We start from the raw sequence: 227125 nt of genomic DNA, 5'->3' as shown, positions 1-227125 counted from the left end.
TCATGGACATCCGGATGCCGGGCATGGACGGCATCGAAGCCACCCGCCGCATCGTCGCCGACGGCGGCCCCTCCCGCGTCCTGGTCCTGACCACCTTCGACCTCGACGACTATGCCTACGGCGCTCTGCGCGCCGGTGCCAGCGGTTTCCTCCTCAAAGACGCCCAACCCGACGAACTCCTCAACGGCATCCGTGCCGTCGCCGCCGGAGACGCCGTCACCGCCCCCGCCCTCACCCGCCGCCTCATCGCCACCCACACCCTGCAACCCGCGAACGCCACTCCCACCGACCCCCGCTACGGCGACCTCACCACCCGGGAACGCGAAGTCCTCCACGCCATCGCCGACGGCCTCAACAACACCGAGATCTCCCAACGACTCGTCCTCGCCGAATCCACCGTCAAGACCCACGTCGGCAACGTCCTCGCCAAGATCGGGGCCCGCGACCGGGTCCAGGCCGTCATCTACGCCTACGACATCGGTTTGGTCCGGCCCGCCGGAGGCACCTGACGCAACAGAGCGCACGCGCTTCCGAACGGGACGTCCCGGGCTCGATGTGCCGTAGCCGCCGCTCCACAACGCCGATCGCCTGCCACCCCTTCCACAGCTCAGCGGTGATCTTGCGCGCCGGCTAGCGGCAGCGGTGCGCGTGCCGGGCCGTCCTCCCGCTGTGGCACCGGGTGATCAGTTTCAGTCCGGTTGGAGAGAGCGTGCGCCTCAGTGGAGAGAGCGTGCGCCTCGTTGGAGAGCGTGCGCCTCGGTCGGTGCCGACTACTGCAATTGCATGAGTTCCGACTGGGTGCATGGATGCGGATGCAGTAGTCGAGTGACTGTAGCTGCACGATTACATTGCTGGTCAGGGCGGGGATCGTGGAGTCTTCCGATGATGTGAAAGGAGACGCCAGTGGCAAGGATGTTGGCCCGGCTCGGCCGGTTCGCGTTCATGCGCCGCGGTCCTGTGGTCCTGGTCTGGCTGATGGTTCTGGCCGGGACGATCTTCGCCGGGCTGACGGCGGCTTCGGTGCCCGATGACGACTTCAAGGTGCCAGGCGTCGAGTCACAGCGGGCTTTCGACCTGCTGCAGGAGCGGTTCCCCGGGATGGCGGCCGATGCCGGGGGCGCGACGATGGTGTTCGTGGCCCCCCAAGGCCAGAAGGTGACCGCGGGACCGTACAAGACGGCCATCGAATCGGCGGTCAAGAAGCTTTCCGGTGGTGGGCAGGTCGCGGGCGTGGACAACCCGTTCACCTCCGACGCGGTCAGCCGCGACGGATCGGCGGCGTACGCGAATGTGAACTACAAGGTGCCGGCCAGCGGCGTCACGGCCGGCAGCCGCGCGGAGATCGCCGCTGCGTCCGATACCGCCAGGAAAGCCGGGCTGACGGTCGAGGCCGGCGGGTCAGCGATGGAGGCCGGTGGAGGCGGGGGCACCGCAGAGCTCATAGCGATCGGGTTGGCCGCGGTGATCCTGCTCATCACCTTCGGTTCGCTGGTCGCGGCGGGGCTGCCGCTGGTGACCGCGCTGCTGGGCGTCTCGGTGAGCATGTTGGGGATCCTTGCGGTCAGCGCCACGTTCGGCCTGTCGGCGACCACCGGCGCCATGGCGTTGATGCTGGGGCTCGCGGTGGGGATCGACTACGCCCTGTTCGTGGTCTCGCGGTACCGCGAGGAACGGACCCGCGGCCTGAGCGCCGTCGAAGCGGTCTCCCTGGCGATGGGCACGGCAGGTTCCGCGGTGGCCTTCGCGGGCTTGACCGTGGTGATCGCGCTCGCCGGCCTGGCGGTGGTCGGCATCCCGATGCTGACCAAGATGGGGCTGGCGGCCGTCGCGGCGGTGGTGGTGGCCGTGCTGGTCACCCTCACCCTCGTCCCGGCGGTCCTCGGGTTCATGCCCGACAAGGTGCTACCCCGCTCAGCCCGCCGCAAAGCCGGGAAGAGGACCGCAGAGGCCGCCGCGGAAAAGGCTCCGGGTCGCGGTGGGACACGCTGGGCACGGTTGGTGCTCCGCAACCCGGTCGCGGTCCTGCTTCTGGGTGTGATCTCACTCGGCGTGCTTGCTCTTCCCGCCCTCACTGCATCCGCGCTCGGCCTGACCACCGCGATGCTCGCCCTAGAGGCCGCCCTGCAGGCCGACCGTTCGAGCCTGCTCCACGCCCCTGTCCTGGACGCCGCCGACACCGAGATCGTCAAGGCACTGACCGTCTTCCCTCACACGGCACTGCGCGCGGTCGCCGTGGCCGGACTGCTTGTGGCCGCAGGATCGCTGGCAGCCTCCCGCATCGGCAATCTCCGCGACCGCAAAGACGGCGACGAACGCCCCAGGCCCGCAGCGCAGCACAGCGAGGCCCGCCCACGCTGATCATCTGTAGCACGTCGCAGGCAGGCGCAGGCGTCAATGAAGAGGGTCGTTCCACGGGCCGTCGCCTCCGATGGGAGAGTTCGGCGGCCTCATCACGCCGCCGGACGCTCACTCGGTGACGGCCGGGTGGAGCTCCTCGGGCTCCCACTCCTCGTCGTCGTCCCAGGTCTCGACCTCCCGGCGGTCGCCGACATCCAGGTGGACGCCGGAGGCGGTGAGCCTGGCGTGAAGCCGCCCGGTCATCTCCTCCGACATGTAGTGGTGGTGCAGGTCGAGCCGGCCCAGGCCGTGGAAGACGGGGCTGTCCAGGATCATCTGCGCGCCCTTGTCGGTCAGGGTGCCCAGCGACAGGTCGAGGGAGGCCAGCCCGGCGGTGACGGGGGCGCCGGACAGCGCGGCGATCAGAGCGTCGGTGTCCTGCTCGTTGCGCAGACCGAGGTGGCTCAGCGCGGGGAACGCGCCCGCCAGCAGTGGCGCCAGGTCCTCGGGTGCGGCGCCGTCGCCAAGGAAGAGCTCCAGGCGTTCCAGGTTCGGCAGGGCGGAACCGAGGACGCCGCGCACCACCTGTGGGTCCAGCCGGTGCGTCTGGAACGTCAGGCGGCGCAGTCCCGCGTGCCGCGGCACGTTCCAGGCAAGCCGGAAGGTCGTGCGCTCGCCGCCGGTCTTCAGCGTCATCGTGTCGGCCCCGCGGACGGCGAACTCGGCCAGCTGGGGGAAGGCCGCAAGCAGCGCCGAGACGTCGGTCTGCGGGATCCAGGAGATCAGACGGGTCTCCCGCGCGACGACCTCGCCGAAGAACAGCGCCCGGAGCGCCGGGAACGAGGCGGCGCGCGCCACCAGCAGGTCACGCACACCGTCGGGGGTGTCGTTGCCCGTTCCGGCGTTCCAGCAGTCACCGATGATCAGTGCGGTCACGGCCGGGGTGCCGACCTCGCCGATGAACCGCGCGAGATGGTCGCCGAACCGTTCCTCGCCGTCCCAGGCCTCCAGCCGCAACCGCCACGCGAACGCGCCCGGATCAGCCTTCGCCGCGGCGAGCCGGTCGCCGGCGGGCCGCTCCCCAACGGGCCGCGACGCGGACGGAAAGTCGATGACCTCCAAGCCCGCGAATTCGGTCATATAACTGCGATTCGTCATGGGTCGCAGTGTTCCACCGGAAGGAAGCCGAACGGTTGCGACTCTCTTGAGCGCCGACGCGCAGGGACCATGTAGTCAACAAGTTGGTGCAGTCAACGGATCAGTCACGACATCGGTGCGGACCATGTAATACGACACCCCGCCGCGTCACGCTCATCCAGCAGCCGGTCGAAGATCCACTTGGTAGTGGCGCACTTGCCCATCACGACCCGAGCCGCCCGACGAATCGCCGCATACCGCTCGGCCCTCGTCATCGGGCACACCTTCACTCCCTCACGCTCGGTAGCACCCTGCTAGTAGGCCATGCGGTCCGTGATGCTCCCAGCCACCAGCAACCCGCACGAACGTATCTATTCGATAGAACATCCGGGTACGACGGAATGGCAGGGGCCTGCAGACTTCCCCCGCGCCTCGCCGGGCGCGGCTGCTAAAGCGGCTGGCCCAGCAAGAAGGCACAACCGACCCTGCGGCGTTGGCGGCCCATGCCGCGGCCCGGTGCGCGATGCCGCGGGCAGTCGCACAGCTGCCCGAGCGAACAGCCTTTCTCGGCGATGACGGCCAGCTCCACCTGCGGGTGGCTGGGCATACGGACTGGTCCTCACCATTCCCAACGGTCAGCCGCTGCACTCCCAATCGGTCTCCGAATACTTCAAAGACCTCACAGACCAGGGTGGCCTTCCCCCATCCGGCTCCATGACCTGCGCCACGGCACCGCCTCCGTCATGCTCACCGCCGGCATCGACATCAAAATCGACCAAGAGATCCTCGGACACTCCGACCGAGCCATCACCTCCGACACCTACACCAGCGTCCTCCCAGAGCTAGCCGCCGAAGCATCACCGCGGCCGCCGACATCATCAACCAGCACCGCCGATCACCTACAGGCACAGAACTCACAGCGGGACCCTCGGGCACACCTCGGGCACACGCAACCCGCAAAACAGCACGGCCCCGAAAGGGAGAACGCCTAGGTCACAGCTTGATTAGAGGAGCCGGCGAGGGCACCGAACCCCTAACCTTCTGCCGTAGAGGTCCACAGGCGCGGGGGCGAACCGCTGACCTTCCGCTTTTCAGGAATATCAACCCCCGACGTCCGCAACGTTCCCCGTGGCTACGAGGTGGTCAGTGTGTGCGGCCGTGTGCGAGCGGAAGGGACTGTTGTCCTCAGGGTTGGTCAACCTCTGAGGCGCTGACCTCGGCTCTTGAGCCGTCGAACGTGCCGCTCGTGCTGCCCTGCCTTGCGGCGCTGAGCCCGGTCGATGAGAAGATGTTGCGGGTCGGAGGCCAGCTCGTACAGCTCGACCTCGAACGGGTCGGCATCGTACTCGATGAGACGCGCCAAGGCTTCCCGATCCTGCTCGACCGTCCAACGTCGGCGGACCATGTCCCGCCACACCTGCGCGCTCGCCTCCGCAGCGTCCATGAGGGAATCTTACCGCCGACCTTCTGATCCGTAGATTCCCAAACGATCTACAACCCCGTTCGGACCCGTCCGCTCTCTCGGCCGAGGAGCTGTCGACCGGACGAGATTGTTCGTCTTGGTTCGAGGTCATCCGCCCGGGTGGCTCCTACCGTGGCTCCCGGGAGCCACGCCTCAAGATGGGGGGACACGAGGACTCCCGGCAGCCCTCTGCTCGGACGGAATTCCGCTCGAATGGACCACCTGCGGGATGAGAGGGCAGCACCATTTAGGTGTGAGTGCAGCTATGGTCCAGCCGTGTCACGGGCCGGTGGTGCCAGGCGTTTTCACGCCCTCCCTGGGGCACGTCATCCGCCCGCGGTGTCCTCGGCTTCCCAGCGCAGCAGGTCGCCCGGCTGGCACTGGAGCACCTCGCAGAGCGCGGCGAGGGTCGTGAAGCGCACGGCCTTGGCGCGGCCGTTCTTGAGTACCGCCAGGTTGGCGGGCGTGATCCCTATGCGGTCCGCGAGCTCGCCTACCGACATCTTCCGTTTGGCCAGCATCACGTCGATGTCGACGGCTATTGGCATCAGATCACCTCGTCCAGCTCGGCCTGCATCTGTGCCGCTTCGACGTCGCGCGCGACGGCCTGGGCGAGCAGCATCCGCAGCACGAGCACGAGGAGCGCGCCCCCCAGGATGGCCACGCCAACCCCGCCCATGATGACGGTGACGCCCGGGTCGTCCCGCTGGCTCGGCGCATTGAGGACCGTGACCGCGAACCACACGAGGGCAGCCGCCACTATCGCGCCGATGATGATGTCCACGTACCGGAAGGCGGCGTGGGAGAACACGGTTCCGCGTCGCACCATCGTCACCAGCCGCCATATGCAGACCAGGGTGACCTGGACCGTCCCGAGGCCAAGGATCGTGATCACGCGCAGCGGGGTCAGCGGGAGCGACCCGTCCTCGGGGTCGCTCCCGCTGACCAACGCCCACACCATCAATGCCTGGACGAGCACGGTGCCGGTGAGCACCACCGCGAGCACGGCGCGCAGCGCGCGCACTGCCAGCTTTCCCATGGCTCACCCTTTCATCGAGTTACGATGTAAATCTATCGAATTTCGATAGATGAAAGCAAGGGTTGGGACGGAGGGTGGGCGGCGGTTTCGCATTGTGGCGGGGACGCCGCCACCTCCCATGGCATGGCGGTTGCGCGGACCGTCTTGATCTTGTCGAAGTCGACCTCGCTTGAGCACAAATCGGACGCCACCCGACTACGCCGAGCCGTTGGACGGGTCTGGGTACGTCATGACCGTCCCGTCCCTGTCCGAAATGTTCGACGCGCATCGAGACCACGACCGCCAGCCGCCTGCTCGTCTGACAGATCGAGCGTCGCGGCCGAATGCCGGACGACGCCCGTCCCGTCAGGGGCGCTCACCGCGGACTCGGTCCGGCCGACCGCGGCCGCTGGGAGAGGCGGGAGCATCTGCCCAGCTGAGTCTTCGGTGAGCCGGTAAATGACGCCCGCGCCGCGGAGTAGCGGCGTCCAGCCACGGCTGCGGGGCCGCCGTACCGTCGGCCTTGATCAGTGGCCGGGGCGGCCGGGAGCAAACGTTGCGGCCCGGCATCCTTGGGCGTCGACGATGCGCCGGTTAGCAGCAGGTGGTCGATGTTGGTGGTGCCGAGGCTGAGCGGCGGAGGCCCCGCCGAGCCGTCCAGGTCGTTGAAGAGGTCGAAGGGATCGACACAAAGGCTCGAGCCACCTGTTCCTGCCATACTCCATCGTGCTCGGGTGGCTGGCCCGCGAACACGGGCGTACAGCGATCCGGATGGGTCCTGGCCGGCGCGGCACTGGTGATCGGAGCGCTGCTGACCGTGTCCACCTTCCGCTGAGCGGCCCCGCCACCGGCCGACCATATCGAAGTGGCGCCGTCCTACCTGGCCTGCCGGGAGCTGGTCGATGTGGTCACCGACTACCTGGACGGGGTCCTCCGCCCGGCTGGAGAGCGGGATTCGAAGACCATCTGGCCGGCTACACCGAGTGTGTAGGGCAGATCGGAGTCACGATGCAGGCGCTGAAAAGCTTCTAGGAGAAACACCATGATGCTGGAGAGCAAAACGGCGATCGTCTATGGCGGGGCCGGCGCGATCGGCTCTGCCGTCGCCCGCGCGTTCGCCCGCGAAGGCGCCCGCGTATTCCTCGCAGGCCGTACCGTACCCGCCCTGAACGAGGTGGCCGAAGGCATCCGCAGCACCGGCGGCCTGGCCGAGGTCGCGCAACTCGACGTGCTCGACCGGACGGCGGTGGACGCGCACGCGGCCAGTGTGGCCGGCGCCAACGACGGCATAGACATCGCCTTCAACGCCACCTCCAACGATGACGTCCAAGGCACACCCCTTGTCGATCTGACCTACAGCGACTTCATCCGCCCCGTCACCAAGTCGGTCACCGCCCACTTCAACATCGCCACAGCGGTGGCACGGCACATGACCATTCGCGGCTCCGGCGCCATCCTGGTCATGGCCGGAGGCCGCGAGGCGATCCCCTCCCTCGGCGGCTCCCACGTCGCCTGGTCCGCCCTTGCCGGACTCTGCCGCCAGCTGGCCGCCGACCTGGGACCCCACGGCGTACGCGTCGCCTGGCTCCTGTCACCCGGCTCACCCGACCCCGCAGATGAGGGCACCCACGACCCGAACGCCCCCGCCGGCCTCCTGGGCCGCCGGCCAACCCTCGACGACGTCGCCAACGTCGCGACGTTCCTCGCCTCCGGCTGGGCTTCCACCATGACCGCCACCGAAGTCAACATCACCGGCGGCGCAGTCATCGACTAGGGCCTGCTTCTGCCGCCGTTAGGCCGGTCCCGGGGCTGATGGCCATGTCCCCGCAAGAAGGGCACAGCTGATCGCGCCATCGCAGCACTGATGACCGGCTCGATCGGCTCGGCCACCGCCGCCGATGACGAATCGCAGCCGGGCTGGTGTGGAACGAGTCAGGAGCGGTCCGCGGCACCGTCGCCGAGACTCACCGCATCTTCCATGGGCTCCCGTTCGCCGCGCCACCGGTCGGCGAGCTGGGGATGGCGGTCGCCGCAGCCACCCCCGCGCTGGAGTGGAATGCGGGACGCAACGACGCCCGCTCCCGCCTGCGCCCGAAGCAGCGCAGGTGGTCAAATCGACACGACCGAGTACTGCCTCTACCTCAACGTGACCGCGCCGAGCCAGCCACACCCGGCAGGCCGAAACCCGGTGATCGTGCGGCTCCACGGCGAAGGCAACAGCTACGGCACGGCCGGCACCGTCTACCCGCGCCGGCTGGCCGTTGGAGGTGACGTCGTCGTGGTCACCACCGACTACCGGCTGGGTATCTTCGACATCCTCGACCATCCAGCCTTGGACGGCTCCGGCGCGTACGGACTGGAGGATCAGCAGGCGGTACTGAGGTGGTTGCACGTAACATCGCCGCGTTCGGCGGTGACCCGGACAAAACTCACGCTCTTGGGCCAGCCGGGTGGTTTCTTCGACGCATGCACCCAGCTGACCTCGTCCAGAGCAAGGGGCCTGTTCGACCGGGCGGGCTCCGGCAGGCCCAGCTCGTCCGTCCCGGTCCCGGTCCCGGTCCCGGCCCCGCGCCGGGCCGGTACGTCCTGCGCGACTGCTGCGAGTGTTCGCCGCAGAGATGGCGCGCGAAGATGAGCCCAGCGGCGCGGGAAGCCGGCCGTCAGCCGCGCACATGCCGCCGGGCCCGTTGTGGCTGCTCGGCTCGTCCCGTGCAACCGCGCAGGACGAGCGCCCAGGTAAGGGAACCGAAGGCCGCCGTGGCTGCCAGTGTCCGGACGATGTCCCAGGCGATCCAGGGGCTCACGAAGTCGTCGCGCACAGCGGCTAGATTCTCGATGCGGGCGGGGTCACCCGCCTCCTTCAGCTCATAGTTGAGCGGGACGTGGACTGTGAAGGTGACGACGAGCGTCAGCGTGTAGAGGGCGAGGCCGGCGAGGATCCAGACTGCGGTCTTGGTCGAGCCGGCGCGACGCGCTTGGAAGAAGGCGACCGCGGCGAGAACCGGAGCCCCGAAGAAGATGACGAAGAAGGCCGGATTCTCGATCTTGTCGATCGTCTGTTGCATCGCATCGACAAGGGTGCGGTCGTCGGCCGCGGTCAGGCCCGGCATGACGGCGATGGTGAAGGCGCACAGCAGCCCCGCCGACAGTCCCATGGCGATCACGGCCGCGCCCAGCACGATGCCCGCGTTGCGGTCGCGCCGGTCTGGGTCTTGGTTGGCGGGCTTGCGGGTTGGGATGTTGCCGGCCATGTCGGCCTCCTTCGGCTCGGTGGAGCTGTTGCGGGGTGTCTGGATCGGGATGTCCTGGCGCGCGCCCGACGCGGTGGTGTCCAGGTATCCCGCCTGTACCGTTCCTGCTAGTTGCCGAGGACCAGCAGGCGTCCTCCAGGCCGATGCCAATCGCAAATCGGGCGTCGCCCATGTGGCAGGCCTTCATGCGGTGGTCAAGGCGGGGGTGAGGTGGCGTCGCCGATGGCGGCGATCTGGTCGGCGAGTGCTTGCGGCGCGTCGAGTGGAACGAAGGTGCGGGCCCCGGGGACCTCGATGAAATCGGCGTCGCCGAACGCCCGAGCCAGGCGCTTGCCCAGGCTCGGCGTGAACGATCGGTCGCTGGTGCCCCAAACCAGTCGGACAGGGCCGCCAAAGCGGGCCAGCCGAGAGGAGATGTCGTTCAACTCGCTCGGATCGAGTGCCTGAAGGAACCGGACGGCATCCGACCGCACGGCTGCGTCGGTGAGCGCCGGCTCGATCCACTCGCGGGTTTGCGCAGGATCGAATCTGCGCGCAAGGAGACCGAGCCCGAGCGGTGAGTGCCGGAACGACCGAAATCTCATCGGCTGCAGATTGAGCCACATGCGACGGCGGCCGTTGAGGAGGCGGAAGATCACGTTGAAGGGGAACGGGGGGAAGGTGTCGAAGGCGTCGCAGTTCGTGAGCACCATTCGGCCGATGCGGGCGGGGTCGATGTCGACGATGTACTGGCACAGGGCACCGCCGGTGTCGTTTCCGACCAGAGTGACGTCGGTGAGATCAAGGGCCTCGAGGAACGTCAGGACCTGCCGGGCGACTCCTCGTGGCGTCTGGTCGGCATCGGGCAGCGGCACGCGGTGAGCACCGAGTGGCCAGTTGGGCGCGTAGGACCGGATGCCCCGCGCGGCCAGGTGGTCCGCTACGCCGGACCACAACGAACCGTCGACCAGGAAGCCGTGGACGAAAACTACCGGCGGCGACGCGGCGTCCTTGGGGCCGACGGCGCGGTAGCTCACCGTGCCGTAGGTCAGATCGATTGTCTCCATACAGCTCATCTCCCTGAAGCGAAGTAAATGACGCGAGTTCGAGCAGGTCGTCGCACTGATCAAGCCTCGGTCTGAGAAGCACGACCGCACGCGCGCTGCCGCCGACCTTCCCGTTCGTGACTCACCCACCTGCCCGAGGTCGGCTGGTCGGCCAATGCCGATGGGCTGAGCGGATCGAGAGCGCGATGGTGCTGGCGAAGGCGGCTGTGGGGGGCTACGCCGTGGTGGTGCGCGGTACGTACATATCGGTCCCTGTATCCGCCGCTGGGCCTGGCGAGGTCTTCGCTGGCAAGTTGGGCGTCCCAGTCGGCAATTGGGCGTACACGCGGAAGCCGCCGTCCTGGAGCGGCTCAGCTTGCAGGGATCCGCCGAGCGCCTCCGCCCGGTGCCGCATTCCGGTGATGCCATACCCGCCACGGCTCAGGGCATGGTGGTCATCCCGGTTCGGTGGGGCGTTGGTGATTTCCACAAGCACCGCGTCCGTCTTATGGACGATGCGGATGCTGACCGTTGTCGGCCCGGCGTGACGAAGGATGTTGGTTACGGACTCCTGCACGATCCTGTAGGCGGTCTGGTCGACGGCCGGTGGCACGGGGCGCTCGACTGACATCTCGAGGTGGATGGTGAGGCCGCAGTTCGCCATCTCCTTGATGAGGGCGGCGACCTGGTTCAGCCCCGTGCCCTGCTGTCCGGGCGCGGTATCGGCCGTGGAGGAGGGTTCTGTCGTGTTGAGCGAGGCGACCAGGGCGTGGACTTCCGCCGCGAGTTCCTTGCTGGTGGTCTTGATCGCGGCGAGTGCCGTGGTGGCCCGGTCGAAACCGTCGGAGGTTCCGGAGAGGGCAAGGGCGGTGGCGGCCTGGACATAGATGATGGTGATCCCGCTGCCGAGGACATCATGGAGATCTCTGATGGCCTGATGCCTGCATTGGTCGTGGACCGGTCGCGAGCTCATCGGACTCCTCCGTGCGGACGTTGCTGTCCAGCACACTCGTGCAGCGGAACCGGTGGAACATCGGTCATCGGGTGGATGTCGCGGGGCACTGGGTGGTTGAGATGGCCGCTGGACATGCGGTTGGGTGTCAGTCCGGCATTGATCCTTGGTCGCGGGTGGCGCGTGAGGCCAGGCCGGTGAGCTCGGTCCGGTTGGTCACGTCCAACTTGGCGAAGATGTGCGACAGGTGGGTCTTCACGGTCGCGCGGGTGACGAACAGGCGTTTGGCGATCTCGGGGTTGGTCAGGCCGTCGGTGACCAGGCGTACGACCTGCCGCTCGGCCGGGGTGAGACTGGCCCAGCCGCTGCTCGGCCGCGCCCGTGCACCCCGGGCGCGGGTGGCGTACTCGACGGCGGTGTCCAGAGACAGCGCAGATCCCTCGTCCTTGGCGGTGGCGAAAGCGTCGCCGCCCAGGGCGTCAAGGGCGGCGGCGAGGGTCTCATCGACAGCGGGTTGGTTGACCGGGGCCCGGGCATAACCCATCTCCTCTCGGGCCGCCTCGCAGGCGGCGAGCAGCCGCACGGCCTTGTCCGACCTCTGTGATCGCGCGGCAAGGGCGGCGAGGGCCTCCAGGCTGTCGACATAGAACGGGCGCAGCTTGTGTTCGAGACGGATGGCCAGCGCCTCATGGTGGAGGTCTTCGGCCCGGGCGGGATCGTCTGCCGCCGCGAGGTGTGCCAGCTCCTCCAGAGCATCGGCCAACGGGTAGTACGCGCCGATCGCGCGGGCCAGCGCCGCCGCCCGTTCGGCTCTTGCCCGCGCTTGGTCACGTTGCCCGAGCCGCCGCGCCGCGGCCACTTCGACCAGCTGCGCCATGCACGCCACGCGATTGTCGCTCGTCGGCACAGCGAAACGACCGCCTCGCTCCGCCCATTTCGCGGCGCCTTCGAAGTCGCCGCCGTAGAGATGCAGTTTGCCCAGTCCCCATGCCAACCAGGAGATTTCGGTGAGTCCGGCGTCCTCGATCTGCCGGGCGATGGGCTCCAGAAGCCGCCGACCGCCCTCCAGGTCCCCGGACAGGCAGATGAACCAGGCCTGGAACACCGTCAGGTTCGCGACGGTGAAGGAGTCCGCCAGCCCCTCGGCGATGTGGGTGGCCTCGATCGCCAACTCCACTGCGCGGCGTACGTCGCCGCCAAAGAACACGCCGAAGGATTCGCAATTGCGAGTGAAGGCGGCGCTGAAGCGGTCCCCTCGGCGGTGCGCCCGGCTGAACGTCCGCCGGGCCAGTTCCAGGGACTCGGCGTGCCGGTCCTGTTCGTGGAGCGTGAACGCCTTCACCATCATCGCGAAGTCGGTGGTGAAGTCGTCACCGGCCGGGAGGCTGAACGTCTTGGCCTGGTCGGCCAACTCCACGGCGGTGGGGAAGTCGTGGTAGAAGGCGGCGTAGGCCAGGAGCGCCAGGCAGCGGCCGCGCAGGGCGTCGTCGCCGCGTTCGATGGCGATGTCCAGACCCCGCCGTGCCGCGTCACCGGTCAGTAGCGGGTCCCCGGCTGCCATGCCCATGAGGGCCATACCGGCAAGCAGCCTGCCCTGCAGGACCGAGCGGTCCTCGGGAGCCAGCTGGATGGCCTGCTCCAAAATGCCGCGGCCCCCATGGAGATGGCCGTGCAGAAACCACAGCATGCCCATGGCCGCGGCCAGCCGCCGTCCCCGCTCGGGATCGTCGGCGCCCAGCGCCCAGCCCAACGCGTCGCGGATGTTGTCGTGCTCGGCCTCCAACGTCCGGCACCACCGGTCCTGATCGTGATCGATTCCCGCAGCCGCGGCCTCGGCCAGGTTCAGGAAATAGCCGATATGGCGATCGCAGGCGGCCGCGGTCTCACCTGCGTCCGCCAGCCTGCGCCGCGCGTAATCGCGGATGGTGTCCAGCATCCGGAACCGGGCCTCGCCCGCACCGTTGTCGACCACCAGCAGGGACTTGTCCACCAGATGGCCGATGACCGTCAGCGTGTCCGCCTCGCCGCAGCTGTCGCCGGCCTGGTCCACGGCGCAGACTGCTTGGGCGGCGGCCAGGTCGAAGTCGCCGCCGAAGACGGCCAGCCGACGGAACACCACCCGGTCGGGCTCCTCCAGCAGGTCATAGCTCCAGTCCACCGAGGCCGCCAGGGTGCGGTGCCGGGCGATCGTGTCCCGTCGACCACTGATCAACAGCCGGAAGCGATCGTCCAGCCCAGCTGCGATCTGCGCCGGGGACAGTGCCCGCACCCAGGCCGCCGCGAGCTCGATGGCCAGCGGAATGCCGTCCAGGCGGCCGCAGATGGTGGCAACCGCAGGGTCGTCAGCCAGGCCGGAGGCCTCGGGCTGTACCAGCGCGGCCCGGTCGGCGAACAGCCGGACCGCATCCTTCCCGGCCAGCGAAGGCACTCGCCACACCGTCTCGCCCAGCACGCCCAACGGCTCGCGGCTGGTGGCCAGTACCGATACCTCAGGGCAGGCGCGCAGCAGCCCGCCGGTCAGGTCCGCGCAGGCGTCCAGCAAGTGCTCGCACGTGTCCAGGCACACCAGCAACCGGCGTCCGCGAAGCTGAGTGGTCAGCGCACGCATGGGTCCGCCGGCCGGCTCCACCAGCACCCGCAAGGTCGCCGCGGTCAGCTCGGCCACCAGGGCGCCGTCGCCGAGACCGCCCACCTCGATCCACCACACCCCGTCCGGCCACTGGTCGGCCATCGCGGCAGCGGCCTGCACGGCCAGCCTGGATTTGCCGCAGCCGCCCGCGCCGGTCAGCGTCACCAGACGCTGTCCCTCCAGCAGCCGCCTGACCGTGGCCAGCTCCTCGGCCCGGCCGACGAAGCTGGATAACTGCGCCGGCAGGTTGTTGGGCACCACATCCAGCGACCGCACCGGCGGGAAATCCCGTGAGAGATCCGAGTGCCGCAGCTCGTACAGCCGTTCCGGACGCAGCAGATCCCGCAGTCGATGCGGCCCGAGGTCCGCCAGCCACGCCGCCTCTGGTAGGGCGTCGGCGACCAGCGAGGCGGTGGCCGCCGTCAGCAGTATCTGTCCGCCGTGCGCGACGTCCCGCACCCGAGCGCAGCGGTGGGCTGCCACATCGGAGTAGCCGCGGCTGTGCTGCCCGCGCTCCTCAGTGGTGTGCACCCCGATCCGCACACGGACTGCCAGCCCCGCCGGCCAGTCCTGCCGCGCCAGCGCCAACTGCACCGCCAACGCCGCGGCGACCGCCTCGGCCGCTGACTCGAACATCGCCTGCACGCCGTGGCCCGACCCGATCCCGCCGGCCCGTACCCCGCCATGAGCCCGTACGGCCGAATCGATCACTTCGTAGTGCAAGGCGATCGCCGCGTCCGCGGAGTCCGGCGCCATGTCCCACAACGGCATCGCCGACTCGACCTCGGTCAGCAGAAAGGTCGCCGTTCGCCGCGATTCCCGTCGCGGTTCACCCTCGGTCATCGGTCCTCGATCTCAGTGTGCTCCTGCCCGCCAGTATTCTCCGCGCCGCCGGGCCGCTGATATCAACCACCTCGCCGACCGGCATCGGCCATGCGGACGATGATCCCGCGCCCCGGGCGTAGCCAGACTCGCCCAGCAAGCGCCCTAGGAGGAGGACGGAACGATGAGCCGCGAACATCCGATGCCCACCGCACGTCCCGGGCAACTGCGATTCCGCATCGAGCACTGGCAGGCTCTTTGGGCCAGGCCCCCGTCCCGACCTGGCGGCCCGCGCCGTCACCCCGGACGTCACGGTCCTGTGTTCCGGCGACTCTGGGCCCATCGTCGGAATCACCCAATACAAAGAGAAAATCGCTCGCCTCCTGCATCGAGTACCCGACCTGCGCCGCGAGGCCATCAATCATGCAGACAACGGTGAGGTGCTCTTCGTGGAATGGATCGCCCGGGGCACTGGGGCACACGAACCCTTCGAGTTCAGCGGGATCGACCGGATACGGCTGCGCGACGGACTGATCAAAGAACACCGGATCTACTACGATCCAGCCTGGCTCAACCTGCTGTGAGAACAGACCGTACTCAACAGCGTTCATTGTCTGTATTGGCGATGAGCCAGACCTAGCAGAGCTGACCACCGCCTCCCCGGGCCTGGTCGTTGCGAGTCAGGCCGCCAGGGTGGTGAGCTGCTCGCTGTAGTGGGCGGCGACAGTGGGGATACCGATCGCAGGTCGCGGGTGAATGCCGTGCCTGTTTGAAAATGCGGACCGCGGCCGCCGGCGGGACCGCCCGCGGCACTCCTCGGCGGCATTGAGGTCACCGTCAACGGCGTGGTACAGCGGCCAATGTCCAGGCGCGAAAATTGACAGCTGAGTCGGCGGCTGGCTGAATGAGCGTCCGCGCCTTGGAAGGAAACCCGTGCGTCTCGCTCGCGCTTTCGCCGCCACCATGCTCGTGGTCGGCGCTTTTTCCGTCCCGCAGCCCGCGCAGGCTGCCGTGTTCAAGCATCCCGGCGTCCTGGTCAGCCGCGCTCAGCTCGACTTCGTCAGAGCCAACCTCGGCAAGGAACCGTGGAAGTCTGCCTGGAAAGCCCTGCAACGCAGTCCCGTTGCCTCGTTGTCCTACACGGCCAAGCCCCGCGCCGTCGTGGAGTGCGGTATGTGGGGGAGGCCCGACCACGGCTGCTCGGACGAGCGTGAGGACGCCAATGCGGCCTACACACACGCCCTGCGGTGGTACCTCACCAAGGACTCCCGCTACGCCAAGAAGGCGATCCAGATCATGGACGCCTGGTCGGCCGTGATCAGCAAGCACACCGGGAGCAACGCGCCGCTCCAGACCGGCTTTGCGGGCGCCAACTTCTCCCGCGCCGCCGAGCTCATCAAGCACACCTACAGCGGCTGGACTCGGGCCGGCCGGTTCGCCGGCAAGCTTCGCACCGTATACCTGCCGACCTTGATCGCCGGAAAGCCCAACCACCAGGGCAACTGGGAACTGATCATGACCGATGCCGCCATCGGCATCGCCGTGCACCTGGACGACCGCGCCTCCTTCAACCGAGCGGTCACGACCTGGCGCGGCAGGCTGCCCGCCTACATCTACCTCAAGACCGACGGCTCGCTGCCCAAAGCCCCACCCAACAGCAAGCACGACACCAAAGCCGAGATCATCGACTACTGGCACGGGCAGACCAAGTTCGTGAACGGCCTGGCCCAGGAAACCTGCCGTGACTTCGGGCACACCGGATGGGGGATCGCGGCCATCTCCCACGTCGCAGAGACGGCCCGCCACCAGGGCGTGAACCTGTACGCCACGGCAAAACACCGGCTGCGATTCGCGATGGAGTTCCACGCTCGCCTGCAACTGGGCGCGACGGTGCCATCGTGGTTGTGCGGCGGAAAGGTCATCCCCGGCCTCGGGCCGAACCTCGAAGTCGGCTACAACGCGCTGCACCAGCGCCTCGGATACGACATGCCTCATGCCGGCAAGTGGGTGAAGCAGAAGCGCCCGGTCGGTGCCTCGCGCTTCCTGGCCTGGGAGACCCTCACCCACGCGAAGAACCCGCGCTGAGAGGTCATGGCAAAGGGTGCGGTTCTTCGTGAAGGACCTGGGTGAGTGAACGGTGCACCCGTTCATCGAGGCGGAGAAGCAGACAGGTCACAGCGTCAAGCGGGCGTGTGAGCTGCTAGAGGTCTCCCGTGCCGCCTTCTATGCCCGCCGCGCAGGCATCCCCGGGCCCCGAGCTGCCAGTGACGCTGAACTGGCCGACCAGATCAGCGTGGTGCACGCCCGCTCGCCGGGGCACCTACCGCGCCCCGGCGAGTGCACGCCGCCCTGCAGCAACAAGATGTGCGCTGCGGCCGCCGCCAGGTGGCGCGGTTGATGCGCCAATACGGCCTGGCCGGTCGGCATCGCAGACGCCGGGCCCGCACCACCATCGGCGACCCGCGGGCAACCAACCGGCCAGATCTGATCGAAAGAGACTTCGGCCCCGACCCGTACGCGCTCGACCGGCGCTGGTGCGGCGACATCACCTATCTGGCCACCCAGGAGGGCCGGCTGTATCTGGCCACCGTCATCGACATCGCCTCCCGCAAGGTCGTCGGCTGGGCCACCGCCGACCACCTGCGCACCCCACTGGTCCCCGACGCGCTCACCCAAGCCTGCCGTAACCGGCGTCCCGCACCCGGGCTCATCTTTCATGCCGACCACGGCTGCCAATACACCAGTCACGCGTTCGCCCAAATCACCGCCGCCCACGGAATCCGGCTGTCGGCCGACCGGACCGGCGTGTGCTGGGACAACGCGCTGGCCGAGTCGTACTTCGCCACCCTCAAACGCGAACTGGACACCGACCACACGATCTGGGCAAGCCGTGCCGCCACCCGATCGGCCATCTTCGAATTCATCGAAGGCTGGTACAACACCCACCGGCTGCACACCAACCTGAGCTACCGCAGCCCCACCGAATACGAAACCCACCACGCAGCCTGACCGACACAACCAACATGTCCGTCAAACCGGATCAAACCCAGACGTGCGCAATTCATCGAGTGTTATCGCAGCTCTGCGGCCTAGTGCTACATCGTGGACAAGGGCCTGGCCGCTGCCGTGTTCGGTGATATAGGGACGCGCGAAGCTTCACCGACCTGAGCCGCACTTGGTGTGCGACAACCTCGACACCCACAAGGCAATGGCGGAACGGACGACCCTGATCGCGCAGGGGGCCGTCCGTTTGCAGGTCGGAGCTATCTGGTCGTCCTCTTGTTTACTTCACCCGTTGAACGGTCGCCCGTTAACGAGCAGTCTGGCCCAGGATCGCGTCCGGAGCGCCCCTGAATCTCTCGATTCCCAATGCCGCCCACCAATCGGCGAAGGCGGGGATGGCCTCGAAGAACGCGTAGACCCTGGCCGACAGGTCCACCACCGCGACCCCGTACAACTCAGCGGTGCGTGCCCTGGCCAGCGGCCCATCCAGCAGAGCATCCGGATGGTCGGACTCGCAGATCAGCCCTTCATCCATGGGAAAGTCGTCGTAGGTTCCCAGGTGGGTTTTCAGCATGCGATGCAACTCGGGATAGTTGAGGACGGCGACCGGGTCTGCGCGAACCTCGTCGGGTATCTCCGCGAGGACTTCGGGAGGCATGTGGGGCGGGGGATCGGTGACGAAATCGATGAAGCTATAGGAGACACCGTCCGGGGTACGGGGTTCGACGGCGAGATGATGGGTGCGGACCAGGCGGCCATCGCGATTCGCCAGGACCACCTGCTCGGCGCCGAACTCATCCGAGTTGACCTCCACCAGGATGCGGGCGATGTGCTTGCTCACCGAGGCGAAGGCCCCCTTGATGAGGGAATGCGCCGCCGAACGCTCCATGCACATCAAAAGACGTGAGCGTCCGTCAGGCAGCGAATGGTTCCACACTCGCAAGTCGATATTTTCTTGCTGTGTGGCTGCTTTGCCCAAGGCTGCCAGAACCGGGCCAGGCTCAATGTCCGGATGAAGATCGATAACGGCAAGATCCATGAACGTCGACATGATCACCTCGAACACGAATGTCGGCCGGCCGGATCCGGCACACAGGGACCCGTTGCCTGTGTTGAACTCGGAGGCTGGGACGCAGGCCCGAGCGATCAGGTTCCGTTAGCGCTGGCGAGGACACATCAGAAGCACATGCGGGCTGCAGCGGCGTGAGCGGGTGCAGGTGCGGATGAGGCGGCCGAGCGTTCGCGGGCCGGGATGGCGCCGCGACCGCCGGGGGCTCAGGCGAGTTCTTCGGCGAGTATGTGCAGGGCACTGGCGAGTTCGTTCGCGGAAAGGGCCTGGTGGGGATCGATCAGCCATTGCATCACCAGGCCGGTCAGCAGGGTCTGGCACAAGGAACCGACCAAACGTGCCCTGGTGTCATCGATGTTGCCTTCGGCCTTGGGTGGCAGGAAGACCTCGGCCAGTCCCGAACGGCCTTCGGCCATGCTGGCGGTGAGCGGTGCTCTGAGCTCGGCGACGTGCTGGGCCTGAACGAGCACCTCGGCCTGGGCGGCCCAGAGTGGACGGTCGGTCTCGAACGAGGAGATGATCTGCGTCCAGATCGCCGCGAAGCGTTCCGCGGGACTCGCACCGGCATCAGCTCCAGCAGCCAGTGCACACTCGAGCCGCTCTCCCCATTCCTGCACCGCCTCATGCAAAGCCGCGTTCAGCAGCGCCTCGGTCGACCCGAAGTGGTACCCGATGGCGGCCAGGCTGACTCCCGCCGCGGTGGTCAGATCGCGGGCCGTTGTCCGCCGGTATCCCTTCTCATGGAGGCAGTCCCGGGCGGCCTTCAGCAGCTTCTCGCGGTTTCCCATCGCCCGAAAGTATCACTGTCTGAGACAAACACCTTGATGCTTGTCTCAGACATGTTGCACTTGAACCCCGCACATGAAACCCCACGCAGATCGGGCCTCACCACTTCCGGCGCACGCCACAGCGAAGCTCGCGCCACCGGCAGGTCGGCCGTACCCCTGCTCGACCCACCTAGCCGCGCAGCAACGAAGACGCGAATGACCGCAGCCCGCTTCGCCCACGCGCTGACCTGCAAGTGATGCGGGGAGGAGACCAGTCAATCCATCTGCCACACGCATCGGCCTTCGCCCCAGGTGTGGCGGCCCGAGCAGATGGGCGTCTTGTCGAGCAAGGACCCCCACCAGGCAGAAGATCCACATGAGCCGATGAGAAGTTAATAGATTTGTCTAAGACGAATATCTTGAAGGATGTCTTAGACAAGGCTATGTTGGCGTCGGCGGTGCGCCAGCAGTCGCCGACGCTTCCAGTGCTGAGGAGCTCTGCGATGTCCGATCTTCCGTCCCGCCGTCATGTACTGATCGGTGGTGTGGCTGCGGGTGCGGCCATCGTCACCGCCACCGGCGCGGCCCGCTCTGCCGCAGTTCGCTCTGGCGAGGCCCGCACCGCCGGGGGCAGGGGCGAACCCCTGCTGGCTCTCGTCGGGGTCACCGTGATCGACGCCACTCGTGCCCAGCCTCTGATCAACTCCACCGTGCTGATCAGAGGCGACCGGATCGTGAGAGTCGGACGGCGCGGACAGGTACCGGTCCCTCCAGGCGCCACGGTTGTCGATCTCACCGGCAAGTACCTCATCCCGGGGCTATGGGAGATGCACGCCCACAGCATCGGGACTGAACACATCTCCCCGCCGCTCTACCTGGCCAACGGGGTCACCTCGGTCCGCGAGATGGCCGGGTCCGCAGTGGTCGCCGGGTGGCGGGAGGCAATCGAACAGGGCCGGATTCGCGGCCCCCGGTGGACGATCGCCAGCACGATCGTGGACGGCTCCCCCTCGCTGCTGGCCGATCCGGAAGATCCCAGCGGAGCGATCCTGGTCGCCACCCCGGCCCAAGCCCGCCGCGCGGTGCGGCAAGCCAAAGCCGAAGGGGCCGACTTCGTCAAGGTGTACTCCCGAGTGCCGCGCGAGGCCTACGCGGCGATCGCCGACGAAGCGCGGCGGCAGCACATCCCCTTCGCCGGGCACTGCCCTGACACCGTACCGATCGTGCAGGCCAGCGACGCCGGGCAGCGCAGCATCGAGCACATCCACACCCTGTGGTGCGCCACCTCCAGCCGCCACCGGCAGGTCCAGCGGGCGCTGGCAAGCATCACGATCGAACCCGGCGGATACGCCGGCTGGTTCCGCCAGTTCCACAAGGCCGAGTGGCTCGCCGCTGAGAACTACAGCCCAAAGCGGGCCGCGGCGGTCTTCACGCGGCTGGTGCGCAACCGCACCTGGGTGACCCCCACCCTTGCCATGCATCAGATCGTGGACCGCCCCGAAGCTCTATTCCTCGCCGATGACCGGCTCAAGTACATTCCCGCCGAAGACCAGCAATGGTGGCGGTGGGCTGTCGACAACATCTACAAGCCCGGCCGCAACCCACAAGAGGTCGCGCAACAGCACGCACTGTTTGATCGCAGACTGCGCTTTGTCGCCGCAATGCGCGAAGCCGGAGTGAGCCTGCTAGCAGGCAGCGAGTCCGGCTTCATCTACGCCTACCCCGGGTTCAGCCTCCACGACGAGCTGGCGCTGCTCGTCAGGTCCGGACTCACTCCCCGGGAAGCCCTCGGCGCGGCGACACTCCAAGCCGCCACGTTCATGGGCGCACAGCACTCACTCGGAACGATCCATCCCGGAAAGCTCGCCGACCTGGTCGTCCTGGACGCCGATCCACTCGCCGACATCACCCACACCACCAAGATCCACGCCGTGCTCGCCGCCGGGCACCTGATCACCTCCGCCGAACGCCGCCGCATGCTGACCAGCGTGGAACAAGCCGCCAAGGAAAAGCCCTCGCGGCACCTCCCCTCCGCAACCATCGGCTGCGGCTGCCACACCCCCCGCAAAAGCTGATGCGACCAATGGACACGTGGCAGCAGCGCCCCGGTCTGGCCAGGGCCACCTCAACCGAGGTTGCACAGCGCGGCTTTCGCCCTGGTCAGACGTCCAGACGCTCGGCTGTGTCGAGCAGGTACTGCGGCAACTTGGAGCGGGCGTCAAGGACCTCAACACCGATAACGCGCCCCTCCTTGTCGAAGTCGAGGTTGATCATCCCGTTGACGGCGATGGGATCACAGGCGTACATGTTCGCCGCCGCCCCTGGCGTCCCGGCCTGAACAGGGTCGACAAGATAGATGTAAGCGGCATTGGCCTGTTCGTCACAGGTGATTTTGAGGTCGGTCATGGGCTCCTGCTCGTTGCGATGGATAGGCAAGGTAGCTCAGTAGCTCATATCGGCAAGGTTGGTCGGAGCGGCTTGTTGAGCCTCCCGTCCGCATGCTCAGGACGTATTAGAGCCGTAAGCCGACGACCCTCTCGACGCCTTGACACATCGGAGGTCTCATCCGGCGGTCTGTCCGGCCGATGATGCTGGTGTCAGGCTCCTTGGCCGCCGATGGTGGGGCCCGCTGGCCACAGTGCGGCAAGGTCGGTTGGCGTGAGGGGATCTCGGTAGGCCGCCTGGAGGACCTCGTGCTTGGTGGTGGGGCCGGCTTCGGCGAGGTTGGCGAACCAGTCGAACCCGGCCGGGTAGGCCCATTGGTAGGAGCGGAGTTGTGGGTCGGCTCCCCGGTCGGTGAGGAGGTCGGCGATCACGGCGTCTCTGGTCCAGGGCATGCGGAAATGGGCGTGGTCGGCCAGTCCCTCGATAGAGGCGCCCAGGTTGAGAGCCAGGTGGAGTTCGGCGCGGACGAGCTGGTTGTAGTGGTCGAACTTGGTGCGGGTGACAAGGGCCTGATCGTCGGGAGCGATGAAGAGCGGGAGTGCCTGGGCCAGTCCTTCAAGCAGGACTTGCTGGGGTGCGTGGACTGACATCAGGCGGACCCAGGGAACGTCTTCGGGTGCGCAGCGGGCGGACCAGCTGGCGCCTTGCAGGCCGTGGCCAAGGACCTCGTGGAGGGCGAATTGGCGGGCGGCGACCTTGGTGAAGCTGGCGTTACGGAGGTTGAGGCGCAGGCGGACCCTGTGGCCGGCGCCGTCCAGCCAGTACGCCCAGTAGGCGTCGACCTCGGTGGTTTCGATGGTCAGCTCGAAGGTGGCATCGCTGCCGGTGACCTGACGGACGGCACGTTCGTAGTCGTCGGTGGCCTGGCGGATCGCATCGGGCGCGTCCTGGGTTTCGATGGGAGCTTCGAACGCGTGAAGGTCGCGCGAGGTGTCTGGGCTCCAGTCGATGCCGAGTGCGGCAAGGGCTTGGCGGGCTTGTTCGCCGCGCTGGGTGATGTAGCCGTCTTGCCATCCGGCTGTGCCGCATCCCTGGGTCGCGGCGACATACTCCGAAAGCGGGAGTCGTTCGCCCAGGAGGGCACCGAGGTAGGCGCGGTCTGCGTTCAATCGGACGATGAGTCGGACGGCTCCGGCCTGCTCGGCGCGGGCGCGTAGGTCCCCGAGTCGGCGGTAGATCTCCAGCCGGTTGTCGGCTGGCTGGATCTCCTCGTCGGTGGGGTGGCAGTCGAAGTCGATGACGGCGTTGGTCCCGCGCTTGATCTCGTAGGCGTGCCAGGCTCGCAGGGTCCCTTCGATCTCGTCACGCAGGTTCACGGATCACTTCCCACCGCAGGGTCACGGCCTGATTGGGGCGCAGGTAATCGCGGGTCAGGGACATGACCGCGTCCTTGCCCTCGATGTCCCAAATCAGGCTATCGGTGGCTGAGTTCTCCGAGCCGTCCGGATGTTCTTCGGTGGCTGTGCAGCCGCCCAGGTCGATGTCGCGTTGGCGGACGTGGATCTCGTAGTGACGGCAGTAGCGAGGCATCGACTCGCGCCAGTAGTGGTTCACGTCGAACTTGCCGTGTTCGGTGATGTAGCCGACGCGGGCCCACTCCCCCGGGCCGCAGCGGCGGGGAGATCTGGAAGGCGAACTTGGCCAGGTTGGTCGTGTCGTGGATGCGCTGGATGGCCACTCGCCGGTCCATGTCGGGGACAGGTTTGATCACCAGGGGGCCGGTGGTGTGCTCGAACCACACCTCACGCGACATACGGGCCTGCGGCTTGTCGCCCAGGTTAAGCAGGTCGAATCGGTAGTCGACGACGGCACCGCCGTCAGGAGCGATCTCGATGTCGACTCGCTTGGTCAGTTCGATGACATGTCCGGACAGTCCGGCCAGCTCAGTGATCTCCACGTCGTTGAGCCGTCGCGCCTTCTGCAACTCCAGCAATCTGCGGCCCAGCTCATGGGCGTGGTCGCTGGGGTCGGCTATAGGGGATCCGGCGAGCGTTTGGAGACGCCGCTTGGCGGCCGGGATTGCTCGTGTGGTGGCGCCCCAGCTGATCTCTCCGGTCTTGGGCGCGTCAATGCGATGCTCGATCGTCGCCAGGAGTTCGGCGACGTCGGCCGCCATGGGCTCGTCCAGACTGCTGGCGGGCTGGCTGGATTCCTCGGGAGGACAGAGTTCAAATAGCTGCTCGGCTGTCCAACCGGGGAGCATCGTCTCCAGCACCCGGCAATGGTGTGGATACGGAAGCCCTTTGAGTTCACCGTTCATCCATCGGTGGAACTGTGCACGGCTCGGCCACGTCTGGACCAGCTTCGGGTCAATGGACTTGGCGGCCTTGTCGTATTCGCCGCAGAACGCGTGATGCGTCTGCCAGTGCTTCTCACGTAGAAGCACCTTCAGCCGTACGGGGGGATTCGGCATGTCCGACCTTCCGACGGCAGGAGCGTAACAAGGACGAGCACGAGACGAGACAAGACCAGCGCGTTCCGTCCTGGATGCGACACAGGCGGTAATGCGGCGTGACGTGTCTCCCGAGCATCCTCGAAGTGTGATCAGACACGGGAGGGGCTACGCAGTGGAGCCGACGAACCAGTCCTTGGAGATCGAACTCCTGTCGGAGTTGCGCGCCGCGCTCGCCGAGCGTGAGGTCCGGTCCGAGGTACGCGAGAACGTGGCCGGGTTGGCGGTGTTCACTGGCGTCCCTGGCGTCTTTGTCTGGATCTTCGTCAGCTTCTCGATGCGCTACTTCTCCTGGAACCGGGCCGACTTCCAGCACCCGGTCAGCGATGTTCGTGGGGCCGCCCAGAGGATCGCCGACCAGGTCGGCGCCTATGCCAAGGACTGGGGGAAGCCGTGAGCCAACGCAACGGCCCCGACACTCTTCACTGCTCAGGCGTCAGGAAAATGAATTGAACGCCGAATTTCCTGGCTGGCTGATCTCACGCCCGGAGCCTGGCACCTGGTCGGTGACTCAGCCGGGCTGGGCGCCCTCTATGGCCAGAGCGCACCCGGACTTCGCGGAAGACTCATGCGGTACTCAACCAAGGAGGATGCTCAATGACCGGCAAACAACGCCACCCCGGCTTGGCTCAACTCGTGGACACCACATTCACGCAATCAAGGAACCGAACAAAGGATTGCGTTCAACCTGACAACGGAGGAGCGAAAGATCTACTCAAGGAACTACCCACGGCGATTGCCGAACTGGATGAATTCAAAAAGCGAACGGCAGAGGTCACGGCACAAGTCTGCGCGCCGGAATCCATTTCCGTGGACCCGACATGATCGGCGTGGAGTACGCCATGGCGGCGATGACCGACTCTCTTGATCGCCTCGGTGAAGCACTAGCCTTGGTGGCACTCGCGAGTTCCTCGCGGTATGAATCGGGTCCGCCACGACTCCTGGTGTTTTATCGCGTGCTGCCGAGTGTGGGCGAAAGCATCGCGCTCGCACTGTGCCCCGACGATGGAGAGCCCTGGTTCCGATCTTCGTCGGGTGATCTCATTGCCCCGTGTACAGACGTGCCGAGGGCCGTCGGGGAAATCGCCGCCCTTCTGGCGCCTGTCTGGGCAGCAGCCACCCAACTCACCTCGGGCGGACCAGTGTGATGGCCGGAGAATGGATGCCCGTCGAGAGGGAGATGCTAGAGCGAGGCCGTTGTCAGCCGCGACGGTGCGGAGAACCGGAGGAGAAGCTGCCCGGAGTACGGATCTAGCGAGGCGACACCACAGCGCCATGGTGGCTTTCCATCCCTCACGAGCATGGTGGTCACTTCGTAGAGACGCTCGATCCTGAGGGGTTCGATCTTGAGGGGTTCGATCTTGAGTCGGGGGTGGTTGTAAGGCTTGTCTCGTGTGGAAGAGGCCAGGGGCGCGGGGGCGGAGCCCCCGCCCGGGGTCTGGGGCGGAGCCCCAGGGAGGACTGTCCGAGCGGAGTGAGGGCCTTGCTTTTGGGGTTGGCGGCCTTGCTCTTGGGGTGGCGGTCTCTTGCTGGGGGTGGAACGGCGGAGGCCCCGCCCGGGGTCGGGAGGGGCCTTTAGTCTGGGAGCCGGCGAGGGGACTTGAACCCCTAACCTTCTGTTTACAAGCCGCGACAAACCCGTGCCAGCAGGTCACCTACTCTCCCATTTCATCCCGGTTCGTACCGGTATCCGTGAGTCAGCGTCCCGGTTCATCCCGCCCAGTCCCTCGGGGTACCGGGACGCTCGGGCACACCTCGGGCACACGCGCGGCCTAACTACCTGACGGCCAATCACGAGGTTGGCTCCTCCCCCTCCTGTCCCGGGTCCGGCGCTGGGCTCATGTTGACGAGCCTGGCGCCGTGGGCCCTCGTTCTCCGGCAGATGAGAGAGGACCACCGGAGTCATGTCTGCTTCCTCACCCCGGCTCAGCACACAACCCGGCCGGCGGGCGACGTACAACCAGATCCTCCCCCGCATCATCACCGCAACGCTCGCGCTGATCGCGGTGTTCACCTTCGCCTTCAGCTTCACCAACGTCTGGGCGCTCGGGAACCGTCTCGGTGTCGAGCCCTGGGCGGCGCCGCTGGTGGCCCCGGCCGTGGACCTGTCGGTCACCGGGCTTCTGCTGGCGGTGCACCATCTCAGCGTCCACGGCGCCACCGCGCGGCAGCTTCTCCCGGCTCGGCTGCTGCTGGTCTTCTCGGGCCTGGCCACGCTGGCTCTCAACGCCGCCGAACCGATCCTGCGTCGCGACTATGCTCGTGCCGCCTTCGACGCGGTCGGACCGCTGCTGCTCATCGGCTGGTCCGAAGTCGGCCCCGGCCTGCTCCGGCACCTCCACACCATCCAGCCGCCTGGCCAGCAGTCGGACCCGCACTGCCCGGCCAGTCCGACTCCGACCGCCACGAACGGATCAGCGTTGAACCCCGGTCGGCAGCCAGCCCCCAGACCCACACCCTCTAAACCGGCCATCCGCCGCAGGTCGTCGCCGCTTCCCAACGACGAACTCCTCACCCGAGCCCGCGAGATCGATCAACAACACCGGCGCGAGCAAGGCCGCCCCGTCTCCGCTGACACCCTGCGCGTCACCCTCGGCGTGGGATCGGCCCGCGCCCGTTCACTCGTCGCCTCGCTGCGCGCCACCCACACGCACGCGTCGTGATCGAAGAACGTTTCAGAGAACTTCCGCCCTAGGCTTCCAGCGTCGGTTGCGTCCAAGCGGCAAGGTCTCTGGTCATCGGTGTCAGTGCGGGTCAGGGGCGTCAGCTAGGTCGTGTGGCACAGGGCGTCTCACAGGAGTCCATCAGCAATGGTGTGAGACCTCACAGGCGGCCATCGTTTGGCAATCTGACCGGTGCGGAGTCCGGCGTGCGGAATGCAGCGGTGGTATCCGCGAGTGCTGCTTGGTCGGGGCTCGCGGTTGGTGGCAGCTGATTAAGACTGGGTGTGTGGATGTCCAGGAGCTGATCCTTCGGTCTGCTGGTCGTGTGCGGGCGTCAGGGCGTGTGGTGTCGCTCGATGACGCTGTCTGGTTCGAGCCTCCGCTGCCGCAGCCGCGGCCGCTGTATCCACTTCATGATGATGCGGTCCCAACGCGCCGACACCGTGCACGAGCCCCCACAGCAGGCCGACTCCCAGACCATGACCAGAATGGATCCGCGGCTCATCGCCAACGCCGAGGGCGGCGCACAACTGCTCATTACCGCACGGCTCGGATCCTTGGCAGTCGACTCACGTTCGGTCAAGACCAACGACGGCTGGGCCCGCCGGATCATCCTCACCGACCCAGACGGTGACTCCTGGGCGGCATGCACCGCCCCCCGCGGCGCAGCCGACTACGACGTAGGGCAGGGCGGCACCCGCCGGTTGTGGGACGAGGCCCAGACCGCCTACCTAGAGTGGCTGCGACTCGGACGCCCAGGCCGCAGCCGGTTCGGCTTGACGGCCTCGCAGAACCAGCAGCGACTTTGGCTCGATGCGCCGGACAACATCATTACGAGGTGACAACTGCGCCCTGACCGGGACCGGAAATCACCTTCGCGGCGCGAGCCCGCGCAGGCCGCTCCATCCGTCGTCATCGACGGGCACGATCACCTCAGCGTGGACGGCCGCGACGTCGGCGTAGCGAGTGAGAATCGAGCAGCTTCACCGAGACGGCACAGCTGGTCGGTCGACGCGACAACCGACCATACCGAGAATCGGATCCTAAGCATAAAACCAGACAGAAAGCTGATTCTCCTAGGTGTGCGATCTTCAACGATGTGTCCGGGTTTTAGAGGCAGGCGCGACGGACCCGGTGGTTGTTTGCGTCGGCGATGAATAGGTTCCGGCCGGCTTCGTCGGTGTGGATGCCGTGCGGGCCGTTGAGTTGGGCCTGGGCGGGGTCTCCTCCGTCGCCGGAGTACCCTCCCAGACCGGTGCCGGCGATGGTGGTGATCAAGTTGCCGTCACAGGTGACCATGCGAACGGCGGGGGCTCCGGTGCAGCTGATGTAGAGGTTGCCGGCGCGGTCGGTGGTCAAGCCTGCCGGGATGTTCAGCTGGGCACCTGCTGCGGTCGGGTTGCCTCCGTCGCCGCCTGCGCCGGCTCCGCCGGTCCCGGCCCGCGTGGTGATGTTGCCGGTGTTCACATCGACACGGCGGACGCGGTGGTCCCCGCTGGTGCCGATGAACACGTTGCCGTTGGCGTCGGCGGCCACCGAGACCGGGGTGTTCAGCTGCGCCATTGTGGCCGGCGCGCCGTCGCCGCCGTAGGCCGCGGCTCCCGTGCCGGCTTTGGTGGTGATGATGCCGGTCGGCAGGCTGATGGCCCGCACCCGATGGTTTCCGGTGTCGGCTACCAGCAGTTCGTTGGTGACGCTGTTGAAGGCCAGATCGGTCGGGGTATGCAGGGTCGCGGCCGTCCCGGAGATGTTGTCGCCGTTGTGGCCGGGAGGAGCGGCGGGTTGCCCGGCCACCAGGTAGGTGTTGTTGGTGGCCAGATCGATCCGGCGCACGCAGTGATTGGCCGTGTCGGCCACGTACAGCGCGTGCGCTACGGGATCGTAGGCCAGGCCGCCCGGCGAGTGAAGCTGCGCCGCGTTCGCGGGGGAGTTGGCATCGCCTGTGTCGCCATGGTTGCCATCGCCCGCCACGGCGGCCAGGTGGGATGTTGTCAGGCTGACGGACCGGATCCGGTGGTTGCCGGTGTCGGCGATGAACATCTGGTCCGGCCCGCAGATCAGGGACAACGGCGCGGACACCCGGCCGTTGGTGGCCAGGTTGCCGTCGCCGGTGTTCCCGGCTGTGCCCGCGGCGCCGGCGAACACGGCCACCACGCCGGTGGCCCTGGTGTACGTCCGGACGCAGTGATCGTGGTCATCGGCTATATAGACATCATTGGTTGCCGCGTCGGAGCTCACCGCGACGGGGTGCTGGAGTACGCCGGGGGCGACCAGGGTGGTCAGCTGCCCCGCGGTATTGATCTCCCAGATTTGGTTGTTGCTGGTGTCGGCGATCAGGACGGTGGTCGCGGCCCCGGTCCCGGCGACGCCGACACCGTGGGGGGCGTTGAGCTGGGCGGTGACCGCGGGTAGGCCGGCGGCGCCCAGGCCGGCCACGCCCGTACCGGCGATCCCGGTCGCCTGGCCGTGCAGCACGCTCCGGATCCGGTGGTTGCCGGTGTCGGCGATGTATAGGACTCCCTCGGCATGGGCCAGGCCGCGGGGGCTGTCCAGTTGGCAGCCGGTGGCCGCCCCGTCCGGCCCGTCGCCCGCCACCGTGCCTTGCCCGACGGCCGTGGTGATGATGCCGGTGGCCAGGTCAACCTTGCGCACGCAGTGGTTGCCGGTATCGGCGATGTAGAGCGCGTGGCTGGCGTCGTCGTAGGCCAGGCCGCGAGGGCCGTTCAGCTGGGCGGCGTGCGCCGGTCCGTCGTCGCCGTGGAAGCCCTCCGTGGCGGCGGTCCCGGCGACGGCGCTCACCTGGCCGGTGGACAGGTCGATCCGGCGGACGCGGTGCCGGGCGGAGTCGGCGACGTAGAGGTGGTTCCGGTATGGGTCCAGCGCGACGCCGGCCAGGGTGTCGAAGCGGGCCTGTGCGGCGGGCGCGTTGGCGTCACCGCCGTACCCGCCGCCGGCGGCGATGCCGGCCAGGGTCTGGATGACCCCGTCTGTGCCGATCCGGCGGATCCGGTGCGCGCCGGTGTCGGTTATGTAGACCGCAAACCTGGAGTCCTGCAACACGTACCGCGGATCGGTGAAGCTCGCCGCCGTGGCGGGCAGGCCGTCGCCCGCATGCGCCCCGGCTCCGGTGCCGGCCGCGGTGCGGATCCGGGCCGGGAACATGCCGTGGCAGTAGTGCACCGACAGCGAGCACGGTCCGTTCGGGCAGGTGCGGGGATGGCGGTGGCAGCCCACCTGCGGGGCGCCCCAGGCCGCGGCCAGGCCCACCCGGGCCGCGGCAACGGCTGCGGCGGCCACATCGTCACGAGTGACCCCCGCGGCGACGGGCGGCCCGGCGATGGCCGCCGCGGCGGCGACGCGCTGCAGGATCTTGGCGTTGTCGTTGTCCACGAGCGTCGCGGGCGGCACCACTTGCGCGTGGATGGGCACGGCCGGTGTGCAGCCGGCCGCCGCCGCGATGGCGACCGCCATGTCGTCGCGGCCCAGCCCGGCCGTCGCGGCCGCGGCGGCGCCGGCGGCCTCCGGCGGCTGCTCGGCGTAGGCCAGGCCTGGGCTGCCAATGCGCGCTTGCTGGGCGGCGGCGACCGCGGCGACCAGGATCGTTCGCAGCGCGGCCACAGTCGGCACGGGCGGCACTGCGGCGTGCGCCTGCGCCTGGTTGATGGCTCGCTGTAGGAAATCATCAGGCACGGCCGCCTCCATCGCGGCCAGGGTTTGCGGGGCGGTCGCGGCGGCGTACGCCGTCCGCGTCGCGTTGGTGATGGACGCCCCTTGCTCGATCTCGTACTTCACGCTGGCGGCCACCTCTCTGGCAGCGCACGCGGCGGCCAGGGCAACGCAGTCGACGATGGCGGCGACCAGGCCCTGGGCCGCGGCGGGCTGGACGGCGCCGGCCGCGGCTGTGGCCGTCCCCATTGCGGCGACAAGCTCCGCGTGCGGCACATGCGGCACGGGCGGCGCGCCCACGGCGGCGGCGATCGGCGCCAGCGTGGGCGCGCCGGTGGCCGGGGTGATCAAGGCCGCCGCCACGGCGGGGTCGCCCTCCAGCGCAGCTTGGTATGCCGCGCCGGCCGCCACCCGCTCCCGGCCGGCCAGGGCCGGCCGGCACACCTGCACCTCGGCGGCCGTGGCCGCGAGCAGCCCCACGGCCGCCTCGTCTCTGTTCTGCGGCCCGCCGGGCGCGGCCGCCACGCCCGGACCGGGTGCCGCGGCCGGCCAGACCAGGCCGACGTTGCCGCGCGGGCCGGCGTATCGCGCCGCGAGCTCAGCGCCGCCGGTGTCCATGCGGTGGTCGTCACTCCAGCCTTGCTGCTCATAGGCCGATACACCGTCGTCCAGCGGATGACCGTAGCTGTTGCCCCAGCCGAACGAGTAGGCGATCAGGTGTGAGGTCACGGCGGGATCAGGGCGCGGGATGTCGAGCGCCTGGCCCACCTCCGAGCCGTGGTGGGAGGCGACCAGCCCCACGCACTGCTGGTCGCAGTTGTGCACGAAGGTCTGCCGGTTCACACCATTCGGCCGGAACCGCTGGAACGTGGCGTCCCCGGTCAGCAGCATGTACTGGGCGGGGTTGCCGGGATTGCGCAGCCGCAGCGCAAGCCCGGTGTTGTTGATGTTGTTGTGAGTGACCTTGATGACCGTGAAGTCGTTGTGGGTCGCGTCGTAGTTACCGCTGGGCGCGAGCGCGTTCTCGTCGCGCCACAGATACAGATCACCGCCCTGAACCGCACCGTTTACCGGCACCCCCGCTAGGGCGCTGGCGACCGCGCCGGACGTCGCGCTCCTGTTCGCCTTCAGAGTGGCCGGACTTTTCTGCGCTGGAGCCAGGCATTCAATGCCGACCAGATGCGTGGCCGCCAGTGCCGCATCCAGAAAGGCGTAGTGATCGTCGTCCCAGTGCGAGAGGATGAACAGGCTGTGTGCGACGTCCAGGCAGAAGACCGGCGTCGGGGCCGGGATGGTGAACTGATTTCCTCTCGTCCCGCCACCCATGTCGTAGTAGATGATCGGCCGGCCGTCGTCGTCCATGACGACATTGCAATTGCCCTGCCCGATATCGGCGACCACAACGAAACGCGGGTTCGTGCCGGCCGGGAGCCGGGCCGCCAGCCGTAGCTGGCAGGCCGCTGCGGAACCCGCCACGGTGGCGCCGAGCTTGTGCTTGGCCATCGCTGTCAGCCCTCCGCATCCAGAATCGTGTCGAGCAGGGTCAGCTTGTCGGCGGCTTGGCCGGGCGGCTGCACCGACAACAGCCGCCCGCCCTGCGCCGGCTGGCCGTGGACGGCGATGAGGGTTGGATCGGTGACGTCCGGCGGCGGGAGGTATACGTCGACGGGAATTAGCCCGTCCGCGCGATTGGGGTCGACCGCAAGCTCCAGCCTCAGCCAGCGGGTGGGAAGCTCACCGGCGCCGGCCACCGCGCCGAGCGCGGGCTCGAGCATGTCGAGCAGGTCGTCCTCCGGCTGGATGAACTCCACGATCAGCGACCCTGCCTGCTGGGCGATCGTGCGCCAGGACGGAAGATCCCCTAGGTCGCCGCGTAGGCCGTCGAACCACTGCGCGGCAAAGCAGTCCAGGTCGACCAGCCACTGGCCGGCGTTCGCGTCCCCGGTGGCGCCAAGCTGCTCAACCAGGCTGAACTGACCGTAGTAACGGGTGGCGCCGCGCTGCCGTTTCGAAGGTCGCCCGTCGATGTCAGGACTACGAGAGAGATCCCCTCCGCGCTTCACAACTGTTTCCCCTCCGCCTGACGCCGTGGCGCAAGCAAATATCTCGCTCTATTTGAGCGCTGCCAATCGGCGCCCGGTAAACCGAGAGCGGCATCACCCATAACAGTGCAGGAAATTTGAAATCCTCCTGATCGCTACGCTCACATGTTTCCAACCTCATCGGTGCGTGGTCCAGAGCGAGAATCGCCTGGACGATGGCCTGTAGCGGTCACGCAGACGGTAAGTAACAGGCCTTGCGCCACAGGCGCCAGATCCTGGAAGTGGTAGTGACCTGCCCGCCGAGGGCAGGGATCGTGGCCTGATGACGGCCGAATATGTTCTGGCGTTCACCGAGCCTGCGGCCTTCAGAACGCTCGTACAGAGGCGCTTGGTGGTCATCGCCGCAGGTGCTGCGACCCACCGCCGGCGCCGTTTGCCACCGGAACCCGATTCGGGCACGACCCGCCAACGGGCCCGGGCATCAAGCCAGTCTTCGCGTCACTCCAGATCGAGGTCTCTGGAAACCCCGCGACCCAAGACCAATGACTCCGAGGAATCGATCAAGCGCCTGATCAAACAGGAGGCGCCGGTGCAGCGCGTGGCCGGCGTCTCCCACTCATTCCTGTACGGCCACGTAACCCTGCGAAGGCGGATCGAACAGTTGTGGGCCCATCAGGCATCAGCGCTCGACCAGGCCCGATCCTAACTTCAGCCCGGTGCCGACCCGGCCGTCGACAGCGTGGTGCTCGCGCCAACGGCAAAGATCTCCCGGCTCAGACGCACCCACCGCGACGAACTCGCCGCACTACGACACGCGCTGGAGCAGGCGCACGGGGAGAACCTGCTCCTGCGACGGCAGCTTGCCTACCAGGACTCACCGCCAGCCGAAACCGCTCGTGAGACCAACCGCTAGATGATCATCTGATATCGGACAGAAAGTGCATTATCTGGGGTGGACTCGCGGGCCTCATCGATGTTCGTGACGATCGCCTGTCGCGATGACCATCGGTCCAGCTCGCGCCCTGGAAGTAGCGCTCGGCGCCACCCTGGTGCTGGGAGCCTTGGGAACGGCTCCCGGCGTAGCGGCCACCGCGCCGGCCACCGGTGCGGCCACCGGTGCGGCCGCGGCCACTGCGGCCCTGCGCGCGCCCACCGCCTGCTACCGCGCCACAACCCGCCTATGGGTCCGCACGGCTCCAAATCTCCATGCGCAAAGGATCGGAGAACTGAGGTCGGGTCAGGTGGTGCGCGCCTCCGTCCAAACCACGAACGGCTTCCGCGGGCTGGGCCCTAGCCGGTGGGCGCCGGCGCGCTACCTGGCATCCACTTCCACAAGCGCCTGCTGAAGGGCCGGGCAGGAGTCCGGCAGGCGCGGTAGGGGTGGCGGCCCGGCGCGCCCCCCGTGTGCGCGGGCCGTAAGTAGCGTTGCTGTCGCGGCTCCCAACTGCGTCGTGGCGAGGTGCTTGCCGATGAGCGTGACCGTGCATGGAATCCCTGGCTGGAGTCTGACCCAATCGGGCGGCAAATACCCAGGGTCGTTCTTGAAATGGCCTGAGGTTGGTTGAACAGATCCCGTCCGATCGTCTTGATCGGGCGGGATCTCGTGGTTTAGCGGGCATTGTGATCGCCGATGGGCGGGTGTGCGTGCGCCAGCGCCGCTTAATTAAGCGGCCACTTCGCGCACGACCTCCAGGAAGTTGACAGTCAGTGGATTGCGGGCATGCCGATCCCACACCGCCCCGATTTGCCAGGATGCGGCGTCGTGATCCACGGTCGTGAGCACGACCTGCGCCGGTGCGATCGAATCCGCACTGGCCGGCACGAACGCCGTACCCACGCCCGCTGCCACCAGGGCGAGCACGGTCTGCAGGTCATGCGCCTCCTGCACCACCTCTGCGTGCACGCCGAGGGCAGTGCACAACCCCTCGATCTGTGACGCCAGCCCTGGTCCTCTCACCTGTGCCAATCCAACGAACGGCCGCGCGGCCGCCCACTGCGCCACAACGTCTGCGTTCTTGGGCGGTGGATCATCCGGTGAGTCACCGGCCGTGGCGATTGCCAGGCGGTCGGTCTGCAGGGTCAGCCGCCCCCACTCTCCACCGACCGGCAGCCGAACAAATCCGACGTCCAGTTGGCCTGTCGCGAGCCGCTCCAGCTGTGCTTGCGAAGACATGTCGTCCAGGATGATGTCCGCGTCCGGGTAGCACCGCCTGAAGGCCGCCACCGCCCGCGGCGCAAGCTCGACGCTCGACAAGCCGAAACCCACCGACAGCCGTCCGATCTCCCCGCGCGCCATCCGGTTCATTCGCACCGCCAGAGCGTCGGCCCGCCGCACGAGATCCCGAGCCTCCGGCAGCAGGATCGTCCCCAGATCGGTGAGTGTGGCGCCGTGTCGGCCGCGATGGAACAACCGCCCCCCGACCTGTGCCTCAAGCGCCTGGATCTGTTTGCTCAGGGCCGGTTGGGTCATGGCCGACGCCAGTGCCGCCCGGCCGAAGGCGCGGTGCTCGACAACGGTCAAGAAGGTGCGAAGTAGGCGAATATCCATTCCTGAATATTATGTCATCCATCAAAAGATTCATTGGACGAATGAGTCCTGGTTAGGATTCGATGGTGAGCGCGGATGGGCGACACCAAGGAGGAACCATGCGCTGTGCGACCGTTCAGTTCGAGCACCGGGCCGATGACAAGACCTACAACCTGGCCAGGATCGAGCACTTCACCAAGCGGGCGGCCGAGACCGGGGCCCGGGTCGTCGTCTTTCCCGAGATGTGCGTACTGGGCTACTGGCACCTGCGCCGTTACCCGGCCGACCGGCTCCGAGAGCTCGCTGAACCGGTGAGCGGCTTGTCGGTGGAGCGTGTGCGCGGGCTGGCGGTCGAGTTCGGCATGGCCGTGGGCGTGGGCTTCCTGGAGATCGATGATCAGGACCGCCTGTTCAACTCCTACGCCATGTGTCTGCCGGACGGGCGCGTCCACATTCACCGAAAACTGCATGCGTTCGAGCACGAGGCGATTTCCAGCGGAGACCGCTACACCGTCTTCGACACCCCATGGGGCGTGCGCATGGGGATTCTCATCTGCTGGGACAACAACCTGGTCGAGAATGTCCGGGCGACCGCGCTGCTCGGCGCGGCGGTCCTCGTCGCGCCGCACCAGACCGGTGGCACCGCCTCCCGCAGCCCGCACGGCATGCGCCCGATCCCCGTGGAGCTGTGGCGTGACCGCGACCGCCGCTCGATCGAGGCCGAACTGCGCGGGCCGAACGGGCGGGAGTGGCTCATGCGCTGGCTGCCTTCCCGCGCCCATGACAACGGCCTCTTTCTCCTGTTCAGCAATGGTGTGGGCCGGGACGACGACGAGATACGCACTGGGAACGCGATGATCCTCGATCCGTACGGCAGAATCCTCGCCGAGACCTGGGCCGCCGAGGACACCATGGTGGTCGCCGATCTCGATCTCGACCTGCTGCCCATGTCGACCGGCCGTCGCTGGATTCAGGGCCGGCGGCCCGAGCTCTACCAGATCCTCACCCGCCGCTTCGGCGACGAACGCGACGCTCGCAGCGCGCGCTTTTCGGCCGAGCCCGTGCTACTCCACCGACTGGAGTGACCTCACAAAGCAGCCGGTGGAACGCGTGGTCACCATGCTGGAGATCCTCACCAGGGAACTGGCCTCTCAGCCGGCACGGCCCATCCACGTGCCCGTCCGGGAAGCGATCTCGCCTGCGGCGGGAAGCGATCTTCGCGAAGGCGCGCCTTCCCAGGTCGCCCACACTCGTGAACACCCCAAATACGGTTCAGATGCGCGGCGCGGCGACCTCCATGAAAAACGCGTCGCGCAAGCGATCGAACAGTGGCTGAACCAGCGCGACGACCACTTCCACCTCTTCCATGACCTCGCCGAGTTCCACCAGGTCAGCGGCGCGGGCTTGGAACCGCTGAGCCTCGGCGGCACCAATCTCGACCATGTGGTCCTGACCGGCGATACCTGGCTGATCGTCGACGCCAAGGGGTGCGGTGCCGGAGTCCTAGGCCTGGATCCCAACCGCGACGGCGTCCTGGTCAAACCCGACGGCACCACCAAGCAAGAGAAATGGCTCGATGACGGGCGCGCCTACTCCCGAGCCGGCGTGCTGTACCGGCTCACCGACGGCATCCGCGGGCAGACCGCCTGGATCGTGCCCGACACCACCCTGCTGCACCCCAGCCTCCAACACGCAGCCTGCCGCAAGCGAGGCGGCCTGGTACTACCGATGCGCGCGCTGACCGACGGCCACTTCGACCAGCACTTCCCCGCACCCCAACGCCCCGCCGATCCCGCCCACATCGCCCGGCTCTCAACCCGCCTCAGTACGCACCAGCAACCGCGGCCAACGAGCTCGCCTTGAACGGCGGAACAGCCCGATAACACCCGCTCGCGCCCTGGATCAGGCGAGGTTACGGGGCCGGGGGCGGCGCGCCCAGGTAACTCTCGACGACGCCCTGGCCGTGGTCGCTGACGGCCTTGAGGCCAGCGCCCTGGCGTTGGGCATCAGTCCGGCGTGGAACAACAGGCACAGCGAGGGTCCGACACTGGAGCCTCGTCTCAGCGCGTGCTGGGAGATGGACTATCGGTGGTGGGAATTCCTTAAACAGTGAGGCCCTGCACCGTAGCCTGAAGGTGTCTAAGTCTTCTGGTGAGGAGCAGGGCCCATGGCCGAGATTAACACTCCGCTCGATCCCGCAGCAGGGGTTCGCGCAGCGACTCCGGTACTTCCGTGACCGCAACGGTTTCCCGCGCAATGTCCTGGGCGGGCTGGTTGGCCGTTCCGGGGATTGGGTGAAAGACCTGGAGAATGAGCGGTCACTGATGCCGCGGCTGCCGATGCTGATCAGTCTCGCCAACGTTCTCAGCATCAAGGCCGACGACCTCGTCGGCCCTGAAGGCGTCCCGGTGTCGACCTACACCAAAGCCGCCCACGAAAGCCTGCCCGCCATCACTGCGGCCCTCACCAACTACCCGATCGACACCAGCCACATCGAGCCGCTGCAGCCTGCTGACCTGGCCGCACGCGTCTCCCAGGCATGGCAGCTCTGGCACGGCGCCGCCCGCCAGCGGACCGCCGTCGCCGTGGTGCTTCCCGAGCTCATCCGCCAGGCCCGCATCTCCGCGCGGCTCCTTGAGGGCCAGCAGCGGCGGGAAGTCCTGCGCCAGCTCGCCCAGATCTACCACCTCGCACAGCTGTACCTGTCGTTCCAGCCCGCACCCGAAATGCTGATGCTCGCCGGCGACCGGGCAATGACAGCCGCCCAGGACTCCGACTGTCCGCTAGCGATCGCCGCAGCGGCTTGGTACATGAACCACATCTTCCGCGACGCCGGCGAACGAGACGAGGCCCGCATCGAACTCGCCACCCGAGCCGCCACGCTCCTTCGCCCCGACGAAGAGACCGAGCACCGTGCCCGCTGGGGCTCCTCCAACTCGCCATCGCCCTCAGCCACGCCAAATCAGGCCGGGAAGGCAAAGCGCTACAGCACTGGGATGAGGCCAAGCACGCAGCCCGCGCCCTCGGAGGGGACTACAGCCACCCATGGTTGATCTTCGGTCCAGGGATGGTCGACGCCTACCAAGTGACCATCCAAGCCGACCTCACCCACGGCGGCACCGCCACGGAAGTGGCCAGAAGACTGGAGCTGTCCAAGATGCCGTCGGCCACCCGCCGAATCTTCCACCTGACCGAGACGGCCCGCGCCTACTTCATGCGCCGCAAGCACGTCAGCGCCGTGCACCTGCTCACCAAGGCCTACAAGACCTCCCCAGATACCACCCGCTTCTCCCTCTTCGCCCGCTCAGCGGTCCTGGAACTGGAGGAACGAAAAATCCCCGCAGTCCAGGACGAGGTCCACGATCTGGGACGGAGCCTAGGCCTCATCGCCGCTTGACCTCACCATGGCGGGCAACCCGCCCGGCAATCGTGCGGCAACGCAGCTCCCCGAGCCAGAGCCGACTGCGGGCCGGGGAACTGTGCGGCCGGGGCCGGTTGGCGCGCTGGGCGCGGCGAGAGCCGGGCCGGTACCTGGACTTGCACGTCCATGGATCGCGATATAGCGATCGGTCGATAATTGACTTTGTCAACCTAGGTTGACAGCGTCTCGTGCAGTTTCCAGCGCCGTACCTGGCTAGGAGCGATGTACGGGCCTGTCGGGCCGGTAGGAAGAGAGCTCGTCGATGTGGCTACCGGTCGTGAGCCCACGGGCGGCGAGTTGGGCAAGGTGTGGGGCGAGGTGATGCCGCTGTGGGTGGCGGCTACATACAGTCTGGGCAGGTGCCAGCCGATGAGGGGAAGACCGTCCAGGGGCATCGGGCGGATGCAGCGTCTGGCCTGTGCGATGTGGGCTTGGGTGAGGGCGGGGATGATGCTGCGGGCACGGTCAAGGAATTCTTCCGCTTGTGACTGCAGGGTGGGCATGGGGGTGTTCATGTCGATCTTGGCGTCGAGGTCGCTGGCTTCGAGCAGCAGACCGCCGTCCCAGGCGGGCCGGGCGTAGACGCCGGGTGCATGGATCAGGCCGCGGAGCACGCCGGAGGCAGGGGTGGTCGCGGCTACGAGGCAGGGTGCTGCCGAACCGGGCGCGTGGACGTCCAGGAGCGGGATGGTCAGGTCTGCGGTGGCCAGGATTTCGGGTGTGCGCCAGCCTGCCGCGCACACGGTGACGTCGGCGGCGATGTCGGCGCCGGATTCGAGGCGGACGCCCGTCACGCGATCGCCGTGGCGGAGAAGGTTGGCCACCGGGTCTTGGGTAATCAGCTGGGCGCCGGCGTTGTGGGCGCGGTCCATGAGTGCCTGAATGGCCTGGGTGCCGTGGATGAAGCCTTCTTCGGGGAAGTGGGCGATCAACGCGCCTGCGGGGATGGTGAGTGCGGGTTCGATCGCGCGGGCTTCGGACGGCGTGATGAGCCGGGCGGCGTAGCCGCGGGCACGGAGGCGCTCGACTCGCTGGGCCAGTTCAGTCCGGGTGGTGTCGGTCTGGGCCCAGGTCATGTTGCCGGCGGGCACGTACCAGGAGGGGTGGCCGAGCTCGGCGGCCAGCCGGGCCCACTCGGCGAGAGCGTCCTGGCGGAAGGCAAAGTAGTCCGGGTCGAGGGTTTTGTTGGCGTTGAGCCAGGCCAGGCTGGTGGCGGTGGTGCCCTGTCCGGGCTGGTGGGAGTCGATGATGGTGACGCGGGTGTGAGGGGCGAGCCGGTCGGCCAGCGCCGTGCCGATGATCCCGGCACCGATGATGAGGATGTGCTGGGTCATCAGCGGCGCAGGTCCAGGCTTCGGCCGATCGCGGTGGAGGTGTAGTCCTCGATGCCTTCTTGGAGGCGTTGAGCTGTCGGGCTGCCTCGATACTGGGGGTGCGCCAGGCATCGCCGTACCTGGTCGAGGCCTTGGACGAAGGTGTCCAGGCGCTGGTCGGGGTCGACCGCCAGGATCGGCGGGACGGCCTCGGCGGCGCCGTCGAGTTCACCGCCCTGCAGGTGCGCCCGTACACCGTCGATGCGGGCGAGGATTTCCGCGCCATAGAAGCGCTGCTCGATGGGGGTGGCTTCGAACAGGGCGATGGCGGTGCTGGTGTGGTCGAGCGCGTCGGCTGGTTGCCGCAGTTCGAGATAGGTACTGCCGGCCAGATAGTGCTGCTGGGCGTCGCTGACGCCCAAGACGCCGCCGACCTCATCGGGGCCCGGAATGCGTTCGCATTCCTGCTTCCAGCGGCGAAGCGGGTCCTGCTCGTCGTTGATGCGTCCGATGCGGGCGTTGGCGCGGACTTGGAGCAAGGCGAGCAGGACCCCGGCGCTGTCGGTGGCCGGGTAGGTCAGCCCGTCTTCGGCCAGTCGCCCGGACTCGATGTAGTCGCCGCTCCAATAGGCCAGTTTGCTTTGGGTGGCGCGGACCCAGGTGCGAGCGCCAAACTCCAAACCGCGCTTGAGGTCCTGGACTGGCTCGACGTCACCCTGCCTGACCACCTGGCCGATGCCGCCCAACTCCGCCTCGCACACCCCACCCTCAGCCTGGAACAACTCGCCAAAATCGCCGACCCACCCACCACCAAAGACGCCATCGCCGGCCGCCTGCTCAACCTCGCCGACACCCACACCACCACGGCGACCCCATAGCCCGACCATCGAAGCCGAAGCCCCCGCACGACATCTCGGTGACCTGGCATTTCCCTCGAAGAGACCGAAAATCGGGATGCGTGACCATCACAGGTTTCCTACGCTGGAGGCGTCGGAGTGTCGGAAACCCCAGGGGCCCTGCCGACCTCCGGCTCCAAACTGCGGACATCAACAACAGCCGATCCAACGAACACCGGCACCCCCAGCCGGTCACCAGCTCGGCGAGGCTCAGATCAGCCTCGGGTCGATCCAGGTACCGGCCGATCGGCAGGGCCGCGTACACACGCGGCCGAGGTCGTTGTCTGTGTCGGGCGGGCTGGCGTGCAGCTGTTCGCGCACCAAGCCCACCCCGGGCCTCGGTCAACTCCAGGTTCTGGTCGGTGGATCTCCAAGGGCCGCGCCGCGCGCAAGCGCGCCACCGTGTCGCTGGTGGCGAGGATCTCGCCCACTGGTGGAGTGTCGGTATTCGAGAGTTGCAGTATTCGCCCGCAAGGTGGCTGCTAAGTATGGTGCACGACATCTGCCGTGTGCTGACTCTGGACCCTACCCACGTGTCCGCGTCAGCCGCGTTGCCGGCGGGCACGCAGATCGGCCCAGTGGCGCAGGCGTTCGCTGATCTGGGCTTCGTGGCCGTTGCGGGTGGGCTGGTAGTACGTCTCGCGGTCCATGCCGTGGGGGAAGTAGTCGGCGCCGGAGAAACCGTCGGCGCTGTCGGGGTCGTACTGGTAGCCCTTGCCGTAGCCGAGGTCCTTCATCAGCCGGGTCGGGGCGTTGAGGATGTGGGCGGGCGGCATGAGCGAGCCGGTCTGCCGGGCCGATCGGTGTGCGGCGTTGAAGCCGCGGTAGACGGCGATGGACTTGGGGGCGGTGGCAAGGTAGACGACGGCCTGGGCGATCGCCAACTCGCCCTCGGGGGAGCCGAGTCTCTCGTACACGTCCCAGGCGGCGAGGGTCTGCTGGACGGCGTGTGGATCGGCCATGCCGATGTCCTCGTTCGCGAAGCGGACCAGTCGGCGGGCCACGAACAGCGGGTCCTCGCCGCCGTCGAGCATGCGGGCGAGCCAGTACAGGGCCGCGTCCGGATCGGAACCGCGCATCGACTTGTGCAGTGCGGAGATCAGGTTGTAGTGGCCCTCCTGCGCCTGGTCGTACAGCGGGGCCCGCTGCTGAATGTGATGGGCGAGCCCGGCGGTGTCCAGAGGAGTCCCGGTGTCCGGGAGTGCCTGGAGCTGTTCGGCCATGTTGAGCAGGTAGCGGCCGTCGCCGTCGGCCATGGCGATCAGGGCGCGGCGGGCGTCGTCGTCCAGGGGCAGACGGTGGCCGGTGAGCTGCTCGGCGCGGTCGAGCAGCGTGGACAGCGCTGCCTCGTCGAGGCGTTTGAGGACGAGGACCTGGGTGCGGGAGAGCAGGGCGCCGTTGAGTTCGAAACTCGGGTTCTCCGTGGTGGCGCCGATCAGGGTGACTGTGCCGTCCTCGACGTAGGGAAGGAAGCTGTCCTGCTGCGCGCGGTTGAAGCGGTGGATCTCATCGACGAACAGCAGGGTGCCCTGCCCGATGCCGCGCCGGCTTCGTGCGGCGGCGAAGACCTTGCGCAGGTCGGCCACGCCGGAGAAGGTGGCCGACACCGGTTCGAAGGCCAGGTCGCCGGCGTCCGCGAGGAGCCGGGCGATGGTCGTCTTCCCGACGCCGGGCGGGCCCCACAGGACGGCGGAGCTGAGGCGCTGCTGGGCGACCATGCGGCCCAGCGGGGCGTCGGGGGCCAGGAGGTGGTCCTGCCCGACGACATCGTCCAGCCGGGTGGGGCGCAGGCGGTCGGCGAGCGGCCGGGCGGGCTCCTCGCCGAAGAGCGGCAGGGTCGCTTCGGTCGGTTCCATCAGTCTCTCGGCTCGCTGGCGGACGCGTGCGGACATGACGAGCCTTGCACGGGGCTCTGACACGCGTCGGCTCAGCGGCGCGCGGGGAAGTTCGCGGAACTCATCGAGCCCCGGGGCGGTCGCGTCGCGGCAGTCGCTCGACCGCCAGGTGGTAGGAGTCCTCGACCGCGTCGGTGACCAGCCGCTCGGTGATGCCGGGGCCTGCCCCGAGGGAGATCCAGTGGCGTTTGTCGAGGTAGCGGCCCGGTGTGATCGAGGCGTAGCCGCGTACCAGCGCACGGGCGTGCTCGGGTTCGCACTTGACCGTGACGATCTGTTCGTCCGGGTCGCCGGTGATGATCAGGAACACCTTGCCCACGACCTTGTACACGTCGAGTCCTGGGGTGAAGGGGTAGCCGTGACTGACGTCAGGGAGGGCCAGGGCCGCCTGGCGGGCGGTGTCCTGGAGCCGGTCGCCGACCGTGCTCACCGGGCCGCCCGTGTGCCGGTGCCGTAGGTGTGCGGGTCGACGGGCTGCTCCGCCTTGGGCAGGTGGGCGACGACAAGCCGGTAGGAGTCGGTGACGAGTTCCTCGACCAGCTTCTTGTCGACGTCTTCCCCGCTCTCCAGGGTGATCCAGTGCTTCTTGTTCATGTGGTAGCCGGGGGTGATGTGGCTGTACTGCTCCCGCAGGGCCTGGGCCTCGCCGGGGTCCGCCTTGCAGATCACGACGGGACGCCCTGGGACTTCGGTCATCAGCATGAACACCTTGCCGCCTACCTTGAAGACCTTCCAGTCGGGGCCGAAGGGATGCTCCAGCTGGGCTCCGGGGAGTTCCTCCGCGCAGTCGGCGGCGGTCTTGTGCAGGGTCGGTCCGTTCATGCGTGGTGAGCCTTCCCAGGTGGTGACGGACTGTGGCATCGAAGGAGGCGGAGGGCGCGCCGCGCGGGCGCGGGGGCACGTCCCATCCTTCCGTCGAAGCCGACTGCGAAGGCGGTAGGCTGCGGACACGTGATGGTCGATAGGCGACACTCCGGGCCGAGTGGGCAGGCTGGACCGGCTGCGGTTCCGCTGTACGGTTTCCAGCCCCCGGTCGGCACTCCCTATGGCCTGGAGGTGAGTACCGTTGAGGATTTCTTCGCCCAGCACGACGACTGGCCGTGGAACCCGCCCCGTCCGGGCCGTGCCACCTTCCACTACCTCATCGCGGTCACCGAGGGTGAGCTGCGGCACGACGTCGACCACGTCACGCGGACCGTCGCCCCCGGCCAGTGGCTGTGGGTGCGTCCCGGACACGCGCAGTGCTGGCATCCGCCCGGCACCGCCCGCGGCCCGTTCATCCTGTTCGAACCGGACGTACTGCGACCCGACCTCGCCCGTCTCCTGGCCCCGCTCACCGCGCACGAGGCCCCGGCGGTGCTGAGCCCGCACCCCGACGACATCGCCTGGCTCCAGCAGACAGCACTCCAGCTCCTGGACGAACACCGCGCACTGGGGCGCCGCCCCCTCGATGTCCACCACGCCCTGCGCCGTAGCCTGCTCGAATCGCTGCTGCTGCGCCTGGCCAACTCCCCGGGCATCGTTCCCGTCGCCACGGCCACGGCCGGCACGGGCCGTGCCGACAGGTACGGACGCTTCCTGGACGCCCTGGAGCTGCACTTCCGTGACCTGCACCAGGCCGCGGACTACGCCGAGCTGCTCGGCTGCTCGGTCCGCACCCTCAGCCGCGCCGCCCGGGGCGCCACGGGCAAGGGGGTGCGTGAACTCATCGACGAGCGGCGCCTCCTGGAAGCCCGGCGCCTGCTGAGCGTCGCCCGCTGGGACGCCCGGACCGTGGCCGACCACCTCGGCTTCACCGACCCCGCCAACTTCGGTCGCTTCTTCCGCGACCGCACCGGCCTCACCCCCGCCGCCTTCGCGGCCAGCGAGGCCACAACCCACCCGTGAGCGGAGCGCCGCGGCTGGCCGACCTCGGCTGGCCACCCTCGCCGGAGCCCGGCTTGCGGTGGGTGGCGAACACCGGACGCGCTCTGCCCCCTGGCTCCCAGCCCGGCCGACAGGGCCCGGCCCCTCAGCCGTTTGCCGTATCGCTGAGGCCCGACCTCGACCGCAGCTCACCGGTGCCACCGCCCCATGCGGTGCCTGCTCGGCCGACTTCCCGAGCTCCTCCGGGCCCGCCGATGACAGACACCAGGCCACTCCGACCTCCCCTCGGCTGCCTGGACCACGAGTGGAGGACAAAGGAAGTGTCACCTGCTGACCACCAAGTGACCGCTGCACACCAGGCGTTTTGTCGTATCCCGGGAAACGATGGGAGCGGTCACCGCGAGCGACCAGCCGCCGACTCACCGCGCGCAGCATCCGAATCGCGCTGGAAGGACATGTCATGGCCACCTCCGCTCCCAAGGCTCCGACTGCACCAGGGGTGCGGTCCTGGTGGGGGATCCCGTACGCCACCGCCGAGCGGTACCGCCGTCCCGTGGTCACGGACTTCGATCCAAGCCTCCCCTACGACCGTAAGGGCGTCGTCTCCGTCCAGCCCGACAGCGGCGACTGGCTCGAAGCGGACAGCGGGATGGGCGAGGACTGCCTGAACCTGAACGTGTGGGCTCCCGAGCAGCCGGCCGACAAGGCACTGCCGGTGACCGTGTACATCCACGGCGGCGGATTCGAGTACGGCGCGAACACGCAGATCACCTCGAACGCCGCCGGTCTCGCAGCGACGGGACGCGTGGTGGGCGTGTCGATCAACTACCGGCTCGGCGCCCTGGGTGCGCTCTCGCTCTCGCAGTACGGCGGGCGACTGGCGGAGGCCAGCAACCTCTTCCTGCAGGACGTCACCGCCGCGCTCACCTGGATCAAGCAGAACATCGCCCACTTCGGCGGCGACCCCGACAACGTCACCGTCTACGGCCACAGCGCCGGCGCCTATACCGCCTTCGGGCTGCTCGGCGCCTCCTTCGCCAACGGCCTGTACCGGCGGCTGGCCGGGTTCTCCGGCGGGCCCGCTCGTAGCGTCCCGGCCTGGTGGGCCGAGGAGCTCGCGCACCTGTTCGTCACCGAACTCGGCGTGGCGGACAACCCGGAGAAGCTGCTCGACCTCGACGCGGTCTCCCTGCGGGACGCCCTGCGCAAGGTCGCCCCGACGGACCTCGGAGTCCGCGGCGGGGTGGACAACAAGGCCACCGGCGTCGTCCTGGACATCGGGCAGCCCGGCGCGGTGGTGCACGCCCACCCCATGGACGTCCTGGCCTCGGGCGCGCACCGTGACGTGGACGTGCTGCTGAGCATGGCGAGTGACGACATGGGCTGGTGGGTGGCGAACGACCTCGACCGCTTCAACCCGCACACCCTCGACCGCATCGTCGACGAGGTCGCGGGGTGGCGCATTTCCCGCTCCCGCGCGAAGAAGATCGTCGAGGCCTACGACCAGGGCGGCCGTACCCCGGCCGAGGTCCGCGCCGCGGTCATGGCGGACTACCTCTTCGCGCTCCCCGCGGCCCGCGGCGCCCTGGCGCACGCCGCCGCGGGCGGCAACGCCCATCTCCTGATGATCGGGCCCGCCGAGGGCGCGCCCGCGGTGCACGGCACCGAGATGTACGCCCTGGTCGGCCAAGGCCAGCCGGGTCGCAGCGCCGAACAGGCCGAGCGTGACACGCATATCCGCGACATCGTCCTCGACTTCGCCACCGGCGAGCAGTCCCATCTGTGGCCCGCCGTCACGGACAAGCCCACCGCGGAAACCGTCGGCAACCCGCCCTTCGAGGCCACCGTCCACTACCAGCAGGCCCTCGACCTGTGGGAGGGCATCGCCCGCCCCTGACGGCCGTCGGGCGATGCGGAAGAGCGCAGCGGACGACACGGAGTGAGGTACTCGGTATGAGCCAACCGACAGCAGCCGGCGACGCCGCACCGGCGACGATGCGGGCCGTCGTCGTCACCCGGCCCGGCGGCCTCGACGCACTGGAGATCAAGGACGTCCCGGTGCCCGCACGCAAGCCCGGCTGGGTGCGGATCACGGTGAAGGCGTTCGGCGTCAACGAATCCGAAGTCACCACCCGCAAGGGCGAGTCGGACGCGGAAGTCACCTACCCGCGCATCCCCGGCATCGAGGGCGTCGGCCTGGTCGATGCGGCCGACGAGGACAGCGGGCTGCGGCCGGGACAGCAGGTGGCCACAATGATGGGCGGCATGGGCCGCTCGTACGACGGCGCGTACGCCCAGTACGTCACCGTCCCTGCGGCACAGGTCATCCCGTTCGAGACCAGCCTGCCGTGGGAGCTCGTCGGTGCCCTGCCGGAGATGTTCCAGACCGCCCACGGATCGCTGACCACCGGGCTGGATCTCAGGGTTGGACAGACGCTGCTGATCCGCGGCGGCACCTCCACGGTCGGGCTGAGCGCGGCCACGATCGCGAAGGGCCTCGGGGCCACCGTGCTGTCCACCACCCGCAACCCGGAAAGGGCCGGGGAACTGCGGGCCGCGGGCGTCGACCATCCCCTCGTCGACAACGGGACCCTCGCCGACCAGGTGCGTGAACTGATGCCGGACGGCGTCGACGCCGCACTGGAACTGGTGGGCTGCTCGGTCCTCGCCGACACCCTGCGCACCGTCCGCCGCCACGGCACGGTCTGCTTCACCGGAGCCCTGGCGGGCCAGTGGACGATCCCCGACTTCAGCCCGTTCATGATCCCGGGCGGGGTGCGGCTGACCAGCTACGCGGGCGAGGCCGCCGACCTCCCGGCCGACGTCCTTGCCCACCAGCTCCAGGCCATCGCCGAAGGACGCCTCAACGTCCCCGTCGCGAAGGTCTACCACGGCCTGGAACAGGCCCGTGACGCCCAGGCCGACCTTGAGTCCGGCACCACGCCGGGCAAGCACGTCGTCGTCCTGGACGACTGAGAACGGATCGCGGGACACGACAAGGTCATCGCACACCTCGAGTCGATCGGCTCGAACCCGCACATCGTGCGCAGTGAGTACCTCAACCCGGCGGTGAGCGCCGCCGCTCCCCGCCGTTTCCGAAGGAGCGAACAGATGACGGACCGGACAGCGGCAGACCTCTTCCCCCGGGTTGGATTCGGAGGCCCTGACGGCGGGCGGCAGAGTGCGGGTGGAGGAGCGCCAAGTACCCGGGCCGGAGGGCGCGCCGGACATCACCGTGCTGATTCTCAGCCCCGTCGAGGTCCCAGGCCCCAAGGGAGGCATCCTCAGCCTTCACGGTGGCGGGATGATCATGGGGGGGTCGCCGGGACCACGTGAGTCATCTCCTCCTCCATGTGATCGAAGGGAGTGCGGTCGTCGTGTCGGTCGAATACCGGCTGGCGCCGGAGCACCCCGATCCCGCGCCGGTCGAGGACTGTTACGCGGGGCTGGTGTGGATGGCGAAGAACGCGGCCGAGCTCGGCATCGACCCCGAGCGGCTCCTGATCGCCGGAGTCAGTGGCGGCGGCGGCCTCGCGGCGGGGACCGCGCTGCTCGCCCGCGACCGCGCCTTTCCCAGGCTCAGCCACCAGGTCCTGATCTGCCCCATGCTCGACGACCGCTTCGAGACGCACAGCAGTCGCGGGGTGGACCGCGTAGGCGTATGGGACCGCCACAGCAATCTGTATGCGTGGACTGCCCTACTGGGCGAGCGGCGCGGCGGCCCGGACGTGTCGCAGTACGCCGCACCGGCCCGCGCCGAGGACCTCAGCCGGCTGCCGCGCACCTACATCGACACCGGCTCGGCGGAGGGGTTCCGCGACGAGATCCTGATCTACGCCCGCCGCCTGTCCAAGGCGGGCGTGAGCGTCGCTTTCCACATGTGGGGCGGAGCCTTCCACGGATTCGACATGTCGATGGGTCATGCGGCCGTGTCGCGCGCCTCCAATGCGACCCGTGAGGAATTCATCCGACGGGCTCTTGGCGGGGAAGCGGTGTGACGATGGCCGGAGAGGCTCCTCGCGTGATCTCGTCGAGCGGCTGTCGCGACCAGATCCTTGAGTGCGTCGGGCGCGCCGCCGGCGTGCAGCCCCCGAACCGCCGGCAGGTCCTAGGCGGTTGCGGCAAGGGCCGGTGAATAGTCGGTGGGTTCCGGCGGCTCACGCATGCGCCGTCACCCCACTCACGTGACGTCTACGTGATCAACAGATCCCCCCTCGATGGTAAGTGGATCGACTTGCCATGAGGGGAGTGCAGCAGTTACCTTCATAGGGTAAGTCCATCGACTTACCTTACGACTCGGCAAGGAACAATGAACATGAATCGTCTTGCGGGCAAGCGCGCCCTCATCACCGGCGGCACGAGCGGGATCGGTCTGGAGACCGCGCAGCGTTTTGCCGCAGAGGGGGCCGACGTGCTGGTCACGGGCGTAACCCCGGCCAGCATCGACAAGGCGCGGCAGGTCCTCGGGGACAAGGTGCCGGTGGTGCAGGCCGATGCCCGCGATCTCGATGCGCAGCGCGGCCTGGCGGAGCGGGTGCGTGAGCACTTCGGAGAACTGGACGTGGCGTTCCTGAACGCCGGCGTCTCGGACTGGCGGCCGTTCGAGGATCACACGGAGGGCAGCTACGACCGGCTCTTCGACATCAACGTCAAGAGCGTCTTCTTTCTCACGCAGGCCCTGGTGCCCGTGCTGGCCAACCCGTCCTCGGTCATCCTCAACGCGTCCAACAGCGCGCACGGCGGCTACGGGCAGTCGAACGCCTACGCCGCGACCAAGGCGGCTGTCGGCTCCCTGATGCGGTCGTGGAACGCGGACCTGCTCAGGTCGCACGGCATCCGGTTCAACGCGGTCAGCCCCGGCCCGGTGGACACCCCGCTGTACTCCAAGCTCGGGATCGAGGACCCCGCGCAGCAGAAGGCGGTTCTGGAGGCGATCAGCTCCGGCATCCCTCTGGGGCGCATGGGTATGCCCGAGGAGGTCGCGGAAGCCGTCGTGTACCTGGCCTCCAATGCCTCCGCCTTCGCTGTGGGCCAGGACCTTATCCTGGACGGCGGCCAGACCGTCCTCTGACGGCGAGGATGCGGCTGGGAGATGGGCAAGGGGCGTGGGTATGTCGGTGGCGGACCGTGACCGAGCGGAAACCGGTGGCGATACGCGCCAGGCGGGCTATCACGCGCAGATCAAAGCCGAGAACCGCGCGCGCATCATCCGCGCCGCCCGCGACCTCTTCCTCGCCCAGGGATACGACAAGACCTCCCTGGCCCAGATCGCCAGGGAGGCCCGCGTCTCCACCGGCACCCTCTTCAAGCGGTACCCCTCCAAGGCTGCACTGTTCGCAGCCGTCACCTCCGAGCAGTGGCAGCTGGATGTGCAGTACGTCGAGCCGCCCCCGCCCGGCGATCCCCGGTACGGCCTGACTCACATCGGCCGCGACTACGCCTGCCTGGTCTCGCGGCCCGGCACGGCGGCGCTGTGCCGCCTCATCATCACCGAGCTTCCGCAGATGCCGGAACTCGCCGACATCGTCGGCACCGGCTTCGCCATCGATCGCGGCCCCTTCTTCGACCGGCTCCGCGACTACCTCGAGGCCGAAGTGCAAGCTGGCACACTCGTCTTCCGTTCTACCGACGGACAGACACAGACGGCATCCGCAGTGGCCGAACAGTTCCTCGGCATGATCTGCGGCCAGCTCCTGTGGCCTCAACTCGTACGGACCGACTTCGTCCCTCCCGCCGACCCGGTCGATAGCACGGTCGTGGACGAAGCCGTCGCCCTCATGCTCACCCGCTATCGCGCTCGATCCTGAACCCAGGACGCGGCGGCTACTGCCGGCCGACCGCAGAAGCGTCTGACGCAGAGTGGCGGCCCGCACGTGAGTCAGCCGGCCTGGCGGAGCGCCCGGAGTCAACAGGTGAGTCCGCCGCCGCACGAAACCACCGACCAGGACAATGATCAGACTCGGAACAACGCCCTGCTCCACTACCTAGCCCTGCGGGGCGGCCCGTCGCACTGCGAAGTACTCGGACCAGTTCCCGCTGGCGAGGGTGGCCCAGCGTTCGGCTGTCTTGGGGTGGATGCCGAGCAGGTCGGCGATGACCATGGGCGGCAGGTCTACTAGGGCGTCCATCATGGCGGTGTTCCGTGCTGCGCGGGCCGGGCAGACCGTGGTGTCTCAGGGTGTCGGCGAGGCCGAGGGGGTTGCGCGGGCGTCCAGGGCTGTGACCGGGCAAGAGGTATCTACACGCGGCCGTGTTGCTGTGCCGGGGGCTTTGCTGGAGCTGGTCGTCAATGAGGCCGGGCGAGCTTCGGCGGGAGCACGAAGGGTGGTGGTTGACCGTCAGGTAGGTATGCCCCTGGTCGTGGCGAATGTGGTCGTCGGTGAGTTCGACGATGCGGGTCAGGGGGAGGGCGTAGAGCCGGACGAGAGCAGCCGCGACGCGGACCTCCAGGGGCAACGCCGTGTCGTTGAAGCAGCGCAGCAGCTCTTTTCGGTGCTCCTCCTCGGCTTGGAAGTGGCCGGGGAGTTGGGCGGCTGAGTGCTCGATGACTAGATCGGGCGGGCAGAGGCGTCGTGCAGTGCTCCAGCGGAGGAAGGGGATGGAACGGAAGCGCAGGGTTGGCCGGTCGATCGCCCAAGTGTCCAGATGCCGCTGCTGGGACCACACCAGCGGCGGCGCGTGCAGGCCGGCCAGGTGGGTGATGTGATCGGCCAGCGTTGGGAGCGCCCACCAGATCCAGCTCGCCGCGCACGCTCACCACAGCCCAGCCATCGCGGTCGCCGACGCTGAAGCGCAACAGCCCGGGTCAGACGCCATTGCTCACAGCACGCCGCGAGATCTCCGCCCGTTCAGCGCAATCCTCACCTTCCCAACGGGCCGTCTGCCTGTTGAGGGGCGCCGGCGTTACGCTCGGGCGCCCGAGTATCGCGATGACCTGGAGATACTCACCGACCTAGGAGGTGACACCACCCTTGGCGAAAGGATCGGTCTACAAACGTTGCGGCTGCCGCCACCCCGACACCGGCAAACCCGTCGGGGCCTGCTGCCCGTCCCTGCGCCGTCGCGACGGCGCCTGGAACCCCCGCCACGGCAGCTGGCATTACCGCCTGGAACTGCCGCCCCGTGCCAACGGAACCCGGCGCACTCCCATCCGCCGCGGCGGCCTGGCCGACCGCGACACCGCAGCGGCCCAGCTCACCCACCTGTCCGCCCTGATCGACAGCGTCGACGCCGACGACGACGAGGCCGTCGACACCCTCACGGCCGCGGTGAAGCACGCCATCTCCGCCGGCAGCGCCCTGCCAACCGCCGAGCATCTGGGCTGGCTGCTGCGCACCGGCCACCGCCCTGGCACCATCCCCACCCTGGCCAAATGGCTCCCCCCAATGGCTGGCCGGCAAGAAGAACATCGGCCCCTCCACCTACACCCTCTACCAGGGCCACATCCGCCGGTTCTTCATCCCCTACCTCGACACATCCGCCTGGACCGGCTCACCATCGCCCATATCGCCGACCTGTTCGACTGGATCGAGGAACGCAACGACCAGATACGCACCGCCCGCACCAGCGACGACCCCGAACTGCGCGCAGCGTTCAAATGGCAGAAGGTCGTCGGACCCGCCACCAAACAGCGCATCCGCGCCACCCTGCGCGCCGCCCTCAACGCCGCCATCGTGCACCTACAGGGGCTGATCACCTTCAACCCCGCCGCGCACGTGGAACTCCCGCCCGCGCACCGGCCCAAACCGCTGGTGTGGACCGCCGAACGCGTCCGCCGCTGGAACGACACCGGTGAGATCCCCGGCCCGGTCATGGTCTGGACACCCCAGCACACTGGCACCTTCCTCGACCACAATCACGGCGACCGCCTGTACGCCCTCTACCACCTGCTCGCCTTCTGCGGCCTGCGCCGCGGCGAAGCGTGCGGCCTGCACTGGAGCGACATCGACCTGGACACCGGGGTGCTCACCGTCCGCCTCCAGCTGACCGTCCCCGGGCAGTGGACCCCGCTGCTGTCCACCCCCAAGACCGAGGCGGGCGCCCGCCAGATCACCCTCGACCCCGCCACCGTCGCCGCCCTCAGAGCCCACCGCCGCCGCCAACAAGCCGAACGTCAGACTCTGGAGGATCTGGCCGGACCGGGCGCCTGGTGGGACCACGGACTGGTCTTCACCAAACCCAACGGTGAGCCAATACATCCCCAGACGGTCTCCGAACACTTCAAAGACCTCGCAGACCAGGCCGGACTTCCCCCGATCCGACTCCATGACCTGCGTCACGGCGCCGCCACCGTCATGCTCGCCGCCGGCATCGACATCAAAATCGTCCAAGAGATCCTCGGACACTCCGACCGGGCCATCACCTCCGACACCTACACCAGCGTCCTGCCCGAGCTGGCAGCCGAAGCCATCACCGCGGCCGCCGATGTCATCAACCAGCACCGCCGAACACCCACAGGGACACAACCACACCGGGACGCTCGGGCACACCTCGGGCACACGCCACCCGGAAAACAAGCCGGGCGCCCTCCCGGAAAGGGAAAACGCCCAGGTCACAGCTTGATCGTTGGAGCCGGCGAGGGGACTTGAACCCCTAACCTTCTGTTTACAAGACAGATGCTCTGCCAATTGAGCTACGCCGGCTTGCTCGTCCCGCATCGTAGTCGAATCTGCGGGTCGGGCGCTTCTTGGTATTAGGAGCGGAGGCGGGAGATCTCGTAGAGGGCGATGCCTGCGGCTACTCCGGCGTTGAGGGACTCGGCCTTCCCGGGCATCGGGATGGTGACCAGCATGTCGCAGGTGTCGGCTACCAGGCGGCCCAGGCCCTTGCCTTCTGAGCCGACTACCAGCACGAACGGACCGGAGGCCACTTCGAGGTCGGCCACGGGGGTGCTGCCTCGAGCGTCCAGGCCTGCCACGAAGCAGCCTGCTTGCTGGTATGCCTTCAGTTGGCGGGTGAGGTTGGTCGCTTGGGCCACGGGGACGGAGGCCAGGGTGCCTGCGGAGGTCTTCCAGGCGCCTGCGGTGACGCCGGCGGCGCGGCGTTCGGGGACTACTACTCCGGTGGCGCCGAACGCGGCGGCGGAGCGGACGATGGCGCCCAGGTTGCGCGGGTCGGTGATGCCGTCCAGTGCGACGATCAAGGGGGCGGTGCCCTTGAGGAGGTCGTCGGGGTGGGCGTAGCGGTAGGGGCGGACCTGCAGGGCGATGCCTTGGTGGACGGCGCCGTCGGTGAGGCGGTCCAGCTCGTTCTTGCCGGTCTCCAGGAGGGGGATCCGGCGGTCAGCGGCCATCTGGATCGACTCGCGGATGCGTTCGTCGGTGCCGGACATCACGTAGAGCGCGGTGCCGGGGACGCCGGCTCGGAGGGCCTCGACGACCGGGTTGCGGCCGGTGACGAGCTCGGGGCTGTCGCCGGCTGCTCGGCGCGCGCCGGCCGGGCGGCCGGAGGGACGGGGTGAGTCGGTGGCCGTGGGGCGGCCGCTGGGGCCCATGGTCGGGGTGCCCGTGCGCTTGGCGTTCTTGGCGGCCCTGGCCTTCTGGCGCTTGCCGTGCCAGTGCCGGTCCTCGGCCTTGGGGGTCGGCCCCTTCCCCTTGCGCTTCGCCATTGTTCGGTGTGCCCCTTGCTTCGGGTTGCTCGCCCGTCCGGGGCGACTCAGGCGGGGCGGATGCCCCAAACAGCCAATTTTACGTGGTCTGGAGACTGGAGACGCTCAGTGGCGTTTGAGTTCCCAGCGGGGGCCGTGGGGGGTGTCCTCCACGACGATGCCCGCCTCGGTCAGGCCGTCGCGGATGGCGTCCGCGGCGGCGTAGTCCTTGCGGGCGCGGGCCGCCTGGCGCTGCTCGAGGGCCACCTTGACCAGGGCGTCCACGACCGGGTGCAGATCGTCTTCGCTGCCTCTGGACCACTGCTCCGAGAGCGGGTCCAGGCCGAGGACGTCCGTCATCGCCCGCACGCTTGCCAGGTGGCGGCGGACCTCGGACTCGTCTCCTGCAGCGAGGGCGTTGTTGCCTTCTCGGACGGTCTCGTGGACGACTGCAAGGGCCTGCGGGACGCCTAGATCATCATTGAGGGCTGTTGTGAACGCCTCGGGTAGATCTGCGGCAGGGGCCACGGGGCCTGCTACTTCGGCGGCCCGTACTGCGAAACCTTCGATGCGCTGGTACGCGGAGACCGCCTCGCCTAGAGCCGCGTCGGTGTAGTCCATCAGCGACCTGTAGTGCGCGGCGGTCAGGTAGTAGCGGATTTCAGCCGGCCGGGCCTTGTCCAGGAGGTCGGGCAAGAGGACGACGTTGCCGATCGACTTGCTCATCTTCTCGCCGTCGACCGTGAGGAGCCCGTTGTGCAGCCAGTAGCGGGCGAACCCGTCACCGGCGGCCTGGGACTGCGCGATCTCGTTCTCGTGGTGCGGAAAGATCAGGTCGACGCCGCCGCCATGGATGTCGAACGTGGAGCCGAGGTACTTGGTCGCCATGGCCGAGCATTCCAGGTGCCAGCCAGGACGGCCCTCGCCCCACGGGGTCTCCCAGTACGGCTCGCCCGGCTTGGCGCCCTTCCAGAGCGCGAAGTCACGGGGGTCGCGCTTGCAGTCCTCGGTCGTGGTGTCCGCCGCGGAACGCATGTTCTCGATCTTCTGGTTGGACAGCGCGCCGTAGCGGTCCGTCCAGGAGTTCACATCGAAGTAGACGTCTCCGCCGGAGGCGTACGCGTGGCCCTTCTCGATCAGCCGGCGCATCAGCACGATCATCTCGGGCACATGGCCGGTCGCCCGCGGCTCGATCGTGGGCGGCAGGCAGCCGAGCAGGTCGTAGCCCTTGCTGAAGACGCGCTGGTTGCCCTCGGCCACCGCGAACCACGGCATGCCCGACTCGGCGGCGACAGCAAGGATCTTGTCGTCGATGTCGGTGACGTTGCGGGCGAAGGTGACCTCGTACCCCGAACGGCGCAGCCAGCGCAGCAGCACGTCGTAGATGACGCCCGAACGCAGATGGCCGATATGCGGTGCGGCCTGCGGCGTGGCACCACACACGTACATCCCCACGCGGCCCTCTTCCAGAGGCTCGAACGTGCGGACGGTACGGGTGCTGGTGTCGTAAAGGCGCAAGCTCACCCGCTCAGGTTATTGGATCCACGCACGCGTGCGTGGCTGTGTTCGGGGAGAGAGGCCTGCGTTCAACGGGTGTGGACGTGAGCCGGCGTCACTCGGATGATCACGCGCTCGACCGGGCCGTGCTCTTTCCAGGACTGGCCGGTGTAGCGCTGCGACAGTTCCTCGATGAGCTTGCCCTCGGGGTCGTCCTGGAGGGTGGCGGTGCCCCTCACCTCGGCGTACACGTACGGGTCGGCCATGTCGTAGGTGGTCAGGTTCACTCTCGGATCGCGCAGAAGGTTGGTGTGCTTGCGGCGCCCCTTGGCGGTCGAGATGAGGATGTCGTCCCCATCGACCTTGCCCCAGACGATGCTCGCCTGCGGAGCCCCGTCCGGGTTGATCGTTGCGAGCGTGACAAAGTTGGTCGCGTCGAAGAGCGCGCGAGCCTTCTCGTTCAGCGTCATGATCTTTCTCATCCTCCTCGTTGATCCCACCTCGTCGCCGACGATCTCAGATCCGGTCACGGCCGCCGGTCACAGGGCGCCCGGTCACAGGGCGCCCGGTCACAGGGGCACGGGCACGGACAGCGGTCACAGGGGCCCGGTCACAGCGACCCGGTCATGGCCAGCGGTCATTGCCACCCACCACAGGCACCGGTTACGGACACCGGCCGCGGCCGCCCGTCACAGGTACCGGTCACGGACACCGGCCCTTGGCGCCGGTCGCAGGCTCTGGCCGCGGCCGACCTTCACGGCGCCCGTCACGGGCACCGGCCACGGCCGCCGGTCGCGGCTCCCGTCATGGGCGCCGGTAGCGCCGACCTTCACGAGCTCCGTTCACCGGCTCCGGTTGCGGCCGCCTGTCACGGCCCGGTTGCAGCCGCCTGTCACGTCTCCCGTCACGGGCGTTGGTCGCGGTCGACCGTCACGGCTCTGAGCACGGCCGACGGTGGGCAGGGGTGATCGTCGATCTCGGTATTGGTCAATGTCGATCTTCGCATGGGAAGGATAAATGCCGGCTCGGTGGGATGCTCTTCTCGTCTCCGGATACCGCCGGAGCACCGAAAGCGCTGACGCCGCTGGCGCTTACGCCGTCGGCCGCCTGGAGTGCCTGGAGGTGGTGGCAGAGCTCGACGAACGCGACGGCATTGGGCGTGCGGGCCGCCACGGACGCCAGCGGAAGGAGCCCATCGAGCGTACGGACGAACACGATCCCGTTGTCGATGCCCACTTCCCGTACGGCTGGCCACGCGACTCGTTCGCCCTCCTTCTCGATCCCTTCGAGGCTTATGGCGAACGGACCTAGCCGTACGACATCACCCGCTTGGACCACGCTGAGAGCCTGCGGCACGATGCGCGCAGTCACCTCGGCGACGACGGCCTCACCCAGTTCGCGAACGGCTGGCAGCTCGTCTCCCAGGATGATCTGACGCCCGTCCGCGGCGGTGATCGTGAATTGCCAGTACGTGGGGCCGTGTGCGACACGCTGCACGCCGGACGTGGTGACCGCCGCCAGATCATCCCAGCGGTACGCGGCGTACGCCCCGGTACGTCCGGCGCCCCCTTGAGGATCGTCGCCGCCGCCCACCACCACCAGGCCGTACGAGAAGAGATAGACACCCGTCAGCCGACCGCCGTGGAGCGCTCCGCGCGAAACTGCCCGCCACAGGATCCAGGCCACCCCTCCCAGATAGGCCAACGCCAGGATGGCCGCCGGGATGCCAAGCCAGAGATCGCCCTCGGCGAGATAGATGACCGCTGCCGGTACGAGCCACACTCCGGCGAGGCCGAGCAGGACCATCCACGCCAGGGCACGACGCCTACCGGTACGCGCGTCGAACGCCCGTACCGGATCGCCGAGTCGCCGTGCCTCCGCCTGCTCGAGTACCTCCCGAGGGAAGGACATAAATAAGCGCCTACCCCACTATCGAGAGAAAAAATCACGTGATTCGGTCAGGGCCTCCAAGCCCGCCCGCGGCCGTCCCACGTCCTTGTCGCCTCCCGCAGGACTCCTTCGCCGCCCATAACGGTCGGCTCCCCGCGTGTCGCACGCACTCCGGGATGATCAACGTGAAGATTAGGAGTAACCATCCCCGGGGCTGGTTAATCTCCCCGTGAAAGTTCCTGAACAGACCACGAAACGCCTGCCCCTCACCCCTGCCCAAGACCGCGCGACTCCCCCGTACGGCCCGTCGGCACGCCCATCCGCTCTCCCCCGAGACGAGTTGAGAAGATGCCCTCCGATCGTTCCACCACCGCGCTGCGCCGGCTTCTCACCGTGTCCGCGGGCCTCGTCGTCGCCGTGCTTCTGGGCGGCGCGTTCGTCCTGACGTACGACGTCATGCGGGAACTCGCCATAGCGGGCAAGGCCAGCAAGCGTTGGGCACCCGTCTACCCGGTCATGGCGGACGCGCTCGTGGTGATGACGATCCTCTCCCTGGTGGTCAGTCGGCAGGCCAGGTGGTGGTCGCGGTCGATCCGGTGGGTGCTCCTGCTTGTCCTGCTCGGGGGCGCTGCCGCGATCGGCGTACAACACTCTCTCTGGGGTTACGAATCCCTGCCTGACAAGCCGGTCAAGGCAGGCATCGCCGTCGCGCCCCATGCCATGCTCGTCATCGCCGTATGGCTGTGGTTGACGATGTTCAAGCAGGTCCGCACCACGACCACCATCGCGAGCCCAGAACACCCAGACCACACAGAACGTCCCGAAGACTTCGACTACCCGGTGGACGAGCCTGCCTCCCCCGAGGCGACCCACTCCGACCCAGATCTGATCCCGTTCCCAGAAACCGCTCCAGCGCCACAGCCGCACCCAGAACTAGAGCCCGAGTCGGCCCACGAGGTCGAAGTCACAGCCGAACTCGACGAACGCGTTCCAGAGCCCGAGCCTCGCCACACCCACGTCCCCGAGCCGCCTGCCCCTGCCCCCGAACCCCTCACACGACCCGACCTGCACGACGACGATCCCGAAGAGACCTCCCCTCGTCCTCCTGTTCCGGCGCTCCTGGCCACGGACGTCGAGCTCGTACGAACGCGACCGCGCGAAGAACCCAGCTCCGCCAGCCTGGCGAAGACGACTCGTCCCGACATCGTCGTCCCCTCCGCACTCGACACCGCCGAGGACGAGACCGAGTTCCCCGTCGTCGACCGCGCCGAGGACCCCGACGCCGGAGACGACGAGCCAGTCCCCCCGACTCACCGCAACCTCCTGGCAAGTGCCCCTCCTGGGCCGCCTTCCGCCCCCGCGCCGACCGCCACCCACGAAACCTCCAACACCCGAGCCGACAGCGACATCCCAGCCGCGGCCAACACCCCGACCGCCGCCACGCCCCCGACCGACACCAGCACTCGGGCCAAGACCGACAGTCGGTCCGCCGCTGACACCCCGGCCGCCGCAGGCACGCCACCCGCCGTCGATAACCCAGTCGACGCGGACGCTCCCGCGAACGCCGAAAGCCCCACGACCACCAAGACACCTGCGGCGTCCAAGAACGAAGACGACGAGGGTGACGACCTTCGGATCTGGGACTGGCACCCGCCTTCGAGCAGGTTCCGCAGTTCCCCGACCCCGCCCGCCGACTGACACAGCCCACCGCTACAGGCCGCCACTAAGGTCGCCGCCACAGGACCCGCTACAGGGCACCGTCACACGCCGCCCTGACGGACCACCACTACAGACCGCCGCCACGGGCCACCGCTTCAGGCTGCCCTAACGCCACCACTACAGGCCGCAGCTTCAGGCCGCCCTTACGGGGCACCGCTTCGGGCCGCCCTAGCCACCACTACAGGCCACCGCTTTAGGCCGCCCCTACAGACACCGCCACAGGAGGGCCCCTACAGGCCACCGCTACAGGCCGTCCTAGCGGCCACCGCCACAAGCTGCCGCCTCAGGCCGCCCTAACGGACCACCGCCACGGGCCACCGCCACGGACCATCGCTACGGGCCACCGCCACACGCCGCCCTGACCGACCACCGCCACCGGCCACCGCCGCTAATGGGCGCCGCTTCAGGACGCCGGGGCCTGGTCCGAGTCAACGTAAAGACGTCGGGTAGACACCGGGCATGAGCCTCTTCACGCGGCTCTTCGATGACGCCGCCCTCTTCTCTCCCTCATGTGCGCCCATGGATGAGGCGCTGCCGGCCTACCGGGCCGCGGCAGCGGCCCCCGATCCGGTCGTGGGGCGCTTCCTGTGTCCCGCGTCCCGGATCGCCGAGTTGCGCACCCATCTGGTCCCCGAGGACCTGCTCGACCTCGGTCTGATCGCCGACACCGACCTGGCCGACCTTCCCAAAGCCCTCGACGCCGTGCGTTCCGAACCCCGCGTACGCCTCGTCGCGGTCGAGATCGCGTTGCCTGAGGACGCCGATCAGGCGCGGGCCGCCGCCGTGACGATCGCGCGGTTGCCCTCCGACGTGCCCACGTACATCGAGGTGCGGCGCGCGCCCGGCTGGCGGGACATCCTCGGCCGCCTGGCCGCGGCCCGCGCTCGCGGCGCGCCGCTCGGCGCCAAGCTGCGCACGGGCGGGCTGGTCGGCGAGGCGTTCCCGTCCACCGCCGAGCTGGCCGCCTTCATCGCCGCCTGTGCCGAGCGAGACGTGCCGTTCAAATGCACGGCCGGGCTCCATCACGCCGTACGGCACACCGACCCGGCCACCGGCATCCGCCACCACGGCTTCCTCAATCTCCTCCTGGCGGTCTCCCGTGCCGCGACCCCCGCGTACGACCACTTCATGCAGCCCCTCGAACGAACCCTCCAGCAGATCCTCGACCGCACCGACGTCACTGCCATGACCACCGACGCGAACAGCACCCCGGGCGAGACCACCCGCCGTCTCCTGACCTCCATCGGATCGTGTGACATCAATTCACCGCGCGCAGATTTGACCCGGCTGGGCCTGGTCGGATTGGGCGATTTGGGGAAGATAGGTCCCCATGACGACGGTTTCGTGGGTTGAGGTCGGTGAAGACAGCGGCTTCGGCGTCGACCATCTGCCGTATGGAGTCTTCTCCAAGCCGGGCGAGCTGCCTCGAGTGGGCGTGGCCATCGGGGCGTACGTACTGGACCTGGCGGGCCTGTCAGCAGCAGGGCTGATCGAGGACCGCCACTGGTTCGCCTCCGGCTCGCTCAACGGCTTCATGGTCGCGGGACGCGCCGTCTGGCAGGCCAACCGGGCTCGCCTCACCGAGCTCCTCACCGACGAGACCCACCGCGCCGGCGTCGAGCCGCACCTGGTGCCGATCACAGACGTGGATCTCCTGCGACCGGTCGACGTGGCCGACTACGTCGACTTCTATTCGTCCCTCGACCACGCGACCAACGCCGGACGAATCTTCCGGCCCACCGGCGACCCGCTGACGCCCAATTGGAAACACCTTCCGGTCGCCTATCACGGTCGTTCGGGCACGGTCTATGCCGCTGGAACGCCGATCATCAGGCCCTGCGGCCAACGCCGGACCGCACCCGACCAGCCACCCACGTACGGCCCCTCTCTCAAGCTCGACTTCGAGGCAGAGGTGGGCTTCGTCGCAGGCGTTCCGTCGGCCGCCGGCAGCCGCGTGGCTCCCGACTCGTTCGCCGACCACATCTTTGGCTTCGTCCTGGTGAACGACTGGAGCGCGCGGGACATCCAGTATTGGGAATCGCAACCACTGGGTCCGTTCCTCGGCAAATCCTTCGCGACGTCCATCTCCCATTGGGTGACGCCGGTCGCCGCTCTGGAGGCCGCACGGGTGCCCCAGCCCGCCCAGGATCCGGCGCCGCTCCCTTACCTACAGGTGAACGAGCCGTGGGGGCTGGACCTCGCCATCGAGGTCCTCATCAACGATCAAGTGATCTCCCGGCCGCCGTTCGCCACCATGTACTGGAGCTCGCCCCAGCAACTGGCGCACGCGACCGTGAACGGCGCGCCTCTCCGCACCGGCGACCTCTTCGCCTCCGGAACGGTCTCCGGACCCGAGCGCGAACAACGCGGCTGCCTTCTGGAGCTGACGTGGAACGGCGAGGACCACATCGAACTGCCCGACGGAACCAAGCGCCTCTTCCTGGAAGACGGCGACACCGTCACCATGCGAGCCACGGCTCCTGGCACCTCCGGCTCCCGAATCAGCCTCGGCCAGGTCTCCGGAACGATTTACCCTGCCACCCCCTGAACCACGGGCAGAATCCCCACGGCACAGGCGACCGCACGGCGTCCGAGGTCCCCGCGGATTACGAGCGGGGGAAGACCATGGCGGTGGCTATGGCCGCTATGCCTTCGCCTCGGCCGGTCAGGCCCAGGCCGTCTGTGGTGGTGCCGGAGATGGAGACGGGGGCGCCGTCCAAGGCCTCGCTGAGGGTCTTTTCGGCCTCGGCTCGGCGCTTGCCGATCCGTGGCCGGTTGCCGATCACTTGGATGGCGACGTTGCCGATGGCGAAGCCGGACTCATGGACGCGGCGGGCCACCTCGCGCAGGAGGGTGACTCCGGAGGCGCCGGCCCAGCGAGGGTCGGACGTGCCGAAGACGGCGCCCAGATCGCCCTGGCCGGTCGCCGACAGGAGGGCGTCGCAGGCGGCGTGGGCCGCCACGTCACCATCGGAGTGGCCTTCGAGGCCCTGGCCGGGCCATTCGAGGCCCGCCACCCACAGGGGACGGGGCTCGGCGTCGGGAGAAGCGAACGGGTGGACGTCGGTACCGACGCCCACCCGTGGAAGCTGTGTGCTCACGCTCAGGTCGCGAGGACCTCGTCGAGGAGGGCCTCGGCCTTGTCCTCGTTGGTCTTCTCCGCCAGAGCGAGCTCACTGACCAGGATCTGCCGGGCCTTGGCGAGCATGCGCTTCTCACCTGCGGACAGGCCGCGCTCCTTGTCGCGCCGCCATAGATCGCGGACGACCTCGGCCACCTTGTTGACGTCGCCGGAGGCCAGCTTCTCCAGATTGGCCTTGTAGCGACGCGACCAGTTGGTCGGCTCTTCGGTGTAGGGTGCGCGAAGCACCTCGAACACCTTCTCCAGGCCCTCCTGGCCGACCACGTCACGGACACCCACGTCCTCGACGTTCTCGACTGGAACCTGAACTGTCAGGTCGCCCTTGTCGACCTTCAGGACCAGATAGGTCCTTTCCTCACCCTTGATGGTGCGAGTCTCGATGGCCTCGATCCGAGCAGCCCCATGGTGGGGGTAGACGACGGTGTCGCCGACCTGGAAAGTCATGTGACAAGTACCCCTTCCGCTAGAACCAGGGTAGCACGGACCCGGCAGTGGCTGTACCGGCCTTAAAGACAAATCCGCAGGTCAACCCCCTAATTGGGGTCTTGACAAAGCTCCTGAACGGTGCATTCCGCCCATGTTCCCTGCCTAAAACGCACGCGCGAACGGACACGTGGCGGCACCCAGAACACCTCCGAACATCCTCCTCCCAGTATGCGGGAAGCGGCCCATACTGGGAGGTGCACATGCCGGGCTGCGCGGGTACGAAGCGCCCGTACAGGTCGAAAAGGGCGCGCGAACGAGGCTTGGCGGGACTCAGGACAGCGAGGTGCGGCGTGAGGCCAGACGGCGACCCCGAGCCAGACGACTACGGCCTGCCACGTATCGACGTGGTGGTGCCGGATGACGCGCGGGAGCTCGAACGCGAGGTCGTCGCCTATCGCCGCGAGGAACGCCAGCGCCGCCGCCGGGCACGCACCCGTCGCCTGCTGCGCCCCTTCACCCGTTTCGGCGTCGCCGTGCCGATCATCGCGGGCGCCCTCCTGGTCGCCCTGCTGAGCGGGGCCCTGATGACCGCGTTCGGTCCACGCCCGGTCTCTCGCCCCTCCACCTCGATGATCACTCCGCATCCCACCGCGCCCATCGGCCAGATCGGCGGCACCCTGCCCGACGGCGAGGTGACCGTGGTGTCCGGGCAGCGCAGGCGGCAGCGGCTCCAGGCGCTGCGGCCGGGCGTCCTCGCGGTCGTGCCGCCGTCCTGCGCCTGCGGGAAGCTGGTGGATGAGCTCTCCACACGGACAAAGGAGTCCAGGGTCGGCTTCTGGCTCATGTTCGACCGCAGAGGCGATTCCACCTCACGCGAGGCCTCCCTCAAGAAACTGCGCACCCTGCAGGGCGCCGTCCATGGTGGGCCGGTCAACCTCGTCGAGGACGACCAGGGATACATGGCCGGGACGTACGTGAAGCCCGGCGGCAAGCCGGCCGCCGTTCTCGTCGGGCCCGACGGGTTGGTGAGCGACATCGTGGACGACCCGCAGCCGGGGAAGGAACTGACCGAAAAAGTACGGAAGCTCCAGTGGCCGGCCGTCCCCGCCACTCGCAACGGTTCCTGACGCCCTCCGGCGAACGCGATTCCTCGCCTGCGAAAGGCCACCCCGACGCCGGAACACCGGTCGGTCCTCGCTACGCTTCCCCTGGCGCTCCGCGCCGCCCCTTCTTCGACTACACCTTTTTCGCGAGGAGATCGACGCCGTGATCCGTAACAGCCGTCGAGTGGTCGCGTTCGCCATCGCGGGCGCCGTCGCCATCGCGCCGGTGATTTCCGGCTGCGGCGCCGGTGAGACCCCTCAGTCCGCCGCCCCGACCCAGCTGACCGAGGCCGTCAACGCCTCGGTGCCCCAGGGCGACAAGGTGTCGAAGATCGACATCCGCAACATGTTCCTGCTGGGCCCGGAGCCCGACAAGGTGTTCCCCCAGGGAAGCTCGCTGCCGCTCTACGCGACCTTGATCAACCAGGTCAAGGCCCAGGACCGGCTGGTAAGCGTCACCTCGCCCGACTTCGCCCAGGTACAGATCTCCGGCGGCGCCCTGACGATGCCGCCCGCGCAGCCGGACGGCGCCGGCAGCGCCGTGTCGCTCGTCGGCCCGTCCTCGGCCGCCACCCCGGGCGCCAAGCCCACCGGTAAGGCCACCAAGCCGACGACCAAGCCCACTGGCGAGACCAGCCCCTCGCCCGGCGGAACCAGCCCCTCGCCCGGTGCGACCGGCACCCAGGCGCCCTCCGGCGCCCCCGGCGCGACCGGGAGCCCGGGCGCCGCCGCCAGCCCCAGCGCACCGTCCTCGGCCACGCCCACCGCCCCGGCCACCGGCACGCCGACCGCCCCGGGCGCGGCGACCGGCAAGGCCCCGCTGGTCGTCCTGTCCGGCCTCACCCGCGAGCTGCGCGGCGGCGAGACCGTCAAGGTGAAGCTCCAGTTCGAGCAAGCCGGATCCGTCGAGGTCTCGGTGCCGGTCATCCCGCAGCAGGGCGAGTTCGCCACGTACGCCCCGGTCTCCACCGGCGTCCCGGTGCCCGGCGCGGCCAGCACCCCGGCCACCACGCCCAGCGGTGCCACCGAGCACGGCGGCGCGGAGAACGGCACCCCCACCCAGGGCGGCGGCCACGGAACGACCGCCCCGACCGCCAGCGAGAGCCCGGCCTCTCACGGCTGATTCCCGCCTCGATCCGCCGGACGGCCTGCCTCAACCACCCGAGGCAGGCCGTTCGCGTTCAACCCATCACCCGCCGGCAAACCTGGGTGTTGGAGGGAGGGGGGCGGGGTCGCTGGGATTGATTTCGACTCCGAGACTGGGTCCGGGAGGCTACTTTTACCCGCCCCCCTTGAGCCGCGGGCCCGGGTGGGCACTCTGACCGGTCTCCAACGTGGTGAACGCTACCGCCGGTCTACGACATCGGAGCGTGGGACGGACATGGGGCTTGGGACGGACATGGGGCTTGGGACAGACATGGGCTGGCACGGAAATCGGGCTTGGTAAGCGAAACGGCCCGCGCGAAGGCGGGCCGTTTGGTGAGTGTGTCAGCGCGGGGGTTTACGGCTCGAACTTGTAGCCCAGGCCACGGACCGTGACGATGTAGCGGGGGGTGGAGGGGGCGGCCTCGATCTTGGCGCGGAGGCGCTTGATGTGGACGTCCAGGGTCTTGGTGTCGCCCACGTAGTCGGCGCCCCAGACGCGGTCGATGAGCTGCATGCGGGTGAGCACGCGACCGGCGTTGCGGAGCAGCACTTCGAGGAGTTCGAACTCCTTGAGGGGGAGCTGTACGGCCTCGCCGTTCACGCTGACCACGTGGCGTTCCACGTCCATGCGGACCGGGCCGGCCTCCAGGGTGGCAGGGGCCAGTTCCTCGACCTCGCCCTGGCGGCGCAGGACGGCGCGCATGCGGGCGATCAGTTCGCGGGTGGAGAACGGCTTGGTCACGTAGTCGTCGGCGCCCAGTTCCAGGCCGACGACCTTGTCGACCTCGCTGTCCTTGGCGGTCAACATGATCACGGGGACGTTCGACTTGGCGCGCAGCTCGCGGCACACCTCGGTGCCGGGCAGGCCGGGCAGCATCAGGTCGAGCAGCACGAGATCGGCACCGTTGCGGTCGAAGATGTCCAGCGCGTCGGGGCCCGTGGCCGCGACGGCGACCTCGAAGCCCTCCTTGCGCAGGTTGTACGAAAGTGCGTCGCTGAACGACTCTTCGTCCTCGACGACGAGCACACGGGTCACGGTGTTGCCTCCCGGGCGGGTTTCCAAATTCGGCGGATCGGTCCCTGATCAGGGGGTCGGTGGGTTCGGGTGAACGCTTGAGGCGTCGCCGTGCCTGCCCTCTCTCGACTGAGGAGGCGGGTTGAGGAGCGGCAACCGGATGGTGAAGGTCGAGCCGGAGCCCTCCTTGCTCCAGACCACGACCTCGCCGCCGTGCTTGGTGGTGACGTGCTTGACGATGGCCAGACCGAGGCCGGTGCCGCCGGTCTGCCGGGAACGGGCCGGATCGACCCGGTAGAAGCGCTCGAAGATCCGTTCCAGGTCGGCCTCGGGGATGCCGATGCCCTGGTCGGTCACGTTGATCTCGACGTGGTGCTCGTCGCACTGCCGGACGGCCACCACGACGCGGGTGTTGTCCGGGCTGTAGGCGACGGCGTTGTCGATCAGGTTGCGGATCGCGGTGGTCAGCAGTTCCTCGTCACCGCGCACCTTCAGGCCGTCCTGGCCGCCGCTGGTCAGCTCGATGTTCTTGGCGCCCGCCTTGATCTGGCACCGGTCCAGCGCCTCGACGATCACCTCGTCGAGCGCGACCGGGTGCAGTTCGGGCAGCGGCTCGTCACCCTGGATGCGCGACAGCGTCATCAGGTCCTGGACGAGGTTGGTCAGCCGGACGGACTCGTGCTGCATGCGGCCGGCGAAGCGGCGGACGGCCTCGGGGTCGTCGGCGGCGTTCTCCACGGTCTCGGCGAGCAGGGACAGCGCGCCCACCGGGGTCTTGAGCTCGTGGCTGACGTTGGCGACGAAGTCGCGGCGGATGGCCTCGACGCGGCGCATCTCGGTGAGGTCCTCGGCCAGCACGAGGATCTGCCCGTGTGAGCCGAGCGGCGCGACCCGGACGGCGAACCAGCGGCCCTCGGCCCGGCCCCGGCCCTTGGCGGGGGCCACCTGGACCTCCGTCTCGCGGATCTCACCGTCCCGGCGGGCCAGCCGGGCCATCGCCAGCAGTTTGTCGACCACCAGCCGGTCGCCGCTGACCAGCCCGAAGGCGCGCGCCGCCGAACTGGCGCGCAGAACCCGATCCTCGCTGTCGACCACGACGGCCGAGGACCGCAGAACGCTCAGCACCGACGCGACGCCCGGCGGCAGCCCACTCTGGGGTGCGGCCGGGGCCGTGACCTGCTGGGCTCGCTCGCTCACGCGCACCGCCAATCCCGTAGTGAGCCCGATCGCGAGCCCGGCAAGCCCCGTCAGGCCTGCGACTATCTCGACCTCCACACTTCGGATCGTAAGTGCCATTCAGGCAGTTCCTGCACCAAGAGGCCATCCGACACGGTCTCGTTAGCCCAAAGTTCACCTCTATATGTGGGTTCATTCATGCAGATCAGGCAGGCTGTGGTGTGGACGAGTACGTCCTGGACCAGGTACGAAACCGTCCGTCAACCCCATACGCACCGAGGATGTTCAATTGCGCGACGCCTATCACGAGGAACTCGACTCCCTCTCCGACAAGCTCGTGGAGATGACCCGCCTGGTCAGGTCCGCGATGGCCCGCGCGGTGACGGCCCTCCTGGACGCCGACCTGCGGCTCTCCGAGGAGGTCATCAGCGGGGACGAGCAGGTCAACAAGATCGACACGGAGATCGAGGAGACGGTCTTCGACCTGATGGCACGCCAGCAGCCGGTGGCGGGCGACCTCCGGACGCTGATCACCGCGCTGCGCATGAGCGGTGACCTGGAACGCATGGGCGACCTGGCCGTGCACATCGCCAAGACCGCCCGGCGCCGTCACCCCGAGTCCGCCGTTCCGCCGGTGTTGCAGGCCACGGTCCTGGAGATGGGCCAGATCGCGGAACGCATGATCGCCAAGACGGGCAGCGTCATCGCCTCCCAGGACGTCGAGATGGGCCTGGAGCTGGACGCCGACGACGACCGGATGGATCAGCTCCACCGCAAGCTCTTCGACATCCTGCTCTCCCCGAAGTGGAAGTACGGCGTCGAGCCGGCCGTCGACATCACCCTGGCGGGCCGCTACTTCGAGCGTTTCGCCGACCACGCGGTGCACGTCGCCGAGGACGTGGTCTACATGGTCACCGGTCAGCGCCCGGAGGAGATCATCGACTCGCCCGAAGCCCGCTCCTGACTCGACCCGGCTCCGGCTCCGGCGTCCGACGCTTAGGCGATCCGCACCCTGTGGCCCCACCGAAGTCCGGCCCACACCGTACGGGGCCCACACCACGAAGGGGCGCCTCCCCCGCGGGAGGCGCCCCTTCATCGTGGGCGTAGGGCCAGCGTGTGTCGTGTGGCCTACTTCTTTCGCTTGCCCCTGCGGCCGCCAGACGGGGCGGGCGGAGCGGGCGCCGCCGGGGCGGGCGGGACCGGGGCCTTGGCCGCCGCGGGGGCCTTGGCGCCTCCCCCGGCGCCCTGGTTCTTGACGGCCTCGATGGCGGCCTTGGCGGCCTCCGGGTCGAGGTACTCGCCGCCGCGCTTGAGGGGTGCGAAGTCGTCGTCCAGCTCGTACACCAGCGGGATGCCGGTGGGGATGTTGAGCTCGGTGATCTCCTCGTCCGAGACGTCGTCCAGGTGCTTGACCATGGCGCGCAGGGAGTTGCCGTGCGCGGCGACCAGCACGGTGTGGCCGGCGGCGAGGTCGGGCACGATCGCGTCGTACCAGTACGGCAGGAGCCGGTCGACCACGTCGGCGAGGCACTCGGTGCGCGGGATCAGCTCGGACGGCAGGCTCGCGTAGCGCAGGTCGTTGACCTGGGACAGCGGGTCGTTGTCCTTGATCGGCGGAGGCGGGGTGTCGTACGAGCGGCGCCAGATCTTGAACTGCTCCTCGCCGAACTCCTCGCGCGTCTGCGCCTTGTTCTTGCCCTGGAGCGCGCCGTAGTGCCGCTCGTTCAGCCGCCAGGAGCGGCGCACCGGGATCCACAGCAGGTCGGCGACGTCCAGCGCGATGTTGGCGGTACGGATCGCGCGCTTCAGCAGCGAGGTGTGGACCACATCGGGGGTGAGGTCGTTGTCGAGGAGCAGGTCACCACCCTTGGTGGCCTCGCCCTCTCCCTTCGCGGACAGGTCCACGTCCACCCAGCCGGTGAAGAGGCCCTCCGCGTTCCACACACTTTCGCCATGCCGGAGCAATACCAGGGTCGCCATGGCACCAGAGCTTATAGGGGTCTCTGAACGCGGCGTCAGCGGCGGTCGGGGTCGGCGAAGGAGGCGAAGGCCTGCAGATTGGCCAGGCTCTCGCCGCGCTTGACCCGCCAGTCCCACTCCCGCTGGATCGAGGTCTTGAAGCCGCGTTCGAGCGCCTTGTCGAAGTTCTCGTCCGAGTACGTGAGGACGCAGCCCAGGATCCGGTCGATCTCCTCGGGGCTGACGGAGCTCAACGGCAGCTTGCCGACGATGTGCACGTCGCCGACGTCGTCGAGGGCGAATCCCATCCCGTACATCCGGCCGTTCTTCTCCAGCAGGAAGCGGTAGAACTCGGCGTGGTTCTCGTCTGGACGGCGGCAGAAGAACGCCTCGACGTGCAGGCTGTGGTCACCGACGATCAGCCAGGTCATGGTGGCCAGCTTGTGCTGGCCGGGGAGCTTGACGAAGAACGCGCCGGAACGCGGCACCTCGTACTCCAACTCGGCCGCCCGGAGCGTCTCTTCGATCACGGCGACGGGATCGGTCGTGGTCATGCGGACACCTCGGCGGAAGCGGTCGGGGAAGCGGCGGGCGAAGCGGCGGACAGCACCGGCACCTCCGGCGCGAGGCGGTGCCGGCCGGTCGGGAACATGGTCAAGGCGCCTGTATACACCTCGAGAAGCCGATCGACGGTGCTGTCCCAGCCGAAAGACTGCGCGTGTCGCACCGCGCCCCGGGCCAGCCGGGCGTGCAGGCCGGGCTCGGCGTGCAGGCGCCGCAGGACCCGCGCGTAGTCGGCCGGGTCGTGACCGCTGATCAGCACGCCGGACTCGCCGTCCTTGACCGCGGTGCAGAGCCCGCCGACGGCGGCGGCGACCACCGGCGTGCCGCAGGCCTGTGACTCGACGGCGACGAGGCCGAAAGACTCGTTGTGGGAGGGGACGACGGTGACGTCCGCCGCCCGGTACCAGTCGGCGAGCTCGTCCTGCGGGGACGGCGGCTCGAACCGTACGACATCCGAGATGCCCAGCTCAGCGGCCAGCCGCTGCAGGCCCTCGGGTCGCGAACGCCCGCTGCCGCTGGGGCCGCCGACGACGGCCACGACCAGTTTGGAACGCAGCGACGGGTCGTCCTTGAGCATCCGGGCCGCCGCGTGCAGCAGCACGTCGGGCGCCTTGAGCGGCTGGATGCGGCCGACGAAGAGCAGCACGTACGCGTCGCGCGGCAGGCCGAGGCGTCGCCGGGCGGGGCCCGTGCGATGCGGCAGCAGCCCGGTGCTCCGCGAGAGCAGGGCGGACTCGGGCCGGAACAGCGAGAGATCGACGCCGGGATTGACCGTGGCGACCCGCCCGGGTTCGGCCCCGTACAGCTCGATCAGCTCGCGGGCTTCCTTGGCGGTGTTGGCGACGAGCTGGTCGGCGGACTCGACGACCTGCTCCTCCCCCAGCACGCGTGCCGCGGGCTCGGGGGTGTCGCCCTCGGCCAGTGCGGCGTTCTTGACCTTGGCCATCGTGTGCATCGAGTGGACGAGAGGCACGCCCCAGCGCCGCTTGGCGGCCCAGCCGGCCTGGCCGGAGAGCCAGTAGTGGGTGTGGAGCAGGTCATAGTGACCGGGGTCGTAGGAGGCCTCGGCGCGCAGCACTCCGGATGTGAAGCCGCACAGCTCGGCCGGCAGCTCGGTCTTGTCGAGTTCCTCGAAGGGCCCGGCGACGACGTTGCGCACCAGTACCCCAGGGGCCAGTTCGACGATCGGCGGAAGCGCCCGGCAAGTGGCGCGGGTGAAGATGTCGACCTCGATCCCCCGGGCGGCCAGCCGCTTGGCCACCTCGACGACGTAGACGTTCATGCCGCCCGCGTCGCCGGTGCCCGGCTGGTCAAGGGGCGATGTGTGCACGCTGATCGTCGCAACCCGGTTGACACGACGCGCCACGAACACCACCTCCGGTTGTGCAACCTACCGATCGCAAAATGTGTTCCCACCCAGGGGCTTCCATGCGGGACGAACGTGACCAATACGACCAATGTGGCGGCAGTCACCACATTTGCTACTTACCAGTCAGTAAGGCTTTGCTACAGACAAGGCTTTGCTCCAGGGTCTTGCTCCGTGGGCCGTTCGACCCGATGTTCAATCACGCCGCCGTGCCTGGGACGCTAGGCCCATGCGTAAGACGGCGGTTGTCACCGGAGCAAGCAGTGGGATCGGCGCGGCCACGGCCAGGAGGCTCGCCGCCGAGGGATTCAACGTCGTGCTGGCGGCACGGCGGCGGGACCGCATGGAGGCCCTGGCCAAGGAGATCGCCGACGAGGTGCCGGGCGCAGGGAAGGTCGCGGTGGTGGTCCTGGACGTGACCGACCAGGAGTCGGTCGACGCCCTGGCCGCCGGGCTCGCCGAGTGCCACGTGCTGGTCAACAACGCCGGCGGGGCGATCGGACTGGAGCCCGTCGCCGCCGCCGACCCGGCCGACTGGCAGGCGATGTACGACACCAACGTGCTCGGCCTCCTCCGCGTCTCCAAGGCGCTCCTGCCCAAGCTGATCGCGAGCGGCGCGGGCCATGTCGTGAACATCACATCCCTCGCCGCCCACGCCAACTACGAGGGCGGCGCCGGATACAACGCGGCCAAGCACGCCGCGTACGCGGTGAACGAGGTCATGCGGCTGGAACTGGTCGCCGAGCCCGTCCGCGTCACGGAGATCGCGCCGGGGCTCGTCAAGACGGAGGAGTTCAGCCTGGTGCGGTTCCGCGGCGACACGTCCAAGGCCGAGAAGCCGTACGAGGGCGTGCCGGAGCCGCTGGTGGCGGACGACGTCGCAGACTGTGTCGCCTGGGCGGTCACGCGCCCCGCACACGTCAACATCGACCGGATCGACGTACAGCCGCGCGTCCAGGCAGCCCCCCACAGACTCCACCGCGTCTGACTCCACCGCTTCCGAGCGATGAGGATCATCCTCGGAGCGGGGCCACGGCCGACCAGGGCAGGGTTACTTCGCCTAGACGCCAGCGGGCGCGGCCGCCGTACGGGGGTCGTGTGAGCACCGGGTGGGTGCGCGCCAACAGGGAGACCGCCTCGATCCAGCGGGCGCGGGGTCCGAACGGCGAATGCGGGGCCGCGACCGCCCAGCAGCGGTCGAAGTCCCTGAGCAGCGCGTGCACCCGTTCGCCTGGGACATTGCGGTGGATCAGCGTCTTGGGCAGCCGTTCGGCCAGCTCCGACGGCTGCCCCAGCGAGCCCAGATGCGCGGCGAACGTGATCGTCTGCGGTCCTGAGCGCGTCAACGTCACCCAGACGGCGCGCCGGCCGATCTCATTGCACGTCCCCTCGACCAGGACGCCCTGCGGGGCCAGCTTCGCGCACAACCCGTCCCAGGCCTGCCAGGCGGCGGCCTCCTCGTACTGCCGGAGTACGTTCAGCGCCCGGACCAGCACGGGCGGGCGGTCCACAGGCAGTTCGAAGCCGCCGCGCCGGAACGACAGTCCCGCCAGCGGACGCTCCGCCAGATACGCGAGCCCGGCGGCCACCCGATCGGGCTCGATCTCGATCCCCACGACCTCAAGCCGGGGCGACACCGCGCGCAAGCGCGTGTACAGCTCGACCGTCGTCACCGGGGACGCGCCGTAGCCGAGGTCGACCGCCAGCGGGAGCTCAGCCGAACGCAACGGACCGGCCTGCGTCGCGGCGATCCAGCGGTCGATGCGGCGCAGCCGGTTCGGTGCGGTGGTGCCGCGGGTGATCTCCCCCTCGGGCTTGTGCGCTCTGGCCACCCCAGGATTCTCCACGCACCACCCTGCTGAACGAGATTCGGTAAGCAATCGTTTACGGTGATCCCAGGTAGCCGTCCCTGGAGGAGTGCCGATGCCCCAGCTCGACCTGGCCACCCTGCATGAGGCGATCGCTGCCGCGATCCCCGACCGCGAGTGCCTGGTCTGGCGAGGTGGCCGGATGACCTGGCGCGAGGTCGGCGAACGGAGCAGGCGGCTGGCGCGCGTCCTGCACGAGCACGGGTTGGGCCGCCACGGCCGTGCCACCGAGCCGTGGGAGTCCCCGCACGACCACCTGGCGCTCTATCTCCACAATGGCCCGGAGTACCTGGAGGGCCTGCTCGGCGCGCACAAGGCCCGGGCCTCCGCGTTCAACGTCAACTACCGGTACGTGGACGGCGAGCTGGCCCAGCTCTTCACGGACGCCCGGCCCACCGCGATCCTCTTCCACGCGCGCTTCGCCGCCACCATCGGCCGCGTGGCCAAACGCCTGGACGCGGCACCGCTCCTCCTCCAGGTCGCCGACGACTCCGGTGAAGACCTGCTCCCAGGAGCCCTCGACTACGAGACGGCCCTCGCCTCGGTGTCTCCGGAGCCCCTGGACGTACGGCCGGACGCAGGTGACCTGCACATCCTCTACACCGGCGGGACGACCGGCCTTCCCAAGGGCGTGCTGTGGCGGATCGGCGACCTCATGACCGGCCCGCTCGGGATGGCCCGCCGTGACGGCACCCCCATCACGGATCTGGAGGAGGCCGTCGAACGCGCCGTCAAGGGCCGCCATCGGGTGCTGATCGGTCCGCCGCTCATGCACGGGACGGGGACATGGTCGGCGCTCGGCGGCTGGTGCGGCGGCGGATGCGTGGTCTTCCCCGGGCGCGTGGACGGGCTGGACGCCGCTGACCTGCTCGCCACCGCGGAACGCGAGCGCGTCACGCGCATGCTCATGGTCGGCGACGCGTTCGCCCGCCCTGTCGTCGAAGAGCTGGACCGCGGCTCCTACGACCTGTCCACGGTGCGCACGCTGCTCAACTCGGCCGCGGGCATCAGCCCGGACGTCAAGCGGCGGCTTCTCGATCACCTGCCGGACGCGCACATCCACGACGTCCTCGGCTCCTCCGAGTCGGGCTTCGCGGTGACCCGGCGCGGCCCGGCGGACCGTGCGTTCGTCCCGGCGCCCGGCACCGCGGTCCTGAGCGCGGACCGCAGCCGCAAGCTCTCACCTGGCGAGGACGAACTGGGCTGGCTGGCCAAAGGCGGCCTGCTGCCACTCGGCTACCTGAACGACCCGGTCAAGACCGCCGCGACGTTCATCGTCCTCGACGGCGAGCGCCTCGTGGTGGCGGGCGACAGGGCCCGGCTCCGCGCGGACGGCACCGTCGAGGTGCACGGACGCGAGGCGACCACGATCAACACCGGCGGCGAGAAGGTCTTCGCCGAGGAGGTCGAGACCGTGCTGCGCGATCTCCCCGGGGTGGCCGACGCGCTGGTCGTCGGCCGGCCGAGCGAACGCTGGGGCACCGAGATCGTCGCGGTCCTGCGCCTCGACCGCGACGCGGCGCCGACCGACGACGACCTCAGGGAGGGCTGCGCCGCCCATCTCGCCCGCTACAAGATCCCCAAGGCGTTCCTGCGGACGGAGCAGGGCCTGCGCCTGCCCAACGGCAAGGCCGACTACGCGGCCGCGCGCGCCGCCGTCGCTTCAGAATGAGATTCGGTTCGGGGTCTGTACGCGATGGGGTCCGACGGTGAATGCTGGCGGCATGCCGGATCTCACCTCGCTTCTCGCGGACCTCACCGCCGAGGGTGACGCGCTCGACGCGCTGGTCGCGCCGCTTCCCGCCGACGCATGGGCCACCCCGACACCCGCCGAAGGCTGGACGATCGCCCACCAGATCGCCCATCTCGCCTGGACCGACGACCAGTCGATCGCGGCGGCCACGGACGAGGAGGCGTTCAACGGGATCGTCGCCGAGGCGCTGGCAGATCCCGGCGGGTTCGTGGAGGCAGGGGCGGCCGACGGCGCCGCCGACGATCCGGCACGGCTTCTCGAACGCTGGCGGACGGGCCGGCGCCAGATCGTGGCGGCACTGGCGGCGGTGCCCGCAGGCACCCGGCTGCCGTGGTTCGGCCCGCCGATGAGCGCGGCCTCGATGGCCACGGCCCGCCTGATGGAGACCTGGGCGCACGGCCAGGACGTCGCCGACGCGCTGAGCGTGCGGCGCGAGCCGACCCACCGGCTGCGCCACGTCGCCCACATCGGCGTGCGGACACGGGACTTCGCGTTCAACGTCCGGGGGCTCACGCCGCCCGATGCCGAGTTCCGCGTGGCCCTCACGTCCCCTGACGGCGAGGAGTGGACGTGGGGCCCGGCGGACGCCGCGCAGTCGGTGACCGGACCGGCGCTGGACTTCTGCCTGCTGGTGACGCAGCGGCGCAACCGCGCCGACCTCGCCGTGACGGCCGACGGGCCGGACGCCGACCGGTGGCTGGATGTGGCGCAGGCCTTCGCCGGGCCGCCCGGTCCCGGCCGTCCGGCGGAGTCGGCGCGAGCCTGAGAGGTCGCCCCGTTCTCGGGATGTTTGTTTCTTGGGGTGTTCGTTCTCCCTGCTCGGGACATGACTGAGGCATGACCATCCTCATCGCGTACGACGGCTCGGACGACGCCAAGGCCGCGATCGACTTCGCCGGCCGGCACGTGAGCCCGGCACCGGCCGTCGTGCTGGTCGTCTGGGAGCCGCTGCTCCTGCAGATCGCCAGGTCCTCGGCCGCCGCACCCCCCGCGTTCGTCGGAGACGACGCCGCCGGGGCGGAACGGCGGGAGCGGCAGCAGGCCGAGAGGTTCGCGGCCGAGGGAGCCGAGCTCGCCCGGAGGGCGGGGCTGACCGACGTCATCCCGCGCGCCGAGTCGAGCAACGGCCCCATCTGGGCGACCATCGTGAACGTCGCCGACGAGATCGACGCCACACTCGTGGTCACCGGCACGCGCGGGCTGGCGCGGGTCAAGTCCGTCCTGCTCGGCAGCGTCTCGGACCGGGTCCTGCACCACGTCAAGCGGCCGGTGCTGATCGTGCCGCACGTGATCGAGGACGCCGGCGGTCGAGTGAGCACCTGACCGTCAGGAATTCAGGGCCCGCTCGAACGCCTCGTAGGCGTCCTCGGTGAACAGCACGAACCGCGCGTCGGTGACCTTGGTGACCGTCGAACGGACCGTACCGACCGCGATGCGCGCGGCGTCGTCCAGCGGCCACCCGTAGATCCCGGCCGAGACGGCGGGGAACGCCACGGACCGTACGCCCAGGTCGTCGGCCACACGCAGCGACTCCCGGTAGCAGGAGGCCAGCAGGTCCGAACGGTCCTCGGACGAGGAGTAGACCGGCCCGACCGTATGGATCACCCAGCGGGCGGGCAACCGCCCGGCCGTGGTCGCCACGGCCTGCCCGGTGGGGAGCCCGCCCCCGTAGTGGGACGCCCGCAGCTTGCGGCACTCGTCCAGGATCGCCGGGCCGCCCCGGCGATGAATGGCCCCGTCGACGCCTCCCCCACCGAGCAGCGAGGAGTTCGCCGCGTTCACCACGGCGTCCACCTCCTGCTCGGTGATATCGCCCCGCACCAGCGTGATCTGCATCGATGCCACCTCCCCGGCAACCCTTTCATCCGTCACCTCAGCACGTCGACGTCTCCAGCGCCCTGCCGTCGCGGAGCTCCAGCCGGGAACCGGTGAAGCGGCTCCGCAGCAGGCGGTCGTGCGTGACCACGACGAGGGTCCCCGCGTAGCCCGCGAGCGCCTCGTCGAGCTCCTCCACCAGCATCGGAGACAGGTGGTTGGTCGGCTCGTCGAGCAGCAGCAGGTCGACCGGGCGGCTCACCAGCCGTGCCAGCTCGACCCGGCGCCGCTGGCCGGCCGACAGGGCGCCCAGCGGCAGCCGCAGGTCGTCCGGGCGGAAGAGCCCGAGCCGGAGCAACTCGTCCGCGTACTCATCTGGGGTACCCGGGCGGCCCGCCGCGTACGCCGCCAGAACGGTCCACTGCGACGGCCCGGCCACACCCTCCTGCCGGAGATATCCGACGCGCTCCGGACGCCGCACCGACCCCGCGTCCGGGACGAGCTCACCGGCGAGAACGCGCAGCAGCGTGGTCTTGCCAGCTCCGTTCGGACCGGTGACCAGCAGCCGCTCGCCCGGCACGAGGCGGACCCCGTCCACGTGAAGCCGGCCTTCCACCCTGACGCCGGAGAGCTCGACCGGCTGCTCCTCGTCCGCCGTCCCGCCCGAGATCCGCGCGGTGAAGCGGAGCGGCTCGGGTGGCGGCGGCACCGCGTTCTCACGCAGCGTCTCCAGCCGCTCGTTCGCGATCCGGACCCGCTTGGCCGTCCCGTGCGAGGTCGACCTGGCACGAAACGCGCCGTTGCCGGTGTTGGGATACAGGGCCTTGCGCCTGAGGGTCGCCAGCCAGGCACCTCCCGTCTCCACCAGGCGTGACTGCCGTTCGACCTCCGCCTTCCAGTCCTCGTGCTCGCGTTGCCGGCGAGCGCGTGCGGCGGCCTTCGCCCTGAGGTAGCCGGAGTAGCCGTCGCCGTACCGCCGGACGCCGCAGGTCTCGTGGTCCACCTCCAGAATGGTCGTGGTGATCCTTTCCAGGAACGCCCGGTCATGGGTGACCACGACCACCGTGCCCTGATGGGTCCGGATGTAGTCCTCCAGCCAGGCCGTCGCGTCGTCGTCCAGGTCGTTGCTGGGCTCGTCGAGCAGCAGCAGTTCCGGCGCCGCCGCGAGCGTCGCCGCCAGCGCCAGCCTGGAGAGCTGGCCGCCGGACAGCGTCGAGATCGGCCGTGCGTGAGCGAGTCCGGGGAGCCCGAGGCCGTGCAGGGCGATGTCCACCCTCGCGCCGGCCTCATAGCCGCCACGGCGCTCGAACTCGGAGAGCAGGTCGCCGTACGCGGCCAACTGCTCTCCGGTCGCCGATCCCAGACCGGCCTCGGCGGCCCGCAGCGCCGCCTCCATCTCCCGCAGCTCGGCGAGTGCCAGGTCGATGACGTCGGCGACCGTGGCCGCCCCGTCGACGAGACCTTCCACATTCTGTGGCAGGTACGCGAGCCCGCTCGGGGCAACGACCGTGAGATCCCCGTTTTCGGGTTCTTCACGGCCCGCCATGAGCGTGAGCAGGGTCGACTTGCCGGAGCCGTTCTCACCGATGACCCCGACCTTCTCGCCGGGCTTGACGGTGAGGGACACCCGGTCGAGAACCACACGGTCGTCGTAGCGCTTCGTCACCTCATGCAGCGTGAGCTGGGCGACGGAATCAGCTGATGGGGTACGCAAAGGAGACACTCCTGTTCCCGGCCGCGCCAAGGCAGGCCGAATTCGAGCCGTCGGAAGGGCTGCGGATCACGGGGCGGCGAGGCGGCCCGGCGCGATCAGAGGAACAGGAAAATCATCATGACCGTGAGACTAGACGAGCCGTCTCGTCTCGTCAAGGCCTTCCCTGATACGTGCTTCGATGCGTTCGACGTCACCGCGTTCGGCCGGCGGCAGCGGCGCTCCGACGGCCTCCCGCAGCCGTGCGGCCTCGTCCAGCGACTCGGCCGCGCGCTCGTACTCGCCGGCGAGCGACAGCGCCCCCGCCATGCCTTCGAACGCCAGGGCGGTCGCCCGCGGATCACCCGCGTGCCGCGCAGTCTCGGCCGCCTCCCGCTGCCACTCCAGGGCCCGCTCCGCGTCCCCGCGCAGCTCGGCGGTGAAGCCCAGCTCGGCCAGGATGAGCACCAACCCCGAATGGGTTCCCAGCCGGCGGTTCCAGTCGAGCCAGGCACGCAGGTGGGCTTCGGCCGCGTCGAGCCGTCCCTGGCGGCGTGCCACGAGCGCGAGCCCGATCTCGGCATACTCCTGGCCGAACGTGTTGGACTGTTCCTCGGCAAGGCGTCGCGCGCGCTCATGGAGCTCGCGGGCCCGCTCGAAGTCGCCTTGCAGCATGGTGATCCGGCCGAGGCCCGACAGCCGGTACGAGACGTCCGCCCAGAGGCTCAGCTCCTCGGCGACGCGCACGCCCTCCTCGTGCAGCCGGGCGGCCCGCTCGTAGTCGCCGACGATCTCGGCGTACGCGCCGAGGTACTCGACGGCCTGGAGCCGCCCCCAGCGATCGCCCACCCCGGCGAAGATCTCGGCGCTCTCGGCGGCGGCGCGATCAAGCGTCGTGAGGTCGCCCCGGAAGGTCGCCTGGCCCGCCATCGTCGCCAGCGCGGCCGCCAGGCCCCAGCGGTCACCGGCGGCCCGGAAGTCGGCCAGCGCACTCGCCACGAGCCGTTCACTCGTCGCCAGATCGCCGTAGCTCAGATGGACGAAGCTGAGAAACCACAGGGCACGGGCACGCTCGCCCTCGATCCACGCACCGGATGGGTCGCCGTCCTCCAGGCCGGGGACAGGCAGCTCCGCTCCCCTGCGGATGTCGTCGAAGTGCCCGTCGCTGATCATCATCGCCAGCCCGGCCCGCCAGGCGGCGGCCCGGCGGACACCCGGGTCGTCACTCCCCACGTGCGCGGCCAGCGCCACCGTGAGCGAACGGTACGCCTCGCGATAGCGGCCGCGCAGGAACCAGTACCAGGTCAACGCATTGGCGAGCTGCAAGGCGTCCGGAGCCGCGCCGTACTCCGTCGCACTTTCGAGCGCGGCCCGCAGATTGCCGGTCTCGGCGTCGAGCCGGTCCAGCCAGGTCCGCTGATCGCAGCCGTACAGATACGGTTCGGCTTGCTGCGCGAGCGCGAGGTAGTACGCGAGGTGCCGCCGCCGCACGCGTTCGGTCTCACCCGCTGCGTCCAGTTGCTCCAGGCTGTAGGCCGCCACCGACTCCAGCAGCCGGTACCGCGGCCCGCCGGGGCCGTCCAGGGCGACGACCAGCGAACGATCCACGAGGCGCGCCAGCAGGTCGAGCACATCGGCGGCCTCGATCCCGGCACCCGAACAGACCGCCTCGACCGCCTCCAGCGTGCAGTCCCCGGCGTGCACGGCCAGCCGCCGCAGCACGATCCGCTCGGGCTCGGTCAGCAGCTCCCAGCTCCAGTCGATCATCGCGCGGAGCGTGCGCTGGCGTGCGGGGGCGTCCCGCCGGCCGGCCGCGAGCAACCGGAACCTGTCGTCCAGCCGGTCTGCGAGCCCGCGCACGCCGAGGGTGCGGACCCGGGTGGCCGCCAGCTCCAGTGCCAGCGGGATCCCGTCCAGCCGCCGGCAGATCGTCGCGATCACCTCGGCCGTGCCGGATCCGTCCAGATCGGCTCCCGGTGCGGCTGCGGAGGCCCGCTCGGTGAACAGCCGCGCCGCGCTGCGCTCCGGCAACGGCGGAACGGCCTGGACCACCTCGCCGGCGATGGCCAGCGGTTCCTGGCTCGTCGTCAGTACGCGCAGCCCGGAATCGTTCCGGAGCAACGTCTCCACGAGCTTGGCGACCGGCTCGACGAGATGCTCGCAGTTGTCCAGGACCAGCAGCAGCCGGCGGTCGCGGAGCGCCTGGACGAGCCGGTCCGCCGGGCCCGCCGAGGCGTCGTCGCGGATTCCCAGGACCCTGCCGACCGCTTCGGCCACCTCGTCTGGCCGGCGGCCGGCGAGCTCGACGAACCAGACACCGTCGGGGAAGTCCCCGGCATCGGCGACCCGCGTGGCGACCTCCAAGGCCAGGCGCGTCTTGCCGACTCCGCCGGGGCCGGTGAGCGTCAACAGGCGGGCGGTACCGAGTGCCTCGCGCGCTCGGGCGACGTCGTCCTCCCGCCCGACAAGACCGGTCGGCGGCACCGGGAGGCGTGACTCAGGCAGGCTCGTCAGAGAGGCGCGGGCGCCGTGCGCCGACGCGGGCACGGCATCGAGGGCGGGGGCCTGGTTGAGGATCGCCTGGTGGAGCTCGGCCAGCTCGGGGCTGGGGTCAAGGCCCAGTTCGTCCGCGAGGCGCTTGCGTAGGTCGGCGTAGCCGTCCAAGGCCTCGCTCTGCCTGCCCGCACGGTACAGAGCCCGCAGCTGAACGGCGCGCAGCCGTTCGCGAAGGGGATGCCGGGCGACCAGGTCGCTCAGCTCGTCCGCCAGCGAGCCGTGCTCGCCCAGCTCAAGCCTGACCTCGGCGCGTTCCTCCAGCACGGTCAGCCGCTGCTCTTCGAGCCTGGTGATCGCGGCTCTGGCGAAAGGGGCGTCCGCGAAATCGGCGAACGCGGGGCCACGCCACAGCTCCAGCGCCTCCGTGAACAGGCTCGCCCGGGCACGGAGGTCACTCGTCCCGCGAGCCCGGTCGAGCAGCGCCGCGAACCGCCCGGCGTCGACGTCGCCGGCCTCCACCCGCAGCCGGTAACCGGCCGGGCTGAAAGCGACCAGGGCTCGCGCGCCAGGCTCCGCCTGTTCCAGGGCGCGACGCAGCTGCGACACCTTGGACTGCAGGGAGTTGGCCGGATTGGCCGGGAGGTCCTCACCCCAGAGGTCGTCGGCGAGCCTGTCCACCGGAACGGGACGTCCCGGATCCACGAGCAGGTCGGCCAGGAGGGCCCGGACCTTCGCTTCGGGAACCTGGACCGTACCGCCGTCAGCCGTCCACACGGCGAGCGGCCCCAATACCCCGAAACGCATGCTGATCACCGTAACCGACCGTCAGCGGACCATCAGCGGACCATGAGCGGCCTCTCCGACGCTCAACCCATGGCTGCCATTGAGACGACCACATATGACACCCGGCCGCGTGCCGGGCTCAAGGAATGGATCGGGCTGGCCGTGCTGGCCCTTCCCACCCTGTTGCTAGCCCTGGACATCACCGTGCTGCACCTCGCGGTGCCCGAACTGAGCGCGGATCTGCGTCCGAGCAGCACCCAGACGCTGTGGATCATCGACATCTACGGCTTCATGATCGCCGGATTCCTGGTGACGATGGGCACGCTCGGCGACCGCATCGGGCGGCGGCGGCTGCTGATGACGGGCGCCGCCGCGTTCGGCGCCGCATCGGCGGCCGCCGCGTACGCCACGTCCGCCGAGATGCTGATCGCGGCGCGGACGCTCCTGGGCATCGCCGGTGCCACGCTGATGCCGTCCACGCTGTCGCTCATCAGCAACATGTTCCGCGACGCGCGGCAGCGCGGGCTGGCCATCGGGCTGTGGGCGACGATGTTCTCGGTGGGCATCGCGCTCGGCCCTGTGGTGGGCGGCTTGATGCTGGAGCACTTCTGGTGGGGCTCAGTGTTCCTGCTCGGTACACCGATCATGGTTGTGCTGCTGGTGACCGCGCCGGTCCTGCTGCCGGAGTTCCGTGACACGCGGGCGGGCCGCCTCGATCTGGTCAGCGTGCTGTTGTCGCTCGCGACGATGCTGCCGATCACCTACGGCCTCAAGGAGCTGGTCAAGCACGGCGCCGAGCCCGTGCCCGCGGTCGCCGCCGTGATCGGCCTGGTGGCGGGCGTGCTCTTCGTCCGGCGGCAGGGGCACCTCGACGACCCGTTGCTGGACCTGCGCCTGTTCGCCGACCGCGCCTTCTCGGGCGCGCTGCTGAGCCTGCTGATCAGTATTGGCGCCGTCGCCGGCATCTACCTGTTCGTCACGCAGTACCTGCAATTGGTGGAGGGGCTGTCGCCGCTGAAGGCCGGGCTGTGGTTGCTGCCCGCCGCCCTCGGACTGGTGATCTCGTCCCTGGTGGCGCCGATCGCCGTGCGGCGTGTCCGGCCCGCGTACGTGATCAGCGGCTCGCTGGTGATCGCCGCGTTCGGCTACCTGCTGCTCGCCCAGGTCGATGCCCGCTCCGGCCTGCCGCTGCTGGTCGCCGGTTTCATCCTGGTGTACGTGGGCGGCGCCCCCACCATGGCGCTCGGCACCGAACTGGTCGTCGGCTCCGCGCCACCGGAGAAGGCCGGTTCCGCCTCGGCACTGAGCGAGACGAGCACCGAGCTGGGGGGCGCGCTGGGCATCGCGGCGCTCGGCAGCGTCGGCACCGCCGTCTACCGCGACGAGATCGCGGCCGGGCTCCCGGCGAACGCCCCTGAGGGCGTCCGCGACACCTTCGCCGGAGCGGTCGCCGCCGGAGTCGAAGGCGATCTGCTCGACTCGGCCCGTGAGGCGTTCACCGCCGGGCTGAACGCCACCGCCGCCGTCTGCGCCGCGCTCATCGCCGCGGTCGCGGTCATCGCGGTGATCACGCTCCGCCGGGTGGCCCCCACCGGCGAAGCCGAGCAGGCCGCCACCGTCGGCGAGCCGGAACACGTCCCCGCCTGACGAGCACCACAACGAATACGCCCGGCCGCCGTGATCTCGGCGGCCGGGCGGTGCTTTCACGGGTCAGTCGTCGTTGCCGTCGGGGTCGTCGGTGCCGTCGGTGTCGGTGCCGTCGTCGTCGCCCTGGTCGTCTGCCACGTTCGAAAGGACCTTGCCGTTGGCGGTATCGACCGACAGCTCACGCGTCGTGCCGTCCTTACCGATCACCTCGACCTCCCAGGCGGCCTTGCCCTGGTCGTCGTCGAAGTCCACCGAGGCCACGTGGCCCGGCACGGTGCGCAGCGCGATGCCCGCCGCGTCGGAGGCGCTGATCTTGGCCGTCTGCACCGCCTTGACCTCGGCCGCCTGCTCGGCGCGGTCGTCGTCGCCACTCGCGGCGAAGGCGGTCGCCGTCCCACCGGCGGCGATCACGCCTCCGGCGAGCACGGTCACCAGCAGCCTGCGGCCCGTCACCAGGTGGCGTACGTCGAGCTTCATCAAGATCCCTCCAGATCGGTGCGGAACGTTCAGGACCCACGCTGGCGGACGGACCTGAGGCGCGGCTGAAGCAACCTGAAGCCCGCTTCAGGTGCGTCTGGCAGCCTGGAGACCATGCGCCTGCTGATCGTCGAGGACGAACGCCGCCTGGCCGCGTCCCTGGCCAAGGGACTGGTGGCCGAGGGCTTCGTGGTCGACGTGGTGCACGACGGCGGGGTGGGCCTGCGGCGTGCGACCGACCACGACTACGACCTGATCGTGCTGGACATCATGCTGCCGGGCATGAACGGCTACCGGGTCTGCTCGGCCCTGCGCGCGGCCGGGGACGAGACGCCCATCCTGATGCTCACCGCGAAGGACGGCGAGTACGACGAGGCGGAGGGCCTGGACACCGGTGCCGACGACTACCTGACCAAGCCGTTCTCGTACGTGGTGCTCCTGGCCCGGATACGCGCCCTGCTGCGCCGCCGTACGCGGGGCGGCTCACCCACGATCGTCCTCGGCGACCTGACCGTGGACCCTGCGGCCAAGGCGGTGTCGCGCGGCGACACCGAGGTCGAGGTGACGGCCAAGGAGTTCGCCGTCCTGGAGCACCTGGCCGTGAACGCGGGCCTCGTCGTGTCCAAGGGGCAGATCCTCGAACACGTCTGGGGTTTCGCGTACGACGGCGACCCCAACATCGTCGAGGTGTACGTGAGCGCACTGCGCCGCAAGCTCGACGCTCCGTTCGGCCGCAAGTCGATCGTCACGGTGCGGGGGTCCGGCTACCGGCTCGCCACCGACGGGGGCTGACATGCCGAGACCAGCTGACATGCCGAGACCATTCACCTTCGCGCGGGTCGCCTCTGTCCGTGCCCGCACCACGCTGTTCGCCACCGCCGTCGTCGCCGTCGCGCTGGTGGTCACGGGGCTCGCCGTCGTGCTGCTTCTGCGGGCCAACCTCGACCGGCAGAGCGACCTCCAAGCCGAGGTGTCCGCACGCGAGGTCGCCTCGCAACTGGCTGCGGGCGTCCCGTACGCGCAACTCGACGTGCCGGACGGCGACGAGAACCCCGTCCAGGTCGTGGACTCCTCCGGCCGGGTGGTGGCGGCCGGCGAGGATCTGAGCGCGATCAGCGGCACCGGCCCCGCGGCGGTGAAGCCGGCGGCGTCACCCGGTCCGCCGGATGACGACGACGACCGGGACGAGGACACCCCGCAGCGCGGCGAGGTCTCCGGCGACGTCCACCACAGCACCGGCAGTGCCACCGTGGACGGCGAGACCGCCGACTACCGGTTCGCGTCGATCGCGGTCACCACGCCGGGCGGCGAGACGCTGACCGTGCACGCCGGAACCGCCGTGGCCACCGCACGCAAGGCCGTGGGCACGGTCACCCAGGCGATGCTGGCCGGGCTGCCGGTCCTGCTGGCCGTCGTGGCGGGGGTCACCTGGCTGGTCACCCGGCGCGCGCTGCGGCCGGTGGCGGCGATCCGGACCGAGCTCGCCGAGATCACGGCCTCCAGCGACCTGACGCGCCGCGTACCGGTGCCCGCCTCGCGGGACGAGGTCGCCGCGCTGGCCACGGCCACCAACGAGACCCTCGCGGCGCTCGAACGGTCCGTGGAACGGCAGCGCGGCTTCGTCGCGGACGCCTCGCACGAGCTGCGCAACCCGATCGCCTCGCTCCGGACCGAGCTGGAGGTCGCCGCGGCGCATCCCGAGCTGCTGGACCTGGACGGGCTCACCACCGAGGTCGTCCGGCTCCAGCACCTGGCCGCCGACCTGCTGCTGCTCGCGCGGCTGGACGCCGGAGAACAGGCCGTCACGCCTAAGCCCGTCGCGCTCGCCGACCTGCTCCGCGAGGAGGTCGAGCGCCGCGGCCCGGCCGACCGGGTGCCCATCGGCATCGAGCTCAAGGCCGCTCCACAGGTCCTCGGCTCGCGCGACCGGCTGGCACGAGCGCTGGCCAACCTTCTGAACAACGCGCAACGCCACGCTTCCTCGCAGGTGAATGTCACATTGCGGCAGGATGGCGATCGGTGGGTAGTGATGGATATCACTGACGACGGTCCCGGAGTGCCGCCGGGCGACCGGGAGCGAATCTTCGAACGATTCGTCCGGCTCGACGATGCCAGGAGCCGCGACGAGGGCGGCGCGGGGCTCGGACTAGCGATAGCCCGTGACCTGCTGAGGGCTCATGGGGGTACGCTCACGGTGGAAGCTGCCCCGGGGGGAGGAGCGCTCTTCCGGATGCGGTTGCCCCTCCGGAACGCGCGGACGGAAGGTCATGGCCGAGCGTAACCGCGTGGAATACCGCGAGTGAGGGGCATTTCGCCGTGCCGGGCGTGACCTGGAGAGAGTCTCTGCCTATCCTTCCTGGAAGGCGGCCACAAAGGCGTGCAGTCGTGGAGGTACCCCCCTTGAAGATTCTTGTCGCCGGCGCGACCGGTGTCGTCGGCAGTCGGCTGGTCCCCCTGCTCGTGCAGGCGGGCCATGAGGTGACCGGGACGACCCGGTCCGCCGAGCGCGCCGACTCGATCGCCGCGCAGCAGGCCAAGCCCCTCGTCCTGGACGCCTTCGACTCCCCGGCCGTGCACGACGCCGTGCTCGCGGTGCGTCCGGACGTCATCGTCCACCAGCTCACCGACCTCAGCGGGGAGGACTTCGCGGCCAACTCGCGGCTGCGCGTCCAGGGCACCCGCAACCTGGTGTCGGCTGCGAAGGCGGCCAACGTCGAGGTGATGATCGCGCAGAGCATCAGCTGGCTGTACGTGCCGGGTGACGCGCCCGCGGTCGAGGACGACGCCCTCGACCCGACGCTGCCGCCCTACGAGGGCGTCGCCGCGCTGGAGGAGGCCGTCGCGGAGCTTCCGCGCGGCGTCATCCTGCGGTACGGCGCGCTCTACGGGCCCGGCACGTGGTACGCGGCGGACGGCGCGATCGCCGACCGGGTCCGGGCGGGGAGCCTGCGGCCGTCCCCGGCGTGGACCTCGTTCGTGCACGCCGACGACGCGGCCGCGGCCGCGCTGGCGGCGCTCGACTGGCCCGCCGGACCCGTCAACATCGTGGACGACGAGCCCGCGACCACCGCGGACTGGCTACCGGTCTACAGCGCGGCGCTGGGCGTCCCCCTCCCGGGGACCGCGCGGCACGCCGCCGCGACGGGCCGGCCGGTGTCCAACGCCAAGGCGCTCGGCCTGGGCTGGAAGCCGCAGATCCCGTCCTGGCGGGTGGGCTTTGCCGCGATGGAGACGTCCAGCCAGGTCTGACCCGCGCCCGGTCAGCCCAAGCGGCCGGTTCGGCGGTGACCGGTTCGGCGGTGACCGGTTTGGCGGTGACCGGTTTGGCGAGTGGTGGGTTTGGCAAGTGGTCGGTCAGGTGAACTGGCCGGTCAGCCGAACTGGAAGGACCGCTTGGCCATGCCGTGCCAGAATCCGTCGATCACTGACCGCCCCTCGGTTTCGGCCGCGCCCAGCGCAACGAAGAGCGGCGCGAAGTGCTCGGTCCGCGGATGGGCGATCCGCGCGGCGGGGGCCTTGCCCAGGAAGTCCAGCACGTGGTCCACGTCACCCGCCCCGACGGCCCGTTCGGCCCATTCGTCGAACTCGGCGGACCACGCAGGCGGCGCGCCGTGCGCGTCGGGGTTCATCGCCCGCAGGTTGTGCGTGGTGAAGCCGCTCCCCACGATGAGCACGCCCTGATCCCTCAGCGGCTCCAGCCGCTTCCCGATCTCGAAGAGCCGCTCGGGTTCGAGCGTGGGCATGGACATCTGCAGCACCGGAATGTCGGCCTCGGGATACATCTCCACAAGCGGCACGTAGGCCCCGTGGTCGAGCCCGCGTTCGGGGTCCTGCTTCACTTCGGGCAGCAGTTTGCGCACGTCCTCGGCGAGTTCCGGCGCTCCGGGCGCCTCGTACCGCACCTCGTAGTAATGCTGCGGGAAGCCCCAGAAGTCATAGACCAGCGGCACCGTACGGGTGGCGCCGATGCTCAACGGCGCCTCCTCCCAGTGCGCCGACACCATGAGCACCGACGTGGGCCGCGGCAGATCCGCCGACCAGCCGGCGAGCTGGCCGGTCCAGGCCGCGTCGTCGGCCAGCGGCGGCGCGCCGTGGCTGAGATAGAGCACCGGCATCCGCGTCATGGCGACCTCCCCGAGATACATACTTGAGCATTCAAGTGTCACCGTACGCCCGGATAGTTGATTCTTCAAATCTTGAGTGCTCAATTACACTGGAGACATGACCCGGTGGCTGGATGAGGACGAGCAGGCAACCTGGCGGGCGTTCCTGTGGACCACCCGCCTCCTCAACGACGCGCTGGAGAGCCAGCTCCAGCGCGACTCCAAAATGCCGCACACCTACTACATGATCTTGGCGATGCTCTCGGAGTCCCCGGACCGGACGCTCACCATGAGCCAGCTGGCCCAGATCGTGCGTTCCTCCCCCAGCCGCCTCTCCCACGCGGTCAATCGGCTGGAGGAGAACGGCTGGGTCACCCGCACCAAACATCCCACCGACCGCCGGACGACTCTCGCGGAGCTCACCGACGAGGGCTTCGAGGTCCTGAAGGCCGCCGCCCCGGGCCATGTGGAGGCCGTCAGGCGGCACCTCTTCGATCCCCTGACCCGCGAGCAGGTCACCCAGCTCCGCGAGACCCTCCACATCCTCCTGGAGTCCCTCGACACAGAGGGCGAATGCCGCGATGACGCGCGCTCGACCTCATCCGCAGGCTCGGCTCAGATGAACTCCACCTCGTAGGACTTGGCTTCGGGGTACGCGGCGGCGAGGAGTCGTTCGGCCTCTTCGACGACGGCGGTGCGATCAGCTTCGGACACGGGCTCGAACAGCTCGATGCGGACGGTCGCGACACCGCGCTTCTTTTCGTGCTTCCACGTGCCATGGACGAAGCCGTCGACGAGGACGGCCGCGCGGATGATGCCGTTGACGGTGAACAGGCGTTTGCGGTGCTCCTCGGAGATGATCCGCGCCCGGTCGGCGTGCGACAGCGTGAGGTTGTCGAAGTCCGGGATCAGCCGGATCGGGGCCGGGGTCCCGGGATCGGGGCGGGGTGCGTCGGGCAGGTCGTAGAGCACCCTGCCGTTCTCGTCGGCGAACGTGACGAGCTCGGGCGCGAGCCTCTCGACGACCTCGCCGAGACCGGTGAGGCCTGACCAGTGCTGCGCGTCCTGGACGGTGGCCGGGCCGAACGCGGCGAGGTAGCGCAGCACCAGGCGGTCGAGTGAGGTCTCGGTGTCGAGCGAGCGGCCCAGCCAGGCCTCAAGGGTGATGTGGGAGGCCAAGCCGCCCTTGCCCCAGAGGCCGCGCGGCGGGATCTGGGCGAGCGGGATCACGGTCCGGGCCGCCCAGTTGAGCAGCTCGGGATCCCCGTCGGGAAAACGTTCGGCGAGGAGGGCGCGCATCTCCTTGTCGGTGCGGGGCTCCTTGAAGAGCTCGCGCGCGGCGGCCTCGACGGCGGGCACGTCGAGGCCGCTCAGGTCCCGCCCGTTCCCGGTCCTGACGTAGCGGTCCATGATGACCTGCGTGAGCGGCCGCAGGGCCAGCGCGTCGCGGGCGCTGACCAGGTGGAGGGTGCCGCGCATGAGGACCATGCGGACCGCCGCCCGCTCGGTGAGCAGGGTGGCCAGCTCGTCGAACTCAAAGGCCGCCAGGCGGCTCCACAGGCCGATGTACGGCGGTGTGGGAGCCTGCGCCTGCATGCCCACCAGGTGCTCGATGGCGTCGAGGGCAGGAAGCTCGTGCCGGTCGAGCAGAAGCTGGCGGGCCAGCAGGGCGCGGTTCAGCGACCGCCGGTCGAGGACCTGACCGGCGGCCACCGGGGCCGAAGAGCCAGTGGTCATTGGTTTAGTCGTCATACCGTCCTCTCAGCTCCTGCCAGTTCGGAGGGGGGCCGGGGAGCTCCTCCGCTTCCGCCATACGGAGTGAAGCCAGAAACAGCTCCAGATAGCGGTGTTGCAGCCGGTTCATCCGTTCATCGTCTCCGATGCGGATGGTGTGCAGATGCTCCAGGAGCACCGAGATGTCACCGACCTCGATGTCACGCCGGAGCACGCCCGCCTCCTTGGTACGGTCGAGCAGGCGCTGGGTGGCCATGTGAATGTCCCTGCCCTTCTGCGCCATCTCGTCGGTGACGGGGAAGCTGCCGGCCAGCCGCATGGTCAGCGAGCCCGCGCCGATGTCCAGGCAGCGTCGCATGAAGTCGGCGAACGCCGTCCAGGCGTCCCGGTCGTCTTCCAACGCGGCCTCGACCTGCGCGAGATAGCGGTCCATCCCGTCGTCGGCCAGCCGCTGGAGCAGCTCTTCCTTGCTCTTGTACCGGCGATACAGAGCGCTGATGCCGACCCCGGCGTACTCTGCCACGGCTGAGATGGGAGCGCCCGGATCGGCGGTGAACACCGCCCGCGCCGCATCTCGGATAAGTTCGTCGTTTCTGGCTGCCTGCGCCTTGCGGCCGCTCATGGGAGCTTGCGTCTTGGTCTCCATGCTCCCCATAGTAGGGGAACGAACAATTCCGTTCTATATTGCGGCGTCGAGAATTTCTCTGTACACTGTACAAAATTATTGCCCCGCCAGCCTCCTGTGAAGGGTTGACCTCCATGAACGACGAACGGCAGCGGCGTCTCGCGGACAGCCACGATGTGATCAAGGTGCGCGGCGCCCGCGAGAACAACCTCGCCGACGTGTCGGTCGACATCCCCAAGCGCCATCTCACGGTCTTCACCGGTGTGTCCGGCTCGGGCAAGTCCTCCCTCGTCTTCGGCACCATCGCGGCCGAGTCGCAGCGCCTGATCAACGAGACCTACTCGGCGTTCCTCCAGTCGTTCATGCCGAACGTGGGCCGCCCGGACGTCGACGCGCTGCACAACCTGAGCGCCGCGATCGTCGTGGACCAGGAGCGGATGGGCGCGAACGCGCGGTCCACGCTGGGCACCGCGACCGACGCGTTCACGCTGCTCCGGATCATCTTCAGCCGGCTCGGTGAGCCCCACGTCGGCCCCTCCTACGCGTTCAGCTTCAACAACGCGGCAGGAATGTGCCCCGAGTGCGAGGGCCTCGGCCGCAAGTCCGACATCGACGTCGACGAGCTGGTCGACCGCGAGCTGTCGCTGAACGAGGGCGCGATCACCGTGCCGAACTTCACCGTGGACTCCTGGTACTGGAAGAACCTGGCCGAGTCCGGGTTCTTCGATCCCGACGTCAAGCTGAAGGACTACACCGAGCAGCAGTGGGAGGACTTCCTCCACAAGCCCGCCACCAAGATGAAGATCGGCGGGATGAACACCACCTACGAGGGCCTCGTGGTCAAGGTGCAGCGGATCTACCTCTCCAAGGACCGCGAGGCGATGCAGCCGCACATCCGCGCGTTCGTCGACCGGGCCGTGACGTTCACGACCTGCCGCGCGTGCGGCGGCTCCCGGCTCAACCCGGAGGCCCTCGCCGCCAAGATCAAGGGCCGCAACATCGCCGACTGCGCGTCGATGCAGATCAACGATCTGGCCGGGTTCATCCGGGACATCGACGCCCCCTCGGCCGCGCCGCTGCTCACCGCCCTGAGCGAGACGCTGGACTCGCTGGTCGAGATCGGTCTCGGCTATCTGAGCCTCGACCGCGAGTCCGGCACGCTGTCCGGCGGGGAGGCGCAGCGGGTCAAAATGATCCGTCACCTCGGCTCCCCGCTGACCGACATCACCTATGTCTTCGACGAGCCGACGGTCGGCCTGCACCCGCACGACATCCAGCGCATGAACGACCTGCTGCTCCGCCTTCGCGACAAGGGCAACACCGTCCTGGTCGTCGAGCACAAGCCGGAGACGATCGAGATCGCCGACCACGTCGTCGACATCGGCCCCGGAGCGGGCACCAACGGCGGGCAGATCTGCTACACCGGCGACGTCGCCGGGCTCCGCGCGTCCGGCACCCTCACCGGCCGCCACCTGGACCACCGTGCCCGCCTCCGCGACGAGGTCCGGCAGCCCACCGGCCATATCTCCATCGAGGGGGCCACGCTGCACAACCTGCAGGACGTGAGCGTCGACATCCCCACCGGCGTGCTGACCGTGGTCACCGGTGTCGCCGGATCGGGCAAGAGCTCGCTGATCCACGGCTCGCTCTCCAAGCGGGAGGACGTGAACGTGGTCGACCAGTCGGCGATCCGCGGCTCCCGGCGCAGCAACCCGGCCACCTACACCGGGCTGCTCGACCCGATCCGCACCGCGTTCGCCAAGGCCAACGGCGTCAAGGCCGCGCTCTTCAGCGCCAACTCCGAGGGCGCCTGCCCCAACTGCAAGGGCATCGGCCTGACCTACACGGACCTGGCGATGATGGCCGGGGTGGCGTCGGTCTGCGAGGAGTGCGAGGGCAAGCGCTTCACCCCCGAGGTCCTCACGTACGAGCTGCGCGGCAAGAACATCAGCGACGTCCTCGGCCTCTCGGTGGCCGAGGCCCGTGACTTCTTCACCGAACGCCAGGCCCGCGCGATCCTCGACCGGCTCGTCGATGTCGGCCTGGGCTACCTCAGCCTCGGCCAGCCGCTCAACACCCTGTCCGGCGGCGAACGCCAGCGGCTCAAGCTGGCGATCCGCATGGCTGAGAAGGCGGCGACCTACATCCTGGACGAGCCGACCACCGGCCTGCACCTGGCCGACGTGGACCAGCTCCTGGCCCTGCTCGACCGGCTGGTCGACGACGGCAACACGGTCATCGTGATCGAGCACCACCAGGCCGTGATGGCGCACGCCGACTGGATCATCGACCTCGGTCCCGGTGCGGGACACGACGGCGGCCAGATCGTCTTCACGGGCACTCCCGCCGACCTGGTCGCCAAGGGGGACACGCTCACCGCCCAGCACCTCGGCAAGTACGTCAGCAGCTGACCGTCCATTCGACGTACGGCCCCCTCGGCAACCCTGCCTTGGGGGCCGTACGGCGTTTGGGCGTTGACGCGAGGACCACCATGGCGCAATATGAACACAAGTTCATGAACATATGTTCACATCGAGGAGGCGGGGATGGTCCAGATCGTCAACACGGAGCAGGCGGAGGCCTGGAACGGCTACGAGGGCCAACATTGGGCGGACAACCACGAGCGCTACGAGTCCATGAACGGAGGGTTCAACGACCGGCTCTTGGACGCCGCCCGGATCGGCGAGCGCGATCGGGTGCTCGACATCGGCTGCGGCAACGGGCTGACCACGAGACTGGCCGCGCGACGGGCCCGGCTCGGGGAGGCCGTTGGCGTGGACCTGTCGGTGCCGATGCTCACCCGGGCACGCGGAATCGCCGCCGAAGAGGGCGTGGAGAACGTGCGGTTCGAGCAGGGTGACGTGCAGGTGTATCCATTCCCCGAGGGCGGGTTCGACGCGGCGATCAGCCGGTTCGCGGTCATGTTCTTCGCCGATCCGGTCGCCGCGTTCGGCAATGTCGCGCGCGCTCTCCGCCCGGGTGGCCACCTGGCGTTCGTGAGCATGGCGGACCTCGGCGGCACCGACCTGGGCACGATCCTCGCGGCGGCGGCCGAGCACCTGCCAGGCTGGCAGGCGGCCTCCGAACCCGACCGACCCGACCCCGAGCGATCCGGGTCTGACCGATCCGGGCCGCTCTCGCTGGCCGACCCCGACCACGTCAGGACGGTGCTCACCGCAGCGGGATTCCAGGACGTCACCACGGAACTGGTCGAAGCGGAGGCCTCCTGGGGCCGTGACGCCGCGGACGCGGCCGAGTTCTTCACCGAGTGGGGCCCGGTCCGCTTCAACCTCGGGGGCGCCGATCCAGGCCCGCTCCGCGAGGCGCTCGAAAGCGCGCTGCGGCCCTTCGAGCGCGCGGACGCCGTCCGGCTGCGGTGGAACTCCTGGCTGGTGCGAGCGGCCCGATGAGGCGCATCGTGGTCTTCGGTGGGTACGGCGCGGTCGGCCGGGAGGCGGCCGCCTTGCTGACCGGCTGGTATCCGGGCGCGGTGGTCGTGGCGGGACGGGCCCCTGAGAAGGCCCGGCCGGTGCCGGACACCACGTCCCTCCGGGTCGACCTGCGCGAACCTGACGAGCTCGATCGGGCGCTCGACGGGGCCGACGCCGTGCTCATGTGCGTCGACCAGGACAACGCGCGGGTCGCTCGCGCCTGCCTGGAACGTGGCGTGCACTACGTCGACGTCTCCGCTTCGTACGAGTTGCTCTCAGGGATCGAGCGCCTTGACGGGCTCGCCACCGAGCGGCAGGCGACCGCCGTGCTCAGCGTCGGGCTCGCCCCCGGCGTCACGAACCTGCTGGCCCGCACGTGCGCGGAGCGTTCCGGCGGGGAGGACGTCGAGATCGGCGTCCTGCTGGGCTCCGGGGAGGCGCACGGACCGGCGGCGCTGGCCTGGACCCTCGATGGACTCGGCGCGATGGGCACGTCCTGGCGGATGCGCTTTCCCGCGCCGTACGGGGCCCGCAAGGTCCATGGCTTCCCGTTCTCCGACCAGCACACGCTGCCCCGCACGCTCGGTGTGGGACGCGTCACGACCGGGCTCTGCCTGGACTCGCGCGCCATGACCGGCGCGCTGGCCGCGACCAGGGTGCCCGGCGTCTCACGGCTGCTGCGCGTCCGGGTAGTGCGGGGCGCCGTTCTGGCAGCGCTGAGCAAAGTGCATTTCGGCAGCGACGGCTTCGCCGTGACGGCCTCCTCGGGTGCCTGCACGGCCTCCGTCACGGGCCGCAGGCAAAGCCGCGCCTCGGGGATCGTCGCCGCCCTGGTCGTGCGGCGGCTGGACTCTCTTCCGCCGGGCGTACGGCATCTGGACGAGATCGTGGACCCGGCCGGCTTCCTGGCCGAGCTCGCGAGGTACGGCTTCGAGCTGACCGCGTCCCCGCTCACGACAATGCCGGTTCAATACGATGCTGGTTGATGTCACCTAGAACAGCGGCCGTCCTGCGGGACGGCGGCGGCGAGCGGACCCTGCGCGACCATCTGATCGCCACCGCCGAGCGCCTCATCGCCGAACGCGGGACCGTCGGGCTCACCGTGCGCGGGATCGCCCGCGAGGCCGGCGTCGCCGACGGCGTGCTCTACAACCACTTCGCGGACAAGGAAGAGCTGCTCGCGCACGGCCTGCGTGCCCACGTCCGCCGCACCGAGCAGGGTCTCAGGGACCTGCCACGGCCCGGCGACGGGAGCGTCGAGGACAATCTGCGGGCGTACGTCACCTATGGGCTGGCGATGCACCGCGCGGTCGTGCCCGCGTTCGCCGGTCTCTTCTCCCAGCCGAAGGTCCTCGCCAGATTCGCCGAGCTCGGCGAGCCGGGCGAGGACTGGCGGGATCGCCTGAGGGGCTACCTGCGAGCCGAGGTGGAGCGGGGGCGGCTCGCGCCCGTCGCCAAGGTGGACGCCGCGGCCAGGATGATCGTCGGCTTCTGCCACGAGTCGGTCATGGCTGCGCTCTTCCACGAGGTGGCAGGGCCCGGGCCCGATCAGGCGGATGTGGACGACCTCGTCACAGTCGTCCTGCATGGGATCATAAATTCGTAGATAATCCGCCAGCAAATCAAATTGCTAGACTGGGGCCATGACTGCCATGGCCCCCTCCCGCGCCGAGCCCGACCTGTCCTTCCTGCTCGACCGCACCAGCCACGTGCTGCGCACCCAGATGGCGGCCGCCCTCGCCGAGATCGGGCTGACCGCACGCATGCACTGCGTCCTCGTGCACGCCCTCGAAGACGAGCGCACCCAGATCCAGCTGGCCGAGCTCGGCGACATGGACAAGACGACGATGGTGGTGACGGTCGACGCACTGGAGAAAGCGGGCCTCGCCGAGCGGCGGCCCTCCAGCAAGGACCGCCGCGCACGGATCATCGCGGTCACCGAGAAGGGCGCGCGGGTCGCCGCCCAGAGCCAGGAGATCGTTGACGGCGTGCACCGGGCCGCACTCGAATCCCTGTCCAAGGACGATCGCGACGACCTTCTGCGGATCATGAATCTCCTGGTCAACGGACACCTCGGGACTCCCGCGGAAGCCCCCGCGCAGGCACGCCGGGCGCGGGAGAGCACCAAATAGTCCTCTTAAGGATCGTCTGTAACGGAACTATCTGCTACGGTCTCTCTATCGGCGCTGCACAGGCTGCACGAAGCTGACCAAGGAGAGACCCATGCCGAACACCGCACCCCCCGCCGCCAGATCGCGCTGGCTCGCGCTGACCGTCCTGTCCGCAGCGGGGCTGATGACGATCCTGGACGGCAGCATCGTGACCGTGGCGATGCCGGCCATCCAGAGCGACCTCGGCTTCTCGCCCGCCGGGCTGAGCTGGACGGTGAACGCCTACCTGATCGCGTTCGGCGGCCTCCTGCTCCTGGCCGGGCGGCTTGGCGACCTGATCGGCCGCAAGACGATGTTCCTCGCCGGGAACGGCGTCTTCACCGCCGCCTCGCTGCTGGCCGGGGCCGCCACCACCCCGGGCATCCTGATCGCCGCGCGGTTCCTGCAAGGCGTCGGCAGCGCCATGGCCTCGGCTGTCGTGCTGGGGATCCTGGTGACGCTGTTCACCGAGCCGCGCGAGCGCGCGAAGGCGATCGGCGTCTTCAGCTTCACCGGCGCCGCGGGCGCCTCGATCGGCCAGGTGCTGGGCGGCGTGCTCACCGACGCCCTCAACTGGCACTGGATCTTCCTGATCAACCTGCCGATCGGCCTGATCACGATCGCGGTGGCGATCCCGGCCCTGCCCCGTGACCGCGGCCTCGGGCTCTCCTCGGGAGCCGACATCGCCGGTGCGGTCCTGGTCACCGCGGGCCTGATGCTGGGCATCTACACCGTCGTCAAGGTCGAGGAGCACGGCTGGCTCGCAGGCCACACCCTGGGTCTGGGCGCCGTCTCACTCGCCCTGCTCGCCGCGTTCATCGTCCGGCAGGCCACGGCACGGACCCCGCTGATGCCGCTGCGCATCTTCCGCTCGCGCAACGTCTCCGGCGCCAACGTCGTGCAGATGCTGACCCTCTCGGCGATGTTCGCCTTCCAGATCATCGTCGCGCTCTACATGCAGAAGGTCCTCGGCTACAGCGCCCTCGAAACCGGGTTGGCCATGCTGCCCGCCGCGGTGGCGATCGGCGGCGTGTCCCTCTTCGTCTCGGCGCGGCTCATCGCCCGCTTCGGCACCCGCGCCGTCCTGGTGACCGGCCTGGCCCTGCTGTTCGGCTCGATGGCCTGGCTCGCCCGCATCCCGGTGAACGCCGACTACGTCACCGACCTCCTCCCCGTGATGTTGCTCATCGCCGGCGGCGGCCTCGTTCTCCCGGCCCTGGCCAACCTGGGCATGTCCGGCGCGAAGGCCGACGACGCGGGGCTGGCCTCCGGCCTCTTCAACACCACGCAGCAGATCGGCATGGCACTCGGCGTCGCGGTCCTGTCCACCCTGGCCGCCGCCAAGACCGAGCGGCTGCTCGGCGAGGGCACGAGCCAGGCCGTGGCGCTGACCGACGGCTACCACCTCGCGTTCATGGTCTCCGCCGGGCTCCTCGTGGCCGCTCTCACCGTGGCCCTCATCGTCCTGCGCGAGCCCAAAACGGAGGCGATCCCCGCAGGCGAGGCCTCGACCGAGGCCCCGGCGCAGCCCGCCGTCACCGCCTGAACGCCCCAGCACACACGAAGCTTTCGGAAAGGAAGATCGACATGACGAAGACCGAGACTGAGACCGAGACCGAGTACGGCCCGGGACAGGGCCCGGGAGCCCGTCTCCTCTCCGAGGAGGAGATCGACGCGATCCTCACACGCGGGCAGTTCGGCGTCCTGGCGACCGTCAAGCGCAGCGGCCACCCGCATCTCGCCTCGATGGTCTACACGTGGGACGCGGCGGCGCGGATGATCCGGATCTCGTCGGCCGAAGGCCGGATCAAGGTGCGCCATCTTGAGCGCGACCCGCGTGCCGTCCTGCACGTCCAGGGAGACACCGTGCTGTCCTATGCGGTCGCCGAGGGCCAGGCGGAGGTGTCCGAGGTGAGCACCGTGGCCGGCGACGCGACCTCCCGGGAACTGCTCGCCATGACCGGCGGCTTCGCGGACCCGGCGGATGAGGCGGCGTTCCTCGAGCAGGTGGCGAAGGACCGGCGCGTGGTGCTCAGGCTTCGGGTGGAACGGGTCTACGGGACGGCGCTGGACGCCCCGGCCGGCAGCTGACCAGGGCGAAACGGCTCAGTGCGGCAGCGCGTACAGCAGGATGGGGACACCGGCGATGATCGGCACCGCCACCATCGCCGCCATCCGGGTGGACCGGCGCGGGGCCTCCGGCTCCAGCAGCCGGTTGACCCGCGCCATGACCGGGATGCCGTCGGTGGCCGCGGCGCCGAGGGTGCCGGACGGGGCGGCCGGCGGCCGGGCCGCGGCGAACCGCAGCAGCGCGGTGGCGAGCTCACGCGGGGCGCGGTGGTGCTTGGCCCGGTCGTCGGCGGCCATCTCGATCAGCAGCTCCACCGCGTCGAGACATCGGCCGACCAGCCTGATCTGCGGGAACACCTGGCGGAGCGAGGCGAAGGGCAGCAGGACCAGGTCGTGGCGCTCGCGGGCGTGGGCGCGCTCGTGCGCCAGCACCGCGGCCAGCTCGGCCGGGTCGAGCAGTTCGAGGGTGCCCGCGCTCACGACCACCTTGGACGAACGGACGCCGGGCACGCAGTACGCGGCGGCCTCCGGGTGGTCGAGCACGAGGGTGTCGGGGGCGGCGGAGTCGCGGCGCGAGACCAGGGCCAGCAACGCCCGGTGCCGCCGCCGTGCCCGCACCACGCGGAACACCGCGTACATCAGCATGGCCAGCAGGATCGCGGTGAGGCTGACGGCCGCGAACAGTGCGGTCACGTGGGCCGCGTCCAGCCGCCCGGCCTGGTCGGTGAAGAGCACGGGCACGCCGCCGGCGATGCCCTTCTCGTAGGGCAGCAGCGCCACGCCCAGCAGGGTGCCGATCGTGGCCAGGCCCCAGCCCAGACCGAGGGCCTGCCAGAGGGCGATCGCGGTCCGGGGGGCGCGCCAGGTCCAGCGCGCCTTGGACAACAGGTGCGCCCCGCCAACGGTCCCCATTGACATCAGTGCGAGCAGGGCGGTGCCGGTCATGCCGGTGGCTCCTTGCGCGTGAGGCCGAGCAGGGCCTCGCGGATCACGGCAGCCTCGTCGTCGGAGACCGAACGCACGAAGTGGGCCAGGGCGGCGTCGCGGTCACCGGTCTCGTTGAGGGCGCCCAGCATCAGCTCGGCGACATATCCCTCACGGCTCGCGGAGGGGCTGTAGCGCCAGGCGCGGCCGTCCCGCTCGCGCTCCAGGAAGCCCTTCTTGGCAAGCCTGTCCAGGACCGTCATGACCGTGGTGTGCGCGAGGTCACGGTCGCCGGCGAGGGCACGGCTGACGTCGCGCGCGGTGGCGGCGCCGTGACCGGCGTCCTCCCGCGCCCAGAGAATCTCCATGACCGTGCGTTCAAGCTCTCCCAGACCCTTCACGGGGTCCAGATTAACCGACTGAGAGGCATGTCACCACGGCAGGTAGTACTACCGACTTAAGTACTACAGGCTGTAGTACTACAGTCGGTGGCATGAGCTCCACAGCGCTCCTCGCGGACCTCTCCGCCCTTGTCGGGGACACAGCCGCCCTTGCGGTGGACCCGGCCGCCCCCCTCGTGGATCCGGCCCACGGCGCCGCGACGCCGGCCGACTTCATGGCCGCCCGCCAGCAGATGGCCTTCACCCTGGGCTTCCACATCATCCTGGCCAGCATCGGGATCGGTCTCCCGGCGCTGACGCTCCTCGCCGAATGGCGGTCGCTGCGCACCGGCGACCGCGTCTACGCCGAGCTGGCGCGGCGCTGGATGAAGGCCGCGGGCGTGCTCTTCGCGGTCGGCGCCGTGTCCGGCACGGTGCTGTCGTTCGAGATGGGCACGCTGTGGCCGGGCTTCATGGACAAGTACGGCCAGGTGTTCGGCGCGGCCTTCGCGTTGGAGGGCATCGCGTTCTTCATCGAGGCGATCTTCATGGGCGTCTACCTCTACGGCTGGGACAGGCTCTCGCCGCGCGCCCACTTCGTCACCGGCATCCCCGTCGTGATCGCGGGTCTGCTCTCCGCCTCGTTCGTGGTCACCGTCAACTCCTGGATGAACCAGCCCCGCGGCTTCAAGCTGGTCGATGGGAAGGTGACCGACGTCGACCCGCTGGCGGCGATGTTCAACCCGGCGACCCCGGTGCAGGCCGTCCACCTCATCCTCGCCTCGCTCATGGTCTGCGGCTTCATCGTCGCCTCCGTCTACGCCGTCGCCCTGCTCCGCGACCACCGGGCGGGACGGGTCGACCGTTACCACCGGCTCGGCTTCGCGATCCCGTTCACCCTCGGCGCGGTGTGCGCCCCGCTGCAGGTCGCGGTCGGCGACTGGGCGTCCCGCTTCGTCGCCGACAACCAGCCGATCAAGTTCGCGGCGATGGAGGGCATCGAGCACACGCAGGAAGGGGTGCCGTTCAAGTTCGCGTTCATCGAGATCCCGAACGCGCTCTCGCTCATGCTGAAGTTCGACTCCAAGGCCACGCTGCGCGGCCTCGACGCCTTCCCCGAGGACGTCCACCCGCCCGCCGAGGTCGTGAAGACCTCGTTCGAGATCATGATCGCGATCGGCATGGCCCTGCTGGCGCTGGCCGCCTGGTGGGGCTTCGCCTGGTGGCTCCGGCGCCGTGCGGCGCTGCGGTCGGGCGCGCTCAGCAAGCACCATGACCTGCCCTGGAAGCCCTGGTTCCTGCGTGCCGCGAGCCTCGCCGGGGTCGCCGCCGCCATCGCGATGGAGGCCGGCTGGACGACCACCGAAGTCGGACGCCAGCCATGGATCGTGTACGGGGTGATGCGCACCGAGGAGGCCGTCAACCCCAACCCCGGACTGCGTTTCGGCCTCTACATCGTCCTCGTCGTCTACGCCGTCCTCGCGATCGCCACCATCAGCGTCCTGCGGCGCATGCGCCGCCTCCCACCCGAACCCGAGCCCGCCGCGGACACCCCCGCACCCCGACCCGCCGCGGACGCTCCCGCTCCGCGCGACGACCGTGAGGAGGCCGGAGCCCGATGAGCCACCCGGACATCGCCCTTGGCCTGATCCTGCTGGGCCTCTCCGCCTATCTGCTCTTCGGCGGCGCCGACTTCGGCGCCGGACTGTGGCACCTGATCTCGCCCCGGCGTTCCGACAAGGACGTCATCGAGCACGCCATGGGTCCGCTGTGGGAGGCCAACCACGTCTGGCTCATCTTCGTCATGGTGATGACCTGGACCGCATTCCCGCCCGTCTTCGCCGACATCATGGCCGCGCACTGGGTGCCGCTGTCCCTCGCCGTCCTCGGCATCGTCGCCCGGGGCAGCACGTTCGTCTTCAGCAAGGCGGTCCCTGACCAGAAGGCCTATGCCTGGCTCTTCGGCGTCTCCTCAGTCGTGACCCCGTTCTGCCTCGGCGCCGTGGCGACCACGGTGGCCACCGGCGAATCCACCTGGCTCAGCCTGTCCGGCATCTACGGCGGTGTCCTCACGACTGCGCTCTGCGCGTATCTGGCGGCCGTCTACCTGATCTGGGACGCCCGGCGCCTGGCCGACGCGGACGCGACACTGCGCTTCCGCGGCTACGCCCTTCTCAGCGGAATCATCGTCGGCCTCCTGGCCCTTCCCGGCGCTGCCGCGTTGGGCGTGCAGTCCCCTCTCATTCTCGTCTCCGCCGCGTCGGGCATCGTCTCCCTCGCCCTCGTGCTGCGCCGCAACTACCTCGCCGTACGGGTCACCGGCGCGCTCGCCGTCGTCACCGTCCTCTGGGGCGCCGCCGAGATGGCCGATCTCGATCTGGACTCGGCCGCCGCCCACGACGCCGCCCTCCAGGTCGTCTTCGTGGCACTGGGCGTAGGCGCCCTCATCCTCGTGCCTTCCATGACCTGGCTCTACGTCCTCTTCCAACGCTCCGAACCCCGACCCCGCTGACGCGAGACGCGCGTCAGGCGTTCAGATAGTGGAAGCCGGGCTTGGGGTGCATCAGGAAGTCGTGGTGGGAGATGTTCCAGGCGTACGCGCCCGCCATGGCAAAGGCCACTATGTCTCCCACCGCGATCCGGCCTGCCGGGACCGAGCGAGCGAACACGTCTTTGGGTGTGCAGAGTTGGCCGACCAGGGTCACGGGTTCGGTGGTGGCGGGGCCTGGGGCGTTCTGCGGGATGACGACGAACGGCTGATCGTGCTGCTTGGTGACCGGCGTGCGCAGGTGCATGGTCCCGCCGCGCAGGATCGCGTACCACTCGCCGTGGGCCCGCTTGACGTCGAGCACGTCGGTCACGTACCAGCCGCAGTAGACGCTCATGGCGCGGCCGGGCTCGATCCGGAGCGTCTCCCCTGGCAGCGCCAGTTCTGCGATGCCCTTCGCGTACGCGGTCCAGTCGAAGAGGCGGCCGGGATCGGAGTAGTCCACGGCCATTCCGCCTCCAAGGTTGATCTCTGGAGTGGGCAGGTCGAGTCGGGCGCGGGCCCAGGCAAGGATCTCCTCGGACTGCTGGAGCATCTCGGGAGCTTCCAGTCCTGATGCCAGGTGCGCGTGGAAGCCCTTCAGGCGGATCCAGGGCGCGGCGGCCAGGATCTCGCGGCAGCTCTCGATCGCCTCGGGGTCCATGCCGAACGGGCCCGACATCGCCAGCGCGACGCCGTCCCGCCGCCCGGCCAGGTTGACCCGCAGCAGGACGTCGACCTCGTGTCCGGTCTCGCGGGCGAGCGTCGCAAGGCGGGTGAGCTCGTAGGGGCTTTCGACATGGACGCAGTCGACGCCCAACCGCAGGATCGAGGCCAGTTCGGGGTCGGTCTTGCCTGGACCGCCGAAGGCCAGGCGTGCGTCCGGCAGGATTCGGTGAACGTGGTCGAGTTCGCCGCCCGAGGCGACCTCGATGCCGTCCACGTAAGGCTCCAGCGCCCGCAGGACGGGCGCCTCGGCGTTCGCCTTCGCCGCGTAGTAGAGCTCCGGCGCGCCGGGCACGGACAGCGCCTCCCGTATCGACGCCGCGTGTGACCGTAGCGCCCGCAGGTCGTAGACGAAAGCGGGGAGCCCCTCGTCCTCGATGAGCGCGACCGCCCGTTCCCGCGCGTCATCAGTGATCATCAAGCCTCCTCGTCGATGGCGCCGCTGCCCGCCGCGAACTGCTCCGCGAACTGCGCGGCGAACGTCTCGTCGCCCAGGGCGGCTCGGAGCTTCGCGGTGATGCGGTCGACGTCGGCGCGTTCGGCGGGCGGGAGCGGCGCGTCGACGCCGTCCCGGATTGCTGCGGCCTTGCCAAGGTGCCGTGCCCCAAGGTCATGGTCGCCGGCGGCGACAGCGGCACCGGCCAGACCCTCGTACGCGAGCGCCATGGAACGGGGGTCACCGGCGTGGCGGGCCGACTCCAGGCTCTCCTCGTGCAGGGAACGGGAGGTTTCCGCATCGCCGCGCAGTTCGGCGATGAACCCGAGCTCCGCGAGGATCAGCGCTTGGGCGAGTGAGGAGTCCACCTCGCGGTTCCAGGCCAGCCATCGGCGGAGGAGAGGTTCGGCCTCGTCGAGCTGTCCTTGCCGCCGGTAGCTCAGCGCCAGCCCGAGCTCCGCGAACTCCTGGCCGACCGTGTAGCCCTGCTCGACGGCGCGCTCGCTACTCCGTTCGTGCAATTCGTCGGCTCGGGCATGGTCGCCGTTGAGCAGGGCGATCCTGCCCAGGAGGGACAGCCTGTCGCTGACCTCGCTCCACAGTCCGAGCTCCTCGGCCATCCGCAGCCCGTCCCGATGCAGGCGGCCCGCCTCGGCGTAGTCGCCCGTGATCTCCGCGTGGATGCCCAGCGCGAACGTGGCGTGCACCCGGCCCCACTGGTCGCCCAGCTCGGTGAAGAGCTCCATGCTGCGCCGGCCGTCCTCCGCCAGCGCCTTGAGGTCACCGCGTACCAGCGCCTGCCGGGCCAGCCCGCTGAGCGCGGCCGCCGTACCCCACCGGTCGCCGATCGCCAGCGTCACCTCCAGCACCTCGGTGGCCAGCTGCTCCTCGGCCGTCCGCTCGCCGATCGCGAGGTACGCGAGGGTCCGGAACGACTCGGCGCGGATCCTGCGAGTGAGCGCCGCCAGGTCGGCCGGGCGGGACGGCGGCACGGCAGGCTCCGCGGGGTCTTGGCTCTTTCCCATGCGGAGGCTGAACGCGGCGCGCCAGACACGGGCCGTCCCCGCCTCGTCCTCGCTGCCGTCATCGGTGCCAACCGCCGCGAGTGCGGCCGTGAGCGAGCGCAGGCCCTCGCCGAGCCGACCCCTCAGTACCCAGTACCAGGCCAGCGAGTTGACCAGCAGCAGGCCGCCGCCCCGTTCGAGCGCGAGCCGTAGGTTGGACGTCTCGGCGTCCAGCCGCCGCAGCCACTCCCGTTGCGTGGGGCCGCGCAAGTACGAGTCGGCCAGGGCGGCCAGCTCGGTGTAGTAGCGCCGGTGCCGCCCTTCGATCTCCTCGACCTCACCGGCCTCCTGCAACCGCTCGTAGCAGTACGCGGCGACCGACTCCAGCAGGCGGTACCGCGTCCCCTCCGTACCGGAGGAGACCACGACCAGCGAACGGTCCACGAGCCGCGCCAGCGAATCCAGCACGTCGAGTCCATCCTCGCCGCTGACCCGTTCGACCGCTTCGAGCGTGCAGCCGTCCGCGTGCACGGCCAGCCGCCGCAACACCGTGCGCTCGTCCTCGCCGAGCGGCTCCCAGCTCCAGTCGATCATCGCCCGCAGCGTGCGCTGCCGCGCGGGCGCGTCGCCGTATCCGCTGCCCAGCACCCGGAACCGGTCGTCGAGACGGGACGCCAGCTCGTGAACGCCCAGGACGCGGACGCGCGTGGCCGCCAGTTCGAGGGCGAGCGGGAGGCCGTCCAGGCGCCGGCAGATCGCGGCTACGGCGTCCGCGTTGTCCGGGGTCACGGTGAAGCCGGGGCTGCCCGCGGCGGCACGGGCGGCGAAGAGCTCCACGGCGCTGGACTCGGCGAGCGGCGGGACGTTCCACAACAGCTCGCCTGTGGTGCCGAGCGGGCGCTGGCTCGTGGCCAGGACGGTCAAGCCCGGCGCGGTACGCAGGAGAGCGGCCGTCAGCTCGGCGGCTTCGGTGACGACCTGCTCGCAGTTGTCCAGGATGAGGAGCATCCGCTTGCCGCGCAGTGCCCCGGCGAGCCGGGCCGGCAGCCCCTCGCCGCTCTCGTCGCGGATCCCCAGAGCCACCGCGACCAGCTCGGCCACCGCCTCCTCGCAGTTCGCGCTGACCAGCTCGACGACCCACACCCCATCGGGGAAACGGCCGGTGAGCCGGCGGGCGGTCTCCAGCGCGAGGCGTGTCTTGCCGACGCCGCCAGGACCGGTCAGCGTCACTAGCCGGCCTGTGTCCAGGAGCGCGCCGATCTGCCGTACCGCCTCCGCACGGCCTACCAGGTCGGTGAGCGGAACGGGCAGATTGGTACGCGGCGCGGGGGCCGGTGGCGAGCCCAGGGACGGGTCCTGTTCGAGGATGGACTGGTAGAGCGCGGCGATCTCGCGGCCAGGATCAACACCCAGCTCGGCGGCCAGTCGTTCGCGGAGCTCGTGGTAGCCGCTCACCGCCTCGCTCTGGCGCCCCGCCCGGTAGAGAGCGCGCAGATGGGCCGCGCGGAGGCGCTCCCGGAGCGGATGCCGGGCCACCAGATCCCCGAGCTCGTCGGCGAGCATGGCGTGTTCGCCCAGTTCCAGCCTGGCCTCGGCGAGCTCTTCCCAGGCGGTCAGGCGAAGCTCGTCCAACCGGGTCCGTTCCGCCCGGGCGAACTCCTCGTCGGCGAAGTCGAGCAGCGCCGCTCCACGCCAAAGCGCCAACCCCTCGCCGAGCAGATCCGCGCGAGCCTGGGGGCTGTCGGCGGCGCGCGCCCGGTTGACAAGGAGCTGGAACCGGCCGCTGTCCACGGCATCGGGCGCCACGTCCAGCAGGTAACCCGGCGGCTGCGACACCAGCAGCTTCCGTCCACCCGGATCGGCGGCGTCAAGGACCCGTCGCAGCTGGGACGCCCGGGTCTGCAGCGAGGCCGCGGGATTGGCGGGCAGGTTCTCGCCCCACAGCACGTCGATCAGCCGGTCGGCGGGCACGACCCGGCCGGGGTTCATGAGCAGCTGGGTCAGCAGGGCACGGACCTTGACCTCGGGGATCCGCACCTGACCGCCCTCAGCGGTCCACACGGCGAGCGGACCGAGCACCCCGAAACGCATGGTCTTGAATCCTCCCCTCCCTGAACGGGAGGGGACTCTCTCCCGTTCATGAGAGCTGCAGGGATTTGCCCCTCACACCGCCCGGTCGGACGGCGTCCGGCCGGGTCTTACGCGATCGACGGTAGCAGGGCGGAAACCAGCCCTGTGGAGCATCACGTGTGCGGAGTTCTTGTCCCTGGGCCGGGTGTTTTCGCATGTCGTGCAGGCGTAGCGCGTTCCGACAGCGGCAGGCGGTGCTTGGCTCTCGCACTGCACCTCGCGCAGTCGGTCGTGGTGTGCTTGGGATCAACAAGCCGGACGTCGCGTTGGTGTTCGCGGCCCATCGCGACCAGTTGCCTTGCGGGCGTGGTGAACATGCCCACGACGCCCCAACACCCGTCCTGAACCAGCCCTAAGTCCGCCTGGAGGACCGCTGGAGTGCGCTCGCGCAGAGTGCGGCTCGAAGGGAGGGACCGAAGGTGCGAATCGCGATCATCATCACCGGCGCCGCCGACCATGCGGACCGGGCAGTGGCCGAATGGCTCGCCGGGCGCGTCCACGCTCGCGGCGACGCCGAGGTGGACCTGCTCGACCTCGGCGCCGCCTGCCTGCCGGATCGGCCAGCCGCCCACCTGCCGACGCCGCCGGCGGTGCGCGATCTGACGCCGTGGCTCGGCGCCGCGAACGGCTTCCTGCTCGTGCTGCCCGGCACGCCGCCGGACCAGGTGCGCCGAGCCGTCTCCTGGTGCGGCGACTGCTGGCGCGCCAAACCCGTGGGCCTCATCTGGTACGGGGTCGTGCCGGACGCCGAGGGGGAGGTCTGCGCTCTGGAGGTCCGTTCCCTGCTCGATTCGGTCGGGGCGGTCACGATCGGCGAGGCCGTCCGCTTCGCCGACAGCGACCGCTCTGGCCAGGCCGATCTGATGCTCGCCGAACTCGTGTCGCGAGCACGCGAGGTCCCTGATACCCCCTGCACCGCTGAAACCCCCTTGGAGTAATCAACATGTCTGTTCCCACCACCACCGCTGACGGCGCCGCGCGCGCCGGGGCGAGGGAGTGGCTCGGCCTGGCCGTGCTGCTGCTTCCGACCACACTGTTGTTCCTGGCGATGACGGTGTTGTTCCTCGCCACCCCGCAGATCGCCGCCGATCTCGGGCCCAGCAGCGGCCAGTTGCTGTGGATCAACGACATCTACGGGCTCGTCATGGCTGGGCTCCTCGTCGCGATGGGCACCGTGGGCGACCGGCTGGGCCGCCGCAAGATCCTGCTGTTCGGCGCCGCGGCGTTCGGCCTCGCCTCGGTCGCGGCGGCCTTCGCGCCGGACGCGAGCTGGCTGATCGCGGCACGGGCCGTCATGGGTGTCGGCGCGGCGGCCGTGATGCCGTCCACGCTCTCGCTGATCAGCAACATGTTCCAGGACGAACGCCAGCGCGGTACCGCCATCGGCCTGTGGGCGGCCTCGATCTCGGTCGGCGTCGCGATCGGCCCGCTCGTCGGCGGCCTGCTGCTGGAGTCCTTCTGGTGGGGCGCGGCCCTGCTGATCGGCGTGCCCGTCATGGCGCTGGTGCTGGTCGCCGCGCCGCTGCTCGTTCCCGAGTACCGGGCGCCGCAGGCCGGTTCGCTGGACGTGCCGAGCGTGCTGCTGTCGATGGCCTCGCTGCTGCCGATCGTGTACGGGATCAAGGAGTTCGCCAAGAACGGTCTCAACGGGACCGCGGTCGCGACGGCCGCCGTCGGGCTGCTGTTCTCGGTGGTGTTCGTCCGCCGCCAGCTCAAGCTGGCCAACCCGCTGCTGGACGTGCGGCTGTTCGCGAACCGGACGTTCAGCGGGGCGCTGGGTGTGTTCCTCTTCTCCGCGATCGCGCTCGGCGGCGTCTACCTGCTCTTCACCCAGTACCTGCAGCTGGTGGCGGGGCAGTCGCCGCTGGAGTCCGGACTGTGGATCCTGCCCGCGGCGCTCGGCCTGGTGGCCGTCTCGATGCTGGCACCGAAGATCGCCCGCAGGGTGCGTCCCGCCTACGTCGTGGCCGGCGGATCGCTCTTCTCGGTGGCCGGTTACCTCGTGCTGACCCAGGTCGAGGCGTCCGGGCTGACCCTGCTGATCATCGGCTTCTACCTGCTCTACCCGGGCATCGCCCCGACCATGGCGCTCGCCACCGGACTGGTGATCGGATCCGCCCCGCCGGAGAAGGCGGGTGCCGCCTCCGCGGTCAACAGCACCGCGAGCGACCTCGGCGTCTCGCTCGGCATCGCCATCCTGGGCAGCATCGGCGCCGCGATCTACCGCTCCGAGATGCCCGCCGACGTCCCCGCCGCTGCCGCCGACACCCTGCCGGGCGCCCTGGCCACCGCCGAGGACCTGCCCGCCGCCCAGGGCTCCGCACTGGTCGAGCAGGCACGCGACGCCTTCGCCGAGGGCCTGAACATCGCCGCCGGAGGGGCCGCGCTCCTGGCCGCGCTGGCCGCAGTTCTCGCGATCACCATGCTCCGCCGGGTGCCCGCGACCGGCGACCCGGCCCCCGCCGACGACGCGCGGGAGGACGAACTGCTCAAGGTCTGACGCCATCTCGACGCCGGGGCGGCCTCTGGCCGGGGTGGGCTCCGGTCATGAAGGATTCCGGTCAGGGTGGGCTTCGGCCCGCCCTGACCGTGTTCGTGGGTCAGCCGACGGGTTCGAGTTCGAGTTGCTCGGCGGTCTCCTCGCGGCCGGTGGGCGGGGTGGGCCGGGATGGGCGTTCGCGGCCGGGCCACCACCAGTTGGCGTGGCCGAGCAAGCTCATCAGCGCGGGAACGAGGACCAGCCGGACGATCGTCGCATCCACCGCGACCGCCACCGCGAGGCCCAGGGCCATCATCTTCACCGTCGGGTCGGGCTGGGGGACGAAGCTCGCGAAGACGAAGATCATGATGAGCGCGGCGGAGGTGATGAGGCGGGCGGTGGCGCCGATGCCGATCACCACGCTCTCGTGCGGGTCCCCCGACCGTTCGTACTCCTCCTTGATCCGGGACAGCAGGAAGACCTCGTAGTCCATGGAGAGCCCGAAGATCAGGGCGAACATGAAGAGCGGGACGAACGACATGATGGGGATCGCCTGGTCCACGCCGAGCAGCTGGATGCCCCAGCCCCACTGGAAGACGGCGGTGACGACCCCGAACGAGGCGCCGATGGACAGCAGGTTCATCAGCGCGGCCTTGATCGGCACGATGATCGAGCGGAACGCGATGATCAGCAGCACCAGGGCGACGCCGACGACCGCGACGACCACGATCGGCATGCGATCCCCGACCGTGTCGGCCAGGTCGATGATCGCCGGGTTCTCGCCGCCGAGATAGACGGTGGCGCCGGGGTGTTCGGCGAGCACGGCCGGGACCTCGGTGCCGCGCAGCCGGTGGACCAGGTCGGTGGTCTCCTCGACATGCGGCGCGGTCGCCGGGATGACCTGGAGCAACGCGGTGGTGCCGGTGATGACGGGCTCGGCGGTGAACGCCACGCCCGGCACCTCGGAGATCCGCTGCTTGAGCGCCTGCCCGAGCACCACGGCGCGCTTGTCGGGTTTCTTGGTGAGGTCCGGTGCGCCCTTGGGCAACGGGATCGAGGGCTTCTCAGGGGTGGGCGTCGGCGACACCGCCCCCTGCGGGCCTGAAAGGCCAGTGAGCCCGTCCGGCCCCTTGATGGTGGGCACCTGTCGCTTGGCGGGTGCGGAGCGCTCCTCCTTACCCGGCACCTTGGGCGACGATGACGAACGGGCTGTAGTGCCCGGCGCCGAACTCCTTGGCGACGATGTCGTACGCCTGCCGCGAGTCCGTCTTGGGCGAGGAGATGCTGTCGGCCATCACCCCGAACCGCAGGCTGAGAGTCGGCACGGAGAGCGCGAGCAGCACCAGCGTCGCCACGATCGCGTACGGCCAGGCGTTGCGGTCGACGTGGCGCCCCCACGTCATCCACCGTGTGGAGCTGCGGTCGGGTCGTACGCGCGGCAGCTTGTAGCGGTCGATGCGCGTGCCCAGCGCGCCCAGGATGGCGGGCAGCAAGGTGAGCGCGCCGAGCACCATGAGGCCGACCGACAGCGCGGAGGCGAGCCCGATCCGGCCGATGAACGAGATGCCGGACAGGAAAAGGCCGCAGATCGCGAAGACGACCGTTCCCCCGGCGAACACCACGGCATGCCCGGAGTGCGCCATGGCGCGCCCGACCGCCGTCTCCACGTCGTCGCCGTCGGCCAGCTGCTGGCGGTAACGCGTCACGATGAACAGCGCGTAGTCGATGCCAGCGCCGATGCCGAGCATCGCCGCGACCATCGGGGCGGTCGGATGCACCTCCACCGCCGACGCCGCGAAATGGATCACCGAGTAGGCGACGACCATTCCGCACAGCGACACCAGGATCGGGATCCCGGCGGCCAGGAACGAGCCGAAGGCCAGCAGCAGCACCAGCATGGCGAGCATGATCCCCACGCCCTCCTGCGGGCCGCCCTTCGGCTGGTTGAGGATCATCGCGACGATGCCGCCGAACTTGACGTCCAGCCCCGCCATCCGGGCCGGCTCCACCGCCTCGTCGAACCTGTCCAGGTCGGCGGCGCTGACGTCGCCCATCGTGCCCTTGAGGTTGACCCGGATCACGACGGCGTCGTGGCTCTTCATCCCGCCCATGCCCTGGATGTAGGGGTTCTCGGCGAAGGCGACGCGGTCGAGCGCGGTCAGGTTCTCGATGGCCTTGCCCACGGTGAGCGCGACCCGCCAGTCCCCCGGGCTCGCGTCGGCCGTGGAGTGGAAGACCACGGTGGCGGTGGGCCCGGTCATCGCCGGGAAGTCCTGGCGCAGGGTGTCGATGGCGCGCTGGGTCTCGGTGCCGGGGAGGGAGCTCTGCTGGACGAACATGCCGCCCTGGGTGACGCCCAGGACCCCCGCCCCGAGCATCAGCAGGACCCAGAGCTCGAAGACGGCGCGCCGTCGCCGTACACAGAGGCGTCCCAGCCTCTCCAGTGTTCGCGCCATGATCCGCAGAAAAACACGCTCGGTGCATTTTTGCAATAGCTGCAAGTTTGCAGTCGTGTTAGTGTCCGTGACATGGGTCACGTTGAGGGGTTGCGCGAGCGGAAAAAGCAGCGCACCCGCCGGACGATCGCCTCCGAGGCGCTCCGTCTCTTCGCCGAACGCGGCTACGAGGAGACGACCATCGCCGACATCGCCGAGGCCGCCGACGTGTCCCCCCGCACGTTCTTCAGCTACTTCCCGAGCAAGGAGGACGTCGTCTTCGCCGAGATCGACGACCGGCTCGCCGAGGTGGCCGACCGGCTCGCCCAACGGCCTCCCGGCGAGGCCCCGCTGGAGACCATCCGGCGCAGCATCGTCGACATCATGGAGGCCCTGGTCACCGAACACGGCGCGTACGGCGCCGTCCAGGTGCAGCTCATCCTCGAACGGCCCGGCCTGCGCGCGTGCGCCCTCCAGCGCATGACCGCCACCCAGCAGGAGCTGGAACAGCACCTGCGCGACCTCTGCCCCGGCATCAGCGAGATCGACGCCGTCGCCGCCTCAGGGGTCGCCATCGGCGGCATGCAGTCGGTCATCGTCCACTGCCGCCGGCACGGCTACTCCCCCGAAGCCATGCGCGACGCGCTGGACCGCACCCTCACCCTGGTCGAGAACGGCCTCTGCTCCGTAGCCGCCCTCAGCGAAGCCTATTAATTGGCTTTCGCGGCCTCGGGACCTCGCCTGGCGGCTCGAACCCGAACCGCAAAAGCGGCGAGCGCGACGTCGCTTCGCGATCTCTCGTGAAGCTTCGCCTTCGGCTCGCTTCACGACCCGTTAGCGCGCTCGCGTGTGGGCTGGGGTCGTCGGCTCGGGAGATTGTCGCTGGCTCGGGAGATTGAGGTCCCAGCCTCCGCGGCCACCGTGGGCGGACGTCAGTCGGAGATCTTGATGCGGAGGCGGCGGAAGCCGCGGCCCTTGTTCTCCACCTTGGCGACCTGGATGCGGCCGATGTGCTTGGTGGACGCGACGTGGGTCCCGCCGTCCGCCTGGGTGTCGAGCCCGACGATGTCCACGATCCGCACGTCCTGGACCTCCGGCGGCACCAGGTTGGTGGCGGTCCGGATGATGTCGGGGATCTCGAACGCCTCCTTGCGCGGCAGTTCCTTGACGTCGATGCGCCGGTCCGCCTCGACCTCGGCGTTGCAGGCGTCCTCCACCGCCTGCTTGAAGCCGGGCGGCACCTCGCGCAGGTCGAAGTCCATGCGAGCGGTCAGCGGCTCCATGTTGCCGCCCGTCACCAGGCAGCCGTAGTCGCGGAAGACCACGCCGCAGAGCAGGTGAAGGCCCGAGTGCGTGCGCATCAGCGCCGTACGCCGCGCGTCTTCGACGGCTCCCGTCACGGCGGTGCCGGCGGGCGGGATCGGGTCGCCCTCCACCGGGATGAGCTCCAGGTCCTCACCCTTGCGGACCCCGGCGATGCGGGTCTGCACGCCTTGCCAGAGGAGCACGCCCTCGTCCGGCGGCTGGCCGCCCCCGCCCGGATAGAACGCGGACCGGTCCAGGACGATGCCCTCGGGGCCTGAGGCGAGTACGAGCGCGTCCCATTCGCGGAGCGTCTGGTCGTCGAGTTCGAGACGAGCCGTACGCCCGTGGTGATGTGTCCCCATAAGCGACACCCTAGGCCCGCGGTCGGATCACCAGGGGCCGTACGGGCCGGAACTGGAGTTGCCGCCGCCCTTTTTGTTCTTGTACGGCTTGACGGCGGGTTTCACGTCGGCCAGGTAGATCGCGGCGACGATGAACGCGGCGATCGGGAGGAACGACAGCAGCGGCAGGAAGCCGACGGCGCCGCCGAGGCCGACCACGTTGGCCACCACCAGCAGGATCAGCCACAGCTTCTTGGTCTGCTTGTCGGCCGCCGGGAAGGCGCCCTCGGGCACCTGGAGCACGTCGATCAGCGCGATGACCTCGAAGACGAACGCGACGATCGCGAGAAACCAGAAGAAATAGTTCAGCCCTGCCATCATCGTGCGATCACCACTCTTGTCGCGGCCATGGACCTCGTGCCCCTTCAGAGTAGTCAACGACGAGGCCCGGCCGGATGATCCCGGCCGGGCCTTCCACATGTCAACACCCGAAGGCGCATGTCAACCCCGGAGAGCGACGGCTCAGGCGTCGGTCTTCTTGGTCGCGGCGGCCTTGGTCTGGCTCTGCGCGGTCTTCTTCTGCTGCGCGGCCCGGGCTTTGGGGGCGGGCTTCGCCTCAGTGAGCTCGGCGACCTCTTCGGCCTCGCGGTGCACGACCTTCTTGCCGCGCTCGGCGAGCTCGTCGATGAACTCGACGGTACGGGTGCCGAAGTGGGTCACGTACGCGACCGCGGCGCCGGGCAGGTCCTTGACCTCGACCCGGTCCTGCAGCTTGGTCGCGGCCTCACGGGCCTCGCCGCGGTACTTGCCCACGGTCTCGCGGACCTGCTCGCGGACGTGGCCGCGGTACTTGTCGACGGTCTCGCGGAGCTCACCCTGGTACTTGGTGGCGGTCTCGCGGGCCTTGGTCATCTGCTCGGGCAGTTCGCGCACCTTCTCGGCCGCGAGGTCGCCGCCGCCGATGAACGTGTAGACGGCCTTGTTCTCGCGGAGGTTGCTGGCAAGCGTCATCCGGCCTCTTCCTTTCCTTCTGGTTGGTGCTCGGTCAGCACGTCGGCAGCTTCGTTCTCCTTGCGGAATGACACATAGATGTCCAGCAGCACTTGTTTCTGCCGCTCCGTGAGGAGCAGGTCGGCCCGCAGGGCGGCCTCCACGTCTGTGTCGGCCTCGCGTTCCTCGAGGATTCCGGCCTGGATGTACAACGCCTCGGCGGAGATCCGCAGACCCTTGGCGATCTGCTGCAGTATCTCGGCGCTCGGCTTGCGCAGGCCGCGCTCGATCTGGCTCAGGTAGGGATTGGAGATCCCAGAGACGTCGGCGAGCTGGCGCAGCGAGATCTTCGCCCGGGTGCGCTGCTCACGGATGTACTCCCCAATGGAGCCGACCTTCGAACTTGCCATGTCTCCACCCTGCGTCATGGTGCTTGCAATTGCAAGCACGTTGCTAGCACTTGGCCTGTGAGTCCCAACACATTAAGCAAACCCGCATGTCAATGGCGTTACGGAGGCAACAGGACGGTGCTCAGTTGACCGACGAGGCCGGCGCGGTCCATGTGTTGCAGACCGACAGCCTCTGGCCCTTGAAGCCCTTGACCACCCAGCCCGCGTAGTTGCGGCCCGAGCCGTGGTCGCGCCGGTCGACCGGCTGCCGCTCGTCGCCCCGGCCCTGCACGTCCACGATCATCGCGACGTACTGCTCCCGGGTCATCCCGATGGTGGAGCGCTCCGCCCCCAGGAAGGCCCCGGCGAAGCACTGCGCCTGGAGCTCGATGCGACGGCTTGCCGCGTTGCGGCCCGTGATGTCGGACTGCTCCATCTCCTGATGCCCGTACGACAGGATCCCCGAGCTGTCCTGCACGTGGTGGCCGTACTCGTGCGCGATCACGCGAGCGAAGACGGCGAAGTGCGACAGGGGCTCTCCGCCGGAGGTCTCGACGATGTGCCGCAGTCCCACGTAGATCGTGTTGTTGGCCGGGCAGTAGAACGCCGACGCCCCCGGGCTCGGGTAGGTGCCGCACGGGCTCCGGCCTGGACCGCTCCAGAAGACCCGCTTGGGGGGCGTGAACGGCACGCCCGCCTTGGCGAACTGCCGGCTCCACGAGGCGTCCAGGCATGAGCTCAGCGCGTTCATGAACCGGTCCATCGAGGCGACGCCAGGGCCGATCTGCGGCACCCGGCACTGGACCGGCGTGAGCGCGCCCGTGCCGTAGAGCTTGTTGTTCGTGACCGTCTCGCGGGTCACCGCTTCGCCGCGGGCGCCCGGCCGCCCGAACTGGCCACCGGCCCCGTCGGCGAGCGACGCGACGACCGAGAAGCCCAGAATCGCCAGAACGCCGAGCGCGGCCACCACACCGACCAGCCCCACCACGAGCCCGCCGGCCGTACGCCGCTGCGGATGGCGTGGAGGCCGGTAGTGGTACTGCGGCGGTGCGCCGCCGGGACCAGGCAGGCGGTACGGCGGCGCCGGTGCGGGCGCCGGGGGAGGGTGGTGGCCTGCCATAGCAAAAAATCATCCCATAGTGGCCGCCCTTAACCTTCCCTACCTGCCGTACCGGTACGCTTTGCGGCCATGTTGAGTCGCCTGCGGTCAATGGTCGCCTTCCTGGCCGTCGCCGCGCTCATCCCGCTGACCACCGGCACCGCGTCCGCCGCCACCACCGCGGCACCCGAACGGGTGATCAAGGACGAGGTCACGCTCAAGGTCGGGCCGGGCGGCGTCACGCACGCCCGCGAGACGATCGTGTACGAGTTCGGCGGCACCCGCGAGCTCCGGCGGACCTTCGTCACCCGCACCCACGACAGCGTGACCCGCGACCGTGTCTTCAAGGTCGAGAACATCAAGGCGACCAGCCCGGACGGCGGCCCGACGAGCGTGTCCACGTCCACCTCGGGCACCCGCACCACGGTCAAGGTCTCGGCTCCCGCCCAGCTCACCGGCCGCAAGACCGTCGTCCTCGAATACGACGTCAGCGGCATCGCCACGCCCCTCGGCGGCATCGAGGAACTCCGCTGGACCGCGCTCGGCGGGTGGAAGGTCCCGATGGACGCCGCCCGGGTGACCGTGGACGCCGGGACGATGATCCGCAGCATCAACTGCTTCGCCGGGCCGCTGGAGGGCTTGACCGGCTGCTCGCAGTTCTTCACCGACCACACGCGCACGCGCGGCGAGTTCCGGCATGACCAGCTGCTGCCGGACGAGTACGTCACCGTGGTCGTCGGCCTCCCCGCCGGCACCACCAAGGCGCAGCCGATCTACGAGCGCCGGCACACCGTGGCGACCGCGTTCTCGGTCAACGGCATCACCGGGAGCGCCCTCGCCGGCCTCCTCCTGCTCCTCCTCGGCGGCGTGATCGCCCTCTATCTCCTCCGCGGCCGGGACGCCCGGATCGTCGCCCAGAAGGCCGCCGAGGCCGACCACGCCCCCCTCGCCGGCTCGGAGTTCGAGCCGCCGGACGGCGTCCGGCCGGGCCAGATCGGCACGCTCATCGACGAGCAGGCCGACGTCATCGACGTGACCGCCACGATCGTCGACCTCGCCGTCCGCGGCTACCTGCTGATCGACGAGGAGGACCGCGAGGTCACCGGCCGCCTGGACTGGGAGCTCCAGCGCCTGGAACGCCCCGCGGAAGAGCTCCTTCCCTACGAGCGCCTGCTCCTGGACTCGCTCTTCACAGCACCGGACGGCACACCCCGTACCGCGGTGAAGCTGTCAGCCCTGGGCGGCACGTTCGCCACCCACCTCGCCAAAGTCCGGTCCGCGATGTACGACGACGTCGTCGCGCAGGGCTGGTTCGCCCGCCGCCCGGACAAGGTGCGCTCCCGCTGGACGATCGCGGGCTTCATCCTCACCGGCCTCGGCGTCCTGGGCACGGTCGCCCTGGCCCTCCTCACCGACCTCGCCCTCGTCGGCCTCGCCGTGATCATCGCGGGCGCCGCCCTGGCCTACGGCGGTCAGTACATGCCGGCCAAGACGGCCCGCGGCGCAACGGTCCTCGCCCACGTCATCGGCTTCCGCGCGTACCTCGAACGCGGCGAGATCCCGGAAAACGACGAGATCGCCGCCCGCCAGCGCATAGCGCTCTTCTCCCGCTTCCTCCCCTACGCCGTGGTCTTCGACCTCGTTCCCAAGTGGGCCAAGACCGTCGAGAACGCGGGCGAGCGGGCCAAAGGCGCCGACAACCTCTACTGGTACGAGGGCCCGGCCGAGTGGGACCTCTCCAAGTTCGCCGAGTCGATGCGCGCCTTCACCCTCACCACCTCGGGATCGATCTCCCAATCCAGAGGCCTGTGATTCAACCCCTCCTGACGGGTAGGGGCCCAGTACAGGAGGTGACGGCATGCTGGCAGAAGCATCCCCGACCGGAGCGAACATCCTGCTCATCGTCGGGCCGATCATTCTCGCCCTGGCGCTCATCACATGGCTCGGATTGACGCTGTACGCCAAGCGGAAGCGCATAGACCATCCGGAGCGCGTGCACGGCAAGGCGACCAAGCGAGGCCCGGTGGCAGGCGGCATCATCGAAGGCGACCCAGGCCAACGCAAACCATAAAGAGCTGAGACCAAGGCCTCCCTAACGCGCGGCCATGCGCATCAGGCGCCGGATGTTCCGGTAGTAGATCTTCTCGCGGTCGAGGTCGTGCACGTCGAGGGCGTCGATGACGCGGATCGTCTCGCGGATGTACATGGGCCCGCCTTCGGGGTCGAAGGGGCAGTCACTTCCGAACACCACATGGTCGGCGCCGAAGAATTCCAGGCCGCACCGGATGCCGATGTCGGAGCCGGACAGGGCGGTGTCGGCGTAGAAGCGGCGGAAGTAGTCCAGCGGGCGCTGCGGCAGCAGATCCCGGTAGTCCTCGTCGGCGGTGCGGCTGCCGAGCTGGTCGCTCCAGCCCAGGCCGATGCGGCCCTCCAGGTACGGGATCATGGCCCCCATATGGTGGGTAATGATCTTGATGTCGGGATGGCGTTCGAACAGGCCGGAGAAGACCAGCCGGGACATGGCGACGCTGGTCTCGTACGGCCAGCCGAGCGCCCACCAGATCTCGTACTTGGACGTGTCCTCGGTGGCGTAGTCGGCGAACGCGGGACCGCGGGCGGGATGCATCCAGACGGGCAAGTCGCGCCTGGCCATCTCGTCGAACAGCGGCTGGAACGCCGGATCGTCCAGGGGACGGCCGTTGACGTTGGTGAAGACCTGGACGCCGCGGGCGCCGAGATCGTCGATGGCGCGGGCGAGCTCCTCCAGGGCGGCGTCCGGGTCGTTCATCGGCAGGGAGGCGACGAACGCCGGGAACCGGTCGGGATGCTTCTCGCAGAGTTCGAGCATCGACTCGTTGGCGAGCCGTGCCAGCGCCGCGGACTCGGGCGGAGCGGCGAGCAGCTCGATGGGCGGTGAGGACAGCGTGAGGATCTGCTGGTAGCCCTCGCCGAACTCGTCCATGATCCGCAGCCGCGCGTCGAGGTCGTGCAGCGCGGGCAGCTCCAGCCAGCGTTTGAGCGCGCGGGGGTTGACGGCCAGCTCGCGCATGCGCTCGAAGTACGGGGCAGGCAGGATGTGGCTGTAAGCGTCGACCTTCATCAGTGTCCTCTCGTGGTCTTCGGAACCCAGCGGGTGACGCGGCGGTCGACGGCCTGGACCAGGCCGACGGCGCTCAGCGCGACGGCGATGACGACCAGGAGCACGGCCAGCACCTCGGCGCTGTCGAACCGTCCGCCCGCCTCGGTGACGACATGGCCCAGGCCGACGACCGCGATGAACATCTCGCCGTTGATCATTCCGGTGACGGCCCGGCCAACGCCCAGCCGGACACCGGCCATGATCATGGGAAGGGCGGCCGGGAGCATGACGCGCAGCAGTATCCGCCCCTCACCGGCGCCGTAGGAACGGGCCATCTCCACCAGGTGCGCGGGGACGGACTGGATCGCCGACGCGGTGTTGATGACGATGACGAACATCGCGTACATGACCACCACGGCGATGATCGAGCCGCGGCCCGCTCCCAGCAGGGAGAAGAAGATCGGTGCGAAGACCAGCGACGGGGCGGTGAGCAGCGCGTAGACATAGATGCCGAGAGCGGCCTCGACCTTGCGGTAGCGGCCCATGGCGACGCCGATGGCCAGCCCGGCGACCAGCGAGATGGCGAACCCGGCGGCGAGGTTGATCAGGCTGCCGCCCAGGCTGCCGAGGATCATCCCTTCGGAGGTGATGTCGGCGAGGCGGGCCAGCACCGTGCTCAGCGGGGGGAAGAACGACACGTCGGCGAGATGCCCGATCAGTTCCCACGCCGCGGCGCCGGCCGCCAGGCTGAGGGGGGCGGCGGGCAGGCGCCGCCAGGGCGACCGCCGGCGCTCGCGCGGCCTGCGCACGCCGGGGCGTTCGGCCAGCGCGCTCATCCGGCCACCTCGGCGGGACGTTGCTCTTCGTGCATCTCCCGGAGCCGGTCCCACAGGTAGGCGGTGATCTCGACGTATTGACCGGAGCGTTCGAGGGCGCCGACATCGCTGGAACGCGGCCGTCGCAACGGGACCGGAACGATCTCGGCGATGCGTCCGGGGCGGGCGCTCATCAGCACGACGCGGTCGCCCAACAGCACCGCCTCCTCCATGCTGTGGGTGATGAACACGACGGTCATCCGGCGTTTCTCCCAGATCGTCAGGAGTTCCTCCTGCAGCAGACGGCGGGTCTGCTCGTCGACCGCGCCGAAGGGCTCGTCCATCAACAGCACACGCGGCTGGACGGCGAGGGCGCGGGCGATGCCCACGCGCTGTTGCATGCCACCCGACAGCTCGCCGGGGCGCTTGGTCTCGAATCCCGACAGCCCTACCAGGGCGATCAGCGAACGGGCGCGTTCCTCGCGTTCACTCCGGCCGACACCGCGCATCTTGAGCCCGAAGGCGACGTTGTCCAGCACTGTCGCCCAGGGCAGCAGCGCGAAGTTCTGGAACACCATGCCGCGGTCGGGGCCCGGCCCGCGCACCGGTGTGCCGTCGATGAGGATGTCGCCGTCGTTCCAGGGGATGAGCCCCGCGATGGCCTTGAGCAGCGTCGTCTTCCCGCACCCGCTGGGCCCCAGCACGGTGAGGAACTCGTTCTCGGCCACGTCGAGGTCGACGTCCCGCAGCGCGTGGACGGTATCGCCGTCCTGGCCGACGAAGGTCTTGCTCAGCCCACGGATTTCGATCACTATGCGCTCCTTGCCGGATTCGGTCGAGCCCATCGGGTCAGCTTGCGTTCGCTCCACCGCGCGACGGAGATCAGCAGGAGCGCCTCCGCCAAAATGATCACGATGGTGCCGTACAGTTCCGGGGCCTTGAACAGGCCGCGATACTCCAAGATCAGCCCGCCGAGCGCGGTGGAGACCATGAGGAGTTCGACGATCACCATGCCGGTGACCGCGCGTCCCAGGCCCAGCCGGATCCCCGTCATGATTGCGGGCAGCGCGCCGGGCAGCAGGATCCGCGTCCAGATCTGCCGCTCCGTGGCGCCGAACGAGCGGGCCATCTCGATCAGCGACGGGTCCACCTGGCGGACCCCGGCGCGGCTGTTCACCACCACCATCACGATCGAGAAGATCGCGACGAGGATGACGCGCGAGGCCAGCCCGAATCCCACCGACATCACCAGCAGCGGGATGATCGCGGCCATCGGGGTGACCAGGAGGATGTTGAGGTAGACGTCCGCGAAGCGCTCCAGCGTCCGGAACCGGCCGAGCACGATGCCCGCGGGCACGCCGGCGACGACCGCGATGGCGAAGCCGAGTACCAGCGCCTGGTTGCTGGCGTACATCGCCCGCCACAGCTCGGCGGTGCCCAGTAGCCCGGCCGTCGCCTGGACCGTCTCGGCGAAGGTCGGGATGAGCAGCCCGCCCCGCGTGCGGGCGTACAGTTCCCAGCCCACGGCGAAGACGGCGAAGGTCAGGAACTGGTACAGCGGGGCGGCGTTCACGAGCCGCCGCAGCGGCGCGGGGCGCTGCTCGGGCTGGGGACCGGCCCGGAAGCCGGAGGCGCGGCGCGGCCCCCGGAAGCCGGAGGCGCAGCGCGGTCCCCGGTGCCTCGTCACGGTGCTCATGCCGCCGCCCTGAGGAAGGTCAGGTCCGCCGCGTCGCGCGGGGTCATGCCCCGCTCGATCACGCCGGCCCGGACGAAGAAGTCGATGGTGCTCTGGACGTTCCGTTCGGTCAGCGCCCCGGCGTTGAACAGCTTCGCCTGGGCGTACCGCCGGGCGACCTCGGCGACCTCGGCGGCGTCCTCCTTGGGGAGGTGCTTGGCCACCAGTGCCACCAGATGCCGCGGATCGGCGTTGATCTTGGAGTGCTCGCTCACCAGGGCGCTCACGAACGCCTGAGCCGCCCCCCGGTACGAGGTGAGGAACCCGGTGTTGGCGTAGACGGTCTGCGGGCGCAGGTCGGGCAGGTTCTTGGCGAAGTCGACGATCTGGGTGAACCGGCCCCCGCCCGATGACTCCAGGGCGACCACGTCGGAGATCTCCAGCGGCGTTGCGTCGATCTCTCCCGCGACAAGGGCGTGAGCGCGCACGTCCGACCCGCCGATGGTCAGGTAGTCGGGCCGCTTGCCCGCGCCGCATCGGGCGCCCACCCACTCCTTGGTCATGGCGGTCGCCACCGCGCCCTTGCTGTAGATCCCGAACGGGCGGCCGCGCAGGTCCTCGCAGGAGGAGATCCCGCGCTTGCCGTAGATCGCCCACTGATTGCCGACCCCATCGGCGATGATCTTGATGGGGGCCTTCTTCTGGATTGCGATCAGCGCCGGGCTCGTCGCCTCCGCTGAGATCGCGTAATCGCCCTTGGCAAGTCCCTCGATCGCCAGTTCCGGCTCCGCCAGCTCGACCACCTTGACCCGGTGCCCCGCCCGGCGGACGGTGTCGATGGCCGCCAGGATCGGGACCGTGGTGATGTCCGGCTCGATGACCGCCACCGTGAACGAGACCGTTCCGTCCGCATTGGTGTGCGCACCTCCACCGCCGCCGCACGCGGCCACGGTGCACGCAGCCGCGGTGCACAGGGCCACGAGCGCGGCGATCCGTTTCAGATGAGTCCCGGCGTGCATGGCTCTCCTCCTTCACGCGAACCCGTGTGACGGTTCACACGGATCCGTGTCTCGGTCGAGGTCAGCGGCTAGGCAAACGTATGCCTTACCGGCATGTTAGTGAGCGGTGCTGCGCGTTCGTCAAGGGCTAATCACAGGTCGAACGCTCGGTCATGTCGCCGACTCACTCGCTGACCTGGGCCGAGTCGTGCTAGAAATAGGAAAACGTTGTCCTAAGGAGTGAGCCGGTGAGTTCGCTGGTTGAGGTCGCACGTGCGGCCGGAGTGTCCGTGTCCACCGCGTCGCGGGTGCTGACCGGCTCCAGCCATCCCATCTCGGCCAAGACCCGCGCCAAGGTCATCGCCGTGGCCGAGGAACTGGGCTATTCGCCCAGCGCCCTGGCACGCGCACTGGTCTCCCGCAGCAGCCGGCTGATAGGCGTCCTCGTCAGCGACATCGTCAACCCGTATTTCTCCGTCATCGCCCGCGGCGTGGACGACGTGACCAGCCGGGCCGGCTACGTCACCATGCTCTCCAACGTCGACAGGCGGACCACGACGGAGATCAACCGGCTGCAGACCATGCGGGACTACCGCGCCGCCGGAGTCATCTTCGCGGGCAGCGGCCACGTCGACGACCCGCACGCACCCGAACTGGCCAAGGCGGTCCGCCAGGCGCAGGACCAGGGCCTCCAGATCATGTCGCTCACCATGCGCGACATCGGATGCCCGGTCGTCACCGCCGACAGCCAGGCCGCCGCGTACGCCGTCACCGACCACCTCATCTCGCTCGGCCACCGCCGGATCGCGTTCATCGAAGGACCGTCCGGCATGATCGCCTCCCGGCAGCGCCGCGACGGTTTCCTCGCCTGCATGAGCGACGCCGATCTCGCCGAGTCCGCGCGATGCCACCCCGGCGGCTTCGACTATGAGGCCGGGCACACCGCCGCCATGCGGCTCATCGCCCATCCGCCGCTGCCCGACGCGATCCTCGCCGCGAACGACGAGGCCGCCGTCGGAGCGCTCCACGCCCTCCGGCAAGCACGCATCGACGTGCCCGGCCAGATCTCCGTCGCCGGCATGGACGACCTCCGGGTCGCCCAGTTCGTCGGCCTGACCACGGTCAGCCTGCCGCTGTACGAGATGGGCGCCATGGCCGCCCGCCGCATCATCGATGCCTCATCCGGCACCGACAGCACGGCCCTCACGGTCCTGAGCCACCGGCTCATCCCACGTGAGACCACCGGCCCGCGCCAGGGCTGATTCCACCGCCCGCCCCGTCGCCGGGAGGCGCGCCCCGGCCGCCCCCGGTCGCCGGAGGCACCCGGCACACCCATGGATTCGAGGCGATGTCCGGCGGAAAGCGCCTTCAAGTAGCCATCGCTAAGCGTGGCGATTCTTCCCTATGACGTCGAGTACCTAGTGCTAGCGCTTGCAGTTCTGCGTCCGATCCGTGCTGATTGCTGCGCGATATGCTGCGGGTCGCAACAGGTGTGCGTGGTGGGAAGGTGCCGATGCCGTCTGAAGGCCGCCCCGTCCGTCTCAAGGACGTCGCGGATCACGCCGGAGTCTCGCTGGCCACGGCCTCTCGCATGCTGAGCGATGCGGACTACAAGGGGCGGGCCGCGTTGCGCGACCGGGTCCTGGCGGCCGCGGCCGAGCTCGGTTACCGGCCGAACCTGCACGCGCGCGCCCTGGCCAGCTCCACCTCGACCAGCGTGGGCCTCGTCGTGCACGACGTGCGCGACTCCTACTTCGCCATGATCGCGGGAGGCGTGATCGAGGTCGCCGAGGCGCACGACCTGCTGGTGACCATGGTGTGCACCTATCGGGACCCGCGGCAGGAGCTCAACTACCTCCGCCTGCTCAGCACGCAGCGTCCCCGCGCCATCGTCCTCGCCGGCAGCTCGTTCTCCGACCGGGCCCACGCGGCCGCGATGATGGAGCAGCTGGCGGCGTACCAGGCCGCCGGCGGAGCGATCGTGTCGGTGACACGGGGACGCAAGATCGGGCACCTCGTCAAGATCGGCAATGTGGAGGCCGCCCGCCGGCTCGCCCACCGGCTCGTGGACCTCGGGCACACCTCGTTCGGTGTGATCTCCGGCCCGGCCAAGCTCACGTCGGTGAGCGACCGCCTGCGCGGGTTCCGGCTCGGCCTTGAAGACCGGGGCGTCCGGCTCGCCCCCGGCTCGATCGTCCGTGTGGACCTGTCCCGGGACGGCGGCGCCCGCGGCGCCCGCCTGCTGCTCGACCGCCCCGATCGTCCCGACCGGCCGACGTGCGTGTTCGGGGTCGCCGACGTGGTGGCGGTCGGCGCGATGGCGTGGATCAGGTCCGCGGGTCTGCGCGTCCCGGCCGACGTCTCGGTCGCCGGGTTCGGGGGGACGCCCCTGGCCTTCGACACCGTCCCGGTGCTGACGACGGTCGAGCTCCCCCTCGAACGCATCGGCCGGGTGGCCATGGAGCTCGCGCTCCTGCCCGGGAACGAGCCGCGCCACACCGTGGAGATCGATGGCGCCGTGCAGATGCGGGACAGCACGGCACCGCCCCGCCCGTGACCGCCCGCACGTGACCGTCCGCCCGGGACCGTCCGGCCCGTTACCGCCGGGACGGTCAGCCGAGCACGCCCGCCGCGAAACGCTCCTTGATCACGCGGATCACCTCGTCCGGCGGGGACGACCACACCTTCTCGTTGAAGATCTCCACCTCGATCGGCCCGTCGTAGCCGGTGGCGTCGACGGCACGGGTGATCCCCCGCAGGTCGATCACGCCTTCGCCGGGCACGCCCCGGCCGAAGACCGGGTGCGGCTGCGGCACCAGCCAGTCGCACACCTGGTAGCCGATGATCCGGTCGCCGGCGCGTTCGATGCCCTCGGCGAGCCGCGGGTCCCACCACACGTTGTAGGTGTCGATCGCGATGCCGACCTCGTCCGGCCCGAACGGCTCCGCCAGTTCGACGGCCTGGTCCAGGGTCACGATGACCGATCGCTCGGCGCACATCATCGGATGCAGCGGTTCCACGGCGAGCCGCACTCCGCGCTCCGCCGCGTAGGGCACCAGCTCGGCCAGGCCGTCGCGGACGGCCGCGCGTGCGGCCGGGAGATCACGATCGTCTGCCACCCCGCCGCACACCAGGTACAGGACGTCGGCGCCGAGCCGGGCCGTCATGTCGATCGCCCGCTCGTTGTCCGCCCGGCCGGCCCACGACCGGTCGGGGCTGTTGCCGGTGAAGAAGCCGGCACGGCAGACACTGGAGACCGAGACGCCGTGGTCGGCGAGAACGCCGGCGGCCTTGTCCACGCCGATCTCCGCGACGCTGTCCAGCCACGCCCCCACGTGGCCGATACCGTGGCGTGCGCATCCGCGCACCGTCTCCTCGAAGGTCCAGCTCTTCACCGTGATCTGGTTGATGCTCAGCCGGTCCGTGAAGGGCTCCGTCATGAGGCCGGGACTTCCAGGTCGGGAACGTCGATCCAGCGACGCTCGCGCCACGACCGCATCGCGAGTTCGGCGAGCTGAACGCCCTTGGCCCCTTCGAGCAGGTCCCAGCCGAACTCGGCGTCCTCGACGACGTGGCGCAGGAACATCTCCCACTGGACGCGGAACGCGTTGCCGAATACCTCGTTGTCGGGAACCTCCGCCCAGCCCGCACGGAAATCGATCGGGTTGGGGATGTCGGGATTCCAGACGGGCATCGGGGTGTTGGCGCGCGACTGCACGCGGCAGTCGCGCAGCCCGGCGATGGCGCTGCCCAGGGTGCCGTCGAGCTGCCACTCGCCGATCTCGTCGCGGTACGGGCGGGTCGCCCACGAGGTGGTGAACTGCGCCAGAACGTCGTTGTCGAACTGGAACATGCCGTACGCCGCGTCCTCCGCGGTCGCCGGGTACTCCTCGCCGTTCTCGTCCCAGCGGCGAGGGATGTGGACCTGGCCGTGGCAGAGCACGGACCTGACCGGGCCGATGACGTCGTCGAGCACATACCGCCAGTGCGGGTACATGTCCATGATCAGGCCGCCGCCGTCCTCCTTGCGGTAGTTCCACGACGGCCGGTTGAGGTGCTGCCAGTCACCCTCGAAGACCCAGTACCCGAAGTTCAGCCGGAAGCTGAGGAGGTCGCCGAAAAAGCCGCCGTCGATCAGCCGTTTCAGCTTGCGGATTCCAGGCAGGAACAGCTTGTCCTGGACGACCCCGTGCTTGATCCCGGCGGCGTCGGCGAGCCGGACCAGCTCGAGCGCCTCCTCAAGGTCGCCGGCGGTCGGCTTCTCGCAGAAGACGTGCTTGCCGGCCGCGATCGCCTTCCTGACGGCCTCGGCGCGCAGGCTGGTGAGCTGGGAGTCGAAGTAGATCGTGTCGTCCGGATCGCCGAGGGCCTCGTCGAGGCTGGTGGTCCAGCGGTGGACGCCGTAGCGGGTGGCGAGCGCTCGGAGTTTGGCGGCGTCGCGGCCGACGAGGATGGGATCGACCACGAGCGTGCGCCCGTCGGCGAGGGGGAGCCCGCCCTCGTCCCTGATGGCGATGATCGATCGTTCGAGATGCTGGCGGGTTCCCATCCGCCCGGTGACGCCGTTCATGATGACGCCCACGCGAACCTGATCCATGCCGTCCCTCCTTCTTGAGGTGAATCCGAGGAAAAACTGTAAGCGCTTTCTATCTTCGCCGAGATTTTCCTGTCAAGGGCGCCGGAGCGTCACGCACCGGTCAGCAGGCGATGCGCGGTCATGCCCAGGACGGCTGCGACCTGCTCACCGGAGAGGCCGACGCCGGCGGCGGCGCCGGCCCTGGTGACGGCCCTGGTGACGGCCCCGACCGGGTCTGCGCACCCCGTCGGGAACGGGTAGTCGCTGCCGAGCATCACGCGATCGGCGCCCGCAAAGTCGATCAGCCAGGACAGGGCCTGGGGTGAGTGCGTCAGCGAGTCGAAGTAGAGCCGCCGCAGGTACTCGCTCGGCACCGCAGCGCTGGGGCCGGGCGCCGGCTCAAGGGCCGCGATCGCGTCAAAACGACCCGCGGCGTAGGGCAGGAACCCGCCTCCGTGGACAACGCAAAGGCGCAGGTCGGGGAAACGCTGGAGCGTCCCGGCCAGCGCCATGGCGCCCACGGCCGCTGTCGACTGGGCGGGATTGTCCACGATGTCGGTAAGGCTCGGGAAGGTGACCCCGGCGGGCGAGGCCGGCCTCCAGGGGTGAAGGAGCACCAGTGCCCCGGTGCGGCTCGCCGCATCCCAGAACGAATCCCAGTCGATCTCGTGGAGGGCCGGCCCGGCCCCGCCGAGGCCGATCTCGGCCCCCTGGAAACGACCGGTGTCCAGGCAGCGGAGCAGCTCGTCGGCGGCGGAGCCGGGGTCGCGCCGGTCCAGCAGGGACAGGGCCCGAAGACGGGAGGGCTCGTGGTCGACCAGGTCGCCGAGGGAGTCGTTCACCATCCGGACGAACCGCGCGGCGTCGTGGAGCCCGATCTCGTCGGGAGTCAGCTCCATCCACGGCGAGACGAGCTGGACGTCCACTCCCATCCGTTCCATCGCGGCGAGCCTGCGGGATGGATCGGTCAGCCCCTCTTCGATCGGCGGCGTGATGCGGCCGCCGATGTCCAGGTGGATTCCGTCCGTGTCCTCCCGTACAGCCACACCTGGCTGCTCGTCCCGTAGGCGCTCGATCAGGGTGTGCGGCACGGCGTGGGCGTGCACGTCGATGACAGGGGTGTTCTTCCGGCCCGGTATTGCCATGGCGTCCATGCCGTGAGAATGTACATCAAAACTGAAAGCGCTCTCAGAAGGGAACGGCTGGACCGATGCGACTGCCACCCCTGCACGACCGGGTCGTCCTGGTCACCGGAGCCGGCCGCGGAATAGGAAGATCCATCGCGATGGCCGCCGCGCTCGACGGAGCCCACGTCGCCATCGCGTACCACTCCAGCGAGGCGGGGGCCCGCGAACTCGCCGAGGAGATCCGGGCCGTCGGCCGCGACACCGACGTGCACCCATGCGACGTGGCGCGCCGGGAAGAGGTGTTCGCCCTCGTGGACTGGGCCGGGAAACGCTTCGGGCGGATCGACGGACTGGTCAACAACGCAGGGATCATGCCGGAGGCCGCTTTCCTCGACCTGACCCCCGAAGACTGGGATCTCGTCCTGAAGACCAACCTGTACGGGATGTTCCACGCCAGTCAGGCCGTGCTCCCCGGAATGCTCGCGCGGGGCGGCGGCGCCATCGTCAACATCGCCTCCCGGCTCGGCCTGATCGGCTGGCCCGGGGTCGCGCACTACGCGAGCGCCAAGGCCGGGGCGATGGCCCTCGCGAAGTCGATCTCACGAGAGTTCGGGCAGCGCGGCATCAGGGCGAACGCCGTGGCGCCCGGCGTCACCAACACCGCGATGGGACGCACCGTGATGGAGGGTGAGGTCGGACGCAAGCGCATGCTGGAGCTCCCCCTCGGGCGGTTCGGCGAACCAGGAGAGGTCGCCGAGTGCGTGACCTTCCTGCTCTCGGATGCCGCCGGCCTCCTGCTCGGCCAGACGCTGCATCCCAACAGCGGAGGGCTGATGCCGTGAGCGCCCGACTCGTCAGCGTCGAACAGGCCGCGGAACTGGTACGCGACGGCGACGTCCTGTGGATCGGCGGATCAGGCGCGGGTCACGGCGTCCCCCAGGCGTTCATCGACCAGCTCGCCGCGCGCTTCACCCGCTCCGCGTCACCGCGCGACCTGACGACCGTGCGCGTCGTCGGAATCGGCGACTTCGACGAGCGCGGCATGTCCCAGCTCGCGCTCCCAGGGCTGACCCGGCGCACCATCGGCAGCAACATCGGCAACGAACCCCGGCTCGGCGCGTTGGTGGCCGGAGACGAGATCGAGTCCTACTCCTTCCCGCAGGGGGTGCTGTCGGCGCTGTGCCGCGACATCGCGGCGGGCCGTCCAGGCCACCTCACCCACGTGGGCCTCGGCACTTACGTCGACCCGCGCCAGACCGGTGGACGCCAGAACGCGCGCACCGCCGAGCAACTGGTCCAGGTCGTCGAACTGGCCGGCCGGGAGTGGCTCTTCTACCCCGCGCTGCCGGTCGACGTCGCGGTGATCCGTGCGACCACCGCGGACGAGGACGGCAACCTGACGTTCGAGCGCGAGCCGATCCTCGGAGATTCCCTCGCCCTGGCCATGGCGGCCCACAACAGCGGCGGCATCGTCATCGTCCAGGCCGAGCGCCTGGCCGCGCGAGGCTCGCTGCGGCCGAACGAGGTGCGGATCCCCGGCGCCATCGTCGACTACGTCTACGTCGACGAGCGGCAGCGCCAGACCTACAACACCGCCCATTCGCCCTTCTACTCCGGCGAACTGCGCATGCCCTCCGACGCCGGCCCTCCGACGACCCTGGACGTCCGCAAGGTGATCGCGCGCAGAGCACTCCTCGAATTCCGTCCCGGCGACATCTGCAACCTCGGCTTCGGAATCTCCCAGCAGATCGGCGCGGTGGCAGCCGAGGAAGGCGTGGCCGACCGCCTGACCCTCACGGTCGAGCAGGGCATCTTCGGCGGCGTTCCCGCGCACGGCCCGGACGGCGGTGCGGGGGTGAACTATCAGGCGCGCCTGGAGCAGCCCTCGATGTTCGACTTCTACGACGGCGGCGGCCTCGACATCACCAGCCTCTCGTTCGCGCAAGTCGACCGGCACGGGAACGTCAACGTCCATGCCTTCGGCGAGCGCATGCGCGGCCCGGGGGGATTTCTCAACATCAGCGCCCTGACCCGGCGCCTCTGCTTCGTCGGGACGTTCACGGCCGGTGGCCTGCGCGTCGGGCTGGCCGGCGGCGCTCCCGCGATCGAGCGTGAGGGCGCCCAGCGCAAGTTCGTCGACACCGTCCGGGAGATCAGCTTCAACGGCCGGATGGCGTTGGAGAAAGGGCAGACCGTCCGATACGTCACCGAACGCGCGGTCTTCGCCCTGACCCCGGAGGGTCTGGAGCTGATCGAGGTCGCCGACGGGCTGGACGTGCGCAAGGACGTGCTCGCTCACATGGAATTCCGGCCCACGGTCAGCGAGCGCCTGCGCCCCATGGACGCTCGCCTGTTCCGCGCCGCTCGCATGGGGATCACTGACGACTTCGCCACCGGCGAAAGGAGCCGACATGGCCGCACTGGTCAACGTGACGCACGGCGCGTGCGCGGAGATCGAGCTGGACAACCCGCCGATGAACGTGGTCTCCCGCGAGCTGACCGTTCGGCTCCGTGAGGCGCTGCGCGCCGTCGAGGCCGACGAGCGGACCCGCGTCGTGGTGCTCCACGGTGCCGGCGATCGGGCGTTCTGCGCGGGATCGGACATCGCCGAGTTCGAAGACCTGCACGGCCGGGTGGCCGAGGGCAAGCTCCTGCTGGAGAAGCTGGTCTACCGGCAGCTCGCCAGGCTCCGGGTGCCGTCCATCGCCGCCATCGAGGGGTTCGCGCTCGGCGGGGGCTTGGAACTGGCCCTGTGCTGCGACCTGCGGGTCGCGGGCGAGCACGCCAGGCTCGGCCTGCCCGAACTGAAGCTCGGGGTCGTCCCCGGGAGCGGCGGCACCCAGCGGCTGCCGCGCGTTGTCGGGTCCGCCCGGGCCAAGGAGCTCATCCTGCTGGGGGAGATCGTCGACGCCGCGACCGCCCTGTCGATCAACCTGGTGAACCGTGTCGCGCCGGCGGGTTCGGCACTGACGGCGGCGCGCGAGATGGCGGAGACGATCGCCGCTCGCGGGCCGGTCGCCGTACGAACCGCGAAGGTGCTGCTCGACCAGGCGACCGAGCGGACGCTGGACGACGGGCTGGCCCTCGAACTCGACGCGGCAGAGATGATCTTTTCCACCCATGACGCCCTCGAGGGGGCACGGGCCTTCCTGGCGAAGCGTCCGCCGAACTTCTCAGACCCCGAGGAATCGTGATGCGCACAGTCGCCCTGTTCGGAAACCCGCTGCGCCGCCTCCACTCCGTGGTCATGCACAATGCCGCGTTCGCCGCCTTCGACATCGACGCCCGCTACGAACTGAGGGAGCTGCAGGAGCCGGAGCTGGCCGCTCAGGTGCGGCAGGCCCGGAAGGAGCAGTGGCTCGGCTTTCAGATCACCGCGCCGTACAAGCAGGCGATCATGTCCTTGCTCGACGAGGTCGAACCCACCGCCCGGCGGATCGGAGCCGTCAACAGCGTGGAGATCACTGAGGACGGCCGGCTGATCGGCTTCAACACCGACGTGATCGGCTTCATGACGGCGGTGCGGAACTGGGCGCACACCGATCTGACCGGCGCCCGGGTGGTCGTCGCCGGCTCCGGCGGGGTAGGCCACGCCGCAACCTACGGCCTGGCCGAAGCCGGAGTCGAGCGCCTCACCGTACTCGACCTCGACGCGGCCGACGCCCGCCGGCTGGCCACGGAGTTCAGCGCGTTCACACAGATCGAACCGATGTCGTTCGAGGATCCACGTACAGGCGACCGGCTCGGCGAGGCGGACCTCTTCGTCAACGCCACATCAGTCGGCATGCTGACCCCCGGCCCAGTGGTCGATGTCGCCCGCATCTCACCAGAGGCCGCGGTGTTCGACGTCGTGTACGTCCCAAGCCAGACCGAGCTCGTCCGCCAGGCCAGGGCGCGCGGCATGCGCGCGGCAGGCGGCGCCGACATGCTGGTGGCCCAGGCCGCGGCGGCCTTCGTCCGCTGGACCGGCAAAGAAGACCCGACAACCGTCATGCGACAAGCAGTCAACCCCCTCCTCCACCGCGCCGACCTGACCCCCTGACGCACCCGGCCAAATACCTCCGCCGGGTGCTTTGCCGGTGATCTCCGCTGGCCGCCAGGCGGAGATCGTCCTTGCCGGAGGATGGGCAATTGAAGGGGCATATCCGCAGATAAACGGCATTGACCGGCCCGTGGACCCGATGCTGGGCTGAGAGGCGACCGTACAGATCGCGCATCCAACGGGGGAGGAACGGCGATGGCTCTTGGCGACCAGATCGGTCATGACACCGGGCAGATCACGGGGACGCGGATCCTGCCAGGCGAGCCGGGCGAGCCCAAGGTGGAGGTGTCGTTCGAGGCACGGGGCCACCTGCTCGGCGAAGAGGTCACGGACATGGGGACGTACGTCTCGCGGAGGCAGCCGGACGGCTCCCTCTACGGTGAAGGACAGGGCCTCTCCATGACCGCCAGCGGCGAGACGGCCCTCTGGAAGGGCTCGGGGGTCGGCAAGCTCCTGCGCAACGGAGCATCCTCGTGGCGCGGGGCCATCTACTACCAGACCGAGTCCGACAAACTCTCACGCCTCAATGGCACAGCCTGCGTCTTCGAGCACGAGGCCGACGAGAGCGGCAAGGTCGAGTCCAAGACCTACGAGTGGAAGTAGCCGCTTCACACGAGCGCGCAGTGCCCTGGACCCCAGGGCACTGCGCGCCAATCCAACGGTGGTGTTTCAAACGCTACAGAATCCGATACATCCGGTGGTCGATGCGGCCATGACCGTATTCGCCGTAGCCGACCACGACCAGTCCGCTCAGCCATGAGTAGCGCTCGTCGGATGTCTCGAACCTCGGCGTCGGCCGCACGTAACTCTCGTCGACCGACAGCCGCTCCCCGTCGGCCAGACGCTGCCGGCCATCGGGCGGGAACCTGAGCACTCCGTTCGAGTCGTAGTGGATGAGGACACCGTCGTGGGTGCGCAGGGTCGCGCGAACGTCCATGCGACTGATCCCGTCGGCTCCCAGCCACACCCAGTCGCCGCCTCCGGGCAGCATTTCGCCCCGGAAGCCCGGCCCTTCGAAACGGCCGCCCTTGGTCACGAAAGTCAAACGGGTACCGAGCGGGGTCGAGATGATCTGGGCTGGCTCGAGGTCGATGCTGAGGTCGCAGAGATGCTCGACGGGCAACGCATCGAGCAACGCCCGATCGAACAAAGGCGTGGTCGTGTCGGCGGCACTCACGCGGCCCCGCCACCGAACGCGGCCTTCAACTCAGCGAAGTCGAAGAAGGTGTCCTTGCGTGTGACGAGGCCGTCGGATGCCACCTCGACGACGTCGAGGGCGTGAACGCCCCGACGATCTTCGCCGGGCCGCTGGAACGTCAGCGTCCAGTCCAGAACCCAATGGCCGTTACCGAACAGCAGGCGTCGCTCGTCGAAGCCGAAGCCCGGGTAGAGCTCGAAGACGTGCGCGAACTCACGCCGCAGGGCTTCGCGACCATGGACTGCGGCACCCCGACCATGGGCCTGGAACTGCGAGTCGGGGGTGTGCAGAGCAACGATCGCGTCGACGTCGCGCGCCTCCCAAGCGGCGAAGTATCGCTTGGCGATCGCAGCAAGATCCTGGGTGGTCATGGAACTCCTCAGGTCGGATGCCCCGACGCTAAATGGATACGATCGTATCTGTCAATACGTACGGTCGTATTTGCAGATACGATCGTATCCATGACTCGAACAGGCGACGCACGCCGCGGCGCGATCGTCGATCGCGCGGTGCACATCGCATCGGTCGAAGGCATCGAGGGTCTGACGCTCGGACGCTTGGCGGACGCTCTGCGCATGAGCAAGAGCGGCATCCAGACCCTCTTCGGCACCAAGCAGGAACTCCAACTCTCGATCGTCTCGGCCGCATCGCGGGTCTTCGAGCGAGATGTCTTGCTGCCCGCCGAGCGGCAGCCCGCCGGGCTCGCGCGACTGCGGGCGCTGATGTCGTTGTGGATCGGCTACCTGGAGACTTTCGAGGGCGGATGCTTTTTCGTTGCCGCCGCAAGTGAACTCGACGGCCGGTCGGGACCCGTCCGAGACGCGGTCGCAGACGCCGTCGCCCGAGCCGACGCCCTGCTCCAACGCGAGGTCGAACTCGCCGTCCGCCTTCGCGAGCTTCCGTCGGACACGGACGTCGAGCAGCTCGTCTTCGAACTGCACGCCATGGTGCTTCAGGCGAATCACGATCGCCAGCTTCTCGGCCGCAAGGACGCCCTGGCCCGCGCCCGTAACGCGGTCGATCGCCTACTGGAGCAGCAAACGGGTGACGCAGCGTCGCCCAGCCGATGATCTGCCTCAGATCAACGAGACAGAGCCCAGACGATGCCGTCTCACGAAGTCCGGCAGGTGCGGCGGGGCACACCTGCGCTGGGAGCTGATGCGTAAGATGTCTGACATCTTATCTTTGGGAGGCTTTCGGTGCCGTTGAGTCCTGTGCCCGGTAGGTCGGCTGTGGAGGCTGTGCTTGAGCAGCTTCAGGGTGAGGTGACGGCGGGGGCTTGGCGCGTTGGCGACCGGATTCCTGGGGAGTTCGAGCTCGCTTCGCAGCTCGGGGTGAGCCGGCCTGCGGTGCGGGAGGCGATTCGGGCCTTGTCGCATGTCGGCGTGCTTGAGGTGCGGCGGGGCGATGGGACTTACGTGCGGAGTGGGGCTGATCCTCGGCCATTGCTGCGGAAGGTCGAGCGGGCCAGCTTGCGTGATGTCTTCGAGGTGCAGCTGGCGTATGACGTGCAGGCGGCTCGGCTCGCCGCGCGGCGCCGGACCGATGCGGATCTCGTTCGGCTTGAAGAGCTGCTGGCCGCACGGGCGGCTGCGACCGGTGCGGAGGAGTTCGGGGCTGCGGACTCGCGATTTCACTTGGGCGTTGTGGAGAGCACCGGGAATGCCGTGTTGATCGAGGCCTGCCGGTTCTTCATGCGGCGGCTCAGCGAGGCTCTGAGCGCGCTGCGGCTCGATCAAGCGGTCCCGGAGGCCAGTCAGGAGGCCCACCAGGCCGTGGCCGACGCCATCGCCCGGCAGGACGCCGATGCCGCCGGGCGGGCGGCTGCGGCGATCGTCGAACCGAGTCTGGCCGCCCTGGAGACGCTGGTCGAGGGTTCGCGATGACGCGGCGGATGCTCGTCGGGCAGCTGGTGCTGATCGTTCTCGTCGCGGTCAATCTGCGGCCCGCCATTGTGGCGGTCGGGCCGGTGCTGACCGAGATCAGTGAGGAGTTCCGGCTGTCGGGGACGGCGGCGGGGGCGCTGACCACGGTGCCGCTGGTGTTCTTCGGCGCGTACGGGCTGCTGGCGGCGTTCCTGCGGCGGGCACCTCGGAACGAGTCGTTGCTGATCGTGGCCATGATCCTGCTGATGGCCGGGCTGCTGCTGCGGCTGGCGGGCGCCCCGGTGGCGCTGTTCGCCGGATCGCTGGTGGCCGGGATCGCGATCAGCATCGGCAACATCGTGATGCCCGCGATCATCAAGCGCGACCACCCGAACTCGATCACGACGGTGACGGCCGTCTATACGGTGGCCGTCACCGCGGGCGCGGCCGTCTCGCAAGGGTTGGCGGTGCCTGTCGAGCATGCCCTGGACAGTTCGTGGCGGGTGCCACTGGGATTGCTTGTGATTCCTGCGGGCCTGGCGGCGATGGTGTGGTTGCCCAGGGCCCGGCGGGCGGCGCAGGCGGCTCGTACGGCACCTGTCGGCCCTTCTTCTCGGGCGCTGGCCGCGCATGTCTGGCGTTCCCCGCTGGCGTGGCACGTGACGGCTTTCATGGGGGTCCAATCCCTGCTGGCGTACGTGGTGGTCGGCTGGCTGCCGACGATCTGCCAGGACCGCGGCATGGCCGAGGCCCCTGCCGGCTACGTGCTGGCGCTGTCGAGCCTGATGCAGGCCGTGGGGTCCCTTTGCGTGCCGTTGCTCGAACGGAGGATGCGCGACCAGCGGCCCCTCGTCGGCGCCGTCGTGGTGGCGAGCCTCATCGGGTTCACAGGGATCGCTTGGGCTCCGATCGGGTCGGTGTGGGTGTTCTCCGCCGTGCTGGGGCTCGGGCAGGGACTTGGGTTCGCGACAGCGCTTTCGTTCATCGGGCTACGAGCGCAGGACGCCCGGGTGGCCGCGCAGCTCTCCGGGATGGCCCAGGGCGTCGGCTACATGATCGCGGCGATGGGTCCGCTGGCCATTGGCGCCCTGCATGACGCGACACATGGTTGGACCGTTCCCATCGTCGTGACGCTCGTGGTCGTCGCCGGGCTTGCGATCCCCGGCCTGGCCGCCGGTCGCAACCGTGCCGTCACCGTGCCGGGCGAGTCCACCCCAATGGTAAAGAGAGCCCCTTCCGGGTCAAGTTCACTTAAATAATGCCATTAGCTGCAGCGCGCAATAATCCACTCCCACGACCTTTCTGTACCGTTAAGGGACCATCTGACGAACAACCGGCGCAGGGAGTTGGTCGAATGGGCGCAGAGATCGTGATGGCGACCGGGAACAGGCTCGGCGACGGAGTCGCGCTGTGGCTCGGGCCGCCCGTCCTCGCGTTGGCATTGATCACCTTCGCGTACTTGATCGCCTTCGGCCTCAAGAGGACCAACGCCGCATGGCGGGCAAGGCGGCAGGGCGAGAAGTTCGAGACGTTCAACGTGCCGGAGCAGGGCCCGCGGAGTCTTGAGGTAGGGCACGAGGTCGGCGGCGGCTTCTACCACTACTCGCCTGGAATTTACTCGCACAGCTATTCACCCGAAGAGGCCGCGGCTCACGAAGCCGAACATAAAACGGAACTGCTGCCCTCCTAAAGGCCGCTACCCGCCTCATTAGCCACTGCCGCTTCTCGGCCGCTGCGGCCTTGAGGCCGCTGCCGCCTAGAGGGCAGTGCCGAAGAGGCCCTTGGCCGGGCGGATCGCGCCGACGGCTCCGTCACCGCCGTGCAGCCCGACCGTGGCCAGGTCCTCCAGCACCGCAGCGTCCACGTTCGGCGCGGTGTCGATGCCGAGGGCACGGAGGAGGGCCACCGTCACGGGCGTCCGGGCCCGCATCGAGCCGTCGTCGACCTTCACGGCACCGGCTCGCCCGTCCGCGTACGCGAACGCGTCGACGCCCTCCGCGCCGCACTTGACCATCAGCCCCGGGACGGCGTCCATCAGCCGCCGTTCCTCGCGGCGCGTGCCGGACGTCCACGCGGGATGCTCGCGCATCGCGTCCGCCACCTGGCGTTCCGGCGTCCCCGGCTCCGCCAGTACGAGGGCCCGGAACGCCCTGGCCACCCCGATCACCGAGATCGCGAAGAGCGGCGCGCCGCATCCGTCCACGCCCACCGCCACGGGCTTCTCGCCGGAGAGCTCCTCCACGACGTCTCGCACCGCCTGCTGGAGGGGGTGCTCGGGTGCCAGGTAGGAGTCAGTGGGCCAGCCTGCCACTACGCATGCGGCGAGCATCCCGGCGTGCTTGCCCGAGCAGTTCATTCGCAGCCGCGAGCGGTCGCCGCCGCTCCGGGCCACCTCCAGGCCGACCTCGGGCTCAAGGGGCCATTGCGCCGGGCATTGCAGAAGGTCTGCGGATACGCCGGCCCCGGCGAGGATCTTCTCCGCGCCCTCGACGTGGAAGTCCTCCCCGGAGTGGCTCCCGGCAGCGAGGGCCAGCAGCTCACCCTCCAGGCCGAGGCCGGACCGGAGCATCGCGACCGCCTGCATCGGCTTGTTGGCCGAACGCGGGAAGATCGGAACGTCAGGTGTGCCCGTGCGGACGGTCACCGAGCCCTCGGCGCCGAGCCCGATCGCGGACCCGCGGTGCCACGACTCCACGAAGCCGGAGCGCTCCACCTCAACCAAGACCGGATTGACCTGCATGTTCACCCCTGAAAAGCCCAAACGTTCCTTACCAGGATATTGCCAACAAATACCCTGGTCGGGCTACCCCCGAGCGGTGGTTCAGCAGGTCGTTCCGCCGGTGGTTCAGCGGGGTCTCACGCCCAGGAACTCGCGAGCCTGGGCGGTGTCCATTGGTGGGCGCTGAGCAAAGCGGGCCACGGCCGCGGCACGCTCGACGAGTTGCGCGTTGGAGGCCACCGGCTCTCCCCTGGCGTAGGTCAGTGTGTCCTCCATGCCGACCCGTAGGTGGCCGCCCGCCGACAGTGCCGCGTACATCACGGGCAGGGACGTCCGGCCCACGCCGGTCGCCGACCAGGTGGCCCCTTCGGGGAGGGCGTCCACCGCCGCCACCAGGGTGCGCGTGTCGCCCGGCATGCCACCGGGCACGCCCATCACGAGGTCGCAGTGGACGTGCCCGCCGTACGGCGGGCCGTGCTTGTCCAGCAGCCGGTGCAGAGCGGCGACCTGGCCCAGGTCGAAAAGCTCGAATTCCGGAACGATCTCCAGCTCCTGGGTCCGCCGGTAGAGCTCCACCATGAACGGCCACGGGTTCATGAAGACGTCGTCGCCGAAATTGACCGTGCCGCAGGTCAGCGAACACCCGTCAGGTCCGGCCTCCAGCACCCGCAGGCGATCCTCGTACGGATCGGTGACCGCCCCGCCGGTCGACAGCTGGACGATCAGACCCGTCGCCTCCCGCAACGCCTGGACCGTGTCGCGCAGCCGCGCGAGGTCGAGCGTGGGCCGTGCCGCGTCGTCGCGGATATGGACATGGATGACCGCGGCACCGGCGGCCTCACAGTTCTTCGCGGTCTGCACCAGCTCGTCGAGCGTCACCGGCAGCGCCGGGACCTCGGCTTTCGCCGATTCGGCGCCGGTCGGTGCCACCGTGATGAGCGTCGTTGCTCCCATGCTCGAATGATCTGTCCTGCGAAGGCACTCCCGCAAGTGAGGCGCACGGGACATCATGGGCGGCGATGAGGTTTCAGGTGCTGGGCCCGCTGGCCGCGAAGGACCCCGACCGGGGCGCCGTCGAGCTGGGCCCGCGCCGCCAGCGGATGGTCCTCGCGCGCCTCCTGGTCGCCGGCGGTGGGGTCGTCCCGGCGGAACGCATCATCGAGGAGCTGTGGCCCGACGACCAGCCGGTCCGCGCGCTGGGCACCCTCCAGTCGTACGTGTCGCACCTGCGCCGCGCACTGGAGCCCGACCGGCCGCCGCGGGCCCCGGCCAACCTCCTGGTGAGCGCGTCACCGGGGTACGCGCTGCGCGCCCAGGTCGTGGACGCGCGGCTCTTCGAGGAGGAGGTGCGCGCCGCCGACCAGAGCCCGAACCCGGACGAGGCGCTGCACATGCTGGATCAGGCGCTGGGCCGCTGGCTCGGACCCGCGTACGCCGACGTCGGCGACCAGGAGTGGGCGCGGCCGGAGATCCTTCGGCTGAACGAGCTGCGCGCGCACGCGGTCGAACGGCGCGCCGCCCGCCTCCTGGAGACGGGCCAGCCCGCCGTCGCCGCCGGAGACCTGGAAGCCTTCCTGGCGGCCGAGCCACTGCGCGAGGAGTCCTGGCGGCTCCTGGCCATCGCGCTCTACCGGATGGGCCGTCAAGGCGAGGCACTCGGGGCGCTGCGGCGGGCTCGCACGATGCTCGCCGATGAACTGGGCGTCGATCCCGGACCGGGCCTGCGGGACGTGGAGACGGCGATCCTCGCGCAGGACCCGGTGCTGGACGCCGTCCCCCAGATGAAGCCGCTTGAGCCCGTCGAGCCCCCACAACGAGCTGCCGCCCCTCCCGAGGCCGTCCCGTCGCCAGGGAACGTGCCCGACACGGGTCTCTTCGGCCGCGCGAACGACCTGGAACAGCTGACGCGGACCGCCCAGGCCGCCGAGGCGGGACGGCGCCTGCGCACGGCGCTCGTCCACGGCGAGCCCGGCATCGGCAAGACCGCCCTGCTCGAAGTCCTCGCGGTCGGCCTGGCCACGGCCGGCTGGCGGGTGGCGTGGGGCCGCTGCCCCGAGGCAGGCGGGGCCCCGCCGCTGTGGCCCTGGCACCAGGTCATCACGACTCTCGTCGGAGAGCCGCCGAGCGCCGCCGACCGGTTCCAGACGTCACGGGCGGTCAGCGACAGGTTCGCCCGCACCGCTGACAGCAGGCCGGTGGCCGTCCTGCTCGATGACCTGCATATCGCGGACGAGGGCACGCTGGCCGTCCTGCGGGATGTGCTGGGCGGCCCGCCGCCCGCCATGCCCGTGCTGGTCGTCGGCACCTACCGATCGGCCGAGGTGAGCGGCCCGCTCGCCGACACCCTGGCGGTGTTCTCCCGCCAAGGGGCGCTCCGGCTGCCGCTCGGACCGCTGCCCGACGCCGACGCCGCCGCTCTCGTACGGGCCGTCCAGGCCGAGGAGGGCACCGCCGACCGGGTCGATCCGGGGGCGGTCGCGAGCATTGTCGAACGCGCCGGGGGCAACCCCTTCTACCTGCGCGAGCTCGCCCGCCTCCCGGTCGGTGCACCGGAGGACGCCGCGTACACCCCGCCGCCGGCACCGGCACCGCCCGCTCCCCCACCGCCCGCTCCCCCACCGCCCGCTCCCGCAGATGCGACCGCTGGCGCGACCGCAGGCGCGGCCGAGCCGGAGGCCGAGGAGGTACCAGCCGGGATCGCCGAGGTGATCAGGCTGCGCATCGCCCGGCTGCCCGCCCTCACCCGCAACGTCTTGCGCGTGGTGGCCGTGATCGGGCGCGAGGCGGACGTCCGGCTCGTCGTGGCGGCGCAGCGGCAGGACCCCGATGACGTCTACGACGCGCTGGAGGCGGCGGTCGTCGGCGGCCTGCTGGAGGAGCCGGCCGCGGGACGGGTGCGTTTCGCGCACGTGCTGGTGCGCGACACGGTGTACGGGGATCTGCTGCGGCTGCGGCGGGCCCGCCTGCACGCGGACGTGGGCGCCGCAACCGAACGGATCTTCCCCGGCGCGCTGGCCGAGCTGGCCCACCACTTCTCCGAGGCAGCTGTGCTCGGTGAGTCGGACAAGGCCGTGCGCTACTGCCGGGCTGCCGCCGAGGCCGCGGAGAACGCCTTCGCCTACGCCTCGGCACTCGACCTGTGGGAACGGGCCCTGGCCGCGTTCGACCGGGACGGCATGGCGGGCGACCCGCGGATCCGCACCGAGCTGCTCATCGGCCGGGCCCGCGCGGCGCAGCTCGCCGGGCGGCCGCGCTGGGCCCATGATCTGCGCGGTGAGGCGATCCATGCCGCCGAGGCGATCGGCGACCCGGAACTCACCGCCCGTGCGATCGTCGCGATCGACACCCCCACGCTCTGGTACAGCCGGCCGCGCGGCCAGATCGACATCGACCTGATCCAGCTGATCCGGCGCACGCTGCCGGCGGTGCCGGACGCGCTCAAGGCCGGGCTCCGGACGACGTACGCGCTGGAGGCGGGTCTCCACCATGATCCGGACGGGGCGGTCGAGGCCGCCACCGCCGCGGTCGAATGGGCCCGCGAGGCTGGCGAGACGACGGTGCTCGCCGCCGCGCTCAACGCCCTCTACTTCGCCGAACGCCGCCCGGGGCGGTACGCCGAGGTCACCCGGGTGGCCCTGGAGCTCGAACGGCTCGGCCGGGACGAGCGGATGCCCGGGGTCGAGGCGCTGGGGCTGCTGGCCCGCTGCGTCGAACTGGGCGCGCAGGGCGAACTCGACAAGATCGCTTCGCTGACCGGGGCCGTCGCCGAGCTGGCCGACCGGTACGAGCTGCCGGTGTTCCGGATGCAGGTCCAGCTGGCCGACGCGGCCCGGGAGCTCGTCCAGGGCGATCTGGACACGGCCGGGCAGTCCTTCGCCGCACTCGCCGAGACCGCCGCGAGCCGGGAGATGTGGGACGTCACCGGTGCGGGGGTGATCGGACGGCTCTGCGCACGGCAAGCGGCCGGTGATATCGCCTCCGCCGAGCAGGACGCGCGTCTGATCGCCTCGTTCGACGCCGTGGTGGGCACGCCGATGCACGCCTGCACGATCGCGGCGCGCGGCGACGCCGAGGCGGCGTTCACGCTGCTGAGGAAGGCCTCTGAGCCGCCCTCCGACCAGCTGTGGCTGCTGCTGGAGGGTTTCCGCGCCGACGCGCTCACGCTGGCCGCCGCGGCGGCTCCGGGCAGCGCGCCCGACGCAAAGCCCGGCAGCGCGCCCGACGCTGCGCTTGACGCGGAGGGACACAACGGCCCGGCCAGCCCCCGCGAACTGGCCGGGCCGCTGTACGAGCGGCTGCTCCCCTATGAGCCGTTCGTCTGTGGCGGCGAGACGATGGGCCTGCACCTCGGCCCCGTCGCGGCGCGTCTGGCCCGCCTGGCCGGGCTCCTCGGCCTCCCCAAGGCCGTGGTCGCCGGCCATTGGGAGGCCGCGCTCGCCCTGGCCCGCCGCGCCCGTGCCCCGCGCTGGCAACGCGAGGCCGAAACGGCCCTCGAACGTCTGAACCACCGAAGTTCCTGAACGATCGACAGGTCCCCTCGGACGGTGATCAACTGAAGAGCGTCCCGTGCAGACGCTCGTACCTCCTCCTGAAGAGCAGCAACGCCAGCCGGAACGACACCGGCGTCTTGGTCATGGCCACCGTGTCGTCCGCCGGGATCACCGCCGCCCACCACGAGGCGATGAACCACAGGCGCCGCTTGGGGTAGGCCTTGGTGACGGCCCGTTCCCAGCGGTCGAAGTCCTCCACGGACACGTACCGGGAGATGGCCGGGAAGATGTCCCGCTCCTCCTCCGTGATGTGCTCGTCGAGGAGGTCGCGCAGCCGCGCGGACTCGACCGCCAGTGCCTTGCGGGCCAGCGCGTCGGACGGCTCCGCACGCACCCTTGCGGTCGCGGCGCAGAGCGCGGCGAGGATCGGGTCCAGGTGGTCGTGGTCGACGGTCAGCGGCTCGATGTCCACCGCGCCCAGGGCCGACGCCCGCACGACCGGAAAACCGATCTCGTCCTCGTACCGGTGATGGTGCCGGATGTCGGACACGAACAGCTCGACGAACCTGTCCAGCGCCTTGGCACGACGCTCGGTCAGCACCGTCTCCCCGGCGTGCATCCGTCCGGCGAGATCAGCGAGCTGGTGGGCGCCCTGCTGGATCGCCCGGTGGGCGATCGTGTAGAGCCGCAGATCCACCTGCGGATCGGACGGCCGGCGAGGCCGCACCGTCAGCACCCTGTCCTCTCGCATGAACCCAGCTTGGACCCGCCCACTTGGAGACCACTTTCAGAACTCTTGAACGCACCCGGCAGAATCAGGAGACATGCGGGCTGTAGTGCAGAGAGTGAGTCGGGCGGACGTGACCGTGGACGGTCGCGTCGTGGGGGCGATCGAGGGACCGGGCCTCATGGTCCTGGTCGGGGTGACGCACGACGACACCCCCGAGAAGGCGCGCAAGCTGGCCGCGAAGGTGTGGGGGCTGCGCATCCTGGAGGACGAACGTTCCGCCTCGGACCTGAACGCCCCGCTGCTGGTGATCAGCCAGTTCACGCTGTACGGGGACACCCGCAAGGGCAGGCGCCCGGGCTGGAGCGACGCCGCGCCGGGCCCGGTGGCTGAGCCGCTGGTGGAGGCGGTGGTGAACGAGCTGCGCGCGCTCGGCGCCAAGGTCGAGACCGGGATCTTCGGCGCCGACATGAAGGTCGGGCTGGTCAACGACGGCCCGATCACCCTGATCCTCGAAATCTGAACCCGGCCACCCCGTTCGGAGGCCATGGACTCCCTCAGAAGCCGTAGACCATCCCGACGATCGTCACGGCGGTGCCGAGCGCAGCCAGGATGATCAGCCCTCGGTCGGCCTGCGCGAGGCGGCCCCGGACCTCCGATGAGACGACCAGGACGCCGGTCTCCCGCTCGGCGTCGGGGTCGGGTCGCTTGCGGAACGGGTTCTTGAGGCCGGCCAGGCGCCATACCGCGTCGTTCTTCACGGCCTGATGGGCGGCCCCGCACGCGAACAGCCGCCCGCGGGCGGGTTGCGGGCAGGAGAACCCCTGCCGCGTCATGACCCGGCAGACCGTCGGCACGAGCAAGAACTGGTAGAGGCACCAGACCAGCAGCACGATGAGCGCCAGCCGCCACGACCGGAACCACCAGGCGGCCAGGAGCAGCATCGCGAACCCGCCCCACCAGACCAGCGCCGACTCGCGGCGGCGCCTGCGGCGCAGTCCCCGCGTGCCCTTCTTCACGGTCGGGGGTTCCTCGTTCCCCAGGTTCGCCACCATCGGCAGGGTCCCACCCAATCTTGACCGGCTGACCTAGCCCGATCCACCACGTGGGCCCCATGACGTGAGTACAGGGCGGCGACCGATCGGGGCATCGTCTACGACAGACGATTTCCCCGTACGGTAAGCGGTTTACGCCCGATTTGCGGCCGTCCTGCGCAAGTCGATCTTCGCGTTGGCGCCGGTGTCCGGGGAGACCACGACCTCCTGGCTCGCGGCCACCCCGCCGGCCAGCAGGTCGGCGTCGACCGGGACGTTCCGCTTGACCAGCGCGAGCGCGATCGGGCCCAGCTCGTGATGGCGCGCCGCCGACCCCACGAAGCCGACCGTACGGCCCCCTGGAATCTCCACCGGATCGCCGTGCGCGGGGAGTGAGTCGACGCTGCCGTCCAGGTGAAGGAAGACAAGCCGGCGTGGTGGCCGTCCCAGGTTGTGCACCCGGGCGACGGTCTCCTGGCCCCGGTAGCAACCCTTGTTGAGGTGGACGGCCGAGTCGATCCAGCCCATCTCGTGCGGGATCGTCCTGTGGTCGGTGTCCAGGCCCATGCGCGGCTTGTGGGCCGCGATGCGGATCGCCTCGTACGCCCACATCCCGGCGGGCCGCAGATCACCGTCGGCGAGCGCCGCCAGCGACAGCCCGGCAAGATCCGGAGAAGCCCCTCCGGCATCGTCGGCTGCATCGGCATCGCGTGCCACGATGCGCGTCTCGGTGCCGCTCGCGTCCGGCCAGACCAGCGTCCCGCCCAGGCCGGCGGGCCCGGTCACGACGGCGTACCGCTCGCTCACGTCCGCCACCTCGACGCGCATCATGAAGCGCATCTTGTCGAGGAACTCCACCAGCGACGGCGCCGCGCCCGGCTCGACGTGCACCCAGACGGCCCCACCGTCATCGATCATGTGCAGGTGGTGCTCGATGTGCCCGTTCGGGCTGAGCAGCAGCGCCTCGGTCGGCTCGCCGGGCCGGAGGCCCTCCAGGTGCTGGCTCAGCAGGCTGTGCAGCCAGCGGAGCCGGTCGGCACCCTCGATCCGGACGACACCGCGGTTGCTCCGGTCCACGAAGGCCCTGCCCGCCTCCAGGGCGCGCTGTTCGTGCGCGGGCTCGCCGTAGTGTCCGGCGACCTCCTGATCGGGCGAATCGGCGGCGACGGCTCCGGACAGCTTCAGCAGCGGGCTCTTCATGAACTCCAGACTATTTGGTCCGGCAGTTCTTGCAGCGGCCGAAGACCGTGAGGTGATGCACGTCGGTCTCGAACCCGAAGTCGCGCTCCAGCACCTCGGCCAGCCCGGCGGCGACCTTGGGGTCGACATCGGTGACCGTCTCACAGTCGCGGCAGGCCAGATGGATGTGCTCGGCCTCCTCGGCCAGGTGGTAATTGGGCGGACCGTGGCCCAGATGGGCGTGCTTGACCAGCCCGAGCTCCTCCAGGAGCTCCAGAGTGCGGTAGATCGTGGAGATGTTGACACCACGGGCCGTGCGCTGCACCTCGGTACAGATCTCCTCGGGCGTGCCGTGCTCCAGCGCGGTCACCGCCTCGAGGACGAGCTGCCGCTGCGGGGTGACGCGGTAGCCCCTCGCCCTCAGCTCCTCCTGCCACGTCTCGGCCATGCCCAGATTCTATGTGCCCCCGGGTCGGGGATGAGATCGCCAAAAATCCGCTTGCCCGAATCCGTTCGTCTCGCATAACGTGCGAACACGCGCGAAAGGAGGTGGTCCAGACAATGCATAGTTCTAGGACTCGCGAGGTGGCTGTCCGCTAGTCGCCGTTCCGCCTCGGAGCCGCCGCCCCTGGCGGCGGCACGCACGGTCGCGACGGTGACCGGCGAAAACCAGGCAGTTACCCGATCCCCGGACCGGTGGACCCGTCCTGTCCACCCCCCGCCACCCGGCGGGAAGGCCCGGGGATCGTTCTATCTTCCAGGGCCGTTCAGGCGACCTTCTTGAGCTGCGCCGACAGGTGCGACTGGAGAGGCTCCCCGACCGCGGCCATCTCGTACACCCAACCGAGGTCGCGCTTGCCGTCCTTCTCCGGCATCAGGCCGTACAGGCGCTTGCCGCCGGTGACCTCCTTGGCCGTCGTGGTCCGCGCCACCACGTCGGTGAGCAGCTCCACCCGGTTGAACGCGACGTTGCCGACGTAGATCTCAATGATCCCGGTGGGATGCGCGAGCGTCACCTCGACCTGGTTGTCCGGCTGCGGCCGCCAGTAGCCGGTCTCGGTGGCGAGCGGCCGGCCCAGCGAACCGTCGTCCTCGATGAACCAGCTTCGGCTGGAGTAGATCAGGAACGGCTTCCCGTTGTGCGTGAACGAGATCTCCTGCCCGAACCGGAACTCCTTGATGGTGGGATAGTCGCCGACGCCGGCGCCCTCCCAGGTACCGAGCAGGAACTTCAGGGGTTCGAGGTCGGGGTGCAGCTGAGGCTCCATGTGCACCGAGCGTAGCGGCTACCGGAGCCTGGACAGCCGTACGACCAGCAAGACGGCGCCGACCGCCATCAGCCCGAGAACCACGACCAGAATCCCCGCGTTCACCATGCCGCCCACGCAGTGCACGCTACCCCCTTCGCACCCCCGGCAGGGTTAGGGTGCCGGTATGGCGAGATCTCTGGTGATCAAGGCGACGGCCGGTGCCGACGGCGCGGAGCGGTGCAATCAGGCCTTCACGGTCGCGGCGGCCGGTGTCGCCAGCGGCCTGCCGGTGTCCCTCTGGCTGACCGGCGAGTCCGCGTGGTACGCGCTGCCCGGCCGGGCCAAGGAGTTCGAGCTGCCGCACGCCACGCCGCTCGACGACCTGCTCGACGTGGTGCTGAAAGGCGGCCGGGTGACGGTCTGCACGCAGTGCGCGGCGCGGCGCGACATCGGCCAGGACGACGTCATCGAGGGCATCCGCATCGCCGGTGCGCCGACGTTCGTCGAAGAGGCCACCGCGGACGGGGCGCAGGCGCTCGTCTACTGATTCCCGGCTCGGGGGGCACGGACAAGGTGACATCCGTCGCGGGGGCGGCGCTGATTGATCCTTCGTAGATCGGACATAAGGCTCGACGACCCGTCCCCGAGGGAGGCCGTGTGATCGAGATCCCGGTGTGGCTCTGGGGTGCGACGATCGGCCTGATCGTCGCGCTGTTCGTGTTCGACCTTCTGGTGGCCGTGCGCAGGCCGCACGCGGTCGGGCTGCGCGAGGCCACGTTCTGGTCGGTGTTCTATATCGCGGTCGCGGTCCTCTTCGGGCTCGCGCTCTTCCCGCTGTCCGGCTCGGACGCCGGCACCGAGTACTTCGCCGGCTGGGTGGTGGAGAAGAGCCTCTCGGTCGACAACCTCTTCGTCTTTGTGATCATCCTGGCCCGCTTCAGCGTGCCCGAGGAGTACCAGCAGAAGGTGCTGCTGTTCGGCATCGCGGCGGCGCTGGCCCTGCGGGCGGTCTTCATCGCGGTCGGCGCGGCGGCGATCAGCATGTTCTCGTTCACGTTCCTGATCTTCGGCCTGGTGCTGATGTGGACGGCCGTCCAGCTGATCCGGCACCGGAACGAGGATCCCGACGTCGACGACAACTTCCTGGTCCGCCGGACGCGCAAGATCATGCCGTTGACCACCGACTTCCACGGGGGCCGGATGTTCGCGCACGAGAACGGGCACCGGGTGATGACGCCGCTCCTGGTGGTCTTCGTCGCGATCGGCAGCACCGACCTGCTGTTCGCGCTCGACTCGATCCCGGCGGTCTACGGCGTCACCAAGGAGCCGTTCATCGTCTTCGCCGCCAACGCCTTCGCCCTGCTCGGGCTGCGGGCGCTGTTCTTCCTGGTGGAAGGGCTGCTCCTGCGGCTGGTCTACCTGTCGATCGGGCTGTCGCTGATCCTGGCCTTCATCGGCGTCAAGCTGATCCTCGCCTTCGTGCACGAGGACGTCAGCAAGTCCGCGCCCGAGATCCCCACGCCGCTCTCACTGGCCGTGATCCTGCTGATCTTGGTGGTCACCACGGTCGCCAGCCTGGTGCGGTCCAGGTCCCATCCGGAGGAACGCGCGCACGCCGCTTCCCTGCGCAAACGCAAGCGCAAGGAAGAGCAAGAGGAAGAGCCCGCCCGCTCGTAGCCAGAGTGCCGAAGTTCGGCTCAGCCGGAGGTGAGGACGGCGTTGAGGCGTTCCTCGCGCAGCCGTCCCGCCCAGGAGTCGTCGATGGGCTGCAGCTCGGCGCCCACGGCCCAGCGGAGCAGCAGGTCGGCCAGGCCAGGATTGCGCACCAGCGCGGGGCCGTGCATGTACGTGCCGAGGATCCGACCCGAGTAGGCCCCCTCAGTACCGTCGCCGCCGCCGTTGCCGACGCCGGCGACGACGCGGGCGAGCGGCCAGGCGTTCGGGCCGATATGGGTGACGCCCTGGTGGTTTTCGAAGCCGGTGATGCGTGGCACGTTCAGCTCGGTGGCGACATCGCCGACGACCTCGCCGACGGCACGCTGCTCGCCGCGGCCGCTGCGGATGTCCAGCAGGCCGAGCCCGGGCAGCGGCTGCCCCTCCTCGCCGCCGAACTCGTGGCCGAGGATCTGGTAACCGGCGCAGACCGCGAAGACGACGGCGCCGCGCTGGACGGCGGCGTGCAGACCGCCGTCGTTGCGGAGCCGCTGCGCCGCGAGGATCTGCGGCCGGTCCTCGCCGCCTCCGAGCAGGTAGACGTCGCCGTCCGGCGGCACCGGCTCGTCCGACCGCAGGTGCACGGTCTCGGTCGGGATGCCGCGCAGCGCGGCCCGGCGCTCCAGGACGATCGTGTTGCCCTGGTCGCCGTACGTGGAGAGCAGGTCCGGATAGATCCAGACGATCTTCAGCGGGCGGTGGGGCCCGGCGTTCGTGGGGTCAGACGACACGGCCGTACCTCGTTCGGATGTTCTGGAAGGCGGTGTAGTTGGCGATCACGTCGAGCTTGCCCGGCGGCACCGCCATGACGGCCTGCTCGATGTCGTCGACGATCGTGAACGGGACCTCGGCGGCCTCCAGCCGGGCGGCGAGGTCGACGCGGCGCTCGCCGGTCACCCAGACCGGGCGGCCGCGCAGGATGCGGTAGTCGACGTCCCACAACCACGACGTGTCGCGGCCGTCCGGGCCCTGCGCGTTGATGGACAGCGCGACCGGACCCGGCGCGGGCTCCAGCACGTCGAACGCCTCCAGCCAGCCCGCCGGGTTCTTGGAGAGCAGCAGGCGGATGTGGCGGTTCTCATGCTCGACCGTGGTGTAGCGGCCCGCCACGGAACGGACCTCGCCGAGGAGCGGCAGCGCCTGCTCCGGCGGAACCCCGAACTGCGCGACGACCGCGAGGGCGATCACGGCGTTCGACTTGTTGGCCCGGCCGGGCAGGGCGAGCTGCGTCAGCGGGAACATCCGGCCGTCGGGGGCGGTGACCTGGTCGCCCTTCAGCACCCAGTCGGGCCGCGGGCGGGCGAAGTGGCACTGGCGGCAGCGCCAGTCGCTGTCCTCGTCGGTGTCCTGGCGGTCCAGCGGGCCGCCGCACTCGGGGCAGCACCAGGAGTCCTCACGCCAGTGCTGCCCGGCGGCGACCCACGTCACACTCCTGGCGGTGGAGGCGCCCCAGGTGACGAGCGGGTCGTCGCAGTTGGCGATGACGTGGCTCTGCGGCGAGGCCTCCAGGGCCTTGCGCCATTTGCCGGCGAGCAGCCAGATCTCGGCGGCCCGGTCCATCTGGTCGCGGCTGAGGTTCATCAGGGCGACGACGTTGGCCCCGGTCTCCCTCAGCACCATGGGGACGTACTTCTCGTCGCACTCGAGCACGCCGTAGCGGGCACCGGGCGCCGAGGCGAGCGCCGACACGTGCCCGGTGGGCATGTTGGCACCGAACGCGTTGGTGGCGACCTCGCCCAGCGGGGTCATCGCCGACGTGATCAGCCGGGTCGTGGTGGTCTTGCCGTTGGTCGCGCTGACGAGCACGAGCTTGCGGTCCTTGGCAAGCCTGGTGAGCAGCTCGGGGTCGAGCTTGAGGCCGACCTTGCCGCCGATCACCGACCCGTCCCCCTTGCCGGCGAGCCGGGACATCTTGGCGGCCGTACGACCGAGCGCGACGGCCAGCTGCGAACGCAGTGGAAGATCGCTCATGGACTCCGTCTTCTCTGGTGTGCGGGGGGCATCTGGGGCGCCTCGGAAAGTCGCCCCGAGCCTAGCCGGAACCAGCGGGGATCTCGCCACAACGTGATGAGATCGCCTGTATGTCATGCCCACTGTGCGTGAAAAATGCGACGAGAGTCACACGATCTGAGGTAAACCACTTGGCTCGATCTTGACCGATGTCACCGGGGCATGGTTCGGTGCCAGCCCCGGATGGCTGCGACTGACCGGACGACAAACCGGATGAACGAGTCGCAAAATCGCCATCGGCGCGCCCGAGAGCGACGTCAACCAGTACTTTGTCGGGGGCCCTGCTGTTTCGTGGGGAAAGCGGCGACAAGGCGAGGTCTGAGCGATGCAGTGTCCGACGTGCGGTACGAACACGCCCGGGACGCTCGGCACGTGTCCGAACTGTACTGCTGGGGGGACGCCCCCTCACGCCCCCCGCGCATACGCACCACTGGACCGGCTCGCGGGACCGCTGGAGACTCCGTTGAGCGCACCAGTGGCCGCCGATGCCGAGGTGGTCGGCGACAAGACGATGATGGTGCCGCCGCCGACCCCGGCCTGGGCACCGTCCCAGGATGCGGCGCTGGGCGGTCTGCCGCCGGCCCCACCCAGCACCCTCCCGCCGCCGCCCTCGCCAGCCGAGGGCCTCTCCACGCCGTCGTCGGGCGGGTTCCCAGCGTCCTCCGGCGGGTTCCCAGCGTCCTCGGGCGGGTTCCAGGCCGCGTCCGGCTCACTTCCGGCGTCCTCGGGAGGATTCCCGGCCGCGTCCGGCTCGCTCCCGCCCGCCGATCCCGAATCGACCGCCGCGTGGACGTTCGATCCCGACGACGACCTGGAGGACGATCCCGCTCCGGGGTCCGGACCCGGCACGGGTGGCGCACCGGCGGCGTTCGGCGCCGCGCCGCCGCCTCCGCCGCCCTCCTGGGCCGGCGCGGGCGCCGGGCCGTCCCCGTACGGCACCGAGCCGCCCGCCGAGTCGATCGTCCCCGATTCCTGGTTCGCCCCGGCCCGCACGCCGGACGAGCAACCGCAGGGCGCCGCTCAGTCCCCCCAGCAGCAGGCCACCCAGCAGTGGGCGCCGCAACAACCGCCCGCCGGGGACTCCTGGAGTATGGACGCCACCCAGGTCGCCCTGCCCGCCCATCAGCAGCAGCAACCGCTGGACGCGAGCGCAACGATGATGGATCAGGGGCGGCCGCAGTTCGATGGCAACGCCACCATGCTCGACCAGGGCATGCCGCACCCGAACGCGCCCTTCTCCCCCGGTATGGATCCCCACGGCATGCAGCCCCACGGCATGCAGCCCGGCGGATACCCGGGGCCGGGCGGCCCGATGGGCCCGCACGGCATGCCGGTCGATCCCGCCTATGGCGGCCAGCCTCCGCCGCGATCTTCGGGCGGCGTGAGCAAGGCGCTCGTCATCACCGTGGCCGCCCTCGTCGTGGTCGCGCTGGTCACCGTCGGCCTGGTGATGTGGCCGGAGGGTGAGAAGAAACCGCCGGCCGCCAAGCCGCCCGCAACTACGGCGCCCAACAAGAAGGTGTCCGACGACAAGCCGCTCCCCGTGGCCACCAAACAACAGGCCATGGCCGTGCACAGGCTGCTGAACGCCAGCGCCCAGACCCGCCGGGAGCTCGCTGCCGCGATCGGTAAGACCCGCAAGTGCGAGGACCTGCCCGCCGCCATGACCGGCTTCCAAGGGGTGGCCCAGCGCCGGCAGAACCAGCTGCGCCGCACGAATGGCCTCAAGCTCGACAAGCTGAGCCGCGGCGAGCAACTGCGCGCGGCACTCCGCCAATCGTTCCAGGGCTCGCTGGAGGTCGACCAGGCGCTCATGACATGGGCGCAACAGGCCCAGCAGAACTGCAACGGCAAGCCCAAGCCGGACGCCACACAGGCCCCCGGCCGCGCCGCCGCGGAGCGCAAGGCCACCCTGGGCAAGAAGCAGCTCGTCAAGCTGTGGAACCCGATCGCCAAGAAGACGGGACATCCGCAGCGACGCTGGAACGGCGTATAACCATCTTTACTGGCTGTAGGTCTCTTGACGCCATGTAGGTATCTTGTGACCGAAGGTTCCCCCTAAGTAAGGGCTTGGTATGAGGTGCCCGCGATGCGGGAGCGAGGCCGATGCGGCGCTCTCCACCTGCCCACGGTGCGATGCGCCCCTTGGCGGCAACGCGGCTGGTGAGAACGCGACGACTCCGGATCCGGGCGGACCGCGGTTCGGATCGTCCGACCGGCCTCCGCCCACGCCCTGGTCGCCCGCTCCCCAGGAGCCGGTGCCGTGGTCGCCGCCTCCGCAGTCCGATCCCTGGACGCCGCGCGAACCGCCGCACGGGCCGCCGCACGAGCCGCCGCCGGGCGAGACCTCGATCTCGCTGTCGCGCGAGCCGTGGGACGAGCCGGAGATCTGGCAGCCGCCGCCCAGCAGGCAGAAGAAGAAGCACCTTCCCCTCATCCTCGTCGCCGCGGGCGTGGTGCTGCTCGCCGCGGTGGCGTCGGCGATCGTGTTGTGGCCGAGCGGCTCGTCCGACAATGCCGGGTCGCCCGGGCCGCAGCAGAGCGAGAGCGTTCAGCAGACCCAGAACGGCGATGGCGGGACGCCGGCGGCAACGACGTCGGGACCCGGGCTGACCGAGCAGGCGGGCAAGGTCGACGCCCTGCTCACCGAGATGGTCGCGACCCGGTCGGAGCTGGGCACGGTCACCGGCGACGGCGAGTGCGAGAGCTCCGGCCTGCGGCGCATCCGGACCCAGCGCCAGGATCAGCTGGAGAAGGCACGCGCCCTCGAGGTCAGCGCGCTGGAGAGCGGCACCGAGATGAAGGACGCGCTCGTCCGGGCGCTCGAGGCATCCGTCGAGTCCAACAAGCGCTATCTGGACATGGCGCCCGACTGCCCGTCGACCGCGACCGACGCGGACAGCCGCGCCTCCCAGGCCAAGTCCGAATTCGTCCGGTACTGGACCCCGATCGCCGAGCAGGCGGGCCTCCAGACCCGCTCCGCCGACACCATCTGACGCCTCACTCGGTCGGGAACGGCAGCCCGGCGTCCGGATCCTCGAACGGCGCGATGAACCGTTCGGGCCAGCTCAGCACCGGATCGAGCCACGAGCTCACCCGCATGGTCTCGGCGACGTGCGCGAGCTGCTCCTCGTCCGACAGCCCGATCCCGACCACCGCGAGGTCGCGGACGAAGCCCTCGTGGTGGTCGTCACCGGCGAGCGCCGTGATCGCGATGGGCCGGTTGCGTTCCAGCTCCATCGACAGCGGATGGCGGCGCAGCGCGCGCAGCCGGTGGCCGAGCCTGGGCTCGGCCGGCTGCTTCAGCCCCGGCAGCTGGTAGTCCAGCGGCGGCGCGGGCGCGTGCTTGTCCGGGGCGCCGGAGCCGAGCGGGAAGAGCCGGTCCATCTCGTGCAGCCAGCGCAGCTGAGGGATCACCCAGGCGGGTCCGGGCAGTCCTCCCGCCAGCCCGTACGAGCCACCGAGGAGCTGCTGCGCGGACGCCGCCACGGTCGCGGTGAGCTCCGATGGCGCGAACGCGGTCCGCAGCGCCCACGCCCTCCTGGTGACCGCGCGCTCGACCAGCGTGGCCAGGGTGCACTCGCGCAACCGCGGCATGAGACGCGACCAGGCGCGGCCGAGCTCGACCGGTACGCCGGGCAGGGGGCGATTGGTGACGTGGGCGAGAACGAGCGTGTCCGTCCAGAGCCGCAGCCAGGCCCAGTCCGCGTTCCCGGCCAGCAGGTCGGCCTCACGCAGCTCGTACAGCGAGCACGCGCGCCCCGAACGGCACTCCACACCGCACGCGGCGGAGCGCCGGCCGTCCACCGGAGGCGGCGGGCCGGGCTGGACGGCCTCCCGCCCTTCGCCCAGCGGCACCCGCACCCGCAGTGGCCGGTCCATGCCGTCCGCGAACACCGCCGCGACACCCGGCCGCAACGACACCACCTCGCGGGACTGCTCGGTGTCGAGGTTCATCGCGGAGCCGACCTGGTGCCGGTCGTCGTACGCGGGGAGCCGGTGCACGACCTTGAGCGCGGTGTTCTTGATGACGTCGGGAACGAGCTTGGTGGGGATCTGCTCGGCGACGATGATGCCCTCGCCGTACGCGCGGATCTCGGCGAGCATGCCGGCGAACAGCTCCACCGCGTGCGAGCTGGTGCGCTCGGGCCCGCGGTTGCGCAGCAGCCGGTGCGCCTCCTCGATCACGATCACATGCCGCAGGCCCGGTGAGGTCCCGCTCCCGGCGGCCCGCGCCCGCATCCGCAGGTGCTCGACGACCCGGATGATGAGCGTGCCCATGAGGAACGCCTTGTCCTCGTCGTTGGCCACGTCCTCGATGGCGAGCACGATGTTCTCGCGCAGCATGCCGCCGATGTCTGCCGGATGGCCGCCCTCGAAGAACCGCCCGGCCGAGCCGATGCGGAGCGACCGCAACCGTACGTCCACGAAACCCTGGACGTCGGCCATCAGCTCGCGGCCGTACCCCACGTCGCCGATCACCTGGAGGGCCGCGTTCTGGAGCTGTTCGAGCGTGGGCACGGCGGGCTCGATGAGCGACCCGGGCACGCCCGCGCCGGTCACCACGTCCCAGCCGTTCGACTCGTACACCCGTTGCAGCGCCTGCGCCATGATCTGCGGGAACGGCTCCTCGGCGTCGAACGCCGCCTGGAACAGCGCGCGCACCATGTCGATGTGCGCCTGCACCGGATAGCCGGGCTCGGGTGCCAGCGGGTTGACCGACAGCGGCACCGACGCCGGGTCGGACGGGTTGACGACCGTCACCGGTCCGCCGAGGTCCTCGATGCGCCCGGACATCGCCGCGTACTCCGACTTGGCGGGCTCGATCGCCAGCCAGGGGATGCCCGCGCGGGTCAGCTGCTCCAGCAGGTGGCGCACGGTCTGCGACTTGCCCGCGCCGGTGGAGCCGGTCACGAACACGTGCCGGTTGATGGTCGAGCGCGGCACGGTGAACCGCCCGACCTGCCGGTCCTGCCCGTCCAGGATCGCGCCCAGCTCGATCCTCGGCTCGTTGGCGTTCACCGGCACGGCGTCGTCGGTCTCGGACGTCACGTCGAAGTAGCCGGCGTCCAGCACCCGCAGCCCCGGCACCTCGCGGCGCGGCAACCCCGCCAGCGCCGCCAGCGCGCCCGCCGTCGCCACGAACGGGTAACGCTGTTCCGACTCCACCGCCGGGCGGGGGAGCGCCGGGCTCGACGCGGGCGGCCGCAGGATCTCGCTGAACGTGCCGCTGCCGTGTCCTGAGCGCAGCCGGTACGGATGGTGGCCGAGCTCCATCGAACCGACCAGCACGGGCGCGATCTGGCTCAGCTCGGTCTCGGACGCGGCGCCCGCGAGCACCCGGACACGCCAGAGCCCCGCCTCCCGGAACGCGTCGAGCTCCGCCAGGCGCTGGTCGGCGCGCGCGACCGCCAGCCGCGCCTGCTCGTCCTCGCCGCGCCGCAACATGCGCAGCTCGTGATGCAGCTCCCGCATCTCGGTGTCGAGCAGCCGCTCGTCGCACGGGTCGGCGACCACGAACCAGCCGAACGGCCGTTCCATCAACGTCATGAGCGTCGCCTCGAAGAGGCTTGCGCCGTTGTCGGCCGACTTCACCTGCGGCGCGAGGCGGCCGGGACACCGGGTCCACACCATCCGCTCGGCCCGCCGCAGCCAGCCGTCGCCGATCGGCACACCACGCGCTCCGCTCGGGAACAACAGCCCCTGCTGGGTCTCTGGACCCGGGCTCACGGGACCCGCGTTCGTGATGAGCTCCAGCGGCGCACCGCCGCCCGGGGAGATCCACCCCACCACGAAAGGCCGCTGCCGCCGTGCCGCCGACAGCACAGCGGGGAGGACGCTCACGAAGTCCCACTCGGCCGACGCGTTCCGCTCGGGAGCGGGGATCGCCTGGATCCGGTACCAGGGCCCGGGCAGGACGGAGCCGTCCGCGCCCTGCCGGCCAGCGGGCTGACCGGCTGGATGACCGGCGGAGTGGTGCTGCGGGCCGGGAGGTTGACGCATGCTGGGGGCTGGGGTCACGCCAGCATCCTTACCTTCGCCCGCCCCCTCGCGCCACTACTCGGCAGGTGGTTTCGGCGGGGGGTCTTTTGGCGGAGGGTCGGCGGCGTGCCTGCCGTTCTTCTTCAGCGGCGGCACGATGCGCTGCGGCCGCGGCCCGGTGCCTCTGGGCAGCGCGTGGCGGGCCCGCGACCCCCCGGTCGCGCGCGGCGAGGGCGACGGTTTCTTCCGGCCGGGCCGCTCAGAATCGGTCTCGGAGTCCCCTGCACCCTCGCCGGTGGCCTCTGGAGCCGCCACCTCCGTGCCCTCCGGGCTGTCGCGTTCCAGCTCGGCCTGCCGCAGCCGTTCCTGCTCGCGTACGTGCTCCTCGAACTCCACCGAGTGCGCGGTCGGCAGCGTGATGATGCCGGGGTTGGCGTCCACCAGCAGGATCCGGCGGCCCGTCGCGCCCGCGTGCGTGAAGACCATCGCGGTCAGCGGCAGCTCCTGGAGCTGCGGCGGCTCGATCAGCAGTTCGCGGAAGCGCTGGCGCGTCTCGGTGGCCGGGATGCTGCGTCCCCAGGCCGTGGACGAGCTGATGCCCTCGACCAGCGCGGTGTCGTCGGCCACCGGAGCCGGAAGCGCCGACCACACCGGGTCGGTGAGCTCGTCGCCCCGCCGCCGCGCGAACGCGACCGTGCTGGCGTAGGTCTCGCCCGCGACGTCGGACAGGGTCTCCCCCGCCGCATCGGTGATCTCGGCGACCAGCAGGCGATGGTCGGCGCCGATGTGCTCGGCGGCGATCCGGGCGTCCTCCGGGTTGCCGAGCCGCATGAAGCCCACCGCGGCGTGACCGCGCCGTCCGAGCCGCTCGCGGACGTGCTGCGGGATCGACCGGTACATCAGCACGAGCCCGGTCCCCGTGGCCTCGCAGGCGTCGACCAGACGGTCCAGAACGTCTCCACGCAGCTTCTCAGCGCCGCACAGGAACAGGGTGTGGTCCCACTTGCCTCCGGGCGGCGCCTCCCGGATCCGGTGCGTGAGGGCCGTCGTGACGTACGTGCCGAGCACCCGGTTGGTGAGGACGCCGGCCCGCCGGTCCATCGAGACCACGTGCAGCCGCGACGGCGGCAGCCGGACCGGCTCGGTCGCCAGCCTCTCCAGCTTGCGCAGCTGCGCCTCCAGCGCCCAGGCCCGCCGCACCACGATGCGGTCGGTCGCGTCCCGGCCGAACAACGTCGCGATCCGCTCCAGCTGCTCGTCGGTCAGCAGCCCGCGCCGCAGGTCGTCTCGCGGATCGCCCACCTGCGCCAGCACGCGCAGCGCCGCCGTGATCTGCGGGATCGTCACCCCGTCGCCGAGGACCTCGATGAGCCGTTCCAGGATCGAGTTGTCGAACGAGAGGTCGCGCGTGCTGCTCTGCTCCTCGCCCGCGCTGACCACCAGCGACAGCACGTCGGCGAGCGCCTCGGGCCCGAGCCCGCGCGTCGCGTCCAGCCGTGACAGATCCGCGGGCAGCACCCACACCAGCGGGTCGTCGCCGCGATCGGCCGCAAGCCGCAGCAGGTCATGCGCGACCGCGCCCTCGGAGAGGTCGATGACCGTCACCCGGGCGCCCACCGCCAGCCGTGCCGCGCCCATGGTGGTCACGGACGCGGACCAGCCGGCGAGCGTGCCGCCGACGACGTCGACGCGGTCGACGCCGGGCGGGACGGCCACGGGGTACCACTCGCGCTGGTTCTCGTAAGCCCGCTGCCGGCGCTCCCAGTCGGCCAGCGCGGTCGCGTACTCCTTTTCGGCCGCGTCGCGTGCCCGGCTCCGCGCGGCGTGTTCCCGCTCGCTCAGCGCCCGTGCCTGCGCGATCCGCTCACGGACGACGCGTTCGTCCCGCCACAGCGCCGAGCCGGTGATGGCGAGCACGACTCCGCAGGCCAGCAGGGCCACTACCGCGAACGCCCAAGGCAGCACGCCGACGAGACCGCACAGCAGGAAGAGCGCCATGCCGACCCCTGCGCCGATGCTGGCGATGCGCAGCGGGCGCCCGGCGAGGTGCTCCGCGGGCATGCGCCCGGGCACGCCGCTCGGCACCGGCTCCGCGGCCGGGAGCTCGGGCGGGGTGGGCGGCGGTCCGGGGTCCGGGTGCACCTGTGCGTAGCGCCAGCCGACATAGACGCGATCGGCCTGTGTCAACCGCGCCATTGCGGACCCGCTCGCCATGTCCGTCACGTGGTCAAACCCCTGGGTGTCGCGGGACGGTAAGAAACGCCTGGGGGCTCAGTTGGGTCAGATTCCTACCCGCACAGAGTAAAGACGTTTCCGGCACAACGCGCCACATTCAACCGAACACGAATGCCCATGGCCGACTTGAGCCACCAATTCGGTCACCCGGTTCACCTGCGGCAAAGATCGGACACCGCACACCGTGAAGTTGGCCGGATCCGGCCAATGATTCTCCGTTCTGCTCCGGCCTTCCTCTGGACGGCCTCAGACCTGGGGGTCCGCCTTCACAGGAAGGAAGGCATCGATGGCCATGGTCGGGTGCGGGTACTTCCAATCCACCGACGAGAACGGGATGTACATGCCTTCAGGCTGGCCGGGCAGGAAGTAGTTTCCCATCCACTGGTCCGGGCTCGTGACCGAATCGCCGGGGCGGTAGTTGGCTCCCAGGGCCTCGAACTTCACGTCCCTGCCGAACATCGCGTAGATCGCGGCGTCCACGAAGTTGTAGTACTTGATGTCGCCGCGCAGGTGGGTGTCCTGAAGCGCCAGGGCGTGGACGAGGTCGCGGGCGAAGTACAGGGAGCTGATGTCCTTCACGACCTGGTTGAAGTCGTGCGCCCCGTCGTGGTGGACCATCGCGCGCGTCTGCGGCTCGTTGAGCAGCACCGTGTTCACGTACGTCGGCAGGTCTCCGTAGAACATCCGGACCCTCGACATGGCGCGAGGGAAGATCCGGCGCAGCCGCTCGTAGGTGAACTGCAGGTACACGTGGTTGGCGTCGACGAGGTCGAGTTCCAGGCCCATGGGCTCGACGCAGCCGGCGAGCACGGCCGCGGAGCCGCCCATGAAGACACCGACGTCGACGAGCCTGGACAGCTCCCGGTGAGTGCGTTCCACCCTGGTGAAGACGTCGAAGTAATGGTGCGCGCTGCACTGGTCCTCGTAGGCGATGCCGGCGCTCTCGATCCGGGCGGCGATGCGATCGAAGACCGTGTTACGGCCCTCAAAGATCTTCAGATCGGCGTGGTGCCCGCTGAGGATCGGGATGCCGAGCGCCTCAGCCGGATTCTCCAGGTCCGCCAGGGTGGGATCCGGTTCGAGGAAGCTTCCCCACGCGTCGTGATGCATGGCCACAGTAGCGACGTAGTCAGTCATTCCAGATACATCTCCTTGGACGTCAAGGTGCCGGGACTGCCTCCGGTGTCCCTGCATGGCGGGTTGTTTCTGGGGGCGGCTGCTTCCACTGGGATCGGATGGCAAGCCAGATCGTGGTGCCCAGTCCGATCAACCCCACGACCATGGTGAGCAGGGCCGTTGCCGAACCTAGTGGAGGTTGCCATGCGCCCGTCAACGGATTGAGCACCGGGACTTCCGGGTTGAGTCCGTGCTGGTACCGGATCATGGTGTACCACAGGGCGATCAATTGGAGTGGCAACGTGAAAACCGCCATCCAGCCGATCGCTGAACGCGCGAGAGACGGCGTGAGCAGGTCACGCCGGTCGATGACGTGGGCGGCCAGCAGCGCGGCTCCGACAGCGGAGGGAAGGATGTAGCGGCCTTGCGCCATCATCCCGTTCTCTTCGGCCCCGAAGATGTCCATCTGCAGCGGCAACCCGAAGGCGACCACCACGGTCAGGACCAGCCGCCAGCGGTCGGCGCGCCCACCGGCGGCGAGGGCGGCGACGACGAGAAAGCCGGTCACCGCGTACCAGACCGCATGGAAGCCGGTGGGCATCTCGACGTCCACCCATCCGAAGAGGCCGACCATCGACTCCAGATAGAAGGGGACTCGTTCGACCACGACCACCGCGAACGCGTCCGAGACGCCGAGACCCGCTCCGCCCGGGACCGGGACGAGCTCGGTCGCGTCCATGACCACGGTCCAGGCCGCCGAGGCCAGGCCCGCCGTGGCCACCACCGCGGTCGTGATCCATACACCGCGGTCGCGGGCCAACCGGCCCAGGCGGCCACGGCCGGCCGTGCCCAGGAGGACCGCTCCCGCCAGGGCCACGAACAGAGGCCCGGCGGGCCGCACGCAGGCGACCACCGAGGCGGAGACGGCGACGAGGACCATCAGCCGCCGATCGGGGGGTGCGTCATCGAGAACGAGCGGTATCAGCGCCGTCCACATCGCGATCGCCGCTGCGATCTCCAAGCCGCTCGGATTGATGACGCCGGCGAGGTGCATCGTCATCGGGGTCACCGCGACCAGGAGCCCGCCCAGCAGGAACGGGCGCCGGGACCAGGCGAGGACGCTGTGCACCGCGGCGGCGAGGAAACCGGCCGCGAGCGCGGCGCTCACCAGTCTGGCGAGCAGCAGGCCGGTCTCGTCGGGCCACCACTTGAGCGGCCACCCGACGAGGGCGGCATAGGTGGGTGGATACCGTCCCGTCGACGTGAAACGTTCCACGAGCTTGTCCGGAGAGGTGGGAGCCGGCTTCAGGCAGTCCGCCGGTTGCCTGGCCTTGAACGCGAAGCACGGCGGCGACCGCCGGAAGGCGCCCGCGGGGACGGTCTGCCAGACTCCTGACAACGGACGGGATTGGCCCTCGACCTGAACCCGTGCCGGCGGCGCCCCGAAGCCTCCGCTGACGACCCCGACGGCCCGGGTGATGTGGGCCTGCTCGTCCGGCCCGCCGTCCCAGGGCATGGCGATCGCCCAGCCGGCACCGACCGCGAAGAAACCCAGAAAGGCCAGGAGCGTGAGCAGCCGCGCTCTCCGTGGTGCGGCCAACCGGGGTTGGGGCATCGACTATCCCGGAGACTTTCGGATCCGGGCATTGATCGCTCGGCCCAGCTGTGACAGGGCCGCGCCGACCTCCTGCCCCTCGTCCGAAGGCGGCGCGAGGGCTCGCGCCAGCTCGTCACGCAGCGCCTGCGCCTCGTTACGCCTGCCGACGATCTCCGCGTTGGCCTGGGCGAGCTCGGTACGCAGCCGTTCGATCTCCCGCTGCTGGGTCGTGATGGTGTCGGTCAGCTGCTCGGACTCGTCGGTGCGAGCCGCCGACTCGTACTGCAGCTGCAGCACGCGCGTGTACAACGCGAGCCGGTTGTTCTCCATCGCGGCGAGCAGCTTCGAGGTGGTGTACGGCCGGAGAGCATCGAAGATCTCTGGCGCCCCCGGCGAGTCCGCTTTCATGAGCACGCCGAAACCGAAGACGGCGGGCACTATCTCCAGCTGCCAGCCGTCACCGTCGTTCTCGGCGAGAGCGTCCTCCACCGCGGTGAGCACTCCGTTGCGTTCGCCGCCGGCGTGCGCCGCACAGGTGAACACACCGTCCCCGACGAACCCCGCAGGCGTCACTTCGTCGTGCCAGACCGTCGGGCCGTCGTCCGTGGCCGGATGGATCTCGGCCGGCGGCAGCGGGGACGGCTGGTAGTAGAAGTCCCTCCGGCCGCATGGCCAGAGCACGTCGTGCAGGACCACGACCGCGCCAGGGGCGTTCGCCATGATCCAGTCGACTTCGGCGCGGACGACGGCGTAGTTGTGGTCGCCGTCGAGCACGTAGAGGTCGGCCACCGGCAGCTCTCCCAGGACATCAGGAGAGCGGCCCTCCACCAGGGCGAGCCGCGGATCTGCTTCCAGGAAGGTCCGCAGGTCGTCGCTGGGGGCGGGCTCCACGCAGTAGACCGCGGCTCCCAGGTCGGCGTAGACCGAGCTGACCTGGCCCGACTCCACACCGACCTCGACCACCGTGGCGATCTCCCGACCGGCGAAGATCGTTTCGAAGAACTCGCGGAAGAGCGACATCGAGTGCAGGAGCACCGGGAGTTCCCGGGCCGCCCGGCTCTGCCTGTGCGGGTCCTCCCGGGAACCGGCCATCTCGTCGCCGACGGTCCCGTCCCCGACGGTCACGGGGCACCGCCGCCGAGCTTGCGCCTGGCCATCTGGCTGGCGGTCGCGGCGACGCCCTTGACGCCCGCCGACCGGTACTGGTCGCGGAGCCGGTCGGACAGCAGGACGGCACGGGCCACCCGGCGGGAGCGGGCGTCCACGGGCAGGTGCGGGGCCATGCCGGTCATCGTCTGGGGCAACACGGCGAACGCGATGCTGATCTGGCCGGAGGAGACGACCGGCGCTCCCGCCCGGCGGGCGACGGGAAGCCAGACCGCCGCGTGCGGCGAGTCGAACTCCATGAGGTTGCCGCCGAGGTACCGGCACTCGGCGTAGTGCAGGCCGATGAAGTCCTCCGGCTTGTCCCAGCGGAGCACCCGCTCCTGGCGGCGGCCACCGGCGATGACCTTGGCCTCGATCCAGTCGACGCGCACGATCGCCGGACGGCCGGGGATGGCCAGCGAGATGTCGACCGTGTCGTGGTGCTCGAAGCGGAGGCGGGCGAACGACAGGCCGTTGTGGTTGATCCTGACCCGCTGGCGGATGGTCTTGTGCCAGCGGTCGTCGGCGGTCCGGTAACGCAGCCGGGTCTCGAACGCCTCACCGGAAGGCTCGAACGCGTCCTTGTCGATCTGCCCGTGGGCGACCGCACGGGCCAGTGCGCCCAGTCCGGAATCCGAGGCGGCGATCAACGCCGGCCAGAAGGAGTCCCGCATGTGCAGATCGTCGAGGTCGTTGAGGGACAGGTACGGAATGGCCTGCTTCAGGTCCTCCGGCAGGAGGGTGGTGACCATGGTGGAGCCGAAGTTGTCCTCGTGGAGCCAGTTGCCGAAGACCGCGGCCTCTTCGGACGTCGGCGACTCCAGCGCGGAGATCAGGATCCTGGACAGCCGCTCCCGGGCCGCCCGCCGCCGGACGAGGTCCGGCCAGGTGCCCTCCGCGTTCTCGACATAGCGGTTCCAATTCGCCTGGAACGCCAGGATGCCGTCCTGCACAGTCCGCCGCTCGGCGTCCTGCGACGGCGAGTCGACGGTCGCCCCCAGGATCGGGCCGCCGTCCTCGGTGAACCCGATGAGCGAACCGCACAGCGCGTTGATGGACTGTTCCACGATCTCCGGGCTGCGGGTGACGGTGGCGGCGAGGCGCGCCGGATGTCCCGCCTGCGCGAGATAACCCTCGGCTCGCAGGCCGGCCAGGTACACCCGTTCCGACCGGCCGTCGGTGGCCAGGTAGAGGCCCGCCGGGGCAAGGTCGATCTTGGCGATCTTCAACGCCCTGGCGAGCTGGAGCTGGATCGTGCCACCCCAGCCGAGGTCGACCAGGGTGAGATCGGGCCCTTCGAGCGCGCCGGCGTCCCGCAGCGACCTGATCAGGCGCTCCCGGGCGGCGGTGACCGTCACCGTGAGGCGGTTGCGCAGGTGCGGGGTCTCGGTGAGGGCCCGGGTGACCTTGTCGGCGATCTCGCCGTTGTCGATGACCGTGTCCAGTTCGGCCGCGAGACCCGGGACCTCACCGGCCTTGAGATCGAGGACGGTGAGCGTCTGCCGCACCGTGAGCTGGTAGCCGCTGCGGACGAACGCGTGCACGGCGTCGGTGTCGAGGGAGTCCAGACCGGCCAGGGAGGTCACGAAGCGCGACAGCCAGACGGGCTTGGCCTCGACGTCCAGGCCGCGGGCGCGGGCGGCGTTGTTGAGCAGTTCGGCCAGCAGCTCGCCTTCGCGCATCGGGCACCAGAGCTTCCTGGTGCCGGCCTCGTGCGCCTTGGTGACCACCCACTCCGCGAAGCCGGTCATCACCGGGCCGAGCACGCCGGAGCCGAACCGCCACGCGACCTCCAGCGCCGAGGTGGCGTGGGCGGAGCCCGAGTGGATCGTCTTGGCCCGCAGGCTCGTCAGGCCGAAGTCACCGTGCCGTTCGTCCAGATCCGGCGCGTAGTCCCCGGCCGGTTCGACGGGCTCCCGTTCCCGCTTCAGCACGGTCTCGTAGTCGTCGTCGAGCCTGCGGTAGAGCACGGTGCGCACGCCAAGCTCGGACGGCACCTCGTCGTCCGCGACCTCGTTGTCCCCGATGTGCACGACCTGTTGCGGGCTGCATCCCAGGTCGCGCAGCACGATGTCCCACAGGCCCGAGGCCTTGTCGGTGCCGTGCTGGTTGGAACGGAAGATCCGGGCGTCCTGCATGGCGCCCAGTTCCGGGCGGTCGAGCAGATAGGACAGGTGGTCTTCGGTGAAGTAGGTGTCAGATACCAGGATGATCTGGATGTCCTGCTTCCGGGCGGCGTTCACGACCTCGGCGATGTCCAGGTCCACGACGGTGAACTCACGTTCGGCCTGGACTTCGGCCTCGACGAGCTGCTCCAGCAGGGCGCCGCCGAACACCTCGCTCGGCATGGCGCGCCAGATGTCGAAGAGCGAGACCTCGGTGCCGAGGGTGTCCCGGCTGCGCCGGGCCCTGCCCTCAGCGGCGATCCGCATCCTCCGGAAGGTCGCGTCGCTCACCCACGACGGGCACAGGCCGGCCTCACGCAACCTGGCTCCCAGGAGCCCGAACACGTCCGTGGGCCGCGGCACGCGCCGCCAGAGAACGGTGTCGAAGATGTCAAGGGAAAGGACGGTGCACGCGCGGTCGGCGACAATGCGGTGAACGTTGTCGAGCAACGGACAAACGCTTTCCTGCTGAGCCAACGCCGCACCTCTCCTGGATCCAGAACGGACGCCGCGTAGCATACGACGCGGCTTGGATCACTTTATCCAAGCTCAGGCGCAGCTAGGGTGTTTCCCCACCAATGGGATCAAGCGGGACGATATCTACATCTCACCCTGCGTGATCAGGCCTTGTGGGCCATGCCGTTGGCCTGCCCAGGCGGTCCACTCTGCCCAGACTGGCCACTTTGTCCAGCCTGGCCACCCTGTCCTGCCCTCGCGGCCGCACGCCTCGCCTGGCGATCCTGGCGAACGAGCTTCCCCGCTTCGGCCGCCGGGCCGTCGAAGAGGACCTTGCCCTGGCGCATGGTGATGCCGCGGTCACAGAGCCCGGTCAGCATCTGGATGTCATGCGCCACGATGACCATCGTGCGGCCCTCGCCCCGGAGCTCGCGGATGCGGTCGAGGCACTTCTCGCGGAAGGGCGGGTCGCCGACGGCCAGGACCTCGTCGATCAGGAAGACGTCGGGCTCGGTGTGCGCCGCGATCGAGAAACCGAGGCGCATGAACATGCCGGACGAGTAGAACTTCACCTGGTCGTCGAGGAAGCGCTCGACACCGGAGAACTCCACGATCGCGTCGAACTTCCGCTCGATCTCGGCCCTGGACATGCCCAGGATCGCGCCGTTCAAATGGACGTTCTCCCGGCCGGTCAGCTCGGGGTGCAGCCCGGCGCCCACATCGATCAGCCCGGCGATGCGCCCGCGGACGAGCACCGAGCCGGCGTCCGGCTGCATCACGCCGGAGATGAGCTTGAGCAGAGTGCTCTTGCCCGAGCCGTTGAGCCCCATCAGGGCCACGGTCTCACCCTGGTTGATGGTGAGGCTCACGTCGTCGAGCGCCTTGAACTTCTCGGACAGGGTCTGCCCGCGAAGGGCCCGCACGCTCATCTCCTTGATGGAGCGGGCGTGCCGCATGGTGAAGTGCTTGGTCACCGAGTCGATGACGATCGAGGAAGTCAACGGCTACAGCTCCTGCGCGAAGCGCTTCTGCATCCTGGCGAACGCCACTCGCCCGGCGACGAAGACCAGGATGGCGAAGACCAGGGACGCGGTGGCGTGGGCATAGAGATTCGGGGGGAACGCGAAGGTCTTCCCGGTTCCCGGAAACCAGAAGGCCCTCTGGAACAAGGAGACGGCGGAGACGAGCGGGTTGGCCAGGTAGAGGTCCTCCACCCAGCCCGGCGCATGGGTCCGCACATGGGTCCACGGATAGATCATCGGCACCGACCAGGTCACGACGATCATCGAGATGTCCACGACCTGCTCCAGGTCACGGAAGAAGACGTTGATCGCCGCGCACAGCAGGCCGAGCCCGAGACCGAGCATGACGATGATGGCGAACCCGAACACTGCCGCGCCCAGGGACTCCGGCGAGGGCCGCCACCCCTTCACTATGGCGGCGCCGAGCAGGATCAGCATGCTCGGCAGGAAATGCACCAACGAGACCAGCAGCGAGGCGATCGGGAAGAGCTCGCGAGGCAGGAAGACCTTGCGGACCAGCGGGGCATTGCCCGTGACCGAGCGGGTCGTCGAGTGCAGGGTCTCGGTGAAGAGGTTGACCAGCACCATCCCGGAGAACAGGTAGACCGGGAAGTTCTCGACCTGGCGATCCATGCCCAGGAAGACGCCGATCACATAGAAGTAGACCGAGAAGTGCACCGCGGGCCGCACGTACGACCAGCCCAGTCCCAGCAACGACCCCTTGTAGCGGGCCCTGAGTTCCCTGCGTACCAGGAGGCGCAGCAGGTACCGCCGCCGGGCGGCCTGCCGCAGCCCGCCGTCCGCCCCCGGCGGCCGTAGCGTGTCGTCGGGGGACATGAGAGTGGTGGTCATCCCTGCTGCGACCCCGTGGAGTCGAACGTGCGGCGCCAGGCCTCGGGCGAGGCGAGCTCGTCCATCGCCGCCCGGTACCTGTCGCTCAGTTCCGGCCACTCCCGGCTGAGCTTGGCATGCAGCAGCGCCGTACGCTTCATGATCGCCTTGTAGCGCTTCGGGTCCCGCTGGTACCAGGCCACCTTGGTGCCGTCGGCCGAGGACACCAGGGCACTGTCGAACTTCGACAGCAGGCCCCAGTGCCGGTCGATGTGCGGCACCACGATCTGGGGGTTGCTGCGCGCGTCGGTGTCGACGGGGCGCAGCTGCTTGATGGAGCCGACCACCGCGGTCGCCAGCATGGCCACCCGGTCGCTCGGCGGCTTGGGCGTACGGCCGCGCTTGGGCGGCTTGCGTCGGCGGACCTGGGGGAACTCCTCATGGCTGGCGCGGTTCTGCGCGTCGGCGAAGTCGGCGCGGAACGCACGGATCTCCGCCAGCTTCGCGGCGATCCCGGCGTGCATGTGCTCCGGGCCGCTCAGCACGTCCTCGATCGCCGTGAGCATCAGCTCGGCGGTGGAGTACTGCATGGCGAGGGCGTGCTTCACCGAGATGATGAAGCTCTCCTTGACCAGGTTGCCGCCACGGTCGTACGGCGAGTGCAGCAGCGCGGTGACGATGCGGTTGCGCTCGTGGAAGTACGCCTGCCAGTCGATGCCGTCGTCCTTGTCCTGCCACGGGACGTGCCAGGCGGCCATCCCGGGCAGCGACACGGTCGGGAAGCCGGCGTTACCGGCGCGGACGCAGTACTCGGCGTCGTCCCACTTGATGAACATCGGCATGGACAGGCCGACCTTGCGCATGACGTCGGTCGGGATCAGGCACATCCACCAGCCGTTGTAGTCCACGTCGACCCTGCGGTGCAGCCAGCTGGTCTTGCGCAGGCTGCCCGCGCTGGGCAGCTGGCTGGACTTGGCCTGGCTCGTCACGATCGGAGACGGCGCCGGCAAAGCGAAGTCGTGCTCCCGGCGCGTGCTCGGCGCCTCCTCCCACCACCAGCGGTAGCGCTGGATGATCTCACCGTAGGCGTGCAGCTGTGAGCGGACGAAGAGGTTGAACATGTGCCCGCCCACGATGGTGGGTGTGCGGGCGTAGTCGCCGAAGGCGACGGCGCGCAGGATGCCTTCTGTTTCGGTGACCACGTCGTCGTCGAGAAGCAGCACGTAGTCGCTGGTGCCGGCCCGGAGCGTCTCGTCCATCGCCCGGGAGAACCCGCCGGAACCACCCAGGTTCGCCTGTTCGATGAGCTTCAGCCTGGAGCCCAGTGATTCGGCCGCGCGCGGGAACCTCGGGTCGTCACTCACCCGCTCGTTGCCCTGGTCGACGACATAGATGGCGTCGACCACCTCCAGCACCTCCGGTGCCCAGCCGAGCGCGACGAGCTGGTCGACGCAGAACGACGGCCGGTTGAACGTGGTGATGCCGAGACTGACCCGGCCCTGCCGTACCTGGCCGGCCTCTGCGCACCAGTCCGCCCGTTCCAGCAGAGCGTTGGTCTCCCCTGCCAGGATGTCCATCCAGTACCAGCCGCCGTCGATGAACGGCTGGAGCGACAGGCGGAAGGTCTCCTCCTGGGCTTCCTCGGAATCGATCCGGACGGAGGCGACGCGCTGGATGTGCCCCTTGGCGCTGGACCGGTAGACGATCACGTTGGCCTGGCCGCGGAGGCGTACCCGGAGGATCACCTCGTCGACCGAGGTCCACCGCCTCCAGTAGCTCGCCGGGAACGCGTTGAAGTAGGTGGCGAAGGAGACCCGCTGCCCGACCGGCACGAGCACGCTGCGCCGGCCGACGTCCTCCGCCTGGCCGACGTCGCCCCCGGCGCCGGCCTCGACGGACGCCTCCGCCGCGACCGCTTCCGCACCGCGGGCGATCTCGCCCTCCACGTACAGCTTCAGCACGTCGAGGTCGCGGTCCACCGGCATCACGACACGTTGCAGGACGCGCAGCCCGGACGGCTCGATGCTCTGGTCGTTCACTCGTCCACCCCTCCGCTGATGAGACGCTCGCCCTCGACGAAATGGGGACGCAGCCTGTTGTCGACCATGCTGAGCGCGCTGGCGATCGCCATGTGCATGTCGAGGTACTTGTACGTGCCGAGCCGCCCGCCGAACAGCACGCCGTCCTCCCGCCGTGCCATGTCGCGGTAGGCCAGCAACCGGGAACGATCTTCGCCCGTATTGATCGGATAGTACGGCTCGTCACCGCGTGCGGCGAATCGCGAGTACTCCCGCATGATCACGGTCTTGTCCGACGGGTAGTGCGCGCGCTCCGGGTGGAAGTGCCGGAACTCGTGGATGCGGGTGTACGGCACGTCCTCGTCGGCGTAGTTCATCACCGGGGTGCCCTGGAAGTCACCGGTCGCCTTGACCTCCATCTCGAAGTCCAGCGTCCGCCAGCCCAGCTCACCCTCGGCGTAGTCGAAGTAGCGGTCCAGCGCTCCGGTGTAGACCACGGGAACGTTGCCGGCCACGTCGTCGCGCAGGTCGAAGAAGTCCGTTTCGAGCCTGACCTCGACATTGGGATGGTCGGCCATGCGTTCCAGCCAGGCGGTGTAGCCGTCGACCGGCAGACCTTCGTACCTGTCGTTGAAGTACCGGTTGTCGAACGTGTAACGCACCGGCAGCCGGGTGATGATCTCGGCGGGGAGATCCTTGGGGTCGGTCTGCCACTGCTTGGCGGTGTAGCCGCGGATGAACGCCTCGTACAGCGGCCGCCCGATGAGCGAGACCGCCTTCTCCTCCAGGTTGGAGGGGTTCGTCACCTCGGCCGCCTGCTCGGCGATCAGGGCCCGCGCCTCGTCCGGGCTGAACGCACGGCCGAAGTACTCGCAGATGGTGCCGAGGTTGATCGGCATCGAGTAGACCCGGCCCTTGAACGTCGAGAACACCCGGTGCTGGTAACCCGTGAAGGCGGTGAACCTGTTGGCGTACTCCCACACTCGCTCGTTCGAGGTATGGAACAGGTGCGCGCCGTAGCGGTGGACCTCGATGCCCGTCTCCGGCTCCGCCTCGCTGTAGGCGTTGCCACCGATGTGGTCGCGACGATCCAGCACCAGCACGCGCAGGCCGAGGTCGGCCGCGCAGCGTTCGGCGACGGTCAGTCCGAAGAACCCGGCACCGACAACTACAAGATCAACATTCACTGAACGGCGTCCATCTCCATGCGGGGAGAGCGGAAAGGCCTGATGGCGCACTCGGGACCAACCGGCCTATTGATGCGGGTTTGCGGCTAAGATACCCGGGGTTCGTTCGATACAGGTGCAGGACTCAAGGATCTCCGTGGCCTCAACCCCTCCCGGCGGCGCGCCGCGGCCCACACGTCCAGTGGTCTACATGCATGTGGGGGCGGCCAAGAGCGGGACCACCTACCTGCAGCAGGTTCTCTGGCACAACCGCCATCGGCTGGCCGACGCCGGGGTCCTCTACCCGGGTAAGGACTTCGCCGCCCACGTCAGGGCCGCGTTCGATCTGCGCAACACGTTCTTCCGTGGCGCATCGGACCCCACCGTCAAGGGCGCCTGGGGCGAACTGGTGGCCGAGGCCCGTGACTGGCCGGGCACTGTGATCATCTCTCAGGAGCTCTTTGCGCCGACCCGAGCCGCCTACGTCCGGCGCGCACTGGCCGATCTCGACTTCGCGGACGTTCATGTGGTGTTCACCGCACGTGACCTGGGTCGCCAGATCCCTGCTCACTGGCAGGAGGATGTCAAGAACCGGTTCACGACCTCGTTCGACGAGTTCATCTCGTCGATCCGGCGGCAGGACTGGCGTAGCTACGAGGTGGCGCGGCTCTTCTGGGGTCTGCAGGACCCGGTGGCCGTGCTGGCCCGATGGGGCGCGGACCTTCCGCCCGAACGGGTCCACGTGGTCACACTCCCCCGCCCGGGCGCGCCCCGCGATCTGCTCTGGCAGCGTTTCAGCGCGGCCGTCGGCATCTCCCCCGACGACTGCGACCTGTCCGGCTCGTTCTCCAATCCCTCGCTCGGGCTGGCGGAGACCCAGTTCCTCCGGGAGATCAACATCACCCTCGACGAGAACCGGGTCGACTGGCACGTCTACAACGACGAGGTCAAGCTGTTCCTCGCCCAGGAGGCCCTGATCAGGCGGCCGTCACCGATCAAGATCGAGCTGCCTGCCGAGTACCTCCCATGGGCCACCGAGCGGGCCATCGAGACGGTCGAGGACCTGCGGGCGGCGGGCTACGACGTGCAGGGAGATCTGTACGACCTCATCCCGATGCCCTCGCCGGCACCGGCGCCCGCCCCCCACCCTGACGAACCCCAGTGGGCCGATATGGCCGACGTCGGCGCCGACGCGATCGCGGCCCTGCTGCAGCGCATCCAGGCCCAGGAGAAACGTGCCGCCCGGGTCCCGGGCGCGGAGATCGAGCTCCGTGAGTGGATCGAGTCGCTCCAGCGGGACACCGCGGCCCTGCTCGAGATCACTGGCGACATGGCCCACGACGCCAGCCCACTGACAAGGCGGGCCGCGCAGAACGTGACCGAGCGCTATCCCGCGGTTCGGCAGTTGCGCGGCGCCTATCAGCGCATCCAGGCCAAAGCGGGCCGGACGAAGACCGACCAGGCCAAGACCGGCGGCTCCGCCCCCCAATCGAACACGAGGGGAACGCACAGATGAACGTGCCTCGCTCCGGTCATGCCGGTGATCAGGCCGTCAAGACCGTCTATCTGCATGTCGGCGCCCCGGCCACCGGCACGGCCTTCCTGCAGCAGACGCTGTGGGACAACAGGCTGAGGCTCGGCGACGCCGGGGTCTGCTACCCGGTCGCCGGTCCGCTGGAGCACTTCGGCGCCGTGATGGACCTGCGCGAGATGGCCTGGGGAGGCCGCCGGGATCCCGCCTGGGACGGCGCCTGGGACAGGATGGCCCAGCGCGCCCGGGACTGGGACGGGCACACGGTGATCTTCTCGCAGGGGTTGCTGGGCGGCGCGACGGAGCAGCAGGTCAAGCGCGCCGTGGCGGACCTCGAACCGGCCAAGGTGCACGTGGTCTACATGACCCGGCACCTGGGGTGGCAGCTGATCGTGGACTGGCAGGAGCATCTCCGGCACGGACACACGATCACCTTTGAGAGCTTCGTCGACGACCTGGTCGAACGCGGCATCAAGGCACCCAAGCCCTATGGCGAGCTGTTCTGGGGACTGCATGACCCGGAACGGGTCCTGCAGGTGTGGGAGACCGCCGTTCCGAGCGACCGCATCCACGTGATCACCCTGCCGCCGCCCGGCGACAGTGCGGGCCCGGACCTGGTGTGGGAACGGTTCTGCGCCCTGACCGGCATCGAGGCGGGGGCCTTCGACGTCTCGGCGACGCCGGAGGACGAACCCCTGTCGGCGACCGAGGCGGAGATCCTCCGCCGCCTCAACACGAAGATCGCCCCCCTGCTCGGCACCGACCACAAGCGCATGGTCCGCCAGTATCTCGTCGGGCACGGCCTGGCCGACGGTGCGGACGCGGTCGGACATCTCGCCATGGGCCTGCCGGCAAGGCACGCGGACTGGGCCGCCGAGCGCACCCGGCAGCTCACCGGCGCGCTGCGCGCCGGCGGTTACCAGGTGGTGGGAGACCTGGACGAGCTCGTGACCTCACCGCGACCCGAACCGGCGCGGCAACCGGAGGACCTGCCGGACGAGCTCATCGCGACGGCGTTCATCGGTGTGGTCGCGCATCTGCTGGAACGGCTCTCCGACGGGCACGCGCGCATCGGACTCGCACATCTGAACAGCCAGCTGGCGGGGGTTCAGGAGAACCTCGACCGGTTGATCGAGACAGCCGCCGCCCCCTCGCCCGCTCTGCAGCGGGCCGCCCGCCGCGCCGCCGGCCGGCGAGCCCCATGAGCGCGGGCGGCGGGGCCGCGCAGCCGCGCAGGGAGTCCGTGGCCGCGGTGGTGGTGACCTATAACCGGCGCGAGCTGCTCGACGAGGCCCTGGCGGCGCTCCGAGACCAGACTCGCGTCCCGGACCGGTTCATCGTGGTCGACAACGCGTCGTCGGACGGCACGGCCGCGCTCATCCGCGATCGGTTCCCGGATGTCGAACTGCTGGAGCTGCCGCGCAACGTGGGAGGCGCGGGCGGGTTCGCCGCGGGCATCGCGCGAGCCCTCGACGCCGGCATGGACCTGCTCTGGCTGCTGGACGACGACACCGTTCCCGAGCCCGGAGCCCTCCAGGCCCTGCTGGCCGCCCGGGAGGCCGGGGCCGGCGAGGACGGGCCGCCGACCCTGGTGGCCAGCCGGGTCGTATGGACCGACGGCCGTGCCCATCCGATGAACACCCCCCGGCCCAAGCCGCGCGCCACCGCCGCCGAATGGGAGATCGCCCGTGCCGCGGGCTGTGTGCCGATCCGCTCGGCGTCGTTCGTCTCCGTGCTGGTGGACGCGGCGGTGGTCAGACGGCGCGGGCTGCCGGTCGCGGACTACTTCCTGTGGAATGACGACTTCGAGTTCACCACCCGGCTGCTGCGCGGCCGCCGTGGACTGCTCTGTGACGACAGCGTCGTGGTGCACAAGACCAAGGGTTTCGGGGGCGCGGACGCTGATCCGGGCGAACGATTCTTCTACGAGGTGCGCAACAAGATCTGGCTGTTCACCGGCAGCCCGGGGCTCGCGCCTCCCGAGCGCGCCCTGTACGCCGGATCCACGCTAAGGCGCTGGTCGCGTACCTTCGTCGGGGCCACGGACCGTTCCGTGCTCCGTCGCGCGATGCTCCGCGGGGTGAGGGACGGCTTGCTGACGCGTCCTCGCCCCACAGCGGCGCTCCTCAGTGAAATCGGAGTGGACACCCCGCAGAGGACCGACAAGACCTGATGAGCGCGGAGAGCCTCGCACCTGACAACCCGACCTTGGCCGGCCCTTCGGCCGGCGACAGCGAGGGCGGAGGCGACGCCGAAAGCGCCGAGGCCCGGGGACGGTCCCGCTCCTGGCTGCTGCCTGTGGGGCCCGTCGCCCTCGCGCTCGTCCTCGGCGTGGCCGGGATCAACGGGCCCTCGTACTGGCTGGACGAGGCGGCGACGGTGACCGTGAGCGGCCGTCCGATGCCGGACATGTTCCGGGTCTTCGACAATCTCGACCTGGTGCACGCCCTCTACTACCTGATCATGCGGCCCTGGGTCGTGCTGTTCGGGACGGGAGAGTCGGCGCTGCGGCTGCCGAGCGTGCTGGCGATCGCGGCGGCCACGGCGGGAGTCGTGGGCATCGGGCGGCGCTGCTCGGGACCGTTGGCCGGGCTGTTGGCGGGGCTCGTGTTCGCGGGGAACGTCGCCGTCTCCAGGCACGCCCACGAGGCGCGTTCGTACGCCATGGTGGCCGCCGTCGCCGTGCTCGCCACCTATCTGCTCGTCCGGGCCACGGAAGAAGGAGCCGAGCGGCGAGGACGATGGTTCACCGCGTACGGGCTGACGATCGTGGTGGTGGGGCTGCTCAATCTCGACGCCGTTCTCCTGCTACCGGCCCACCTCGTGACGTTGTGGCTGGCCCGTGCACGCATGGCCGGGCTCTGGCGGAGCTGGCTGATGAGCGCGGGCGCGGCGACGGTGGCGCTGGTGCCCTTCGCACTCTTCGCGCAGACCCAGTCGAACCAGGTGAACTGGCTGCCCGCGCCGTCCGGACGGATGATCTGGAAGCTCCTGGAGTTCCTGGCCGGTGACACGTGGCTCGTGGCGCCCATGCTGGCTCTCGCGGTCCTCGGCGCGGTCGTCGGTCGCCAGGGACGGGGCGCTCTTCCGCTCACCGCCGTCGCAGTGCCATGGCTGATCCTGCCGCCCGCGCTGCTCCTCATCGTGTCGGCGCTGGCCGAACCCATGTTCATGTTCCGTTACGTGTTCTTCTGCCTGCCCGGTCTGGCGCTGCTGGCCGGGGTCGCGCTGGCCCGCCTCGCCACGCTCGCACGTCCGGCGAAGGCGGTCGGGCCACTTGCGGTGGTGACCGCCACGGGCCTGCTGGCAGGGCTTTCGGTACCGGCGCACCTGGCCGAACGGCGGCAGGACAGCCGGTTGGACGACCTGCGGGCCGCCGCCGACATCGTCCGTGCGAACGCCCGGGACGGCGACGGCATCGTGTACCTCGCCGGGGTCGTACGGTGGGGCGCGCTCGCCTACCCCGACGCGTTCGGCCGGTTGAAGGACATCAGCTTGCGCGAGGGCCCGGTGCGCGCCGGCAACATCAAGGGGCGGGATCGCCTGCCGCGTGAGATGCGGCCCGGGCTCGTCCGGTTGAACCGGGTCTGGGTGATGGGCTCCCGCTCGCTCCTCCCCGAGCACGCGGAGACGGTGATGCGGCGGCAAGAGGTCGTCATGGCCAGCGGGCCATGGCGGGTCGCGGGCCAGTGGAAGTACTGGGGCGGCCTTCTGACGCTCTATGAACGGACGGGACCCTACCGGGAAGCGAACGCACCGGTCGGACGGGCCACCTAACGAACCTCCAGATAGTCGATCTGGCCCCGGCCGTCCAGCCGTCGCAGGCCGAGGGTGTTCCAGCCGGGCTTCAACTGCACCTCCGCGGTGGTGGAAGGCCAGTCGTCCCCGCCTGACTCGCGCAGCCGCACGGTCCGGGGGCCGGCTCCGTTCGCCGTGAGCTCGAACCGGGACGCGTTGCCCGACCGGTTCGCATAACCGATCTTGACGGAATAGCTCCCGGTGCCCGCCACGAAGACCGGCACCTCCACCAGGCAGCCATCGCGGTCGAACGGGCCGATCGCCTTGTCACCGGAGGCCCGGGGGCGCTTGAACGTCGACGCGCAGCCGTTCAGCCGGGCGCGCTCCGCCTCGTAACGCGCCGCGATCCCGCGGATGACGGGCCGCGTCCCGTCCCAGGCCAGCGGCGTCACGTACATCCCCCGGTTCACCTTCGAGCCGCCGAGGTAGTCCTGGATGCCGTGGAAGACCAGATGATCGCCGCTCTCGTCGCTGAGCACGTCCGCGCTGCCGGGTCCCTCGATCTTGCCGCCGTACGCACCGGTGGACTGCACCACCCGGCCCGCCTTCTCGTACGGCCCGTTGATCGACGACGCGACCGCGTACCGGGTCTGGTAGTTGGACTTGAAGTACCACCCGGCGGAATAGAGCAGCACGTACTTGCCACCACGGCGTACGAGATCGGGAGCTTCCACCAGCACCGGTTCGTCCTTGCCGCGGCCCAGGATGCGCTTGGCGGTCTCCGCCGGGCGGAGTCCGTCCGGCGTCAGCCTCATCAGGTAGATGGCGGCGGACTCGCGGGCGTCGGTCTTGTAGAGGAGATAGCGCGTCCCGTCGGCGTCAATGTGGGAGGCGGGGTCGATGGCGCCGCCGAGGTCGAGCGGGCACACCAGGGGGTCTCCCGCGACGGGGACGAACGGGCCCGCGGGCGAGACCGCCGTCGCCACCCCGATGCACTGCGCGTCCTCGCCTTTACGGCGGGCCGAGAAGTAGAGGAGGTAGGTGCGGCTCCCGGGTTGCGGCGGCACCACCTCGGGTGCCCACGTCCACCCGGCGTCGGCCCAGGACGGCAGTTGCGCGAGACCGTCGGCCGGTGCCTTGATCCATGGCCCGGTGGGCGACGGAGCGGTGGCGACGGGCATCGAGGCGTCACCGTTGTTGGTGCCGTACGCGTAGTACGTCGCGCCGACCTTGATCACAGCCGGATCGGCGAAGTTGTCGCCGATCACCGGCTTGAGCGGCGAATAGCCGGGAGCGACGAACGGCACCGGCGTGCTCGCCGGGCTCGGGACGGGCGGCGCGGGGGCGGGCGGGGAGGCGGGCGCCGACGTTCGCGGGGAGGGTTTCGCCTGCCGCTTCGGCGAATCCGGACCGCAGGAACCGGCGAGCGTGATGATCAGTGCGACCACGGTGGTGATGGCGGCGCCCCCGAGCAGCGGCGCCCATGGTCTGCCTGCTCGCAGGTCCAACGATGTCCCCCTCGCATGCCGGCCCACCCCGTTGATTGTGAATGATGCCAACAACCGACATCGGTGGCCAACGGGCATCGAATGCGCGAATCGCTACTCGGCTGGCTATCGTTACTGATCGAACCCTAGACAAAGGAGAGGCGGACGTTGACCCGATATCGGCGGTTCTGGGGGATCCGTCCGCGGGCATCGTCGTTCGCCGGCATCGGCGCTGCGATGGTGATCGTGCTTGCTCTCGGCCTGGGTGTGAGCGCCTGCGCGGGCAGCGGCGGCAAGGGAACCGGCAAGCGGGCGAAGCCCGCCACCGTCAAGAAGCCGAACGTCGTCTTCGTCCTCACCGACGACCTCTCCTGGAACCTCATCGCGCACATGCCGCGCGTCAAGGGCATGCAGCAACTCGGCACCACGTTCTCGAACTTCTTCGTCGCCGACTCCCTCTGCTGCACCTCGCGGGCGACCATGTTCACGGGTCAGTACCCGCACAACACCGGGGTACGCACCAACTTCCCCCCGGACGGCGGCTACGGCGTCTTCAAGGCACGCGGTGGCGAACAGGGCTCCTACGGCCCGGCCCTCCAGAAGGCCGGCTACCGCACGGGGCTCATGGGCAAGTACATGAACGGCTACCAGCCCGCGGACACCCAGGGCGGCGCGGCGCCCTACGTGCCGCCGGGCTGGACGGAGTGGGCGGTCGCGGGCAACGGCTACCCCGAGTACGACTACAACCTGAACGAGAACGGCAAGCTGGTGTCGTACGGCAGCCGTCCCGCCGACTATCTCACCGACGTCCTCACCAACAAGAGCGTCGACTTCATCCAGCGGTCCGGCACCGACGGCAAACCGTTCTTCCTTCAGGTGTCCACGTTCGCGCCGCACGGACCGTTCATCCCGGCGCCCCGTCACGCTCAGGCGTTCCCCGGTCTGAAGGCGCCGAGACCGCCCGGATTCAACGAGCTGGACACCTCCGACAAGCCCTCATGGCTGCGTTCCCGTCCCAGGTTGCGCCAGCCCGGCCTGCGCGCCATCGACGACGGCTTCCGCGACAGGGTCCGCATGGTGCAGGCCGTGGACGAGATGGTCGGCCGGATCCAGCAGACCCTCGCCGCCAAGGGGCTGGATCGTGACACCTATCTCATCTTCGGCTCCGACAACGGCTTCCACATGGGGGAACACCGGCTGGCGGGCGGCAAGATGACCGCGTTCGACAGCGACATCAAGGTCCCGTACATCGTCACCGGTCCGGGGGTGCCGGCCAACCGTACGACCGACGCGCTCGCCCAGAACACCGACCTGGCTCCCACCTTCCTGGAGCTCGCCGGCGTCAGGCCCCCCAGCACGACCGACGGCCGGTCGCTGGTGCCCTTCCTCCGCGGCGGCGATCCCCCCGGCTGGCGCGATGTGGCGCTCGTCGAGCATGTGAGGCCCGCCCCGTCGGCCCAAGACCCTGACCGCCAGGACTCCGGGCCGGGCACACCGCCGACCTACAACGCGCTGCGAACCAAGACCGAGCTCTACGTGGAGTACGTGGACGGCGAGCGGGAGTACTACGACTTGTTGAAGGATCCTTACGCGCTGCAAAACGGTGCTCGCACCCTTCCGGGGCCGAAACAGCAACAGCTGTCCGCGTTGCTCTACGCCCTGACGCAGTGCGCGGGTCCCACCTGCGCCGCCGCGAGCCGGAGCCGGTAAATGCAGCTCACCAGCACGTGGTTGGTCGTCCTGTCCGGGCTGCTCGCCGTCGTCGTCCTCGCGGTGACGCTGTGGGTGCTTCCCAAGATCGTCGGAGGGGGGATCAAGCGGCTCTGCCTGCGCGCCGGCCTGCTCTTCGGCTGCCAGGTCGCCATCGTGATCGCGCTGGCCACCGCCATGAACTCCTACTTCATCTTCTACGGCAGCTGGAGCGACCTGCTCGGCACCGGCGGCGGCGACGTCGGCGTCAAGGGCGGCCGCTCGGGCGCCGGTGGCCTGGCCGGGCGGCCGCTGCCCCGCTCGATCTCGCCGCTGTCGGCCGAGTCGGGGCTCCGCGACCCCGCCAAGGACGGCGTCCTGGAGCAGACCACGATCCGGGGAGAGCGCACCGGCCTCCAGGTCAAGGCCTTCGTCTACCTGCCGCCGCAGTACTTCCAGCCGGCGTTCCGCAACCGCCGCTTCCCCGTGTCGCTGGTGCTCGCGGGCTACCCGGGCGACCCCCGGGGGATCATCGAGCGGCAGGAGATGGTCAAGCTCGCCGCGCGGGACATCAAGAGCGGCGCCCTCCAGCCGATGGTGTACGTGATCACCAGGACGATGGTCGCGCCGCCCCGGGACACCCAGTGCACCGACGTGCCGAGCGGTCCGCAGGCCGAGACGTTCTTCAGCCAGGACGTGCCCCAGGCTCTCTCGAACACCTACCGGCTGGCGCGGGACGCTCGCGGCTGGGGCGTGATGGGGCAGTCGGCCGGCGGCTACTGCAGCGTCAAGCTGGCGATGCTGCACTCCGACCGCTTCGCCGCAGGCGCCTCCCTCGGCGGCTACCTCAAGGCCCTCAAGGACCCGACGACCGGGGACCTCTACGGTGGCAGCGATCTGGTCCGCAACGACAACGACCTCATCTGGCGGCTGGAGCATCTCCCGCCGCCGCCGACCTCTGTCCTCCTCGCCTCCAGCAAGGTCGAGGAGGGCTATTCTCAGGCCCAGCGGTTCCTCGCACTGGCCAAGCCGCCACTGCGGGTCGACACCCTCTTCCCGGACGTCGGCGGCCACAACTACAACACGTTCCGCCGTCTGACCCCCGGTCTGCTGGGCTGGATGAACCAGCGGCTCCAAGCGGACGTCTGACGAGGGATTTTCATCCCGAATGCGTCGCTATGATCCAAGGCGACGGAATGGCGAGCACAGGAGACGGGCGTGACTTCACCCAGGACTCCGGACGAAGAGCCGGGCGCCGAGCAGACTCGGGCTGAGTCTCCCGATCAGCCGTCGGCTCCGCCCCCGCCGCAGTGGCTTGAGGAGGACCAGCAGCCCTCCGGAGCGCCCCTGCTCCCAGAACCTCTCCCGCCATTGCCGGATTCCGGCCCGCCGCCGCAGGATCCCCAGGGCAAGGGCGCCCCGGCCGAGGGCTCCCAGGACAAGACGGTCAGCAACATCGACGCCAACGACGCAATGCGCACCCAGGTCTTCACCCAGGGCGGCCAGGGATCTCAGAGCGGCCAGGGATCCCAAGGCGGGCAGACCGCGGCGCCGTCGAGCGACGCCGAGCGCACGGCGTTCATAGGGTCACCCGGCCCCGCGTCGCCCGCGCCGTCGCCTCAGCCGCCGTCGCCTCAGCCTCCCTCGCCTCAGTCTCCGGCCCCCAGGACGCCTTCGCCGGAGGCCACCATGGTCGACGGCACGGCGTTCAGTCGACCTCCGGTGACCGGCGGCGCCCCGGACACTGAGGTCGAGGGACCAGCGGGCCAGCAGCCCGCACCGCCGCGGGAGCAGCAGCACGCCTCTCCCCCGCCGCCTCCCTTCCCCTACGCGCAGGAGATCCCTTCAGCGCAGCCGGCACCTCCCGTGCCGTTCCCCTACGCACAGGAAATCCCGGGAAACCCGCCCGCGCCCGCTCCCGCCTCCCCGCCGGCCCCCGAGCCCTTCCCTTACGCGCAGGAGATCCCGGGACAGCCCGCGAATCCGGCTCCGGCGGCGGCTCCCCCGCCGTTCCCCTACGCCCAGGAGATCCCCGGGACTCCGGGAAGCCAGGGGGGACCCGCGCAGACCTCGCCGCCCGCGCCGATCGCCCCGCCACCCACGATCGACGAGCCGTGGCGCACCCCCTCCACGGGCAAGAAGAAGAAGTCCAAGCAGCGCACGTCTTCGCGCAGCAAGAAGCCGCTGTTCATCGGCCTCGGCGGTCTCGCCGCCGCCGCGGTGCTGGCCGCCGGCGGTTTCGTGGTGCTGAGCGGGGGCGGTGACGACGCCGAAGGCGGCACCGGGGCCACGCTCGCCGGCAAGGTCTTCCCCGTCGACTCCGCCGCCCGCACCGACGGCCGCGACCAAGAGATCACCAGTGTCGCCTCGGTGGGCACCACGACCGTCGCCGTGGGCGGTGAGTCGGACGCTCAGCGCTCCCGTGGCCTCTTCCTCGTCTCCGGGGACGGCGGCCGCACGTTCAGGCAGGCCGAGCTGCGCGGCGAGGGCAGGGCCGAGCCCGGTCCGGGCGAGGTTCCCGTGGCCGTGGGCGGCTCCGCCCGCGGCTGGGTGGCGATCGGCACGCGGCCGGGCGGCGGCGTCGTCTGGACCAGCGAGAACGGGCAGACCTGGCGCAGGCTTCCCGATGCGGTCGGCGACGTCTTCGCAGCCAACCAGCGGGTGCGCCGGGTCGTCGCGACGACCGAGGGCTTCTTCGCTCTCGGCGACAGCTCCGCGAAGGGCGACTTCAGCGACGCCGAGCCCGTGATCTGGTCGTCGGCCGACGCCCAGCGCTGGGAGGCCCGGGCCGGCGAGCAGATGGGCCTGGAGATCCAGAAGGGCAAGCTGTCGCTCGTCACCGCCGCCGCCAGCGGGAAGACGATCCTGCTGGAGGCCGTGCACACCCCCGACCCCAAGAAGCGCGCCGCCTTCCGGAGGGTCTGGCTCTCGGAGGACGGCGGACGCACCTGGGCCAACTCCCCGGTGCCCGTGCCCAAGAAGAGCCGCGGTCTCATGATCGGGGGTGGCGCCGCCGGCTTCCTGGCCATGCGTGAGATCAAGGACGGCGACAAGTCGTACGGGCAGGCCTTCACCTCCAAGGACGGCCGGTCCTGGACCGAGGGCGGCAAGCTGGAGACGCCCGGCTACCGCCGCGTCTCGCAGGTGATGGCCGACGAGCGCGGCTACGCGGCGCTCGTCGTCCGGGGCCGCGATGTGCTCATCTCCCGGAGCACGGACGGCGGCACGTGGCGGGACGCCGGTTTCTCCGAGACCCAGCCCCAGCGTGTCGTCGTGGACGCCGCGCTCGCGGGCGACCAGACGATCCTGGCCGGCCGCGAGCCGGGCAGCGGCGACGTCGACGCCCTCCTCGGCGTCTGGGACGCGCGCGGCAGCCGGGTCGCCATGGATCCGTCGAAGGTGCCCGGCGCGATGCGGGCCGACCATTCGGTCATCGCCGTCGAGGCCGGCGGCGACCAGGCCGTCGCCGTGGGCAGCGCGGCCGGGGACGCCGCCGTCTGGACGTCTCGGGACGGTACCGCCTGGAAGGCTTCCCAGGGCCTCGGTGCCGCCTTCACCCGGCCCGGCCCGCAGCAGCTCCTCGGCGTCACGGGCGGGAAGTCCGGGTGGCTGGCGGTCGGATACGACCAGGCCGTCGGGCGGAGGCCGCTCGTGGTGACCTCCTCGGACGGGGCCACCTGGCAGGCCGCCGACACGGCAGCGGCCTTCCGCTCCGGCGGCACCGCCGCGGCCACGTCCGGCACGCCCGGCTATGTGATCGTGGGAGCCGACGGCACCTCGGCGGCCACGTGGTTCTCGGCCGACCTCAAGACCTGGGAACGCGGCAAGAGCGCGTCCTCGGACGCCCTGGAGGCCGGCTCCACCGAAGGCAAGTGGATGCTGGACGCCGCCAGCGGCACGTTCGGCTATGCCGCCGTCGGTGGCGTCCGCGTCAAGGACACCGGCAACGTGCCCGCGGTGTGGACCTCGTCCAATGGCAAGCAGTGGGCATTGCAACAGCTGCCGCTGCCCAAGTCCGGTGCGACCGAGGGCCACCTCACCCATGTCACCGCCCGCGGCAACTCGCTCGTCGCCGCCGGGTTGGCCGCGACACCGCAAGGGCTGGTCTGGCTGGGCTATGTCTCGGCGGACGGCGGCAAGACCTGGCGGGAACTGGCCGTCCCGGGCGGAGACCCCAAGGTGCGGACCACGTCGCTGGCCGCCACTCCCAACGGGTTCGCCGCCACCGGAGTGATCAGCCGTCCCGGCGGCTCTGACGTCGTCTCCTGGACCTCCGCGGACGGTTCCGCGTGGAGCGCCACCACTCCCGGCGGTGAAGGGCTGGGGGGCAACGGCGAACAGCAGATCACCGGGCTCTCCCCGTTCAAGGGACGCCTGCTCGGTGTCGGCAGCGCGGCCGACTCGGCGGGCGATCAGCCGGTCCTGTGGATCCGGCCCGTGCCCTGACCCGGCTGCTCCTGATCCGGTCGTGGTCCGCGCCGTCGGGCGTGGACCACGCAGGTACGGGTACGGTGCGGCCGTAGCCGGGCCGCGGGGCCGTCAGGGACCTGTCACCGGTCTCGTGCGTGGCGTGGAACGTAGGCGGGCTGTTCGGGCCACTGCTGCGCCGTGCCCGCCTCATGGGCGACAGCCAGCTCGCGGTTGCGGTCACGGTTCCGACGGGCCCCGTAGGGGGCCACGATCATGCGGTAGAAGGGGCGCCGGATGAGCGTCGGAACGAGGCGATAACCGCCCCGGACCAGGACGTTGCGCCAGTACTGGGGCGCCGTGATGAACCGTTCCCGCCGCATCGCGCGCTGCAGGCGGAGCTCGGAGCGGAGCAGGTCGCGGCCCCCGCGACGCTCGTACGCGCCGGCGCCGACCCGGTAGTAGACCAGCGGCTCGGCGACGTTCACGACCCGGGCGCTGTTCGCGATCATGCGCACGAACAGCCAGTAGTCCTCCATCAGCGGCAGGTCCCCGTAACCGCCCACCGCGAGCACCGCGCTGCGCCGGTAGACGACCGTGGGGTGGTTGAACGGATCGTGCAGCCGCGAATAGCGGGCGATGTCCATGGGGTCGCTGGGCGGGATGCGCTGGCCGACGATGTCGTCGGTGTCCTCACCGAACTCCAGCAGCCCGGCCCCGACCAGGTCCGCTCCGGCCCAGACCAGGGGCACCTGGAGCCGGAACCGGTGCGGCATCGCCACGTCGTCGGCGTCCATGCGGGCCACGATGTCGTAGCGGCTGGCCTGGAGACCGGCGTCCAGGGCGGGACCGAGCCCCCGGTTGGCCTCCAGCGGAAGGAAGGTCACCTCGACCGGGCTGGTCACCACGAGTTCCTTGAGACACACCGCAAGCTCGGGCGAGACCGGGCCGTCCTGGACCAGCACCACTTGGTTGGGACGGAGTTCCTGCGCATCCACCGCACTTCGGAACGCCGCCCGCACGTACTCCTCACGATCACCGCCGTACACGGTCATCAGCAGAGCGAAGGGTTCGGGCTGCATGCGGTCCATTTCCGGGAGGGGTCGCCTGCGGGGGTTCACGGGGGCCGAGAGGTCCGGTTCGTGAGGGACGACACTGGGGGGAGCTGGCTGGGCCAGTGATACCTGTCCTACTTATGACGCATTGGTGCTCTTATTGGTTTGCGTGCCGCCAAGATACCTGTGGGCCGAATGTGAGGGTGCCGGATCCGCCCTGCTTGTCGGGTATCTTCATCTGCTTTTCATCTGGTCGAGCTGGCCTTGCGCCCTCGCGGCCACACCCGGCCATCGGAGTCCTCACGTCTGGGCGCAGACGTCGCGGTCGGCTCGGAGTTCTCCGGCGATCTTGGGGAGAGGTCTCCCTGCGCCGGGCATGACGGCGCCGTCCTTGCCGATGACCAAGTAGACGAGCCCGGGTTTGCCGGCCGCGTACGCACGGGGCGGATGGCCCGGCAGGGCTGCGGCGAGAGCGGCCGCCTGGCGTTCACCGCCCGGCCCGTACAGGATCTGGGTCTTGAAGCCGGCGGGCGCCTTCTTCGTCCCGACCTTGGCGACCTTGAAGCCCTTCTCCTCCAGCTGCTCGGCGGTGCGCTGGCCGAGCCCGTCGGTCTTGGTCGCGTTGTAGACCGCGACCTGGACCTTGCTGGGCTTGACCGGGCGCACGGGCACCTTCGCGCCCGGCTGTTGCGCGGGGACGGGCGGCGGCGCGGGCTCGGGCAGGGTGTTGTCCTGCTTGATCGCCTGGAAGAGGGGCGAGGCCAGCGCCATGTTGAACTGCACGCGGTTCTTGTCCTGCGGGTACGCCTGCACCGGGACGGTGACGAACCGGACCTTGCCCGCGCTCATGCCCTTGAGGCTGCCCGCGAGCTTCTGCATGACCGAGAGCGTCAGCCGGTCGTCGGCCTTGATGGACTTGGTGGCCGCGGACAGGAACCCGTACGCCTTGCCCGGGTCGGTGAGCATGCCCTTGTCGGTCGCCTTCTTGACCACCGAGGCCATGAACGCCTGCTGCCGCTGGATGCGCGACAGGTCCGAACCGTCGCCCAGCCCGCCGGTTCGGGTCCGCACGTAGCCCAGCGCCTGGTCGCCGCGTACGGTCTGGCGGCCCTTCTTGAGGACCAGCTCGGCCTTCGGGTCGTTGATCGCCCTGGGCACGCAGATCTCGACGCCGTCGAGGGCGTCCACCACACGCTTGAAGCCCGAGAAGTCCACCTCGACGTAGTGGTCGATGCGGATGTCGGTCGTCGCCTCGATCGTCTTCCAGGTGCAGGCCGGGCCGCCGATGGAGTACGCGGCGTTCATCATGGCGAGCTGCGGAGGCGACTTGCCGCCGTCCCGCTTGGTGCACGACGGCATCTGCACCATCGTGTCGCGCGGGAAGCTGATGCCGATGGCGCGTTCGCCGCCCGGCGAGATGTGCAGGAGGATCGTGGTGTCCGAACGCTCCCCGCCCTCGGCGCCGTACCGGGCGTTCTCGCCGGCCCGGGTGTCCGACCCCATCAGCAGGATGTTCATCGAGTTGTTGAGCTTGGCCGGACGTTTGTCGCCGAGCTTGTCGTCCACGTTCTCGCGGTCAATCTGCCCGTCGAGGCTGCGCCAGGTCATGTACGCGCCGAGGCTGCCGATGACCATGAGCACCGACACCGCGATCGACACCCATCCGAGCACGCGCCAGCCCCGGCCCCGCGAAGGCGGCCGCGACTGGTGCCGCGGCGAGTGCGGAGCCGGTTCATCACCCCAGAACGCGTTGTCTGGCTCGGCCAATCGCTGCATCGGTTACATTTCAGCACACTTGGGACACCAGCCACGGCCATCACACCAAAGTCGATCCCCACTAGACTCGTTCGCAGGATGAGCACCGTCGACGCGATGACCGATCAGGCCATGGTCGTACTGCAGGACCGGCCTGTCGTCGCGCTGCACTCGTGGCTGACCCAAGCCATCGCTGACAGTGCCGATTCCGGACGCGTCCTGCAATTGGTCACACCGCTCGACTCGCGGCTGTCACTGCCCCTTCGCACGGCCGCCGCCGGCACCGGAGTGCAGTGGATCGTGCGCGACGGAAACGGCTACTACGAAGGCCTGACGGGGCGTCCACTGAAATGGGACGGCGGCGCGTTCACCCCGGTGCCCGAGGCCCGCGACTACGCGCCCGGCTTCACCAGCCGGCCGACCGCGCCGATCGGAGCGCAACTCACCCTCGTCTACCGCATGCGGCACGGCGGCGAAGGCGATCTCGGCGGCCCGGTCGAACGGCTCCTGCAGTTGCTGACCGGCAAGGCCCCGGCGGGCTGGGGCCCGGCGGAGCCGCTGGAGCACCGCTGGCAGAACGACCGGTTCACCGAGTACGTGCGGGGCCGTTCGAGCGCCCGTCTCATCGTCGGCGGCGACGGCCCGCGCGCCGCGCAGGCGATCTGCGAGTTCTCCGCGAGCGGTGCGGGCGGGGTCTCCGAAGTGAGCACTGTCACAGTCGGCTACGCCCCCGAGGACCCGCCACCGCTCCAGCACCTGCCGTCGCTGGTCGGCGGGATGGCGGCCGACCAGCCCGTGTCCTCACTCTTCGTCCAGCTCACCCCCGGCCGCGCCGACCTCACCACCGAGCCACGCTGGACCGGCGCGCCCGCCCCGGTGGCCCTCGCGGTGAGCGGCAACGTGACCGGTCCGACCGGCGTTCCAGGCCAGGCGGTTGGCCCCCCGCGGACCCCGCTGACCCTGTTCCCGCTGGGCGACGGCCGTTCGCCGGACGGCTGGCAGCGCCACCGCCACCTGATGCAGCACCTGCAGTCAGGCAGCCAGGCGTAGAGCCCCGCTAGAGCGGCTTCGAGCGGGAAGGCGTAAGCCATTACGGAGATGCTTCTCACGGGCCCTGTCCACCATCCGGACATGGCCCCATAGGGGTCATCAAGATCGACACTTGGCGTGAACCAAAGGCGCCGTTCTACGCGCTTGTCGTCCTGCGGTGAATAGGGCCTTTCCCGGCCGCTGGCCGAGCCTGGCCTGCACGTGAGCTGAGCGTTTCCTATAAGTAAGCCGCCCGGAATGACGTTGCACGACGGTGACCTGAACGATCTCCTGTGTGACCTAGGCTGGGTCCTCGGTAGTCTTGCCCGACCTTTACTCTTATTTCATGACTACCGGCCTGGAGCAGCGATGAATCCTCCTGAATGGCCTGGCCAGAACCCCCCGCCCGGCCAGCCGGGATTTCCTCCGCAAGGCCCCATGCAGGGCCCGCCGCCCTATGGACAGCCGCCGCCCTACGGCCCCGGCCCCGGCGGTTTCCCGCCGCCGATGCCGCCGCACCGCCCGCCGAGCGGTGGCGGCCCGCTGATCCCGCTGCTGATCATCGGGGCGGTCCTCGTAGTGATCGTCGTCGCCGCGGGCGCGTTCGTCGTGCTGAGTGGTGACGACAAGGAGAACGAGCCCATCACCTTGTCGCCGACGTCCAGCTCGGCCCTCACGCCCACGGCCTCACAGTCGGCCACCACCCAGGACCTGAGCACCATCCTCAAGCCCACGGTGACCACCGCCGGCGGGACCACCTTCACCCGGGCGGGCGGTATCCGCTCCGGCAGCTGCGTCAGCCGCGCCGGCGCGGAGCTGCAGAGGGCGCTGCGGGCCAACTCCTGCACCCAGGACATGCAGTCCGCGCTCTACACCAACCCGTCACGCACGGTCGTCACCGTGGTCTCGGTCCTGCGCTTCTCCGACTCGACGGCCGCCGCCGCCGTCAACGACGAGACCAGCGAGGGCGCCGACCCGACGCTGCTCCTGCCGCCCTCGGGCAGCGGCCTGCCGACCCTGACCCGCAACCCCAGCTCCTGGACGCGGAGCTGGACCCGCGGCCAGTTCGTCGTCTACTCGCAGGGCTACTGGGCGAGCGGCAGCGACGCGGGCGCGCGCAACGGCACCGTCTACAACACCTCCGGCGAGCTCGGCATCGAGATCGCCAACGTCATCAGCTGGTCCAACTAGGGCATGTCCCAAGTCGGCGCCCGCCATCCGGCGGGCGCCGTTTCGCGTCCCCGGCGATTAATCGTGGGCTTGACCAACATAGACTGTCGCGCATGACTGATGAGACGCCCTCGCGGTTGATGGAGCTGCCGACCTGGCTCATCAGCCAGACGTCCGCGCAGGCCCACCGGTTGCTCTCGGAGGCGTTCGCCGCCATCGACTCCCGCGGCTACCACTATCGCCTGCTGGCGGCGCTGGAGGAGTTCGGGCCCGCCAGCCAGGCGACGCTGGGCCGCCGCACCGGGATCGACCGCAGCGACGTGGTGGCGGCGCTCAACGACCTCGCCGACCGCGGGCTCATCGAACGTTCGCCCGACCCGTCGGACCGGCGCCGCAACATCGTCACGGTCACGGCCGCCGGGAGCGAGCGGTTCCGGCGGCTGGACAAGGCATTGGCCGGCGTCCAGGACGACCTGCTCGCGCCACTGTCACCCGCCGAACGCGACCAACTGGTCGCGCTGCTGACACGCGTCCTCGCCCACCACAACCCCGAGTGAAGCCGCGCACCGCGGCGGGCTAGCTCTGGATCACTCCGCCGGAGTAAGAGGCGGCGCCGCCGGTGGGCTGGTCGGTGGCCTTCCAGCTGCGGACCTGAGCCTCGGGGGCGCCGTCCGGATAGACCGTCCCACCGACCCAGTGCACAAGGGCCTCGGCGAACTTGCGGGCGACCCGCTCGGCGTCCGGCACGTCGGCGACCACGCGTACGTCGACCCACCACACCGGCGCCGGGGCGCGGGCGCCGAACTCGGGACCGAGCAGCCGCCCGACCTCGCCCGGCACCGCCACGAGCACCGGGTCCTCGATCGAGACCAGCAGGCGCCGGTCGGCGTCGAACAACAACGTCGGCTTGGGGTCGCCGCCACGAATGTGCACCGCCTCGCCCAGCGCCACCATGCCGTCGATGACGGCGTGCACGTCGGGCTGCCGCCGGGCCAGCACGACCAGGTCGCAGCTCACCGGGCCACCCCCGGCATGCCGAGCGCACGCCCGAACGCCTCGTAGGCCACCCGGTCGACGGCCGACCGCGTCGCCTCACCGATCCTGGACAGGTCGAGCGCCGCCCCCGCCGCCACGTGCCGGTCGTACGGCACCCGGACGACCGGCAGCCCCCAGGCGCCGAGCATCTGGGTCGCGCGTTCGAGGTCGGCACCGACCTGCGGAGCATGCATCACCATCGCGATCACCGTACGGGACATGAGCGCCTGCTGACCGCTGTTCGCGAACCACTCCAGCGCACCGCGGGCGCTCAGCGCGCCGTCGACCGTGCCGGGCGTGACCAGCACCAGGCCGTGCGTGGTGGACAGGATGCCCCGGTGCAGCTCGGTCAGGATGCCCGCGCCACAGTCGATGACCGCAGTGGAGATGTAGCGGGCGAGTGAGGAGAGCGCGGACTGGAAGGTCTCCAGGTTGAACTCGCCGGCGATGCGGCCGCCCCGGGTGGAGGACAGCACCCACAGGCCGTCGTTCGTGCGCATCAGATACTGCGCGGCCTCTTCGAAGGTCCGCGGCTGCTGCGCCGCCAGGTCGAACAGCGAGAGCTCCGAACGGACCCCGAGGCGCAGCGGCAACGAGCCCAGCTCCGCGTCGGCGTCCATGGCCAGGACCCGGTCGGTGCGATGCCGCGCCAGCTGGGTCGCCAGCATCGCGGCCATGGTGGTCTTGCCCGCCCCGCCGCGGACGCTGGCCACGGCGAGCTGGCGGTAGCTCGACACCGGACGCTGCAACAGCTCGATGATCTCGGCCTGGGTCTTGGCTCCCGCAGAACCGGAGGCTCCGACGGCCTTGCGCATGCCACGCCCGACCCGGCGCATCAAAGGGTCGCCGTGGACGTTCCTGCGGAGGAACTCGTCGGCCATGGGCACGCCGCTCGCGGCGTGCTGCGGATTCGCCGCAGGAGCGGCATGCGGGCCGGCGGGACCGGACGAAGGGGCGGGCTGTTCGTACGAGCCGCTCGAGTGCCCCTGCTCGGGCTCCTCCTCCGGCGCGACACCGGGCGCACCTGGCGCCTGACCGCTCAGGACCGGGGAGATGGCCGCGTCCCAGCTGAACTCCTCGTTGACGAGCGGCGCGGCCAACGCCTCCTCGGCGGGCTCGGTCTCGGCCTCGGGCTGCGGCTCGTAGGTCTGCGGCTCGTAGGTCTGCGGCTCGTAGGTCTGGGGCTCGGGGGCATGCACCTGCTGCGGAATCGGGGCGGCATGCGGCTGGGGGACGGGCGGGGCGGGAGGTGCCACGGGCGGCACCGGCCCCGTGCCCTGAATCACCGCAGGCCCTGTGCCCTGAATCACGTCAGGTTGCCCGGTGCCCTGGATCACGTCAGGTTGTCCGGTGCCTTGAATCACGTCGGGCTGGCCGGTGCCCTGAATGACCGCCGGCTGCCCGGTGCCCTGGATCACATGAGGTTGCCCGGTCCCCTGGATCACGTCGGGCTGGCCGGTGCCCTGGATCACCGCCGGCGCGGCCATGGGCTGGGCAGGCTGGGGGGTGGCCTGCGCGACGGCCTCCGCACCCCAGGCGCTCTCTGCGGTGCCCCCTGACGTGGGCTCGAGCGTTGCGAGCCCCCGTTGGGACGCGCCAAGTTCACGCAGTACGGCGTGCTGCCAGCTCGAGTCGGACACCTGCCTCCCTTTCCTCTCTCGCAAGCCTACGAGACGCTGGGTATCCCCGAGTCCCCTCTGCGCCGCTGACACTCGCAACCCATGATGATTACAGGCTCAGCGTCCCGCGCCATACCCCCGCCATCCGGAATCTCGTTATTCTCCCTAAAGGGACTGTTCATGATCATGAAAGGACCGGGGGCGTGGCGGACTTCTCTGGCGCGGATCTGGATCGCATGCTGACGGACGCGCGCAAGACCCTTGAGTCGATGCGCAAGGGCGGCAGCGCCGATCAGCCTGCCGCGACGCCCCGTACCGCCGACTCGGGCACGCCCGGGCGCGGCGAGTCGATGGAGGGCGTCGGGCTGGCCGCTGACGGCCGGGTCCGGGCCACGGTGATGGCCGGCGGGCGGCTCAAGAGCGTCGAGATGGATCCACGCGCCATGCGTCTGGCGTCGGCGGAGCTCGGCGAGCAGATCGTGGTCGCGGTGAACGCCGCCCTGGACGACCTCCGGACCAAGGCCGCCGCCGCTCCGGCCGACGAACTGGTCGACACCGCCGCCCTCGGCAAGCAGGTCGAGGAGATCCAGAACCAGAGCCTCCGCCAGATGGAGCTCATCACTCAGGCGCTCAACGACACCATCTCAAAGATCGGCAACACCCGCCGCTGATCCCGGCGTCAGTTGGACCAGGTGTAGACGTTGGTCAGCTCCGTCTGGAAGCGGCGGATGAGGACATCGCCGAGGACCTGCGCCGGACCGCTCCGGGGACCGGCGTACCGGGACGCGTTGTTGAACGACTGCCGGATCAGGACGTACTCGCCCACCGACGAACTCGACCACCAGTGGCCGGGCTCGTTCCCGTACGCGACGCGGATGGTCGGCGCGGTGGAGCTGTTGATGCGCCGCGACACCGACCGGGCGCTCGCCGAGTCGGGGAACTGGATGAGCGTCATCTGGACGTAGGTGCGCTTGTTCGGTCCCTGGTACATGGCTCCGTACAGGCGGCCCTTGCAGTTCTCCTGCCGGTTCAGCGTGGCCAGCCGCGGCTTGACGCCGGACGTGCAGCTCTTGTCCCAGGAACTGGACTGCAGGTACGTGCCGCTGCTCGTCGAGACCGACCTCGCGAAGAACGACAGCCCGACCACGGGCTTCCGGGGGACGGAGGGCGTGCTCGGGCGGAACGACGGCGCCGAGAACGTCGGCGTGGGCACCGACGTCGGGAACAGCGGCCTGGACCCGGAAATCGTCCTGTCTCGGCCGTCGTCATCGTCGTCTGACAGAAGGATGAAGCCGCCGACCCCGCAACCCCCGAGAACCAGCACGCCCATGAGCAGGACGACCAGGAACGCGGCCGGGTTCCCCTTCTGCCGCGGCGGCCCGCCCGGCAGCCCGGGGGGCGGCAGGTAGGGCGGCGGAGCCTGCGCTCCTGGCGGGAAGGAGGGGTAGACAGGGGGCGGACCTCCGGGCACACCGTGCTGCGGCGGCGGGTAGGGCCCTCCAGGCGGTGGTGGTGTGCTCACAGTGGTTTCCTCGTCAGACGGGCGGGAGACGTTGCGCGTACAATATCGTTCTTTTTTCAGCCGTTCCGCCCCGTTATGCTCTTTGCATCCCACATGATCAAGCATGAACACGGGATCAGGGGGCGAGCATGACCACCAACGGCTACACCATCCAGCCGCAGACGTTGCGAACGGCGGCGAGCGGCCTGACCGACGCCGGAGACCGGTTGTCGCAGGAGTGGTCGAGCCTCTTGTCCACCGTCCAGGGCATGGGCGCGCCCTGGGGCGGCGACGACATCGGCATGCTGATCGGCACGTCCTACACGGCGATCCAAGAGCAGGCGAACGAGTCGTTCACAGGGGCCGCCGAGGACATGACCGCCTTCGCGGAGAAGCTGACCGCCGTGGCCGACAACTACGAGAAGGCCGAGCAGCAGATGGTCGGCGAGGTCACCTCCGTCTCGGCCGCGCTGAACGGCTGACCGTCCATGGGCCTCCAACTGCCCGGCGAGCTCATCGGACTACTCGGAATGCTGGGATACACCTGGCCGGAAGCGGACGAGAGCAAGCTCTTCGAGCTCGGCTCCACCTGGATGTCGTTCGGGGGCACGGTTCAGGGCGTCGTCGGCGATGCCGACGCCGCCGCCCAGCAGGTGTGGTCGGGCAACAAGGGCGAGGACATCGACGCCTTCAAGAACGCCTGGGCGGCTGAGGACTCCCCCGCGCAGATGCTCCGGACCAGCGCCACCTCGTCCATGATCGTGGGTGGCGTCTTCTTCCTCTGCGCCGGCATCGTGCTGATTTTGAAGATCAACGTGATCATTCAGTTGATCATGCTGGCGATCCAGATCGCCCAGGCCATCGCCACCGCCGCGGTGACCTTCGGCGCCTCCCTCCTTGAGATCCCCATCTTCAAGGAGATCGCCGGAATGATCATCGACATGCTCATCGACCAGGCCATCGGGGCCCTCCTTGGGTAACAAGGGAGGGAAGCGGAACAAGGGCAAGGGCGGCAAGGCACCCGGGAAGTTCGGCGAGGCCGTCGGCGAGAACGGCTTTCCCAACTCCGGAAGCCGCGGTGGCGGCGGTGGCGGCCCCTCGGGCGGCGGGCAGCGCAGAAGCGGCGGCAGACGAGGCGGGCAGGGCGGCCAGGGCGGTGGCCGTGGCGACGGCCGCCAGCCAGGCGGCCGTTCCACGACCCAGGACCCGATCGATGTGATCACCGGCGAGGTCCTCTTCAGCCAGACCGATCTCGACCTCGCGGCCACGCTGCCGCTGGCGCTCGAACGCACGCACATCTCGTCATACCGGCGTGGCGGGCTGTTCGGGATCTCGTGGGCGTCCACGCTCGACCAACGGCTGGAGCTGGACGCCGACGGCGTCTACTTCCTGTCGGCGGACGCGATGATCCTCAAGTATCCGCAGGCGACGCTCCCCAACATCCAGTTCCAGCCGGTGGAAGGCCCGCAATGGCCGCTGGTACTGACCGGCGATGGCGGCTACACCCTCACGGATCCACGGCTGGGACGGACCCTGCATTTCCCAGCCCCGGGCGAAGAGCACGGCTGGTCCCGGCTGCCGCTGGTCGCGATCACCGATCGTCGCGGCAACCGCATCGACCTCGTCTACGAGGACCAGGTCGTGACGGAGATACGCCATTCGGGCGGCTACCGGATCGCGGTCGATACCATGCCCGTCGCCGCGGCCGTTCCATCCAACGGCGCGACCCGCTCCCCCGCGGGCACAGCGGCCCTCCCGGACGAAACGGCCGGCTCGCGACGCGTGTCCGCGCTCCGCCTGCGCACTGACGAGCCGGGCGGCGGCATGGTGTTGACGCGCTACCGGTACGACGCGGCGGGCCACCTTTCCGAAGTGATCGACTCCTCCGGCAAGCCGCTGCGGTTCGAGTACGACGAGGCCGGGCGCCTGACCGGCTGGCACGACCGCATCGGCCACTGGTACCGCTATGAGTACGACGAGGAAGGCCGCGGCGTCGCGGCGACCGGTTCCGACGGATTCCTCAACGTCACCCTCGCCCACGATCCCGCCGGGCGTAAGACCGTGGTCACCGACGCGCTGGGCAACCCCACCACCTTCCACTACAACGAGGCCCTCCAAGTGGTCGCCGAGGTCGACCCGCTGGGCGGCACGACCAGATCCGAATGGGATCGTCACGACCGGCTCCTGTCGCGTACCGACCCGCTCGGCCGCACCACCCGGTTCAGCTACGACGAACAGGGCAACCTCACCGCGGTCACCCGGCCGGACGGTGCCCAGGCCACCGCCGCTTATGACGAGCGACATCAGCCGGTCGAACGCTCCGAGCCGGGCGGACTGGTGTGGCGGCGGACCTACGACGAACACGGCAACCTCACTGCGAGCATCGATCCCACCGGTGCGGCCACCCGTTTCGCGTACGACGAGCTCGGCAATCTCAACGCGATGACCGACCCGCTCGGCCAGACCACGCGGGTGGTGACGAACGCCGCCGGCCTTCCGGTCTCGATGACCGATCCGACCGGCGCGACGACCCGCTTCGAGTACGACCCGCTCGGCCGGCCGGCCACAGTGGTCGATCCGCTGGGCGGGGTGACCCGCTTCGGCTGGACTCCCGAGGGACGGCCGGCGTCGCAGACCGGGCCGGACGGCCGGACCGAGCGCTGGACGTACGACGCCGAAGGCAACCTGACCGAGTACATCGACGCCGCCGGACTCGCCACCCGTACCGAGTACGGTCCGTTCGAACTCCCCGTCACGATGACCGGCCCGGACGGCGCCCGGCTGGAGTTCGCCTACGACGCCGAGCTGCGCGTCACCGCGGTCACCAACCCCCAGGGCCTGGTGTGGCGGTACGAGTACGACCCGGCGGGCAATCTCGTCAAGGAGTCCGACTTCAACGGCCGGATCACCGGCTACGCGCACGACGAGGCCGGTCAGCTCACCACCAGGACCACCGCGTCCGGCCAGACGATCACGTTCAGGCGGGACGCGCTCGGCAACGTGATCGAGGAACGCTCCGGCGAGCGGGTGTCGACGTTCACCTATGACCCGGCCGGATGGCTGGTGAGGGCCGTCAACGCGGAGGCCGATGTTCGGTTCGAACGTGACGCCCTGGGCAGGGTGACGGCCGAGATCTGCAACGGCCAGGTACTCACATCGGCCTACGACGGCGCCGGCCGCCGTGTCCGGCGGCGTACACCGTCGGGCGCGGAGAGCCAGTGGGCCTACGACGCCATAGGGCGGCCGGCGATGCTCGCCACTGCCGGGCAGACCATCGCGTTCCAGCATGACGCCGCCGGACGTGAGGTGCAGCGACGCCTGAGCGCGGGCACGGTGCTGGCACAACAATGGGACGCCGCGCATCAGATGACCGCCCAGACCGTCTGGGCCGCTGCGACCGCGCAACCCCTGGCGCCGGCCGGCGGAGGCGCGGCCCCGCCGCCGGAGCCTCGGCTGCTCCAGCACCGGACGTTCGCGTACCGGGCCGACGGCGTCGTGAGCGCGGTCGGTGACCGCCTCACCGGTGACCGGCGCTTCGACCTCGACCCGCTCGGTCAGGTGACGGCGGTTCACGGCCACGGCTGGACCGAGCGGTACGCCTACGACGTCGCAGGCAATGTGACGGACGCGCGCTGGTCCGGAACCCCCGCGCCGGCGCAGCAGGGCCGGATTGGTGGAACGGTCACCGGTCCAGAGGCGGACGCAGCGGGTGAACGCGAGTACGACGGGACGCTCGTCCGCCGAGCCGGCAAGGTCCGGTACGAGTACGACGCCCACGGACGCGTTGTGCTCCGCCAGCACGCCCGTCCCTCCTCCAGACCGCTCACCTGGCGTTACTTCTGGGATCACGACGACCGCCTCATCGGCGTCCAGACGCCCGACGGGCAGAACTGGCGCTATCGCTACGACGCGCTCGGCCGGCGCGTGGCCAAGCAGCGCGTCTCCCATGACGGCAAGTCCGTCTACGAGCAAGTGACCTTCGTGTGGGACGGGCTGGTCCTCGCGGAGCAGATCCATCAGGTCTGGTCCCCCGAGCAGAACGCGTGGACGGCGCGTGGGACGGTCTGGGAGTACGAACCCCAGACCTTCCGTCCGCTGACCCAGTCAGAACGCCTGCCCGCGAAGGGCGTACCCCAGAAGTGGGTCGACGAGCGGTTCTACGCCATCGTCACCGACCTCGTCGGCACGCCCACCGAACTGGTCGACGCCGCTGGCGGCATCGCATGGCATGCCAAGACCACGCTTTGGGGCACCGATCTCACGGCGTCCGCGAATCCATGCCCGCTGCGGTTTCCGGGACAGTACTTCGATCCGGAAAGCCGGCTCAGCTACAACCACCACCGCTACTACCACAGCGCGGACGGCCGTTATCAGAGCACCGATCCGCTCGGGCTCATGGCAGGCCCGAACCCGCACGCCTACGTCCGCAATCCACTGGGCTGGCTCGACCCGCTCGGGCTCAAGGGCGATGGCGGCGGCGACAAGACCAAGGTCTACCACTACACGGACAAACCCGGATTCAACGGCATCCGCGGCGGCGATCCGTACCACATCAGACCAGGAAATTCGAAGAACGGCGAAGGGCCTTTTTTCACCACGAAGAGTCCGGCGGACCTGACCGAGCCCAATGCCTTCAAGAAGCTCGGAATCACCAATCCCAAGTCGCAGTACGTCATCGAAGCCGAGGTCCCCACATCCGCGTTGAAGCCGCTGCGTGGTGATCGCGGTAAGTTCATCTTCGAGACGCCCGGCGGCATCAGGATCCCGCGTGGCGACACCCGTTACATCGGCCCGACCACGGACTGGACGCCGTCATGATCACCGGATACGACTCCGTGCTCCTTTCCACCTCTCCCCCTGGGAATGCGGTCGCGACCTTCGTTCGTGGATTGTCACAACGGTGGCCCGCATTGCGGATCGCGCTGGACGAGTCAGAGTTCGTGAAATGGGATCCGGCGATCGCCCTGCCCGATGAGCGAGCAGAAATCCTTCTCGCCCAGGATGAGCAGATGGTCGAACGATGGGAGGACGAGGGCTACTATCTGTCCCGTTCTGGTGAAGGCCCGCTCATGGTCGTTTACGAACCGTGTCCCTCGTCGCGGCTGAAAATCCTCCTCCTGGACGACCCGTACGGCCGCACGGGTTTCGCCTTCGAGCCGTACGAAGTGGCACTGACCGGCCCTGGACTTTCCCTGGTCACCATCGTCACACCCGACAGCGACAGCGAATTCTCCAAACAGGCGATCGCAGAACTTACCACCGCCCTCCAGGCGTGACGGCCACATGGCCCTTTGCGGGCGCGCATGCTGCACTGCGGTCAGGAGGGTGTTCTGGTGTGGCGCCCTTGCCCGCTGACCAGGCTCCCGGATCGCGCCGAGGTCACTCGGTGCCTTCGTAGGGCGGTCCCAGGAGAGAGCTGAAGTCCAGGGTGAGGGCGACGATCCCTTCGGCACCGCCGACGAAGAGCGTGCCGTCAGCTTCCAGGAGCAGGGCGGTGGCCGCGAAACCCAGGCGTAGGAACGCGTCGTTGCCGGTGGCCAGGTCCCAGAGGTGGATGTCGCCGTCGTTCCAGCCCACCACGACCACCGGGCGCGAGTCGGCGAGGCCCGCCGTCAGAGCTGTGACCGCGCCCTCCCGGAGGTCGGCGGGGTCGGGCGGCGGGGCCTCGCCGGGGCTCCAGAAACGCACGGCCCCGTCGGCGCCGCCGCTGATGACCAGATGCCCTCCGTACGGCCCGCGCAAGCAGGTCACCGCGGTCACCGGCCCGTCGTGGAGCTTGGTCGTGACCACCGTCGGCGGCCCGTCGTCCAGCAGCCACGACTGCACTGTGCCGTTCCGTTCGCCGAGCATGAGCCTGGTGATCTCCCGATCGGCACCGAGCGCGGTGAGCTCTGCCTCCTGGGCGGTGATCAGCGCGTGGACGGCGCCGGGCTGAACGGCGGTCTCGGTGGCCGTGTCGTCCCCCAGGTTGAGCAGGCTGCCGATCTCCTCGGCACGGCTCTGTGCCTTGCGGCGAGTGCTCAACTCCAGGACGCCGTGCGGATCCAGGTGCATGACGGCGCCGTCGTCGAACGCGACGAGCCCCCACAGCGCAGGAGTGGAGTTGGGGATGCGCCCGATCGGCGACCCGTCTCGCGCGAGGACGTGCAGGGTCCCGTCCGCAGAGGCCGCGAGGAGCGGTGCCGGGCCCTCGCCGGGACCGAACGTCAGCGCGGTGACCGGGCCTGTCCAGTGGCCGGCGGCGGGGTCCGCCGGCCGGGCGGCGGCCCATCGTACGGACCATGGTGAACGGGCGGCATGCGGCGCCAGCCCCTCGGCGAGGGCGGTGTCCCGACGTTGTAGCGCGCAGAGCCGGAGCAGCGCGGCACGTTCGGCGGGTTCCTGCGTAGCGGCCAGCGCCGGGCCGGCGGCATCCCACGCCGCGGCCAGCCGCCGCGTCAGATCATCGCCGGCGGCTTCGATCACCGCGGTGACCGCGAGCGGGTCCGAATGCACGACGCATCCGAGATCGGCGAGCATCCGGTCTGCGGTGCCGGAGGCGAGGGCGTGCCGGAGCAGATGCCGGAGCACGTACGGGGTGGCCCGGCTCCAATCCGGCATCCCGTTCTGCGTCTTGGGCACGCCGCTGTACAGGGAATAGCCGATGGCGTTGCCGATCTGCGCGGCCAGCTGGCCTTGGCGCGCCGCCAGGACCCTTTCCCGCAGCACCCGGGCGAGCAGGTAACGCCCCTCGCTCTGGACGGTCAGCGGCGCCGCGGCGGCCAGCGCCTGCCGAGCGGTCGTCGGATCGCCCGTCAGCGCGGTGGTCCACGCCTCCCACATCGCGCCGTCGACCGGCTCGTACGCCGACGCCAACGCTTCGATCGCCGGCCTCGCCACGGGCGACACCATCGCGAGCCACCGCCCGGGCACATCCGGCCCCGCCCCGCAGCGCAGCGCGATCTCGGCCAGACCGGCGTTCGGGAACATCGCGCCGGCACCGCCCTGATCGGCGCGCAGCCACGCCATGAACGCCGCCTGGTTGGTCCACTCCGGTGCGTCCAGATGGATGACCTCGGCAGGAGCGTCGAAGTGGTTGACGGTCTCAGGACGGCCGTCCACCAGGAGCCGGATGTGCTGGAGCTCCAGCACCGGATTGAGCAGCGTCTTGATGATCTCCGCCGCCCCGCCGCCGTCGCAGGCCACCCCGGACTCGTCCAGCTCGCCGATGATCACAGTGGCCGGCCGCCGGTCCGCGGCGATCCGCGCCACCACCTCGCCGGGTTCGCCGCCGGGCAGGGTGAGCTGGTCGGCCAGCGCCCACGCCATCGAACGCGCCGTCATGCCCCGCGCGCCGATCATCCCGTTCACGGCGCGATCCGTCGCGGCGTCGGCGGCCCCGACCCAGGCGACCAGCCGGCTCTTACCGGCGCCCGGTGACCCGGTCACCGCGCACAGCCGGGGACGCAGCGGATCACCCAGCCACGCCCTGATCGCTGCGGCGGCGGGTTCTCGACCCGCGCCCACGGGTGGGAGGCCGGGCCCCACGGGGCTGCCCATACGTCCTTCTTCCTCAGGCCAGGCCCGTGCGCACGGTCCGGCCCACTCTCAAAGTCCCGGTGCGCCCGACGTTCCGGGAGCGTGCTCCCGGCGGCGCCGGCCGGTGCGTTCTCAGCGTCGGCTTGCGGCGTGCTTCATCAGCGCCACGATTCCGGCCTCGCGTTCCTCGGCGGTCGCGCCGTAGTCGAAGCTGTGGGTGAACTCGGCGTTGGTGAACTGGGTGAGCCACATCGCGCAGTAGTTGCCCGGCAGGAAGCAGGGCTCAAGCTCGGTGTAGACCCTGGTCACCTGTGCCGGGCGGACGCCTTGGGCCGACAGCCGCGACCAGAGCACCCGCTCCGGATGCGGCAGCCCGACCTGGGCCTGCTCGGTCTCGATCCGCGAACCGCCTCGATCGTCCTCGATCTTGAACGCGGCCGAGAACCGGAAGCTCAGGGCATGCCGGATCTCCTCCAGGACCCGCGGCCACCAGGCCTCGGCATCCTGCAGGGAGGCGCCGTCCAGGTCGAGCAGTCGTTGCCGGAGACGGCGGAACACCGCCACGGGGTCCTGGTCGCCGGGTGAGGCGATAACCGGCAGGTGCGTGTCCAGGGCCAGGAGCGAGGACACGAAGGCGGTCACGCTGGTGTTGACCCGCATCGGTCGTTCGTCGGCCTTCACGAAGACCGCCTCGACGGTGCCCGCCGGACCGACACAGATCTCCGCTCCATGATCGGTGCCGAGTCTGCACCACTGCGCCTTGTCCTGCTCGACGTCCGGGAACCCGATGGTCGCGGCGTATTCACCCAGCGACAGGGGCTCGCCGGACGTGGCCATGAAATAGGGCCCCACCTGGACGGGCAGCCCGAACTGGACGAGCTGCTCAGCGGACTCCGGTGAGAGCGCCAGAGCCTGCAGTTCCGTGGGCTCTATCCTCCGCAAGCCCTCGGGGCCGAAATGAGCCGCCACCTGTCGGGCGATGTCCGTCGTCATCCGTCACGTTCCTCAGCGTTCGCGGTCTCCGCCATGTCTACCGTGTCAGCTGGACCACATGCCCCCGGCGATGTCCTCGAACGCCAGGGTCCACGGACCGGCGAAGTCGTCCGGGAAGGGCTCGGCATCCATGTCGCCGTGGGTGAACGGAGGCAGCGCGTCGACGGTGAAGGGGGTGCTGTCGACCTCCATCAGCTCGGTGGCGATCCTCCGGGCGGTGTCGACGAAGACGTCGATTTCCTCTCGCGGATCGCCGGGGTCGTCCTCGACGGTCTTGGCGTAGCCCTGGCTGTAGTAATAACGGTCGCGCTGGAACACGTACATGAAATAGGCGAGCGAGTCGACTCCGCTGTGCAGCGGCTGCGGCGGCTCGTCCCATTCCGGCAGAAAGAAAACACGGCCGTCGGTCCCGTTGACCGCGACATCGCCGCCGAAGAATCCACCGAGGACGTACCAACTCGCCGCGTCGCCGGGCATGTCCCAGGTCCAGTCGCCGACCTCGGCGTAGCGCTCCGGGAGTGGCGTGAAATGCGGCAGATAGAGGAAGTTGTCCCGGAGGTTCTCCGGCAGCCCCACGTCGATGAGGAAGCGGCGCGTCTCCTCATGGGTGACGCCGTCGGGCAGGGCGTCGAACCGTCGCACCTGGTCGCCGAACGCCTCGACCAGCTGCTCCCTGGTCAGATCTGGCACGTTCGCTCACCCCTAGAAGAGTCCCTCACGATATTTCCTGTGCTGACTATTGGCCTGGTACTTACTGGTTCCATCTATACCATAGTCGAACCTATGGGAGACGTCCGCGTTGGGCGCATGTTTCTTGATCCACTGATCACAGTACGAGGAATTGATGTCACACGGAGACCTCTCCGTATAAATTCCCCGAATATTATTGGGATCGATCCCGTTGTCCAGCAGATAGTTGCCGCCCATTCTCTCGGAGTGGACACCATCGCTGTTGGTGACGAGGATGCGTTCCTTGCCGTCGGTGTCGACATACCGGATGGCCGCGTAGTTGTTCCCGCTGGAGTCACCGCGCTCCTGCCGCGATTTCTCGACCGCGTCCATCATTTCCCGGTCCTTGGGATCAAGATTCGGGTCGTCCGGGTCGAGTTTCCGCGAGGTCACCTTGTCACCGGGGCCGGGCTTCTGTGACTTCCGGTCGTTCCGCCATCTTTCCCGGGTCTTGGGATCGATGTTCTTGGGATCGAGCCCGAGGACCTTGCCGTCCGGCGAATGCTTGAACCGGAAGAGCTTGCTTCCGGCCTTGCCGAAGATGCCGCCGACCTCGCCGGCGACCTTGCCCGTACCGCCCTTGCCGCCGCCCTTACCCAAGGAGAGCTCCAATGGCCTGGTCGATGAGGACGTCGATGATGATGCCGGTGATCGTTTTGAAGATGGGGATCTCCGCCAGGGAGGCCCCGAAGGTCACCGGCGCGGTCGCGATCGCCTGCGCGATCTGGATCGCCAGGATGATCAGCTGCACGATCACGTTGATCTTCAACGCCAGCACGATGCCCGCACACACGAAGAACGCCGCCCCGACCGCCATCGCCCCGGTCGCCGCATCCTGCAAGATCGCCGCAGGCGAGTCCTCTTCCCCCCAGGCCTTCTGGAACGCCTGGATGTCCTCACCCTGATTACCCGACCACACCTGCTGAGCCGCACTCGTGGCATCCGCAGCCACGCCCTGAACCGTGCCGGAAAAACCCATCCAGGTAGAACCCAGCTCGAAAAGCTTGCTCTCGTCCGCTTCCGGCCAGGTGTACCCCAACATCCCCAGCAACCCGATCAACTCACCGGGCAGTTGCAGACCCATCGAACACCTCGCCGGCCGTCCATGATCTCTTCGTCCAGTGAAGAGCATAACGACACAAATGCCCCATACGCCGCCCACATGGGCAGCCCGGTAGGGCATCACCGCGACCGCCACCGGTCAACGAGCGAGGATGACCGCCGACCCGCCCTTTCTGAACGAAGATGACCGTCAAGGGCCAAGGAGATGGGTATGCCGAGACTTGGCGGCGCCGGCTTTGCAGGATCCTGGGCGCCCGTACGGCTACAACGGACTGACGATGACGGAAGATGCCCTCGCCGACCGGCTCGCCAGCGCTCAGCAGGCCGTGCACGAGCTGGTGGAAATCGTGCACAGCCAGGGGCGCCGCACTCTCGGGTGGTACCTCATGCTCCTCGACATCCGGGACGCGCTCGCCGATACAAGCAAATCTCCGGAGGAGATCCTCAGCACCGCCGCTGCCATGGTGGATGCAATTTATACCGGGCCGCACAATTTCGGGGAGTTCTTCGTCATACGCTCCGATCAAGTAGAGATGATCGTCGCCAACGAACACATCGAAGAGCTCACCACCCGGCTGCTCGAGGCCGTCCACGGAAAAGGGGAGCGATGATGTTTCCGCCCTCTGGAAGAGCTGATGGCTTTCCGCACCGCTACCTGGACGCCGCTCCGGACTATTCCGGGCCGTTCACCGACCGCGTGAGTCAACTGGGCGCAGAGCTCTCCGACGTGCTGTCGGCGGACTCGTCGCACGACGCTGACATGAGCTACAACGCCGGCCAGAAGCTCGGTCTGCTCTTCCTGCCCGACGGCTCTCCCACCACGGACCCACGCGCGGCCACCTACTCCTTGGGGATCTGGATTTCGTCCAAGGGCCCCCTGTGGACCCGCATCCTGCACTGCGGCCAGGAGGGAGATCTGGCGTGGCGCCCTTGCCCCCTGTCCGACTTCCCAAATACTTCCCTGCTCGACACCATCGAGAACTTTATGCGTGACAAGGGACTGGCCCTCGTGGACGACGACATCCTGAACCAGATGGCCGAGGGAAAGGAAACAAAAATGGACGGCGCCCCGGCGACCATACGCGACGTCCTCTTCTGCGAAACCTGCTGACGCCCGGTCACCACCGCTCTCCATGCGTATTCGCGGCCCCCAGTAGACCGGCGTCGTCCCCCTCGCGTGCGACCGGCCAGTCCGCCTCGGTGATGTTGCCGGTGGTGTCATAGGCGTATCGCTCGGCCCAGTCACGGGCTTGAACGGCGGTCACATGTTCGGCGCGGTCGAGTGCGAAGCGCCGGTCACCGATGGCGGTGACGTTGCCGTCCGGACGGTACTGGTAGGTCCGGTGCTGGAGGAGCGGTGCTTGGCCAGTGGTGGGCGCGGGGACGCCCCAGAGGGATTGCGCGATCATCCGGTGGGCTGCGTCCCACTGCTGGGTGAGCACCGGTCCGGATCCCACCCGTCGTTGGACCTGGCGGCCCGCGCATCGTGCAGGAACCGGATCGTCTGACCGGCCGTGTCGATACTGAGCGGCTGACCGGCCACGTCGAAGGTCCAGCGGCTCGCGGCTCGCGGCTCCGGACGGCGTCCGGCGGCCCACGATGTTACCGGCGAGATCGTAGGACGAGGTCAGTGCTCGCCCGTCACAGATCTCTGCGGCGCCGAGCTGAACTCGTTCTAGACGCAGGTCCGCCGCGTCGTTGACGGCTGTCCAGAGAGAAGGGTTTGCTGCTACAGGCCGGAGCGCTGGAACTGGTACGGGTACCCCGGCTGCGCCTGGACGGGCGACGGCCTGAGTTGCGTGCCAGGGCCGCCGGGCCATGGTCCGCCTACGGCAGCGCTGTGCCTGTCCCCGGAAACGGGGCGACCTGAACGGAGGCGCGCTCGATGCTGGCGCCGAGAGAGATTGCCGCGCCGCCGACGAAGACACCGGTACCGGCGATCGTGGTCGACAGGGCGAAATTCCGGGAGGTTTCGCGGTTGAGCCAGCACTGGAAACCTCCCACGCTTCTCGTGGGGGAACGTTAATAACGCTCGAGCGAAAAGGGCATTACAAGGTGGCTGTTTCGCTCGAGCGTTATGTTGCGCCGGCGGGCTCAGCCGCCGGAGCTGGCCTGCTTGGCGCAGTCCGCGGAGTCCTTGTTGGCCGCGTTCACGTCCTTGACGTTCTTGGGCGTCACGCTGAAGTCACCGGGCTTGGGCTCGTCGACCGTGTACCCCCGGGCGCGCATGCAGTTGGCCACCTTGACCAGATTGGCGAGCTGCTTCTTCTGCGCCGGTGTGAGCTTGCCGGTGCCGGCGCCGCCGCCGGTCCCGTTGCCGGCACCCGTACCGCTACCGGGTGCGGCGGTGTTGTTCGGCGTGACGACCCCCGGAGCACTCGGCACCGTGGAGCCCGCAGCGGTCGACGGGCTGCTCGACGCGCCCGCCTTGTCCTTGTCGTCGGAGCCACACGCGCTCACGCTCAACGCGAGCGCCAAGGCGACCGCGGGCATGACCAACAGCTTCTTCAACGCACTGCCTCTCTGGGGAGCCTGTCCACTGACAGAACCAGCATGCTAGTCACCATCGCTCGCCGCCCGCGAACGATGTCCGACGCGACGGATTGGCCGCTGTCGGCCCCTCAGCCCCGGTACCCGGGCGGCGGGCCCTGCTGTCCGGGCGGGCCCTGGGGCGGCGTCGGGAATCCCCCGCTCTGCCGTGGGGATCCGGCACCCCAGCCGGGCGGCGGGCCACCTGCCTGCTGCCCTGGACCGGCACCCGGCCCACCACCGTAGCCACCGGACGGCGGACCGCCCTTACCGCCCCGCCTGGCGAAGACGAAGATCACGACTGCCAGCAGCAGGACCCCGAGGATCCCGCCCAGGGCGATGACGAGCGTGATGATGCTGTTCCGGGTGTCATTGTTCTTCGGCTCCGCGATGTCCGGAGTCTGGGCGGCCCCTGTTTGCCCCGGCGGGGCCTTGGGGAGACGGTCGAACCGATCGAACACAGGATTCGGTGCGCTCTTCGGCACGTTGGCGTTCAGCGCCCGCTCCGGAATGATCACACCGGCGCCGGTCATGTTGTCCATGCCGGGAGGTCCGGCGTCAACGGCCGATGCGATGATCCGCTGCACCACTTCGCGGTTCGACATCTGCGGGTGTTTCGATCGCACCAGCGCGGCGACCGCCGACGTGAGCGCCGCAGCCTGACTGGTTCCGATCACATCGCCGACCAGCCTGCCTTCTTTGCCGACCGAGGTGACCGGTGCACCGGGTGCGGCCACGGCGACATACGGTTGACGTTGAGTTCCGATCCACGCCTTCTTCTTGTTGTCGACAGCGCCGACCGCCAGGACCCCAGCGCAGTTGGCCGGAGATTCCGGCCTATTTGATGCGTTCCCGGAGTTACCAGCGGAGACAACCACCACCGCATCCTTCTGCAGTGCGTAACTGATCGCCTGCTGATAGTTCGGCTCGCATCCCTGCGAGGCGGTGTGCCCCTGTGAAATGCTGATCACCTTCGCGCCATGGTCCACGGCATAGCGAATGCCCTTTGTCGTGGCCTCATGACTATCGGCGATGATGGGCAGGATCTTCGCCTGCGGCGCGACGCCGACAAAGCCCGTCCGGCCACCCTGGCTCGCGATCAACGCGGCCATACCCGTACCGTGGCCACCAAGTTTCGTGTCGGTGTCCGTACGACCGTCGCCGGACCCGCGCTCAAGGTCGGCTCCGGGAACCACCGCGCCCTGGAACTCAGGCAGCGACGCGTTCACCCCGGTGTCGATGACCGCGACGGTGACGCCCGCACCCTGGCTGACCGGCCAGACCTTCTTCTGGATCTCCCACGCGGAGAACCACCACTGTTCGCTTCGCGGGCCCGGGACCGCCCCGGCCGGGGTCGCGACCGTCAGCGCGAGCAGCGAGCTCGCCCCGGCGGCGGCCAGGAACCGTGTCATCCGTCGCACAACAACCTCACTAACGCGAAAGCGGTGTGAACGGCCCGGAGCATACCGGGCCGTTCACACCGCCTCGTCCATCTTCACGGAAACCGTGCTAGGGCTCAGCCGATGACCGGGGGCGCGGCGTCGTCGCTGCCACCCCAGATGTCCTCGTCTTCGGTCAGCCAGGTGGAACGCTCGTTCTCATCCTCACTGCCGCCGCGGCCACCGGCTCCACCCATCGGGGCGCCCATGCCCATGCCACCGGCACGCATGCCGCCCTTGCCGAGCCCGCTGCCCTTGCCGGTACCGGCTCCACCGCGGCCGGCCCCGCCACCCATGCCGGCGCCCGGCATGGCGCCGGCCATGCCGCCGCCGGGGATACCGCCGCCGCCAGCGCCGCCACCAGGGATACCGCCGCCGCCAGCGCCGCCACCACGGCCGAACGGGTCGCCACCACCGGGGATACCGCCACCGGGACCGTTGCCCTTGGGGACACCGGCGAGGTCGCTACCGCCCCCGCCGCCACCCGGAATACCACCGCCGGGGATACCGCCACCCCCGCCGGGGATACCGCCGCCGGGATTGCCGCCACCCGGAATACCACCGGGGTTGCCGCCACCCGGAATGCCACCAGGGTTGCCACCACCGGGAACACCGCCACCCGGAATGCCACCAGGGTTGCCACCGCCGGGAATGCCGCCGCCCGGAATACCGCCACCCGGAATACCGCCACCGGGGATACCACCGCCGGTATCCGTGCGAGGAGGCTGCTCCCACCTCTGGTTGTTACCGCCGCCGTAGGGAAGGTCGGTGGTGACGTCCCTGGGCATCCAGTTGTTGTTCGTCTGGATGGTGGAGTCCTGGAGCTTCTTCATGTGCTCCTTGGCGAGGGCCTTCTCCTCGCTGTCCCAGAATCCAGTGATGTCACCGATGACGTCGGCGACCTTCTTGCCGCCGACCGCCATGACGCCGCCCGCGGGGCCGGCGATGACTGCGCCGGCCGCGAAGACCGTGGCATCGGTGTAGGTGAAGCCTGGGATGACGCCGCCGCCGGGAGCAGTCCGCTGGAACTCGATCTGCTGGTTGGCGTGGTGGTCGAGAGCCCTACCGGTCTCGGAGAGCGTGCTGTCCAACTCCTTGGCGGTGGCGTTCAGACGCTGCATCTGCTTCTGCGCGGCAGCGGCGTCCTCACCCTTCCAGACCTTGGCCAGCGCGTCGGCTCGGGAGCGGAGCAAACCGGCGGTCGTCTCGAACTTGGCGGCGGCGGCGGTGTACGCGGCGCCCGCATCCTTGACCTTGGCGGGCTGCATGCTCTCGAGGATCTGCTTCATCTCGTCAAGGCCACCGTCCCACTCGGCCGGTGGGGAAGCCTCGACACGCAGTACCTGAGTCTGTGGCCTACTCTCAGTCATCGCTCTGGTCTCTCACTTCCTGGTGTTGCGAAAAGGCCTGCTACGAAGGGCGACTACGGGACGGTCTAGGCGTACGACTGGGTGTTGCCGGTCGTGGGCCTGGAGCTGGAGTTGCCTGTCGTCACGCCGTTGGCCGAAGCCGTGTTGTTGGTCTCCATGTCCTTGTAGCCCTGCACCGCGTTCTCGAGGGCCGTGATGATCGCTTCGTAGCTGGTCAGGAAGCTGTTGTAGGAAGTGCTGAGGAAGGATTGCGTCGGTGTGATGCTCTGCATCAGGCTCTGGGCTGCGGGGTAGTTGCCCAGGTGCGCGGCCTGTACGTTCCCCCTGGACTGCATGTCGTTGAGGGAGCCGTTCCCGCTGGCGAAGCTGTCGTAGTCGGCCCGCAGTTCCTTCAAGATCCGCTCGACCTCGGCCTTGTCGATCTCGATGTCTTTGGTCGCTTCGAGTCCGGGCCAAGACGCGTCCAGACGAAAGCCCCCGTAGTCGCCCCTACCGCCAGTCATGTCAGCCTCCCGCGGGCCGAACATGCCCGCTTCTCTCTATTTACTTGCCTGCTCTGCCTTGGAACGTCCGCTGACCCCGGGACGGTCCCGATCCGGCCGCCCGCCCGGCGCACCGGAACGGGCGGCCGTGATGCCGGCTGGGTCAGCCGCCGATCATCTGGGTGTTGGACCGCATGGTGGACTGGCCGGTCTCCGCGGAGGAGTTGACGACCGTGCCGAGGGCCTGAATGATGCGGCCGACGTCCGCCGCCGAGGCCTCCCACTGACGCTTGGCGTCCATGTAGGCGTTCTTGGCGTCGTCCTCCCACTGCGCCAGCTTCTGCTCGACCGACTTCTCGAGGTCGTCGAGCTCCGACTGCATGGCGGTGTACTTCTGCTGGAACGCGGCGTATGCCTGCTGCATAGCGCCGAAGTTCATCGAGCTGTAGCTCATCGGGTCTTCTCCGTAGCCTCAGGTCAGTGTTCGGGTCGGCGCGTCAGAGGTTGAGCAGGGAGTTGAGCTGGTTGACGCTCTCGGTCTGCTGCTGCTCGCTGGCCTCGTAGTTGATCTTGGCCTGCGTCATCTTCTCGTGCAGCGTCTCGAGGGCCTGAATGACCTTGCCCAGTTCGCCGTCGAACTCGTTGTAGACCTTGGTGAAGGCGGTGGAAGCCTCGCCGATCCACTTGGCCTGCAGCTGCTGCTGCTCAGAGCTCAGGTCGCCCCTCATCTTGTGGAAGTCCTGTGCCGCAGACTCGACCCGCTGGGCCGCCTGAGCCATTTCTGCTCTGTCGACCGAAGAGCTTTGAGCCATCAGTCATCCTTCCTCGTGTCTCTGGATACGTCTTGGATGCGCCGCGGGCCCCGTTGGTGCCGAGCTGATCAAAATTTTTTCGGGAGCCACACCTTGCCCGGCCTGCCCGGCAGCCAGCGCCGCCAGGGCATTACCAGATTACGGCAACGTCCGCATCACTGTCGATCTACCCCAGAGGGGTCACTGCCACCAAACCACACATGGTGACAAGCTTGGTGCAAAAACCGGACGGAACCAGTCACGCCCACATGTCGGTGTTGTAGTTCTCGGCCGTCTTGTAGTTGTCGTGCGCCGTCCGGATCGTCGTGGAGAACTCGTCCACGGCCTTCGCTATGTCCCGGGCCGCCTTGTCCCACTTGGCCTGCTGCTCGAAGTAGGCGTCGCGCGCGTCGTCCTCCCACCGGGACAGCCCGCTCTTCAGCTCGGCCTCCAGGGAGTCCAGCAGCGAAGTGATCTCCTTGTGCTTGCTCTTGAAGAGAGCCTCCGTCTGCTTCATGGTCGCGTACGACGTGCTGAACGCCTGGCCCACGCTCTACACCTCCGTCGTGTCAAGCCCGGTGGAACAAGGCTGGCAAACCTACCAAGCCTGTCCGGGACGATGTGATCTATTTTGCTACGTACCGGCGAACCTACGGCTACCTGCAGGTTTCCATGCAAACCGTGGACCGGCGTGACCGGACGATTACCGGAGCAAGTCGACGTGCCGGTCGATGCCGCTTCCGGCCATGCCCGTTACCGGCCAGACCGTTCAGGGGCCGCTTCTGGAGGGCCGGACGGCGCCCTCCGGAGCGGGGCGCCGTCGACGTCACTGGCCCATGTTTCCTTGCGTATTGAGTTGTGGTGGGTTGTTCGGGTCGAGGAGAGCCAGTGGCGGCCCGTCCGGAAGCAGGTCCAGCAAGGCGGCCGGGACCGGCTCCACGTCGCTGCTCTTGTCGGCTGAGATCGTGTAGCCGAGGGCCTTGGCGGCGTCGGCGTTCTTCACCGCGTACTTGCGGCCGCTGTCGGACACGAAGTAGTAGCTGCTGATCGCCTGCTCGGTGGTGACCAGGGCGCCCGCCAGCACCGCGCTGCCCGGCGGGAGCACGACGTTGTCGACACCGCCGCCGCCCTGCGTCGTCGGCAGCGGAAGGTCGGTGCCGCCACCGACGGTCAGTTGCGGCGCGGAGATACCGGAGCCGAGGTTCTTGTAGACCACGCAGAGGGCTTCCTTGGCGTCGTACCGGACCGGCTGGAGCTGCTTGTCCGGGAGACCGCGCGCGGAGATCTGGGTCTGCGACGGGTTCGCGGTGACCTGCGCCGGCTGGACAGGCGACTGCGGCGGCATGCTCTGGTACTCGGGCATCGCCTGGATCAGCTGGGCCTGAATCTTGGTGATCGAGGCATAGCCGTCCGGCATCAGCACGTAGTAGCGGTCATTGGTCTGGTCGTGGAAGACCTGGCCTTGCTTGCCGGTCGCGCCGCCCTGGGTGTTGACGTTACGGCCGAAGCCGTTCCGGATCTCGTTGGGCGGGCCGAACGCGGGACCCTCGGGCATCGCGTTGATGAAGACCGGCGAGACGGGCACCGGCTGGGTGTTGCCGAGAACCGTGCGGCCGCCCTCGCTGACCTTCAGCCGCTGGTTGTTGTGGACGAGCCAGTCCGATCCGGCGGAGGTGACAACGACCGCGGCGGTGGCGTCGAGCGTGCGGCCTCCCACGTTCTTGCCGCCGACCAGGGAGACGACCGGCCGGGGCTGGCCGGTCAGCCCGGTCGCGGTGCGCACGCACACCGACCACGGGCCGCCCACCAGGCGCTTGCGGTCAGGGATGCTGTCGGGCGCGCCGGCGATGCCGATCACCGGTCCGCGCGGGAACTTCGACAACGACTTGGACGACACGGACTTCTGCTTGCCCTGGCCGCCGACCGCCAGTTTGGCGGAGGCGTAGTTGGCCACCGGGCACAGGGCCTTTTCCTTCTGCCCCTTCGGCAGGCACCACACGTACCGGGTGCCGGTCTGCTTCTCGATAAGGAGCATCTGCGGGTCGTCGAGACCCTTGCCGCCGCCGCCCATGAGCAGGCCGGCGATGCCGAACCCGGCCGCGACCACGACGGCCGCCATGATGCCGGAGAACGTGCCGACGTTCAGCCGCTTGAGGGGCTGCTCGGGGTTGTCCGGCTCGCCCAGGATCAGTGCCTGCGCGGCGCGCTGGGTCATCAGCTGGTGCGCCTGCAGCAGATCGCGTTTGGTCTGCATCTAGCCTGCCCCCTCAGCCCGCGAGGCCGCGGACCCACTCGAAGACGCCGCTGACGCCCAGCGCGAGCGGGATCAGCGCGACCACAAGCATGATCTCGATGATGTCGCCGGCCCGGCCCCAGAACGGGGTGAGCCGGTTCTTGGGCAGCCAGATGCCGACGCCGACCGCGATCCCCGACACGACGAGCGCCGGGGCCAGCACGCCGGCCAGCAGGATCACCTCGGAGTCCGTCGTGAACGCGGTGCCGACGCCCAGTACGGCCAGCACGGTGATGCCGGGGACGAGCATCCAGAGCTTCTGCGCGCGCCCGCGGAACATCCGGGCCCGCAGCAACATCGCCAGCGCGACCACCACCGCCATCGTGGGCGCGACCCATCCGTTCTCCAGGGCCAGCGGGATCGAGCCGCCGAGGGCGATCAGGCCCATGCCCGAGACACCGCCGGTGACGAAGCGGTCGGCGGCGCCCGACCGGGCCAGGACCTGCTGGCCGTCCACCATCAGGGTGTCGCGCCGCAGGTCCTCGGCGCTGCTCGGGACCGGTGGGAGCGTCACCCGGGCGAGCTTGAACGCGATGCCCGGCAGCAGCGGGGTGAGCGCCAGCGAGACCGCGATGGTGACCGCGGCGACGCCGGCCGCGTCGTAGTCGAAGACCAGCGCCAGTCCCGTGGTGATGGCGCCCAGCAGGGTCGCGAGGGCGGTCCCGTAGAAGACCGGCATGCCGTCGGAGATCGCGAAGGCGCAGATCGTGGCCGCCAGCACCGCGGCGCCGAAACCGGCCGTCAGGTGCAGCGCGCCCAGATCGGACAGCGCGTCGTCGCGTGCGGGCGCCAGCACACCGGCGAGAAAGGCGTAGGGGACCGCGCCGTAGCCGAGCGTCGCGCCGGCTCCGGCGTCACCAAGCGCTCGCGAGAGGGCGATCGCGCCGATGATGAGGAGCACGGCGATACCGCCGGCGGCCGCGGCCGGCACGATCCAGTTGGGTCCGGTCAGCAGCAGCGTGATCGCACCGACACCCAGGCCCGTCGCGCCCCAGCCCAGGGCGAACGTCCGCGCGTTCTCGGGCCGCCACCGGCCCGGCCGGTCGTTGACCGCCGTGGCGACGACGTCGGGGACGTCATCGAAGGCGAGGTCGGGCAGCTGCGACATCCGCGGCCGCAAATAGATGAGGTCTCCGTCCCGCAACCCGGCCTGGCCAGGTGTGGCCGACGGATCGAACGGCGCCTGGTCCAGCTTCTGCAGGATCCAGCCGCCATGCGCCAGGCCCGCGTCGGCGAGGTCCTGGCCGGCGTAACGCAGCATCGTCGGATAGAGCTCGGCGAACGTGGCATCCGCAGGAACGGCGATGTCGACTCGCCGTTTCGGTCCGACGACCGTGATCCTGCAGATGTCGGCTCCAGGGGGCGCGCTCACGACTTCCTCGCAGTTGTCCGGGACAGGTGGACAGGGGAGACCACCGATGGGCGGGGGACGACCACTTTGCATGGTGGCATGCCAGTGGCGCCAGCGGCCGGGAGATGCAGCTCATCACATCCCGTCGACCGCTGATCACACCGGGATGTGATCAGGCCAAGATTACGCAATGAACGGTGGTACGGCACAAAACCGTCCTGATCCGACGATTCCACGGCCGATTCCGTTCATGATCGACTTCGAACGTGACGAATCGGGCTCTCACCAGCGGTCCATGACCACTACGATTTGGTTGATTTGGTTGATGCGTGCGCAAGCAGGTGACTCGGAGGCGCCGGCGTCGCGACCGTCCGGTTCCTGCCGGGCGGGAGGCAGGCAAGGCTCCCACTCCGGATCCCCGGTGGAAGGAAACAAAGCGTGAGCACGGTTCTCGTCCGCCGTCGTGACCGGCGGAAACCCCCTGCGATGCCGCGGGGCGAGATTTTGCTGGAGTCTCCGCCCGAGCTCCCCGAAGTGGTCCCGCAGGGATTCTCCGCGGTCATGACGTACCTGCCCATGGTTGCGGGCGCGTTCGCCATGATGTTCATGATGGTCGGCCGCGGCGGCGGCCCGCTGCAGTACGCGGCGGGCGGCATGTTCGCCATCTCCATGGTCGGCATGATGCTCGGCCAGGTCGGCCGGACCGGCGGCGAGCGCAAGGTCAAGCTGAACAACGAGCGCCGCGACTACCTGCGCTACCTGGGGCAGGTACGGCGCAAGGTGCGGAACGCGGCGAAGCAGCAGCGCGAGTCCCTCGAATGGGGCAGCCCCGACCCCAGCGGCCTGTGGTCGCTGGTGATGAGCGCCCGGCTCTGGGAGCGCCGCCCCACCGACGACGACTTCGGGCAGGTCCGCTTCGGCACCGGCTCCCAGAAGCTGGCCGTCGAGCTGATCGCACCCGAGACCAAGCCGGTCGAGGACCTGGAGCCGATGAGCGCCGGCGCGCTCCGCCGGTTCATGCGCACGCACGCCAACGTACCCAACCTGCCGATCGCTGCCAACATCCGGTCGTTCGCGCGGATCGTCCCGCAGGGCGACCCCGAGGCCGTCTACGGCATGGTCCGCGCCATGCTCATGCAGGTCGCGGCGTTCCACTCCCCCGACGACGTGCACATCTCGGTGTGCGCCTCGCGCGAGCGCATGCCCTGGTGGCAGTGGGTCAAGTGGCTGCCGCACAGCCAGCACCCCACCGAGTACGACGCCGCCGGCCAGGTCCGGCTCATGAGCGAGAGCATGACCTCGCTGGAGGCGATGTTCGGCCAGTCGGTCAAGGACCGGCCGCGGTTCCAGCCCGGCCTCTCCGCCGACGACCTGCCGTACCACATCATCATCATGGACGGCGGCCAGGCCTCCTACGACTCCCAGCTCGCCGCAGACGCCATCGAGGGCGTCTGCATCATCGACCTGACCGGGTCCTCCGCACAGGTGCACGAGTCGATCACGCTGCGGCTCGCGGTGCAGAAGGAGCGCGTCGCCCGCCTCACCAAGGACCGCACCGGCAAGGATGTCGGCACCCGCCTCGGCAAGCCCGACTCGATGACGCTGCAGCAGACCGAGGCACTCGCCCGCCAGCTCTCCCCGCTGCGGTCCAGCGCCGCCCAGGGCGGCCTGGAAGAGGACGTGCTCTCGTCCGCGACGACGATGACCTCGCTGCTCGGCATCGACAACCCGTTCACCGTCGACGTGCGTGAGGTCTGGCGGCCGCGCGCGCCGCGCAACCGGCTTCGCGTTCCCATCGGCATCGACCCCGACGGCCGGCCGATCTCCCTGGACATCAAGGAGTCGGCGCAGGGCGGCATGGGCCCGCACGGCCTGTGCATCGGGGCCACCGGCTCCGGTAAGTCCGAGCTGCTGCGCACCCTGGTGCTGGGCCTCGCCGTCACGCACTCGTCCGAAGAGCTCAACTTCGTGCTCGTCGACTTCAAGGGTGGCGCGACGTTCCTCGGCATGGACAACCTCAACCATGTCTCGGCCGTCATCACCAACCTCGAAGACGAACTCCCTCTGGTCGACCGCATGTACGCGGCGCTGGAGGGCGAGATGGTGCGCCGCCAGGAATACCTGCGCGCCTCCGGCAACTACGCCTCGCTGCGCGACTACAACAAGGCGCGCGAGCAGGGCGCGGAGCTGCCGCCGATGCCGACGCTGTTCCTGGTGCTGGACGAGTTCTCCGAGCTTCTGAGCGCCAAGCCCGAGTTCGCCGACCTGTTCGTCATGATCGGGCGGCTGGGCCGGTCGCTCGGCGTGCACATCCTGCTGGCCTCGCAGCGCCTCGAAGAGGGCAAGCTGCGCGGCCTCGACACGCACCTGTCGTACCGCATCGGTCTCCGTACCTTCTCGGCGCAGGAGTCGCGCGTCGTCCTCGGGTCCCCGGACGCGTACGAGCTGCCCTCCGCGCCCGGCCACGGCTACATGAAGTTCGGCACCGAGTCGATGACCCGGTTCCGCGCCGCGTACGTCTCCGGCCCGGCCACCGAGGACCTCGCCCCCGCGGCCAAGAAGGGGAACAAGCAGGTCGTCCGTCAGATCGTGCCGTACATCCCCGACTACATCCGGCCGCAGATCATCGAGGAGCCGGAGGAGCAGCAGCAGGACGAGAGCAACGAGCCGACGGCCTCGCTGTTCGACGTCGTGGTCAAGCAGCTGGAGGGGCACGGCCCGCCCGCGCACGAGATCTGGCTGCCGCCGCTGGACCTGCCGCCGACGCTCGACGAACTGCTTCCGACGCTGGCGGTCGTCCCCGGGCTCGGGCTGACCACGCAGAACGACGCGTGGCGCAACAAGCTGCACGCGATCGTCGGCATCATCGACCGGCCGTTCCACCAGCGCCGCGACCCGATGTACGTCGACCTGTCCGGCGCTGCCGGCACCGTCGGCATCGCCGGCGCCCCGCAGAGCGGCAAGTCGACCATGCTGCGCACCCTCATCGCCTCGCTGGCGATGCTGCACACGCCGCAGCAGGTGCAGTTCTACTGCCTCGACTTCGGTGGCGGCACGCTCGCCGCGTTCGAGGATCTGCCGCACGTCGGCGGTGTCGCCAACCGCCTGGACACCGACCGGGTGCGCCGGACCGTCGCAGAGGTCACCTCGCTGCTCGAACGCCGCGAGCGGGAATTCGCCGAGCGCGGCATCGACGGCATGGCGACCTACCGCCGCATGCGCAACGCGGGTGAGATCACAGGCGACGGCTACGGTGACGTGTTCCTCGTGGTGGACGGCTGGATGACGGTCCGCCAGGACTACGAGAACCTCGAACCCGTGATCACCGACCTGGCCGCGCGCGGCCTGGGCTACGGCATCCATGTGGTCGCGACAGTGAACAAGTGGTCGGAGTTCCGCACCACGATCCGTGACCTGTTCGGCAGCAAACTCGAACTGCGGATGGGTGACCCATACGAGTCCGAGGTCGACCGCAAGCTCGCAAGCAACGTGCCGGAGGGGCGGCCGGGCCGCGGTCTGACCCGCGACAAGCTGCACTTCCTGTCAGCGCTGCCGCGCCTGGACGGCGAGCCGAACGGCGAGAACCTCTCCGACGGCGTCCGCAAGTTCGTCGGCGCCGTCGCGGGCAACTGGCAGGGCCCCGGGGCGCCGAAGGTCCGGATGCTTCCGTCCGTGCTCCCCGTCAGCCAGCTGCCCGCCGCGGCCGAAAGCGGCAACCGCATCCCGTTCGCGATCGACGAGGACTCGCTGTCGCCGGTCTACCTGGACTTCGCGCAGGAGTCGCACTTCCTCGTCATCGGCGACACCGAGTGCGGCAAGTCCAACATGCTCAAGACGATCGTCCAGGGCATCGTCGACCGGTACACGCCGGAACAAGCTCGGATGATCTTCCTGGACTACCGCCGGTCGTTGCTGGACCACGCCAACTCCGAGCACCGCATCGGGTACGCCGCGTCCTCGACCGCCGCGGCGTCGCTGGTCAAGGACATCGTCGGCGCCCTCAAGAACCGGCTCCCACCGGCCGACCTCACCCCGGACCAGCTCCGGGACAGGTCGTGGTGGAAGGGCCCGGACCTCTACCTGATCATCGACGACTACGACCTGGTGGCCACGTCCAACAACCCGGTCACGCAGCTCGCCGAGCTGCTCCCGCAGGCACGCGACATCGGCCTGCACGTGATCCTGTCCCGCGCGTTCGGCGGCGCCGGCCGCGGCATGTACGACCCGATCATGCAGCGCATCAAGGAGATGGGCTCGCCGGGCCTGCTCATGTCCGGCAACAAGGACGAGGGCATCGTCCTGGGCAACATCAAGGGCCACGCGCTGCCACCGGGCCGCGGCTACTTCATCGACCGCCGCGGCGGCACCCGGCTCGTGCAGACCGTCCACCAGGAGTGATCCGGCTCCTGACGAAAAGCTCGCAACCTTCCGCAAGCTCCCATAGAAAGGTTTGGTCAGATGGCCGATTTCAGCCTCGGCAGCGGCTTCGAGCAGTTCCAGCGCGACATGGAACAGAACATGGGCGACTTCACCAAGATGAAGGAGCGCATCGACGAGGCCGTGGGCAAGGGCGAGGCGGCCGACGGCCGGATCTACGCCGAGTTCACGGCCAAGGGCGGCCTCACCCGCCTGGACATCGACCCGCGTGCGCTGCGGCTGCCCTCGTTCGAACTGACCGAGGAGATCAAGGCCGCCGTCAACGCCGCCTCCGCCGACTTCCAGACGAAGGTCCGGGAGGCCAGCGAGACGATGTTCAAGATGTCGAACGACCCGGACAAGCCCATCGACCCCTCCGCGGCGCTCGCCTCACTCGACAAGATCGCCAACGGCTTCGCCGGCCAGATGAAGGACCTGGCCCGCGAGCTCGGCCTCCAGCAGCAGCGCGCCAAGGAGGCCATGGACAACTACAAGGGCCCCAACCACCCCGGCAACTACCAGCCGTAGCCAACGGCGAAAGGCCCCGGAACGCCACGTTCCGGGGCCTTCACGTTCTGAGTCGCCGTCGCAGTCCCACGGGTCTCAGTTGCCGTCGCTGTCCCAGGGCGGTGTCTCGTCCTTCTTGCCGCCCTGCACCTTCCCCTGGCCGCCCCAGGTCGTCCCCTCCCCCTTGCCCTTCCAGTCGCCGTCGTCGTTGACCTGGCCTTCCAGACTTCCCTTGCTCCCCGTGGGCGCGTGCTCGGCCCCGGCCTTGCCACCGGCATAGAAGTCCCCGCCGCGACCGTCGTCGTCCGCCTCCCAGCCGAGCTTCCCGCCGAACGTGCCCTGCCCTCCCGCGGCCCCCGCCGCGCCCGGCAGATTCCGTTTCTGGTTGTACTCGCCTTCGATTCCCTTGAAGCCGTCGTCTCCGTACTTGCCGCGAATGCCGATCTCGTGCTCGGGACCGACGGGCCCGGTCTGGACCTTCGCACCGGCCCCGACGTTCCAGGTGTTGTCGATCCCCCGGTCGGCATCCAGGTCGATCTCCTTGAGCGGGCTGCCCTTGTGCCCCGTCGGGACGTAACCCGAGGGGTCGAACCGGTTGATCCAGGCGAGACCCGCGTTCGCCGCGTTCTGGCTCAGGTTCGCCGCCGCCCCCGCGGCACCGGTGGCCTGCGCCTTGAAGAAGTCGCCCAGCGCCTTCTCGTTGCCCCGCGACCGTTCGACGAGCGCACTCACCAGCGTGCCTCCGCCGATCACGGCTCCCGCGATGTTCCCCGCCGCGGCAAGGATCGCGGTGGCCACATGGGTGATGCTCCCAGCTGTGGTGGCCGTCGCGAGGATGGCGGGGTAGCCGACGGATGTGACGACGCCGGCCAATGCGGCAGCCGCCGCGATTGCGAGGCCGTCGAGGTAGACCGCCATCGCCATGGCGAAGACCGCGTACGCCATGAGGGCGTAGGCGAGCGCCGTCAGCGTCATGCCCGCCGCTTGGCAGTAGGTGTTGAGCACGTCGATCTGGGAGGCCCATTCCTGGACCTTCTTCTCGTAGGCGGGCCGGTCCTTGGACGACCACGCCTTCTGGGGCACCCCGGTCGCGAGCTCCTTGATCTCGGTGCTCGCCTCCTGCAGTCTCTCCGCCGCCTCGCGCCACGCCTTCCCGGCCGCGTCGAGGTTGGCGGGCTTGCCCGAGCTCAGCTTGAACTCGAACGAAATGATCAATGCCGGAGGGAGGACCAGCCCTGCCACCGCCGCCATGGGCACGGCCGCGGTCATCAGGCTTTCCGCACTGCCCAGAATGCTGAAGTCGCCCATCAGAGCGTGTTGTTGTGCTCGGCCGCGGCATACCTCTGGGCCGTGGCGTTCACGTTCGTGATGAAGTCCTCGAGCATGCCCAGGTGCGTCTTCAGGTCCTCGAAGGCGAACTGGACTCCGCCCGGGTAGGCCATGGCGGCCATCGTGCAGGTGATGCTGAAGTCACCGCCCTCAAGGTTGAAGACGCCGTCCTTGCCGAGCGCGTCACCGGCCTGCTTGACCTTGGGCTTGACGTCGGCTTCCAAGTCTTTCGCATGATCAGCGATCACTTTGGGATCGATATCGAGGCCCATGAGGAACGTCCTTCCGAAGCTTCTGCAGCGCGGGGCGACAGGCGCCACAGCGCCGAAAACACCCGCTTTGGGAGCTGTGACCCGGAAGCATAAGAGCCGGGTGTCTCCAAGACGTCTCCTTCACGGCTTCCAGTGGCGGCCACTGTCACGATGGCGAGATCCGGCCGTGGCCTACCGCGGGACCATGAGCTCAACGCCGATCAACGAGCCGAGGACGAGTGTGCGTGCGGGCTCGGGAAGTGCCTGATTGAGGCGCATCACCCGCCGTCGTCTACGGCCGCCGTCCAGGGCCCGCTCGCGATAGCGCCCGAGCTCAGCGCCACCGCGGGCGTCGGTCAGCCGGCCGTCCACAGTGGGATCCAGGGGGGTCGTCATCATGGCGACCGGCTGTCTGTCCGCGTCCTGGATCACCATCCGCACCTCACCGCGACCGCGGAACAAGGTGAAGGCCTCTTTCAAGCCTCCGCGTTTGACGGCGACCGAGCCGATCAGCCCGCCGTCCGGTGACACGACGAACGAAGGTGAGGTCACCATCGGATCTCTCGTGTGATCGACGTAGAAGTAGGGAGTGCCGTCCGCCCCCGCGACGCACAGCATCAACCGCGAGTCGTCAGCCTGACCATGAGGGTTGGCGTACGGCATCGCTGCATCACCCTGGCGAGGAGGCGCCACCCGCGTCGCTTTGGCCAGCACCTCGCCGTCGTTGTGGAAGACGAACTCCAGTGGGCGGTCGGGTTCGTCGATGGTCCAGGTGAGGGCCTCGTAGAGGTGCGGCATGCTTCAGCTCCTCGTCAGGTCATAGGCGAGAGGGGCGGCGATGACGAGCGTGCGGAGCGGCTCGTTGAGCTGGAACATCAACTGGAGGTCGTAGCGGTCCTTGAAGGCGGCCGCGTGGACGTCGACGTGGGCGATATGGGCGCCGTCGAGGGTCGTGAAGTCGCAGGCAACCGGGGCCCATGCCCGGTATTCGCCGCCGCCGGGTCTCAGCGTCCAGGCGATCTCGCACACCGGGCGGTCATGGGCGTCGACAAGGCGGTGGGTCATAGCCGGTGTCCGGCCGGTCAGGCGGGCGGCGGCCATCTGGTGCATCTCGTCGACCGGCTGGTGGACGTACCGGCCGACGAGGGCGCCGTCCGCGCCGACGATCGCAACCGGCGCACCGGTCTGGTGGTCGACATAGAAGAGCGGGGGTTTGTCCGGGCCGCTGTCCGCGCCGCTGACCTGGACGACGACGCGGGCGTCCTTGAGGCCCGAGCCCAGCAGTGCGCGCAGGCCCTTGCGCGGCTTGGGGCCGGACACCTGCTCGGCCACCGCGATCGCCCGGTCGCCCGCGTCAGCGATCTGATACTCCAGCTGCGACGACTGCTGCTCGATCTTGAGGATGGATGAACCGTACAGATCGGTCATGACACGGCACCATACGCGCGGTCAGACAGGTATGACGGTCACACATGTAGGAGGGGTCACATCAGCATGCCGGCGAGTGCGGCGACTCCGATGAGCAGGAGGATGCCGAAGAAAGCGCCGAGGGCTATGAACCTCTGCTTCAGCTTGCGCTGAGCCTGTGCATGCGCCGCCTGCGACTCTGGTGAGAGGCCTGGAACGTCGATACGACCTCGCATGACGTCCAAGGGATTGACCCGCTGAACAGGCTGGCCCGCTTGGGCGGTGGCGGCCCATTCGGCACGCTGTTGAACCTGCCGGTCGTACTGCGCATGGACGTTGTCTTCGAAACCCGGGTACGGCGCGGGACCCTGCTCGGGAGGCCGGCCTTCCTGCGGCGGTGGCTGAGCCATGGTGCGGAACCTACTCCGAGCTGCGCAGCAGGTCGAGGGCGATGGGGGCGGCGAGGATCAAGGTACGGAGCGGCTCGGGGAGCTGGTAGCTGAGCTCCAGCTCATACCTGTCCTTGTTGGACCAGGTCGGCTGATGGCTGTCAAGGCGGGCCAGGGCTGTCCTGTTCATGTCGTAGAACGTGCAGAAGCGGCCGCCCAAGGGGCGTTCCAGGTCTTCGTAGCGGAACCTGCTGACCCGCGCGGTCCCGTACTGCAGTTCCTCCCAGACGATGTCGCAGATGAGCTCCCCGGCGGCATCGAAGACCCGGTGCGACTCGGTGACCGATCCACCGCCCCCGGCCAGCGGACCGCGCACGCCCTCGAGAAAGCTCTCCGCGGTCGACTGGAGATTGAACTCGAACCGGCCGATGAGCTGGCCGTCCGGCGCGACGACCGCGCACGGCGGTCCGTGCAGGTCGGTCGGATCGTTGGAAGCCGCCGCCCGGTCCGCGAAGAACAGCGGAGTGCCGTCTGGGCGGTCGACCCGTACGACTGCGCGGCCCATGGCCTGCGGGCCTTCGATGTTGCGGCGCAACCAGCTCTTCTTGGGCTGCTCGCCCATCACCCGTGTGCCGTGGCCCAGCGGGCCACCGTCCGGATCGGTGATGACGTAGGTGTTCTCGTCCTTCGGCTGATCGACCAGCAGGACGGGAGAGCTGTAGATGTCGCCCACTTACTGGACCTCCCAGGGCGGCTGGAAGTCGCCCTTGGCGTCGTTCACGTTCCAGCCCTGACCGGACACCTCACCGGAACCCTGGGCGACCTGGGCTCCGCCAGGAGCGTACTCGCCGCTGGCCTTGCCGCCCCACTCGCCGGTGTCGGCGTTGACGTTGCCCTCGACACCGCCCTTGACGCTGCCAGTGGGGTCCTCGACGCTCACGCCGCCCTTGACCTTGTCGTGGCCCTTGTCGTCGTGCTCGTAGCCGACGTTGCCGCCGACGCCCGCTTTGTTCTGCCCCTCCGCTTCGACGTTCCAGGTCGGCTTGCCGTTCTGGTCCTGCTCGTAGCCGCCCTTGACGCCGCCAGAGTTGCCCAGCGGGCCCTCGTACTTGTACTCGCCCCCGACGCCCCAGGCCTGGCCGTCGCCCTTCTTGCCGTTGACGCCGACCTCGTGGGTGCCGCCGGCGCCGGTCTCGATGGTCGCGCCCGCGCCGACGTTCCAGGTGTTGTCGAAGCTGCGGTCGGCGTCGAAGTCGACCTCCTGGAGCGGGGTGCCCTTCGGCGGCTTGACCTTGCTGCCCGGGATGGTCGCCGCGTCCTGGTAGCGGTTGACGAACGCCAGGCCCGCGTTGGCGGCGTTCTGGGCGAGGTTCGCCGCGGCGCCCGCCGCACCGGTCGCCTGCGCCTGGAAGAAGTCGCCGATGGCCTGGTCGTTGCCGCGGCCCTTCTCGGTGATGGCGGTGAGCATCGCGCCGCCGGCCAGGACGGCCGCGACGATCTGCCCGCACATCGCGAGGATGGCGGTGGCGACGTGGGTGACGGTGAGGCAGGTGGCAGCCGCGGTCTGCATGCCCGCGATGGCCGGGGAGCCGACGACCGACGCGGCGGCCGCGATCACCGCGATCGCGAGAGCCGCCAGGAACGTTCCCATGGCGATCGCGAAGATCGCGTAGGTGAAGAGCGCGTAGGCCACCGTGGTCAGCGCGATACCGACGGCCTGGCAGTAGGCCTGCAGAGCCTCCAGCTGGGAGCAGAACTCCTGGATCTTCGCCTCGTACTGCGGCCGGGCGGTGTCGGTCCAGGCGTTCGCCGGGATGCCCTGCACGTTCTGCGGCAGCTCGGAGATGAGTTGCTGGATCGCCGCCGAGGCGTCACGCCAGGCCTGGCCGGCGACGTCCAGCGCGGGCGCGTCACCGGTGGAAATCTTGAACTCGAACGTGATCAACGCGGCGGGCGGCAGCACGAACGCCGCCGTTCCGGCCTCGGTGGTGGCCGTGTCCATCATGGTCTCGACGGCCCCGAGCGCTCTTCCGGCTCCCATGGTTCGGTCTCCTCCGTACGTGGCGGGTCGTGTTGAGGACGTGCGGGAACCGGCGCTAGACGACCTTGCTGCCGTCTTCGGCGCCCTGGTAGTTCTTCGCCGTGGTCTCGATGTTGGCGGCGTAGCCGCCCAGCATCTCGATGTGGGTCTTGAGGTCCTCGAAGAGGAACTGGACGGCGCCGGGATAGGTCACCGAGGCCATCGTGCAGGTGACACTGAACGCGCCGCCTTCGAGGTTGAAGACGCCGTCCTTGCTCATGTCCTGGCCGATCTTTTCCAGCGCGGGGACGAAGGTCTCCTTCAGGTCCTTGCCGTGCTGCGCGATCCGCTGCGAGTCGATCTGTAGTTCGCCGCCCACACTGTGCCTTTCGTTCGGCGCCTGCCCGAGGTCGACCGCACCTCATGTCGCGGAAGATCACTCCGAACCGAAAAGCAGGATATGGCATGACCCGCTCCATGTTCACGAGAGTGATCAAATGTTCACGCGCATGTCGAATGCACCTGTTCCGGGCCCTATGCCTCGGATCACGGTCCCGGATCCCTTAGAGTTTCTCGGGATCGATGAGGTTCCGATGGGAGGCTGGACATGAGGTGGACGGCGGTCCCGGCCGTGGCCGTGTGTCTTATGTCACAGGCGGCCCTGGCCCCGGCGGCGGAGGCGGCCCCCGAACGGTGCGAGCCCGAACGCGGCAACTTCCCCAAGAACCAGATCCAGCAGGAGCCCTGGCCCCAGACGACCCTGCCGCTCGCGCAAGCCCACGAGCACGCCACCGGGCGCGGCGTCCGCGTCGCGGTGATCGACAGTGGCTCCGACGCCAGGAACCCCCAGCTGAAGTTCGAGCCCACCATCGATGTCACCAAGACGGGCAAGGCCGACTGCGTGGGCCACGGCACCGAGGTCGCGGCCATCATCGGCGCCAAGAAGGGCCACAGCCTCTTCGTCGGCGTCGCCCCCGACGCGACGATCATCCCGATCAAGTACGCGGCGGGCGCGACCAAGAACGACGACAGGCTGCTGGTCAAGGGCGTCCGAGCGGCGATCAATGCCCGTGCCGACGTCATCAACATCTCGTCGGAGACCCATGCGGACAACCCGCAACTGCGGGCCGTCATCAGGGAGGCGCTGTCCCGCAACATCGTGGTCGTCGCCGCGGCGGGCAACATCGACCCCGAACGCAAGGGCCGCCCGACCCCCGCGTTCCCGGCGCAGTACCCCGGTGTCATCTCCGTCGGCGCGTTCGGCCACGGCGGCGATGTCACGCAGTTCTCGAACGCGCAGACCCGGGTCTCGGTCATCGCCCCCGGCAAGGACATCCTGACGATCGCTCCGGACGGCGGCTACATCGTCAAGGATGAGGGGACGAGCTTCGCCGCCCCGTTCGTCGCCGGGGTCGCGGCCCTCGTCAAGCAGGCCCATCCCAAGCTGACCGCGGCGCAGATCAAGCAGCGCATCGAGGCGACCGCCCTCGGCAACAAGGGCCCGGGCAGCGGCTACGGGCAGATCAACCCTCTGACGGCCGTCACCCAGGTCGTCGACCCGAACGCGCCCCCCGCCCCGATGTCCGAACCGGGCGCGCTGACCCTGCCCAGGCGCGAGAAGGTCGACCCGGTCACCCGCAACGTCGCCCTCGGCATCGGCGCGGGCGGTCTCGCCCTGGCGGGGCTGGTCGTGGCCGCCGGCATGCTGGTCCCCGCAGGCCGCCGCCGCGGCTGGAAGCCCGGCCAGGTCACCTTCTCCAGCGAGGACTCCACCCCCACCCGCCGCGTCCGCTGACCCGCCTGCCGGTTCTGCCTCCACGGGACGGCCACCGTCAGCCGACCAGTCGGCCGACCACCGCCGGCCGACCACGACTGAGCCGTGGTCAGGTGCGGATCAGGTCGAAGGCCAGTGGGGCGGCCACAACCAGGGTCCGGAGGGGGTCTGGGAGCTGGTCGTAAAGGTGCAAGGTGTACTGGTCCTTGAAGGCGGCCTCGCGGATGTCGACGCGGGCTATCTGCCGGCCGTCCTGTACGGAGAACGTGCCGCCGACGGCGACCCAGCGGCGGTTTTCGGAGCCGCCTTCCACGCGCATGTCCCAGTTGACCGTTGCCTGCGACCGGTCGTGGGCGTCCATCAGGTGGTGCGCCTGGGCCGGGCCGGCCTGGGACAGGACGGCGTGGACGGCCGCGCGGAAGCCTGCGCCGGGCGTGTGCCGCGCGCGGGCCTCGACGAGCCTGCCGATCAGGGTGCCGTCGGGGGCGACGATCGCCACCGGCGCCGCGCTCTGGCGGTCAACGTAGAAGAGCGGCGTCCCGTCCAGGTGGGAGACCTGGACGACGACCCGGGCACCCTGGACACCTGAGCCGAAGAGGCTGAGCGGCCCCTTGCGCGGCTTGGGGCCGGCCACCTGCGTGGCCCGGCCGACCAGGGCGTCGCCGGCGCTGATGTCGTAGTCGAACTGCGATGACCGCTGCTCGATCCGCAACGTCGGCGAGTTGAAGAGGTCCACCTACTTCTCCCACGGTGGCTTGTCGTCCTGGTCGTCGAAGGTGCCGAACGGGGTGTCGACCTTGCCGCTGTTGTAGGAGTTGCCCTGGCCGTCGTACTGGTGCGACCCGGTGGCCCTGCCGACGTCGCCTCCGTTGACCGTGCCGCCGACGTTGCCCTCCACCTTGCCCTTGCCCGTCTCGAAGTCGTGGGAGCCGCTGACCCCGCCGCTGATACCCCCGGTCGGGAGCGGGACGCTGTAGCCCTGGCCGGGGTTCGACGGATTGGTCTTGAACGAGCCCGGGGTCTCCACGCCCGCGTTGGCGCCGTACTTGATGCTGCCGTCCTTGCCCTGGCCGATGCCGTCCTCGTCGGTGTACTCGACGTTCCCGCCCGCCGTCACGCCGCTGGCGCCGTGCTTGCCCTTGTACGACAGATCGCCGCCGGCGAATCCCTGGTCGCCGTACTTCACGTGGCCGCCCACCGTGTGGTCGACGCCTCCGGCGGAGAACGTCGCGCCGCCACCGACGTTCCAGGTCTGGTTGGCGTTGCGGTCGGCGTCGAAGTCGACCGCCTTGAGCGGCGGGGAGCTGCCGCCAATGGGCGCCCGCGCACCGGCGAGGTTGAGGCCCGCGTTCGCCGCGTTCTGCGCCAGGTTGGCGGCAGCGGCGGCGGCTCCGACCGCCTGGGCCTGCTTGTAGTCGGCCATCGCCTGGTCGTTGCCGTGGGCCGCGGACCCGGCCGCGGCGAGCAGCGCACCGCCCTGGAAGACCATGGCGGCCAGCTGCGCCATGAACGCCTGGATGCCGGTCGCCACGATCGTGACAGTCAGGCACGTCGCCGCGATCGCCTGGCAGGTGGCGGCGACGGGGGCGGTGATGATCCCGGCGAGGGCAGCCGCGGCGACGGCGGCGAGCACGGCGAGGAACGTCCCCATCGCGATCGCGAAGATCGCGTAGACCATCATCGCCCACGCGTAGACCTCAAGCGCGATGCCCACCGCCTGCACGAAGGTGGCCAGCACCTCCAGCTGCGCGATGAACTCCTGGACCTTCTTCTCGTAGGCCGCCCTGTCGTCGGCGGTCCAGTCCGCCGAGGTGATGCTCGACACCGACTGCTGGAGCTCGGTCGCGGCCTTCTCGATGCCCTTGACCGCGTCGTCCCAGGCGGTGGACGCCAGCTCCAGGTTGACCGGGTTCCCCTGGCTGCACTTGAACTGGAAGTTGATCATCACTGCGGGCGGCAGGATGAACATGGCCAGCCCGCATTCCAGCTGGGCGGTGCCCATCAGCGTGTTGTAGGAGTTGAACGCACCCATGACCCCGCCCCTCAGACCTTGCTGCTCTGCTCGGACGCGGCGTAGTTCCGCGCGGTGGCGTCGATCTTCTTCGCCATGTCGGCGAGCATCTCCAGATGCGTCTTCATGTCCTCGAACGCGAACTGCAGGGCGCCGGGATAGGCCATCGACGCCAACGTTCCGGTGATGCTGAAGTCGCCGCCCTCGATCGTGCCTCCGGCGTTGAGCTTGTCCAGCCCACCCTTCAGCGTCGTGCTCACGGTCTCTTGGAGGTCCTTGCCGTGCTTGGCGATGCGTTCGGGGTTGACCTGGATCTGATTGCCCATGTTCCCGCCTTCGGCTTGGTCGTCAGAGGGCCCGCATACAGACGATCTTGAATCTCTGGGAGTCGTCGCCCAGCTGGGAGTACCGGTCCGACCACGCGATGGCGGTCGCTCCTGGGAAGTCGCCGCAGTAGGTCGTGGCCGCCGCGCCGGACACCGGATCCCCGTTCCCCGGGGGCCGCTGCCCGCTGCTGCGCTTGCCGAGGACCCGCCATCTCGCCTTGTCGTCGTCGCAGTCGACCACGACCGTCTTCTGGTCGGCGCACGCACCCGCGAGCGCGTCGACCGCGTAGTCGACGTCGCTGGGCCCGGTGCCCCCGCAACCTGACAGCACGCTCACGAGAGTCACGAACGCCACATGTGAACGTCTCGTCATGCCACTCCCGGTGGAGCCAGCGCACCTCAGACAGAACCGGTCAGAACACAATTCTTGCCGCCACCGCCGAATCCGATGGGGCGCGTTCTTCCAATGACCACAATCGGCCCATAGGCGTTACCATCTGGCGGCATGCAGCCCTCTCCTCCGGTTGCGCCGCTCCCCCCGGCTTCCCAGCAGGTCGACGAACCCGCGCGGCGGCGTTTTCTGGTGCCCGCAGTCGTGGTCGGCGTGGTCGCCGTGCTGCTTCCGGTGCTGTGGCTGACCGGAGGACTGGACCAGACCCCGCAGCAACCAGAGCGGTCGCCGGGTCAGGCGGTGGACGCGGGCAAGTTCACCGTCACGGTTCACGAGGCGCGCATCCAGACGGCGAAAACGATCTCCGACAGGAAGCCGGAACGGTACGTCGTGGTGCGCGTGCGCGTGGTCAACAACGACAAGGAGACCGTGTCGCTGGGGGTGGG

The 227125-nt window shown here is 69.4% G+C and carries 207 protein-coding genes, 1 tRNA gene and 2 pseudogenes (2 of these 210 only partly in view); 96 read left to right on the top strand and 114 right to left on the bottom strand.

The genetic code is table 11. The annotated features are described in order from the left end of the window. Together F8566_RS19160 and F8566_RS19155 are read left to right on the top strand one after the other, a co-directional pair. Nucleotides 1-509, top strand: partial view of a response regulator gene (locus tag F8566_RS19160; protein WP_151561651.1) — the 3' portion only. The gene continues 157 nt to the left of window position 1, outside the view; the window shows 509 of its 666 coding nt (coding positions 158-666); the start codon falls outside the window, past its left edge; it ends in the stop codon at nt 507-509. 403 nt (nt 510-912) lie between these two features. Then, nucleotides 913-2358: an MMPL family transporter gene (locus F8566_RS19155; RefSeq protein WP_151561822.1), complete on the top strand. Its 1446-nt coding sequence runs from the start codon at nt 913-915 to the stop codon at nt 2356-2358. Nucleotides 2359-2466: 108 nt separating this feature from the next. Here the strand turns inward: F8566_RS19155 and F8566_RS19150 are convergent, their stop codons facing one another. Continuing rightward, nucleotides 2467-3495 carry a hypothetical protein gene (locus tag F8566_RS19150; protein WP_151561649.1) on the bottom strand — a complete coding sequence of 343 codons (1029 nt, stop codon included), beginning with the start codon at nt 3493-3495 and terminating at the stop codon, nt 2467-2469. A 482-nt stretch (nt 3496-3977) separates the two neighbouring features. On the opposite strand from F8566_RS19150, the gene F8566_RS52990 reads away from it, so the two are divergent. Beyond that, nucleotides 3978-4466 (top strand): tyrosine-type recombinase/integrase, encoded by a 489-nt coding sequence (locus F8566_RS52990; protein ID WP_404800316.1) that lies wholly within the window; start codon nt 3978-3980, stop codon nt 4464-4466. A gap of 203 nt (nt 4467-4669) precedes the next feature. Here the strand turns inward: F8566_RS52990 and F8566_RS19140 are convergent, their stop codons facing one another. The 3 genes from F8566_RS19140 to F8566_RS19130 all read right to left on the bottom strand — a co-directional run bounded on the left by F8566_RS19140 (nt 4670) and on the right by F8566_RS19130 (nt 5975). Further along, a complete protein-coding gene (locus F8566_RS19140; RefSeq protein WP_151561647.1) occupies nt 4670-4918 on the bottom strand; it encodes a hypothetical protein in 249 nt (82 codons plus the stop codon). Nucleotides 4919-5262: 344 nt separating this feature from the next. Further along, nucleotides 5263-5484 (bottom strand): helix-turn-helix domain-containing protein, encoded by a 222-nt coding sequence (locus F8566_RS19135; RefSeq protein ID WP_151561646.1) that lies wholly within the window; start codon nt 5482-5484, stop codon nt 5263-5265. Beyond that, complete coding sequence (locus F8566_RS19130; protein WP_151561645.1) at nt 5484-5975, bottom strand: DUF2975 domain-containing protein; 492 nt, start codon at nt 5973-5975, stop codon at nt 5484-5486. The genes F8566_RS19135 and F8566_RS19130 overlap by 1 nt, the downstream gene beginning before the upstream one ends. Nucleotides 5976-6819: 844 nt before the next feature. Here F8566_RS19130 and F8566_RS52270 point away from each other — a divergent pair. The 3 genes from F8566_RS52270 (at nt 6820) to F8566_RS19120 (ending at nt 8589) form a co-directional block, all read left to right on the top strand. Then, nucleotides 6820-6945, top strand: coding sequence for a hypothetical protein (locus F8566_RS52270; protein WP_264159341.1), 126 nt, complete (start codon nt 6820-6822; stop codon nt 6943-6945). A 51-nt stretch (nt 6946-6996) separates the two neighbouring features. Continuing rightward, the gene (locus tag F8566_RS19125; protein ID WP_151561643.1) at nt 6997-7728 is read left to right on the top strand and encodes an SDR family NAD(P)-dependent oxidoreductase; all 732 of its coding nucleotides are present in this window, start codon (nt 6997-6999) and stop codon (nt 7726-7728) included. A gap of 90 nt (nt 7729-7818) precedes the next feature. Beyond that, nucleotides 7819-8589, top strand: a complete 771-nt coding sequence (locus F8566_RS19120) for a carboxylesterase family protein (RefSeq protein ID WP_151561642.1) — start codon at nt 7819-7821, stop codon at nt 8587-8589. A gap of 25 nt (nt 8590-8614) precedes the next feature. Here F8566_RS19120 and F8566_RS19115 read toward each other — a convergent pair whose 3' ends face one another. The 4 genes from F8566_RS19115 to F8566_RS19100 form a co-directional block, all read right to left on the bottom strand. Then, on the bottom strand, nt 8615-9205 hold the full coding sequence (locus F8566_RS19115) for an anthrone oxygenase family protein (RefSeq protein ID WP_225993320.1): 591 nt from the start codon (nt 9203-9205) through the stop codon (nt 8615-8617). A gap of 194 nt (nt 9206-9399) precedes the next feature. Continuing rightward, nucleotides 9400-10251, bottom strand: coding sequence for an alpha/beta fold hydrolase (locus F8566_RS19110; protein WP_151561641.1), 852 nt, complete (start codon nt 10249-10251; stop codon nt 9400-9402). A gap of 214 nt (nt 10252-10465) precedes the next feature. Further along, the gene (locus F8566_RS19105; protein WP_151561640.1) at nt 10466-11203 is read right to left on the bottom strand and encodes a sensor histidine kinase; all 738 of its coding nucleotides are present in this window, start codon (nt 11201-11203) and stop codon (nt 10466-10468) included. A gap of 127 nt (nt 11204-11330) precedes the next feature. Further along, the gene (locus F8566_RS19100) at nt 11331-14654 is read right to left on the bottom strand and encodes a helix-turn-helix transcriptional regulator (protein ID WP_151561638.1); all 3324 of its coding nucleotides are present in this window, start codon (nt 14652-14654) and stop codon (nt 11331-11333) included. A gap of 176 nt (nt 14655-14830) precedes the next feature. Here F8566_RS19100 and F8566_RS19095 point away from each other — a divergent pair, with 176 nt between their 5' ends. From F8566_RS19095 to F8566_RS19085, 3 genes are all read left to right on the top strand, one after another. Further along, entirely contained in the window at nt 14831-15217 is a 387-nt protein-coding gene (locus F8566_RS19095) for a nuclear transport factor 2 family protein (RefSeq protein WP_151561637.1), read from the top strand. Nucleotides 15218-15566: 349 nt separating this feature from the next. Next, complete coding sequence (locus F8566_RS19090) at nt 15567-16718, top strand: alginate lyase family protein (RefSeq protein ID WP_225993319.1); 1152 nt, start codon at nt 15567-15569, stop codon at nt 16716-16718. A 252-nt stretch (nt 16719-16970) separates the two neighbouring features. Then, a complete protein-coding gene (locus tag F8566_RS19085; protein ID WP_151561636.1) occupies nt 16971-17642 on the top strand; it encodes an IS3 family transposase in 672 nt (223 codons plus the stop codon). Between the two features lie 301 nt (nt 17643-17943). Here the strand turns inward: F8566_RS19085 and F8566_RS19080 are convergent, their stop codons facing one another. Together F8566_RS19080 and F8566_RS19075 are read right to left on the bottom strand one after the other, a co-directional pair. Then, nucleotides 17944-18702: a hypothetical protein gene (locus tag F8566_RS19080; protein WP_151561632.1), complete on the bottom strand. Its 759-nt coding sequence runs from the start codon at nt 18700-18702 to the stop codon at nt 17944-17946. A 209-nt stretch (nt 18703-18911) separates the two neighbouring features. Next, on the bottom strand, nt 18912-19493 hold the full coding sequence (locus tag F8566_RS19075) for a TetR/AcrR family transcriptional regulator (RefSeq protein WP_151561631.1): 582 nt from the start codon (nt 19491-19493) through the stop codon (nt 18912-18914). A gap of 482 nt (nt 19494-19975) precedes the next feature. On the opposite strand from F8566_RS19075, the gene F8566_RS19070 reads away from it, so the two are divergent. Further along, entirely contained in the window at nt 19976-21547 is a 1572-nt protein-coding gene (locus F8566_RS19070) for an amidohydrolase family protein (RefSeq protein WP_192809744.1), read from the top strand. Between the two features lie 85 nt (nt 21548-21632). On the opposite strand, the gene F8566_RS19065 is transcribed toward F8566_RS19070, so the two are convergent. The 3 genes from F8566_RS19065 to F8566_RS19055 form a co-directional block, all read right to left on the bottom strand. Then, entirely contained in the window at nt 21633-21878 is a 246-nt protein-coding gene (locus F8566_RS19065) for a DUF2283 domain-containing protein (protein ID WP_151561628.1), read from the bottom strand. A 191-nt stretch (nt 21879-22069) separates the two neighbouring features. Continuing rightward, complete coding sequence (locus F8566_RS19060; RefSeq protein ID WP_151561627.1) at nt 22070-23233, bottom strand: hypothetical protein; 1164 nt, start codon at nt 23231-23233, stop codon at nt 22070-22072. A gap of 98 nt (nt 23234-23331) precedes the next feature. After that, on the bottom strand, nt 23332-24330 hold the full coding sequence (locus F8566_RS19055) for a hypothetical protein (protein WP_151561625.1): 999 nt from the start codon (nt 24328-24330) through the stop codon (nt 23332-23334). Between the two features lie 154 nt (nt 24331-24484). Between F8566_RS19055 and F8566_RS19050 the strand changes: the two genes are divergently transcribed. From F8566_RS19050 to F8566_RS19030, 4 genes are all read left to right on the top strand, one after another. Then, a complete protein-coding gene (locus F8566_RS19050; protein WP_151561624.1) occupies nt 24485-24766 on the top strand; it encodes a hypothetical protein in 282 nt (93 codons plus the stop codon). 200 nt (nt 24767-24966) lie between these two features. After that, nucleotides 24967-25194 (top strand): hypothetical protein, encoded by a 228-nt coding sequence (locus F8566_RS19045; protein ID WP_151561623.1) that lies wholly within the window; start codon nt 24967-24969, stop codon nt 25192-25194. Nucleotides 25195-26273: 1079 nt separating this feature from the next. Continuing rightward, entirely contained in the window at nt 26274-27032 is a 759-nt protein-coding gene (locus F8566_RS19035) for a DUF2637 domain-containing protein (RefSeq protein WP_151561620.1), read from the top strand. 413 nt (nt 27033-27445) lie between these two features. Beyond that, a complete protein-coding gene (locus F8566_RS19030; RefSeq protein WP_151561619.1) occupies nt 27446-27874 on the top strand; it encodes a methyltransferase domain-containing protein in 429 nt (142 codons plus the stop codon). 268 nt (nt 27875-28142) lie between these two features. Here the strand turns inward: F8566_RS19030 and F8566_RS19025 are convergent, their stop codons facing one another. Both F8566_RS19025 and F8566_RS19020 read right to left on the bottom strand, forming a co-directional pair. After that, nucleotides 28143-32201, bottom strand: coding sequence for an NHL repeat-containing protein (locus F8566_RS19025; RefSeq protein ID WP_151561617.1), 4059 nt, complete (start codon nt 32199-32201; stop codon nt 28143-28145). Between the two features lie 5 nt (nt 32202-32206). After that, the gene (locus F8566_RS19020; protein ID WP_151561616.1) at nt 32207-32761 is read right to left on the bottom strand and encodes a hypothetical protein; all 555 of its coding nucleotides are present in this window, start codon (nt 32759-32761) and stop codon (nt 32207-32209) included. Nucleotides 32762-33062: 301 nt separating this feature from the next. Between F8566_RS19020 and F8566_RS51305 the strand changes: the two genes are divergently transcribed. Beyond that, nucleotides 33063-33446 carry a hypothetical protein gene (locus F8566_RS51305; protein ID WP_225993318.1) on the top strand — a complete coding sequence of 128 codons (384 nt, stop codon included), beginning with the start codon at nt 33063-33065 and terminating at the stop codon, nt 33444-33446. Between the two features lie 957 nt (nt 33447-34403). Here F8566_RS51305 and F8566_RS19010 read toward each other — a convergent pair. Continuing rightward, the gene (locus F8566_RS19010; protein WP_151561615.1) at nt 34404-35288 is read right to left on the bottom strand and encodes a LysR family transcriptional regulator; all 885 of its coding nucleotides are present in this window, start codon (nt 35286-35288) and stop codon (nt 34404-34406) included. A gap of 98 nt (nt 35289-35386) precedes the next feature. On the opposite strand from F8566_RS19010, the gene F8566_RS19005 reads away from it, so the two are divergent. The 5 genes and pseudogenes from F8566_RS19005 (at nt 35387) to F8566_RS51300 (ending at nt 38664) form a co-directional block, all read left to right on the top strand. Next, a complete protein-coding gene (locus F8566_RS19005) occupies nt 35387-36352 on the top strand; it encodes a nitrilase family protein (protein ID WP_225993317.1) in 966 nt (321 codons plus the stop codon). 16 nt (nt 36353-36368) lie between these two features. Further along, a complete protein-coding gene (locus F8566_RS19000) occupies nt 36369-37130 on the top strand; it encodes a nuclease-related domain-containing protein (RefSeq protein ID WP_151561612.1) in 762 nt (253 codons plus the stop codon). Nucleotides 37131-37402: 272 nt separating this feature from the next. Further along, nucleotides 37403-37579, top strand: a pseudogene (locus tag F8566_RS52265) (hypothetical protein); the annotation flags it as partial. Between the two features lie 12 nt (nt 37580-37591). Continuing rightward, nucleotides 37592-38320 (top strand): hypothetical protein, encoded by a 729-nt coding sequence (locus F8566_RS18995; protein WP_264159346.1) that lies wholly within the window; start codon nt 37592-37594, stop codon nt 38318-38320. 14 nt (nt 38321-38334) lie between these two features. After that, nucleotides 38335-38664 carry a hypothetical protein gene (locus F8566_RS51300; RefSeq protein ID WP_225993315.1) on the top strand — a complete coding sequence of 110 codons (330 nt, stop codon included), beginning with the start codon at nt 38335-38337 and terminating at the stop codon, nt 38662-38664. 194 nt (nt 38665-38858) lie between these two features. Here F8566_RS51300 and F8566_RS18990 read toward each other — a convergent pair whose 3' ends face one another. Next, nucleotides 38859-40022, bottom strand: a complete 1164-nt coding sequence (locus tag F8566_RS18990) for an NAD(P)/FAD-dependent oxidoreductase (RefSeq protein ID WP_192809743.1) — start codon at nt 40020-40022, stop codon at nt 38859-38861. A 98-nt stretch (nt 40023-40120) separates the two neighbouring features. Between F8566_RS18990 and F8566_RS52650 the strand changes: the two genes are divergently transcribed. After that, nucleotides 40121-40879, top strand: coding sequence for a helix-turn-helix domain-containing protein (locus F8566_RS52650; RefSeq protein ID WP_318836422.1), 759 nt, complete (start codon nt 40121-40123; stop codon nt 40877-40879). A gap of 560 nt (nt 40880-41439) precedes the next feature. Here F8566_RS52650 and F8566_RS18980 read toward each other — a convergent pair. The 3 genes from F8566_RS18980 to F8566_RS18970 form a co-directional block, all read right to left on the bottom strand. Beyond that, the gene (locus F8566_RS18980; protein ID WP_151561608.1) at nt 41440-42753 is read right to left on the bottom strand and encodes a replication-associated recombination protein A; all 1314 of its coding nucleotides are present in this window, start codon (nt 42751-42753) and stop codon (nt 41440-41442) included. 100 nt (nt 42754-42853) lie between these two features. Beyond that, a complete protein-coding gene (locus F8566_RS18975) occupies nt 42854-43222 on the bottom strand; it encodes an MmcQ/YjbR family DNA-binding protein (RefSeq protein WP_151561606.1) in 369 nt (122 codons plus the stop codon). Continuing rightward, nucleotides 43219-43614 carry an MmcQ/YjbR family DNA-binding protein gene (locus F8566_RS18970; RefSeq protein WP_151561605.1) on the bottom strand — a complete coding sequence of 132 codons (396 nt, stop codon included), beginning with the start codon at nt 43612-43614 and terminating at the stop codon, nt 43219-43221. The genes F8566_RS18975 and F8566_RS18970 overlap by 4 nt, the downstream gene beginning before the upstream one ends. Before the next feature lie 234 nt (nt 43615-43848). On the opposite strand from F8566_RS18970, the gene F8566_RS18965 reads away from it, so the two are divergent. The 6 genes and pseudogenes from F8566_RS18965 to F8566_RS18940 all read left to right on the top strand — a co-directional run bounded on the left by F8566_RS18965 (nt 43849) and on the right by F8566_RS18940 (nt 50465). Then, on the top strand, nt 43849-44679 hold the full coding sequence (locus tag F8566_RS18965; protein WP_225993312.1) for a helix-turn-helix domain-containing protein: 831 nt from the start codon (nt 43849-43851) through the stop codon (nt 44677-44679). A gap of 439 nt (nt 44680-45118) precedes the next feature. After that, nucleotides 45119-46345: pseudogene (locus F8566_RS18960) on the top strand (carboxylesterase family protein); the annotation flags it as partial. Between the two features lie 266 nt (nt 46346-46611). Then, nucleotides 46612-47634 carry an alcohol dehydrogenase catalytic domain-containing protein gene (locus tag F8566_RS18955; RefSeq protein ID WP_151561601.1) on the top strand — a complete coding sequence of 341 codons (1023 nt, stop codon included), beginning with the start codon at nt 46612-46614 and terminating at the stop codon, nt 47632-47634. A gap of 377 nt (nt 47635-48011) precedes the next feature. After that, the gene (locus tag F8566_RS18950) at nt 48012-48656 is read left to right on the top strand and encodes an alpha/beta hydrolase fold domain-containing protein (RefSeq protein WP_225993311.1); all 645 of its coding nucleotides are present in this window, start codon (nt 48012-48014) and stop codon (nt 48654-48656) included. Nucleotides 48657-48973: 317 nt separating this feature from the next. Beyond that, nucleotides 48974-49729 (top strand): SDR family oxidoreductase, encoded by a 756-nt coding sequence (locus F8566_RS18945; protein WP_151561600.1) that lies wholly within the window; start codon nt 48974-48976, stop codon nt 49727-49729. Between the two features lie 40 nt (nt 49730-49769). Then, entirely contained in the window at nt 49770-50465 is a 696-nt protein-coding gene (locus F8566_RS18940) for a TetR/AcrR family transcriptional regulator (RefSeq protein ID WP_151561598.1), read from the top strand. 177 nt (nt 50466-50642) lie between these two features. Here the strand turns inward: F8566_RS18940 and F8566_RS49915 are convergent, their stop codons facing one another. After that, nucleotides 50643-50789: a hypothetical protein gene (locus tag F8566_RS49915; RefSeq protein WP_192809740.1), complete on the bottom strand. Its 147-nt coding sequence runs from the start codon at nt 50787-50789 to the stop codon at nt 50643-50645. A 229-nt stretch (nt 50790-51018) separates the two neighbouring features. On the opposite strand from F8566_RS49915, the gene F8566_RS49910 reads away from it, so the two are divergent. Together F8566_RS49910 and F8566_RS18935 are read left to right on the top strand one after the other, a co-directional pair. After that, a complete protein-coding gene (locus F8566_RS49910) occupies nt 51019-51195 on the top strand; it encodes a hypothetical protein (RefSeq protein ID WP_192809739.1) in 177 nt (58 codons plus the stop codon). Nucleotides 51196-51629: 434 nt separating this feature from the next. Continuing rightward, nucleotides 51630-53246 carry a tyrosine-type recombinase/integrase gene (locus F8566_RS18935; protein ID WP_225993310.1) on the top strand — a complete coding sequence of 539 codons (1617 nt, stop codon included), beginning with the start codon at nt 51630-51632 and terminating at the stop codon, nt 53244-53246. On the opposite strand, the gene F8566_RS18930 is transcribed toward F8566_RS18935, so the two are convergent. The 5 genes from F8566_RS18930 to F8566_RS18910 all read right to left on the bottom strand — a co-directional run bounded on the left by F8566_RS18930 (nt 53225) and on the right by F8566_RS18910 (nt 57652). Continuing rightward, nucleotides 53225-53300: transfer RNA gene (locus F8566_RS18930), tRNA-Thr, on the bottom strand. The genes F8566_RS18935 and F8566_RS18930 overlap by 22 nt on opposite strands. A gap of 50 nt (nt 53301-53350) precedes the next feature. After that, on the bottom strand, nt 53351-54265 hold the full coding sequence (rlmB, locus tag F8566_RS18925) for a 23S rRNA (guanosine(2251)-2'-O)-methyltransferase RlmB (protein ID WP_151561597.1): 915 nt from the start codon (nt 54263-54265) through the stop codon (nt 53351-53353). A gap of 105 nt (nt 54266-54370) precedes the next feature. Then, nucleotides 54371-55768, bottom strand: coding sequence for a cysteine--tRNA ligase (gene cysS, locus F8566_RS18920; RefSeq protein ID WP_151561595.1), 1398 nt, complete (start codon nt 55766-55768; stop codon nt 54371-54373). A gap of 62 nt (nt 55769-55830) precedes the next feature. Beyond that, nucleotides 55831-56211, bottom strand: coding sequence for a PPOX class F420-dependent oxidoreductase (locus tag F8566_RS18915; RefSeq protein ID WP_225993309.1), 381 nt, complete (start codon nt 56209-56211; stop codon nt 55831-55833). 517 nt (nt 56212-56728) lie between these two features. Further along, a complete protein-coding gene (locus F8566_RS18910) occupies nt 56729-57652 on the bottom strand; it encodes a DUF6585 family protein (RefSeq protein ID WP_151561593.1) in 924 nt (307 codons plus the stop codon). Nucleotides 57653-57979: 327 nt separating this feature from the next. On the opposite strand from F8566_RS18910, the gene F8566_RS18905 reads away from it, so the two are divergent. The 3 genes from F8566_RS18905 to fahA all read left to right on the top strand — a co-directional run bounded on the left by F8566_RS18905 (nt 57980) and on the right by fahA (nt 61898). After that, on the top strand, nt 57980-59329 hold the full coding sequence (locus F8566_RS18905; RefSeq protein WP_151561591.1) for a DUF2637 domain-containing protein: 1350 nt from the start codon (nt 57980-57982) through the stop codon (nt 59327-59329). Nucleotides 59330-59809: 480 nt separating this feature from the next. Beyond that, nucleotides 59810-60703 (top strand): hypothetical protein, encoded by an 894-nt coding sequence (locus tag F8566_RS18900; protein ID WP_151561590.1) that lies wholly within the window; start codon nt 59810-59812, stop codon nt 60701-60703. Next, complete coding sequence (gene fahA / locus F8566_RS18895) at nt 60681-61898, top strand: fumarylacetoacetase (RefSeq protein ID WP_151561589.1); 1218 nt, start codon at nt 60681-60683, stop codon at nt 61896-61898. The genes F8566_RS18900 and fahA overlap by 23 nt, the downstream gene beginning before the upstream one ends. A gap of 58 nt (nt 61899-61956) precedes the next feature. On the opposite strand, the gene ispF is transcribed toward fahA, so the two are convergent. Next, entirely contained in the window at nt 61957-62430 is a 474-nt protein-coding gene (ispF, locus tag F8566_RS18890; protein WP_151561588.1) for a 2-C-methyl-D-erythritol 2,4-cyclodiphosphate synthase, read from the bottom strand. Between the two features lie 23 nt (nt 62431-62453). After that, nucleotides 62454-62936 carry a CarD family transcriptional regulator gene (locus tag F8566_RS18885; RefSeq protein ID WP_151561586.1) on the bottom strand — a complete coding sequence of 161 codons (483 nt, stop codon included), beginning with the start codon at nt 62934-62936 and terminating at the stop codon, nt 62454-62456. Between the two features lie 332 nt (nt 62937-63268). Here F8566_RS18885 and F8566_RS18880 point away from each other — a divergent pair, with 332 nt between their 5' ends. Continuing rightward, nucleotides 63269-64045, top strand: coding sequence for a hypothetical protein (locus F8566_RS18880; RefSeq protein WP_151561585.1), 777 nt, complete (start codon nt 63269-63271; stop codon nt 64043-64045). Nucleotides 64046-64184: 139 nt separating this feature from the next. Beyond that, the gene (locus F8566_RS18875; protein WP_151561584.1) at nt 64185-65144 is read left to right on the top strand and encodes a hypothetical protein; all 960 of its coding nucleotides are present in this window, start codon (nt 64185-64187) and stop codon (nt 65142-65144) included. Between the two features lie 378 nt (nt 65145-65522). Here the strand turns inward: F8566_RS18875 and F8566_RS18870 are convergent, their stop codons facing one another. Next, nucleotides 65523-66203, bottom strand: coding sequence for a response regulator transcription factor (locus F8566_RS18870; protein ID WP_151561582.1), 681 nt, complete (start codon nt 66201-66203; stop codon nt 65523-65525). A 48-nt stretch (nt 66204-66251) separates the two neighbouring features. Beyond that, nucleotides 66252-67457, bottom strand: a complete 1206-nt coding sequence (locus tag F8566_RS18865; RefSeq protein ID WP_151561581.1) for a sensor histidine kinase — start codon at nt 67455-67457, stop codon at nt 66252-66254. Between the two features lie 190 nt (nt 67458-67647). Here F8566_RS18865 and phoU point away from each other — a divergent pair, with 190 nt between their 5' ends. Continuing rightward, nucleotides 67648-68322, top strand: a complete 675-nt coding sequence (gene phoU, locus F8566_RS18860) for a phosphate signaling complex protein PhoU (RefSeq protein ID WP_151561580.1) — start codon at nt 67648-67650, stop codon at nt 68320-68322. Nucleotides 68323-68486: 164 nt separating this feature from the next. Here phoU and F8566_RS18855 read toward each other — a convergent pair whose 3' ends face one another. Genes F8566_RS18855 through mshA form a run of 3 tightly spaced genes read right to left on the bottom strand, consistent with a single transcriptional unit; the run spans nt 68487 to nt 71247 of the window. Further along, nucleotides 68487-69338, bottom strand: coding sequence for a phosphoglyceromutase (locus F8566_RS18855; protein WP_225993308.1), 852 nt, complete (start codon nt 69336-69338; stop codon nt 68487-68489). A gap of 35 nt (nt 69339-69373) precedes the next feature. After that, nucleotides 69374-69871: a type III secretion system chaperone family protein gene (locus F8566_RS18850; protein ID WP_151561578.1), complete on the bottom strand. Its 498-nt coding sequence runs from the start codon at nt 69869-69871 to the stop codon at nt 69374-69376. Continuing rightward, nucleotides 69868-71247, bottom strand: a complete 1380-nt coding sequence (mshA, locus tag F8566_RS18845; RefSeq protein WP_151561577.1) for a D-inositol-3-phosphate glycosyltransferase — start codon at nt 71245-71247, stop codon at nt 69868-69870. The genes F8566_RS18850 and mshA overlap by 4 nt, the downstream gene beginning before the upstream one ends. A 229-nt stretch (nt 71248-71476) precedes the next feature. On the opposite strand from mshA, the gene F8566_RS18840 reads away from it, so the two are divergent. Beyond that, nucleotides 71477-72235, top strand: a complete 759-nt coding sequence (locus F8566_RS18840) for an SDR family NAD(P)-dependent oxidoreductase (protein WP_151561576.1) — start codon at nt 71477-71479, stop codon at nt 72233-72235. A gap of 25 nt (nt 72236-72260) precedes the next feature. Here the strand turns inward: F8566_RS18840 and F8566_RS18835 are convergent, their stop codons facing one another. Continuing rightward, nucleotides 72261-73079 (bottom strand): class I SAM-dependent methyltransferase, encoded by an 819-nt coding sequence (locus F8566_RS18835; RefSeq protein ID WP_151561574.1) that lies wholly within the window; start codon nt 73077-73079, stop codon nt 72261-72263. Between the two features lie 91 nt (nt 73080-73170). Here F8566_RS18835 and F8566_RS18830 point away from each other — a divergent pair, with 91 nt between their 5' ends. From F8566_RS18830 to F8566_RS18820, 3 genes are all read left to right on the top strand, one after another. Then, nucleotides 73171-74787: an AMP-binding protein gene (locus F8566_RS18830; protein WP_151561573.1), complete on the top strand. Its 1617-nt coding sequence runs from the start codon at nt 73171-73173 to the stop codon at nt 74785-74787. A 52-nt stretch (nt 74788-74839) separates the two neighbouring features. Next, nucleotides 74840-75634: a TIGR03084 family metal-binding protein gene (locus F8566_RS18825; protein ID WP_151561572.1), complete on the top strand. Its 795-nt coding sequence runs from the start codon at nt 74840-74842 to the stop codon at nt 75632-75634. 71 nt (nt 75635-75705) lie between these two features. Next, the gene (locus F8566_RS18820) at nt 75706-76191 is read left to right on the top strand and encodes a universal stress protein (protein ID WP_151561570.1); all 486 of its coding nucleotides are present in this window, start codon (nt 75706-75708) and stop codon (nt 76189-76191) included. A gap of 3 nt (nt 76192-76194) precedes the next feature. Here the strand turns inward: F8566_RS18820 and F8566_RS18815 are convergent, their stop codons facing one another. From F8566_RS18815 to F8566_RS18805, 3 genes are all read right to left on the bottom strand, one after another. Next, nucleotides 76195-76704 carry an O-acetyl-ADP-ribose deacetylase gene (locus F8566_RS18815; protein WP_151561569.1) on the bottom strand — a complete coding sequence of 170 codons (510 nt, stop codon included), beginning with the start codon at nt 76702-76704 and terminating at the stop codon, nt 76195-76197. Between the two features lie 37 nt (nt 76705-76741). Further along, nucleotides 76742-78397, bottom strand: a complete 1656-nt coding sequence (abc-f, locus tag F8566_RS18810) for a ribosomal protection-like ABC-F family protein (protein ID WP_151561568.1) — start codon at nt 78395-78397, stop codon at nt 76742-76744. Nucleotides 78398-78526: 129 nt separating this feature from the next. Continuing rightward, entirely contained in the window at nt 78527-81673 is a 3147-nt protein-coding gene (locus F8566_RS18805; protein ID WP_151561566.1) for a BTAD domain-containing putative transcriptional regulator, read from the bottom strand. Between the two features lie 78 nt (nt 81674-81751). Here F8566_RS18805 and F8566_RS18800 point away from each other — a divergent pair, with 78 nt between their 5' ends. Beyond that, nucleotides 81752-83299: an MFS transporter gene (locus F8566_RS18800; protein ID WP_404800319.1), complete on the top strand. Its 1548-nt coding sequence runs from the start codon at nt 81752-81754 to the stop codon at nt 83297-83299. 63 nt (nt 83300-83362) lie between these two features. On the opposite strand, the gene F8566_RS18795 is transcribed toward F8566_RS18800, so the two are convergent. Further along, the gene (locus tag F8566_RS18795; protein ID WP_151561562.1) at nt 83363-83776 is read right to left on the bottom strand and encodes a PepSY domain-containing protein; all 414 of its coding nucleotides are present in this window, start codon (nt 83774-83776) and stop codon (nt 83363-83365) included. 114 nt (nt 83777-83890) lie between these two features. Between F8566_RS18795 and F8566_RS18790 the strand changes: the two genes are divergently transcribed. From F8566_RS18790 to F8566_RS18780, 3 genes are all read left to right on the top strand, one after another. Further along, a complete protein-coding gene (locus F8566_RS18790) occupies nt 83891-84568 on the top strand; it encodes a response regulator transcription factor (RefSeq protein WP_151561560.1) in 678 nt (225 codons plus the stop codon). Between the two features lie 19 nt (nt 84569-84587). After that, complete coding sequence (locus F8566_RS18785) at nt 84588-86057, top strand: sensor histidine kinase (RefSeq protein ID WP_151561558.1); 1470 nt, start codon at nt 84588-84590, stop codon at nt 86055-86057. Nucleotides 86058-86176: 119 nt separating this feature from the next. After that, nucleotides 86177-87025: an NAD-dependent epimerase/dehydratase family protein gene (locus F8566_RS18780; RefSeq protein WP_151561556.1), complete on the top strand. Its 849-nt coding sequence runs from the start codon at nt 86177-86179 to the stop codon at nt 87023-87025. 122 nt (nt 87026-87147) lie between these two features. Here the strand turns inward: F8566_RS18780 and F8566_RS18775 are convergent, their stop codons facing one another. After that, complete coding sequence (locus tag F8566_RS18775; protein WP_151561554.1) at nt 87148-87900, bottom strand: dioxygenase family protein; 753 nt, start codon at nt 87898-87900, stop codon at nt 87148-87150. Nucleotides 87901-87997: 97 nt separating this feature from the next. Between F8566_RS18775 and F8566_RS18770 the strand changes: the two genes are divergently transcribed. Then, nucleotides 87998-88516: a MarR family winged helix-turn-helix transcriptional regulator gene (locus F8566_RS18770; protein WP_151561552.1), complete on the top strand. Its 519-nt coding sequence runs from the start codon at nt 87998-88000 to the stop codon at nt 88514-88516. Here the strand turns inward: F8566_RS18770 and F8566_RS18765 are convergent. Further along, nucleotides 88495-89616: a winged helix DNA-binding domain-containing protein gene (locus tag F8566_RS18765; protein WP_225993306.1), complete on the bottom strand. Its 1122-nt coding sequence runs from the start codon at nt 89614-89616 to the stop codon at nt 88495-88497. The genes F8566_RS18770 and F8566_RS18765 overlap by 22 nt on opposite strands. Nucleotides 89617-89620: 4 nt before the next feature. Beyond that, nucleotides 89621-90259 carry a TetR/AcrR family transcriptional regulator gene (locus tag F8566_RS18760; RefSeq protein WP_151561548.1) on the bottom strand — a complete coding sequence of 213 codons (639 nt, stop codon included), beginning with the start codon at nt 90257-90259 and terminating at the stop codon, nt 89621-89623. Between the two features lie 113 nt (nt 90260-90372). Between F8566_RS18760 and F8566_RS18755 the strand changes: the two genes are divergently transcribed. From F8566_RS18755 to F8566_RS18725, 7 genes are all read left to right on the top strand, one after another. Beyond that, a complete protein-coding gene (locus F8566_RS18755) occupies nt 90373-92649 on the top strand; it encodes an ATP-binding cassette domain-containing protein (RefSeq protein WP_151561546.1) in 2277 nt (758 codons plus the stop codon). 135 nt (nt 92650-92784) lie between these two features. Next, nucleotides 92785-93648: a class I SAM-dependent methyltransferase gene (locus F8566_RS18750; protein ID WP_151561545.1), complete on the top strand. Its 864-nt coding sequence runs from the start codon at nt 92785-92787 to the stop codon at nt 93646-93648. After that, on the top strand, nt 93645-94655 hold the full coding sequence (locus F8566_RS18745) for a saccharopine dehydrogenase family protein (protein WP_151561543.1): 1011 nt from the start codon (nt 93645-93647) through the stop codon (nt 94653-94655). Before F8566_RS18750 ends, F8566_RS18745 begins: the two co-directional genes overlap by 4 nt. Then, nucleotides 94655-95275, top strand: coding sequence for a TetR/AcrR family transcriptional regulator (locus F8566_RS18740; protein ID WP_151561542.1), 621 nt, complete (start codon nt 94655-94657; stop codon nt 95273-95275). Before F8566_RS18745 ends, F8566_RS18740 begins: the two co-directional genes overlap by 1 nt. A gap of 37 nt (nt 95276-95312) precedes the next feature. Continuing rightward, a complete protein-coding gene (locus F8566_RS18735) occupies nt 95313-95801 on the top strand; it encodes a MarR family winged helix-turn-helix transcriptional regulator (RefSeq protein WP_151561541.1) in 489 nt (162 codons plus the stop codon). A gap of 91 nt (nt 95802-95892) precedes the next feature. Then, the gene (locus tag F8566_RS18730) at nt 95893-97365 is read left to right on the top strand and encodes an MFS transporter (protein ID WP_151561540.1); all 1473 of its coding nucleotides are present in this window, start codon (nt 95893-95895) and stop codon (nt 97363-97365) included. 41 nt (nt 97366-97406) lie between these two features. Continuing rightward, complete coding sequence (locus F8566_RS18725; RefSeq protein WP_151561539.1) at nt 97407-97910, top strand: TIGR03618 family F420-dependent PPOX class oxidoreductase; 504 nt, start codon at nt 97407-97409, stop codon at nt 97908-97910. Between the two features lie 15 nt (nt 97911-97925). On the opposite strand, the gene F8566_RS18720 is transcribed toward F8566_RS18725, so the two are convergent. Then, nucleotides 97926-98834 carry a M56 family metallopeptidase gene (locus F8566_RS18720; protein ID WP_151561538.1) on the bottom strand — a complete coding sequence of 303 codons (909 nt, stop codon included), beginning with the start codon at nt 98832-98834 and terminating at the stop codon, nt 97926-97928. Continuing rightward, entirely contained in the window at nt 98831-99214 is a 384-nt protein-coding gene (locus F8566_RS18715; RefSeq protein ID WP_151561537.1) for a BlaI/MecI/CopY family transcriptional regulator, read from the bottom strand. Before F8566_RS18715 ends, F8566_RS18720 begins: the two co-directional genes overlap by 4 nt. A gap of 92 nt (nt 99215-99306) precedes the next feature. On the opposite strand from F8566_RS18715, the gene F8566_RS18710 reads away from it, so the two are divergent. Further along, nucleotides 99307-100815: a cytochrome ubiquinol oxidase subunit I gene (locus F8566_RS18710; protein WP_225993305.1), complete on the top strand. Its 1509-nt coding sequence runs from the start codon at nt 99307-99309 to the stop codon at nt 100813-100815. Further along, entirely contained in the window at nt 100812-101705 is an 894-nt protein-coding gene (locus F8566_RS18705; protein WP_151561536.1) for a cytochrome d ubiquinol oxidase subunit II, read from the top strand. Before F8566_RS18710 ends, F8566_RS18705 begins: the two co-directional genes overlap by 4 nt. Before the next feature lie 13 nt (nt 101706-101718). Here the strand turns inward: F8566_RS18705 and F8566_RS18700 are convergent, their stop codons facing one another. Beyond that, nucleotides 101719-102864, bottom strand: coding sequence for a type III PLP-dependent enzyme (locus F8566_RS18700; RefSeq protein ID WP_151561535.1), 1146 nt, complete (start codon nt 102862-102864; stop codon nt 101719-101721). Then, nucleotides 102864-105977 (bottom strand): BTAD domain-containing putative transcriptional regulator, encoded by a 3114-nt coding sequence (locus F8566_RS18695; protein WP_151561534.1) that lies wholly within the window; start codon nt 105975-105977, stop codon nt 102864-102866. The genes F8566_RS18700 and F8566_RS18695 overlap by 1 nt, the downstream gene beginning before the upstream one ends. A 458-nt stretch (nt 105978-106435) precedes the next feature. Between F8566_RS18695 and F8566_RS18690 the strand changes: the two genes are divergently transcribed. Both F8566_RS18690 and F8566_RS18685 read left to right on the top strand, forming a co-directional pair. After that, the gene (locus tag F8566_RS18690) at nt 106436-106954 is read left to right on the top strand and encodes an NAD(P)H-dependent oxidoreductase (RefSeq protein ID WP_192809736.1); all 519 of its coding nucleotides are present in this window, start codon (nt 106436-106438) and stop codon (nt 106952-106954) included. A gap of 5 nt (nt 106955-106959) precedes the next feature. Further along, nucleotides 106960-108516, top strand: coding sequence for an MFS transporter (locus tag F8566_RS18685; protein ID WP_151561532.1), 1557 nt, complete (start codon nt 106960-106962; stop codon nt 108514-108516). Between the two features lie 100 nt (nt 108517-108616). Here the strand turns inward: F8566_RS18685 and F8566_RS18680 are convergent, their stop codons facing one another. Continuing rightward, nucleotides 108617-109681, bottom strand: coding sequence for an MMPL family transporter (locus tag F8566_RS18680; RefSeq protein ID WP_151561531.1), 1065 nt, complete (start codon nt 109679-109681; stop codon nt 108617-108619). Further along, on the bottom strand, nt 109671-110951 hold the full coding sequence (locus tag F8566_RS18675) for an MMPL family transporter (RefSeq protein ID WP_151561530.1): 1281 nt from the start codon (nt 110949-110951) through the stop codon (nt 109671-109673). Before F8566_RS18675 ends, F8566_RS18680 begins: the two co-directional genes overlap by 11 nt. A gap of 72 nt (nt 110952-111023) precedes the next feature. On the opposite strand from F8566_RS18675, the gene F8566_RS18670 reads away from it, so the two are divergent. Then, a complete protein-coding gene (locus F8566_RS18670) occupies nt 111024-111644 on the top strand; it encodes a TetR/AcrR family transcriptional regulator (RefSeq protein WP_151561529.1) in 621 nt (206 codons plus the stop codon). Between the two features lie 218 nt (nt 111645-111862). Here F8566_RS18670 and F8566_RS18665 read toward each other — a convergent pair whose 3' ends face one another. From F8566_RS18665 to F8566_RS18645, 5 genes are all read right to left on the bottom strand, one after another. Beyond that, nucleotides 111863-112597: an alanyl-tRNA editing protein gene (locus F8566_RS18665; RefSeq protein WP_151561528.1), complete on the bottom strand. Its 735-nt coding sequence runs from the start codon at nt 112595-112597 to the stop codon at nt 111863-111865. A 27-nt stretch (nt 112598-112624) separates the two neighbouring features. Continuing rightward, a complete protein-coding gene (locus F8566_RS18660) occupies nt 112625-112957 on the bottom strand; it encodes a DUF2516 family protein (protein ID WP_151561527.1) in 333 nt (110 codons plus the stop codon). 141 nt (nt 112958-113098) lie between these two features. Beyond that, entirely contained in the window at nt 113099-113587 is a 489-nt protein-coding gene (locus F8566_RS18655) for a hypothetical protein (RefSeq protein WP_151561526.1), read from the bottom strand. Continuing rightward, on the bottom strand, nt 113584-113976 hold the full coding sequence (locus F8566_RS18650) for a helix-turn-helix domain-containing protein (protein WP_151561525.1): 393 nt from the start codon (nt 113974-113976) through the stop codon (nt 113584-113586). The genes F8566_RS18655 and F8566_RS18650 overlap by 4 nt, the downstream gene beginning before the upstream one ends. A gap of 121 nt (nt 113977-114097) precedes the next feature. Beyond that, entirely contained in the window at nt 114098-115075 is a 978-nt protein-coding gene (locus tag F8566_RS18645; protein ID WP_151561524.1) for a neutral zinc metallopeptidase, read from the bottom strand. 69 nt (nt 115076-115144) lie between these two features. Here F8566_RS18645 and F8566_RS18640 point away from each other — a divergent pair, with 69 nt between their 5' ends. Together F8566_RS18640 and F8566_RS18635 are read left to right on the top strand one after the other, a co-directional pair. Next, nucleotides 115145-116866 carry a DUF2207 domain-containing protein gene (locus F8566_RS18640; protein WP_151561523.1) on the top strand — a complete coding sequence of 574 codons (1722 nt, stop codon included), beginning with the start codon at nt 115145-115147 and terminating at the stop codon, nt 116864-116866. A 46-nt stretch (nt 116867-116912) separates the two neighbouring features. Next, entirely contained in the window at nt 116913-117125 is a 213-nt protein-coding gene (locus F8566_RS18635; RefSeq protein WP_151561522.1) for a hypothetical protein, read from the top strand. Between the two features lie 21 nt (nt 117126-117146). On the opposite strand, the gene F8566_RS18630 is transcribed toward F8566_RS18635, so the two are convergent. The 5 genes from F8566_RS18630 to F8566_RS18610 are packed head-to-tail and all read right to left on the bottom strand — an operon-like array spanning nt 117147 to nt 121642. Then, the gene (locus F8566_RS18630; RefSeq protein ID WP_192809735.1) at nt 117147-118154 is read right to left on the bottom strand and encodes an amidohydrolase family protein; all 1008 of its coding nucleotides are present in this window, start codon (nt 118152-118154) and stop codon (nt 117147-117149) included. Continuing rightward, a complete protein-coding gene (locus F8566_RS18625) occupies nt 118154-118969 on the bottom strand; it encodes an ABC transporter permease (protein WP_151561520.1) in 816 nt (271 codons plus the stop codon). The genes F8566_RS18630 and F8566_RS18625 overlap by 1 nt, the downstream gene beginning before the upstream one ends. Continuing rightward, nucleotides 118966-119760, bottom strand: coding sequence for an ABC transporter ATP-binding protein (locus F8566_RS18620; RefSeq protein ID WP_151561519.1), 795 nt, complete (start codon nt 119758-119760; stop codon nt 118966-118968). The genes F8566_RS18625 and F8566_RS18620 overlap by 4 nt, the downstream gene beginning before the upstream one ends. Further along, nucleotides 119760-120644 (bottom strand): ABC transporter permease, encoded by an 885-nt coding sequence (locus F8566_RS18615; protein WP_151561518.1) that lies wholly within the window; start codon nt 120642-120644, stop codon nt 119760-119762. The genes F8566_RS18620 and F8566_RS18615 overlap by 1 nt, the downstream gene beginning before the upstream one ends. Further along, nucleotides 120641-121642, bottom strand: coding sequence for an ABC transporter substrate-binding protein (locus F8566_RS18610; protein WP_151561517.1), 1002 nt, complete (start codon nt 121640-121642; stop codon nt 120641-120643). Before F8566_RS18610 ends, F8566_RS18615 begins: the two co-directional genes overlap by 4 nt. Before the next feature lie 227 nt (nt 121643-121869). Here F8566_RS18610 and F8566_RS18605 point away from each other — a divergent pair, with 227 nt between their 5' ends. Both F8566_RS18605 and F8566_RS18600 read left to right on the top strand, forming a co-directional pair. After that, complete coding sequence (locus F8566_RS18605; protein ID WP_151561516.1) at nt 121870-122883, top strand: LacI family DNA-binding transcriptional regulator; 1014 nt, start codon at nt 121870-121872, stop codon at nt 122881-122883. Nucleotides 122884-123134: 251 nt separating this feature from the next. Beyond that, nucleotides 123135-124178, top strand: coding sequence for a LacI family DNA-binding transcriptional regulator (locus tag F8566_RS18600; protein ID WP_151561515.1), 1044 nt, complete (start codon nt 123135-123137; stop codon nt 124176-124178). A gap of 55 nt (nt 124179-124233) precedes the next feature. Here F8566_RS18600 and F8566_RS18595 read toward each other — a convergent pair whose 3' ends face one another. The 3 genes from F8566_RS18595 to F8566_RS18585 form a co-directional block, all read right to left on the bottom strand. Continuing rightward, nucleotides 124234-125061: a sugar phosphate isomerase/epimerase family protein gene (locus F8566_RS18595; RefSeq protein ID WP_151561514.1), complete on the bottom strand. Its 828-nt coding sequence runs from the start codon at nt 125059-125061 to the stop codon at nt 124234-124236. Further along, nucleotides 125058-126218 carry a Gfo/Idh/MocA family protein gene (locus F8566_RS18590; RefSeq protein WP_151561513.1) on the bottom strand — a complete coding sequence of 387 codons (1161 nt, stop codon included), beginning with the start codon at nt 126216-126218 and terminating at the stop codon, nt 125058-125060. The genes F8566_RS18595 and F8566_RS18590 overlap by 4 nt, the downstream gene beginning before the upstream one ends. A gap of 89 nt (nt 126219-126307) precedes the next feature. Then, nucleotides 126308-127351 (bottom strand): amidohydrolase family protein, encoded by a 1044-nt coding sequence (locus F8566_RS18585; protein ID WP_151561512.1) that lies wholly within the window; start codon nt 127349-127351, stop codon nt 126308-126310. A 56-nt stretch (nt 127352-127407) separates the two neighbouring features. Here F8566_RS18585 and F8566_RS18580 point away from each other — a divergent pair, with 56 nt between their 5' ends. From F8566_RS18580 to F8566_RS18560, 5 genes are all read left to right on the top strand, one after another. Continuing rightward, complete coding sequence (locus tag F8566_RS18580) at nt 127408-128166, top strand: SDR family NAD(P)-dependent oxidoreductase (protein ID WP_151561511.1); 759 nt, start codon at nt 127408-127410, stop codon at nt 128164-128166. Continuing rightward, the gene (locus F8566_RS18575) at nt 128163-129839 is read left to right on the top strand and encodes an acyl CoA:acetate/3-ketoacid CoA transferase (protein WP_151561510.1); all 1677 of its coding nucleotides are present in this window, start codon (nt 128163-128165) and stop codon (nt 129837-129839) included. The genes F8566_RS18580 and F8566_RS18575 overlap by 4 nt, the downstream gene beginning before the upstream one ends. Beyond that, the gene (locus F8566_RS18570; protein ID WP_151561509.1) at nt 129736-130518 is read left to right on the top strand and encodes an enoyl-CoA hydratase/isomerase family protein; all 783 of its coding nucleotides are present in this window, start codon (nt 129736-129738) and stop codon (nt 130516-130518) included. Before F8566_RS18575 ends, F8566_RS18570 begins: the two co-directional genes overlap by 104 nt. Beyond that, nucleotides 130518-131366, top strand: a complete 849-nt coding sequence (locus tag F8566_RS18565; protein ID WP_151561508.1) for a shikimate dehydrogenase family protein — start codon at nt 130518-130520, stop codon at nt 131364-131366. Before F8566_RS18570 ends, F8566_RS18565 begins: the two co-directional genes overlap by 1 nt. A 195-nt stretch (nt 131367-131561) precedes the next feature. Then, nucleotides 131562-131969, top strand: a complete 408-nt coding sequence (locus tag F8566_RS18560; RefSeq protein WP_151561507.1) for a hypothetical protein — start codon at nt 131562-131564, stop codon at nt 131967-131969. Nucleotides 131970-132042: 73 nt separating this feature from the next. Here the strand turns inward: F8566_RS18560 and F8566_RS18555 are convergent, their stop codons facing one another. Next, complete coding sequence (locus F8566_RS18555) at nt 132043-132543, bottom strand: DUF3237 domain-containing protein (protein ID WP_225993304.1); 501 nt, start codon at nt 132541-132543, stop codon at nt 132043-132045. After that, a complete protein-coding gene (locus F8566_RS18550) occupies nt 132540-132935 on the bottom strand; it encodes a nuclear transport factor 2 family protein (RefSeq protein WP_151561506.1) in 396 nt (131 codons plus the stop codon). The genes F8566_RS18555 and F8566_RS18550 overlap by 4 nt, the downstream gene beginning before the upstream one ends. Before the next feature lie 90 nt (nt 132936-133025). Here F8566_RS18550 and F8566_RS18545 point away from each other — a divergent pair, with 90 nt between their 5' ends. The 4 genes from F8566_RS18545 to F8566_RS18530 all read left to right on the top strand — a co-directional run bounded on the left by F8566_RS18545 (nt 133026) and on the right by F8566_RS18530 (nt 136119). Further along, nucleotides 133026-133634: a TetR/AcrR family transcriptional regulator gene (locus F8566_RS18545; RefSeq protein ID WP_151561505.1), complete on the top strand. Its 609-nt coding sequence runs from the start codon at nt 133026-133028 to the stop codon at nt 133632-133634. 171 nt (nt 133635-133805) lie between these two features. Next, nucleotides 133806-134450 (top strand): FadR/GntR family transcriptional regulator, encoded by a 645-nt coding sequence (locus F8566_RS18540; RefSeq protein ID WP_264159335.1) that lies wholly within the window; start codon nt 133806-133808, stop codon nt 134448-134450. Then, entirely contained in the window at nt 134447-135688 is a 1242-nt protein-coding gene (locus F8566_RS18535) for a CynX/NimT family MFS transporter (protein WP_151561504.1), read from the top strand. Before F8566_RS18540 ends, F8566_RS18535 begins: the two co-directional genes overlap by 4 nt. A gap of 95 nt (nt 135689-135783) precedes the next feature. Continuing rightward, nucleotides 135784-136119 carry a hypothetical protein gene (locus tag F8566_RS18530; RefSeq protein ID WP_151561503.1) on the top strand — a complete coding sequence of 112 codons (336 nt, stop codon included), beginning with the start codon at nt 135784-135786 and terminating at the stop codon, nt 136117-136119. Nucleotides 136120-136185: 66 nt separating this feature from the next. Here the strand turns inward: F8566_RS18530 and F8566_RS18525 are convergent, their stop codons facing one another. After that, nucleotides 136186-137169: an asparaginase gene (locus F8566_RS18525; protein ID WP_151561502.1), complete on the bottom strand. Its 984-nt coding sequence runs from the start codon at nt 137167-137169 to the stop codon at nt 136186-136188. Nucleotides 137170-137274: 105 nt separating this feature from the next. After that, nucleotides 137275-138102: a BKACE family enzyme gene (locus F8566_RS18520; protein WP_151561501.1), complete on the bottom strand. Its 828-nt coding sequence runs from the start codon at nt 138100-138102 to the stop codon at nt 137275-137277. 65 nt (nt 138103-138167) lie between these two features. On the opposite strand from F8566_RS18520, the gene F8566_RS18515 reads away from it, so the two are divergent. Beyond that, nucleotides 138168-141668 carry a BTAD domain-containing putative transcriptional regulator gene (locus F8566_RS18515; protein ID WP_151561500.1) on the top strand — a complete coding sequence of 1167 codons (3501 nt, stop codon included), beginning with the start codon at nt 138168-138170 and terminating at the stop codon, nt 141666-141668. A gap of 28 nt (nt 141669-141696) precedes the next feature. Here the strand turns inward: F8566_RS18515 and F8566_RS18510 are convergent, their stop codons facing one another. Continuing rightward, nucleotides 141697-142389, bottom strand: coding sequence for a hemerythrin domain-containing protein (locus tag F8566_RS18510; RefSeq protein ID WP_151561499.1), 693 nt, complete (start codon nt 142387-142389; stop codon nt 141697-141699). A gap of 73 nt (nt 142390-142462) precedes the next feature. Between F8566_RS18510 and dtd the strand changes: the two genes are divergently transcribed. After that, complete coding sequence (dtd, locus tag F8566_RS18505) at nt 142463-142888, top strand: D-aminoacyl-tRNA deacylase (RefSeq protein ID WP_151561498.1); 426 nt, start codon at nt 142463-142465, stop codon at nt 142886-142888. A gap of 34 nt (nt 142889-142922) precedes the next feature. Here the strand turns inward: dtd and F8566_RS18500 are convergent, their stop codons facing one another. From F8566_RS18500 to F8566_RS18485, 4 genes are all read right to left on the bottom strand, one after another. Beyond that, complete coding sequence (locus tag F8566_RS18500; RefSeq protein ID WP_151561497.1) at nt 142923-143420, bottom strand: hypothetical protein; 498 nt, start codon at nt 143418-143420, stop codon at nt 142923-142925. Between the two features lie 132 nt (nt 143421-143552). Next, on the bottom strand, nt 143553-144599 hold the full coding sequence (ygfZ, locus tag F8566_RS18495; RefSeq protein WP_151561496.1) for a CAF17-like 4Fe-4S cluster assembly/insertion protein YgfZ: 1047 nt from the start codon (nt 144597-144599) through the stop codon (nt 143553-143555). A 10-nt stretch (nt 144600-144609) separates the two neighbouring features. Continuing rightward, on the bottom strand, nt 144610-145026 hold the full coding sequence (locus tag F8566_RS18490; protein ID WP_151561495.1) for a Fur family transcriptional regulator: 417 nt from the start codon (nt 145024-145026) through the stop codon (nt 144610-144612). A 319-nt stretch (nt 145027-145345) separates the two neighbouring features. Then, nucleotides 145346-145846, bottom strand: a complete 501-nt coding sequence (locus tag F8566_RS18485) for an FABP family protein (protein WP_151561494.1) — start codon at nt 145844-145846, stop codon at nt 145346-145348. A 166-nt stretch (nt 145847-146012) separates the two neighbouring features. Between F8566_RS18485 and F8566_RS18480 the strand changes: the two genes are divergently transcribed. Then, complete coding sequence (locus F8566_RS18480; protein ID WP_151561493.1) at nt 146013-146375, top strand: DsrE family protein; 363 nt, start codon at nt 146013-146015, stop codon at nt 146373-146375. A gap of 110 nt (nt 146376-146485) precedes the next feature. Then, nucleotides 146486-147505, top strand: a complete 1020-nt coding sequence (locus tag F8566_RS18475) for a TerC family protein (protein WP_151561492.1) — start codon at nt 146486-146488, stop codon at nt 147503-147505. Nucleotides 147506-147525: 20 nt separating this feature from the next. Here F8566_RS18475 and F8566_RS18470 read toward each other — a convergent pair whose 3' ends face one another. Both F8566_RS18470 and F8566_RS18465 read right to left on the bottom strand, forming a co-directional pair. Next, entirely contained in the window at nt 147526-148272 is a 747-nt protein-coding gene (locus F8566_RS18470; protein ID WP_225993302.1) for a type 1 glutamine amidotransferase, read from the bottom strand. After that, nucleotides 148262-149512 (bottom strand): Mur ligase family protein, encoded by a 1251-nt coding sequence (locus tag F8566_RS18465; RefSeq protein ID WP_151561491.1) that lies wholly within the window; start codon nt 149510-149512, stop codon nt 148262-148264. The genes F8566_RS18470 and F8566_RS18465 overlap by 11 nt, the downstream gene beginning before the upstream one ends. Nucleotides 149513-150014: 502 nt before the next feature. On the opposite strand from F8566_RS18465, the gene F8566_RS18460 reads away from it, so the two are divergent. Both F8566_RS18460 and F8566_RS18450 read left to right on the top strand, forming a co-directional pair. Next, the gene (locus F8566_RS18460; RefSeq protein ID WP_151561490.1) at nt 150015-151547 is read left to right on the top strand and encodes a hypothetical protein; all 1533 of its coding nucleotides are present in this window, start codon (nt 150015-150017) and stop codon (nt 151545-151547) included. 262 nt (nt 151548-151809) lie between these two features. Further along, nucleotides 151810-152547, top strand: a complete 738-nt coding sequence (locus F8566_RS18450; protein WP_192809734.1) for a hypothetical protein — start codon at nt 151810-151812, stop codon at nt 152545-152547. A 4-nt stretch (nt 152548-152551) separates the two neighbouring features. Here the strand turns inward: F8566_RS18450 and F8566_RS18445 are convergent, their stop codons facing one another. The 10 genes from F8566_RS18445 to glf form a co-directional block, all read right to left on the bottom strand. After that, nucleotides 152552-155572: an ATP-binding protein gene (locus F8566_RS18445; protein WP_225993301.1), complete on the bottom strand. Its 3021-nt coding sequence runs from the start codon at nt 155570-155572 to the stop codon at nt 152552-152554. Between the two features lie 36 nt (nt 155573-155608). Then, a complete protein-coding gene (locus tag F8566_RS18440) occupies nt 155609-157729 on the bottom strand; it encodes a type IV secretory system conjugative DNA transfer family protein (protein ID WP_192809733.1) in 2121 nt (706 codons plus the stop codon). A 285-nt stretch (nt 157730-158014) separates the two neighbouring features. Next, nucleotides 158015-158905 carry a class I SAM-dependent methyltransferase gene (locus F8566_RS18435; RefSeq protein WP_151561488.1) on the bottom strand — a complete coding sequence of 297 codons (891 nt, stop codon included), beginning with the start codon at nt 158903-158905 and terminating at the stop codon, nt 158015-158017. A gap of 22 nt (nt 158906-158927) precedes the next feature. Further along, nucleotides 158928-160499 carry a DUF2142 domain-containing protein gene (locus F8566_RS18430; RefSeq protein WP_151561487.1) on the bottom strand — a complete coding sequence of 524 codons (1572 nt, stop codon included), beginning with the start codon at nt 160497-160499 and terminating at the stop codon, nt 158928-158930. Between the two features lie 3 nt (nt 160500-160502). Further along, entirely contained in the window at nt 160503-161606 is a 1104-nt protein-coding gene (locus tag F8566_RS18425; RefSeq protein ID WP_225993300.1) for a class I SAM-dependent methyltransferase, read from the bottom strand. Continuing rightward, the gene (locus F8566_RS18420) at nt 161603-164242 is read right to left on the bottom strand and encodes an HAD family hydrolase (RefSeq protein WP_225993299.1); all 2640 of its coding nucleotides are present in this window, start codon (nt 164240-164242) and stop codon (nt 161603-161605) included. The genes F8566_RS18425 and F8566_RS18420 overlap by 4 nt, the downstream gene beginning before the upstream one ends. A gap of 170 nt (nt 164243-164412) precedes the next feature. Beyond that, the gene (locus F8566_RS18415) at nt 164413-165249 is read right to left on the bottom strand and encodes an ABC transporter ATP-binding protein (RefSeq protein WP_225993298.1); all 837 of its coding nucleotides are present in this window, start codon (nt 165247-165249) and stop codon (nt 164413-164415) included. A gap of 3 nt (nt 165250-165252) precedes the next feature. Further along, complete coding sequence (locus F8566_RS18410) at nt 165253-166122, bottom strand: ABC transporter permease (protein ID WP_225993297.1); 870 nt, start codon at nt 166120-166122, stop codon at nt 165253-165255. Further along, nucleotides 166119-168140, bottom strand: a complete 2022-nt coding sequence (locus tag F8566_RS18405; protein ID WP_225993296.1) for a glycosyltransferase — start codon at nt 168138-168140, stop codon at nt 166119-166121. Before F8566_RS18405 ends, F8566_RS18410 begins: the two co-directional genes overlap by 4 nt. Next, nucleotides 168137-169306, bottom strand: a complete 1170-nt coding sequence (glf, locus tag F8566_RS18400; protein WP_151561485.1) for a UDP-galactopyranose mutase — start codon at nt 169304-169306, stop codon at nt 168137-168139. The genes F8566_RS18405 and glf overlap by 4 nt, the downstream gene beginning before the upstream one ends. 136 nt (nt 169307-169442) lie before the next feature. Between glf and F8566_RS18395 the strand changes: the two genes are divergently transcribed. Genes F8566_RS18395 through F8566_RS18380 form a run of 4 tightly spaced genes read left to right on the top strand, consistent with a single transcriptional unit; the run spans nt 169443 to nt 174593 of the window. Beyond that, nucleotides 169443-170801, top strand: a complete 1359-nt coding sequence (locus tag F8566_RS18395) for a hypothetical protein (RefSeq protein WP_151561484.1) — start codon at nt 169443-169445, stop codon at nt 170799-170801. Beyond that, the gene (locus F8566_RS18390; RefSeq protein ID WP_151561483.1) at nt 170798-172021 is read left to right on the top strand and encodes a hypothetical protein; all 1224 of its coding nucleotides are present in this window, start codon (nt 170798-170800) and stop codon (nt 172019-172021) included. The genes F8566_RS18395 and F8566_RS18390 overlap by 4 nt, the downstream gene beginning before the upstream one ends. Then, on the top strand, nt 172018-172989 hold the full coding sequence (locus F8566_RS18385; protein WP_151561482.1) for a glycosyltransferase: 972 nt from the start codon (nt 172018-172020) through the stop codon (nt 172987-172989). Before F8566_RS18390 ends, F8566_RS18385 begins: the two co-directional genes overlap by 4 nt. Beyond that, nucleotides 172989-174593: a glycosyltransferase family 39 protein gene (locus tag F8566_RS18380; protein ID WP_151561481.1), complete on the top strand. Its 1605-nt coding sequence runs from the start codon at nt 172989-172991 to the stop codon at nt 174591-174593. The genes F8566_RS18385 and F8566_RS18380 overlap by 1 nt, the downstream gene beginning before the upstream one ends. Here the strand turns inward: F8566_RS18380 and F8566_RS18375 are convergent. Beyond that, nucleotides 174590-176062: a family 43 glycosylhydrolase gene (locus tag F8566_RS18375; protein ID WP_151561480.1), complete on the bottom strand. Its 1473-nt coding sequence runs from the start codon at nt 176060-176062 to the stop codon at nt 174590-174592. The two genes, F8566_RS18380 and F8566_RS18375, sit on opposite strands and share 4 nt — an antisense overlap. Nucleotides 176063-176209: 147 nt before the next feature. Here F8566_RS18375 and F8566_RS18370 point away from each other — a divergent pair, with 147 nt between their 5' ends. The 3 genes from F8566_RS18370 (at nt 176210) to F8566_RS49905 (ending at nt 182176) form a co-directional block, all read left to right on the top strand. Continuing rightward, complete coding sequence (locus F8566_RS18370; RefSeq protein WP_151561479.1) at nt 176210-177751, top strand: sulfatase family protein; 1542 nt, start codon at nt 176210-176212, stop codon at nt 177749-177751. After that, nucleotides 177752-178879, top strand: coding sequence for an alpha/beta hydrolase (locus F8566_RS18365; RefSeq protein WP_151561478.1), 1128 nt, complete (start codon nt 177752-177754; stop codon nt 178877-178879). It abuts the gene before it with no gap. A 69-nt stretch (nt 178880-178948) separates the two neighbouring features. Beyond that, complete coding sequence (locus F8566_RS49905; protein WP_192809732.1) at nt 178949-182176, top strand: sialidase family protein; 3228 nt, start codon at nt 178949-178951, stop codon at nt 182174-182176. A gap of 104 nt (nt 182177-182280) precedes the next feature. Here F8566_RS49905 and F8566_RS18355 read toward each other — a convergent pair whose 3' ends face one another. Both F8566_RS18355 and F8566_RS18350 read right to left on the bottom strand, forming a co-directional pair. Continuing rightward, nucleotides 182281-183219, bottom strand: a complete 939-nt coding sequence (locus F8566_RS18355; protein WP_151561477.1) for a glycosyltransferase — start codon at nt 183217-183219, stop codon at nt 182281-182283. Between the two features lie 273 nt (nt 183220-183492). Further along, entirely contained in the window at nt 183493-184968 is a 1476-nt protein-coding gene (locus tag F8566_RS18350; RefSeq protein WP_151561476.1) for an LCP family protein, read from the bottom strand. 78 nt (nt 184969-185046) lie between these two features. On the opposite strand from F8566_RS18350, the gene F8566_RS18345 reads away from it, so the two are divergent. The 3 genes from F8566_RS18345 to F8566_RS18335 all read left to right on the top strand — a co-directional run bounded on the left by F8566_RS18345 (nt 185047) and on the right by F8566_RS18335 (nt 187703). Next, a complete protein-coding gene (locus tag F8566_RS18345; RefSeq protein WP_225993295.1) occupies nt 185047-185997 on the top strand; it encodes a DUF6177 family protein in 951 nt (316 codons plus the stop codon). Between the two features lie 348 nt (nt 185998-186345). Further along, the gene (locus F8566_RS18340) at nt 186346-187167 is read left to right on the top strand and encodes a hypothetical protein (RefSeq protein WP_151561475.1); all 822 of its coding nucleotides are present in this window, start codon (nt 186346-186348) and stop codon (nt 187165-187167) included. A 92-nt stretch (nt 187168-187259) separates the two neighbouring features. Next, the gene (locus F8566_RS18335) at nt 187260-187703 is read left to right on the top strand and encodes a MarR family winged helix-turn-helix transcriptional regulator (protein ID WP_151561474.1); all 444 of its coding nucleotides are present in this window, start codon (nt 187260-187262) and stop codon (nt 187701-187703) included. A 19-nt stretch (nt 187704-187722) separates the two neighbouring features. Here F8566_RS18335 and F8566_RS18330 read toward each other — a convergent pair whose 3' ends face one another. Together F8566_RS18330 and F8566_RS18325 are read right to left on the bottom strand one after the other, a co-directional pair. Next, nucleotides 187723-188163 (bottom strand): hypothetical protein, encoded by a 441-nt coding sequence (locus tag F8566_RS18330; RefSeq protein WP_151561473.1) that lies wholly within the window; start codon nt 188161-188163, stop codon nt 187723-187725. Beyond that, the gene (locus F8566_RS18325) at nt 188160-189821 is read right to left on the bottom strand and encodes a MinD/ParA family ATP-binding protein (protein ID WP_151561472.1); all 1662 of its coding nucleotides are present in this window, start codon (nt 189819-189821) and stop codon (nt 188160-188162) included. The genes F8566_RS18330 and F8566_RS18325 overlap by 4 nt, the downstream gene beginning before the upstream one ends. Nucleotides 189822-190003: 182 nt before the next feature. Here F8566_RS18325 and F8566_RS18320 point away from each other — a divergent pair, with 182 nt between their 5' ends. Continuing rightward, nucleotides 190004-190471, top strand: coding sequence for a YbaB/EbfC family nucleoid-associated protein (locus tag F8566_RS18320; protein WP_225993294.1), 468 nt, complete (start codon nt 190004-190006; stop codon nt 190469-190471). A gap of 8 nt (nt 190472-190479) precedes the next feature. On the opposite strand, the gene F8566_RS18315 is transcribed toward F8566_RS18320, so the two are convergent. Continuing rightward, entirely contained in the window at nt 190480-191322 is an 843-nt protein-coding gene (locus F8566_RS18315) for a hypothetical protein (protein ID WP_151561471.1), read from the bottom strand. A gap of 128 nt (nt 191323-191450) precedes the next feature. On the opposite strand from F8566_RS18315, the gene F8566_RS18310 reads away from it, so the two are divergent. From F8566_RS18310 to F8566_RS18295, 4 genes are read left to right on the top strand one after another with little or no spacing between them, the layout of a single operon-like run. Beyond that, complete coding sequence (locus F8566_RS18310) at nt 191451-191783, top strand: WXG100 family type VII secretion target (protein ID WP_151561470.1); 333 nt, start codon at nt 191451-191453, stop codon at nt 191781-191783. A 6-nt stretch (nt 191784-191789) separates the two neighbouring features. Further along, nucleotides 191790-192281: a WXG100-like domain-containing protein gene (locus tag F8566_RS18305; protein WP_151561469.1), complete on the top strand. Its 492-nt coding sequence runs from the start codon at nt 191790-191792 to the stop codon at nt 192279-192281. Further along, nucleotides 192274-196119 carry a DUF6531 domain-containing protein gene (locus F8566_RS18300; protein WP_151561468.1) on the top strand — a complete coding sequence of 1282 codons (3846 nt, stop codon included), beginning with the start codon at nt 192274-192276 and terminating at the stop codon, nt 196117-196119. Before F8566_RS18305 ends, F8566_RS18300 begins: the two co-directional genes overlap by 8 nt. Beyond that, complete coding sequence (locus F8566_RS18295) at nt 196116-196577, top strand: hypothetical protein (RefSeq protein WP_151561467.1); 462 nt, start codon at nt 196116-196118, stop codon at nt 196575-196577. The genes F8566_RS18300 and F8566_RS18295 overlap by 4 nt, the downstream gene beginning before the upstream one ends. A gap of 103 nt (nt 196578-196680) precedes the next feature. Here F8566_RS18295 and F8566_RS18290 read toward each other — a convergent pair whose 3' ends face one another. The 5 genes from F8566_RS18290 to F8566_RS18270 all read right to left on the bottom strand — a co-directional run bounded on the left by F8566_RS18290 (nt 196681) and on the right by F8566_RS18270 (nt 201625). Next, nucleotides 196681-198840, bottom strand: a complete 2160-nt coding sequence (locus F8566_RS18290) for a hypothetical protein (RefSeq protein WP_151561466.1) — start codon at nt 198838-198840, stop codon at nt 196681-196683. A gap of 111 nt (nt 198841-198951) precedes the next feature. Next, nucleotides 198952-199812: a nucleic acid/nucleotide deaminase domain-containing protein gene (locus tag F8566_RS18285; protein ID WP_151561465.1), complete on the bottom strand. Its 861-nt coding sequence runs from the start codon at nt 199810-199812 to the stop codon at nt 198952-198954. A 45-nt stretch (nt 199813-199857) separates the two neighbouring features. Further along, nucleotides 199858-200502 carry an SUKH-4 family immunity protein gene (locus tag F8566_RS18280; protein WP_151561464.1) on the bottom strand — a complete coding sequence of 215 codons (645 nt, stop codon included), beginning with the start codon at nt 200500-200502 and terminating at the stop codon, nt 199858-199860. A 12-nt stretch (nt 200503-200514) separates the two neighbouring features. Then, nucleotides 200515-201141 carry a nucleic acid/nucleotide deaminase domain-containing protein gene (locus F8566_RS18275; protein ID WP_151561463.1) on the bottom strand — a complete coding sequence of 209 codons (627 nt, stop codon included), beginning with the start codon at nt 201139-201141 and terminating at the stop codon, nt 200515-200517. After that, the gene (locus F8566_RS18270) at nt 201134-201625 is read right to left on the bottom strand and encodes a WXG100-like domain-containing protein (RefSeq protein WP_151561462.1); all 492 of its coding nucleotides are present in this window, start codon (nt 201623-201625) and stop codon (nt 201134-201136) included. The genes F8566_RS18275 and F8566_RS18270 overlap by 8 nt, the downstream gene beginning before the upstream one ends. Nucleotides 201626-201755: 130 nt before the next feature. Between F8566_RS18270 and F8566_RS18265 the strand changes: the two genes are divergently transcribed. After that, nucleotides 201756-202214, top strand: a complete 459-nt coding sequence (locus tag F8566_RS18265; protein WP_151561461.1) for a hypothetical protein — start codon at nt 201756-201758, stop codon at nt 202212-202214. Then, nucleotides 202211-202714 carry a hypothetical protein gene (locus F8566_RS18260; RefSeq protein ID WP_151561460.1) on the top strand — a complete coding sequence of 168 codons (504 nt, stop codon included), beginning with the start codon at nt 202211-202213 and terminating at the stop codon, nt 202712-202714. Before F8566_RS18265 ends, F8566_RS18260 begins: the two co-directional genes overlap by 4 nt. 7 nt (nt 202715-202721) lie before the next feature. Here the strand turns inward: F8566_RS18260 and F8566_RS18255 are convergent, their stop codons facing one another. The 10 genes from F8566_RS18255 to eccD all read right to left on the bottom strand — a co-directional run bounded on the left by F8566_RS18255 (nt 202722) and on the right by eccD (nt 211879). Next, a complete protein-coding gene (locus F8566_RS18255; protein WP_151561459.1) occupies nt 202722-203060 on the bottom strand; it encodes a hypothetical protein in 339 nt (112 codons plus the stop codon). 637 nt (nt 203061-203697) lie between these two features. Further along, nucleotides 203698-204114, bottom strand: coding sequence for a hypothetical protein (locus tag F8566_RS18250; protein ID WP_151561458.1), 417 nt, complete (start codon nt 204112-204114; stop codon nt 203698-203700). A 110-nt stretch (nt 204115-204224) separates the two neighbouring features. After that, nucleotides 204225-205544, bottom strand: a complete 1320-nt coding sequence (locus tag F8566_RS18245) for a S8 family serine peptidase (protein WP_151561457.1) — start codon at nt 205542-205544, stop codon at nt 204225-204227. Nucleotides 205545-205648: 104 nt separating this feature from the next. Continuing rightward, nucleotides 205649-206860, bottom strand: a complete 1212-nt coding sequence (locus F8566_RS18240) for a WXG100 family type VII secretion target (protein ID WP_192809731.1) — start codon at nt 206858-206860, stop codon at nt 205649-205651. A gap of 146 nt (nt 206861-207006) precedes the next feature. Then, a complete protein-coding gene (locus F8566_RS18235; RefSeq protein WP_151561455.1) occupies nt 207007-207444 on the bottom strand; it encodes a hypothetical protein in 438 nt (145 codons plus the stop codon). Between the two features lie 142 nt (nt 207445-207586). Then, complete coding sequence (locus F8566_RS18230) at nt 207587-207877, bottom strand: WXG100 family type VII secretion target (RefSeq protein ID WP_151561454.1); 291 nt, start codon at nt 207875-207877, stop codon at nt 207587-207589. A gap of 43 nt (nt 207878-207920) precedes the next feature. Further along, nucleotides 207921-208235, bottom strand: coding sequence for a WXG100 family type VII secretion target (locus F8566_RS18225; protein WP_151561453.1), 315 nt, complete (start codon nt 208233-208235; stop codon nt 207921-207923). Between the two features lie 238 nt (nt 208236-208473). Continuing rightward, nucleotides 208474-208764: a WXG100 family type VII secretion target gene (locus F8566_RS18220; protein ID WP_151561452.1), complete on the bottom strand. Its 291-nt coding sequence runs from the start codon at nt 208762-208764 to the stop codon at nt 208474-208476. A gap of 276 nt (nt 208765-209040) precedes the next feature. Next, nucleotides 209041-210468, bottom strand: coding sequence for a type VII secretion protein EccB (gene eccB, locus F8566_RS18215; RefSeq protein ID WP_151561451.1), 1428 nt, complete (start codon nt 210466-210468; stop codon nt 209041-209043). A gap of 13 nt (nt 210469-210481) precedes the next feature. Beyond that, nucleotides 210482-211879: a type VII secretion integral membrane protein EccD gene (gene eccD, locus F8566_RS18210; RefSeq protein WP_151561450.1), complete on the bottom strand. Its 1398-nt coding sequence runs from the start codon at nt 211877-211879 to the stop codon at nt 210482-210484. A gap of 417 nt (nt 211880-212296) precedes the next feature. Here eccD and eccCa point away from each other — a divergent pair, with 417 nt between their 5' ends. Beyond that, a complete protein-coding gene (gene eccCa / locus F8566_RS18205) occupies nt 212297-216256 on the top strand; it encodes a type VII secretion protein EccCa (protein WP_151561449.1) in 3960 nt (1319 codons plus the stop codon). Between the two features lie 60 nt (nt 216257-216316). Continuing rightward, nucleotides 216317-216802, top strand: a complete 486-nt coding sequence (locus F8566_RS18200; protein ID WP_151561448.1) for a YbaB/EbfC family nucleoid-associated protein — start codon at nt 216317-216319, stop codon at nt 216800-216802. Nucleotides 216803-216877: 75 nt separating this feature from the next. On the opposite strand, the gene F8566_RS18195 is transcribed toward F8566_RS18200, so the two are convergent. From F8566_RS18195 to F8566_RS18160, 8 genes are all read right to left on the bottom strand, one after another. After that, nucleotides 216878-218089, bottom strand: coding sequence for a hypothetical protein (locus F8566_RS18195; RefSeq protein WP_151561447.1), 1212 nt, complete (start codon nt 218087-218089; stop codon nt 216878-216880). Continuing rightward, nucleotides 218089-218382: a hypothetical protein gene (locus F8566_RS18190; RefSeq protein WP_151561446.1), complete on the bottom strand. Its 294-nt coding sequence runs from the start codon at nt 218380-218382 to the stop codon at nt 218089-218091. The genes F8566_RS18195 and F8566_RS18190 overlap by 1 nt, the downstream gene beginning before the upstream one ends. A 171-nt stretch (nt 218383-218553) precedes the next feature. After that, nucleotides 218554-219159, bottom strand: coding sequence for a hypothetical protein (locus tag F8566_RS18185; protein ID WP_151561445.1), 606 nt, complete (start codon nt 219157-219159; stop codon nt 218554-218556). Nucleotides 219160-219162: 3 nt separating this feature from the next. Then, nucleotides 219163-219789 (bottom strand): hypothetical protein, encoded by a 627-nt coding sequence (locus tag F8566_RS18180; RefSeq protein WP_151561444.1) that lies wholly within the window; start codon nt 219787-219789, stop codon nt 219163-219165. A 56-nt stretch (nt 219790-219845) separates the two neighbouring features. Beyond that, on the bottom strand, nt 219846-220178 hold the full coding sequence (locus tag F8566_RS18175; protein ID WP_151561443.1) for a hypothetical protein: 333 nt from the start codon (nt 220176-220178) through the stop codon (nt 219846-219848). A gap of 10 nt (nt 220179-220188) precedes the next feature. Next, nucleotides 220189-220890 carry a hypothetical protein gene (locus F8566_RS18170; protein WP_151561442.1) on the bottom strand — a complete coding sequence of 234 codons (702 nt, stop codon included), beginning with the start codon at nt 220888-220890 and terminating at the stop codon, nt 220189-220191. Beyond that, nucleotides 220891-222198, bottom strand: a complete 1308-nt coding sequence (locus F8566_RS18165; protein ID WP_151561441.1) for a hypothetical protein — start codon at nt 222196-222198, stop codon at nt 220891-220893. 55 nt (nt 222199-222253) lie between these two features. Continuing rightward, entirely contained in the window at nt 222254-222556 is a 303-nt protein-coding gene (locus tag F8566_RS18160) for a hypothetical protein (protein WP_151561440.1), read from the bottom strand. Nucleotides 222557-222823: 267 nt separating this feature from the next. Between F8566_RS18160 and F8566_RS18155 the strand changes: the two genes are divergently transcribed. Then, entirely contained in the window at nt 222824-223972 is a 1149-nt protein-coding gene (locus F8566_RS18155) for a S8 family serine peptidase (RefSeq protein ID WP_225993293.1), read from the top strand. Nucleotides 223973-224060: 88 nt separating this feature from the next. Here F8566_RS18155 and F8566_RS18150 read toward each other — a convergent pair whose 3' ends face one another. The 4 genes from F8566_RS18150 to F8566_RS18135 are packed head-to-tail and all read right to left on the bottom strand — an operon-like array spanning nt 224061 to nt 226661. Beyond that, nucleotides 224061-224687: an LURP-one-related/scramblase family protein gene (locus F8566_RS18150; protein ID WP_151561438.1), complete on the bottom strand. Its 627-nt coding sequence runs from the start codon at nt 224685-224687 to the stop codon at nt 224061-224063. Next, complete coding sequence (locus F8566_RS18145; protein ID WP_151561437.1) at nt 224688-225983, bottom strand: hypothetical protein; 1296 nt, start codon at nt 225981-225983, stop codon at nt 224688-224690. An 11-nt stretch (nt 225984-225994) separates the two neighbouring features. Next, nucleotides 225995-226288, bottom strand: coding sequence for a WXG100 family type VII secretion target (locus F8566_RS18140; protein WP_151561436.1), 294 nt, complete (start codon nt 226286-226288; stop codon nt 225995-225997). A 22-nt stretch (nt 226289-226310) separates the two neighbouring features. Beyond that, on the bottom strand, nt 226311-226661 hold the full coding sequence (locus F8566_RS18135; RefSeq protein ID WP_151561435.1) for a hypothetical protein: 351 nt from the start codon (nt 226659-226661) through the stop codon (nt 226311-226313). Nucleotides 226662-226793: 132 nt separating this feature from the next. Between F8566_RS18135 and F8566_RS18130 the strand changes: the two genes are divergently transcribed. Then, nucleotides 226794-227125, top strand: partial view of a hypothetical protein gene (locus F8566_RS18130; protein ID WP_151561434.1) — the 5' portion only. 295 nt of this gene lie beyond the right edge of the window; the window shows 332 of its 627 coding nt (coding positions 1-332); its start codon is at nt 226794-226796; the stop codon falls past the right edge of the window.

The sequence above is a fragment of the Actinomadura rudentiformis genome, assembly GCF_008923185.1.
Classification (GTDB): Bacteria; Actinomycetota; Actinomycetes; order Streptosporangiales; family Streptosporangiaceae; genus Spirillospora; species Spirillospora rudentiformis.
The sequence above is the reverse complement of the archived record's forward strand: the minus strand, read 5'-3'. Positions and strand labels throughout refer to the sequence as shown.

Excerpts from the sequence above, each read along its gene's own strand:
- F8566_RS18710 (WP_225993305.1), top strand. The coding sequence starts at position 99,307 with ATGAGCTCCACAGCGCTCCTCGCGGACCTCTCCGCCCTTGTCGGGGAC.
- F8566_RS18730 (WP_151561540.1), top strand. The coding sequence starts at position 95,893 with ATGCCGAACACCGCACCCCCCGCCGCCAGATCGCGCTGGCTCGCGCTG.
- F8566_RS18140 (WP_151561436.1), bottom strand. The coding sequence starts at position 226,288 with ATGGGCAATCAGATCCAGGTCAACCCCGAACGCATCGCCAAGCACGGC.
- F8566_RS18645 (WP_151561524.1), bottom strand. The coding sequence starts at position 115,075 with ATGGCAGGCCACCACCCTCCCCCGGCGCCCGCACCGGCGCCGCCGTAC.
- F8566_RS18350 (WP_151561476.1), bottom strand. The coding sequence starts at position 184,968 with ATGCAGCGATTGGCCGAGCCAGACAACGCGTTCTGGGGTGATGAACCG.
- F8566_RS18440 (WP_192809733.1), bottom strand. The coding sequence starts at position 157,729 with ATGGCGCGGTTGACACAGGCCGATCGCGTCTATGTCGGCTGGCGCTAC.
- F8566_RS19065 (WP_151561628.1), bottom strand. The coding sequence starts at position 21,878 with ATGACCGACCTCAAAATCACCTGTGACGAACAGGCCAATGCCGCTTAC.
- F8566_RS18995 (WP_264159346.1), top strand. The coding sequence starts at position 37,592 with ATGCCGCGGCTGCCGATGCTGATCAGTCTCGCCAACGTTCTCAGCATC.
- F8566_RS18790 (WP_151561560.1), top strand. The coding sequence starts at position 83,891 with ATGCGCCTGCTGATCGTCGAGGACGAACGCCGCCTGGCCGCGTCCCTG.
- F8566_RS18435 (WP_151561488.1), bottom strand. The coding sequence starts at position 158,905 with ATGACTGACTACGTCGCTACTGTGGCCATGCATCACGACGCGTGGGGA.
- F8566_RS18145 (WP_151561437.1), bottom strand. The coding sequence starts at position 225,983 with ATGGGTGCGTTCAACTCCTACAACACGCTGATGGGCACCGCCCAGCTG.
- F8566_RS19135 (WP_151561646.1), bottom strand. The coding sequence starts at position 5,484 with ATGCCAATAGCCGTCGACATCGACGTGATGCTGGCCAAACGGAAGATG.
- F8566_RS18705 (WP_151561536.1), top strand. The coding sequence starts at position 100,812 with ATGAGCCACCCGGACATCGCCCTTGGCCTGATCCTGCTGGGCCTCTCC.
- F8566_RS18840 (WP_151561576.1), top strand. The coding sequence starts at position 71,477 with ATGCGTAAGACGGCGGTTGTCACCGGAGCAAGCAGTGGGATCGGCGCG.
- F8566_RS18165 (WP_151561441.1), bottom strand. The coding sequence starts at position 222,198 with ATGGGAGCCGGAAGAGCGCTCGGGGCCGTCGAGACCATGATGGACACG.
- F8566_RS18135 (WP_151561435.1), bottom strand. The coding sequence starts at position 226,661 with ATGACGAGACGTTCACATGTGGCGTTCGTGACTCTCGTGAGCGTGCTG.
- F8566_RS18525 (WP_151561502.1), bottom strand. The coding sequence starts at position 137,169 with ATGCAGGTCAATCCGGTCTTGGTTGAGGTGGAGCGCTCCGGCTTCGTG.
- F8566_RS18520 (WP_151561501.1), bottom strand. The coding sequence starts at position 138,102 with ATGGGAGCAACGACGCTCATCACGGTGGCACCGACCGGCGCCGAATCG.
- F8566_RS18970 (WP_151561605.1), bottom strand. The coding sequence starts at position 43,614 with ATGAACGGACCGACCCTGCACAAGACCGCCGCCGACTGCGCGGAGGAA.
- F8566_RS19125 (WP_151561643.1), top strand. The coding sequence starts at position 6,997 with ATGATGCTGGAGAGCAAAACGGCGATCGTCTATGGCGGGGCCGGCGCG.
- F8566_RS18775 (WP_151561554.1), bottom strand. The coding sequence starts at position 87,900 with ATGACGCGGATGCCGGTGCTCTATCTCAGCCACGGCGCGCCGCCGCTG.
- F8566_RS18850 (WP_151561578.1), bottom strand. The coding sequence starts at position 69,871 with ATGACCACGACCGATCCCGTCGCCGTGATCGAAGAGACGCTCCGGGCG.
- F8566_RS18285 (WP_151561465.1), bottom strand. The coding sequence starts at position 199,812 with ATGACGACGGACATCGCCCGACAGGTGGCGGCTCATTTCGGCCCCGAG.
- F8566_RS51300 (WP_225993315.1), top strand. The coding sequence starts at position 38,335 with ATGGTCGACGCCTACCAAGTGACCATCCAAGCCGACCTCACCCACGGC.
- F8566_RS19110 (WP_151561641.1), bottom strand. The coding sequence starts at position 10,251 with ATGGAGACAATCGATCTGACCTACGGCACGGTGAGCTACCGCGCCGTC.
- F8566_RS18915 (WP_225993309.1), bottom strand. The coding sequence starts at position 56,211 with ATGACGCTGAACGAGAAGGCTCGCGCGCTCTTCGACGCGACCAACTTT.
- F8566_RS18770 (WP_151561552.1), top strand. The coding sequence starts at position 87,998 with ATGACCCGGTGGCTGGATGAGGACGAGCAGGCAACCTGGCGGGCGTTC.
- F8566_RS49915 (WP_192809740.1), bottom strand. The coding sequence starts at position 50,789 with ATGATGGACGCCCTAGTAGACCTGCCGCCCATGGTCATCGCCGACCTG.
- F8566_RS18900 (WP_151561590.1), top strand. The coding sequence starts at position 59,810 with ATGAGCCTCTTCACGCGGCTCTTCGATGACGCCGCCCTCTTCTCTCCC.
- F8566_RS18830 (WP_151561573.1), top strand. The coding sequence starts at position 73,171 with ATGCCCCAGCTCGACCTGGCCACCCTGCATGAGGCGATCGCTGCCGCG.
- F8566_RS18260 (WP_151561460.1), top strand. The coding sequence starts at position 202,211 with ATGATGTTTCCGCCCTCTGGAAGAGCTGATGGCTTTCCGCACCGCTAC.
- F8566_RS18230 (WP_151561454.1), bottom strand. The coding sequence starts at position 207,877 with ATGAGCTACAGCTCGATGAACTTCGGCGCTATGCAGCAGGCATACGCC.
- F8566_RS18825 (WP_151561572.1), top strand. The coding sequence starts at position 74,840 with ATGCCGGATCTCACCTCGCTTCTCGCGGACCTCACCGCCGAGGGTGAC.
- F8566_RS18175 (WP_151561443.1), bottom strand. The coding sequence starts at position 220,178 with ATGGCTCAGCCACCGCCGCAGGAAGGCCGGCCTCCCGAGCAGGGTCCC.
- F8566_RS18635 (WP_151561522.1), top strand. The coding sequence starts at position 116,913 with ATGCTGGCAGAAGCATCCCCGACCGGAGCGAACATCCTGCTCATCGTC.
- F8566_RS18290 (WP_151561466.1), bottom strand. The coding sequence starts at position 198,840 with ATGGGCAGCCCCGTGGGGCCCGGCCTCCCACCCGTGGGCGCGGGTCGA.
- F8566_RS18695 (WP_151561534.1), bottom strand. The coding sequence starts at position 105,977 with ATGCGTTTCGGGGTGCTCGGTCCGCTCGCCGTGTGGACCGCTGAGGGC.
- F8566_RS18235 (WP_151561455.1), bottom strand. The coding sequence starts at position 207,444 with ATGACTGGCGGTAGGGGCGACTACGGGGGCTTTCGTCTGGACGCGTCT.
- F8566_RS18545 (WP_151561505.1), top strand. The coding sequence starts at position 133,026 with ATGACTCGAACAGGCGACGCACGCCGCGGCGCGATCGTCGATCGCGCG.
- F8566_RS18990 (WP_192809743.1), bottom strand. The coding sequence starts at position 40,022 with ATGACCCAGCACATCCTCATCATCGGTGCCGGGATCATCGGCACGGCG.
- F8566_RS18785 (WP_151561558.1), top strand. The coding sequence starts at position 84,588 with ATGCCGAGACCATTCACCTTCGCGCGGGTCGCCTCTGTCCGTGCCCGC.
- F8566_RS18885 (WP_151561586.1), bottom strand. The coding sequence starts at position 62,936 with ATGACTTTCCAGGTCGGCGACACCGTCGTCTACCCCCACCATGGGGCT.
- F8566_RS19150 (WP_151561649.1), bottom strand. The coding sequence starts at position 3,495 with ATGACGAATCGCAGTTATATGACCGAATTCGCGGGCTTGGAGGTCATC.
- F8566_RS19140 (WP_151561647.1), bottom strand. The coding sequence starts at position 4,918 with ATGGACGCTGCGGAGGCGAGCGCGCAGGTGTGGCGGGACATGGTCCGC.
- F8566_RS18240 (WP_192809731.1), bottom strand. The coding sequence starts at position 206,860 with ATGAAGCAGATCCTCGAGAGCATGCAGCCCGCCAAGGTCAAGGATGCG.
- F8566_RS18355 (WP_151561477.1), bottom strand. The coding sequence starts at position 183,219 with ATGCAGCCCGAACCCTTCGCTCTGCTGATGACCGTGTACGGCGGTGAT.
- F8566_RS18905 (WP_151561591.1), top strand. The coding sequence starts at position 57,980 with ATGCCCTCCGATCGTTCCACCACCGCGCTGCGCCGGCTTCTCACCGTG.
- F8566_RS18410 (WP_225993297.1), bottom strand. The coding sequence starts at position 166,122 with ATGACCACCACTCTCATGTCCCCCGACGACACGCTACGGCCGCCGGGG.
- F8566_RS18735 (WP_151561541.1), top strand. The coding sequence starts at position 95,313 with ATGACTGCCATGGCCCCCTCCCGCGCCGAGCCCGACCTGTCCTTCCTG.
- F8566_RS18305 (WP_151561469.1), top strand. The coding sequence starts at position 191,790 with ATGGGCCTCCAACTGCCCGGCGAGCTCATCGGACTACTCGGAATGCTG.
- F8566_RS18310 (WP_151561470.1), top strand. The coding sequence starts at position 191,451 with ATGACCACCAACGGCTACACCATCCAGCCGCAGACGTTGCGAACGGCG.
- F8566_RS18195 (WP_151561447.1), bottom strand. The coding sequence starts at position 218,089 with ATGGGCGACTTCAGCATTCTGGGCAGTGCGGAAAGCCTGATGACCGCG.
- F8566_RS18625 (WP_151561520.1), bottom strand. The coding sequence starts at position 118,969 with ATGAGCGCGCTGGCCGAACGCCCCGGCGTGCGCAGGCCGCGCGAGCGC.
- F8566_RS18725 (WP_151561539.1), top strand. The coding sequence starts at position 97,407 with ATGACGAAGACCGAGACTGAGACCGAGACCGAGTACGGCCCGGGACAG.
- F8566_RS18755 (WP_151561546.1), top strand. The coding sequence starts at position 90,373 with ATGAACGACGAACGGCAGCGGCGTCTCGCGGACAGCCACGATGTGATC.
- F8566_RS18485 (WP_151561494.1), bottom strand. The coding sequence starts at position 145,846 with ATGGAGCCTCAGCTGCACCCCGACCTCGAACCCCTGAAGTTCCTGCTC.
- F8566_RS18580 (WP_151561511.1), top strand. The coding sequence starts at position 127,408 with ATGCGACTGCCACCCCTGCACGACCGGGTCGTCCTGGTCACCGGAGCC.
- F8566_RS18180 (WP_151561444.1), bottom strand. The coding sequence starts at position 219,789 with ATGACCGATCTGTACGGTTCATCCATCCTCAAGATCGAGCAGCAGTCG.
- F8566_RS18570 (WP_151561509.1), top strand. The coding sequence starts at position 129,736 with ATGGCCGCACTGGTCAACGTGACGCACGGCGCGTGCGCGGAGATCGAG.
- F8566_RS18630 (WP_192809735.1), bottom strand. The coding sequence starts at position 118,154 with ATGAAGGTCGACGCTTACAGCCACATCCTGCCTGCCCCGTACTTCGAG.
- F8566_RS18670 (WP_151561529.1), top strand. The coding sequence starts at position 111,024 with ATGGGTCACGTTGAGGGGTTGCGCGAGCGGAAAAAGCAGCGCACCCGC.
- F8566_RS18815 (WP_151561569.1), bottom strand. The coding sequence starts at position 76,704 with ATGCAGATCACGCTGGTGCGGGGCGATATCACCGAGCAGGAGGTGGAC.
- F8566_RS18740 (WP_151561542.1), top strand. The coding sequence starts at position 94,655 with ATGTCACCTAGAACAGCGGCCGTCCTGCGGGACGGCGGCGGCGAGCGG.
- F8566_RS19055 (WP_151561625.1), bottom strand. The coding sequence starts at position 24,330 with ATGCCGAATCCCCCCGTACGGCTGAAGGTGCTTCTACGTGAGAAGCAC.
- F8566_RS18655 (WP_151561526.1), bottom strand. The coding sequence starts at position 113,587 with ATGACGCTTGCCAGCAACCTCCGCGAGAACAAGGCCGTCTACACGTTC.
- F8566_RS19075 (WP_151561631.1), bottom strand. The coding sequence starts at position 19,493 with ATGGGAAACCGCGAGAAGCTGCTGAAGGCCGCCCGGGACTGCCTCCAT.
- F8566_RS18640 (WP_151561523.1), top strand. The coding sequence starts at position 115,145 with ATGTTGAGTCGCCTGCGGTCAATGGTCGCCTTCCTGGCCGTCGCCGCG.
- F8566_RS18650 (WP_151561525.1), bottom strand. The coding sequence starts at position 113,976 with ATGGCAAGTTCGAAGGTCGGCTCCATTGGGGAGTACATCCGTGAGCAG.
- F8566_RS18430 (WP_151561487.1), bottom strand. The coding sequence starts at position 160,499 with ATGCCCCAACCCCGGTTGGCCGCACCACGGAGAGCGCGGCTGCTCACG.
- F8566_RS18225 (WP_151561453.1), bottom strand. The coding sequence starts at position 208,235 with ATGGCTCAAAGCTCTTCGGTCGACAGAGCAGAAATGGCTCAGGCGGCC.
- F8566_RS18980 (WP_151561608.1), bottom strand. The coding sequence starts at position 42,753 with ATGGAACCGACCGAAGCGACCCTGCCGCTCTTCGGCGAGGAGCCCGCC.
- F8566_RS18940 (WP_151561598.1), top strand. The coding sequence starts at position 49,770 with ATGTCGGTGGCGGACCGTGACCGAGCGGAAACCGGTGGCGATACGCGC.
- F8566_RS19130 (WP_151561645.1), bottom strand. The coding sequence starts at position 5,975 with ATGGGAAAGCTGGCAGTGCGCGCGCTGCGCGCCGTGCTCGCGGTGGTG.
- F8566_RS18615 (WP_151561518.1), bottom strand. The coding sequence starts at position 120,644 with ATGAGCACCGTGACGAGGCACCGGGGACCGCGCTGCGCCTCCGGCTTC.
- F8566_RS18585 (WP_151561512.1), bottom strand. The coding sequence starts at position 127,351 with ATGGACGCCATGGCAATACCGGGCCGGAAGAACACCCCTGTCATCGAC.
- F8566_RS18760 (WP_151561548.1), bottom strand. The coding sequence starts at position 90,259 with ATGGAGACCAAGACGCAAGCTCCCATGAGCGGCCGCAAGGCGCAGGCA.
- F8566_RS19070 (WP_192809744.1), top strand. The coding sequence starts at position 19,976 with ATGTCCGATCTTCCGTCCCGCCGTCATGTACTGATCGGTGGTGTGGCT.
- F8566_RS18855 (WP_225993308.1), bottom strand. The coding sequence starts at position 69,338 with ATGGCGACCCTGGTATTGCTCCGGCATGGCGAAAGTGTGTGGAACGCG.
- F8566_RS18380 (WP_151561481.1), top strand. The coding sequence starts at position 172,989 with ATGAGCGCGGAGAGCCTCGCACCTGACAACCCGACCTTGGCCGGCCCT.
- F8566_RS18610 (WP_151561517.1), bottom strand. The coding sequence starts at position 121,642 with ATGCACGCCGGGACTCATCTGAAACGGATCGCCGCGCTCGTGGCCCTG.
- F8566_RS18490 (WP_151561495.1), bottom strand. The coding sequence starts at position 145,026 with ATGGCCGAGACGTGGCAGGAGGAGCTGAGGGCGAGGGGCTACCGCGTC.
- F8566_RS19035 (WP_151561620.1), top strand. The coding sequence starts at position 26,274 with ATGTCTGCTTCCTCACCCCGGCTCAGCACACAACCCGGCCGGCGGGCG.
- F8566_RS18765 (WP_225993306.1), bottom strand. The coding sequence starts at position 89,616 with ATGACCACTGGCTCTTCGGCCCCGGTGGCCGCCGGTCAGGTCCTCGAC.
- F8566_RS19155 (WP_151561822.1), top strand. The coding sequence starts at position 913 with ATGTTGGCCCGGCTCGGCCGGTTCGCGTTCATGCGCCGCGGTCCTGTG.
- F8566_RS18685 (WP_151561532.1), top strand. The coding sequence starts at position 106,960 with ATGTCTGTTCCCACCACCACCGCTGACGGCGCCGCGCGCGCCGGGGCG.
- F8566_RS19025 (WP_151561617.1), bottom strand. The coding sequence starts at position 32,201 with ATGGCCAAGCACAAGCTCGGCGCCACCGTGGCGGGTTCCGCAGCGGCC.
- dtd (WP_151561498.1), top strand. The coding sequence starts at position 142,463 with ATGCGGGCTGTAGTGCAGAGAGTGAGTCGGGCGGACGTGACCGTGGAC.
- F8566_RS18565 (WP_151561508.1), top strand. The coding sequence starts at position 130,518 with ATGCGCACAGTCGCCCTGTTCGGAAACCCGCTGCGCCGCCTCCACTCC.
- F8566_RS18945 (WP_151561600.1), top strand. The coding sequence starts at position 48,974 with ATGAATCGTCTTGCGGGCAAGCGCGCCCTCATCACCGGCGGCACGAGC.
- F8566_RS18190 (WP_151561446.1), bottom strand. The coding sequence starts at position 218,382 with ATGGGCCTCGATATCGATCCCAAAGTGATCGCTGATCATGCGAAAGAC.
- F8566_RS18480 (WP_151561493.1), top strand. The coding sequence starts at position 146,013 with ATGGCGAGATCTCTGGTGATCAAGGCGACGGCCGGTGCCGACGGCGCG.
- F8566_RS19030 (WP_151561619.1), top strand. The coding sequence starts at position 27,446 with ATGATGATGCGGTCCCAACGCGCCGACACCGTGCACGAGCCCCCACAG.
- F8566_RS19005 (WP_225993317.1), top strand. The coding sequence starts at position 35,387 with ATGCGCTGTGCGACCGTTCAGTTCGAGCACCGGGCCGATGACAAGACC.
- F8566_RS18595 (WP_151561514.1), bottom strand. The coding sequence starts at position 125,061 with ATGACGGAGCCCTTCACGGACCGGCTGAGCATCAACCAGATCACGGTG.
- rlmB (WP_151561597.1), bottom strand. The coding sequence starts at position 54,265 with ATGGCGAAGCGCAAGGGGAAGGGGCCGACCCCCAAGGCCGAGGACCGG.
- F8566_RS18745 (WP_151561543.1), top strand. The coding sequence starts at position 93,645 with ATGAGGCGCATCGTGGTCTTCGGTGGGTACGGCGCGGTCGGCCGGGAG.
- F8566_RS18510 (WP_151561499.1), bottom strand. The coding sequence starts at position 142,389 with ATGCGAGAGGACAGGGTGCTGACGGTGCGGCCTCGCCGGCCGTCCGAT.
- F8566_RS19120 (WP_151561642.1), top strand. The coding sequence starts at position 7,819 with ATGACCGGCTCGATCGGCTCGGCCACCGCCGCCGATGACGAATCGCAG.
- F8566_RS18465 (WP_151561491.1), bottom strand. The coding sequence starts at position 149,512 with ATGAGCGATCTTCCACTGCGTTCGCAGCTGGCCGTCGCGCTCGGTCGT.
- F8566_RS18385 (WP_151561482.1), top strand. The coding sequence starts at position 172,018 with ATGAGCGCGGGCGGCGGGGCCGCGCAGCCGCGCAGGGAGTCCGTGGCC.
- F8566_RS18805 (WP_151561566.1), bottom strand. The coding sequence starts at position 81,673 with ATGCGTTTCGGGGTATTGGGGCCGCTCGCCGTGTGGACGGCTGACGGC.
- F8566_RS18560 (WP_151561507.1), top strand. The coding sequence starts at position 131,562 with ATGGCTCTTGGCGACCAGATCGGTCATGACACCGGGCAGATCACGGGG.
- F8566_RS18185 (WP_151561445.1), bottom strand. The coding sequence starts at position 219,159 with ATGCCGCACCTCTACGAGGCCCTCACCTGGACCATCGACGAACCCGAC.
- F8566_RS18665 (WP_151561528.1), bottom strand. The coding sequence starts at position 112,597 with ATGGGGACACATCACCACGGGCGTACGGCTCGTCTCGAACTCGACGAC.
- F8566_RS18295 (WP_151561467.1), top strand. The coding sequence starts at position 196,116 with ATGATCACCGGATACGACTCCGTGCTCCTTTCCACCTCTCCCCCTGGG.
- F8566_RS18155 (WP_225993293.1), top strand. The coding sequence starts at position 222,824 with ATGTCACAGGCGGCCCTGGCCCCGGCGGCGGAGGCGGCCCCCGAACGG.
- F8566_RS18500 (WP_151561497.1), bottom strand. The coding sequence starts at position 143,420 with ATGGTGGCGAACCTGGGGAACGAGGAACCCCCGACCGTGAAGAAGGGC.
- F8566_RS18530 (WP_151561503.1), top strand. The coding sequence starts at position 135,784 with ATGGGCGCAGAGATCGTGATGGCGACCGGGAACAGGCTCGGCGACGGA.
- eccB (WP_151561451.1), bottom strand. The coding sequence starts at position 210,468 with ATGCAGACCAAACGCGATCTGCTGCAGGCGCACCAGCTGATGACCCAG.
- F8566_RS19100 (WP_151561638.1), bottom strand. The coding sequence starts at position 14,654 with ATGACCGAGGGTGAACCGCGACGGGAATCGCGGCGAACGGCGACCTTT.
- F8566_RS51305 (WP_225993318.1), top strand. The coding sequence starts at position 33,063 with ATGACGGCCGAATATGTTCTGGCGTTCACCGAGCCTGCGGCCTTCAGA.
- F8566_RS52990 (WP_404800316.1), top strand. The coding sequence starts at position 3,978 with ATGCCGCGGCCCGGTGCGCGATGCCGCGGGCAGTCGCACAGCTGCCCG.
- F8566_RS19105 (WP_151561640.1), bottom strand. The coding sequence starts at position 11,203 with ATGAGCTCGCGACCGGTCCACGACCAATGCAGGCATCAGGCCATCAGA.
- F8566_RS18265 (WP_151561461.1), top strand. The coding sequence starts at position 201,756 with ATGACCGCCGACCCGCCCTTTCTGAACGAAGATGACCGTCAAGGGCCA.
- F8566_RS18535 (WP_151561504.1), top strand. The coding sequence starts at position 134,447 with ATGACGCGGCGGATGCTCGTCGGGCAGCTGGTGCTGATCGTTCTCGTC.
- F8566_RS18270 (WP_151561462.1), bottom strand. The coding sequence starts at position 201,625 with ATGGGTCTGCAACTGCCCGGTGAGTTGATCGGGTTGCTGGGGATGTTG.
- F8566_RS18660 (WP_151561527.1), bottom strand. The coding sequence starts at position 112,957 with ATGATGGCAGGGCTGAACTATTTCTTCTGGTTTCTCGCGATCGTCGCG.
- F8566_RS18675 (WP_151561530.1), bottom strand. The coding sequence starts at position 110,951 with ATGGCGCGAACACTGGAGAGGCTGGGACGCCTCTGTGTACGGCGACGG.
- F8566_RS19010 (WP_151561615.1), bottom strand. The coding sequence starts at position 35,288 with ATGGATATTCGCCTACTTCGCACCTTCTTGACCGTTGTCGAGCACCGC.
- F8566_RS18590 (WP_151561513.1), bottom strand. The coding sequence starts at position 126,218 with ATGGATCAGGTTCGCGTGGGCGTCATCATGAACGGCGTCACCGGGCGG.
- F8566_RS19115 (WP_225993320.1), bottom strand. The coding sequence starts at position 9,205 with ATGGCCGGCAACATCCCAACCCGCAAGCCCGCCAACCAAGACCCAGAC.
- F8566_RS18245 (WP_151561457.1), bottom strand. The coding sequence starts at position 205,544 with ATGACACGGTTCCTGGCCGCCGCCGGGGCGAGCTCGCTGCTCGCGCTG.
- F8566_RS18700 (WP_151561535.1), bottom strand. The coding sequence starts at position 102,864 with ATGATCACTGATGACGCGCGGGAACGGGCGGTCGCGCTCATCGAGGAC.
- F8566_RS18335 (WP_151561474.1), top strand. The coding sequence starts at position 187,260 with ATGACTGATGAGACGCCCTCGCGGTTGATGGAGCTGCCGACCTGGCTC.
- ygfZ (WP_151561496.1), bottom strand. The coding sequence starts at position 144,599 with ATGAAGAGCCCGCTGCTGAAGCTGTCCGGAGCCGTCGCCGCCGATTCG.
- F8566_RS18820 (WP_151561570.1), top strand. The coding sequence starts at position 75,706 with ATGACCATCCTCATCGCGTACGACGGCTCGGACGACGCCAAGGCCGCG.
- F8566_RS18365 (WP_151561478.1), top strand. The coding sequence starts at position 177,752 with ATGCAGCTCACCAGCACGTGGTTGGTCGTCCTGTCCGGGCTGCTCGCC.
- F8566_RS18910 (WP_151561593.1), bottom strand. The coding sequence starts at position 57,652 with ATGTCCTTCCCTCGGGAGGTACTCGAGCAGGCGGAGGCACGGCGACTC.
- F8566_RS19045 (WP_151561623.1), top strand. The coding sequence starts at position 24,967 with ATGACCGGCAAACAACGCCACCCCGGCTTGGCTCAACTCGTGGACACC.
- F8566_RS18720 (WP_151561538.1), bottom strand. The coding sequence starts at position 98,834 with ATGACCGGCACCGCCCTGCTCGCACTGATGTCAATGGGGACCGTTGGC.
- F8566_RS18200 (WP_151561448.1), top strand. The coding sequence starts at position 216,317 with ATGGCCGATTTCAGCCTCGGCAGCGGCTTCGAGCAGTTCCAGCGCGAC.
- F8566_RS18795 (WP_151561562.1), bottom strand. The coding sequence starts at position 83,776 with ATGAAGCTCGACGTACGCCACCTGGTGACGGGCCGCAGGCTGCTGGTG.
- F8566_RS18600 (WP_151561515.1), top strand. The coding sequence starts at position 123,135 with ATGCCGTCTGAAGGCCGCCCCGTCCGTCTCAAGGACGTCGCGGATCAC.
- F8566_RS18390 (WP_151561483.1), top strand. The coding sequence starts at position 170,798 with ATGAACGTGCCTCGCTCCGGTCATGCCGGTGATCAGGCCGTCAAGACC.
- F8566_RS18955 (WP_151561601.1), top strand. The coding sequence starts at position 46,612 with ATGAGCCAACCGACAGCAGCCGGCGACGCCGCACCGGCGACGATGCGG.
- F8566_RS18515 (WP_151561500.1), top strand. The coding sequence starts at position 138,168 with ATGAGGTTTCAGGTGCTGGGCCCGCTGGCCGCGAAGGACCCCGACCGG.
- F8566_RS18750 (WP_151561545.1), top strand. The coding sequence starts at position 92,785 with ATGGTCCAGATCGTCAACACGGAGCAGGCGGAGGCCTGGAACGGCTAC.
- F8566_RS18345 (WP_225993295.1), top strand. The coding sequence starts at position 185,047 with ATGAGCACCGTCGACGCGATGACCGATCAGGCCATGGTCGTACTGCAG.
- F8566_RS18340 (WP_151561475.1), top strand. The coding sequence starts at position 186,346 with ATGAATCCTCCTGAATGGCCTGGCCAGAACCCCCCGCCCGGCCAGCCG.
- fahA (WP_151561589.1), top strand. The coding sequence starts at position 60,681 with ATGACGACGGTTTCGTGGGTTGAGGTCGGTGAAGACAGCGGCTTCGGC.
- F8566_RS18550 (WP_151561506.1), bottom strand. The coding sequence starts at position 132,935 with ATGACCACCCAGGATCTTGCTGCGATCGCCAAGCGATACTTCGCCGCT.